Here is a 213555-nt window from a genome sequence, read left to right on the forward strand (position 1 = left end):
GGCCACTTCGAGGAACTGGATACGCGGCGCGACACCGTTGCGGCCCAGAAAGAATTCGAGGTGGAAGACCGTCGGCACATCGGCGCTGAGCGCGGTGAGCACGGCCTCGGTGAAGCTCGCCAGCGGCTCGACAATTTCCGGATCGTCGATCTCAACGTACCCGAGAGTTGTTCCACCACTGGCGAATTCGAGACACGTCCCGAGATATTGTGAGGCCCGCCACGGACCGAGCTCGGCACCGGTCCACACGCCGTCGACGGCGCCGACCTCGTCCGGACAGAAACGTTGTACGAGAAAAGATTCCGAGCTCAGGTCGGGCAATGCCGCGCAATCATCGATGGAATTCAGCCGGATGATGTCCTTGCTCCCGCCGCCGAGACGGGGTTTGACGATGAGCGGAAAGCCGTGCACCGCGGCAAAGTCCATAATCGACTCGACATCGCCGACATGGGTGAAGGCGGGAGCCGGCACGCCGGCCGTGGCGACCGTCGCACCCATCACCAATTTGTCGCGGAACGGGAGCACATAGTCCGGACTGTCACCCGCGATACCGAATTCTCGCCGCAATCGAGCTGCGGTCAGCAAATCGAATTCGTGCAGCGCGACAATGCGGTCCGGCGTTCCGAATCGAGCCGCCATTGCGTGTACGGCTTCGGGCACGTTCGCCATATCTTCGAGTAATTCTACGGCGGCGGCCGCATGCCGCGGAATTCCATCGATCAGATCATTCGCGCAAACGTAGGTAACGACATTGGCATTGTGGTCGATACGCTCCAGGTAGGGGACGGCGACACCGCGCACTCTATGAATCACGGTCACATGTGGGGGCACTGGTTCCTCCGCTGACAACTGTCTCACTAGATCCACTGAGGACCCGTACCGTCGGGAGTGGATCGTTCTCTCCGACAACGGAATTGTGCGCTTTGCCCATCGGCGGCGCCTGTCCGGAGACCGCTATTTAAGATCCCTTAACAGAGAGCTCCTCGCACCGCGGTCCGGCTCGGTCGGCGCGGTTACCGATCTATCGGCAATCCACGGGCTACATTCGATCTCACTCATCCGAGTTCTGGACAATTCCGCTGGACGAAGGAAGTGAGTGGGTCGCCGTGGTAATGAAAGAAGGATCACCGACCAGTGGCCGAGCATTGGTCGAACTCGATGTCTTTCCGCCGGAGCAACACCGCCGCTGGACCGTTCTGCTGCGACTGCTGTTGGCCATACCCCAGCTGATCGTGCTCTGGTTCCTGAGCATCGCCGCTTTCGTGGTGATCGTCTGCGGCTGGTTCGGTGCGCTGGTGCTCGGCCGATTGCCCGATTGGTGCGGTGAGTTCCTGCGCGGGTATTACGGCTACACCGTGCGGGTGCACGGCTATGCGATGTTGCTGGTCGACGACTACCCTCCGTTCGCCTGGACCGCGCCGGACTATCCGATCCGCCTGCTGTTCCCTGCGCCCACGCCGTTGAACCGGCTCGCCGTGCTGTTCCGGCTCATCCTGGCCTTCCCGATCCTGGTGCTGTCGAGCTGGTTCACCACCGGATGGGGAATCATCTCGTTCATTCTGTGGCTGATCGTCCTGATCACCGGCCGGATGCCGGGAGCGATCTTCGAGGCCACTTCGGCGGTGCTGCGCATCGAAATGCGGGTGTCCGCCTACGCGTACTTGCTGACCCCGACGTACCTGACGGGTGTTTTCGGCGATAAGCAGGCGGCCCCATCCGGTCCGATATATACAGGCGGTTCGATCGCGGGTGGTGCTCGGGTGACGGGTGGGCCCGAACCTGCTCAGTCGCCGACTCGCCCGCTGGTTCTCTCCAGCGGCGGCCGGACGCTGCTGATCGTCATGCTCATCGTCGGCATTCTCGGCAGCTTCGCCCAAACCTCCATGGGCTGGAGCAATGACGATGACGACGACATGGACGCGCTCTCCGGTGCACAGCTCGCCCGGCGGGTCGCCATCGATTTCACCGACCAGACCGGGCACACCCCGCAGGACCTACATTGCCCGAACTCCCTCGACGCCGATATCGGCGCGACGGAGGTCTGCACGGTCACCGACGACGCCATCGAATTCCGGGCTCTGGTCACTGTCGACGCGATCACCGACGGGGCGGCGCACTTCCGCACCGTCATCGAGCACTGAAAAGCTAAGTCTGCCTGCGGGCCCGGGCCCGACGCTTGCCCTCGTGCATCGCTTGGACCCGGGCCACCGGGATGGTGTGGCCCTCCTCGATGAGATCGGCGGGCAAGGCCTGCGGCGCGGGCATTTCCTGAGCCCACGGATCCCGATCGCCCAGCTGCTTCGATGCGGTGCGCACCGTGAAATCGGCCGGGCTGATATCGGCGAGTTGTGCCCATTCGATCGGGAAGGACACCGGCACGCCCGGACGCACGCGCGGGCTGTAGGCCGCGACGACAGTCGCACCGCCCGCGCGCGTCGAATCCAGGAAGACCTTGCCCGCGCGGTCCTCGCGGATGAATGCGGTGGTGGCCAGCTCCGGATCGATACGTTCGGCCCTGGCCGCGATCGCCCGGGTGGCGGCGGCGACATCCTCGATCGGGACGCGCGGCTCGATCGGCACGAAGACGTGCACACCCTTTGCGCCGCTGGTTTTCACCGCTCCCGCGAGTCCGTCATCGGCCAGCGCCTGCCTGATCAGCTCGGCGGCACGTACGACCTGCCGGAAGGGGCCGCCCTCGGGCGGATCGAGATCCAGGATCAGGTGGGTCGGGCCCGCGCTGTGATCGGCCGGCAGCAGGGTCGGGTGATATTCGACCGCGCGCTGATTGCCGAACCACAACAATGTGCGCACGTCATCGCAGAGGGCGTAGGTCACCTCGCGTTTGGAGGTCTCGGCCCACACCGTCACCCGACGCACCCAGTCCGGGGTGTACTTCGGCAGGTTCTTCTGCATGAACGGTTCCTGGCCAGGCCGGATACGCACCACTGAGAGCGGACGGTCGCGCAGTTGCCCGACCAGCCGATCACCGACTAATTCGAGGTAGTCGATCAGATCGCGCTTCGTCGCGTCGGCACCGTCGAACAGTGGTGCGTCGAGATTGGTCAGCTTTACGCCCGCACGGACCTCTTCGCCGGTCATCGGCCAACCATGCACCGCCGAACCGCGCGTGGTCAACCATTCCTACATGAGCTTGCGCATGAAGTAGGTGAATTCGAGTGCGCTGGTACGGGCCGTCTCGTCGATGTTGGTGCCGCCGCCGTGCCCACCCTCGGTGGCCTCGTAGAACAGGTAGGGGTCGCCGAATTCGGCGAGCCGGGCGGCGAATTTCCGGGCGTGCTGCGGGCCGACCCGATCGTCCTTGGTGCTGGTCCAGACGAAGGGCTCCGGATAGTGCACGCCCGGGCGCAGATTCCGGTACGGCGATATGGATTCGAGGAAGGCGCGTTGCACCGGATCGGCGATGCTGCCGTATTCGCCCACCCACGAAGCACCCGCGGCGATCTGCTCGTAGCGGACCATATCGAGCAGCGGTATCTCGATATCCACCGCTTGCCACAGCTCCGGATGCTGGACCAGCTCGACCCCCATCAGCAGACCGCCGTTCGAACCGCCCTGGATGCCGAGATGGCTCGGGGCGGTGATCTTTCGGTCGATCACATCCCGGCCGACGGCGGCGAAATCGTCGAAGGCACGCTGGCGGTTGGTGGTCAGCGCGGCCTCGTGCCAAGCCGGTCCGAATTCACCGCCGCCGCGAATGTTCGCCAGCACGAACACACCCCCGCGGTCCAGCCAGAGCCGGCCCATCAGGCCGTTGTAGTTCGGTGTCATGGAGGAACCGAAACCGCCGTAGGCATACATGATCGTGGGATTGGTGCCGTCGAACTTCATATCGGCGGCATGGACGACGAAATAGGGCACCCTGGTGCCGTCGGGCGAGGTGGCCTTCTGCTGTTCGACCACGTAGCGGGACGAATCGAACTGTCGCGGACTTGTTTTCACCGGCATCACCGCTCCGGTGACGGTGTCGAGCCGCCACAGCGCTGCTGGGTCGAGGAAGGAGGTGACCGTCAGATAGGCGAGCGAACCGGCCGAATCGGCATCCACCGTGTCGATGGTTGCGTTGTCCGGCAACGGAACCGGTGATCCTGACCAGGAGCCGTCCGGTTGCGGCGTATAGACGGTGGCGCGTCCCTTCACGTCGTCGAGCGAGGTCACGACGATCCGATCACGCGTTGTCAGCACAGCTTCCAGGGTTTGCGACGCGCTCGGGACATAGACGGGCTTCGCGCGCAGCCGCGTCGGGTCCGCGGTGAGTTCATCCGCGTCGAGCGAGACCAGTGATCCGGCGGTGAATGTCGCACCGTCGGTCGTCCAGTCCTGTCGCAGCGACACCAGAATTCGATTGCCGACGAAGCCCTGCACATCCGATTTCGGCGGCAGTGCCACCCGCACCAGCCCGGATCCGGCAACCAGACTGACCTCGTGCTCCCAGAACGACGGACTGCGCCGCACCAGACTCAACCGCCGACCGTTGCCATTGTCCAGCAACATCGGCGTGGTAGACAGATCGGCTTTATTGCCACGCGCGAGTTCGACTGCGTCGGTGAGAGATCGGCCGCGACGCCACTGTTTGACGACATAGGGATAGCCGGAAGTGGTCATCTCCCCGGGCTGCCATTCCCGCGAGACCAGCAGGGTGTTCTCGTCGACCCAGGCCGCATTTTGTTTACCGCGCGGCAGCACGAATCCGTCCGGCACGAATCGGTTGGTGGTGCGGTCGAATTCGCGCACGGTCACCGCATCCTCGCCCCCCTCGGACAGACTGACGAGGCAGCGCTTATGGGTGACCGGGTCGCAGTCGACCCCCTTCCACACCCAGTTCTCGGACTCCGCCGCCGCGAGGGCGTCGAGATCCAGAACGGTGTTCCAATTCGGTTGCGGCGATTCATAATCCGCGACGGATGTGGTGCGCCAGATGCCGCGGGCGTGGTTGCCGTCCTGCCAGAAGTTGTCGACGCCGCCGTCGCGCAGTGTCGGTGTGGGCAGGCGGTCGGGGGACTTGCCGAGTTCGGTGGCCTCGGCCAGGTTTCCCGCGAAACGCAGGTCCTGCTCCAATACCCCTAGCGTGCGGGCATTTTCGGTGGCGACCCACTGTTGCACGCGCGGACTGTCGAGATCTTCCAACCAGAGGTACGGGTCCGTCGGTGCCGATGCACCCCCACAGGCCGTGACCAGCGCCGCTGTCAGCGCCAGTACGCCTGGCCGCCACAGGCCCGTGCTTCCCATGCAACCCCCTTGAACACGTTCAGATCCCAGCGTCCATTCGACACTGTACTTCGTGGCCGCACTCCGCTTCGGGACGTCAGGATTCGGCGGCGCGGTGGTAGCCGAAGACGATGCAGGCGAGTGCGCAGACCGCTGCGGCGGTCAGCAAGGACCAGCCGATGCCAGCAGTGACGAGCGCACCCATGATCGCGACACCGAGTGTCGCGCCGACTTGGCGGACGGCATTTAGCAGGCCGCCGACCGAGCCCGCGGTTCCCGGTGGTGCCACATTGACAATGGCGGTCACGAGCGCCGGAAGGGCAAAGGCGACGCCGAATCCCGACAACAGCAGGCCGACCGCCAACACCGGATAACCGAGGCCCGCGAACACCGCCGCGGCCAGCACCACACCGCCCGCCGCGAGCAGGGCGAGCCCGGTCAGGATCGGTCGCCGCGATCCGACGCGGGCCACGAGTCTGCCCGCGAGCGGCGGGATGACGGCGAACGGCACGGTCAGCGGCAGGAAGGCGAGCCCGGTCTGCAGCGGATTCAGGTGTCGCTGCAGCAGCAACGGCAGGACGAACAGTGCCCCGGTGAGCGCGAAATTCACCGCGGCACCCACCAGCAACCCCGCACGCACTCGGCCCGCGCGCAACAGCTCTCGATTCAATACCGGTGTGGCACTGCGTCGTTCGAGATAGACGAAGATGATCACGGCCAGCACCGCGCCGCTCAGCGACCACGCCGTGTGCCCCCACGACTGCGCACCCACCGCGATCAGCGCATCGGTGCACAGCGCCAGGGCGACGGCCGCGGTCAACTGCGCGGCCCAGTCGATGCGGCGATCACCGCGCGCGCAGGTCACCGCGGATCCCATGCTCAGCGCCAACACGACCGCCGCGATGGGAACATTGACGACGAATATCGACCGCCAACCGGCCAGCCCGACCAGTGCGCCACCCACGATCGGCCCCGCCGCGACCGCCGAGCCGCTGATCGCCGCCCACGTCGAAATCGCACGGGCACGTCGGCCCGGATCCGGATAGAGCTGGGCGATCATCGCCATCGATGCGGGCACGCACGCTGCCGCCGCGACACCCAACAGCACCCGCAGCGCGACCAGCACCCACAGGTTCGGCGCGAAGGCGCTCAGCAGCGAGACCAAACCGAAAGCCGCTGTGCCGAAACGGAATACCCGATGCGCACCATGGCGATCGGCCACCGCGCCCGCGGAGAGCAGCAGTGCGGCGAAGGCGACGGTATAGCCGGTGGTCGCCCATTGCAGTCCCGCGACCGAGGTGTGCAGGGACGCCGCCAGATCCGGCTCGGCGACCGAAAGCACCGTCATATCCAACAGCACCATGAAGTACCCGAGGGAAATCCCCAGCAGCGCCCTGGTCGACGCGGCGGACGTACTCGCCCGCGATTGCAGAATGCTCATCCGATGCAACAGCTCCTCGGCTCGTTTGGTGACCCGATCGACTCTCGCCGGACGGGCACGACGGCTCCACCGGCTGCGGCGCATACCGCATTCGGAATATCCGAATGCTGCGTCGCTGTTGGCCAGGTCATGGAGTTACGTCAGCTGCGGACCTTCGAGGCCGTGGTGCGCCACCGCACGGTCACCGAGGCCGCGGTCGCGCTCGAGCTCGCGCCGTCCTCGGTGTCCCAGCAGATTCGCACCCTCGAAACCGCGCTCGGGGTGGCACTTTTCGTGCGCGACCCCAAGGGCATGCGGCTCACACCGGCGGGTCAACGGCTCACCGGCTGGGCGCGGCGGCTGCTCGAACAGGCCGAGCAGGCGGTGCGCGACGTACGGGAGGAACGGCCGGTCCTGCGCCTCGGGGCGCTGGAAACCCTGGCGGGCGTGTATGTCCCGCGGGTGCTGGCGCGGCTGGCCGAGCGACGGCCCGATATCGAGGTCGAGGTGCGCTCTGATCGCGCCCGCGACGGCCTGCTCGCCGATGTGGTCGGCGGCGATCTCGATGCGGCACTGCTGCTGGATTCCGGTGGCGCCGTTGGTGATCTGGGCTTCCCGGCGCCCGCCGAACCGCTGGCCTTCCTCGACCTGGATCCGGTGCCGTTGGCCCTGGTCGCCGCGCCGACGCACCCGCTGACGGCTCGGCCCGGCTTGACGCCCGCCGACCTCATCGATGAACGGCTGCTGGTCAATGTGCCCGAATGCTCGTTCTGGATGGCGGGTGAAAAGGTGCTCGGCTCGGGTCCGCGGCGAGTGAAGGCCGGTGCGGTTCCGGTCATGCGGGCCTGGGCCGAACACGGACTCGGCATATCCCTGCTGCCGGAGTTCGCGGTCGCCGATGGCCTCGCGCACGGCACACTCGTCCGCTTGGACTTCCCGGTGCCCGATCTGAGTCTGCGGCTGGTATGGCGCGCGGATCAGGAATCACTGCCCGGGATGCGCGAGGTCCTCTACGCGGCCGCCCAGACATGACTGCACCGTTCCCGGCAAACCGTTCGCAATGCTCGCGCTGGTGATTAGGCTGACGACAAAGACGCAGGTACCGACCGCGTTGGTCGACCGAGAGGAGTTACCGATGAGCGCGCAGCAGTCAGCGATCACGGTCTCGGCACTAACCGGCGATCTCTCCGGAATTGTCGGCAAACATCTCATCTACGCCTATGAGAACGGCTGGAAATACGAGCTGTATGTGCGGGGTCCGCAGAATATCGAATGGCGATGTCTGATGGGTCCGATGTTCGGGCGCTGGTCCAAGAATCAGGCGGCGAAGCTGGTCCAGCTCAACGACGATCTGTACAAAATCGCCTGGGTGGAGCCGACCGGAACCACCGCCGTGCTCATCATCTGGCTCGGCGATCGTCGGGTGCACACCACGATCTCCTACCCGCAATGGATGCTCGACTATCCCGACAGCACCCTCACCCGCTACGAGGACAATCTCGACGCGATCATCGCCGACCGGGAGAAGGGACCGACCTACCCGCTGACCCTGGTCGCCTCGTCCGGGCGCATCACCTTCGTGGAAACCCGGGAGCTCGACGACGATACGGTGATCAACTGTCCGCCGCACAAGCTGCCGCTCGGATACGCCGCGCGCACCAACTGAGCGCGTCAGGCGAGGTGCACCGGGAAGGTGGCCAGGTCGTTCTGGGTGAGCACCGGCAGATTGCGGATCTCCTCGACCGGCACCGCGAATCGCAGCTTCGGAAAACGCTCGAACAGCGCGGGCAGACCGATCCCGGCCTCCATCCTGGACAGGGCCGCACCCGGGCAGATATGCGGTCCGTGGCCGAAGGCCAGATGCCGGTCGACCGTTGGGCGGGTGATATCGAAATCGTCGGCATCGCGGCCGTGCACCGCGGTGTCGCGGCCGATGGCGCGATAGGACATGACCACACCCTCGCCCCGCTCGATCACGGTGTCGCCGACGGTGATGTCCTCGGTAGCGAAGCGCATGAGCAGATGGGTCACGGGGGTGTCCCAGCGCAGCGTTTCCTCGATCGCCTGCTGCCATTCGAAGTCGCCGTCGCGGATCGCGCGCAATTGCTCCGGGCGGCCCAGCAGGGCGCGGACGGTGTTGAGCAGAAGTCCGACGGTCGTCTCGTGTCCCGCCGCGACGAGCGCCTTCAGATTGCCGACGACCTCCTTCTCGGTCAGCGGCGTACCGCCGTCGGCGGCGAAGATGAGCGCGGTGGTGAGGTCGTCGGTCGGCTTGACCGTCTTCTTGCGCACCAGATCGATGAAATAGGCATCCAATTCATCGATCACCCGCAACCGCTCGTCCTGCGGGGTGAGGGCCGAGAAGAAAGCCTTGTACCAGGTCAGCAGCATCGCGTGATCGGCACGGACGACGCCCATCAGCTCACCGATGACCCGCATCGGCAGCGGATAGGCGAATTCGGTCTCGAGATCGACCACGCCGTCGCGGCCCGTTCGCTCCAGGTCGTCCAGTAGTTCGGTGGTGAGCCGCGCGATCGCCGGACGCAGTGCATCCAGCCGACGCGGTGTCAGCGCCTGCATGGTCTTGTTGCGCAGCCGCCGATGTTCGGCGCCGTCCACGGTGAACATGGACCGTCCGGTATCGATCATGCCGATGAGCGGCCATTCCCGCGTCACCGTCCCCGACGTCCACAGCGCCCACGAATTGATGTCCTTGACCAGCCGGGAGTCGGTGAGCAAGTGCCTGGCGGTGGCGTACTCGGTGACGGTCCAGGCCGGCACGCCGAGTAGATCGATTCGCGTGAGCGGACCGGCCGCGCGCAGCCGACTGGTCTCGCCCGCGAGATCACCGACCATCGGGTCGATAACGATCGGCTGCGCGCTGTGCGGACAAACCTGCTGCACGAGATACCCCCTCCAGCCCGTTGGGCTGGTGCCTCAAACCCGCAGCCCATCAAGCGGTTTCGATCTTCCGAACGAGCGGAGTCGTCCGATCCGGGGAAGGGAACACTTCAGAGCGCGGGTTGGTCACCGCGCCCGGGATCCGCCTGCTGATTCACCCGCAATCGGATGGGTACCGCTGTGCTGAGGAGGAATGCGCATGACTCGTCCCGTGCCACCGAATCCGAGTCCTATCCCGCCGATTCCGGACCCGGTACCACCGACACCGATCCCGGACCCGGTGCCGCCGAAACCCATGCCGGAACCAGTGCCGGGGCCCGAGCCGTATCCGGAGCCGGTCCCCGGTCCGGAGCCGCAGCTGATTCCGCCGAAGCCTGGTCCCGAGCCGGTACCCGGCCCGTCGCCTGATCCGATACCGCCGGAGCCCGGCCCGACACCGGAGCCACCGATCCCCGATCCTCGGCCACAGCCGGATCCGATGCGACCGCCACCGATCCCGAATCCCGGTGGTCCGGTCGATCCGATGGATCCCGCGCTTCCAGACCCCCGGTAGGGCTCGGATCAGCGTCAGATCAGTGCGGCGACCGCCTTGGGCGCAGCCAACCATTCACGAATAGTGTTGCGCACAAGGGTTTTTCGTCTGCACTCACAATATGCGGTGACGCCGTGGCCATCGATGCCCGCACCGCGGCACAATGCGACCGCCCGTGGCAGATGCTGGTATTGCGTGACGATGATGGCGCGGTCGATGCCGAACAAATCCTTGGCTCGTTCGCACGTCGCCCGGGTCGACAAGCCTTCGCCATCGCAGCGCACCACCGCCGGATCGATGCCATGGTCCGCGAGATACTTTGTCATCGAAGCGATTTCGTCGCCGGAAGTGCCTGCCGCATCACCGGATACGAGAATCTCACGTACCTTTCCGGCCCGCAGCAGTTCGATCGCGACATCGAGTCGTCCGCGCATATAGGCCATCGGCGCACCGTCGGGCCCGACCTTCGCGCCCGGCACGATCACTACCGGAACCGTCGGCGCGGCCGCGGGTCCGGATCGATATCCGGCCGATACCAGCCACAATCGGATATTGGCACCCGCGACGACCAGCGCCGATCCGGCGACCAGACCGGCACCCACCCGGAGCACGGTCTTCCGGTCGGTTATGAGCTGCACCCGCCCGACGATACTGGCGCGGGACTAAGCGATGCGCACACCACCGTCGAGATCACCGTCGAGCAAGGCGATACCCAAGGTCGTCGCCTGGTGCCGCATCGAATTGCGGTGCCGCCGGCTCTCGATCAGCCCGGCCTCGCGCAGTATCGATGCGTGTTCGCTGGCCGTCGCGGGTGAAATACCCAGTCGGCGAGCGAGTTCGGTCGTCGTGCAGCCCTCGGCGATCTCCTGCAGTGCGGCGGCGCGCGTCCGGCCGAGCAGTGCGGTCAGCGCCTCGTTGGCCGCGCGAGGACCCCATGCCGTGCCGAAATCGGCGATGTCGCGCAGCACCGGAACCACCAGCGTCATCGGCGCGTCCTTATCGATGGTGGACTTCAGCAGCTTCGGTCCGGGCCAGATGAACAGCGAGGGAATGATGATCAGCCCGCGCCCGTCGAGATGTTCGTCGTGACATTCGATAGGGGTGAGCACCTCGAGCGCGGGCGCGCGCCACCGCGCGAAGGGCGCCAGTCCGGTGAAGAACCGTTCGACGCCCTCGGTGGCGATGGTGCGCGCCATCCGCTCGGCCGCCACCTCCAGGTACGACTGCACATGCGCCCACCGACCGGTGAATGCCACCGCATGGAATGCCTCGACGGCGAGCGCGACATCGTGGCGGGCTGCGCTGTCGCGGGCGGACAGATTCCGCGTCCACGCGGGGAGCGGGTGGTCGGTCAGCGCCCGCCGGCGACCTGCGTGCTCCACTTCGCGGCGGAGTTCGTCACGGGAGGCCAGATGCAATGCCTCGATTCCGGCCGACATCGACCGCGCACCACGGGTAGGTGTGATCAGGTCGACGAAGTGGTGCACGCCGGGGAAGATATCCGCGAGCACGCCGAAGTTGTCCGGCATCGCGCGTCGCACCTGTCCGCGCCAGCCGTCGTACAGTGGCGCGTCGGTGCGCTGCACCACCCGGGTGGCCAGCACCGTTTCGCCCATCGCGCCGAGTGGTGCCCCGATCCGGATCCGCGTCAGATCGTCTGGTGTGCAGTAGATCCGCTTCATTCGCTGCCCCGCATCGTCGTGCTCAGGCACCTCACGGTACCCGCGATCATCGCGGACCTCGCACCATCACCGCGAGGACCGGATCCAGGCGCAGCAGCTGATCCGTGGCCGCCGACGTCGCCGTCCACCCCAGCGCGTTCGGCCACCATCGTTTCCGCCGCCCGGCCACCACCGCGCCGACGCTCATCCGTCCCAGCACCAGCCATCCGGGCCGCGCCACTACTTCGTCCACCATCACCGACTCCTGAATCCGCACTGTTCAGCAGCCTAGGAATCGGCGTGCGGCACCCCCACCATGTTTCGGCCGTGGCCTAAACACCGTCGAGCAGGGGCGCCTCGCCGCCAGATCCGCGCCGCCAACGGGGCGAGGCCGAGTTCGAGCGCGTCGCGAACTCATCGTCGGAGAAGGTTGGTCGACGTCACACCCCGATTCCGGATGAGGTCAACGGGTACGGGCATGACGGCTCGAATTGTGGGCAGCCGGTCTAGGTGAACAGCACTCGAACCGCCCCATGGCGGCATCGGATCGCGATCGGTTTGCTCACCGTCGCATGGGCGGCAGGGTGCGGCACGTCGGAGGAAATCGCCCCGCCCACGTCATCGGGCCCGGCCCCGATACCCGCCGTCACCATCACCATCGACCATCAGAACTACACCGGCACGCCCCCGATCACGCCGGGCGCGGCGCTCACGGTGGTCAACCTCGATTCGGTGAAACACAGCATCACCAGCAAACGCCCCGGCCTCTTCGATCACGAGATCGGCCCGGGCCAGACCATCACCTTCACCGCACCAGACGAAGTCGGCTCGCACCCCTTCTACTGCCGATATCACGCGAACATGGAGGGCGCGTTGAGCGTCCGGAAGTCCGTTTCGCCGTAACGCCTACACGCAGTACTGGCAGGTCCCGCTGGCAGGCAGCTGGATGAAGCACTGGTCGCACACCGCCGCGCGGGCAGGCTCCGGCTTGGCCTCCTGTGTGGTGGTGGCGCGCGCCGAGCGTCGGCCCGCCACCTTGGGCGTCAGCGGCGGCGCGGTCAGCTCGGCGGGCATGGTGGCGCCGTGGTGCTCGTAGCACTGCCACCGGGCGTAGGAGGCGTGCAACTCGAGGTCCTTCGGAACCGGCAGTCCGGCGAGTTCCAGCACGTACTTGTAGGTGTCGCCGACGGTGTGGTTCTCCTGCACGCAGAGCGAGGTCAGCGGCGGTTCGCCCGCATTGTGGCAACGCCGCGCGACCTTGCGCAGGATCGCCTCCATCCAAGTCCGCGTCGGCGCACCCGTATGCACCCCGGACGCCTCCTGTACCCGCTCGGCCAACTCATCGACAGTGATGAAGTTCCCGTACCCCGTGGCGGTCTCGGACAGCTCCGCATGTGCCGCGAAGGCCCATGCCACCGTTGCCTCCCGCAACGTCACCGGGACGCCGTCACCTGCCCGCCATGCCCCCGCCGTCGTGGATACCGAACTCTTGATCACCCGCTCAAGTTATCGCGCCGCCCCGCAGCCCTCCGAATGCCCCCGCATTCCGGCGCCTGATCAAGATCACCATGCATCGGCTGCGTACGCCGCTCGACGTTTGCCGACACCAGAGCATGATGATCTTGTTACTAGCTTTCTAGGATGCTAGCATCGGGGTGTGGGCGACGAGGATGTGAAGCAGTTCAACGTGTATTTGCCGGTGGGGTTGATCAAGCAGGTCAAGTTCCGGGCGATCGAGTCCGGCATGTCGCTGTCGGCACTGGTCGCGGAGGCACTGCGCGGATACCTCGACGACACCCACGATCAGCAACCGCGAGCGCAAGAAGGAGAGACGATATGACGACGCAGGGCATCGAAGGCGTTTTCGTCGAAACGCACAACTGGGGCAAAGCGGCACGGTTCTTTCAGGCGCTCGGTTTCGAACCCGAATTCACGACCGACCACAACTCCGGACTGTTCCGCAATGGCGATGGTCCATATGTATTCATCGCCGAGATCCCACGAAGCCAGACCCCACAGACACAGCTCGTGCTGACGGTGACCCAACCGGATGCGTTCCGGCCGAGCGATGACGTCGAGGTGGTCACGCCATTCGAGGAAACCCATTACGGGACAAAGGAAATGACGGTGCGCGATCCGGACGGCCGGGTCTGGAGCCTGCAGGTCGGAAAGGTCGACTGAACCATGCAACAGGTCATCGGCCCCGAGAGCACGGCGGAGCGCGTCGCGCTGTGGCGCGCCTTACACGTCGAGATCGATCCGGCGCCGCATGTGCTCGAAGACGAGATCGGGCTGCGGCTGATCGACCCCGACGCCGGATGGCGCGCCCGCGGGGATATGAATCCCGAGACGACCAGCCTCTCGCGCGCATGCGTCGTGGCGCGCGCCCGTTTCGTCGAGGATCTGGTGGTCGAGCAAGCGGCGCGCGGCGTCGATCAGTACGTCATCCTGGGCGCGGGACTCGACACCTTCGCTCAGCGCCGTCCCGAAATCGCCTCCGGCCTAACCGTATTCGAGGTAGACCAGCCCGGCCCGCAGGCATGGAAGCGGCAGCGCTTGGTCGAACTCGGCTACGGAATTCCGCAGTGGCTGCGGCTGGTCCCGGTCGATTTCGAGGCCGAATCCTGGTGGGACCGGCTCATTTCCGCGGGCTTCGACCCGTCGCGTCCCGCGGTGGTCGCCGAAACCGGCGTCTCCATGTACCTCACGCGCGAAGCGAACGTCCAGACGCTGCAGCGGATCTCGACCCTCGCACCCCACTCCACCTTGGCGATGACCTTCCAACTGCCACTGGACCTACTGGACGCCGAGGAACGCGCGATACGTCAGGCCGTCGAGAACGCCGCGCGAGCAAGCGGAGTTCCATTCCTCAGCCTGTTCAGCCCCGATGAGCTGATCGCGCTGGCCGAGGCAGCGGGTTTCGCTTCGGCACAACACATTTCGACATCCACCCTGACCCAGCGCTACTTCGCCGACAGGACAGACGGCCTGCGGCCCCCGACCGCGGAGCAGTTCTTGGTCGCGACGACCTGAACAACCCATAGCAGCAGGCCCAGCAGTGTTGCGGTGAGACCGATTCCGCATACCAGCGACCAACCTCCGGACTGGTATGCGGCTCCCGCGACGACCGAACCCGCGACGCCGCCGAGGAAGAAGCTGACCATATAGGCGGTGGTCAGCCTGCTGCGGGCGGCCGGATCGAGGGCATAGATCGCGCTCTGATTCGACAGCTGGATGCCCTGGACACCGAGGTCGAAGACCAGCAGCGCGGCAATCAAGGCCACGACATTGTGCCCGCCCCACGCCAACAGCGCCCAGCTCGAAAGCACCGTCACCCAGACCGCCGTGGTGACCTCACGCTGATATCCGCGATCGGCCAATCGGCCCACCACCGGCGCGCCCAGCGCACCGGCCGCCCCGGCCAGACCGAACAGCCCGATGGTGAACTCCGAGTAGTGGTAAGGACTGGAATGCGTACCCGCGAGCAGGAAGACGATCGAGGTCCACACCAGCGAAAAGCACGCCATGCCAAGGAAACCCAGCGCCATCCGCTGCCGCAGCACCGGGTGGGTCCGGATGAGCGCGAAGATCGAGGCGAGTACCTCGGAGTAGCGCTCCTCGGCGGCGGCCCGACCCGTATCGGGCACGAGAACATACACGCTCACCGACATCGCCAGCTGTAGACCGGCCGCGACCAGCAGCACCGTCCGCCAACCACCCAATTCCGCTATGGCGCCGGACAATACGCGCGACAGCAGGATGCCGAGCAGCAATCCACTCATCACCGTGCCCACGACCTCGCCACGCCGATCCGGGTCGGCCAGCGCCGACGCCCACGGCACCACGATCTGCGCCGCCGACGCGGTCACCCCGGTGACGAACACCGCGGTCAGCAGTACCGCGAAGTTCGGTGCCGCCGCCGAAACCGTGAGGGCCACAAAGGAAGCCACCAGCAGGGCCGGAACCATGCGACGGCGCTCCAGGAAATCACCCAGCGGAACAAGCAGTGCGATCCCGGTCAGATAGCCGATCTGCGCCGCGCTCACCAACAGGGCCGCCGTCGCGGTCGAGACACGCAACTCCCCCGCGACCTCGTGCAGCAGCGGCTGCAAATAGTAGAGACAGCCCGCGGACGACCCGGCAGTCAGGGCGAAGAGCAGCACTACCAGCCGGGTCAGCTTCACGTCGGGGGTGCTCGCGATCGAGATAGTCACGCTTCACATCGTCCGCCGCCAGGGCAATCAACAAAAGCGATGAATTTTGATGGAGCCATCTACAGAATAGATATAGCCTCGCGCCATGGAGATGCGGCAGATCGAATGCTTCCTCGCCTGCCTGGAACATCGCTCCTTCACCGCCGCCGCCCGGTCACTCGATCTGGTGCAGTCCGCGGTGTCTACGAGTGTGGCGAAGTTGGAGCACGAACTCGGCGCCCGCCTGTTCGACCGGACGCCGCGGGCGCTCGAACTCACCGAGGCCGGGCACGCGATGGTCGAACCGGCCAAGGCGATGCTGCGGGCCCGGCGCGAGGTCGTCGACGCGATCGATACGGCCCGGGGACAGGTTCGCGGCGAGGTGGTCATCGGCAACCTCATGAACGTCCACACCATCGACCTCGCCTCCGTGATCGCAGATATGCACCGGCAATATCCATCGATCACGCTGCAGATGCGTCAGAGCACCTCAGGAGTGGCGGGCAATATCGCCGGACTGCGCGACGGCAGTCTCGATATCGCCTTGGTGGCGGGCATGTTCGACGATCTGTCCGGAATCACATTGCACCCGGTTCACCCGGAAACCCTCGTCCTGTGCACCGCACCGACACATCCCCTCGCGGGTCGCCGATTCCGCACCGCCGATCTCGACGGCGTCCGATTCATCGATTTCCCGCCGGGCTGGGGCATCCGCGGTATCGCGGATATCCTGTTCCCCGATCGCCGAACCGTCATCGAAGTCGCGGACCAAATTTTCGCATTGGAGTTGGCCGCCAACGATTTCGGCGCCACACTCATACCGAAGTCCGTCGCCACCCGAGCAACCGGCATCGTATATTCCGAAGCAGCCGAACCGATTCCGTGGAAACTTGCCATCGCATACAGCGCCCGGCGCACCCCGTCCAATGCGGCGCGGACAGTTATCGAGGCCCTACGCCGCCGCGCCTGAACGCTGGATGCGCGCCGCCGGAGCGGCACCGTGATAGAAGTACTGCCCCAAACCGACTGTGAAGATGAGCATTCCGTACACCGAATGCTCGACGGACGCGGTGAACAGCGATTGCGTCCGCAAATACCGCGTGGCGAAGATCCAGCCGCCGACACCGCTCAGCACGACCGAGAGCCAACTGCCGAAGATGATGTGCACGTAGCCGAATGCGATCGCGCTCGCAGCCACCAACCCGACGCCGTCGCCGAAGACCGGCGCGTATCGGTGGAACAGGAACGAACGGAAGATCAGCTCCTGCGGGTACACGCTCAGCACGGGATACAGCACCATGACCGCCAGCCACAGCCAGGGATTCCGCCGCGGCAGCTCGAACAGATTGTCCCGCCGCAGCACCGCGACCGCCGCGGTGAGCGCCAGCGCATTCGAACCCGCCAGCGCCGTCATGGAGCGCGCTTGTTTGTGGATCGCCTCGGAGCGCCAGAGCGCCGCGCGGTCGAAGTCCGAGGAACGCCGCAGGTAACCGGTTACGCCGACCGCCAATGCGAGTAGCGCGGGAATCGGCGGTCTGCCTCGTAATACCGCGTTGTACGCGGTCGTTCCGCCGAAGAACAGCGCCGCGTATTCGGCGCCGAGGTACACGCGCCGCCACCGTCGAATCCGCACGCCCACACCATAGTTGTGATGACGCGGGCACGCCCGCATGAAAAATGCCCTATGTCCTTGCGGACACAGGGCTGCCGATCACTGTCCGGGCGCGGGGCATCCGGGCGGCGGGCCCTGCGGGTCCCCGGGCGGCGGACCCTGCTGATCGCCCGGTGGCGGGCCCTGGTGATCGCCGGGCGGCGGCGGGCACTGCTGCCCCGCTGCCGGCCCCTGCGCCTGATCAGCGCTCGCGACACCGGCCCCGACACCCAGTGCAGCGAACACCACTACGCCCGCCGCGGCCGCCGTGACCAGCTTCGACTCGACTCCCATACGTTTCCTCCCTGGTTCTGGATCCGTCGGGCCGATCCTTGCCGCCCCGACGCGAGAATCGTTGCGGCCCAACCTCTGCCGAAAATGGGAACAAGTTAGGAGCCGGCTATGAGCGCGTACACCCCATTGGCCATGGTGGCGGGATTCGACAGCAACCACACTGCTGATTCCCAGCCGAAGCTCAGGTTTGCGTGCGAGGTTCTCCCGTAGCCGGCAGCAGTTGAGGATGGGGTTTGATGAGGGTGATCGATGGCGTCGGCCGGTGGTCGACCGGTATCAGCGTCGGGTTGGCGGTGCTGATGCTCGGAGGTGGGTTCGCGCATGCGGATACGGTGGTGCCGCTGCCCGACGGCGAGCAGGCCTTGACGACGGCGACGGGAATTCCGGTGGATCTGACCAGAACCGGTGAGACGGCGATCATCTCCCAGTCCCTCGCCGCCAACGGCATGTCACGCACGGCGCAGCTGTCGGCGACCGCGTACGCCACAGCTCCGGGGGCGACGGCGGGCAGTTTGGAGACCGGTTATCTGATCGGCTGCCAGGTAGATCTGTCCGGTGGGCTGTCACTCGGCGGTGATGTCTACATGTCGCCCGGCTCGGTGTCACCGGAATTGACCCCGAGTATCAAACTGGTGCCGGGCGGTGTCGCGGTGGTGAAGTTCGGCACCAAGAAGCTCGATCCCGCGGCTGGTGCCGTCGGCATCGCCTACCGCAATCGCGGCATCCAGCTGAGTGGGTGCGGCGGATATGCGCAGGCGCGCGCGTTCAGCGCCCTGACAGTGGCCAACGACCAGGGGTCGGCCGAAGTGAGCTTGTACGGCGACCCGTTCAGCGTCGGATGAGCGGCGTGATGCGATCGAACGAGAGGAACAGCGCGATGCGCCGTTCACTGGGCGCCGTGATCATGACGTGCGCCTTCCTGCCTGTCGTGCTGGTGACATCCGTTGCGGCACAAGCCGATACCGCGATACCCCTCCCCGATGGCCACGACCGGTTCACAACTCGTGATGGCCTCGTCGTCGCGGTCGACCGCACCGGTGAACACGCGACGATCTCGGGATCGATGGCCGCGAGCCCACTTTCCCGCAACGCCTGGGTTTCCGGCGTGACGGCGGTGCACATCACCGTGCCCGCCGATATCACCGTCACCGGCGGTCGGATCGAGACCGGTTACCTCGTTGGCTGCCAAGTCGATCTCGGCAGCGGTACACATGCGGACGGCAGCGGCGATACGCCGCCGCCCCAGCCGAAAACCGACGCGCCCGCGGGTGCCGACAGCGCGGGCAACAACGGCGACGGGGGCGGCGGGGGCAACGGCGGCGTCACCGCAGGCGGATACGCCGGTGGTACTGCGGGCGACTCAGGCGTCTCGCCCTATGCCGATCCCTCCCTGAGCATTCAGTTGAAGCCCGGCAAGGTAGCCACCAAGGAAATCGAGGACTACACCTTCACCGGCACATCGGGCATCACTCAGTACGTGGACCACACACTGTCCATGGAAGGTTGCGCAGGCGCCGCCGAAGCTCGCGCCTACACCACGGTCACCGTGCACGACAACGTCATGGACGACTCCGAAACCCTATGGGGCCAACCCTTCAGCCTCGGGTGATCTCATCGCGCGAGGTTGCGCTGTAGGTTCCGGCTTTGTTCCGCGCGAACGGTCATGGGATGACGGGAAGACTGGTACCGTCGCACGGCATAGCGTCGGCATGACCACCATTCCATCTCTGGGGGTAATGATGCGTTCGATTCGATCCGTGACTGCTTTCTCCCTCGCCGCGATGACCGCAGCAGCCGTAACTGCCATGGCCGCACCAGCTTCCGCGGACTCGAGCGGCGGTAAGTTCGCGACAATCTACTCGCTGACCAACGGCCCGTGCGTAGCGATCGTCGACTCGTCGGTCAACGGCAACGCCTATCCGGGCATGGCCGCCTTCACCGTGACCGCACAGATGATCGGCGTCGGCCAGTGTTCACTCGACATCACCCTGAACTACCGCAATGTCGACACCGGCGAAACCGGCAGCTTCACCGCGCACGCCAACGGCCCCGGCTTTTGGGGCAACAGCGGCTATTCGGCCCTGTTCAGCCCCGGCCACGACAACTTCGTCGGCACCGTCACCGTCAACGCGGCCCACTTCCCGGAGGCCGGTGCAATCCAGTTCACCAACCACCCGTACCAGGGCTAGCCACGGCGGAGACATCGGGTTGTCGGCGGCGAGCCGGCGCTGCCCGCATGTCGTCCTGTGGTCATCGGTAAGGACGCGCCTGGTTCTCGGACACGCCCGCAGTATTCGGTTGAATACGCCCGAGGCCATACTATTTCGCTATGACTGTCGGATTTGGAAAGGCTTTGGTAATCAGGAGGATTCAGCGAAGCGGCCGATCGATACTCGTGACGGTCGATGCTCCGCAGCCTTTTACGAAACCGGACGCGGACTACTTTTGCCGACTACGGATCGAGGGGCTACAGCCTGCCCCGATCATCATCCAAACGACCGGTACCGAACCAGCACAAGCGTTGATGTCCGGGTTGACCGAAGTCAGCGCCCGCCTGTCCGTCTCGCTCCCAGATTTCCTGTCGGAAGCGCGAATCGGCGGTGACCTCGCACCAGCTGTCGGCTAGCCCGAAACCCGTTCCATGGGCGAAACCTCTCGAGGCAGATTGCACGAGGTCACCAGCGCCAACAAACTGATCGAGTTCTGATGCACAGCCACCAGCTCCGCGACGACGTGTCGCCGAGTTGGTGGCTGTGGTCTTCAGCCGCCCGTTGTGGCCACCGAGTCGGGTGACACGGCTCTGCGGTTCCAGGCCCCGCACTCACATGTCCATGCCGCCGTTGACGCTCCACACCTGTCCGGTGATGTAGGAGGACGCGTCGGCGGCCAGGAAATGGACCACCCGCGCGATCTCCTCGGGCCTGCCCGCGCGGCCGACGGGGATTCGGCCGGTGAGCGCGTTCAGCACCTTCGTCGGGATGGCCGCGGTCATATCTGTGGTGACGAGGCCCGGAGTGACCGTATTCACGGTGATGCCGATGCTGTCGTCACTGCGCTTGCCGGAACGCGCGAGCTGGAAGGCGGCCTCCTTCGCCAGGGTTTTGGTGAGACCGAACAACCCGGATTTGGAGGCGGCGTAGTTGGCCTGGCCGATATTGCCCGTTTCACCGACGACCGAGGAAACGTTGACGATGCGTCCGGTGCCGCGCTCCACCATGTGCGCGAGTGCGGCCTGGGAGAGGAAGAAAGCGCCGGAGAGGTTGACCGCCAGTACGGTGTGCCAGTCCTCCTCGGTCATCTCGGCAACCGTCTTGTCCATGGTGATGCCCGCGTTGTTGACCAGGATGTCGATGCGGCCGTGGATTACGATGACTTCGGCGATGGTGCGGCGGCAGTCGGCGGCCGAGCCGACATTGCCGCAATGGGACGAGGCGGCGGCACCGTACCTGTCGGTGATCCGACGCAAGCCCGTGACGAAGCGTTCGGCGCCCTCGGAACTGCGGCTGTAGCCGACAGCGACGGTCGCGCCTTGGTTGGCCAGGCTGTGCGCGATCGCCGCACCGATACCGCGGGTGCCGCCGGTGACGAAGGCCACCCGTCCGGTCAGTTTGCCGACCGCCGGTGCGGCGACGGGGAGGGTCTCGAGAGTGGTCATGAAATTCTCCTTCGAGTGATGTGGGTGTGTTCGTCGGTCAGGCGATGCGACGGAGATGGTCGAGCGCGACCGTGGCCGCATTGGCGCCGCACATGCCGTGTGCACCGGGCCCGGGCGGTGTCGCGGCCGAGCAGATATACCTGCCGGGGAGACCGATCGTGTACGGCGACAACGTCATTCGCGGTCCGAATACGAGCTGGCGGATGTCCTTCGAGCCGGTCATGATGTCCCCGCCGACGAAATTGGGGTTGTAGGCGCTCATTTGGGTCGTGGTGCGCGTGCTGCGACCGACTATGCGATCACGGAAGCCGGGGGCGAACCGTTCGATCTGCGCGATGATGGCTTCGGTGGCATCGCCGGTGTAGCCATTGGGCACGTGGGCGTAGGTCCACAGCGGGTGCACGTCGCCCACCGAGCGCTGCGGGTCGGCCAAGTACTGCTGACCGATCAATACGAACGGCCGATCGGGCATGCGTCCGGCGTGGATCTCGCGTTCGGTGGCCGCCAGTTCGGCATAGCCGCCCGCGAGGTGCACCGTTCCGGCGCGGCGCGCTTCCGGATTGGTCCATGGCACACCGCCTTCCACGGCGAAATCCACCTTGAACGCGCCCGGTCCCTGGCGGAATCCGCGATAAGCGCGGGCAATACGGGCCGGGAGCCGGTCGCCCAAGATTCCGGCTACCGCATCGGGTGCCAGATCGAACATCGTCACATCGCTGGTAGGCAGCTGCGACGCGGTTTCGATCCGGATGCCGGTCTCGATCTTGCCGCCGAGATCGGTCAGCAAGGCGGCCAGCGCGCCGGTGATCGCCCCCGAACCACCGGCCGCGACCGGCCACCCGTACCGGTGCCCCGCAGTGATGATGCCCAGACCGATGGCCGAGGTGAGCGGGTGGTGCAGCGGTCGGAACGCGTGTGCCGCGACACCGCCGAAGAGCGCACGCGCCGTATCGGTGCGCAATAGCCGGGCCAGGGTGGAGCCGGGCAGGACAGTCGGCAGGCCGAAGCGCGCCAGCGTAAGCGGATGCCGCGGGACGCGCAGCAGCGGCCGCATGATGTCCTCCGACAGCGCGTCGAACCGCGCCGATGGTGCGCCGAACAACATCCGCCATCGTCGGCCGTCACGACCCAGCCCGGCCGCGGTCGCCTCGACCGAGCGGTAGAGCACGCCCGCCCGGCCCCCATCGAGCGGATGCACACAGTCGATTTCCGGTGTGCACCAAGCTAATCCGTAGGCTTCCAAGCCGAGTTCGGTGAGCAACGGCGAACCGACGGCCATGGGATGGATGGCCGAGCACTGATCGTGCAGCAGGCCCGGCAGCAGCGCCTCGGTGGTGCGGGCGCCGCCGCCTATCTCGTCGGCGGCCTCGAGCACGGTCACCTGGACGCCCGCCCTGGCCAGGACCACCGCGGCGGCCAGGCCGTTGGGCCCACCGCCCACCACCGTCGCGGTCGTCATGCCAGCGCTCCGTGCCCGTGGTCCTGCTCGTCGCGGGCGGGCCCTGCTGCCTGCCGGGGCGCCTCGGGCGACCACGTGACCTCCAGTGGGATCGGACCATTGGGTAGCCACGGCTGCTCGGCCACCGCATCGGCCACGCGCCAAGTGCCCCTTTCGATTACACCGAGCGCGGCGTCGATGACCTGGTAGTGCTGCACCTTGCTGCCCCACGCCTGTGACTCCACCCAGACGACCACCAGCTCACCCGGCTCGAACGCGGCCTCCCGCTGCACGGCGGCGACCAGATCCTCGTTGTGCAAGTGTCCGTCGCCGAAGTTGAAGCCGATCAGCGAGTTACAGACGAATTCGGCCTCGCGCACCGTCCGGGTGTCGATATCGGGCAGGTCGCGCAGCAATACCGAGAACAGTCCGCGGCCCTGGCTGTGCAGGGTGCGCCAGGCAATAACCTGCTGCATGGTGATTTCGGCCCACGTGGGTTCGTAGCCGAACGCGATGAACTGGTCCACCTGGTTCTTCGCGGGCCGTGTCACCTTGTCCAGCTTCGCCTCCGCGCCGGGCGCGAACGCCCACACCGCCGAGGCCCAGTTGCCTGCGTACTGCCGCATCGACGGCAGGAACGACACCTTATCCGGCCGGAAGTTGCCCAGCACCGGGTAGAACAACAGCCCGGCGATGATCACCGCGGCCAGCCACGGCGAGGAGATATCGGTGATCGCGTAACCCTGCCAATTCGGAAAGCCGAGGAACAGGAAGACCGTCGCGTAAGCGAACAGCACATTCCACTCCAGTGGCACCGCGAGCGGGAACGTGGAGACGATGAACAGGTGGAAGACGACCATCACCGTGGCCGCCGCCGCGGTCAGCCACATGTTGGTGGAGAAGAACAGCACCAGTGGGGCGATGATCTCGACCGTCGTGCCGCCGACGTGGGCCATCACATCGGCGACCCGGGACGGGCGCAGGTCACGCGGGAAGTCACGGTAGTGCGCACGCTTGAACCACTTGAACGGAACCGACGGGCTGTTGCTCACCATCGGCGGTACCACCAGCGAGAAATGCTTGCCGAACTTCGATACGCCCGCACCGACCCACACGACCAGGATCAGCAACTTCAGCGCGATGATCATGTCGACGAACGGCAGCGTCGCGAAGAAGACCAGCGCGGGCAGATACTGTTCGCCGCGCGCGCCCAGGAAGACGGTCTTGTCCCGCAGACCGTTGACGATCAACAGCACGATCGGCGCAATCAGCAGCGCCGGATTCACCAGTCCGGACGTGTTGTCCGGTACCGCCTCGATCAACGACGCACTGCGCACGCCGGGCGTGAACAGCGCAACGGCCACGCTGACCAGTAGCGCGCAGTACAGCGCCACATCGACCGGTGTGCGCCGATCACCCGCGGTGAACGGCATCCACCGCCAGGGCCGCAGCCGAATCGTGCCCGGCCTGGCCCAGAAGCGAATGCCACCGGTCATCGGCCGCACCTTGCCCGCGAGCGGTCCCCATGAGCCCGCGACGCCGATGGCCTCCAGCAGCACGGTCCACAGCACCGCCTTCTGATAGACGATCGGCTGATCCCACCATTGCGAGATATGCCAGAACGCGGGCAGACCCGAAGTCACCGTCGCGACCACGACACCGCCGAGGGCGTAGCCGAAAATCAGTTTGAGGATATAGATGCTGTGCACCATCCTCGGTGATCCGAATCCGTTCTCGGCCCAGTTGACCGCGAGAATGCGCATTCGTTCCATGAGCGGCTCGTGCAAAAATGTATCCGGATCGACCTTCGGCAGATCCGGTTCGACGAATCCCATTTCTTCTGCTCCTCGAATTGTCGTGCTGACTCAATTGCCCGCGGCGGACAGCCGACGCAGTTCGGGCTTGTCGATCTTGCCGACGGGATTCTTGGGGAGTTCATTCAGAATCGTGATCGCAACGGGCAGTTTGTATTTCGACAACGCGTTGCGCAGATGATCGAGAATCTTGCCGGTGTCCAGGACGGCGCCCGAGTTGAGCGCGACGAACAGCACCGGCTCCTCGCCGTACACCGGATGCCCCCTGCCGACCACCGCGGCTTCACCTATCTCCGGCAGTTGGTAGGCGACGGTCTCGATCTCCTTGGGGTAGATGTTCTCGCCGCCACGGATGATCATGTCCTTGGCCCGGTCGACCAATACGAGATACCCGTCCGCGTCGAGACGGCCGATATCGCCGGTGCGCAGCCAGCCGTCGACCAGTGTTCGAGCCGTCTCCTCCGGCCGATTCAGGTAGCCGCGCATGATGTTCGGGCCGGACACGAGAACCTCGCCCACCGCACCATCCGGCACCGGCGAGCCGTCGGGTCCCGCGATCCGGACGCTCTGCCCCGGCAGCGGCAACCCGACGGTTCCCGGCTTGCGCCTGCCGCGCAACGGGTTGACAGTGCTGGCGCAGCAGCCCTCGGACAAGCCGTACCCCTCGATGACCGGAATTGCGTACCGCGCTTCGAATCTCGTCAGCACTTCCACGCTCGCGGCGGCGGCGCCACAGACCGCGAAGCGCACCGACGAGGTATCCGGTCGCACCTGCGCGGGCAGATCGCACAGCATCGTGTAGATCGTCGGCACAGCGGAGAAATACGTCGCCCGGCTGCGCTCGATCCGGTCGAAGAAGGTGTCCGCGCGGAACCGGCCCGCCACGGTGGCTCGGCCGCCGGCCAGCAGCGGTGACAGCGTGCCGACGACGATGCCGTTGACGTGGAACAGCGGCAGGATCAGCAGGCTGTGGTCGGTGTCGGTGAGCTCGAACGCATCGATCACCATCCGGCACATCGCGTTCAGATTCGTGTGGTCGAGCACCACTCCCTTCGGTTTTCCGGTGGTGCCGCTGGTATAGATGAGCAGCGCCGTACCGTCTTGCGAAGGCTCCGCACCGACGTCGGCCAAGGGCTCCGCGTGCGTGAGGATCGCCGTGCGCACCACCGTGGCGAGCGGCGGCACCGCGAGCGCGGGCGGATCGATGGTGATCAGCACCTTCGCCGCCGCATCGGCGATCTGGTAGTCGGCCTCGGCGGCGGTCAGCGATGGATTGATCGGCGTCGCCGCGGCGCCCAAACGCCAGGCGGCGAACAAGGATACGACCAGGTCCACGGTGTTGGGCAGCATGACAGCCACCACGTCGCCGCGCTCGACACCCTTGTCGCGCAACGTGGTTGCGGCACGGCGCACCACGTCCAGAAACCGGGCGTTGGTCAGCTCGGTGGAGTCGTCGGCAAGGGCCGGACCATCCGGATTCGCCGCTGCTCGGCGATCGGGCAATGTCGAAAGATTCATGAGCGGGTCCTGAAACCGAGGAATTGGGCGGGAACAGCGATAACGGTAGAAATCGACGCGTCGCACAGCACCGTCGCGAGCAAATGAAGTTCCGCGCCGCAGTTGTCGCTCGAGGACAAAGGCTGTCGGGCATTTTTCCGGTCGCGCCGGAGCTGGGTACCTACAATGATCAGGTGACGACTTTTCGTCGCGGTAGCGAAGTCGAGGTCGGCCAGTACGTCGCATGGATCGCCGCCCACATGAACGAGCGGGTGACGGAAATCGGCGCGGCCATCCGACGCGAACTCGAGACAGAAATAGCCGAGTTACGCGACGACACGCATTCCCTGGAACTGCTCGGTGCCAGCGTGGAAGCCAATGTCGAAACACTGCTGCACGCGGTGCGTCACGATATTCCGGTCGCGCGCGTCCAGGCGCCCACCGCGGCGATCGAGTACGCCAAACGCCTTGCCCAGCATGGTGTTTCGGTCAACTCCCTGATTCGCGCCTACTGGGTCGGGCAGCGCCGGATGAGCGAACTGGTCTTCGCGGAAGTGCGCGACGGCGATATCGCGGCACAGCGGCACATCGACGTCCTGCAAAGCATCACTACGACGCTGTTCAGCTACATCGACTCCATCACTCGACAGGTCGTCGCCGCCTACCAGAGTGAGCGGGAACAGTGGCTCGAGAACCAGAACAGCATCCGCGCACTCAAGGTCCGCGAAGTGCTGAGCGGGACCGGCGCCATCGATATCGACGCGGCAACCGAGTCGATCCGCTATCCACTGCGCTGGCATCATCTCGCGCTGGTGCTGTGGTACCCGGAGCTGAGTAACCAAGGTGACGAGCTCCCCCGGATGCAGCGGTTCGTGCGAGAACTGGCCGAAGCGGCGAGCACGTCGGCGCGCCCGCTTTTCGCCGCCGCGGATCGGGTCAGCGGATGGGCCTGGCTGCCCTACCGTTCGCTGCCCGCCGACGTGGTGGATACCGTCCGCGGTTTCGCGTGCGACCGGGCCGATGTCCCTTGTTTCGCGATCGGCACACCCGATGCCGGGGTCGAGGGCTTCCGCCGATCGCATCGCCACGCACAGGCCGCCCGCGCGGTCGCGCTAGTTCGCGGCACGGATCATCCGACGGTGTTTTCCGCGACCGATCCTGGACTCTCGGCCGCGGCACTGATGTGCGGCGACATCACCGAAGCACGGGAATGGGTGCACGAGGTACTCGGCGATCTGGCTGCCGACAACGACAACGACGAGCGGCTCCGGGACACATTGCGGGTATTTCTGCGCAATGGATCGAGCTATAAGGCCGCGGCCGCGGAGATGAACCTGCACTTCAATTCCGTGAAGTACCGGGTGGCGCGCGCGGTGGCGCGACGCGGTCGACCGATAGACGACGACCGGCTCGGGGTCGAGATGGCGCTGTTGGTGTGCCAGTGGTACGGGGCGGCGGCATTGCGCCCGGACCCGGCATAGCACCCACGCTGGTGACAAACATCCGGGCAGATTTCGTGCTCTCGGGACGATGGCCGAACCTGCGCGCCGATCTACCGTTCCGGCATCAACCCTGAGTGGACGCGTCGGCAAAGGAGCCGACGCCATCCGCCGATCCGATGCCCATCGACAACGCAGCCCCGGCATCGCAGCCCACAACGCGGCACTGCCGCCGCGCAACGCGGGCGAGAAGCAGCCGCTGTGTACCGAGGAGAAATATGACAACGACGATCGACGGCGCCGACGAACTCGCGGCACCCCTGGACCTGTTGCTGACGACGTCCGCGGTCGGCGTCGGCAGGCGCATGCTGCCGAATACTTCGTGGACCCGGCTGGCCCTGAGTCTGGCCAAGCAGCCGCGCACCGTTGCCGACCAGGTCGGATCGCTCGGCCACGAGCTGATGACCATCGCCCGTGGCCGCTCCGACCGCGCGCCCGCCGCGGGCGACCGCCGCTTCGACGATCCGGGCTGGCGGGACAATCCACTGTTCAAGCGATCCATGCAGGCCTATCTCGCCACCAACGACACGGTCGACGCGCTCTTCACGGACGCACACCTGGACTGGCGTGACACCGAGTGGATGCGTTTCGTAATCGACAATGTGATGGAGGGGCTCGCGCCCAGCAACAACCCGATGCTGAACCCGACCGCTTGGAAAGCGTTGGTGGACACGGGCGGTCGCAGCGCGGTGCGTGGGCTTCGTCATTTCCTCGCGGATATGTCAGCTCGGCCGCATATCCCCGCCATGGTGGAGCCGGACGCGTTCACGCTCGGCGAAAACGTGGCCACGACACCGGGTTCGGTGGTGTTCCGCACGGAGCTGTTCGAATTGATCCAGTACCGGCCGCAGACCGAGCGCGTACGGACGGTTCCGCTGCTGATGGTGCCGCCGGTGATCAACAAGTTCTACGTCATGGATATCGCGCCGGGCCGCAGCATGATCGAATACTTCCTGCGCGAGGGCCAGCAGGTGTTCGCCATCTCGTGGCGCAATCCGACCGTGGCGCAACGTGACCTAGGGCTCGACGCGTACGGACAAGCAATCATCGATGCGCTCGACGTGGTCGAGCGGATCACCGGATCCGATCGCACCCACCTGCAAGGCTCGTGTTCCGGCGGCATCATCGCCGCCATGACCGCCGCGCATCTGACCGCGACGGAACAGGCGCATCGGCTGGCCGGTCTGACGCTGATGGTGACCGTGCTCGACCAGAGCCGGTCGGGTTTCGCCGCGGCCGCAATGGACGAAGAAACCGCGAATATCGCCATCGCATTGTCGGCCCGGAAGGGGTACCTCGACGGCCGCACGCTGGCCGAAGTCTTCGCATGGCTGCGGCCCAACGATCTGGTGTGGCGCTACTGGGTCAACAACTATCTCCAGGGCCGCGCACCGAAGCCCTTCGACGTGCTGTTCTGGAATGCCGACACCACCCGCATGACGGCCGCCCTGCACCGGGACATGGTGCTGATGGGGCTGCATAATTGCCTCGCCACACCGAATCAGGTGAATATGCTCGGCACCCCGGTCGACCTGTCCCAGATCACCGTCGACACCTACATCGTCGCCGGTATCGCGGACCATATCTCGCCGTGGCAGGCCTGCTATCGCAGCGCCCGGTTGCTCGGCAGCAAGGATCTGCAGTTCGTGCTGTCCAGCAGCGGCCATATCGCCGCACTGGTCAACCCACCGGCAAATGCCAAATCCTCCTACCGGATCGGTGCGGCCGACCCGGACGATCCCGCCGAGTGGCTGGACTCCGCGACCGCACAGCAGGGCTCCTGGTGGCCGAACTTCGTGGCGTGGCTGGCCGAACGCAGCGGCCGCGACACCGATGCACCGGAGGCGTTGGGCACCGCGCAGCTGCCGCCGCTGGATCCCGCGCCGGGTAGCTACGTCCTCGAACACTGAAAGAGAAACTCCGGCAATGGATTTCACAGAGGCAAGCGTGACCGCGCCGCAGACCGAGCCGCAGACCGAGCGGCGGCTCATCGCCGTACTCGGACAACGGATCCGCGTCGATGTCCGCTGGGGAACCGGCGTGCCGCTGGTGCTGTGCAACGGTATCGGGGCTGGTCTGGAGGTGCTCGACCCGCTGGTCGCCCACCTCCACCCGACCACGACAGTGGTCCGGTTCGATGTCCCCGGTAGCGGCGGGTCAGCGAATTCGCCACTGCCGTATGGGTTTCCCTATCTCGCCGTCATGCTCGGACAACTGCTGCGCAAACTGCGTATCCGGCAGCCGGTCGATATCCTCGGGCTGTCCTGGGGTGGCGCATTGGCGCAGCAATTCGCTCTGCAGAACCCGCGCCGCTGCCGGAAACTCATCCTGGTCTCCACCGGCACCGGCATGATCATGGTGCCCGGCCGTCCGGCAACGCTGCGGAAAATGCTGACCCCACGCCGGTTTCGGGACCATCACTACGCCGCCTCGATCGCCGGTGAACTCTACGGCGGCACCGCCCGTGCCGAACCCGCGATGGTGGAGGAACTGTTCGAGCGAGGACCGACCACCGGATCTCGGGTCGGATACTTCCACCAACTGCTGGCCGGATCGGTCTGGACCAGCATCTTCGCGCTGCCGCTCATCCGGCAGCCCACGCTTATCGTCGCAGGCCTCGACGATCCGGTCGTTCCCGTCACCAACTCCCGGATCATGCACTGTCTGCTCCCCCACTCGACCCTGCACCTGCACGGCGGCGGGCACGTCGACATCGTCACCAATGCCGCCGAATTGGCCCCAGTCGTCGAAAGATTCAGAAAGAGGAATTGATTGTGTGGATTCCGACGGAATCTAGTCCCCAACCATCGGATACACCTGCCCCCACCGGCCTGCGTCCGGCAACGAATGGCACCGAAAGCGTCCCCGCGCCGAATACCCAGCGCGGCAACGACGATATTGCCGCGCTCGGAGCACCCGCACTGGTTCTGGGCGTCGTACTGATCATCGCCGGGTGCGCCGCAGTACTGCCGACACGGACTTGGCCACGCGACTACGGCGTGCTGTTGGTCATCCTCGCCTACGCCCTCTACGTAGGTCTCGCCGGTTCGCTGAGTGTGTGGGGCTACCGTACGACCCGCACACGCGCCCGCCGCGGACCGGACCGGCGATGAATGTCGGTACGGACGTGGCGATTGCCCTCAGTGCCGTTTGGTGACGACGACCGGTTTGATATCGGTGGGTATGCCCGCCAAGGCGGTTTCCGGAATGCCCAGCACGGTGGCGAGTACAGAGCGCGGGATGGAGTTGACCGCGGCGAGGATGCCGATGTCGTCGTTGGTTTCCGCCGCGCTGGTGTTGAACACGATGAGGACCTCGAGAGGTGCGTCGGTGCGGGCGTTCTCGAAGTAGTGGAAGAAGCCCTGTGGCGCGAATACGAGGTCGCCCGGATGGGCTTCGAAGGATTGAGCGTGGTAGCTGCCGTCGGAGTGGGTGCCGAGAATGGTCCATTTGGCGGTGCCGGAAATGTGGTAGTTCATTTCCCAGGCACTGGGGTGCCAGTGTGGCTCGCGGATGCCGCCCGGCTCGAGACGCACGAAGTAGACCGATCCGTTCTGCCCGGCCAGCACCGGGAAACTACCCTCGTGCGCGCCTTGGAGGGTGCCGCCGTCGTAACGCTGCGGATCCGCCGAGGTGAGGTGGAACAGATGCGGCGAGTTCTGCAGGTTCTCGGCGATCTCACCGGTATTCGGCAGTTGACTCGCGGCGGTGTCGGCGCAGCCGGTGGCCGCCATCAGCCCCGCGCCCATCGCTGCTCCACCCAGCGCGGCGGCGCCGGTGCCGATCGCCGCGCGTCGGTTGACGCCCGTCGTTTCCGGTTCGGAATCGCTGGACATACGCCTCCGTTCGCAATGGCGGACAGTGCGGGCAGCTACCCTGCAACGCCGGTCAGCATATGTCCCGCAACTTCATAAAAGTGGCAGCACACACCGCTGATTCGGTGTATTGATCCGCATATCGTTAGCAACGAGCACACTGGGAGCATCGGCTGTTCGAACTCCAGGAGTCCTCGATGACAGAGCAGATCGCCGGAATACCGATTCCCGACACCCGACTGGTCGCCGACGCGACCGAGGTGATCCGCGAGAGCGAGCCCCCGCTGTTGTTCCACCATTCGCGGCGGGTGTACCTGTTCGGGATGCTGCAAGCCCGGCGACTCGGTCTGCGGCCCGATTCCGAACTGCTGTACGTCGGCGCCATGTTCCACGACCTCGGCTTGACCGAGGCGTACGGCGCCAGCATGCAACGGTTCGAGGTCGACGGCGCCGATGCGGCCCGCGAATTCCTCACCGGACACGGCATCGAACACGATGCGGCCCAAGGGATCTGGACTGCCATCGCGCTGCACACCACCCCGGGCATTCCCGAGCACATGGCCCCGGAGATTGCGATGGTCACCGCCGGAGTCGAAACCGACGTCCTCGGCTTCGGCTACCACGACCTCGACCGCGCCGACATCGAGGCGGTCGTCGCGGCCCATCCGCGCCCCGACTTCAAACGTCAGATCCTCGCGGCATTCACCCACGGCTTCGCCCATCGCCCCGACTCCACCTTCGGCACCGTCAACGCCGACGTCCTCGCCCACTACGCACCCGGCTTCACCCGAACCGACTTCGTCGAGGTCATCCTCGGCAACCCCTGGGCGGAATAGACACCTCGATAGCAGACCTCGCGCACGTTGCCGAACCACCGCGAAGCGGCGCACCTGCCCGTTCCTGATGCGACGAGAGGCGGACGAGGAGCTGGTGCAGCGGCATCCGCAGGTCGGCGGCCAGCAGACTCATGACCCGCAGCATGGTTGCGCTGTCGAGATCATGAGTGATGAGGATTCGCTCGAGCACCATTGCGCTGATGGCCTGCGTTCGGGTCAGTGCCATTTCGGGGAGCCAACTCAGCCGCCACCTTCCCGTGCGGGTGCCGTTGCCGACCCGGGCCGCGAACTCGGCGGACTGCGGGTTCGCGATGGTCGAGTGCGTGACGTGCAGGGCGCCGATATGTTCGGCGATCAGTTCGCCAACCGGCCCACCCGACCACATCGCAGGTCGAACCACGCCCTCGCTCCCCGTCGCGCCGACCTCCGTGGTCGGCCCCGCCGGTGCGCGGGCGGGAGCCTCGGCGGCTGCTCGGGATATGACGGCTTGTTGTATGACCATGTCGAGACTCCTCGAATGCCCGATGGGACCGATAGAACGAGGTCCAGAATCGTCTGGCCGCATGCCTTTGTCGTCGACGCTGGCCGCAGTCGAGCGGCCCCACTACCGTGACAGTGTGCATACCCGCTAGCTGCAACTCGACCCGATCGAGCCCGCTGGATCCGGGGCCGGTGGGGCCGGTCACCCGGCTGGACCTATCGGTAGAACCGCACGGTCACATGAGACGTGTGCTGTCTCGAGCCGCTATTGGGATCGTGATGTACAGCGACGTACCGGCCCCCGTCGAACTGGTGACGAGCACATGGCCGCCCAGCGCTTCGATGCGGTCTTTGAGCCCGATGAGTCCCGATCCTTTCCTGGAGTCGGCGCCGCCGATGCCGTCATCGCGAATCGACAAACAGAGACTGTCGCCCTTCATCGCAGCCCAGACGGACACTTCGGAGGCTTGGGCGTACTTGGCAGCATTCGTCAGCGCTTCGGCCACCGCGTAATAGGCGCCGATCTCCACCGAATCCGGTAATCGCCGCTCGACCGCGACATCGAGGTCCACCGGAACGGGGCAGCGGCGGGCCAGCGTCTTCAAAGCCGGGACGAGTCCACCTTTCGACAGGATCACCGGATGAATGCCGCGCGAGAGTTCCTGGAGATTCTCCGATGCGGCGGCCAGACCGCTCGCGACCCGAGCGATCTGCCCGCTGAGCGCACCGAATTCGGATGGCACCGAGTCCTTCAGAGAGTGCAATTCCAAAGCGAGAGACACCAGCCGTTGCTGGGCTCCGTCATGCAGATCGCGTTCCAGGCGGCGCCGCGCCTCATCACCGGCCGCCACGATCCTGGCGCGCGACGCGGTCAGTTCCGCGCGCGATTCGGCATTGGCGATCGCCGTCGCGACGAGGTCGGCGAAGTCGGCGACACGCGCCTCGGTATCCGGTGGCAGCGGCACGGGCTCGACGCTGCCGACGACAGCGGCGCCCCACATATTGCCCTCGACCACGATCGGCGCCCCCACCCCGCCCTGCAGACCGAGCTCACGGATGCGCGCAGCCGCACACCCCGGAGCGTCGTCGGTGTCGATCCGGGCCGGGCGGCCGCTGGTGCGAATCAGGCCGACGATGTTGTCGCCCTCCAGCGACCAGCGCGAACCGATGGGCATCGCCGCATTCTGCGATGGGTCGTCATGAGCCGAGACCAGAGTGGCAGTGCCGTCGGACTCGTAGCGCCACAGCGACGCATTGGCAGTGCCGAGCGCGCGAGCCAACTGCTCGGCCACCGTCGCGAAGATCTCGAAGCCGGGCGCGCCGCGCGCCACCAGGGTAGCCACCCGCCGCAGCGCGGCCTGCTGTTCGGCCAGCACACCGATCCGGTCGCGGCTGTCCCGGAGTCCGGCTTTGGCGTCCTCGGCTTCGCGGCGGCGTTGCTCGGCTTCGACGGCCCGGACTCGGGCCAGCCCCGCGATGAAGTTCGTACACAACGCCGCCGCGAGGAACACGACGACGAGCACACCGTTCTGGAAGTTGAACGGCTCGAACTCGCCGCCGGGCCTGGCACCACCGAAGTAGGCCAGCGCGACGGCGCTGACCAGCGAGGTGGTTACCGCCAAGCCCAATCCCCACACCATGGAGATCACCAGGATGCCGAGCAGATAGACCGGCTCGAATGTCTCACCGGGCGACAGATCCTCCAGGAGGACGATCACAAGCGTCTCCAGCGCGATAACAACCGCGGCGATCACGATCCCCAACGACAGCGGCGGTGTCGCCGGACGCAGCCACGCCGATAGCACATCCGTCGGCGGCATGAACTCAGTATCCTCCCCCGCCGCTCTCGGACAATCGGGTGGTTGCCCCTGTCGAGAGCGGTTCGCAGGACTGGCCGGTAGCGGGTAGGCGATCTTTCCGGGTGGCGGGCGCGATGAATGGGTGTCAGCGGTGGCGACACGAGTTCGCCGAATGGCGAAGCTGATAGCGGACGGGGAACACGGCGGCAGGCCGAAGGCGATTGCCTGCTCGCGACGACGGCGGCCGAATGCCATGGGCCGGCGGCGGCGTTGCCCGGCCGTTCCGATTGCCCCGATCGATCGGGGCCCAGCACGAGACGGGAGCAACAATGTCCACCACGTCGATCTTCCATGACTCCGCAGTCGACGCCTCGGGGTTCCGGGCTTCGCCGAGGATGCGCGCGAACCTGCAACAGATCCTCACCGATCTCATCGCGTTGCAGTTGCTGGGCAAGCAAGCGCACTGGAACGTCGTCGGCACCAATTTCCGCGACTTGCACCTGCAGCTCGACGAGATCGTCGACATCGCCCGTGCGGGCAGCGACACCATCGCCGAGCGGATGCGCGCACTGGACGCGGTGCCCGACGGACGCCCCGAGACCGTTGCCGCCACCACAATGCTGACGGCCTTTCCCGGTGGCGAGCAGAACACCGCCGCGGTAGTCGAGCTGATCTGCGACCGGCTCCGCACTACCGCAGGCACCATGCGCGCCGTGCACGACGCCGTCGATGTCGAGGACCCGTCCACGGCGGATCTGCTGCACCCCCTCATCGACGACATCGAGAAGCAGCGGTGGATGCTGAGCGCCGAGAACCGCACGGCCCAGTCGACGCGATGAGCACCGGCCCGGCCGTCCGCGATCGGCTGTCGTGGCGGCCCGGGCATCGCTGTACCGGTGCGAAGTTCCCGTTAGCGGGGATGCGCGCCCGTAGCGCGCTACCGGACACTCAGGTCATGGTGCTGTCGGCTCAGCGGCTGCGTTGTTTCATCGTGGATGACAGCGTCGACTTTCTCGACGCCGGACGCGAACTGCTCGAGCGAGAGGGAATCACCGTCGTCGGTGTGGCGTCGACCAGCGGCGCGGCGTTGCGGGGTGTCGTGGAGCTCGAGCCGGACGTGACACTTGTCGATATCGAGCTCGGCGAGGAGAACGGCTTCGAACTGGCCGAGCGCCTGCACCGCTATGGCGGACATGTGCCGCCGCCGGTGATCCTCACCTCTGCCCATGCCGGGCAAGACTTCGCCGATATGGTCGCGGCGAGCCACGCGGTGGGCTTCCTGGCCAAGTCCGCGCTGTCGTCGGGCGCGATCCATGAGCTGCTCGCCGCCGAGGACCGCGGCGATCCGCTCAGCGAGCATCGAGAAAGGTGACCACCGCGAGGACTCTGCGGTGGTCGTCCCCGGTCTCGGGCAGATCCAGTTTGGTCAAAATGCTGCGCACGTACCCACAGCCGGCGGGCGATGCCGGCGTTGGATCGGCCCTCCGCCATCAGTGCGAGCACTTCCCGCTCCCGGGCGCTGAGCACGGCCAGCGGATCGTCGCGCCGGCGGGCCGATACCAGCTCCTGCACCAGGGCGGGGTCGATGACCGATGCGCCCTTGGCGATTCGATGCAGGGTGTCGACGAACTCCGCCACGTCGGTGATCCGGCTCTCGAGCAGATAGCCGATCCGCCTACCACCGGCCAGCAACTCCATCGCATCCTCGACAGCGGCGTGCGCCGACAGGACCAGAATGCCTGTCTCCGGGAGTTCGGCCCGGATCACCCGGGCCGCGTCGAGCCCCTCGGTGGTGTGCGTCGGTGGCATCCGGATGTCGACCACCACCAGATCCGGAACCATGTCCCGAACCAGGGCCAAGAGTTGTGCGGCGTCTCCGGCCTGCCCCACCACGTCCAAGCCGCAGCGTGCGAGCAGGCTGGCGACACCTTCGCGAAGCAGGACGTCGTCGTCGGCCAGCACTACCCGCACATCCACCTCCGGCTAGTCAATCCCGAGCATACCGTCAGCAATCGAGCACGGTGCGCGGTTGGCTGAGCGCTTCGGCAAAGGTGGCTTCCGTGTCAGACCGCGTCCGCCGCGGCCCGGATGATGTTCGCGACCACGTCGGGGCGGGAGACATAGACGGCGTGGCTGCCCGGCGTCTCGACGACGGTCGCACCGATCCGTTCGGCCATCGAGGCCTGCGCCGTGGGCGGGATCATCTTGTCCTCGGTGACTCGCAGGTACCAGCTCGGCTTCAGACGCCAGGCCGCCTCGCTTACCGTTCCGCCGAGCGCGTCCAAACCCCACGGCACCTGGGAGTCGGCCAGGAACGCCGCGTCCGGAGCGGAGAGATCCCCGGCGAACGATTCGTGGAACTTCGTCCGGTCGAGGAACAGGTATCCCTGCTGCGGCGCCAGGATCGGAGGCTGCGGCCCGTCCTGAGGGAAGCCCGCGATGAGTGTGTTCACCGACTCGCCCTTATCGGGGGCGAAGGCGGTGATGTAGACGAGGGCGATGACCTTGTCGTGGGTACCTGCTTCGGTGATGACCGCCCCGCCGTAGGAATGTCCGACAAGGACTACCTCGCCGTCGATGTCGTCGATGACCTGTCGGGTGGTCGCGGCATCGTCGGCGAGCGACTTGGTCGGATTCTGCACGACCCGCACGCTGATTCCTGCTCTGGTGAGCTCGTCGTAGACCGCCCGCCATCCGGACCCGTCCACGAAACCCCCGTGGACCAGGACGACAGTCTTGTTCTGCGCGCTCATGCCGGATCTCCTCTGCATCGAATTGCTGTTCGGCACCACCGAATCTAGGAGCGCGGCCGAGGCGGTGAATCCGTCATTTGACGTAGATCAGCCGGGGTGTCTGCTCATTGCGTCGCGCAGTGCGCTGCGGGTGGAGATGCCGAGTTTCGGGAACACGCGATGCAGGTGGGTGGAAACCGTCCGCGCCGACAGGAAAAGCCGCTCGGCGATCTCCTTGTTCGTCAGCCCCGATGCCGCGAGTTCGGCGACCGCTTGTTCCTGTGCGGTCAGTACGGAGCCGCGGGTCGCCGAGGCAGCGGGTTCGCCGGCCGCGCGCAGTTCCGATTGGGTCCGTTCCAGCCATGGAGTCGCGCGTAGTCGTTCGAATGCCCGCGCCGCGGTGGTCAAATGGGCGCGCGCTGCCGCTGGTTCACGCTCTCGACGCAGCCGTTCCCCGTAAAGCAATTCAATTCGGGCCCGGTCGAAAACCCACCGATCGCCGTCGGGAGTGGCCAGCGCGTCGTCGAAAAGTGCGCGCCAGTCGTGCGGATCGGTGAGGGCGAGCGCGGCATTGGTCAGCAACCTGAGCCGCGAGGAAAGCTGGGGCACACCGGCCGCTACGGCGGCCTCGGCGTGGGCTCGCGCCTCGGCAACCCTGCCGCTGCGAACTGCCGCTTCGGTGAGGTCCAGTACCAGCCAGACGGCATGCGGCGTGTAGCGCGGAAACCCACCCGGGGCGTTGACCGATGCCGCATGCCGGTATGCCTCGTCGAAATTCGATCGCCCGAGCGCGGACAGACATCGGATGTGCGACGAGTAGGCGGCGTAGGTAACCAGGTGTCGCGGTGCGGCCCACAGCAGTAGTCTCTCCGCGGCGACATCGGCGGTGTCGGTATGGCCGCGGGCCACATCGACCAGTGCGCGCAGGAAATTTCCGGGTCCCGCCAGCAGGGTGTAGCCGAGTTCGGCGCACAACTGCAGCCCCTCGTCGGTGACCTCGATCAGTTCATCCCAATCACCTTCGAAGAAATCGACCTGTGCGATCAAGAACAGGGCTTCGATGGCTTTGGCGATCGCACCGCCACGGCGACCGTCGGCGATCACCCGCCACAACGAGTCGCGGGCAGTGCCGATGCGATCGACATAGGCAGCCGCCGTCGCGACGCGAACGATCCGCAGTGGATCGGAGGAGAAGCGCAAGCCATCGAGTGCGTCGTCGAGCCGGCGCAGCGCTTCCGGCGGGGCACCGACCGGGTTGACGAAGATGTCGTGCAGCAACGCCAGCGTATCCGCGGGCTGCGGCTCGGCGCGCTCGAGAACGCTGCCTATCTCGTTCCAGAGTTCCGGCCGTCCGCTGTAGAAGCCGACATACAGCAACGTGTGCAAGGCCTCGATCATGGCGTCCGCACCGGAACCGATCTCACGATCGTGCACTCGGATTGTCGCCAGCAACAATCTGCCTGCGGTGCCTGCGTCACCTTCATCGTTGAGCAACTGGTAGGCCGCGGCGACCGCCGCTTCCAACGACGGCGATTCGCGCACCTCCGCGCGGTTCACCTCCCACAGCAGACGGGCCGTGTCGGCAAGGTCTCCGGTGATCAGCGTCCCCAGATAGGCCGCGCGCGCGGTGCGCCGGGCGCGATCGGCATCCGAGGTGCTCAGCTCGGCGGCGCGCAGCATCGCAGCCGTCGCGCGTCTGCTGTCACCATGACGAATCATCTGCTGTGACAATCCTTCCAGTGCCGCGGCGATCTCGTCGTCGGGACCGACCGCCGCCTGCCCGAGGTGCCAGGCCCGCCGTTGTGGTTCCCCGGCAAAGGCCTCGGCGAGAACGCGGTGGACCTGACGGCGTTCCGCGCTCGTCGACTGCTCGATGACCGCCGAGCGGAGCAGCGGATGACGGAGCTCCAATCTGCCGGTGCGCGGGTTCACGCGCACAATTCCGGCCCGTTCGGCGGGCGGTAGATCGGCCAGGCCCTCCGGCGTCGGCGCACAGTCTTCCAACTTCGTGCTGTTCTCGGCACCGGCGAGTACGACGAACAACAACATCCGCCGCGTGCCCTCCGGCAAACCCGCGAACCGATCGGCGAATAGTTTCCGCAACCGGTCCGTCAGCGGCAACATCGCCGGCAGAGCCGTCGGTGAGCTGCCGTTCTCGAAGGCAACGGGCAACTCGAGCAGCGCAAGCGGATTGCCGTGAGCATCGGTGCGCAAGCGTCGACGCACATTCGCGGTGAGCGCCGGGTACGCGGCGCGCAGCAGCGCGTCGGCGTCGGTGTCGTCGAGCGGCGCCAAGTCGTGGACACGGAAACCGCTGCGGGTGAAGGCGTCATCGGATTCCGCGCGCACAGCCACGATCATGCGGATGTCGATCGCGCTCCAGCGGCGGGCCGCGTAACTCAATGCCATCGCACTGGACAAATCGAGCCACTGCACATCGTCGACGATCATCAGCAGCGCTGCGGCCCGACCCACGGCCGCTCGCAGCAGTGCCAGTGTCGCCGCGCCCGCAATCAGCTGCGATGGCATCGCTCCCGGTGCCAACCCCATGATCACGTTCAAGGCCTGCTGATGCGCGGTACCGAGCTCGTCGATTCCGTCCAACAGCGGGTGCAGGAGCTGATTGAGCGCACCGAACTTCAATTCGGCCTCGTACTCGAGCGCCGCCGCCCGCAACACCCGAACCTCATGGGCCGCCGCGATATCGGCAGCCATATCCAGCACGGCAGTCTTTCCCATCCCCGGCTCACCGCGGATGACCAATACCGGCTCGTCCTGTCCCTGAACGAACGCGGTGATCAGGTCACGCTCGACCTCACGACCAACCAACACTGCGACCCCAACCCCTTCGACGGCACTGCTCACCGAGTTAACGCCACCGGTTATCGGGAAAACAACCATTCGCCGCAGATATCAGTGACCCACCCCACAGTGCAATCTGGAATGATTCCAATAAAGGTGGCCGTTGTTCTGGGGCAAGGATCCCGAAAGGAGTACAACCATGACTGCCGCAACTCGGACCCAGCAACGCACCAATCGTCGTCTCGCCGACGATGTCCGGAATTTCACCGCTTCCCCGCAGCTGGCCGCCAGCCTGCAGGGCGTACTCGTCGATCTCATCGAATTGCACCTGCAAGGCAAGCAGGCCCATTGGAACCTCGTCGGACCGAACTTCCGCGACCTGCACCTGCAGCTCGATGAACTCGTAGACGCGGCCCGCGACAGCAGCGACACCATCGCCGAGCGGATGCGAGCCCTCGATGCGGTCCCCGACGGGCGCTCCGACACCGTCGCGGCGACAACGAGCCTCCCGCCCTTCCCGGCCGAAGAGGTCAACACCTCCGACGTCGTCGATTTGATCACGACGCGGACCTACGCCGCGATCGACACCATCCGTGACGTGCACGACGTAGTCGACGCCGAGGACCCAAGCACCAGCGACCTGCTGCACCAGGTCATCGACTCATTGGAGAAGCTGGCGTGGATGATCAAGTCGGAGAACCGCACGGTCTGACCGCCACACCGCATCGGCCCGCCGCCGGCGTGCGAGCTCGCGGCGGGTTTCGTGTTGTTCGAACAGCTTCGTAGTACCGACCCGAAACAGGACTCGACGCCTACGTGCCTTGCCGGGCTTCACGACCCGCCCACGCGCCACCAGCTCTCGCCGCGCGCCGCTCACCAGGTGGTCACTTTCTGGAGGTACCCGATGTCGATGATGGTGCCGTGCGCGTCGACGTCGGACAGGCGGGTGAGGCGGTGGCGCTGCGACCCGCGACGGTCGCGTCGGTACTGAAGGCCAATAATTGATCTGATCAAGTGTGATGAGATTATCAGATGCTATCTACGTGATGCTAGGGTCACGTCTGACAAGTTCATCACTAGGAGTTTGCATATGCACGGAGATCTCGCCGGGCGCACGGTCGCGGTAAACAGTGGAGCTCGCGAAATCGGTTTCGAGACGGCTCGGCGGATCGTCCGGCTCGGCGGTCGCGTTGCCATTTTCGACATGGACGGTGCGGCCGCGCGGGACGCCGCAATCACTGCCGGTTCACCGCGAACGGCACAGAGATTCGCTGCCGACGCTGGTTTTTCCGGCGCGACGGCGAGCGCTCGAGGTATTGCGCGGGATCTGGGGGCCGCTCAGCGAGCAGACGCTATCGCGCAGTGACGAGTTCGCGAAGACCCTGACCCTCGCCGATCGGAAGGATGGACAGTGAACGGCTGCACCCGCACGAGTTCCGCGGTGTACCCGGTGTCGTTGCGTGACGACCTGCCGCGCGAAGTCGCCACGGCCTACTGGGCCGGGCCGCATGCCGAGATCGTCAAAAAGCATCCGCACATCCTCGAGTACATCCAGCGCCAGTTCTCACCCACCGACCACGGGTACTGGCCGGCGACTCCACGGGTGGGGACCCTGGTCGCTCCGGTGTGGCGGATGGACGGTTTCGCCGAGGTGCGGCTGCGCAGTCTGACCGTCGCGGCCTTGACGACGCCGGTGCACATGCGGGGTGTCTTCCTCGACGAGCAGAACGTTTTCGATCGAGTTCTCGGCCAGCTGACCGGCCCACGTGGCGGGCGATGGTGGACCAACGGCCACGACGACACCGCGCTGCATCGGACAGCCGTTCTGCTGCGGCGACGCCGCGGCGTGCGCGGCCGGACCTTCCGCCGCTTCGTCCACGACGAGCTCGGTTCGGCACTGCACGCAGCCGGTGCCCGCGACCTCAGGACCTACACGTTCCTGCCGTACACCCAACTCGCCCACATGACTCCCGGTGTCTCCCATGACAATCCGGCGCACCGCCGCTACCACGGTGCGCTCGTGATCGGCGCGAGCAGCCGCGACCACCTGGCAGAGCTGCTGAAATCGCCGAGAGTGTCCGCCGTCATCGGCGATCAGGCCCGCGTGCTCACCGCTGCCCACGCCTACACGGTCGAGCGGTCGGTCGCGGTGATCCGCAACGAATGACATCACCCGATCAGCTCGGAGACGCTCGCACGCCGGACGAGACTGATCGGGAAGCACGGTGGTGTGAACGTTAGTTCGGTTGCCGTCGAACCGACTGGCCGGATTGTCGGACGTATCAGCCTTCTTGCTCTGCCAGTGCGGCCGTCGTCAGGGTGAGGTGTCGAGTCAGTACGTCGGCGGCGGTGTCGGGGTCACGGGCCAGCGCGGCCTCCTCCAATCGGCGATGCTCGTCGATGCCGTCGCGCTCCGGGTTGCGGTGTGCCGACCAGCGGCGGGCCAGCTCGCTCGCGACCCACAGCCGGTCGAACGTTTCCAACAACACCGGGTTGCCGCACCCTTCCAAGAGTGTGCGATGGAACACCCGATGGGCCTCGGCCCATACCTCGCTGTAGTACTCGCCGTCCTCCGGGGTGAATACCGGCGTGCGCGCCAACCGGTGGTGGGCAGCTCGAACGTTCCCCTCCCAGTGGACGTCACCACGTTCGATCGACATGCGTAGCAGAACCGGCTCGATGGCCCGGCGGGCCTCGCCGACCTGCTGCCAGCGGCGATCGGAAAAAGCTGGGACCGCGAAGCCGCGATTGGTCAGCCGTTCGGCCAGACCCTCACCAACCAGCCGCACCAGCGCCTCACGCACCACAGCCAGGCTCACACCGTGTTGCCTGGATAGATCCTGCGGCTTGAGCGCGTCACCGGGCGCGTACTCGCCGCGCATGATCGCGTTCCGCAAGTGTGCGTAGACCTGTTCGGAAAGCATCTGCTTCTCCGACGAGGTCGGGGTGTGGACTATCCGAGTCATGATCCAATCATAGACGATTTACAAAATCATCGATTATTTCTGATATCGTCGATCTTGCGTATCCAGCACGACTCGAAAGGCGCGACACGATGAGCGCAAACAATCCCTTCGCCCGCCTCCCCGAGGCAGCCTCGTTCACGGTCACCAGCACCACGGTGAGCGACGGCGCCGCCTGGCAACCCGCACAGTGGTCCTCCGGCGTTCCTGGCGGCAAAGACGTTTCCCCGCAACTGAGTTGGAGTGGCGCCCCAGCAGGCACAAAGAGCTACGCCGTTACCGTGTACGACCCCGACGCACCTACCGGCTCCGGCTTCTGGCACTGGGCAGTCGCCAACATCCCGGCCACGACCACGAGCCTTCCCGAGGGCGCCGGAGACGACGCGGGCATCGGTTTGCCGGTCGGCTCCTTCCAATTGCCGAACGACGCGCGCCTACCTCGATACATCGGTGCGGCACCGCCGGCAGGGCACGGTCGGCACCGCTATTTCGTCACCGTGCACGCTCTGGATGTGGCCGACATCGGCATCGCCTCCGACTCCACGCCGGCTCTGCTCGGGTTCACTATCGCCGGCCACATCCTGGGCCGGGCGACGCTCGTCGCCACGGCGGAGACAATGCAGTGAATTCCGTTCGAGGTGCCGTTTCCGCCACCAACGCGAATTCGTCGTCATGCGCGGCTTCCAGTAGCTGAGTCGATCCCCTGCGAAGTCGAGATCGTTCGTCGCTCGCGGTGCGACAGCGACGCCATCGTCCGCTGGGGCGAGGTCATCGTGAACGGCATACCGATGTCGGCCACCGGCGAGCCGCTCGTCGTGCGCACGCCTCGGCACGCACGTCACGCTCGACCCGACCGCCACTTCGGTCAGCATCCGGGCCGAGGACGGGCATGAAACTGCAAGGAAAGGTTATGAACGACAACGATATCGATCGCATGGTCGATCGCACTGTGCTGATCACGGGCGCGACGGACGGGCTCGGTCGGGAACTCGCGGTGCGGCTCGGCGCCGCGGGTGCCCGGCTGATTCTGCACGGCCGCAACCCCGATCGAGCCGCAGCGCTCGCAGCTGAGGTAACGGCCGCGAGCGGGCCCGTGCCGGAGATCGTCCTGGCCGACCTGTCGCGGCTCGCGGAGGTGGACCGGCTGGCCGACGAGATAATCGCCCGCACTTCGCGATTGGATGTGCTGGTGAACAATGCCGGCACCGGCGGCCGGCCGAACGGGAGACGCGAAATCAGCGCCGACGGCAACGAATTGCTGTGGGCGGTCAACCATCTGGCCCCGTATCGGCTGACGCGGCGGCTGCTTCCGCTGCTGAGGGCATCGGCTCCGGCGCGGGTGGTGAACGTGGCCTCCGCCGGGCAGCAGGAGATCAACTTCGACGATCCGAACCCCGAGCACGACTACGGCGTGTACACCGCGTACTGCCGCGCCAAGCTGGCGATGATCATGGCGACCATCGAGTACGCCGAGGAACTCGACGGGACCGGCGTCACGGTGAACGCCCTGCACCCGGCCACACTCATGGCGACGACCATGGTGCTGGAATCTGGAGTCACGCCGATCAGCACGGTCGCCGAGGGCGCGGATGCCACTCTCCGGCTGATCTGTGATCCGGGCTTGGCGCAGACAACAGGCCGGTATTTCAACGGCACCAGCCAGAGCCGTCCGCACGCGCAGGCCCACGATCCGAAGGCACGTCGTCGCCTGCTCGAAATCAGTGACACCGCAGTCGTTTCGGTTTTGGGCTGAGGTGGTGGGCCATGAGGTCGCGTGGCCTACCAGCGTCACAAGCGGCGCGGACCGGCACCGATCCTCTAGCCCACAACCATCACCGAATCCACATCGTGTTCTTCGCCGAATGCCCCCTATCGCCGCATAGTGCGGGTCCGAATGGTGGCTCCTGATCGCCTGTCCGACAACGTGTCTCGGGTCATAGCCGGTCCTCGAATGCCGAATACGGGATGCCGGTGCTCGGCGGGTGGCTCGACAGCTCGATCAGCGCAGGTGCGGCTCCATCGAGGCGATTGCGCGTCGTGCCGGCGTCGCCAAGCAGACGATCTACCGCTGGTGGCCCTCGAAGGTCGAGATCCTCCTCGACACGCTCATCGAAGACAGCGACAAGCACCTCCCCGTCCCAACGGACAAGCCCACAGCAGAAAACATCCGCGCGTACATCCGCGGCTTCGCCCGATTCCTCACGCGCGAGCCTGCCGGCAAGGTCCTGCTCGCACTCATCGCCGAGGTGCAGCACAATCCCAGCACGGCCGAGAGCTTCCACACGCGCTATCTCGATCCACGCCGCGCTCGAGAACGCGACATGCTCACGCGCGCAATCGACGCCGGTGAGATCTCACCCGAACTCGGCCTCGACGCCACTCTCGATGCCCTGCTCGGTGCGCTCGTTTATTGCGCCCTGACCGGGGCGAGTATCCCGCGTGCTCTCACCAGCAGCCTGGTCGAGGACCTGCTAGAACCTCGATCGGGATAAGTGTCCAGTCCGGACCGGACATCCGCACGCACCGCGTTCCGATCGTTGGGGCCAGTACTGCCGCAGCCGCCGCCTGCCTGCTCACACTCCGATGACGTCACCCATTTGCGAGAAGTAAATAGCGGAGACCGAGTTCACCCGAGCCAACCAAAAAGCTCAAACCTCTTGGATTTTCGAACTTGTTGTAGCTGTATCGATTCAGCCAACCAGAGCCAAGCGAGGAATTGTTTCGCCGCGAGGATCAGTTTGCCGCAACTGGTCGCTGTCTCGGCCTTTCCCGACTGTGCCGTGGACCAGCCGGTCGGCGCGGTCGCTGATGCACGCGCATCGCAATTGCGTTGCGGGGAAAGGGAATAGGACCGCTTCATGTGCGGCGAGCGCTCAGTTCATGGCGGTCGTCATCGCCGCCGGGTGGGCCTGGAAGCCGGCGCGGAAGTGTTCTTCACCAGCCGATTCGGGGTTGGGACGGTACTTGTCGGTGCTGTCACATATCTTGGGCGCACGTGATCGACCGGGAGGGAGAACGATGGCCTCGAATCCGAGTGCCACGCCGGATGAACCGGCCTGGGAAAGCGCTTCTGTCGTGCGGGTTTTGCCCGCCGTCGCACCGCGCAAACTGAACAAGGTGCCGTTCGTGGAGCTGGCCGACGGACGTCTCCAGGGCGTGGTGTCGAGTGGCTCCGATATTTCACGCGTGTACGTGGCGTCGGTGACCGCGGGGACGCATGGGCTGAGCTGTAGCACCAATAACAACCGGCCGTGCGGCGGGTTGAACCAGGGGTGGGTCTGCAAGCATCTGGACGCACTGATCGAAGAAGCGGTGCTCCAGTACGGGCAGGACCGGGTGGCGCGCTTCCTGCGTGTCGAGGTTCCTGCGGGCGCGCGACTCGCGAGCTGCCTCAATGGAACTCGCGACCCAGCTCCGGCCGCCGCGGTGTTCAGCCGGTTCCTGCGGCATCTGACCTACCTGGAACTGCCGGGTAGCGCGACGCCGATCCCGGAACTGCACTGGTTCCCGGCGGGGGTGGGTCGCTGATGCAGGCTGTACAACTAACCGCACTGGCGGATGCGCCCGCTGGCGTCGCGGCGGCCCTGGACGCGGTGAGCGGCTTCGATACCGCGCTGGTCAACGGCTTCGCCCGGGTTTCCGAACCACAGAGCGCGGCACTGGCGGCGCTGGCCGGAGCCGTGGCGGGTTCGCCACTGGCCGGGGCGGTGGCGGCGGCGGTGTCGAAGGTGAGCACGGGGGCGATCGGCACGGATGAGCTGTCGGCGTTGGCCGCCGCCCGTGCCGCCGTGCTGGGCGCGGTGCACGACGCACTGGTCGACCAGGCCGATACGGCACTGGGCCGCAATCGATCCGAGTGGACGGCCACGCCGGATGCCGCCGCCCCGAGCCCACTCGCGGCGGGTTCCCGCGCCTGGCTGGGCGAACTGGCCATCGCCGGATGGCGCGGCGTGGACCACGACCTGGTGGCGGCCGCCGATCAGACCGTGGAGTCGCTCCTGGCAGACCCCGCGCTGCGACGGCTGGCGACGCTGCTGGACGGCTTCACCGCCGAACTGGGCGCCTTCGCGCCGATCGCCACCATGGACCGGGTGCCCGAGCGACGCTGGGCCGATCTGTGGACGCGCGCGGTGCTGCTGTCCTGGCGTGGCGCGGAATCCACTGTGACCGAGTCGGTTTCGGGTCGGCTGCTGCCGCTGGGCGTGGATCTACACGAGCATGGGACCGCCGTACAGGCCCAGGTGCACGGCGTGCTGGAGGTCGCGGGCGCACCGGCCCGTCGGGTGCGGGTATCGGTGGCCGCAGCCAAGGTGGACACCATTGTGGGACCGGCGGTTTGGCAGTTGCTGGGTGCGCATCGGCAGTTGCTCACCGCGCTGGCCGAGCAACGCGCGCTGGAGCTCGCCGGCATGCCGCTGACGGCGACCGGTGACCTGCTGTGGGATGACGATCGGGCGAAGGCCGGGGAGGCCGCCGATCCGTTCGTCACCGCCACCGTGCAACTGCCGCAGGCGCAGGCCCCGGCCGTCGCGCCGCTGGACAGCGATCCGGTGCACATCGCCGAACCGGTTCTGCTCGAGGGGTACCGGTTCCGCGACGGTGCAATGGAATTGGGCGAGCAGCGGATTCGAGTGGAACTGGACGCGCTGCCATCCGCCGGTCCGCTCACTCCGGCCGGGGTGACCGCCTCCAGCACCATGATCGGATTGCTGCGCTGGGATGCCGGTGGCTGGTCGGTGCGACCGCTGGCCGTGCGGCGCAAGGTCAAGAGCGCACTCACCGCCTTCCACAACGGTGATTGGGCGCTCGGCCCGACCGATCCGAAAGTCGCCAAGGCACAGGCCAAGTCGGGCGATGCCGTGGCGGTGTTGCGTGAGCGCGCGGGACGGTTGCTGCGCAAATGACTACAGCATCGCGAAGCGATTCCATGGGGGGTGGCGGCCGGGTGACCGGTGGGCCGAATTATGAGACGCGACGCCAGATCCTGTATTGGCGTCTCCTGGCAGGTGTCTTCACCGGGGATCAGCAACCGACGCTGGACCAGGCGAGCGCGGGCATCGTCGACGATCTGGGGTTGCCGCTGGCCGTGCTCGATCCGGGCATTTCCATCGACAATGTGGTGCAACGCTATCCGGAGATGAAGGCGGAGTTCGAAGGCCTCAACTTCTCCGCGACCGTCGACTCCGCGACCGAGACCGTGGATTCCGCGGCCGAGACCGTGGATTCCGCGGCCGAGAACGAGGCCGCGGCCGATTCGCCCCAGTCCATCGGCGCGGCCGATGTTCGTACCGCCGCACTGGTTTCCAAGCTGCTGCTGAATGTCTTCGCTACCGGCTCCGGTCAGGTCAGCGCCACCCAGCTGGCGGGCTGGCAGTCCGATGCCAACTGGCTGCGCCGCAGTCTGGGCGAGGAGCAGGCCGGCACCGTGCAAGGCGTGCTCACCGGTCTGGAAGGCGAACTGGTGTCCCGCATGCGGCTGCGCGAAGTGCTGGCCGATCCGCACCTGGCCGCCCAGCTCACCCCGAGCATGTCGCTCATCGAACAACTGTTGCGCGACAAACACAATCTGTCCGGCGTGGCCCTGGCCAATGCCAAACGCCTCATCCGCCGCTACATCGACGAGGTCGCCGAAGTCCTGCGCACCCAGGTGCAGCAGACCAGCATCGGTTCCGTAGACCGCTCGGTCCCGCCCAAGCGCATCCTCCGCAACCTGGACGTGGACCGGACCATCTGGAAGAACCTGCCCAACTGGAACCCCCGGGACGAGCGCCTCTACGTCGACCGGCTCTACTACCGCCAGACCGCCAAGCGCACCGTCCCCGCCCGCATGATCGTGGTGGTGGACCAGTCCGGTTCCATGGTCGACTCCATGGTGAACTGCACCATTCTGGCGTCGATCTTCGCGGGCCTGCCCAAGGTGGATGTACATCTCATCGCCTACGACACCCGTGCCCTGGATCTCACCCCGTGGGTGCACGACCCTTTCGAGGTGCTGTTGCGCACCAATCTCGGCGGCGGCAACGACGGCCCGGTCGCCATGGCCATGGCCCAGCCCAAGATCACCGACCCGAAAAACACCGTGCTGGTGTGGATTTCAGACTTCTACGAGTTCGACCGCTCCCAGCCGCTGTTCGAGGCCATGGAAGCGGTGCACCGCTCCGGGGTGAAGCTCATCCCGGTCGGCTCGGTGAACAGCTCCGGCCACCAGAGCGTCAACCCGTGGTTCCGCGAACGGTTCAAAAACCTTGGCACCCCGGTGATTTCCGGACGCATCCAGAAGCTCGTGCACGAACTCAAGAACTTTCTCGACTAGGAGACCAGCCATCATGAATGACGTTTTGCGCGCCCCCGCCGAGGTCAAATACGCCGAGGAACTGGATTGGCTGGAGTCCATCGACGACGGCCCCAAGCCGTTCGCGTGGCGGCTGAGCCCGAAGATGGTGCGGCTGTTCATTCTCGGCTCCGAACGCGCCGACGGACTGGACCGCGAGGTGGAGCAGAAGTGGTTCGGCGACCGCAGCTTCGTCGAGCGCAGCATTGTCACCCTGGCCTCGGACCGGGGTCTGCTGCTCATCGGCGATCCGGGTACCGGCAAGAGCTGGCTGGCCGAGCTGCTGGCCGCGGCCATCAGCCGCAATTCCACACTGGTGGTGCAGGGCACCGCCGGCACCACCGAGGACCACATCAAGTACTCGTGGAACATCTCCATGGTCATCGCCAAGGGCCAGTCGCGGGAGTCGATGATCCCGTCCCCGATCATGACCGCCATGGAGCAGGGCGTGATCGGCCGCTTCGAGGAGCTCACCCGTTCCACCAGCGACGTGCAGGACGCGCTGATCTCCATCCTGTCGGAGAAGTACGTCTCCATCCCCGAGCTCGACGACGACAATGTGGTGTTCGCGCAGCCGGGCTTCTCCATCATCGCCACCGCCAACAGCCGCGACCGGGGTGTGAACGACCTGTCGTCGGCGCTCAAGCGGCGCTTCAACTTCGTGCGCATTCCGGTGGTGTCCAACAAGAAGAGCGAGGCGGAGATCGTGCGTTTCCGCACCGCGGAACTGCTGCGCCGCCATAGCCTCGAACTTGAACTGCCACCCACGCTGCTGGACATCCTGCTGGAGAGCTTCGCCGATCTGCGCGCCGCCGCGGCGGCCGCCACCAGCGACGACGACAAGCTGGAGTCGGCGCTGTCCACCGCCGAGCAGATCGGTGTGCTCGAGGACGCCATCCTGCACAGCCAGTTCTTCGGTGCGAAGGAATTGCGCGCCGAGACCCTCGCCGGTTCGCTGGTCGGGTCCTTGGCCCGGCGCACGCCCGAGGACCTGGCCATTCTCAACAAGTACCTGCACGGCGTGGTCGAGCCGCGCACCAAGGACAAGAAGGGCAATGCCGCCTGGGGTGAATTCCTGGAGGGCGGCCGGGCGGCGATCGCGAGGCTGTCGTGATGGTCTCCGATACCCGGTCCACGCCGAATACCTTTGCCGCGCTGCGGGATCAGTTGGCGGACGCGGCCGTCGCGTTCGCCGGGATGCCGGGGGCGGCGGGCGACATCCTGGCGGGCATGGTCGACGATGTCGACCGGGCGCTGTCGGAGCGGCTGGAGATCTTCCCGGTCTGTCACCACTCACCCGCCTCCGGTCTGGCCATGGTGCGGCGGCTGCGCGAAAAACAGCCGAGCGTCATCTACCTGGAGCTGTGCGAAGACATGCGGCCGCTGCTGGACGAACTGCGCAACTGCCGGTTGCCGGTTGCCCTGCAGGCCTTCGCCACTGATATCGAGGGTTTCCCGGCCGACTGGGCGCCGCTGTCGGTGGTCGCGCCGATCACCGAATCGTCGGCCGAATACCAGGCCATCGCCTACGCGCTCGATACGCCGGGCGTCGAACTGGTGCTGGTGGATCGGTCCACCGATCACGTCTTCCAGTGGGCTCCCGAAGAGGCGGAGTCGGAAACACCTACCGACGACGAGCCGCCCGAAGACGAGGGCCTGCACGGCGCCGCGGTCGGCATCGAAATCGGTGATCTGCGACCGCGTTTCGCCGAGCTGGAAGAACACCTGCTGCACCACGGCAAGGTCCGGCACTGGTCGGAATGGTGGGACCAGTACGTCGAGCAGCCCCTCGTGGACGCCGACTACGACACCTACCGCCAAGTCATGGTGATGATCGGTAGCCTGTTCCGGCGGCTGCGGCGCGGCAGCACGGTCGAGGACGAGGACCGCGAACGGTACATGTGGACCCGCATGCGGGAACACTTGTCCGCCAACGACATCGATCCAGCACAGGTGTTGTACGTGTGCGGCGCGGCCCATGCGGCCAGCCCGGTCGAACAGTTCGGGCTGGAGTCGGACGCGGCGTTCGAGATCTCGTCGCGCTCGGCCACCAAGTGGCACTACGGGCTGATCCCGTCCAGCCATTCCGCCATCGAGGCGCAGTTCAGGCTGGCCGGCGGCGCGGTGTCGATCGCGGCGGCCACCTGGGCGAAGGGATTGCGCCGCGGTAGATTGCAGTCGTTCCAGCTGGAGGGTCAGCAGGGAACGAAGAAGCGCACCAAGAAACCGCCGCTGCTGCCGGCGGAACCGGAAGCTGAAGTGACGGACCAGCTTTCGGGTTTTCTGTCCCGGCCACCGGTGCTGGACCCACTCGATGAGGCCGAGCTGCTGGAATGGTCGGTGGAGATCGTCCGGCTCGCCAGGCGCAACGGCTACCTGGCCAGCACCGCCGACGCCATCGCCATCTTCGAGACCTCGATCCTGCTGGCGGGCTTGCGCAATCGCGCCCGTCCGACGCCCTACGACTTCCAGGACGCGGCCGTCACCTGCCTAGAGAAGGACCGGGTGCCGGGGCGGCGCGATGTGCGGCGGCTGTGCGAAATCCTGCTGGGCGGCGACCGCATCGGCCAGGTCGGATATGCGGCGCTGCCACCGCTGGCCCGCGATGTGCTCGACCGGCTCGAACCACTGGGACTGGATCTGTCCAAGCGGACACTGCAACGCGCGCTGCTGGACCTGAAGGCGAATCCGGACCTGCGGCCGTGCTCGGATCTGCTGTGGCTGCTGCGCAGGTTGCTGCCACAGGACGCGCTGCGGCCCATCATGGGCTCACGCGGACTGGGTGCGACCTCGATCCAGGAGAGCTGGGATATCGGGCTCGGCAAATACCAGCGCTCGCTGGTGGAGCTCGGCTACGAGGGCGTGTCGGTGGAGCAGGTGCTGGAGCAGCGCCTGCGGCGTGCGGTCGCCGCACCGGACGTGACAGCGGCGGTGGCGCTGGGCGCGGTCGAGGACGCGCTGGTGTATCTGGGATCGGTCCGGCTCGCCGACGAGCTGGGCAATCGCGCGGTCGAACTCCTCGCCGCCGAGCGAACGGTCGACGACGCGCCCGTCGTGCTTCGGCGTATCCGGGCGCTGCTCAACTACTTCCGCTCCACCGAAGCCGGCCTGCCTGCGTGGTGCGAACGGTTCGTGACGGCCGGGTACGCGCACTACTGCACCCTGCTGCCCACCGCCTTCGCCGCCGAGGAGACCGGACCGGCGCAGGTGGCGGCCATGCTGGGCTTCCTGTTCGGGATGGAGAACCTGGCGCTGTCCCTGGGCTGCGATCACACACAGCTGGAACTGGCGGTGCTGCAATCGCACCCGGAGGCGCCGGCCAAGGTGGCCCTGCTGTGGGCGGCGCGGTTCCAGCTCGACCTGCTGACCATGGCCGAGCTGCGCGAGCGGTGCGACGGGATGCTGGCCAATCCCCTGGTACTGCCGACGGTTCCGCAGTACGTGAGCGGTTTCGTGCAGGCCATCGACCCAGCTCCGGCGCTGAAACCCTTTGTGGTGGAGCTGTTGTCGAAGGCCTTCGGCACGCTGCCGGACGCGGTGCTGCTGCCGTGGCTGCCGAAGCTCATCACCACCCTGAAGGACCAGGCGGGCGGCCTGATCCCGGGACTGGTCCGGGAAGCGGGCCGCACCTTCCCCGGCACACTACCCGCCGTGGATACCTTCGTGCCGCCCTGGTCGGTCGAATTCACCACGGCCGCAACGCCGGTGGCGACGGCACCGCGCGGGCCGGTCACCGAACTACTGGCCGCCCACCCCGCCGCCTGCGACGCGCTCGCCGGACTGCTCGGCGTCGAGGGCGGCTGGCAGGAGGCCGGACCGGCCGGAAACCGCGAGGCAGCCGGTTTGCTCGACCGGTTCCCCGCAACCGCCGCCGCACTGGCGGCGCAGCTCGGAGTCTCAGCCGCGCGGAGCTGACACGGGCCCGGCCGGTTCGTCTCCGAATCGTCAGAACGCCAGGTCGACCGGTGGCAACACAGCCTCCCGGCCCACTGCGCAGGCGACCGTCCGTGACACCCGAGCAGACAACTGAGCAGGGAAAGGCTATGCGACCGACGCTGCCCAGAGATTGTGACGGCCATCACAGATGGCATCGTGTCGAGAACACGGCGCCAGCTCCGTCCCAGGAGCACGAGCGGCCACGACGGGCCGCATGACACAGGAGGAACGATGATCTACCGGATGGATCATGTCGGCGTTGTGGTCGAGGATCTCGCGGCTGCCATCGCGTTCTTCGTCGAATTGGGCCTGGAACTGGAGGGCGAGGCAGCAGTCGAGGGTGAATGGGTGGATCAGCTCATCGGGCTGGACGGCGTTCGAGCCGATATCGCCGTTGTGCGGACCCCGGACGGCCACGGCCGGGTCGAGCTGTCGACATTCCACACGCCGGTCGCCACCAGCAGTGCGCCGAGGGCGCCGATGAACACCCCGGGCATCCCTCGCCTCACTTTCGTCGTCGACGCCGTCGACGACACCCTCGACCGCCTGCGCGCCCACGGCGCCGAACTCGTGGGCGAGGTGGCACGGTACGGGGACATCTACCGGTACTGCTACGTCCGCGGCCCCGCCGGCATCATCATCGGGCTGGTCGAGGAGCTCAGCTGAAGTAGATCGCCAGTCAGCACGTTCCGTACCAGACTTCCGTTCCAGAAAGGACCATCCGTCATGGCTGTCGCCGATGACCTCGACCACGCCACCGACTCGCAGTGGGACTGGGTCGCTGAGCAGACTCGTACGTATCTGGCCTCGGGTGGCACCGAGGGACACGAGTCGAACGGCGTCTACACGCTCGTGCTCGCCACGACCGGCCGCAGGTCCGGCATTCCGCGCCGCACGTGCCTGATCTACGGCACCGCGGGCGAGGACTTCGTCGTCGTCGCCTCCAAAGGTGGTGCCGACGAGGATCCGGCGTGGTTCAAGAACCTCCAAGCGGACCCGAGCGTCGGGGTGCAGGTCGGCGGCCGTCGGTTCACCGCTCGCGCCCGGGTCGCGTCCTCGGCCGAACGTGAGCCCCTCTGGCTCCAGATGGCGCGCATCTTCCCGCTCTACGACGAGTACGCACACAAGACCGACCGCGAAATCCCGATCGTTCTGCTCACTCCGCAGGACTGACAGAGCGGATGTAGGTGAGCACCTCCCCTCCGGGTCTGACCCAAGGACTGACTGACCTGGGGTCCTCAACGGGATCTGTCGGCCCGGGCGGGGAGGTGCTCGTGTGCACTCACTGGGTGTGGCGTTGTGACTTCATAGGAGCCTGGCCAGAGGCCCCATCTCTGTCTTGTCCACGTGCCCGGCTGGTGCGTGCCGCCCTGCCCACGGTCACGAGCAACAGGATGTTGCAGGGCGGCGAGGGTGGATGGGCGGATCGGGACCAGCCGGGATTTGCCGAATTTCGTTCCCGGATCAGCAAGGTCGCGTCGGTTCAGTCGATGTCACCACGGTCGAGGCGGATCGCTTCACCGACCCGCATGCCGGTGGCTCCCAGCAACCCAGCATCGTCGAATGGGTGGCCGCGGGTAGTCGCCCGCGGACTTGCCGCTGCGCTTGACCGATCAGCAATTCCAGGTCGGTGCGGGTGAAGATGAACGGTGGATGCCATCGTTGATCGAACGAGATCAATCCCGGTGGTGGGATTTCGGTGCGCGGGTCGAGTGCGGCCATGTGCTGAGCGAAGCGGCGGGCGATCGTCATCCGCCGCGCCGGATTAGAGGTCGCCGCATCGACATCGGGTGCCAGCGCCCACTCCAGCGCGGTCGCGCATCGAACCCCGCCCACATGGCTGTGCGCGCCGAGGCCGCGCCGAGCCAGTCGCCACCCGCTGATGTTCGCCGCCGGCGCGGTGATCGCGGCGGGCTGGCTGGCGGTGGTGCTGGCCAACTACCGCGACTCCCCCGCCTGAGGCACTACACCGGTGGGAGGTAGGCCACCTGAATCATCTCGTTGCCGCCTCGGGTCACGAGTGTGCCGCGCCCCGCGGGCAGCTTCGTCGACCGGATATCGCCGATGATCTTGCCCTCGTCCTTGGGAGCGCTCATCATCAGGGCGTCGACGGACAGATCCTTCATTCCGCCGAGCACCTTGTCGTACAGTGCGCGCGAGGCGCCGCCGGAGCGACGGGCCACGATCAGATGCATTCCGACATCGCGCGCCTGCGGCAGGAATTCCAGCAGCGGCGCCAGCGGATTCTCCGCCGTGGCGACCATGTCGTAGTCGTCGACGACGATGTAGATCTCCGGTCCGCTCCACCAGCTGCGCTCGCGCAGCTCCTTCGGGGTGATATCCGAGCCGGGAATCCGTTTGGACAGATAGCCCGCGACCTCTTTGATCATGCCGACCGAGGTCTGCGACGAGGTCGAATATCCGGCCAGCTGTTCCCCTTCGATGACCCCGAGCATGGTGCGCCGGTAATCGATGAGGATGATCCGCGCCTGCTCGGCATTCGCATTCTCGACCACCCCCATGACGATATTGCGCAGCATCGTCGTCTTCCCGCATTCGACATCGGCGAACACCATGAGGTGCGGCTGCGCGCCGAAATCCAGGACCACCGGCTGCAATTCGGATTCGTCGATTCCGACGACGACGCGGGTCGGCCCGAGCTCGATGCGCTGACGGCGGGCGGTTTCCATTACCTGTTCGCGCGGAATCTCCATCGGGAGCATGCGCACCTGCGGGGCCCGCCTGCTGCCGTAGAGCTCGTTCAACTGCCGTTTGGCCTCGCCCACCCCCTCCGAGAGCGTTTGCGCGTCGGAGTCGGAATCCAGCCGGGGCAGCGCGATCAGCATATGCAGGCTGTCGGGTGTCAGTCCGCGGCCCGGACGGCCCACCGGGACGAGTACGGCTGTGCGGCGGTCCATTTCGGAATCACTCGGATCACCGAGTCGCAATTCGAGGCGAGTACCGATGAGATCCCTGACGACAGGCCGGATCTCGGCCCAGCGGCCGGCGGCGAGCATGAGATGGATGCCGTAGGACAAACCGCGAGCGGCCAGTGTATTGAAAGCCGGTTCGAGTATGTCGAATTCGTCCCGGATGGTCGCCCACCCGTCCACCACGAGGAACACATCGCCGAACAGATCCTCCGACAGCGGATCGGCCGCACGTTCGGCCTCCGGGAGCTGGGCGAGATAGGCCTTGCGCTTGCGGAATTCGGCAATCGAGTCGATGCCGAGCGCGCGGAATCGCTCCTCACGCTGATGCAAAAGCGTATTCATCTCGGCGATGGTGCGCCGGACCCGATCGACCTCCAACCGGCCGGCCACCGAACCGACATGTGGCACATCGGCGAGACCGGACAGCGTGCCACCGCCGAAGTCCAGGCAGTAGAACTGGATCTGTTCGGGGGTGTGGGTGGCCGCGGCCGCCATGATGACGGTGCGCAGCGCGGTGGATTTGCCCGACTGCGGTCCGCCGACCACGGCCAGATTGCCCTGTGCGCCGGCCAAATCGATCATCAGTACGTCACGACGCTGCTCGTAGGGCTTGTCGATGACACCGATCGGCATCCAGAGCTGACCGTGCCGGTTGACCGGCGACTTCCAATCCGGATCGGGGAGCAGCATATCCACCGAGGGCGATTCGTCCAGCGGCGGCAGCCACACCTCGTGCGCCGGCCGTCCGTGCCCATTCAGGCGTGCGACAACCACCTGAAGCAGGGTCGCCGGCACACCGCCGCCCTCCCCCTGCCCGCCGATCGGCTCCGGCAGCTCCGCGTCGACGGCACCGGGCGGGGGTGGCAGGGCCGGAAGCCCGCGCGGCCCGGCACTTTCCCGGTGGGCCGGCTGCTCGGGTGCCTCGACCTCCGATGCGGTGAAGATCAATGGCACCTGTCCGCCGATTTCCCGGCCGCCGACCTGCTGGCCACCCTGCGGCGAGACATACGGTCCCGAGACGTAGGCCGCGTTGAAGCGCAGCGGATCGTCCGCGTCACTCTTGAGATAGGCCGAGCCGGGCACGCTGGGCAGGTGGTAGGCATCGGTGATACCGAGCACCGCGCGGGACTCGTTGGCCGAGAAGGTACGCAGACCGATGCGGTAGGACAGGTGACTGTCCAGTCCGCGCATCTTGTTCTCCTCGAGCCGCTGCGAGGCGAGCAGCAGATGCACCCGCAGCGAGCGGCCGAGGCGGCCGATCATCACGAACAGATCGGCGAAATCCGGCTTCTGTGACAGCAATTCGGAGAACTCGTCGACCACGACGAACAGCGCGGGCAACGGATCGAGCTGAGCGCCCGCGACGCGCGCCTTCTCGTATTCGGTGACATTGGCGAAATTTCCCGCCGAGCGCAGCAGTTCCTGACGGCGGTTCATCTCGCCGGACAGCGCGTCCTTCATGCGGTCGACCATCGAGAGTTCGTCCTCGAGGTTGGTGATGACCGCGGCGACATGTGGCAGCGAGTCCAGGCCGAGAAAGGTCGCACCACCCTTGAAGTCGACCAGGACCAGATTCAGTAGATCCGGAGAATGCGAGGTCACCAGCGACAGCACCAGCGTGCGCAGGAACTCCGACTTACCGGAACCGGTTGCGCCGATGCACAATCCGTGCGGTCCCATACCGTTCTCGGCGGACTCCTTGATATCGAGTTCGACCGGAGTGCCGTCCGGGGTTACCCCGATCGGCACCCGCAGGCGCTCGCGGTCGCTGCGCGAACGCCACACCACCGCCGGATTGATCTGCGCGGCATCGGGAATCTTCAACAGCGACATCAAACCCGCCACCGCGCGGGTTTCGTCGCCGAGACTCACGATCTGCGCCGCGGTCGCGATCCGGTAGCGAGACAGAGCTCGGGCCAAGGCAGCGGCCTCGGGCACCGTGACGGTATCCGCGGTGGCGAATTTCTCGATACCCGCGGCCGATTTGGCGGCCACCATGCCGTCACCGACGACCAGTTGCAGTCCGCGGCGCGCGGCGAGCCCGGTTTGTGGCGCGGTGAGGTCGAGCACGGTGACCGAGTCCAGGCCCGAGTCACTGACGATACGTTCGCGACCGCTGACGAATCCGTCGTCGATGATGACCAGCAGATGGACGCGTCCCGCCGTCGGCTGCGCATTGCGCATGAAACGGCCGCGTTCGATCAGTTCGGCGGACATGGCGGTCTCGAGTTCAGCCAGCGACTGGTACATCATGCGCCGCGAGCCGAGTCCGTCCCGGTCGACCGGATGTTGCAGGTGCGGTAGCCATTTGGCCCAGGACCAAGCCTCACTGTCGGGGTCGGCGCAGATGATCGCCACCGCGGTGTGATCGGGACCATGTGTGGTGGCGAACTCCATCAGCATCGACCGGACCAGCATTCTGGCCTCGTCGGCATTACCTTCGATATTGATCGCGGGGAAGGCGCGCAGCGAGATCGCGGTGGGCAGGTTGTGCACCACCGAGTGGGTGCGGACGAACCGGCGCAACGCCACGGTCGATACCGGTTCCAGATCCTCGAGCGGACCGGTCTCGGGACGGGCGAGTTTGGTCGCGAGCCGGTGGCTGCCGGAACCGACGCGCACATGCCCGAAGTCCGGGTCACTGGGCCGGCGTTCCCACATCCGGCGGGTTCCGGAGATCGATTGCAGATCCGCCGGCTCCGGATGACTCCAGACCAGCGCGGCCAGCTGGGACTTACCGGTCTCCCGCACATCCGCGCGCACCTGGGCGAGGTAGCGGAAATAGTCCTTGCGCTCCTCGTTGAGTTCGGCGGCCTTCTTCGTCCCGCCGCCACCCCGGAAACCCGCCACCATGCCGACCATCGACATGAGCATCATCATCGGGAACATCATCATGAACGGATTGGCCAGCAGGTTGCGGCCCATCATGACCATCATCGCGATCATGCCGACCACCGCGACCACCATGACCACCGGCATGAGCTTCATCAGCAGCCCGGCCGGCACCGGCCGCGGGATCTCCGGCGGTGCCGACAGTGCGACCTCACCACCCGGCGGGCGAGGCGACGCGATACGCGGGCGGCGCACAAATCCTTCGGTAACCATGTCCTACAGTCCTTCTCGGTCTTCCGCCGGATCGACATGATTGCGTCGTCCACGGAACGGAATCGACAGCGCGAAGCCGACGGCGAGCAGCGCCAGCAGAACCAGCGTCCCGATGATCGCGACCCGGCCGGGCACCGGATCGACATACGGCGGTGGCGCCGGTGCCGGCAGCGCTCGCGCCGCATCGGCGGCGATCGGCTGTGCGGGCAGTTGTGCGGTGAGCGCGGCGAGCGGGTCGATCAGCCCGGCGCCGAGCCGGTCATCTCGGCCCGGGCCGGGTTGCATCGCCGTGCGCGTGATCCGATCCATCACCTGCTGGGCCGACAGCTGCGGGAATCTGGCCCGCACCAATGCCGCCAGCCCGGAAACGTAGGCGCTGGAAAAGCTTGTGCCGTTGATGGATCCGGTGCCCTCGCTGGTCTGCACGGAGTCGACCACACCGGCCGCACCCGGTTTGCTGTCGAGCGAAACGATCCCCCGACCGGGTGCCGCGACACCGACCCAGGGGCCGTGGATGGAGAAGTCCGACGGCTTCCCATCGGGGTCCACCGAGGCGACCGACAGTACATAGGGGGTGAACCAGGCCGGGCTCACCACGGTCTTCACCGCACCCCAGCCGGTGCCGTCGTTCTGCGCGGCGCATGCCCCGCCCTGCTGGATATTACCGGCGGCGGTCACCACCACCACATTGCGGTCGTAGGCGTATTTCACCGCGGCGCCGAGTGCCGCATCGGCGGGACCAGATCCGCCTGCGGCACAGGCGACTTCGGAAATATTGAGCACCGTCGCGCCCATATCGACCGCGCGGACGACGGATGCGGCCAGGGTCATCACATTGCCGTAACCGGCCGAGCCGATCTTGCCCGGTTCGTCGCCGCGACCTCGATCCTTTGCTTCGAAGGCCAGGCTCAACTGCCGGATCGCGAGGATCTCCGCATCCGGTGCGACCCCGGCGAATCCGTCCTCCGGGCTGGGTTGAGCGGCGATCAGGCCGGCCACCAGGGTGCCGTGGCCGTCGCAGTCGTCGGTGCCATCCGAATTCGACACGAAGTCCCCGCCCGGCTGCACGGCGCGCAGGCGTGGGTGGCGCCGCACGCCGGTGTCGATCACCGCGACCTTCTGGCCGGCACCGCGGCTGAACTGCCAGGCGGCGGGCAGGTCGAGCAGCCGCTGTGGTTGCGGCGGATCACGCGGTGGGGCGCCGGCGAGTTTCGGTTCGGCGCACACCGAGCGCTGTTCGGTGGCCTCGGGTGGTCCGCCCCCACTGGCCGCTATCGCCGCACCGAGCGCACCGCCATCGATGACGGGCGGCCCGGCGGCGAAGGCCGGAGCGGGAAACCCGATCGTGGCGAGAGCGAGCAGCAGTATCGCTCCGGCCAGCCTCAGCACAAGTCGCATGCGGGAACCTCGGGTCACAGATTCCGAGCGGCCGAGTAGAGATCCATGATCCACAGCGCCAGCGGGATGCTGGTGACGATCAGGAGATATTCGAAGATCTCGCCGGCCCTGCGGACCACCGGCGAGAACTCGGTGTGCGGTGCGATGACACCGAAGGCGATCATCGCCGTTGAGACCGCCAGCACGATCGCGGCGATCGGCATCAGATACGACGATTGCCCGAGCCCGGCGGTGACCAGCGCCGCGAGCAGTGTGACGGCGCCGCCGACGATCAGCGTCCCGGCCTGGACCAGGTCCGCGAACGATCGCCCGCGCAGGCACAGGATCAGTCCGACGACGACCGCGAGCGCGACACCCTGCCATCGCGCGGTCCCCAACTGATCGGCGGCGAGCACCGCGGCGAGAAAGGCCGCGAGCGTGCTGGCGAGCAACTGACCGGATTGATAGTGGTTGGCGGCGTTGGCCCGCAGTTCGAGGCCCGCCGCCGACGGCAGCGCGGTCGCGCCGATGGCGCCGATATCGGCGATTGTCGGCCGCGGTTCGTGATCGGCCGGGTCGATCGCGCCGCCCGCGGTCGGAACCGGCGGCACCGGCAGCCGCGCGGCACCGACCGCGAGCCGTGGTGCCATGGTGATCACGATCAGTGCCGCAACAAGTACCCCGGCGGCGATCTTCGGTGTGCCGGCGTCCCACACCAGGCGAACCAGCGCCGCGAATCCACCGAACAGTACGAAGGTGGTCACCGTCGCGCACAGCATGGCGCCCACACCGGTGACGCTGTAGGCGATCACGGCGACGAACAGTGCTGTGGCACAAGCCAACAGCAGATGCGGACTGCCGAGATCACCCGGCACGAACAGGGCCGCCGACGCGGCGCACAGCAGCGTCGCGAACAGCGACAGCATCATCGCGGTCACCCGGGCCGCGTACTGGCGGATCGCGATCACCGCCGCGACGACGGCGGCGATACCGGCGCCGAGCGGGAGAAATCCGAGAAAGCCACTGGTGCCGTCCTGTTTGGCCACCACCAGCAGCCCGATCGCCGCCGATATCCCGGCCAGCGCGGTCATCAGCCCCGTCCAGCGGGCCGCGACCGGTGACCAACCGCGGAACGACTCCGTAGTCAGCCGGGACACCGCGTCGATGACATCGTCGAACAACGCCGGGGATTCCTTCGCCGTCACCGAGCGCAGCACAAGCAGTTCACCATCGAAGATCTGTGCGTCGATCAAGGTTTGGTTCGGCGGGATCGGATCGTGCCCGACCCTGGCAAGAGTCCAGTGCTCGGTGCGCAGCGGGGCGCCCTCGTCATCCGCGGCGAGATCCGGTGTGCGAGATTCGATCAGTCCGACCACATCGGTGATGAACGCGGCGATCGGAACGGTCGCGGGCAATCCCATGTCCAGCTGGGTATTTCCACCGATGATCGACACACGGCACAATTCCGGATCCGCGGCTCCCACGCTCCCGGTCGAAGGCTCTCTCACGAGTCTGCAGGCTCCTCATTCACGCGCTCGAGCAGGACAAGGCTCTCAATCTATACCTGCGCCTGTCGTATGCTGAGCAAATCTCGTCCGCATCGCACGCTTTGGGGGCTCTCCCGTATGCCTGACAATCGCCAAGCACAACGCGCTTTCGACGCCGGCGTATTGTCGTTGGGCCTTACCATCGACGGCCAGGAATCCACCCGTGACCTGGAATATGCCCAGCTCGCGTTCACCCGGGCAACCGAATGGGACCCCGAGATGTGCGATGCGTGGCTGGGCCGCGCGGCGGCCGGGGAGGTCACCCGCGAGGTCATTTTCAACCTCTACAAAACAAGTTCGACTTCCCTGTTCCGGGAACAACGCCGTCTCGGTTTGCGTCCCCGCGAGCTCGCCGGCCGCTTCGTGATAGGCCAGTACATCGACTATCCGCTCGCCAGTTTCGTCGAGATCATGTTGGCACAGGCGGCGACGTTGATCGCCGACGGCGACTACGACGAAGCCGAGCGGGTACTCGACGACCTCGCCCGGCATCGAAAATCTCAACTGTCACAAGAGGATCGCTCGGCCGACGACCGCATCTGTGCATATGTCCGCGGCTCGCTGCACTATCAGACCCAGCGCTGGCCCGATGTGATGACGGTACTGGCCGGCTCCGCGGAGTGGGACGACCCCTATATGGCCGCGGCCGCACATGTGATGGTCGGCACCGCGTGTGCCCAGCTGGGATTGTTCGGCGAGGCCATCCGCCGTATGGAGCAGGCCGAGCAGGGCCCGATCCCCGCCGCCGCGGTCTCCGCTCGATTCTGCCGCGGCCTGTGCCTGCGCGAAACGGGACATGAGACCGAGGCACAGGCATTGTTCGAGAAGGTGTTCTCCGAGGCTCCGGATTTCGAGGCCAATGCGCAGGCGATGCGGGACCGCAAGTATCGCATCACGACCACCACCCAGGAACGGATCGACGCTCGCACCAACCGATGGGATCCGTCCTCGGCACCGTCGGCCGAGCAGATCGATCGCGAGGAGCGCGACGACAAGGCCAAGTTGATTCTCGATGCCGCTCGCACGGAACTCGACGAACAGATCGGCCTGGCAGCGGTCAAGACCCAGGTGGCCAAACTGCAGGCCACCGCACAGCTGGCGAAGATCCGCGCCGGCAAGGGGATGGCCAGCGTGCCGCGCGGCCAGCATCTGGCCTTCACCGGTCCGCCCGGAACCGGCAAGACGACGGTCGCCCGCGTGGTCGCCAAGATCTATTGCGGGCTCGGCCTCTTGAAGAGCGACTCGCTGGTGGAGGCCAAGCGCGCCGACTTCGTCGGCGAGCATCTGGGCAGCACGGCGATCAAGACATCCAAGCTGATCGACAGCGCGATGGACGGTGTGCTGTTCATCGACGAGGCCTACACCCTGGTGCAGTCGGGTCTGCAGGGCGGCGACGCCTTCGGACGTGAGGCGATCGATACCCTGCTGGCCCGTATGGAGGACGATCGGGACCGCCTGGTGGTCATCATCGCCGGATACGACGGCGAGATCGATCGGCTGCTGGCGGCCAACGACGGTCTCGCCTCCCGGTTCGCCAAGCGGGTGAAGTTCGATTCCTACACACCGGACGAACTGGGCGAGATCGGGGAATACATTGCGCGCAAACGAGATTCGTCGATCACCGATGAGGCGCTCGACCTACTGGTCGAGGCGTGCACCGAGCTGTACAACCGCCAGAGTACCGACCAGAACGGTCAACCGCGCCGCGGCATCGACCTGGTCGGCAACGGACGTTTCATCCGCAACCTCATCGAATCGGCCGAGGAGGAGCGCGAATTCCGGCTGGCCAATGACGAGACCCTGGACCTGACCGATATCGACGAAGCGGTCCTGATGCGCATCGAGGCGGAGGATATGCGCAACGCACTCGCGAATATTCTGGGCTAGCAGGGTAGTCGGCGCCGTTGCCGGGACCTCACAAAGTGTCGTGGCTCACCAGGGCCTGCTGGGCGGACAGGGTCGGCCCGGGGACCAGCTGACCGACGATCGGCCACGGGGCCGGCAGCGGCTTGTCCGCCAAACCGAGGATCTTCGCCGTTTCGGCGTCGGGGATGCCATAGCGAACACCGTTGTCGCCCACATAGAACAGCGTGCCGCGACGCTCGCTGTCGGAATCGATCGCGGCGGCTTGAATGAACTCCCCGGTGCTCGGGGGGATGAAGGCGGCATCGAGGCGGTCACCGGTACCATCGGCGGTGGTGAGCTCGACCGGAATCGACGACTTCGCCAGTGGCAGCTCACGTCCCGCGAGCACCGTCACCACCGCCCCCTCCCCCACGGCATTCGCCGTCCAGGACACACATCCGACCGGCGCCTTCTCGGCGGAGACGATCACCGGCGTTTGTTTCGGGAAGTGGTCGACCGGAAGCACCGTGAGCAGCGGAACGCCGACCAGCCGGTCCGGCGGCACGGTCGTGATCTCGCTCATTCCCTGGGAATTCGCGTTGCGGATCATCTCGGCGGCAAACGGCGACACCCGCTGTACTCCGGCGGAGAGCACGACATACAGCGCATCGGAATCGACCCCGCGCACCCGGATGACACCACCGACCGGAACATCGGACAACCGGCCCGGACCGGGCTCACCGATTCGGTTGATCGGCGGGGGCGGGGTCAAGGCCGGTACCTCGATAGTGGCATTCAGCAGACCGGCACTGATCGGCCTCGGCGCAACCTTGCCCGCCCCGAGTGCCCTGGCCACGATCGAATCGTTGAGGTCGACCTCGGCACGCTTGCCGTCGAAGATCAGGAAGGTCTTTCCGTCCCGGGTCGCCAGGAGTGCCTGTGCCGGATTCAGTGGCCGGGCAGCGGTTTCCGCGGAGGTGTCGAGTCCACCGGCGATCACGGTCGATTCCGCGCCCGAGGCCCCGGTGGCACTGCCCGCCGACGACAACGGCACGGCATCGCAGAGCGTCCAGGTCGGCCGGTTGCCCGCCGAGGATCCGGGCAGCGTCGCCGGGGCGCCCGGGATCCCGAGCAACGGACCGCGCGGCATACTGCCGAGTTTGGACTCCTTCACCGAGGTCGGCGCCTCGTTGCTCTGGGTGATCAATCGGGCCGAAGCCAGATTCAGTACCGGATGCAACGTGTTGTCGACGACGACGTACAGCGCGCCGCTGTCCTTGGCCATCACGATCTTCGCGTCGCCGATGGAACCCTGCGGACGCAGGAACGACAGGATCGCCGCGCCCGCGATGATCAGGATGCCGAGTACCGTGCTGACGATCAGCGAGCGCGACTGCGACCGCATCGGATCGTGCAGCATGCGGACGTCACGGCGCACCAGCGCGTGCTCATAGCGGCGCAACAGGAACCGGTATCCGTTGACCTGGGCACGTGTAGTCAGCTGGGCCGGCACGATTCCTCCGAAACAGATCTGGGGTGACGAGGGGGTATACCCACCTGAGGTGAGTACAGTAGCGAAGCCATCGACGTTCGGTCCATGATGAGCACATGGCGACGACGACTGCCGGCCCCGCGGCGCAACCCGCTGCCCCACCGCTGAGCTCACCGCAATTCTGGTTGTTCCGGGTGCTACCGCTACGCCTGGTGGTTCCCGTACTCCTGGTCGCGATCGCCGTCGCCTTCGCGGTAATCGCCTGTGGCGCACCCTGGTACGCGGCAGCCGCCGGTGGTGTGGCGGTCACACTGATCGGGCTTGTGCGGGTGCGCGGCACCTGCGCGGCGGCGTCCCTCGCGGACGCATTCGCGTTCCGCTGGCATTCCCAGCGTTGGGGATCCGACACCCAGCACATCCCGTTCGACGTACCGGCTCCCGACGGCGGGAGTTACGGTATGCGCTGGGGCGGTGCCCGGTTGATCACCATGTTGCGCATCGACGCGCCGCCGCAGAATGTGACACTGCTGAGCCCGAGCGGCCTGAATACCGGCGAGATGGTGCCACTGCCCGAAATCGCCCGCTGCCTGAGCCAATTCGATATCGACCTCGACTCGATCGACGTGATCACCACCGGTTCGCGCACTTCCGATGCCGGCCGGGTGGCCCAGCTGTACGAGCAGATCCTGGGCCCGCTGCCCGCGGTCGCGCACCGCACGGCATGGGTGGTGCTGCGGTTCGACCCGCTGGCCAATGCGCCCGCGATCGACCGTCGCGGCGGCGGCCCGGCCGGCACATTGCGGTCCGCGATCGTCGCGACCCGGCGCGTGACCAACCGCCTCGCGGCCCGCGATCTGACAGTGTCGGTGTTGTCGGCGACCGAGATCACCGCGGCCGTGCACCAGCTCACCCTCAATGCCGACCTCACCCGGCTCGACGAGACCTCGCACAGCGTCGAGCACGACGGAATCCATTCCGCCACTTACCGTATGACTCCCGAAGCGCTCGGCCCACGCGGACTGGCGGAGGTATGGGCGACCCCGAGTCTGGCGACCACCGTCACCCTGCGGCTACGTCGCGCCACCGGCACTCCGACCCACCGGGCCGATCGCGGACCGGCAACCATCTCGGTGTCGGCGACGGTGCGTTTCGATGCTCGCGATCAGCCGGCCAAGGTATCGAGTCCGGGTCTGGTCGCCCTGTCCGGTAAACACCGTCGCGCCATGCTGGATCGGCTGCCGATCAATGTCCAAGGACCCGCACTGCCGATCGAGAGCTATCTGGGAACGCCGGATTCGCTGGCCGATCTGTTCACCCCGATCACCGGATGCGGGCAGATCGTCGGCGCCGATTTCTCCGGACAGGGCGTCGCATTGCCGCTGGTCGGTCAGTACATCCGCCGGGTCGAGATCATCGGATCGCTGCTCATCGTGAAACAGGTGATTCTGCGCGCGATCGCGCTGGGAGCGACCGTCGTGGTGCACACCAATCGCCATGAGGCCTGGCGTGCCATGGTGGCGAGAGTCGATGCACCACAGGCACTGTCGCTGGCCGGATGGTCGGCCAGTTCACAGCAGGCGAGTTCGTATCGGTCGGCGACGGTGGTCGTCTACGACGGTATCGTGCCCTCCACGCATCATTCCGACGCGACCGTCATCCTGTTGCGCCCGCAGGGAAGTCACGGAATCGAGAACTTCACCGCCGACATCGTACTGACCGAGGATCCACAGACGGCGAATCTGGTCACCGTCCACACGGCGACGGAGCAGACCTCGGTCTACATGGTCGCGACTCCCGCGGAGATGGAGTATCTCGATACCGGAATGGTTATGGCCGACTGACAGCACAACGCCACCGGCCCGTGCACGCGATCATGCACGGGCCGTTCGGAATCGACGCGACTACATTCCTTCGAAGCTTTGGTAGATCTTCTGGTCGGCATGCTGGGCATTGCCGAGCGCCCGATCGACCGCATCACGCAGGTTTTCGAGCTTCGTTGCGGTGTCGGAGAACTCGTTCTCCCAGTTCTTGTGCGCCTTGCTGAATGCGATGGCCGAGTCGTTGTCTTCCCAGCCAACTTTGATCAGTTTATCCGCGGCCGACTCCAGGTGCGCGATCTGGGTGTGCAGGTTCTTGTAATGCTCGTCGAGCTGCCCCAGCAGCGGGACAAGGAATTTGGGGTCGTAAAGCATATCGATTCCTTCCGGATGTGATGGTCGGCGAGGTGCTACACCAGGTTGGTGAAGTTGTCGACGTTGTCGGCATCGACACTGGTCTTGGTCTTGCCGCCCTCGAAGATCTTCGACGTCATATCGTCGAGCTTGACCCGCAGCCGCTCGCCTTCGTCCGCCCACGCATCGGCGGCCTTACCACATGCGGTATTGGCGTCACCCTGCCAGCCGGGCTTGGCGGCGTTGATGTCGTCGCCGATCCCCGCGATCGTCTTCTTGATCTCTCCCACCGCCGTCATGAAATCATTCACAACCTGGGCGGCAGCGGCATCGTCGAGACTTACCTTGCTCATTGTTCAGTCCTTCTCATTCTGCGGTGTCGGGTGTATTCAGTTGGTGTTGCCGGTAATTCGCACAGTCAGCCCTCGACAGCGCGTGAGCTAGGGCATCCACCTTCCTCCGGGCAGGGAATCGATCAGAGCCGAAACCGACTGTGCGATCCGGTGATCGGAGCCCGGGGTGAAGGTGGACCAGACCCGGAGGTCCTGGGCTGCTCCGGGGCTGGCGACGATGCGGCCGCGTGCGGTGTCGTACACCGCGACCGATCCGAGGGCCCGGGTCGTCACCGCGTCGGAGGTGGTGTAGGCGACGATTTCGGCGTGTGCGAAGCAGGTCGACATGGCCAGCCCGAATTCGATCGCATCGCGTTCGTCGGCCACTCCCAGCGAATACAGCGCCTGGGTGAAGTCGCTCGAGGTCGTTGCGCCGTCGAACAACAGTCGCAGATCCTCGGCGAGCGCGCTGAAATTGGCGATGGGCGCGGGCTCGCATGCGCCGAGGGCGGACAGTATCGGACGGGCCAACGCGGTTCCGCTGTCGTCGGCCCAAGTGGTGCGGATATCGAAATCGCCGCCTTGACGAATGGCCAGCGCGTGTTCGAACCCTCTGCGCGCCAGGCAGATTCGTATCGGTCCCGATTCGGTATAGATGCGCGCCACCAATTCCCGATCCGGCTGCGCCAATACATGCAGTGCGGCCGCGAGGTCGGACTCGACCTCGTCGTAGCCGTCGATCAGGCCGGCGCCGCGCAGATCGGATAACGCCTGCTGTTGCGCGGCATGCCAGGCGTCGACCGAATCCTGCTGCGGGCAGGCCCCGAGTACAGTCGGCAGGGTCTGCACGCCGAGCATGTCCGACACTGCGAGCAGCCCGTCGTTCGTCAACGTCGGCATATCGCTCTCCTCCCTCCGGGCGGCGTCATGGCTGTGCCTTCCCCGGCGCGGGCTCGTTCTGCTCGGCAACACCACCGAGCACCGGCGGTGCGGCCTCGATACCGGTTTCCAAATGCATGGCATCACCGGGGCGTGGTGTCGGGGCAGCCCCCGCGCGGACAGTGCGTTCGGCCTCGCCCATGCCCGCGCCACCCGGGGCCATGCCGCCGGGCATCATCCGGCCGGTGGCATCCTCCGCGTGCACCGGCACCGGTTGTGCCGCAACGACTTCCTCAACGGACACCGACTGCGTGACGGTCTGTGCCCGATACGCCGTCTGCGCCAGCGGCATCGAGGGCAGCCCCGGGAGGACGGGCATGAAACCACCGCCGGGCATCGCGGGCATCGCCGCGGCCGTCGATGCCACCGCCGCATTCTGCTCGGCGTCCAGTGCGACACTGGTCGCGATCACCGGTGGATGGTCCTGCACCCAGGGAGTCGCCAGCGGCGTGGTCGCGGACTCATAGCTCTGCATCACCCGTGCGGCATCGGCTTTCGCGAGATCCTGTTCGCTGTCGACCTGCGCCGCCGCGGCGACCAGTGGCGCGCCGAGCGCGGCACCCGCGTGCTCGATGCTCTGTTTGACAGCTTCCAATGCCGCGATCTCGGCGACATGCGGCATCGCGAGCCTGGCCACCTCATAGGCGGCGGCCTGGCCCGCCGCACTGGTGGCATTGCGGCCCGCAGATGCGGCCGCATCGACGAGCCAATCACGCAGCTTGCCGATCCGCTCCAGGACGAGATCACTGCTGTCCGACCGCCACGACTCCCGCAGCTCCGCCACGATCTGGTCGTATTCACCGACCGCCGCACCGAAGCTGGCGGCCAGCTGCGTCCATGCCGTACCGGCTTCGGCCATCGGCGCCGCGCCGCGACCCGTGGTCAAATCACGTGCCAGCTGTTCGGTGGGTCTGGCGGGCCAGACCACACCGGTGAAGCCGATTACCGGCGGCTCGACCATCCCTGCTCCCGTTGCTATTTCACTGCCCGGAAGCCGGCCGCGTTGTCGTCGTCCATCCGATCCATCACATCGGTCTGGGAACGCAGTGCGGCGGCCAGCTTGCGGACCTCGAGAATGCCCGCCGTGGCGGCTTCGTCATAGGACGAGGCGACCGAGCGCAGCGATTGCGCGGCGCGCACCGACACCTCGTCGGTCCCGGCCGGTTCGACGGCGAGTACCGGCAGTCGCGCACGCAGGTCGGCCTCGAGCCGCGCCGCGAGCGCGTCCAATGCCGTCGCCGACTTGCGGGCCTGCGTCGATTCGAATTCCATGATGATCTCCCGTCAGAGGGTGAGTGCCTTGTCCGGCGGATCGGAATCCAGTCGCCCCGAAGCTTGTTCGGGTGCGCCGACCACCGGCATCGATACACCTTCGACAGCACCGACGACCTCGTCGCCGTGCTGCCCGGTGACCAGTAGCCCGCGCAGGCCCTCGGTCGTTTGCTCTTCTTGCGCACGCGCACCGGCCGCACCCGCGGCACCGGCCAGCGGCATCGCGCCGGGCGAGGTGGCCGCACCGCGCACCGGCGAAGCCTGGACAGCGGACGCCGTCTCCGCGGCGGGCATACTGGCACCCGCCGGTCCGAAGGAAGTGCCGCCGCGAACACCGGCCCACGGAGTCAGCTGGCGCGCTTGCCCTCCCACTATCGGGGCGCCGACACCTGCCGCACCTCCGCCGAGCGCACCACCGGGGTTGCGCAACTCGGCCTCGTGGCGTGCCCGCTCCATATCGGCATCCTGATCGGCGATCCCCTTCGCCGGATTCAGCGCGGTCTGGGCGGTCTGCAGCGCCTGGCCACCCGCAGTCGCCAGCTGACCGAGCGGCCCCACCAGTTGCATCATCTGCTGCACTGCCTGTGACGGATCGACGTTTTTCGGCGCTCCGGTCACCGGGACCTTCGTTCCGGTTTTGGTCATGGCCGCGCTGTGCACGGTGAGTTCGGCACGAGTCTTGGCGACGCAGGCGGTGGCCTCGGCGAGAGTATCGGCCGTGAGGGCGACCACGAACGCCTGCCCGGGTGGGGTGGGCAGGAAAGGAGCCGCGGCCACCAGCGAGGTCATGAACTTCGCGATGATCCCCGACATCATCGTGGCACCTTGAAAGACACTGCCCGCCGCGGCGGTGACGCCGACCGATGTCTGCGCACTCTGCTCCGAGACGGCCGTTCCGTCCGCCGCGGCCCGAGTCGCCTTCTTACCGGCGGCGGTGGCTGCGTCACTCTGCCACAACATCTGCGCTATCTGCATGGCGGAGGTGCCGAGCGACACCGCCGTCTGCACGACCGATGACACCTGGGACAGCGCCTGCACCGGATCGATCGCGGGGGCCGCCGCCGGATTGACCCCGGGCTCCTCGGAGCCGACGTGGCCCACGGCGGGGATACGCCCGGTGCCGAAACTGCCGGCCAGATCGGTGAGCGGTTTCGCCAGCACGGACAGATCGAGCACCGGTAGCGGCGGGAACTCCGGCATCGGCGGCAGTGCCGGAACCTGCGGCAACTGCGGCAGCCCCAGATCCTTCAGGACATCGTTCACCGGCCTGTCCACTGCCTGCCCAATGGTGCTGTGGCGCAACAGGTCTACGACCGACTGATCCAGCGGCGCGTTCATGGATCAGCCGCTTATCTTCCCGAAATCGGCGGATGCGACGGCTTCGGTGCCGTCGTAGAGGGCCGCGCTCTCATAGGCGGCAACCGCCGACATTCCGTGCACATGCGCCAGCTCGGCCACCGAGGTCAGGTTGTTGGCCTGCGCGACAGCGAAGGTAGCCAGGAAATCCTGGCCGATCAGCCCGAAGACCGGTATCGCGGCAGCCATGGTCGCGACCTGATTCGTCGCTCCCGCCAGCGCGACATCGGTCGCCAAGGCCGCGGAGGCGTCACCGTACCGGCGAATGGCATCGGTCGTAGCTACTATTTTATTCATCGCAAACCTTCACTGCCGGAACATGATTGTTTCGCATTGTTGAATGTAGCGGGTTACCGCGGCCGTGCCTCGGCGGAACCACCCACTCGTGGTAAGGGGTCATTGTCGTGATACGCGCCCCCTCTACTCGGCAGCCTCTTCGTTGAACGCGGCAACCAGATCGCCACGTTCGGCAAAAGCACTTTGCGCCGCACGACTCGCCGTGTCGATCACGAGCCGCTCGAACTCGGCCGGAGTCAACTTCGCGATCCCCGCCGACAATTCGAGCTCCTGGAGCGCCCCGTTCCCGTCGACCACGACGGTGACGACTCCGTCGGATGAGGTCTCGCGGCCGCGCACCGCACCCATCTCGTCGGCGAGGTCGCGCAGCCGTTCCAGGCTGCGCTGCGCCCGCGCCTCGAGATCGTCCATCGCCTTACTCATACCGACCGCAACCAACTCTGCGGCTCGACCTCGTACTCGGATTCTTCGATGAGTTCTTGGCGGGCAACATCTTCCGGCTTGGGGAGCCCGGTCAGCGCGAGAACATCACTGCTCAGCCCCGCCTCCCGCAACTCCGCCCGGCGCGCGAGGCCGGCTCGATTCGCCGACTGCTTACACAATCTGACGATCTCGGCCGCCAACTCGGCGGGGGGACGACGCAATTCACCGCGTTCGACCTTGATGCCGACCGGCAAACCCTGTTCAGTGGTCTCCACCGAGATCGAGCCACTCCTTGATGCGGCTGTCCACATAACACCCCTCATCATTTGCGATCTGCCGGCTCGTTACGACACCCCAAAGGGTTTGTCGAGCAGTGTACTGCGACCGAAGATCGACCAGACGTTAAGGCATTGCCACCACTGAGAAGTGGATCATGGGTCGGGGTACACGTCCATGCCAGACTGGATCGAATTCTCGGCGATAGTCAGGAGCGGACCCATGGTTGACACCACGGCCTTGCCCCAGTCGGCTGCCCACACCTGGAGGCACCGATGATCGATGGTGGCGGTAGTGGCGAGGCGCCCGAGGTTCGCGGCCCGGTCAATTCCCCCGGCAAGAAGGCCGAGGACCCCTGGAAAGACATCACCAAGCAGGTGGCCGACGGCAAGCTCCGGTTCGAGCCCTCTGCCGCTACGCAGGCGGCCACGGAATGCGTGAACGCACTCGCCGGAATCAGCCGTATCCAGGAAAAGCTCAACGGTATGAACCCTCTCAGCCCGTTGAGTCAATTGAAGTCCGGCTCGGCGCTGGCAACCCTGTTCAATGCCACTCGCCACGGCTTGAGCGAGGTGTTGCAGACACACAGCACCGCATTGGACGAAATGCTGAATACGTTCAAGGATGCGGGTAAGAAATATATCGAGGTCGACCTGGATTCCGCGCACGATATGGATCCGGCTCTGAAAAAGAGCATGATCGCGGATTTGGACGGGATCAAGCCGAAATCGGCCGCCGACGCCGGAAAATTTCAAACCGAGATGCCGAAACGCGGTAAGGCGCCGGCAACCGAATACATGGACGTCAACTACGAAGGGGTACCCGTCAAGAGTAAAGAGCCACGATCAGCTTCCGAGCTGGAAGAACAAGGAATACCTCTCGGTAGCCGCGATTTCATCAACGGCGGCAAGAAGCTGACGGAAGACCAGATTGTCGATTCGTCCCAGGGCCGGGCGGAGCTCAGTCAATTCGTCAAGCCTGCCGGGCTCCCGGACACATTGGTCAACTCCATGGGATCGAATCAGACTCAGGTGAAAGCACTGGAGCTCTGGCGGCTCGAATCCGGCCCCAACCCCGAGAACCCGGACAGCCAGTCGTGGCGCGATCTGTACAACCTCGGTCAGACGGCCGGGCACGCGGTCAAACCGGTGCTCGACGCCGCGCTGGCGTGGCAATCGATGGCGAACGAGCTGAAAAAGACCAGCAAAACACTCGCCCAGTATGCGGTGGACAAGTCACTGTGGGAAGGACACGGGGTAGACGGAGCCGTCAAAGCGGTCGAGAACTACCACACGAAGGCAAAAGCCCTGGCTACACAAATCACTGATATGGGTAAGACCCTCGAATACACGTCGGAATGGCTGGCGAACACCAAGGCCGGTATGCCTCAAAAACCTGATCCGCCGAAGCCGGTGATGGTAACCGGGTACACAGAAGACCCGTTGACCGGTAACTCGTCATATGACGTCGATATGGCGGCCGCAAACCAACGAAATCTTGCGATACACCGCCAGAACATGGAAAACAACTATGTTCAGGGCGTCCAGACTTCATCGCTGTTCGTTCCATCAATGGACAAGTTGCCGGTAACCACTCCGAATAAGAGCGAAAAGCCGGATGGCAAACAAGACACCGGCCCCGATGGTAAGGGGGGCGGCACGAACACCACCCCCAGCGGCGGGGGCACCGGCCTCACCCCCACCGGCGGGGGCACCGGCCTCAACCCCAGCGGTGCCGGCACCGGCACCATTCCGACCGCGGCCTCCAACTACAGTCCGGTCGACCCGTCCAAGCTCGCACAGGGAGTCGACGACCGCACCACCTCCCAGGCCGAGACACCGAACTACACGGCAACCACTCCGGCCACGGCTGATCCCACCCAATCCGCCACCCAGACATCAGGTTTGGATGGTCTGAGCCAAGCGGCCGGGCTCGCCCAGCAAGGTATCGGCGGCGCCCAGAGCGCGATGCAGGCCGCTGCACAAGCCGCGCAGCAAGCAGCGGCGAGCGGGCTGACTGCGGCCCGAGCCAACGCGCCGGCATTCCCCGCAGGGTCGGGTGCATCGAGTACCGGCGGTGGTGGTGCCGGCAAGATCGGCGGTGGTGCCGGGCTGAGCGGTAGCGCGGCTGCCGCACTGCAGAAGGAAGCCGACGCGGCGCGGTTGTTTCCCCGGGCGAATGCTGCCGGACCGGCCTCGCCACTCGGCCGCCTCAGCGGAATACCGGGCGCCGGTGTGCCCGCGAGCGGTGCGCCCGGTTCTCCCGGTGCGGGCGCCGGCCAGGGCCAAGGGCAGGGCAAGGAGTACAAGCGGCCCAAGTACCTCGAGTCCAGCAAACATCTGGAAGAGGCGCTGGGTGAGGCGCCGGCGGTAGCCAAGGCCGTCGTGGAGAAGTAACTGTGGAGAAATGACCCGAACCTGGAAATTCACCGACCTAGAGTTCGTCGTCGCTTGGGAGGCCGTGGAGGCGGATGTGCTTCCATCCCCCTTCATCTTCACCAGCAGCACGCCGCTGTACGAGGACTTCCAGCGCGAGAAACGGGAACTCCGTGCGCAATTGGGCAGCAGGATCGACGATGTCGCACCGGTGCTGGATATCGTTGCGCGGCCGGATATCCGGATCGAACTGCACGGGTGGGGCAGCGACTTCGACGACGCCGACAGCCAGATCCGCCTGCTCGCGGTCCGCCGCGAAGGCTACGGATATCTGCTGAAGCAGTTGCCCGGCGAAACCGCTTGGCACAGCGGCGGTTACACCATCAGCGAATGCGGTCCACTGGAGCTCGCGGATCTCCTCATCGCCGAACTCCCGGAGGCCACCCCCGGCAAGCTCCCCGATGTCGTACTCGCCCCGCGCGACCGCAACCCCGATCTGGACTATTCCTATGGCCAGTCGCTGGTAGCGGACACCTTCGACGACACCGTCGACCGCCTGGCCGACCAATTCCTCCGCACCCCCGCCACCGGCGAGGGGATCATCGAAGTCGAGCAGGGACTATCCCGCTTCGGTCCCCGCGGCGTAGCCCGCAGCCGATTGGGCTGGCGAGACCTCGCCGACGACGGCCGCTACGCCATCACTACTGCCACTCCACCGGTTGCCGTGCCCGCCGACACCAAACGGCTTGCCGCCCTGTTGAATTCGGGCATCGCAGAAGTGATCAAGGCCATCAAGGACGAACGGCGCTGACGCGAGCTCTCGTGGCCGATGGCCTGCGCCGGGTCACCAGTGCGCCACGACCATTCGGTCAACGGTTACCGACCGGCCCCGCCGAATCGTCCGACGACCGACGCGGCTGTTCCCGTGCAGCCGAAAGCCCACCGACAAGAACTGAAACGGCCGCCCGCACAGTCGTCCCCACCGAATCACGATCGATACCACACGCCTCGACAATCTCCGGCAACGACTGCCCGACAAACCACCGAACAAATACCTCCCGACGCCGATCAGTGTCCTACGACACCATGAGTTTCTGCCGGAAGAAGGCGTACTTGAGCGCGGTCTCGAATGCGGCCTGCCGGTTGTTCGCGGTATCGGCATGCCCGCCTTCGGTGCTTTCGTAGAACCAGACCTCATGCCCCTCTTCCTCCAGCCGCGCCACCATCTTCCGTGCATGGCCGGGATGAACACGGTTATCGCCGGTGGAGGTCCGGTACAGGATCGGCGGATACTGCCTGTGGGGATCTGTCTCGTGATACGGGGAGATTATGTACGCAGCCTCCTCCGGGATATCGGGGTTGCCGTATTCGGCTATCCAATTCCTCCCTTGGTGCAGTAGGTGGTAGCGCTGGAAATCCGCCGTGGGGACCTCGCCGACCAAAGCGCCGAACATCTCCGGATAGCGGGTGAGCATCACCGACATCAGCAGGCCGCCGTTGCTCCTGCCGACGGCGCCCAACTGTTCGTGAGTGGTAATGCCGCGTCTGACCAGATCCATCGCCACGGCGACGAAATCCTCGTACACCTTGTATCGATTGGCTTTCATGGCACTGGTATGCCATTCCGGTCCGTACTCGCCACCACCACGGGTATTGGCATAGACCAAGATGCCACCATCCGCGATCCAGGCCATGCCTGCCGCGCCGTCGTACTCAGGCGTCAACGAGATTTCGAAGCCGCCGTAACCGTGCATGATCGTCGGACCGGTCACGTTGCGGCGACGAGTGACGAAGTATGGAATCGAGGTGCCATCAGCCGAAGTGGCAAAGAACTGTTCGGTAACCACGTCGGTGGCATCGAAAAACTCCGACTCCTGCTGAACCAAGTGCAACTCGGTGTCCACCGACCCGGCAAGCAGACGGGTGGGGGTCGTGAATCCTTGTGTAGAAACCAAGAACTCATCACCGCCCGCGATCGGGTCCAAACCGACCACTTCGGCGGTCGACATCTCCGGGATACCGTCGAGCGTCCGACGGGTCCAACCATCGGCGGTGGGGGTGAGAATTTCGATCTTGGTTTTAACGTCGGACAGCAAGGTCAACAGCAGGTGATTCTCCGTCCACCCGTAACCGTGCAGAACGGTGTGCGGATCCGGGATGAACAGGGCCTCGAACTCACGGTCGCCGGCCAGGAATCTGTCCAAATCCGCGACCAACAAGGAGCCTGCGGGGTACTCGAAAACGGCGAACGTCCACGAACTCTTGAGCTCTACCATCAACCAGTTTTCGACCCACCGCACGTCCGCGTCGGTCGGAATCTCGAGCTGCTGTATCGAATCATTGTCATGTATTACGTAGTATTTGGTACTGAAGAAATCGAGCTTCCGCATGACATTGCGCGGCCCCATACCGGGTGTGCGCTCGTACCCGGCGACCACGTTGCCGCCGGTGTCATCACCCTCGACCAGTGTTTCTGCGGCACTCAGCGGCGTGCCCCGCCGCCAACGTTTGGCTATGCGGGGAGAACCGGACTTGGTCATGGTATCCGGCCCGAAATTTGTCGAGACATAAATGGTATTTTCATCGACCCACGCAAATCGGTTCCGCGCCAAGGAAAGCTGGAACCCACCGTCGGCAGGTGTTATGAATTTCCGCTCCCGAAGGTCGTATTCGCATACAAAAGTGTCATCGCCGCCGCTGAGCGACAGGCCGATCAGCGCTCGATGCTGCCCGTCACGCAATACCTTGGCTTCCCCCCAAACCCAGGTCTTCCCCGTGGTCCCGGTCAGCGTGTCCAGATCAAGCGTGTCCAGATCGAGCAGCACATCCCACATTGGCTCGCGATTGCGGTAGCTCGCAACGTCGGTCCGCCGCCATATCCCCTTCGGATGCTCGGAGTCACGTCGGAACTCGTAGAAATACTCACCACAACGGTTCGGAATGATGATGTGGTCGTCGCTGTCGAGCATGGCAAGAATCTGCCGTTCCAGTTCGGCGAATTCCGGTGAGGATGCGAACTGGGCGACCGTGCGTTCGTTACGCTCGCGAACCCACGCCAACTGACGCTTGCCGGTGACGTCCTCCAGCCACAAATACGGATCGCCGTGCCCGTCTCCGGATGAGTCGAACTGTGGTACACGGGTTTCGGAGTCCAACACCGACCGGGCTTTATCGCTGACCTGGTCCTCCGAGCGCCCACCGGCACTCGGCTCGGCGCGTGGCTGTGTCGGCGGCCCCGTATCGGCACCGGACCCCTCACCGGGATTCCGCCCGAACATCCTGCCGAGCGGCAAACGCGGCAGGCCCGGATCACCCACACCCGACACGATCTCGCCACCCTCGACCACGACCGCCCACACACCGACCGGCTCCCCACGATCACGACACCAATCCTCGAACGCCGTCTCGTGCTCCCCCTCCCGAACCACCACCCGACCATCACCCTTGTGCACCAACAACACAGCGTGACCCATACCGGTGTCGTCGTACACCTCGAACAACACCGCCGCGGCATTCTCCCCGCGACCGGCCAACTCCCGAACGACCGCCGCACGACCAGCGAAACCCGCCGCACGATGTCGCAACGCAGCAACAATCTGTCGCCCGGACACACCCGCCAGACCCACTTCCCCCAACGCCGACCAATTCACCAACTCGGCGCGCTGCACCCCCTCCAGACCGCGGAACGCCACCGGCACACAATCATTCACGTGCCCCGAACCATCGTGCGGCACCCACGCCGAGGTCGCACCACCGACCGCTTGCATCTGGTGCCGGATCTCGGCGATCAGTTGCTCGGCGTCTTCCGGGGTGATATCCAGGTGCGCGCTCAACTCTGCTGTCAATTCCGGATCCGGAGGACCCGACAGCGCTCGCTTTATTCGCTGCGCGAATATCGCGTCCATCGGGGCTGGACCGGACTCGCCCACACCATCGCGCGGACGGGCTCCGAAATCGCCGACCGGCTTGTCCATCAACATCGCCCGCCGCGCGAACACCTCACGCGCCTCGGTGAGCGCAGCCAGTTCGAAGCCCAGCTCCCGAGCGGCCTCCGCATCATCGGGTTCGATCCCGGTTTCCGAGAGTCGCCTGTCCTTGTATTTGTCGGCCGCGCTGATCAATCGTCGTGTCCGCTCGTCCACGTCCGGATAGCGAAGCTCGAAGTGGGCTCGACGCACAGCATTATGGGCGGCGGCCCAGGCGGCCAAGGTGAAGTCGAACGAAGGGATGAAATTCAGGATCGCCTTCATAATTGCTATCCGGGCTACTTGCGCGAATTCATTGCGCAACTCGCGCGGAACTCGCCAGCGGCGCGCCACCTCTTCCGCAATCGAATCGTACCTCGAGTATATTTCTTCACGGATCCGTCGTTCCTCGGGAGAATCCGGACTCGAATCGATCAACTCCCAGAACAAGTGATTATCAGGCCCGGTCGCTCCGGAATCCACTTCGGGATAGAATCGCCGCAGCGCCGCAACAAGCATTTCTTTCGGCATATCGAGACGTTCCCGCATGGTTCGAAGCATGAGTATTCCCGGCTTCACTTCGCGCTCCACTGTATAAACCGACCGCCGAGGCCATCCGACAAATTCGGCAAACTCGAATTCGGCCATTTCGGAGCGTTGCCGAATCCCCCTCGTCCAGCCGTGCACTGATTCGTAGCGTCCAGGAGGTGGAATATCTATTGCAGGAGACGATCCGAAATTGCGCTCGAGACACTGGCGGGGCACGCCCACTTGATCTGCCAATTGCGCCCACCGGCTTTGCTGCCGAGCACTGATGAGATAGAAGCGCATCAGCGCTGCCGCCATGGCGTCGTTCGAAATTCCCAGAACTTCTCGGAGCGCGCGGAGAAACGCCGCACTCGGCCTGATGTAGTGTTCGAATACGCGAATCGACGACTGTGTGGTTCCGATACGTGCCGCCAATGCTCGTTGAGTCAATCGGTTGTACAGACGTACCGCTTTCGCCCAATCGTGCACCGAGTCATAGACAGCCGAGTCGGGGATTGTTTCTCCGGCGGGAGCCATTCGATAGCTGTATCCCCAGGACAGCGCCAGATGGTTCCAGGGACCTGCGCGATGCAGTACGTGATCGTATACCCGCAGCATGGCGAGGTCGTCGGGCGGCATTGCCCCCTGCAGATACCGCCGCATCGCCGTCGCACCGAGCCCGAAGACGCGCGCCAGCCCTGATACTCCGATTCCGTTCAGACGCCCGAAGTAGCGCAAGTACTCACCGAATGATCCGACGGCGAGCAAGCTCGGAAAGGTAAGCGACTCTCTCGGGAGGGAGAAAACCTCGGCGATCTCTTCACTGATCACACAGTCGGACAGCACATCTACAAGGTCGTACACATCTTCATGCCCGGGAACGTCGGCTCCGCTCTCCCACCGTTCGATGTCGACGTACGTTTTCCCACTCCGGGTGGCCAATTCTGTTCGAGACCACCCTGCGGCCATACGTAGGAATCGTAGATATCCGGCGATTCGAGAATAGCCTTCCGGATATGCGGCTCTACCATTTCGGGCAAGTAGCTCCGGGTAGTGTCGTGCGGCATCGGTATACGTGTCTCGGGCACCCGGAACCCGGCGCAGCAGCGCACGCACCTGCTCCGTGCTCAATTCTGTCTCGCCCCGCTCGGCGGCGGCCCATGTCCCCCGTGGCGCGTCGATCAATTCGTCCATTCGTTGCGGCGCCATGCACAGGAACCGGCGTATCGCCGACAGCCAGGCTGTCGTGCCGCTCTCGCCAGGCCCCGGGAATTGTCCGGTCGGCATCGCATTGTGAGCGGTGGGGTCCAGCCCGGCGCGCGTCAACCACCGATCCGTCTGGGAATTCTCCAGGTGGTGCATCGCCAGATAGTCGGCGAGGCTCTGCCTCGGCTGCCCGGATTCGTCTGCCAGGAGTGCCCGATACCACTCCACGAACCGCCGTTCTTCAGGAGACGACAGAGCATCGAATATGCCCTCACTCAGATAGATCGACAACAGTTCCGGAGCAAGTGACCGGGCCAGCCGAATGCTGATCCGGTGCAACGATGCGTCGACCTCGCTGATACTCGAGCCGGTATCCCGTGCGATCTTCGCCTTGTCGTACAGCAGGACGAAATGCCGTTCGAAAAGGTCTCGTTCGGCATCGGACAGCACCGTCGGCAAGTGGCGAACTACCAACGGGTAATCCCGCGTCGCTGCCAGTTCGACCAGTCGCATCGCTATGTCGTCGACGCTGTCGAGTGCTATCGCCATCCGCCGTATCGCGGTGCGCACCAGGTATTCCACCGTGGACACACCGACCCATCGCACCGCAGCCCTGCCGTGCCGTGACGTCTCCGGGTCCCCGAACCTGGTGAGGAGGAAGGTCCGCCAGTCGTCGGGCAGGTCGGCGAACACGCGCTGGAACTCCGGGTCACCGGCCCGCGCCAGTACATCTCGCTCCCGCTCCGTTGCGGCCCGCTCCAACGCCTGCCGGAGCCGGACATGCTGGGCATACTGCTCCTGATCCCGCAACACGTCGTCCGCCAACGACGAAACCCACTGTTGCGTATCAGCGTCTTCGGCCAAAGCGCCGACACCGCGCTGTGCCCGCCGCAGCGCCTCCGCGGTGAGTTCCTGCACCGACTGGTCCGATTGCGCGAACGCCGAGACGTGTCGGTGCGCTACCTCGCGGAGTCGGTCCCAGTCGAGCCTTCGCCACTTCTCCCCTACCCCCACCGGGTCTCGCACCAGGTCCGGTGGAAGCTTCCCGACCCATTGCTCGGCGAGGGAATACACCCATTTCTCGACAGTGTTCTGGCTGCTGCCTTCCGCCGCGGCTATCGCGCTCGTACTCTGGCGACGCACGAAAAACCGGTCGAACCGTGCCCCCATCGACTCGGATATCTTCGGCAGATAGGGCTGTAGCGCTTCGCGCGCGTAGGTGTGCACCTCCCGAATCGCCTCCGCCGCCTCGACGCCGGTGAGCAGAACCCCGCCGGACAGCAGTGTGGCCAATGAGACCGCGATGTCATGCTGCTGATCCCGGATGGAATCCGCGGGGCGACCGAGCATTTCCGCCAGCTCGAGAATCGGCCACTTCTCGAGGAACAGCCTTCCGGCCACTTCTCGATCTGTTTCGGGAAGTTTCGGAATGCAAAGCTTCAGCTCGGTGCGCGACGCCGCACGAACCATGCGCAGCTCATCGCCACGGCGATGATAAGGAATATTGTCCGGCGGTACGTTCACCGCCGGAACCGGCGACGAGTGCGGTGCCGCAGCGGATGCCATATCGAGGATGACGCCGGAACGCACCGCCCGGTAGCGGAGTCGGCGCTTCGCGGCTTCCACCCGTTCCCGGGTTTCAGCCCCTACCCCCGCACGGTTACCGAATACTTTCTTGACAGTTCCCAGTGACACCCCGCATTCCCGAGCCACATCGTCGCGGGTAGCTCTGCGAAGCACACCACCACCGGTGTACCGCTCGGGAAGATCCGGCGGCAGCATCTCGACCACCATGGTGGCGATCTGATCGAGAATTTCGTAGATCCGCCGTCGGTGCTGCCGCTTCGCGGCAACCATCTCGTCCACCGTCTGCCGGTTCACGAAATACCGGTCGAAGTCGTCGAGTTTCTCCGGGGCGATTTCGGCCAGTTTCCTTCGGCAGTGCGGTAATAAATGCCGTTCGTACTCGGCTACCGCCTCCACCAACAACAACGTGGCATTGTCGCCACTCCCCGAACCGTTCAGCGGACCGTCAAATTGCCTCGGTGCTGTCGGGCGCCGACCCGCCTGGGGCGACGCTGGCCCGCTTGTTTTGTGTACTTGGCCCTCAAAGCGACGGCGCTCGTTATGCGCCTGAGTCGATGTGTCTTCCTCGTGCCCGCTTTCCCGCGACCGCACATCGTCCAGGCGTGCATACGCCATCGAGCCGTCGCCAGACGGCGACGGCTCGGCATCGGCGGGGTCGCGCGAGTCCGGCGGCAGGGCGGGGTCGGCGGCGAACCACACCGCCGGGTCACGTCGCCCACGGCCGAACGGGTTCGCGATCGGATCCGGCGGCAAGTCCCGTGGATTTCCACCGATCTCGGCGAATACGCCGACCAGACCGGCCGGATCACCATGCCCCGCAGCGGCACCGCCCGCGAAAGCCCAAGCGTTCGAGGGCAATCCCGAACCCGCCGGGGTCACCGCGGTTCTGGCCTGCGCCCGATCTTCCGCGGTCGGGGCGTCCCACAGCCCGCGGGCGTAGTTCAGGTCGGAGGTGAGGTCTGCCGTCATCTCGGACGATTCCGGCCCGGCCAATGCCCGGATCAATCTGCTGATGCGGAGATAGCCGTGGTAGATCTCCTCGTTCCCACCACGGGGCTCGGTACCGAGGGACAAACCCAGTGTCGCCCAGGCGAAGTCGGGGTCAGCCCACATCACCCGGCGCCATCCGATGAACCCGGACACTTGGCCGTTCATGAACAGGATGTTGTCGATGGTGAGCGCGGCGGGAATCAGCTGGGACCGATTGGGCTGCAAGGTAGCAGCCATCGCGAGGATCGGCGCGAACGGCTGGTCCGGAATATTGTGGGCAGCAAGCTTTTCCGGATACTCCGCCAGCAAGCTCATGTCCTCGTCGACGAGTTTGCGCAGCAGTTCCGCGGGATCCTCCGCGACCAGGTGCACGTCGCCGACCTCCGCTCGGGGCACTTGTCGCAGCTGCTGCAGCAATACCTGCACCGGAGCGATGACTTCATTCCGGACGTGCACATGATCGGCTGCGGACAGCGGATGTCCGGGCAGGCGCTCTTCGATGATCAGCGGCCCCGGCCCCTCCTCCCGTATCGCCGGATCCAGGACGAACAGCGGGCGCGGCACCCTTTGCACCCCGTGACGATGCAGCATCGCAAGCAGTTCGTGCTCGTGCCCCGCACCATCGCCGCGGAGCGGGCCCGGCAGGCCCTCACGGTCCCCGACCACGCAGAAACCGTCGCCGACAACGACACACCAGCGGTAGGTGCCCTCGATCCGGATTACACTGGCACGCGGGATCAGGTCGATCAGCGACTCTGCCTCGGCCCGGTCCATCTCGAGCCTCGCGGATTGGTGGTCTCCCAGCGTCCGGTACGCCCGCGCCATCCGCCGGGGAGCCTGCAGCGCACCGGGATCAATAACCCGGTCGACGGGTGTCACGAACGGATCCAAGGTCTTATCCGCACTCACCGTCCCGAAATAGCGCGTATGCATCGCGAACGTGAAGGACCTTGCCCACCCTTCGGGGTTCTCCCTCAAACGAGTGTCCTCGAAGTCCCCCGTCCACTCACGCACACCGGCGGGCAGTTCGATGCCGAGTGCATCGGGGTTGCGGTGCAGGACAGTGAACCGCGTGACTCGATTCCACCACGGTTCCCTGGTGCCGACCACCGTGAGCACCACCTTGCCGGTGGACTTGCGCAGCGCCTTGCCGACCGCAAAGACGACGGCCGCACTCGCCGCGCGGCGTTTCACCAGTGGCCAGCCCGCCATCGCCTTACCGGCGAAGCCTCGGATCGCCGCCGTAATTTCTCGGATCGTCGCCTCGTCGAAGACCTGGCCGTCCTCGCGGAGGGGCACGGTGGTCACCGTGGGATCGGACGACGTATCGACGATCAGATCGTGGTCGTGCCCCATCGCGCTTCTGACCAGATCGACGCAGCCGCGGGTGGACTTGCCCGCCATCTCCCGGACGGCGGCATAGCTGGCCATGTACGTGGTGTCGCGACTGGGATCCAGCTGCCGCCCCAGCACAGCGGGAACCGTGTCGTGTGCCAGCCGCTGCGCATGCAGGATGGCCACTGCGATCTTGACGTTGGGGGTCATGTCGGCGCTGGACAGATAACCGGCCACGCCCCGGTGATGGAGGATCGCCTTGTCCCAGGATCGTGGGCCGAGCAGGGCCAGATCCCAATCCACCATCCCGAATGGGTCGAGTTGTGTGTTGTCCGGGATATCGTCCCCGTGCAGCAGAGTGAAGTCTTCCGGTTCCGCCTCGTCGACCATTGCCTCGACGAGATCGAACATATTCCTCGGAATCTCCGCTTCATCGATGATTGCCGCCGCCTCCTGATTCTGCAGCAGGGTCTCGAACAGCCGCCGCTGCTTATCGATGATCCAGCGGAAAAACCCTGCGGTGTCCCGGTTTTCCGGCATCTCCTCCAAGAGCAGGGCGCGCAGTTCCGGTTCTGGGATCAGATCCAGCTGCCGCCACAACGTGCGATAGCCACCCATGACCTGTTCGCGCTCGGCGTGGTATTCGGTGGCGGATGCTTGATGGCCGGGCAGCATGCTCGTGACCACGATCGGGGTGGACTCGGTCGCCACCCACCGGTCGAAGCACATTTCGGTCAGCACTGCATACGGCAGCGGCACATTTTCCACCCCGTATTTCGCAAACAAGCGCAGCAGCTCGTGCTCCCGGAACACTCGCGGATCCACGCCTTCGGACGGTTTGCGCATTCGCACGAACAAGCCCTGCCGTGGCAGTGCGTAGTTGAAATTGTTGTGTCCCTGCAGCAATTGACCGGTCCGCAAAGCCGCGGAGACCGTAGCTTCGGCTGCCGACCTGGGCATGGACGGGCGCGGATCGTCCACGGCGCCCTGCGGCCGGAACAAGTCGGCGTGCACCTGTCCGGAGGAATCCGCAGGCGCCATTCCGACGGCGAAATCGTCGGCAGGTCCTCGCCAGCGCACACCACCATCCGGATCCGGAACACCCTCGGAGACCGGACGGCCATCCTGATCGAGGAACAACGCCAACATGCCGGACCGACCCGGCACATCCTCCGGCACAACGAAATCCGAAATGAACTCCCCCTTACCCGGATCCCGCAACTCGAACCACACACGATCACCGTCGACATGACGAATCAACCACCGAGCATGACCCAATTCACCCCGCCGACCGAACAAAGCAGGCTCGAATACCACCATCGCAATCCCGTCACCCTCCCCCCGCGCATCCAGAACCCGCCCGTGCGCATCCAAACGAGCCACCGCATCAGCCAACCCCGCGACATGCTGCGCCCGACCACCCAGCGCATCCTCCATCACACTGACCAGCACCCCGCCCAGGCCGGCCCTGCCCAGCAACCGAATGTCGTTGCGACCGAACCACCGAGCCACATCCTCGACAACCTTCGGACCGCACTGATAGTCCTCGAGTCCATCCGTCGTCGCAGCAGCAGGATCGGTCCACTCGGCCGTCACCTCGGGTTCCGGTGCCGCAGGCACACCCCGAGCCTGCAGCGGGAACTGGGGAGGCTCAGGCGCCGGAACCGCGCCACTCGATTCACCCACTGCCAGTAGGTGTTCGACGCTTGTCCGCAAAGCCGGGTCGATGGCTTCGACATGCTCGGGCCGGGCGGCTGTGTCGGCGGGGGCCTCGGCGTAACCGCCCTGGACGGCCCACTCGATGATCGCGTCGATATCCGAGGTGCCGAGGTTCCTGCGAAGCTTGTTCCGCGCCTGCTGGAACGCCCTGGTGGAAACGTGTAGTTCCCGCGCTGCGTCCGTGTCGGAGAGCCTGCGCGGAAGCAACCGCAAAACCTGTTTCTCGCGGCGGGTCAGCGATGCGAAATCACCTGTCGGGCCGGCCGGTTCGACAATGCCCTCCGCGGCCGCATGCACGGATTTGGCGACCCGGGTCAGTGTGCTTCGATCAGTGCCCAGCTTGGCGGCGAGGGCATCGAGATAGGCGCGCACCCTCGGTGCGGTTACGCCGAGATTCGGGGCAATCGCGTTGAGGGACAACCCCGCCGCGACCTGGCGGAGCGCGGTCAGCTCGCGGGTGGTCGGCGTTGGCTCGACGTGGCTTTCCGGCGCCGCTGTGGCCGGGCGGGCAACCGCGCGCTGCATTGTGCGTACCGCAACGTCCAGAGTCTGCTGGACCTTGCCCGTTGGGGCGTCACCGCTAGCCGAGAGCGACTGGGATTTTCCGGTGGCATGTGCAGTGGGGGCCTCGGCGGCATCAACCAAGTGGATGGTTTTCGCGATCAGCTGTCCGGTGGTGCCGCTGCCGGTCAGCTTCTTCAGGCGGGCCATCGTCGTCCGTACAGCTTTGAACGGGAGCTGCAGTTCCGTCGCGATTGCCTGGTCGGACCTGCCTTCGGCCTTCAGGAGGATGATCCGGCGTTCCTGAGCATCGTCGAAAGAGTGCTCATTCGCCGTGGGCGGAGGCGCGAGGATCTCCCCGCGAATGGCCGCAGCGACCAGCGCTGCCTGATTGTCGACGACGCCGAACACCTCCGCCAGCGCGGTGTATCGAATATTCACCCACCCCAGTGACCGGTCGAATTCTGCTGCTATCTCTTTTCGGCCGTGACCACAGGCGATCATGGTGAGGATGCGCATCAATTCGGCATGCTGTCGCACATCGGATTCGGTAGGGGTGGAAACCAGCTGGTGGATCGTCTTCGCCACCAGTTCGGTTGTGGTCTCCGAATGCGTGACTTCCCTCAGCTCGGCAAGTACCTGATGCACGGCGCTGGGTGACAGGTGTACCTCGTCTACACACTGCTCAGCCGTTTTGCCTTGCGCTTTCGCAGCGAGGATGGCCCGTTCCTGTTGTGTCAGGACGATCGGGAACTGCGCGGGCGCGTCGATGAGCCCGCGCCGGATTCCGGTCGCCACCAATGCAGTGTCGTGGTTGACAGTCCACCGTTCGGCGGTGCTGTGGACAGCGACATCCAGCTCTGTGGCGAGGGCGGCAGCGCGGCTGATCAGCCACGCGGGTGAATGGTTCAGAGCTGTTGCGGCACTCGCGATGGTATGACCTGCTGCGAGAAGTTGGAGCACAATTCTCTGGAGTTTCGGTTCCCAAGGTTCCTGAATTATCCTCTCGGAGACCGCGAAATCGAACACCTCCGTCCAGTTGCCTGCGGAAAGTTTGTGCAGGACATCCTTTCCGATCGCATAGGCCGTCTGTGTGGAAATACCCAGTTGTTCGCCCGCTTCGGCGTAGCTCATGCCTTGTGATCGCGCTTCGATAATTCGCGTTTCTCGATCGGACAATCGCGGCCGGACCGTTTGACTGGTCGATGCTTCGATAATCCCCATTTCGATTATGCGCCGAAGTATGACATCTCGGAGCTTGAGGCCCAGGCGGTTGCCGATTTGCTGCGTGTATTTTTGAATGGTGTTGGCAGACAATCCCATTGCCGCAGCACACTGCTCGGGTTTCTTGCCCTCACCCAACAGTCTGAGCAGTTCGGCATGGCGTGGTGGAAAATGTACCGGGCGGAGTTGTTTTTCCGCTGCATGTGTCGTTCTCTGTGCGCCTTCGGATTCCGCCGGATCCCCGGCGGCTCGGGCCAGCGCGCGACCGTAGTCGATATTCAATCTCTTGGCGATCTCGACGTACAGTCGGTACAGAGATTGTCGAGTAACGCCCAACTCATCTGCAATTTGCGCATCTGTTGATGTGCTCAGCCGTCTGAATACCTCCATGTATTCTCCGCCAGGATCCAACTCGGCGTCATCCTCGCCGACTTCATCACGACCCGACCCGGCGTCACCCTCACCGACTTCGGCATTGCCGGTCCCATCGGCAGGCGAGCTGTGATCGGGTATCGCAGGGGCGTCTGTTTCCGGCTCGGAAAGTCCATCCTGTCCGATATCCACCCGAAGCTGGTGGGCGAGTATGCGGGCAGCTACCACGACTCTCATGCCGCCGGGTTGGCCGACTCCGATTCCGGCAGGCCCGACACGTGGGTGCTGCGGCGTCGGCCAGAGAGCGTCGAGCAATTCGCGTTGGGGGTCGCTGAGGAGCGGCGATTCCATGGCATGTTGTAGCTGTGCGAGAGTCGCCGTCTCGAGAACCTCCACGAGTTGGCCCGGAGTTTCCCTCACCGGGCGGGCCACAGTATCCGAATCACCGAACGCAGCGACCGCCAGGACGAGTCGTCGCCGGAATTCGACGAACATGTCGAATCGCGGAATGCATCCCCTGGCCTTGGCAACGATCCAGCGCTCGATATCGAGGTCGTCAGGCACCTGCCGGAGGGTATACACCGCGCGGGCGAACGCTTCCTCGGTGACTTCGCGTGCCAGCGGTGAATCGCCGTAGCGGCGCGAAATCCATCGATACACCTTGTCGCCGAACCGCTGTTTCAGCAGATCGATGGCCTGCTCCCAGTTTCCCTGTGCATCAATCTCTTTGACGACCAGGGTCAATTGTTCCGGGGTCAACTCCGACTTCGGTGTGCCGTCTGACGGGTTCGATGACGGTTTACCCCTGTTATCGCTCGTGGCCGGGGCCGCGTTCGCACCGGCGTTCCACTCCAGACCGTCTTCTCGATGGTGGAACTCTTTGCCGACCCCGTCGCGGAGGCCGAGTGGATCGAGGGTACCGGCACGGCGGCTCTTGCGGGCGGGCCGATCCCCTGCGGCATCTTCGTCCAGCAGCGGCGCATAGGAGGACACGGCTCCAGGATCCTGCGCGGCCGGTCCCTGCGACCGCACATCATCCGGGCGTGCATACGCCATCGCCCCGTCGCCAGGCGGCGACGACTCGGCATCGGCAGGGTCGTGCGGTTCCGGCGGCAGGTCGGGGTCGGCGGCGAACCACACCGCCGGGTCACGTCGCCCACGGCCGAACGGGCTCGCGATCGGAGCGAGCGGCAAATCCCGTGGATTGCCACCGATCTCGGCGAATACGCCGACCAGACCGGCCGGATCACCTTGCGGAGAATCGTTGCCAATGCCCTGATCCGGCGCGGGAGCTGCCTCGGCGGCATAGTCCGGGCGGCTCGGGAGCGCCCCGACACCATATCGGGCGCGGACCCGGTCGGCGACGCCGCGGTAAAACGCGGGGACGAACTCCGGTGTATTCGGCTCGGCGTCGACCAGATCGATGCCGATGATCTGCAACGCCCGCAGCACTTCGTACAACGAATGATGTTGCGATGCCACGAAAGCGATGACCGCGAACAGGAAATCCTCCCATTCGACATCCTGCTTCGCCCAGTCCTGCGGAGTCATGAACCATTCGGTCGGGGCCATGAAACGTGCGGTGCTGCCCGCGACTCCCGCGGTGATCGGGATACCCCGGGCCACCATCTCCTTGAACCAGGCACTGCGGTTGTCGAATTCGACGAGCGCTGTTCCCGGCCGCCACGGCAATGCGATATCGAAGAGCCGGAAGTCGGTGTTCGCCACGGCTGCTGGAGCGATCGGCCCTTGGTCGTGGAAGACGAGCACGCGGTCCACAACGGCCTTACCGGACTCGTCGTATACCCGGCGGCCCTGGGAGTCGTAGGTGTAGAGCACTTCGACGTGACCGTGCTTATCGCCCGGGATACGCAGCAACTGCCGCTCCAAGCGTCCGGCATCGACTCGGCCGCGCGGGTCCCGCGGTAGCACGAAGTCCGGCCCCAGCACCTTCTTTCGCAACAGCCGCAGCTGCTCCGGCGGAATCGCCGCCAACTCCCGAGGCGATAAGGGCATGCCGAGGTGCAACAGGTTTCCGACGGTGAATGCCCGGCGGCGCTGCGCCTCTGTTTTCCGGTCGCGATTGGCCGTATTCCTGCCCTGGTATTCCTCGACCGCGGACTGCGCCGCCGGAGTGTCGCGCACGAAGTACGAAACCTCGCGCAAGTCCCGCTCAACGATCTCGGAGTCCGGTTTCGCGTCCCGGATATTCCGCAGAACCGGGCGCAGCGCATCGATGTCCAACCCCGCCGCGCCCGCCGCCAGCTCCCAATCATCCGCGTTGAAAACCGCGGCGAGCCCCTCGTTCAACGTGGTGCCTGCCGCACTCTGCACCTCGGCGTTGCGAACCAGCGCGTTGAGGATCGCGGACATCAGCTCCCGCAAATTCCCGTGCCGACGCAGTTCTTCCAGCGACACCCACCGCGGCACCGCACCGCCCCATTTATCTGGATCGCGCACCGTCTCCGGCGCCCCCGGAATGTTGTAGGCGTAGAAGGCGGAGTCGATCTCTTCCGGCGTCGCCCACGGGTGCAGCTGGGCCAGCACCACACGCAACCGATCCAGCACGGCGACCGCGGCCCGACGCACCTCGGGCCGGTGATACAGCGCCCGCACCAGGACAACCTCGTTCTCGGTCCGCAGCTGGCGCCAGTTGGTGACACCGTCGCCCGAGCCCCGCGGTGCGCGCACACCCGATGCGCCGGTCGCTTCCGGAGCCGCCGGCTCCGTAGCCGGAATCTGTTGCTCTTCCGGCCGCTCATCGGTCGACGGCATGCCGCGCTCACCTGGCGGGATGTGAGCGGGATCCGGCATCGCGACGGGCTGCGGCCGAGTTGCCTCGGTTGCTCGGTCTTTCGAGGATGGGCGTGGCCCGGGACGCGCGGACCCGCGACCCCCGAAAGCACCGCTTTCCAAGTCATCCCCGTCGGCGGCAGGCGTAACCGCGCCATCGACAACCATCTTCACCGCACGACGACCGAATCCACCGAACGGATCGGCCACCACGGTAACGAGATCATCGAGACCCCCCACCCGCACCGGGCCGAACGCCGGCACGGCAGGCAGCGCACCCCGAACGGAACGATGCTGCTTACCGCCGCGCTCAGTCATCTCGGCGTCGAGGTCTTCTGGCCGGGCACCGAGGCGCACGCCCTCCAGCGCCCGCGGCACGAACGACGGCACCTGCCCCGGCTCCAACGGATGTTCGGCCACCCCATGCTCGTTCACGAAGATCGCGAACACCTGATCGATCCCCGAGCGACGCCGCACCCAGTCATAGAACGAGATCTCGCGGCCGTCTTCCTCGACCACGACGTCGCCGTATTCGTTCCGTTTCACCGCCACCGCATGTCCGAAACCGGTGACCTCGGTCAACCCCTGGAAGGTCACTCCCATGAGCACGGCCCCACCGTGCTCGGCGACGTGCTCGTGTACCGCGTGCACCGTCAAGGGTTCTTCATGCCAGCCCGCGCGCATCTTCATCGCGCCGTCTCGCGGATCCGTCCCGGCGAGCCCGGCATCGAACCCGGCCAGTTCGGCCGGCGGCTCCACACCCACCGCTCGCCAGACCGCCACCCCGGCATCGATGAAACAATTCTTCGGCGCGGTCCCGTCCAGATGGACGACCATCTCAGCATCCGGCCGGTCGCGCCAGCCGTCATCATTACGTGGTCCGACGCGAGAATCCTCTTGAACGGCCCGAGCGACTTCCAGCAGCGCGGTGTCCAGTTCGCCCCCGCGACGGTGCGTCTCGTTGGCCGGGCGCAGTTCCTCGACGCGGGTGTCGAGTTCGCGGACATACCCTTCGAGCCGCTCGAAGTGTCGGGCCCAGTGTTCGCGGTTCTCGGCGGCCTGCGCCATCGCGTCCAAAATCCGGGTTATTCGATCACCCTCATGGCTCTCGCGGCGACCGCGTAACCGTCCGAGCACGCCGGACCGTCCTCGGGCACTCAACCGACGTATCTGGTCTAGCGCGTCGGGGCCGGTGCCCAACCGTCCCTCGTCCTGGGGCCGCTCCGCGAGGTAGGCATGGCGACGCTCGAGGAGGGTCAGCTCCTCCCGCTGGTACGCCGAATACACCTGGTGCAAGGTGTATTCCAGATTTTCCAGTATCCGGACCCTGGCATTGCTGCGTTGATGGTCACGGCCCTCGGCGATTTTCGCGTCGATTGCACGCAACCGCGTCCACACCTCCAGCGCGGTGTGATCGCCTCGTTCCCGCAGCGTGGCACCGAGGGCGGCCAGCTGGTCCGGCGTCCACGCCGCCGGGTCATCGGATATCAGCGCGGCCAATTCCGCGACGGCCTTCCCGCGCCTGCGATGCAGCCGCGCCAACCTGTCGTAGCTCAGACGTTTCGGGTCGATCGCCGACACGTCGGAGTCCGCTGCCACCGCGTCGGCGAAATCACCGTACCCGTTGTCCCGCAGCACAAACCGCGCGAAGTGGCTGATTACCTCGATTACCTGAACGCGTTCTTCGGCAGCCCACCAGAACCGATCACCGCGCAGGTGGTCTATGCCGGTCACCACGTCCCCGGGCATCCACCGCGCGTCCTTCACCACGCGATACTCGGTTACCCCATAGCGCTCCATGAGTGCGGCCAGGCTGTGTCGGCCAGTGATATCGAGCAGATCCGGGCTGTCCGGGATGTGTACGGCGCTGTGCACCGGCCCCCACGTCCCGTCGCGCTGCGGCCCGCCGATGACCACGATGTCCCAGCCGGTCATGTTGTGCAAGGCGGAGGAGAACCGGTGGCAGAGCGCCTGTCCGAATACCACTTCGGCGTTTCGGTCGATGTCATTCGCGGTGAAGCGGTACGTCGCACCACGGAAATCGGATATGGACAACCGGAACTCGGTACTTCCGTCGAAATCGAGCGTCAACGGGGCACGGCGCCAGTTCTCCTCGGCACCGTCGGACGGAGCCAGCGACTCACGCAGCCGACGTAGCTCGGTGCCGAATCGGTGCGGCGACGGCGGCCCCGCGCGGGACTCGGCACGATCGTCCGGCATGCCACCGATCGGCACCGCCGGGGCGGAGTCGCCGAGCACCTCGCTGCGGTCGCGTCCTTCGTCGAACCGCACCTCGGGGCGACCATCGATGCCGATGACGATGCCGTGCACCGCAGTGATATTCCAGCCGGCCCGCTCGTAAAGCCAAGTGCGGTAACCCCGCTCACTGGACCAGGTCTTTTTCCTTCCGTTGATCTTCTCTGTGATCACCACCCCACCGTCGGCGGTGCGCTCGATCGCGAAGGCGTGCGCGCCCGCATCCCCGAATACCATTGCGCCTGCGATGAACCCGACTTCCCCGTCGCGCACCATCCGCAGCGCCGTACGCAGACCATCGACACCGGAGCCGAAACCGCCCTCATGCCAGTCGGCGCCCAGTGCCCGCGCCAGCTCGTCTTCCCGGACACCGTTGGCTTTGACCCCCGGACTGTCCACGAGCGCAGGCGCATTCGGCACAATGCCGGCCACTCTCTGCATGAAATCCCTACCGGCGGTGGCCACCGCCGGGGCGCAGTTCAACAGGCCGCGCAGCTTCTTCGGAAGTCCCTTGACTGCCGGACGCTGATAGGGGATCACGCTCTCGGCGGCAGCGGCACCCGTTCGGCGTTGAATCGCTCGCTGCGGCTTCCGGTCGGCGGGGTCGGTGTCCAGCAGCTCGGCCACCAAGCCGACCCCACGCTGCCGCAGTTTCGCGACCGTCCTGACCTCGCCACCCAGCTCGCCGGCAATCTCGGCATCCGACCAGCCCAGCAGGAAAAGCTTGATCGCGTCCGCCGTGTCCGGGGACAACAGCGCCAGACAGTGCAGGAAATCATCGGGATCGTCGGCCAGAGCTTCGATGACTCGCGGGCCCGCCGCGCCACGGGGTCTCCACACCCAGACACCAGCAAGGTTTTCGGCGAATTGTGCCCCGACATTCGCCTGGAGATCTTCGACCCGGTCTGTGGTGATCCCCAGGTCCACGGCGGTCTCGGCAACCGAGCGCCCCTCGAAAATGCGCCGTTCGATGACCTTGCTGCGCATGTCGAAATTCAGCACCCGCATGCCATCTCGCAGTCGGCGCGGGTCGATCCGGCCCAGCGACTCGACCATCCGCCACGCCTCGTCGGCGCTGACCCAGCCGAGCTTCGGCTCGGCGCCGAACAACTCGACCGCTCGACGGGTGGCGTGCTCGCGCAATGCGTCCAGGATCCCGACAGTCTCGCCGAGCCCTGATCCGGCACCGGGCTGGAGCTGTCCGAGTGATGTAACAGGCGTCGGTGCGACACCCGTCGCCACGCCCGCGAGGTTCGCGAGTGGGTAGCTGCCGGTCGGTTCCTGCCCAGGAGACAACGGTCGCAACGGCTTGCGATGCGCATCGAACACGATGCCGTGCAGCGCGCCCTTCGGTTGCCGCCATGCAACGAACGGCACATCGATGACCTGGTGGCCCTTGCGTTCGTGCACCCACACCCGGCCATCGTCACGCCGGTACAGCATGAACGCGTGCGCGCCGAACGGCTCGTGCGTGACGGCACCCATGACGAACTTGCCCTCGGCAGCCAACGCACGCATCTGCTCCAGGGATTCGAAGGGCTCTTCTGCCCAATCGGCCCCCAACAGCTTCGCGAATTCGACCGGGCTCAGACCTGCCAACCGGATCTGCTCGTCGAACAGCGACGGGATATTCCCGGCCAACTCGAAACCGAGCAGCCGCGCGAAGTGCAGGATCTCGAGCGCGCAAATCTTCGGGATGTCGTCGGACCGATGCGACAGCTGCGCTCGGCTCGGCTCGACCGCACCATCACCTACGCCCGGAACCGCCCGTGTCGACCTACCACGCTCGGCCTGTCGAACCGGACCGGGCATTGGGCGAGCACCCATATCGGGTTCCGGCTCGGCCAACAGCTCCGTCAGCTGAGCAAAAGCCTGATCCAACCGCTGGTTGTACCGGAGTTCGACATCGGGGGTGTCCATCACCAGCCGCTCGAACGCCACCGCCTCGAGCTGGTCCGCGGCGGCACGCAACCGGGCGAACCGATCCTCCCAAGCGACGTATTGTTCAGCGGCCGTGCGCAACCGATCCAGCTGTGCCACCCGCGACCGCCAGTTTTCCCCTTCGCCGACGACTTCACCGATGCGCGCGACCACCCGCGCCGGGTCGATCGGATCGGTGACGGCGCCCAGATACTCCACTTCGGCGGGGAAATCCGCGATGCACTCGGTACGGATCGTGAAATAACGCCGCTTGGCTGCCAATCGCTGCCGATGGCTGCCGCGCAGATTGTGTTCCAGCGCATCGAGTTGCGCGGCCCGCTGCGCCGCGATCGGATCCGCACGCAGTTGCGCCCGCAACCCCACCAGCATGTCGCCGAGCCGCGGCCGGGGTGCCGCCGACCCGGCCTTCGCGGTCCGCGTGAGATCGGCGAGCAGATTGTCGAACAGGTCGTTCAACTGGTGGCGTGTGACGAGTTTCGCTTCGTCCGTAGGAGCAAGGGCGACCGCGAGATCCGCCCCGAACAGCTGGCCGGCGAGCTGATCGAGGGTGGCAGCCGCCGAAGCGAAGTGCACGAAGGCATCCCGGGTGTCGATCCGCTCATGCATACGCTTCGCGGCGTCGCGCAGCACCAGTTCCATTCCGACGAGTTGGGTGAGGCGGGTGTCGGCCCGATGGATGGTGGCGAAGGCCAGCACCGCCTCGAACAAGTTCAGGAAGACGAGATCGTCGTAGATGTCATCGGTCGGCTGGGAACGGATCGACTGGTCCAAATCCTGCCACACTCGCCGAGCGATCATCGGGTCGGCGAATACGTCTACCGACATTCCGTGACGCGCGGCGACCTGCGGCATCAGCTCGTGGAATCGCTGTTCCCAGTCCGCACGCACCCGCGAACCCGGCGCCGATAGCTCATCCAGGCTCGTGCTTGCGTCCTCGGCCAGTTCCCGCAACACAGCCTTCGCCTGGGCACGGCGCTCGACTTCCTGGAAAGCCAGCGTCACCAACGACCTTCCGAGATCGGGCCCTTGTTTCGGCGGGTTGTCCGCCGCATGCGTGTTGATCACGACCTGCGGCCGCTGGTCGGACCGATACCGTGGCTCCAGCAACTCGGTGACGCGCTCGACAAACGCCGCAAGATCCGGCCCCCGCCATACCAGCGTCGCCACCGCCGCATCGTCGTCGGGCGACCGCAGCTCGGCAACCGACGCGTTGTGCCGGTCGAGGCCGCGTATCAGACTCTCCCGCAGCGAGATCGGGTTCGTGCGCCCCACGGTCGCATGGACCTCTATCCGCCGCGCGGTATCGAGGTCACCGAGCACAACCTCCGCGCTGCCGCCCCACCCCAGCGAGAGCGCACGCGGCTCCGGGGAATTCCCCACCTCGCTGGAAAGCCAGCGCAGCAGCACCCGCAGCTGCCACAACTCCTGGCGCCGTTGCTCCCGCAGCTCGCCCGGCTGCGCCGGCACCGCACGCTCGAGCTGCGCCAACTGTGCCTCGAACGGATACAGCAACGGATCCTCGAGCTGCGGATCACCGTCGAACTGGGTTCGCATCTCGGGCGTTTCGCACGCCTCGAGCACGATGTCCACCCCGGCATCGTGACCAGCAAGCAGCACCTGTGCCCGGCTACCGGTGAGCGCCTCCCTGGCCGCGTTCATCGATGCCACCCGATCCACCAGGTTCCGGGCATCCACCGCTGTCCGGATTCGCTGTGTCTCGCTGTCGGGTCGTGCCGAGGCAAGCTGGTCGCTCATGTCGCCGTCGAGCAGCATCACCAATACCACCCGCTTGGACGGCTCCTGCTGCTTCTGCTGCTCGAGGTGGTAGGCGGCCTGGGACATCAGGTCTTCCAAGCCGAGGATGCCCGGCACCGGCCCGGGCAGATACCAGATCACCGTGTCCGCCGTCGCCACGATGTCGGCGGCATCGCTGTCTGCCTCGGTGTCCCCGATGGCCACCAACAGTTGCGTCCGTCCCCCGTCCGGCACCACGACGCCGTCGGGACCGTGGTCCGGAAGGTACCGGGCCGACAACAACTGGGTCCGCAGCCCGAGTTCCGCGATCTGGTGGCCCACCATCTCGAGCGTCTCGGCGGCCCGTTCCAACTGGTGCAGCCGCGACTGCCGCGACTCGTCGAACCTGCTGTTCCTGCGCTGCTGCTCGATCTGTTCCTGCAAGTCCGCTCGCGCCCAGGTGTCCACGGCCGCCGCGGGTAGCGCACACATCACCTCAGCCAGTTCCGGGAACCGAGCGAGCAACTCAGCTGGCGATACACCCAACTCACTTGCCCGGGAGAGGATTTCGGCCACGACGCCGCCGCGTCGGCGAGATTCCGCGACGATCTCGTCCGGCTCGCCCCGGGAGGACAATGCCGCAGCCAGCGACGACGCCCCAGCCCGATGCACGATGTCCTGTACGGGCGCAACAAGATCGGGGACGGTGGACTCGAGTTCTATCCAGGTGACGGTGCCCACGCCGTCCGCGGTGCGCTCCACCCCGGCCCAGCTGCGGCTCGTTCCGACGTTGGGCACCGACTGCAACGCCCGGCTGTTGTTGTGCAACTCGATCCGCAATCTGCCCGCGACCGCGCGCAGCACTAGCGTGAGGTCACCGTGCTGCGTCGGGTCTTCGGATCTGGTCTGGTAAACCACACCGTGGACCAGCTCACGCACCCGGTCACCGATCTGGCCGACCGACCATCCGACCCAACCCACCAGCTGTTCTTCCAGCCAAGGCTGAACGCTCGACAGGTCGGGCTCGGCTACCGACTGCCCCGGGTTCCAGTCCAACTCGGCACCGAGTTCACCACCAAAGGTCACCATCGGGTTCAGCTCCCCGACAGACAATTCCACCGCCATCTCGGACGCGTTCGCGAAGCTCCTGGGTTGTCCGGCGGGCGCGGCAACGTTCTCGGTCGGGACTTGCTCATTGCCGGGCGCCCAGCGATTCCTCTCATTCAGCATCCGCTGGGTGATCCGCTCGTGCAGCATCCGCACCACCGGCGCAACGCTCTCGGGATGTGGACCGAAATCGACTTCCCGATATCGGAGCAGCGTCGGATAACCGCGATCCCAGTCCCACTCGCCCGTTTCGTCCGAGACTATTTCCAGGATCACCCGACCGGACGCACCCTCCACCGAATGCAGGGTCAATTCGACCGCGAGCCCCTTCTCACCCGCTGTGCCGATCCCTCGCAGCGATGCGACTTCCACCCGAAACGCATTGCCTGCCACCGTGCCCGGACCGGTGAACAGCCAATCCGCGGAGCGGCCCCGGTCGGAATCATGTATCAGTAGCTCGGCAGGGACTTTTCGAGGCTGGGACAACCATAGGATGCCCTCGTTAATCCCCGCAGGACCCATATCCTCCGGTCGGGTACCGAGGCGCACGCCCTCCAGCGCCCGCGGCACGAACGACGGCACCTGCCCAGGAGCCAGCGGATGTTCAGCCACCCCATCCTCGTCCACGAAGATCGCGAACACTTGATCGATCGCCCCACGGCGCCGCACCCAATCCCGGAACCAGACCTCGTGGCCGTCCTCCACCACCACGACGCTGCCGTATTCGTTCCGCTTCACCGCCACCGCATGCCCGAAACCAGTGACCTCGGTCAACCCCGAAAACGTCACCCCCATCAGCACAGCCCCACCATGATCACGAACATGCGCATAGACCGCGTCCAAAGTCAGCGGTTCCTCATGCCAGCCCGCCCGCATCCTCACCGCGCCGTCTCGCGGATCCGTCCCCGCAAGCCCCGCATCGAACCCAGCCAGCTCAGCAGGCGCCTGCACACCCACCGCTTGCCACACAGCCACCCCGGCATCGACGAAACAATTCTTCGACGCCATACCTTCGAGATGGACCACCATCTCGGCATCCTGGCCGTCGCGCTCGACGCGCGGGGGCGCGGCGAGAGCGCGGTCGTTGTCGATGAACCGGGTGGCCGCCAATAGCGCGGCGTCCAGTTCACCATCCCGCAGCCGCTCGGTGGCGAGCAGGCCACGGTCGCGGATGTGGGTCTCGAACCGCGTCAACTTCCGGAGCCAGTTATCGCGCCTCCCGATGGCCTCAGCCATCGGAGCCAAGAAGTCGGCAGGTTGGCTACGGAAGGCCTGGCCCTCCAGGAAGTCGAGTACCCGTCCGATTACGATCCGCCGCGATCGAGCGCGCCCCCGGTCGTGGCGGGCCTGCAACTCACGTATCTGGTCGAGCACATCCGGGCCGGTTCCCAACCACTTCTCGTCCCGCGGACGCTCCGCGAGGTAGGCGTCGCGATACTCGCGGGCGAACTCGTCCGTGCTCTGATACTGCGAATACACATGGCGGAAAGCGGACTCCAGGTTCTCGACCAGCCGGGCCCGGGCCTGATCCAGCCGGCTCGGCTCGACCGCTGGCAGGTCCGGCGTCACCGCATCGGCCAGATCCCCGTACCCGTTGTCCCGCAACACGAACCGCGCGAAATGGCTGATGGCTTCGACAACCTGAATGGGTTCTTCAGCGGCCCACCAGAACCGATTGCCTCGCAGGCGGGCGCTGTCGGTAATCATCTCGTCGAGCATCGACTGCGCGTCGGCCTCCACGCGGAAATCTTCTGCGCCGTAACGCTCTTTGAGCACGGTCAGACTGTTGCGGCCCGTGATATCGAGCAGCTCGTCACTGTCCGGGATCGCCACAGCACTGTGCTTGGGCCCCCAACTGCCGTCTGACAACGGCCCGCCGAGGAGCACGATGGGCCAACCGGTCATGTTGTGCAGCGCGGAGGAGAACCAGTGGCAATACCCGTGCGCGAAAGCCAATTTGACGTCCCGGCCGACAGTATTCGCGGTGGCGCGATACGTCCGGTCTCCGCGCGAACCGGGCAGGCGCAGCCGGAACTCGGTCTGCTTGCCGAAATCGAGCGTCAGCGGAGCACGACGCCAATTCTCCTCGGTCGGAGTGGGCGGGACCAGGGAGTCGCGCAGCCGACGCAGTACCTCGGCGGATCGCGGCGACGGCGCACCGCCACCGGCGGCCCCGGCTGTATCCGGTCCGGCGTTCGCACCGGCGTTCCACTTCAGACCGTCTTCTCGATGGTGGAACTCTTTGCCGACCCCGTCGCGTTCGGCATCGGAATCTCCGGGGGAGGCCGACGACGGGCGCGCATCATCAGGATTCCGCCCGAAGTCCCTATCCGACGGCAACAGCGGCAACTTCTGCTCGCCCCGCCCCTCGACAACCTGACCGTCCTCGTCGACGATCGCCGCCCACACCCCGATCGGTTCCGGACGGCCTTCGATCCGCTGCTCCTCGACCCACTCCTCGAAGTCTGTCTCCACCCCACCCGCGCGGACCACGACAACCCGACCACCACCCTTGTGCACCAAAAACACCGCGTGTCCCATGTCGGTGTCGTCGTACACCTCGAACAGCACCGCCGCGGCCTTCTCACCACGACCGGCCAGCTCACCAACAACTGCGGCCCGACCGGCAAACCCAGCCGGCCTATACCCCAACGCGGCAGCGATCCGACCACCGGAGACACCCTCCAGCCCCACCGAACCCAACTCGGACCAATTCACCAACCCGGGACCGTGCAGCTCATCCAACGCCTCGAACGCCACCGGAACACAGTCATTCACATGACCGACATCACCGTGCGGCATCGAACGGATCGGTGCAATGCCGGAATACGCCGACACAGGGCCACCGGAATCGGGGCCGGGGAACGGCCCTCGATTGCCCCAGCCTCCTCCCGAATCATCGTCTCCCTCATCGAAATACAACGCCAGGTTGCCGCGGTCGGTGTCGGCGGTGACATCGAGTTGCCGGGAGCCGGGCGGCCCCGACAGCTCCATGGTCACTACGCCGGTGCCCCCGACGAGGCTGACCGTGGGGCGCGGGCCGATGCCGGACATCAGCCCGAGGACGGTGGTAAACGCACGGGTGACCTGACCTGGATGGGTCCAGCCGGTCATCAGTTCGGGCACCAGCTGTTGCGCCAGCAAGACCCGAGCGGGCTGTTCGCGGTGCACGTGTGCTCGCACCACCACCACGCCATCGGCGATCTCGACGTCCACCAGTTTGCGGCCGGCACCGTCGCGCACCTGGATACGGTGACCGGCACCGCGACGCTCCACCGGCCAGAGCTCCGCGCCATTGCGCGCCAAGGATTTTGCCAGCACCGCGGTGACTGCGGCCCGGCGGTCGGGGCCGAGATCCGGTACCTCGGCAAGCTGTTCGGCGATCCGGGTCGCCGAGGACTTCGGCTCCTGCACGGCGGGGTGTGCCCGCTCGTCGAGCTGTCGCGCATGTGCTTCGCAATCACGTAACCGTTCGACAGCCCGGACGATCGGGTCCAGCGCCAGGAACCGTTCACACAGTGCGACCGTCCGGTCTGCGAACAGGAATCGCCTCGGATCATCCGGCGGCAACGGGGACTGCTGTTGCCGCTGTGCCTGGCCCAACAGGTTGTATGCCTGGTCCGCGGTTACCTGCCCCGGTTTGATATCCAGGAATTCCGCCAGTTCGGCCCGAACCTTGTTCCGTTCCCGAATCAGCTCGACCATCAATGTGGTGCCAGGTCGCGCCTGCATCGGATCGTATGACAGCTCGAAGGCGAACAGATCACAGGTTGCCCGCTGACGATCGGCTTCCACATAGGCGTCGATTGCAGCGTCCAGTAGATCGACCTGCGCCTCTCGGCGGTGATACCGATCGATCGAGGCAACCAACGCCCGGGTCCGCGGATCTGTCGCTCGCCGCAACAATTCCAGCTCACCGGAAACCGGCCCCAGTTCGGCCAATTCCTCATCGGTGAACTCGATCAGTTCTGCACGCGCTTGCTGTCGGTACTGCAGGGCCGCGCGCCGCTCCCGGTCCAGTTCGGTGAGCCGATCCTTCACCTCCAGCTCGGTCCGCGACTCGACGGCGGTGTCCGCCTCGACGGCGAGGTCCAGATCGTCCTCGAATTCTTCGGCCAATACCCGGTCGAACACGGCGGCATCGACCGATGCGGTCCCGCGGGCCTGCGACCACGCCCGCTGGTAGAAGTCGGCGTAGGTGCCACCGTCCAGGCGTGGCCCGACACGATGAAGCAACGGTCGCACGGCGGCGACACCTGCCTGCCATGCGAGTCGAAGTTCAGCCTCTGCCGGGATTCGACCGTGCCCGACTCCGTCGAGAACATGGCGGTATGCCGCGGTGTAGACCAATTCGATGGCATCGGGCGGCTCGGTGTCGTAGCCCGCCTCCCGCAGTTGCCGCATCGCCTCGGCACGCGTGGCCTGCGTTTCTGCTTCCTCTGCGAGCCGGGCCCGCAGGTACTTCGCACCATCCGGGTCTTGCGCATGATCCGGGTTCGCCAGATCGCGAGCAGGGTTGCTGTCGGCGTTCAGCTCGTGCCAGACATCCATGGCGCCTGCGAACATAGCGGCGGCAAGTTCGGCATCGGATTTGCCGGCGTCGAGCACCAAAACTTTTCGGGACGGATACAACCGGTCGTCGGCATGCGCTTCCAACTGCACGTGAATACCGTTGTCTCGCAGCAACGTATCCGCCCACGCACCGTTCTCGATATCGAGCAGCATGTGCCGAGCCCGGCGCCTGCGACGTGCCGACGCCTGTTCGGCCAAATCCAGCCAGGAAACTTCGGGGAGGCGGGGCCGGGGTCGGGCTTCCGGATCCTCGAGACGGCCCGTTCGCACCGTTGCGTTCCAGTCGCCGGCGGCGGACAGATACTCACAGTCGAGGCCTTCCAGACCCGGCAAGTCCGGATGGCCTGCGATCGCGGCGGCACGAAGTCGAACATGGTCCCCGTCGCCGGCCACGACGACCAGACGCGGTCGGCTACCGCCGATTACCGCAACGTGAGCGGTCAGCATCGTGCCGGGCTCACGATGGAGCATCGCGGTCAGTACGTCGCGCGTGATCGCCGAATCCGCCTCGGCACGACGATCGGCCGCATCCTGAGCCGCGGCTGCCCGCCATGCGATCAAATCACGAAGCAGCAGAGCGGCATGTTCCCGGCGACGACTATCGGCCCTCGACAGCGGGTCGAGCGCAGTTGTGCGCTGACGTTCGAGTTCCCGCTCGAGCGCGCGGTCCACCATGGCGAGATCCCGATCGGCAGCAGTTCTCGCCAGCACCGACCGCCGGATTTCCGTCGCCTTCTCCGGTGTGGTCGGCGTGTACACATTCGGTTTCCGAGCCTCGGCACGGGCACCGAGCCATTCCCGCCGGGCCTGCCGGACATAGTTTCTCGGTTTGCCGTCCTTGCCGGGTGAGCCGAAGAACTTTTCCAAGGCGCGAACACCGGCTCGATACCCGGCAGTGGCCAGTTCGGAAACGGTTGAATCCGTTCGAACCTGCCGGGCATCGGCGACAGCCGCCCCGTATGCCTCGGCGAAGACGGTGAACTCCTCCGCATCGTCGGGCACCTCATAGCCGCGGGAGTGTAATGCCATGGCCACCAACGCTTCTTCGGCAAATGCCCTGGCTTCATAGCGCAGTACCGCGTGGACGTACTCACCACGCAACATCGTGGCGGCGTCCGCCCAGGGGCTGGCTTCGAAGTCCAGCGCATGCCGATTCTCGTGAATCAGACCGAGTGTTTGGGCGACGAGATCCACACCCAGCGTCTCGATGGTGTTGGTCAGCGCCCCTGGGACAAAGGCAGCATGACCATTCGCCGACCATCTCGACACATGCTGAACTTTGACGATTCGCGACAACTGCGCCAGCCACTGCGGCCCGGCCTCGGCCACCACCGCCAACACCTGATCGCCGATCACGTCCTGAGACAAACCGACCGCGAACTCGAGATCGGCAGCATTCGCGTGTGCCCCAGGCAGGTCCAGCGAATTCCCGAGGCGATCGAACCCGACCGCCCACACCCCCTTCAAATCCACCAACCCCGCACCCATCACATCCTCGAACCGACCGAACACCCCCTTACCCGGATCCTCGATGTAAATTTCACCGTTGCGCACCACCAATCGGAACGCATGCCCCGCCACACCGTGCTCATCGGCCTCGTCGAAACCGTCGAACACCAACACTGACGCACCCTCGCGCTGATCCTCGGGCAACGCCAGCAACGCGTCCACAACACCCCGATGCGGACGAACCGGATCAATCGCAAACCGCCGAACATGCGTCGGATCCGCCCCCGCAATACGCACAATGTCCTTCACCACCATGCCCCCCAGACCGAGCTCCTCCGCACTCGGAATCAGTTCCGGGTCAACCCAATCCAGTAACTCCAACACCAGCCGCCCACACTGGTTGCCGATGTGGCCGGCCTCCCGCGCACCGGTCGAATCCTCCGGTGCGGCATGAGCACCCACACCATCATCGATCGGAACCGGCGGCAGCTCCGCTGGCTGTGTCACCGACCAGAGTTGGGCCTCCTTGTGCCCCAAGGCCTTTCCGAGTACTGCAGCGACGCCGCGTAGATCTGTGAGCCGAACGGCGGCGGGGGCGGTCTCGGCATCGGAATCCGGTTCGATCCCCTTGGCGTCGGTCCACACCCGTTCGTAGATCTCGGCGTAGGTTCCGCCTGCCACCCGAGGTCCGACGCGTTCCAGCAATGGCCGCACTGCTGCAACGCCGGCCTGCCAAGCAAGTCCGATGTCGGCCGCCGATGAACGACCGGGCTCCACTCCGTCGAGAACCTGCTGATAAGCCGCCGTATAGGTCAGTTCCAGCAGATCGGGAGGCGCTACATCCGGCGATTCACTGTCGGGACTGTCGCGCCACCGCTCCCGCAATTGCCGCAGCGCTTCCGCGTGGCCGGCCTGCGCCTCGGCTTCCTCCGCGAGTCGGCGCGCCACCCACTCGTCCGGGTCGTCGGAGGTCATCAATTCCCGCACCGTGGTCTGGCTGCGATCCTGTTGCTGCTGGACGTGGAAAGCACCCGCGACCATGGCGGCGGCCAGTTCGGCATCGGAGCCACCGGCATCGAGCATCAGGATTCCGGGTCCCGGATACAACCGATCATCGGAATATGCATCCAAGAGCACATGAATACCGTTGTCGATCAACAACTTATCGGCCCATCGACCGATCTCGGTCGACCGCAACAACTGCCGCGCCCGACTGATGCGTGTGGCAGAAGCTTGCTCGGCCGAATCCAGCCACTGCACCTCGGGCAGGTGTGGTTCCGGCTGGTGTTCCGGATTCTCGATCCGGTCCACCGTCACCATTCCATTCGAGTTGCTGTCGGCGGACAGGTACTCGAAGTCCAGATCGGCCAATTCGGGATGGGTGTCGATGACGGCATCCCGCAGCCGCGCATGATCGCCCGTACCGGTCACTACCACCAGGCGAGGCCGGTCACCATCGATCACCGCAACGTGATCGGTGAACGACCTCCCGGACTCACGCTCCACCAAAGCGTGCAATACATCACGCGCAACCAGCGCATCGACTTCGCCTTGGCGAGCAATCGCATCTCGTGCCGCCGCCGACCACGCTGCCTCCACGTCGCGACGCTGTAGCGCGGCATGTTCGCGGCGACGGGTTTCGGCAGGTGAACCCGGCCCGGATGAGAGGGAGCGCTGCCGCTCGATTTCCCGCTCGAGGACGCGATCCATCAGGGCCAGATCCCGCTCGGCAATGGTTCGCGCCAACGCGGACCGCCGGATTTCGGCTGCACTCTCCTGCGAGGACAGTGAGTGCAGGGTCACCTGTCCGGCGGATTTCCGGGCCTCCATCCAATCGCGGCGGGCGCTCAGCACGTAGGCCCCCTGCTTGAAGAGCCTTTTACTCGACGCCATGGACGCTTCGAACTCGTCCGGGGATGCGACGAATTCGGCGAATCGGTCCGGGCGCACGACATAGGCATCGAACTTTTCGGGTGAGGCGAGATACACCTCCAGAGCACGAACACCGGCTCGGTAGCCGAGGGACGCCTGCTGCGACTCGGTGAGATCCGCATGAGTTTTCAGTGCCGCCTCGACAGCCGCGCGGTGTGCCTCGGCGTAGATGACGCGGTGGCGATCGTGCATGTTGTCGAGGACGTAACCGCGGGTCCGCAATGCGATGGAGAACAGTGCCTCACGAGCGAAAGCCCTTGCCTCGCGGCGCAATACCGCGCGGATGTACTGGTTGAGCGGCATGGTGCGCGGGTCCGCCCGAGGGCTGTCGATGAAGTCCGCGGCATGCTCGTTCTCGTGGACCAGGACCTTCCCCCGGGTCAGGAGATCCACTCCCGATACCGGGAAGAGATGCGCCAGCTCGGCGGATTCGAAGTTCCCGATCGCGCCCGGCGTCAGTGTGGACACATGCCGAACCTCAACGGCCGGTAGCAACCGCGCCAGCCACTCCGGCCCGGCCTCGGCCACCACCGCCAACACCTGATCGCCGATCACATCTTGAGACCAACCCACCCGGAACTCGAGATCGGCAGCATCGGCCTGCGTCCCAGGCAGATCCAACGGATTGCCCGCACGATCGAACCCGACCGCCCACACCCCCTTCAGATCCGCCAACGCCCCCGCACCCATCACATCCTCGAACCGGCCGAACAGCCCCTTACCCGGATCCTCGATATGAATTTCACCGTTGCGCACCACCAACCGGAACGCATGCCCGGCCACACCATGCTCATCGGCCTTGTCGAAACCGTCGAACACCAACACCGACGCACCCTCACGCACCGACTCGGGCAAACCCAGCAACGCATCCACAACACCCCGATGCGGACGAACCGGATCAACCTCGAACCGCCGAACACGCGTCGGATCCGCCCCCGCAATACGCACAATGTCCTTCACCACCATGCCCCCCAGACCGAGCTCCTCCGCACTCGGAATCAGTTCCGGGTCAACCCAATCCAGTAACTCCAACACCAGCCGCCCACACTGGTTCGCAACATGCCCCGCCTCCCGCGCGCCCGTCGAACCCTCCGGCTCAACGTGGCCAACCACACCATCATCAACGGGAACCGCCTGCCGGGCCGCGGCGCTCATCGGCTTCGGCGACGGGACCGGATCGGCCATCGGAACCCGCTGGGGCGCAACCGTCTCCCCGACCGGTCGATCCGACTCGACCCAATCAGACCGATGTAGCTCGAACCAGACCCGTTTTTGCCAGCCCTCCTCGTGGTACCGCAGCAGATCGACACCCGACCGCATCCATGGCCCGTCGGCCGCTTCGACCCGGCCCGGCACGGGAGGGAGATCGACCTCGGTATCAAAAATGGTCTTCTCGTCGAAGACGGTGACCCGCAACAGATCACCGGTCGTCTCCACCGCGACTTGCACATTGCCGGAGGTATGCACCAGTGCGTTGTCCAGCAGGGTGCCGAGTATGCCCGCGGCGTGCTCGATCTTCACCTCGGACCAGCCGGGTAGCTGGTGTGCCAACCAGGACACCGCCGCTGCCTTCGCCTGCGGATCGGCCTCGGTGTCCCGGGCGCGCACAACATGCCGCACGCGTCGCGTCGATCCATCCGTCGTGAATACGGTCGCGGCGGGCTCCGACGCCGTCTGGTTCGAGGCCGGCGATGTTTCGCCGGCCTCGAACCACACGGCGCCCGATGCTGTCATCCACGCAGTCAGCCGTTCCCGCAGATCACGCACTATCACGGCGACCCGATCCGGCTCCGCGCCGAGATCGACGTCGCGAAGCTCGACCGTCGCGACGCCATCCACCCGCTTCATCACCACGGTGACCCGGCCGGGTTTGCCGCGAACCGGGTCGAGCTTCAACACCACTTCGATGCCGTCGCCGGAGGACTCCATCCCGACGAGGTCCACGGAGAAGCCGACGGCGTAGCCGACGAGCAACCGTGCGATATCGCGGCCACGGCCCGCGAGGACCTCGTCGAACGTCAACGCGCCGAACTCGTTCCGCCACAACAAACCCGGCGGGGTGAAGTCCTCGGGATCGAAGTCGACCGTATCGAGATCGATTCCTGCCTCGGCCAGATCGAACAACAGGGTTGCGGCGTTCTTCGGGTCGGCGCTCACGTTGGCGAACAGCCCGCCGCCCAATGGTTCGAGCTTGGTGAGCCGGCCCTCGACGAACCATGCGGTCCCGACGCCCGCGATGCCCGGTCCGTTTCCGTTCTCCAAGTAGTTGACATACGCGTCGTAGTGCAACAATTCGCCGCTGTAGTAGTCCTGCGGTCTCGACCCGAGGATCAGCGGATCACCGGACTGGTCGGCAGTGCTGTGAGGATCCCTGTCCGGCCCGAGGAACACCGTGCCACGCCGACCGTCGGGAAATTCCCAGTCGCGGACAACCTGAAGCCGGAACACCGCCGCGCCCGACCGGGGCTCGGTCGCGGAATAAGCGGGAAGCATGGTGTCGTACTCGGGCACAGCAGCGCCGATTCCGTCTTGCCCGAGGGCCCGCACCACCTGACCGCCGTCGAGCGGATTCACCCGAGCATCGGTCAGCGGGTCTGTGCCGCCGTGCGGCGTTTCGGTTCCGTCGGCGGATTCGCGGTTCAAATGCTTCATCAGCAGCGCAAAGAGCACTCGCTGCCCATCGGTGGGCTTCGGTGGCAGCCCATCGATCGGCTTTCCCGACTTGAGTACGACCGCGGCGACCGACTCTGCAAGAGCCGCTTTCTCGTTCAGGTGCAGATCTCGATGGGGTGAGTAATGATTGTCGCGGTAGCTAGCATGGCGGCTGGAATTGCTGAACTGCCCCCGAAGCCACTCCTCGAAGTACTTGTCATAACCATAGAGCCTTTTGGCTCTTCCATGGTGCCATTGGGCGAGCAACGCCGGGAACACATCATCCAAAACCGCGCTACCGGCTTCGGCTACCATGACCAATGCGAAGCGGTACCCGGCCTCGTCGAACGCGTCGTGGACACCGTATCTGAATCCATTGACATAATCTGTCGGGTATTCATCGCGAAGATACGCGTCGTTGATGAATATCTCATTCACACTGTCGACGGCGTTCTCATCCGGCGTGGCCTTCACCGAAATATCCATCCGTCGAGTACCCACCGCGCGGATTTCGATCTCAGGAAAAACATCCCACATGGCTTGGAGGCCCTTGAGGAAGGATCGGAATTTACCCCGGTCGATACCCGAGATATCGGCCCCGATCACTGATATGCCGCGCTCAGCCTCAAACGCCGCCGCGATATCCGGCACAGTGTCATATTCGTTGCCCCACCGGCTCCGTGCGTACCGGTCGACCTCCGGCGTGGCAACATCGAGGAGATCCAGTGACTCCGGGTCGATGCGCAGCTGCGCGAACAGCAGCCGGTACAGCGTTCGCGCCGCGTCCGAGGCGTTGTCCCATCCGTTGACCTCCACGTCGGCTACCGCCGCACAAGCGGCCCGTCGCACATCGAAACGTTTCGACAAGCCAAGTCGTCCGAGGCGCATCAGGCTTCGGGGCTTGATGACAGACTCGCCGAGCTGGCCGCGCACCCACTCCTCGAACGCGGCCTCGTCATCGACTCCCCGCTCAGGCCGAGACCTGACGAAGTGGTCGAAGAGGTACTGGAAGCCACGCTCCCGCACCACGGCGACACCAGTGACGTAACGGAATCCGAAACGGCCCTTCACCACGGCGACACCAGCGTCGACGAGCACGCCACCGATCGCGCCGACAACCGCCGCATAGAGTTGTCGGCCAGCGGGCTCATCCGGTGTGCCGAGCAGCCGAGGGTCGACGGTTATCGACTCCAGGAAAACCCGGCCGTGATCGTCGCGATCCGCCGCGATGTCGATACCTTTGTCGCCGGCGACTTTGCCGACCGTGATGACGGCTCCATTCCGCACGACGAACTGTCGATGCCTGGTAAGCATGTGGTTCAAGCCACCAGCCACATTCCGGGACGCTTCAGGATCGCTGAAGTCGACCAGGTCCACCTGCCAGGTCCGCCGCGACCATGCAGCGACCTCGACAGCCGTACCGCTGTGCAAAACCGCCTCGTCGAGCCAGTCATGGGAATCGTCCAGCACAACTGCCGTGGCGTCGGCCGAACGGTCGGATTCAGGATCGGCCGCAACCCGGTTGATGTTGTATTCGAACCACACCGTCTTGCCCCGTCGATGCAGATCGACACCCCATTCATTGGCGGTGTCATCCACCGTGACGATGCCCCGGCTTGGAGTCCGCGCTGGGTCCAGCATCGGCAGACGATGGCTGCTGTCGGTGACCTCGACCCGCACGACGCCCCGATCGGACATTGTCGCGGTCACCCACGCATCCGAATCGGTGTGCTGGAACACGTTGTCGACCAACGCCCTGAACGCCAACTCCGGGAACAAGGTCTGGCTTCGCCCGCCTCCCGCGAGCCGGGCGATGGCGTGGCGGACCTCGGCGATCAATTGTCGCTGATCTCGGCTGATCCGCACGCCCGTCGTCAGATCCAGCGGCACGTCCGCACCGGAGGCGTCGGTGGGGGGAACAACCCACGGCGTGGACCTGTACACGTCTTTGGTCTGCAGTAGGACGAAGCTGACTTCCCTACCCGGCGGCGTCCGGCGCAACGCGAAGCCCCATGATGCCGCCGACCGGTTCACGTCCGGGACCCAGGAATCTTGTGGCCCCGGCAGATCCGGCGTCGGCAGCGCGCGGCCCTCGGCCCTGACGGTGCAGTGCAACGCGGCGAATTTGACCCACATGGTTACTCGCGCGCTACTGCTGTGACGAAACGCATCGTCCAGCAACGCAGAGATCAACCGAACGGCCGAGGACCAGCGGGGCGCATTCGGCCAATGCCCTGGCAGGAGACTCCTGATGTCCACCTGGCCCAGCTCCCAGTCCTCACGGGCGATAGTTACCGCACCCGAGGCTTCGCTGTCCTGCGGCCCTGGCGGGTCTTCGCTTTCGGTTTCGTCAGTGGAATTGCTGTGTGAACCACCCGCCCCAGCATCATCCGATCGACCCGAAACAGGCTGCCCACCATCGGGATTCCGCCCGAAAACCCGATCCGACGGCAACAACGAACCCGGATCACCGACTTCCTCGACAACCTCCCCACCCTCATCAACAACCACCGCCCATACCTCGGCCGGTTCCGGACGCCGCTCACCCCACTCATCACGCCGATCGACCCACTCATCGAAACCCGTCTCCACCTCACCCTCACGAACCACAACCCGGCCACCACCCTTGTGCACCAGCAACACCGCATGCCCCATACCGGTGTCGCCATACACCTCGAACAACACTGCAGCCGCACCCACACCACGCCCAGCCAACTCACCAACCACCGCAGCACGACCGTCGAAACCCCGCGGCCGATGATCCAACGCACGCGCAATCCGGCCACCCGACACACCCGCCGAACCGACCTCACCCAACTCGGCCCAATCCACCAACCCGGGCCCGTGCAGCGCCTCCAGCCCCCGAAACGCCACCGGCACACAATCATTCACATGCCCCGGCTCACCGTGCAGCGTCGAAGCACCCCACCCACCCACTGAATCGACCGACGACGTCCGATGACCGATCACATCCAGCGACAAAGCGAAAGCGGTGAGTTCCGGGACGGTGCCGCCGACCCCGTCGAATACACCGTCGGCACCGGAGGCATCGCCGCGCAGTCCGCGCCCGGAAACGAATGCCCGGTGGTCCGGTGACAGATGCGAATCGACTGCGCGGAAGACGTCGGGAGTACCGGCCCGTTCCGCCATGGGCCTGCCGCCACCCATCGTGCCCCGGGCCCGTCGCGACGGCCGGTAGCCGAGCCGGTCGATGGCAGCCGTGACCGCGGGCGAGTCGATGCTGCCGTGATAGGCGAGCAGAGCGGTACTGGTGGATACCCCGGCGAGGTTCGCCACGTCGGCTATCGTGACGGGCCGTACCGTGTCCAGGATCGTGTACTTGTCGCGATCCTCACCGGGAAGCAGCTCGGCGACAAGCACTTCCGCCAGTTTGACAACGGCACGGGCCCGCAGCCGGGCAGCCGCGTTCGTGGTCTTGCCGAGCGCGGCGGCGACTTCTCCCGATGACAAACCATCGGCGAATCGCAGTTCCAGGTAACGCTTCTCGTCGTCGGTGAACCGCTCCGGGTCGAGATCGCGGACGAACTCCTCGAGCTCAGTCGCGGCGTAACGCTGGGCCGCCTCGATCCGCTCGGTTGCCTCGGCCGGGGTAGGTGGCTTGAAGCCGGTGATCTCCTCGGCGAGGTGGCGGATTGCCGACTTGTACAGCTGAGCGAGACCCTGTTCGGTGCGCTCCAATTCGGCCAGCGCGACCACCATCTGCGCACGGGATTCCTCCCTGATGATCCGCGAACGGATACACATCTGCTCATCGGCCGGCAGTTGCCGTAGCGCACGCCGCAACGCCTTCCGATCGTCATGCCAGGTCAGCTTGACGAATTCCAACGCCCGGCCACCCACGGTGGAAACCGCACCATCGGTGAGTGCCGAAGCCACCTTCGGGACGAGCCGATCCTGTAATGCGCTCGCTATTGAATAATCCATCCCCATCTCATGGGCGATTTCAGGAATGGTGAGCGGACGATCGGACAGGAATCGCAGCCTGATGAACTCCCGATGGTGCGGCGGGAATGTCCGTACTGCGACCCACACCCTGTCGGGCGAGGTATTGCGGATCAAATCCAGATCGGGACCACCGCTGGCGGGTAGCTTCGGGCTTCCGGGCACCTGCGCCGGATCGAATTCCGTGGTGAGTAGTTCCGCGGCCCGCGCGACGGCGCGGCGCCGCAAACTGTCGACGGCCTTCGCGGTCATGTCGAGCGCCTCAGCCAATCCCTCGGCTGGGACAGGTGGCTCGTGCATGAATTCCAGTGCGAGACATTGCCATTGCTGTGGGGTGAACTCATTCCGATAGGGCAGCAGCGCATCGGCGTTGTCCGTCAAAGCGTCCGCAACGAGATCCACGGCTGCGGCATGGGGCAGCGGCTGCGTGACCAGCTCTGTCCGACTCGATTGCTCCGCTGAGACAGGGAGTTCCCGGGCCAGAGCAGCGATATCGGCGTGCAGCGCCTTGATGACGGCGGCCTTATGGCCCCTGTTCGCGTTGGCAATTTCCGTGATTGTTTGCCCATCGAACCAGCGAATGAATTGCTCTCTGCGCTTGGGAGGCAACTGCTCTACCAGTCGCCGGAACTCATCGAGATGATCAACACGCGCAGATTGCAGCACCCCGATCTCGGGCGCGAGGTCCCCGTCGGACAGGGCCAGGTCCACACCACCATTCGCAAGCAGTTGCGCGAGTGCGGGCCCACCCATGGGCCACATATCCACTTCCCGACTTGCGGCGAGTTCGAGTAGCAGCTTGCTCAGGATCTCCCGTACCTGGTTCCGTACCGCGTCCGATCCGGATCCCAGCACCTCAGCCGTGGCCCCGCGGGGCCTTTGCATGAGCAGTGACGTGAGCAATTGACGGCTCTTGTCGGGTAGCTTCGCCATCGCCGTCCAAAAGTCCTGATCACTTGCCTCGACCAGCACCTGCCGCTGCGCATCCGTCGCCTCGCGCTCGACGGCGCGCCGGAATTGTTTCCGCCGCACGAAATTATCCAGCACGTTCTCGGCAAGCGAGTTGATCCACCGGCCGGCATCCGCGCCCCGCCCGAGCTCGCCGATACGAGCCCCCGCCCTGCGGAACACCTCCTCGATCAACTGTGCCGCAACGCTCGGATTGCGTACCACGGCCATCCGCTGTGCCACCGCCGCCTCGTATTGCACACGCAGCCGATCGACGTATTGCGCACGCCACTGGTCGACCGTCACCCTCGAAGCCGCGTCACGCGATCGATCCGAAACAGGCTGCCCACCAACGGACAGTCTCCGGGTAACGTCGGTGACCACCTCGTCGGGAACATCCGCACGACGGAACACTTCACCTACGAGGTCGGCAGCGGCCTTCGGATCGCGGCGAGTGTCATCCTGGGCCGCACCCAGATTCCCGGCCGGGCCGCGTCCGGCCTGGACCTTCGCGCTCCTGAACTCATCGATGGCCTTACCCTCGGCATCGAGGCCCGCCACATGGATTTTCGCTGAGCCGATCCAGCCGGAGTTCACCCAGCGCTTCAGCCCCTCCCTGCCACCACGCAACAAACCGCCGGCAGCATTGTCGAAGACAACGACCTCACCGGGCACAACATCGTTTTTGCCACGCAGCTCGGGGGGCAAGGCGTTCAGCTTCTCGGCGAAAGCCTCATCGACTCGGGCCACTGCGAAGGCGTGGCCGAGTCCGTCATCCGCCGGGTCGATACCGCCGACCAGAACGCCACCGTGCTCGCCGACGTGCTTGACCATGGCGGCCAAACCATCTCGGCCCGTGCCGAAATGCTTTTTGCCCCAACCAATATTCATACCCTCGACAAGCTCGACCTTGCCGATACCCGCTAGCGCGATGACCTCGTCGTTCACATCCTTCGGGCGCATCAGCGCACCCACATCACGCGGTGCGGCATCACGAACGAACCACTGCACCAGCGGGCCACAGTTGAATGGGCCGACGCCGGTCTCGCCCGGCTCATGCCCAATATCGGTCAGCCACAGGCCGAAACGCTCACCGTCGGGCTGCGGCACGACCGGTGCCTCGGTCGCAATATCCTGGCTCGCCACCGGGCGGTGCTCGGTGCTGTCTGCGACTGTCGGCTCCGCGGGCAACAGCGGCCCCAGCTTCAGCATGGCTTGGTACTGCAGCATTCTGAATGTCACAGGGCGCACACCGAGGGCCTGTGCGACCTCTCGCGGTGCCAAACCGAACTTGAACCGCATTTCGATGCACGCCAGCTGCCGCGCGGACAGCTCGCGCCTGGCCAGCCGCCACACCCGCTTCCAGTTTGCCTCCCAAGCCTTTTCGAACGCGACGAACGCTGCCCGCGATGCCGAAACAGGCCGAGCCGGGCCTGCCTCGGCGTCGGCATCGTCTGTCTCGTCGGAATCGGGCAGCTCGTCGGAATCGGGCAGCTCGTCGGGATCGACTGCCTCGACCGCTTCGACTATCTCGCTGTCATCGACCGTCTCGGCCGCATCGACAGCGGACGCTTCGTCCGCCGCGGGCTCTTCCTGCGACATCAGATAGACCACACGCGCGACAGCGCGCTTCTGCAACGAAGGAATATCCATGCCCTTGGGCAACCGCTGCGCGATCTGCCACAGCTCCAGCTCCTCGGGCCCGAACCTCAGTCTCATGAACTGCTTTTGGTATTCGGACCTCAGCTTCAGGTCGACGACATTCCACACCCTCTGCCGCGACTGCTCGTCACCAGCCAGTGCCTCCGTGACCGCATCCAATGCCGGGCTGGTCCAGGCCGCAACCGGCTCGCCGCCGGTGAGTGCCTCCGCCACCAAGCGAATGGCGCGCTTGTATGTGGAGGGCAAATCGTCGATCTCGGGCAACAGGGGCGCGATCTGGGGCAGTGTGGGTTCGGTCTGCCCCGGCTCCAGCACGAACTGCCCCGGCTCCGGGGCGAACTTCAGCTTCAGCAACCGCTTTTGCTTCTTGGAATTCAACCGGCCCACGGCCTTCCAGAACTCCGCTATCGACGCCGCATCACCCTCCAGAGCAGCCCGGACCACCTGCATCGCCGGGCCATCCGGACTGACGGGCGCCTTGGCGCCGCCGATGAGCCTGTCCACAACACCCTGCAGAGCGCGTTGCTGCAGCGATTGGATATCCCGGACCTCCGGCATCAACGTGGCGATCTGCGTCAGCGTGGGTTCCGTCTGCCCCGGCTTCAGATCGAACTGCCCCGGCTCCGGCGCGAACCTCAGCTTCAACAGCCGCTTCTGGTTCTCGGAATTCAATTTGTCGACGGCGCTCCAGAACGCCTCGACCGACTTCGCGCCGCCGCGCAGAGCCGCACGGATCGTATCTACTGCGGGGCTGCCGAATCCGGAACGTTTCGGGTCGGCATTGACGACATCGGCGGCCGACTCACCTTTGGCAAGGTCTTCTGCCACATGCCGGACAGCGCGCGTCAGCAACGACCGGAGATCCTTGACCTCGGGCATCAGCGGCGCGATATCCCGCAGCGTGGGTTCGGTCTGTCCCGGCTTCAGATCGAACTGCCCAGGCTCCGGCGCGAATTTCAAACGCAACAGCCGTTGTTCGTTGTCCGCGGTCAACCGGCCGACTGCACTCCAGAACCTCCGCACGGACTCCGCGTCACCGGCCAAGGCGGTCCTGACAGCCGCCATCGCGGGGCCGATGGGCGCCTGGTAGGCCTCACCGCGGGTGAGCATGGCCGCCACATGGTGAAGCGCGTGCACCCGCAGCGCCCGAATATTCTTCGCGTGGACCAGCTGCTGGACGATCTCCTTACGGGTGACTGGCGGCTGACCCGGCTCCCGCCCGTAGATCAGCGTCATCAACCGCTTCTGGTCCTCGGTATCCAACCGATCGACCGCATTCCAGAACTCCCGCACCGACTCCGCATCACCGTGAAGGGCCGCATCGACCACTTCCTGGGCCGACCTGCCGGCATACGCACTTGACCGCAATGCCGCCAATGTGCCGCCCGGAACCGGCTGCGCGGCACCGTTTTCGGCCGGCTCACTGCTTTCTGGAGTCTGCTTCGATACCTTGCCCGGGTCACGGCCTGCGTCGCTATCGGTCCTGTTGCCGGTGATGTTTCCGACGCGGGGCCGACGCGGCCCGTCGGAGGGTGCGGCCGGAGCCGCTTCCTGCTCCTCCCAGGTGGTCTCGAGCGGGCGGACCGGATCGCCGTTCTCATCGAGTTCGATGACGTGGGTGTAGGCCACCAGACCGGCCGCGTCGCCGGGAACGAACTCACCGACCGTATTGCCGCTGCGGTCGAACTTCAGCAGTTCACCGTTGTGGTTGACCACGAAGTAGGCGTGTGTGCGAGGTTCGGAATCGCCGAGCGCGTGGTAGGTATCGATCACCAGCATGCCGCGGCGGTGGTTGCTTTCGCGCTGAGTCGCAGTCGGCTTCTGGCCGGGTTCGACGCCGAACAGCTTGGCGGCGATGGCCTCGTGCCCTGCGACTCCGCGGCCGATGTCGTCGGCGTGCCCACCGGCCAGCCACGACAGCGCGGCGCCGGGGGTGCCCTCCTCGTCGATGGCGACCGACGGCATGGTGACGACTCGCCGCCCATCGCGCACATCGTGGTAGTAGTCATTGACTGCCTGCCCGGCCAGCGGCGCACACAGGCCGTCCTTCGGCGGCGGCCCCACCGGACCGGCCGTGGGGTCGGTGGCCGGGAGGCCGAGCTCGCGAAGTTCGCGGGCGAGTTTGATCCGAGATGCGTGCCGATCCGCCGTCTCCTGCATGTGCTGCGCGGCCTCGGCGTCGGCCCGCTTGACATCGATGAAGTAGGTGGCGGCGGCATGCAGCTCCTCGTAGTCGGACTCGAGGATATCCGCCGGATAGTCGTCGATCGCCTGATCCGGTTGCGCCACATACGATTCCACGATTTCCGGTACGTCCTCGGGCTGAGCCGCGAACACCCTGCGGACCACGGCGGTCAGCGCATCGACCTGCTGCTCGCGTTCGATATCGCGTTGCAGCCGACCGCGCCAATCGGACTCGGGCGTCGCGTGCTCGCCGGTGCCGTCGGTGGGGCCGCTTCCGGACCGTATCGGGCTCCACGTCATTCCGGTGAGGCCCCCGCCCGACCACATCGTGGCGGAGCTGTTGCGGAGTGACGAGCCCGCCACTCCGCCGCCGATACCGGCCACGAAGGCACCGCCTACCCCGTCGAAGCCGGAGGACGGCAGCGTATCGGTACCCTGCCCACCGAACAGCACCGGCGGGCCCATCACGAAAATTGTCTTCGTCAGCGCGTGGAGGAGCCGCTTCTCCAGTTCGGCACGCTCACGCTTCAGTCGCATCAGCTCGAACGCCAGACCCTGCAGTCGGCTGAGATCGGCGCCCCTGCCTACGGTATCGATGAGTTCTCGCTGCAGTTCGGCCCGTGTATTCCCGCTCTCGCGTAGCAGCGCGGCAAGTGCGCCGAGGTTCGTACGCTCGGTCTGCAGCCGGGACAAACGCTCTCGAGCCTGCTCCAACCGGATGACCGCCGCTGCCCGCTGCGCACCCGTCTCGGCATGGGAACGATGCAGCGCGGCGAGCCGACGCACGGCGAGCCGTTCCGCTGAATGTGCCTGTGCCAAAGCATCCGCCAGCAGGTCGAGCACGCCGGATTGGAATGTGGCCGTCGCATTCTCGGCGACGAACTCGGAAGCGATGCCACGCAGTCCGTCCAGGGCAGCCAATTCCCGCAGGGCGTCGATGGCCGGCGAGCTGCCCGCGGGTCCGAGCTCTATCGCCTGATTCCGGACCCACTCCGGTGTCAGTTCCTCCTCGGCGATATCGCTGAGCAAACCGGCCAGCCGTGCCGCCAGCGCTGCTCGGCGATCATGCAATTGTCGAAGCTGCTCACGATCGAACTCATCCGGGCGCACACCGAATCGGGCGCCATACCGAGTAAGGAACTCGCGCAGGCTGTCCCGCCGATCCGTCGTCAGCAACCGCAAAGCGATCAGCTCTGCGCCCAGCCCGACCCAGCCGACCGTGGGTTCTTCCGGCGCCGGTCGCGCGAACAGTTGCCACGCCATGGCAGAGTCCAGCTCGAGTTCGCGATCACGCAACTGCAGTCGCTGTGCGTCGATGGCATCGATCGCGTTCTTCGCCTCGCGCAGCCGCTCGAATTCCACTGCCAGCGGCTCCAATTCGAGCACGCGGAGCAGATCGTCACCGAGCAGCGTTGCGACCTGCGCGACCGCCGGAGCATCCAGATCCACCCCGGGCAGCGCATCCGCGAGCTGCATACCGGCCGTTGTGAACCGGTCTCCCACGACTTGCTCGACTGTAGCGTTCGGATGCAATTGCCCAGGCTTCCAACCACAGTCGGGAACACCGAGCACCTGCTGTGGCAACAGCGGAGCGTCCTGGACCAGATGACGCTTGGCTGCGAGCTGGGCAAACTTGCGGGCCTGAGCTACCAGTGACCTGAACTCCTCGGCACGTTCGCTGTCCCGGTAGGTCTCGAGGAGTACTGCTTCCAGCCGGTCGATGAGCGTGATCCGGAAGTGGAGCCGATCGGCCTCGCGCACCAGCTTCAGCTGTTCGGACCGCCTGTCGAACACTCCCCTGAGGTAGTTCGTCAGCTCGGCCTGATGCCCCTGCGCCGAGACCAATGCGAACGCTCGCTCGGCCCCGGCCTCATCGCTCACCGTCCCGGGCTGCCATCCACCGGCTTGTTCCAACGCCCGGTAGACGACGGAAAGCTGTTGCTGCACCTTCTCGGCAGTGTGCGCTCCCGGATCCAGATCCGCTGTGCCCAAACCATATTCGGTCAGCAGTTGCGCGTGGATCTGCTCCAGGCGCAGTTCGTCGGCGCGGCGCGTGGCGTCGAGGGCTTCGGGCAGTTCGGGCCCGGCCGGCTCGTCACCCTCCCCCTGCGACTGCGAGGGACCGTCCCCACTTCCGCCGTCGTCGCCGCGACCGCCCGAGTCGGCATCGCGGTGGTTGTCGCCTCCGCCGCGGACATTGTCGATGCCTTCGGAGTGCGTGCGGTCATCGTGGTCGGGAACACCCCGGTCCGACTCATCCGAGGCGTTCGCCGCTGGCAGATCCAGTTGCACGACCGTGCCGTAGCGGTCGATCACGATCAACTCGCGCAGCCCCGCGATCGGCCTACGGCTCAGTTCCTCCGCCAGCTGCCCGACACCGACAGCCGCCTCGATCAGATCGACCACGACCCGGGTGGCCTTCTTGCCCACCACCGTGTGCTCGAGCCACGAACGCAATGCCCGAACCCCCGGCACCGGCGGCGCCGCATGCGCGAATTCCCGGCCGTCGAGACGCAGATCTGCTGCGGCATCGCCTCGTTCACCACCGTCCGTCTCGACCCGGAAACCCGTACGGGCCAACACAATTGCCGAAGCATGCTGAGCCGCAGTGAGGTCCCCGGCCAGGTCCGCCGGTGCGCTGGGTACACCGACAGCCTGGCCACGAACCCGACCCCTCGGCGCCCCACGAGCGATGATCTCGGCACGATCGCGACCTTCGACGAACACCCGGCCCGCACCGGGGTCTTTCCCCACGACGATCCCGAGCACTCTGCCGACCCCTGCGGCTCGTTCGGCCAGCCACGCCCGGACTTCCGTTTCGCCGACCCAGCGCCGGACCCGTCCTCCGACCTTCTCGAACACCTCGACTTGGCCGTCGGCACGCATCTTCACGGCGAACGCATGCCCACCCGCATCACCGAATTCCATGACACCGGCCACCGCACGCCGCTTGGTCGGATCCTTGCGAGCCGCCGGATCGTCGACCAGCTGCAATACCCCGAGCAGTCCGCCGATACCGAGTCCGAAACCACGTTCCTTCCACTCCTGTCCGACGCCACGCGCGATCGCTTCCTCGTCCACCCCCAGCTGGTCGATTTCCGGCGAATCAGCCAAACCCGGCCCACGGGCCACGCCGATCTCGTCCTGGAAATCATTGATGAATCCGACCATCGCCGGCGCGCAATTGAACGGCCCATTCCGCAAAACATCCGGAACCTCGAACACAGCTGTCTCACCAACAACCGGTGGACCATCAACGCGAGGCTCGAGACCGACCTGGTGCGACGGCTTCGGGTCCGGCAGCTGTCGCGGGGCGGTCGTCAGCGCGACGGTTTGTGCCAAGGCCGCATCCAGTCGCCGATGCAGCTCGGCACGCACGTTGTGCAGACGGCCCAGCCCGGGATCCGCATCCAGCCGTCTACGTGCCTCGATATGATCCTCGTCGGCAAAATCGCTCTGGATCAAGACGCCTTCGATCCTGATATCCAGATATTTCCCGGTCTCGAGCAGCACACTCGCGAGATCACCGAGCTTCTTGCGCTCAGCCCGTAACCGCGCCAACCTCTCTTCCGCCTGCCGCAACCGGATGATCGCGGCCGCCATCTGCCCAGCTGTCTCAGCGGACTGTGAACGACCCAGGGCGGCCAGCCGATACGCCGAATTCCGTTGCTCCGCATGCGCTTCCGCGAGCGCATTCTCCAGCTTGTCGAACACCTCGGCACGGAACCCGGCGGCTTTGTTCTCATCGACGAATTCGGCGGCGTCGCGCAATATCACGTCGAGTTCGACCAAATCCCGAATAGCGTCGAACACCGGGGAGCTGCCCAGCTCCGGCCCCAGTTGCTTCGCCATTTCGTCAACCCAGGCAGACGTCAAATCCTGCGCGGTGACATCGCTGAGCAACCCCGCGAGCTGTTCCGCCAGCGCAGCGCGGCGATCCCGCAACTGCTCCAACTGCTCATTGTCGAATTCGCCCGGGTGTACTCCGAATCGGGCGCCATCACCAACGAGATACTCGCGCTCGGCGTCCAGTTCAGCCGTTGTTCGCAGCCGCAACGCGATGAGCTCCACCCCCAGACCGATCCGTGCGGCCGGCAAGCCATGCGGTTCCGGCACCATTCCAGCCAGGGAATCGTCCAACCGGCGGGCGGCGTCACGCAGCCGGTCGGCCTGCGCTTCGATCGCATGGATCGCGTTCTTCACCCCGCGCAGCCGCTCGAATTCCACTGCCAGCGGCTCCAATTCGAGCACGCGGAGCAGATCGTCACCGAGCAGCGTTGCGACCTGCGCAACAACCGGAGCATCCAGATCCACACCGGGCAGCGCATCCGCGAGCTGCATCCCGGCCATCGCGAACCGGTCACCCACAACCTGCTCGACCGCCGCATCCGGATGCAATTCCCCAGGCTCCCAACCACAATCGGGAACACCGAGCACCTGCTGCGGCAACAGCGGCAGGTTGCGTGCCTCGCTCAATTCGGCAGCGAAACCGCCGAGCTCGGCGACCTGGGCTGCCAGCGATCGGAACTCCTCGCCACGCGCACTGTCCGAATATGTCTCGAGCAGGAGCGCGTCCAACCGGTCGATCATCGTGATCCGAGCATGCAGACCATCGACTTGTGCGATCCGCCCGTACCGATCCCTCAACGCCTGCCCGAGCTCTTCCCGCACTCCCGGCGGAAGGTGTTCCGGCAGCAGGGTGAGAGCCCGCTGCACCCCGGCGTCATCGGTCACCGTTCCGGGGGGCTGACTGCTCTGCTCCTCCATTTCCCGATAGAAGTCGGACAGCTTCGTCTGCAATTTTTCCGGGGTCAGATCCGCGGTGCGATAACCGTTTTCGATCACCAGTTCGGCAAGTACCTGCTGCAGGCGCAGTTCGTCCGCGGATCGGATGGCAGCCAGGGCAACCGGCAGCTGCGGGCCGGCCGGCTCGTCGCCGAACTCCGGCGGCAAGGGTGGTCCGTCGCCACCGTCGTCGCCGCGGCCGCGCCCACCCGACTCGGCGTTGCCCTGATCATCGCTGTGGATGTGATCGGAGTCCTTGCGCTCGTGCGCATCCGGAGCGGATCCATTTCCATCCGACGCATCCGATACATCAGGTCGATCCAGCTGCACGACAGTGCCGTAGCGGTCGATCACCACCAGCTCGCGCAACCCCGCGATCGGCCGGTGGTTCAACTCCCGCGCCAGCTCCTGAACACCGGCACCGGCATCGACTAGGTCGACCACGATCCGATCGGCTTGCCGACCTGTGACCACATGCTCGAGCCATGAGCGCAGCGTCCGGACACCGGACACCGGCGGCACGGCGTGTGCGAACTCCCGGCCGTCGAGGCGCAGGTCCCGGCCGCGCTCGACCCGGAAACCTGCCCGGTCCAACAGCTTTGCCGACGCACGCTGCGATCGGCTCCAAGTCTCGGTCGAGCCGAGGATCGCCCCCGCAGATTCGGTGCGCATCCCGACCGCCAAGCCGCGGATACGTCCCCTCGGCGCCGCACGAGCGATGATTTCGGCACGATCGCGACCTTCGACGAACAGCTTGCCCGAGCCCGGCGTCTTTTCGACGACAATCCCGAGTACTCGGCCGACCTTTCCGGACCATTGGGCGAGCCACGCCCGGACTTCGGCATCGCCGACCCAGCGCTGCACTTTCCCGCCGACCTTCTCGAAGACCTCGATCCGGCCGTCGGCACGCATCTTCACGGCGAACGCGTGCCCACCCGCATCACCGAATTCCATGACACCGGCCACTGCCCGGCGCTTACTCGGATCCTTGCGGGCCGCCGGATCGTCGACCAACCGCAGGACCGCGAGCAGTCCTTCGGTCCCGAGCCCGAACCCATCCTCTTCCCACTCGAGGCCGATCCCGCGTGCGATCGCCTCCTCATAGACACCGTGCTGATCGATTTCCGGCGAATCGGCCAACCCCGGTCCGCGCGGCGCGCCGATCTCGTCCTGGAACTCGTTGACGAACCCGACCATCCCGGGCGCACAGTTGAACGGCCCATTCCGCAGCACATCCGGGAGTTCGAATGTGGCTGTCTCGCCGGTGACTTCGATGCCGCTCCCGGCGATCACCGCCGGATCGGCCGCACCGACACCACGATGCACACTATCGCTGCCGCCGATCTCCGGCGGCAGCGATACCGGCAATTCAGGAATATCGGTGACATTCGACAGCGCGGTATGTCCGAAATACTCCAACGCCTCCCGGATACGCGTCAGCCTGGCCGGATCAGCCGGCTCGAGGCCCCGCAGGAAACGGCGGACCAAGTTGGTGCCTACCTCGGCTCGCCGCGCGACCTGCAGTACCTCGGCATTCGACAGACGCCGTGGCACCTGTCCGGCGGAATCGGTAGCTACCACGGAATCCACTGTGGCCGTGGCAAATTCCTGCCAGCGCACCGCGAGATAGCGGTCGACGAGCTCAACCAGCTCTATCAGCTCGGGCGAACCCAGGTCCTCGGCCATCCGCCGCAGCGCGGCCAACGGCTGTTCGGGATCTCCGAGCACAAATCCACGGTCCAACTCCGGCACAGCCAGAATCCGGCACAATAGGCGGTCCAGGCGCTCGGCGTCGGCCGCTCCCTGTGCCTGGAGCGACAACCTCAGCCTTTCGCGTGCGGCATGCGAGCGCCCCGCGGCCTTGGTCATCGTCATCGTGCGCTCTGCGATCCTCGCGTCGGCTCGCACCCGCTCGCCCAGCCATGCCGCAACCTGCGCCGCGACATCATCGACGTCCCGGTTCTGCACCATGTGCTGCCACTGCTCAGCCGATATCAACCGCAGTTGCATCTGGATGATCTCCACCGCGTGCCGCAACCCGCCCTGGGTGAGCACACCGCGCTGCAACCCCAGCCGTTGTGTCAGTTCATTGACCAGGATGGAGATCGCAGCGTCGTCGGGCGCCGTGTCGCCGTCGGGTACCGGCCTTTCGACAGGTGGGCGAGCGCCGATCAGTCCCTCGGGACCACGGTCCGGCGTCGGCCGGTGGCCGGAGCCGCCCGGGATCGAATTCGATTGCGACCCTGAATCAGCCGCGGCAACCGAGGTATTCAGTGCGGGTATGGCCACTGCTTCGCCGATTTGCCCGCTCGTTGGTGTCGGTTCGATCAGGACATTGCGCAGGAGAGCAAGTTCGGCCTCGGTCACGCCGAGGCTTCGCAAGAAGGCCGGGGCGCCCCCTTGGTGGTCGAGGAATTCGAGGACCTTGCGGATAGCGACAGGTTCGGTGGCTCGCCCCCAACTGCCCGGCAGTCCTTTCAGGCGGTGGAGGTTCGCGTTCGTGAGGGCGTAATCGTGCACGATTGCCTCGGTCCGAACACCGACGGCAGCGAGCAGCAACGCGGTGAGAATTCCGGTGCTGTCCCTTCCATGGATGCAGTGAATCAGGACGGCACGCCGCTCGGGATCAATAAGGTGTCGCACCGCCAGAACAATTGCCTGCGCACTGACTGTCGATGTCAAAGTCTGCAGGTAGAGTTTTGTGAAGTTGTTCTTTCCGCGGGGAAGTTCACCGTCGGTGCTGACGGGCAGATTGACACACTGAATTCCGGCCCCGGGCAGTAACCCGTGGCCCCCCTCCAATGATTGTTCGGGCGTTCGCAGGTCGAGCACCACGTCGACCCCGAGATTGCGCAATGTGCGCACATCGGACTCGGTGGCGTATTGCGGGGTGCTGGACCGGAAAAGCACCCCGAAGCGTGTACGCCTGCCATCGCCAGTCGGCAGTCCACCTATGTCACGCGCATTGGGGACCTGCTCCAGCGACAGCTGCCGCTCACCGAGACGCGTCCCCCATTCTCTGTCCCCCTGGTCGGCACGCTCGAGGACGGCATGCAGTATTTCCAGCGCCTCCCAGCGGTCCAGCGCGTGCTGACCGAGCTTGCCCAGGTTGTCCGGCGCCAGATCCTCCGCCTCGACCCCGAGTCGTCGTGCCAGCTGCTTCCATTCATCCTCCACCTCACGGCGACGACCCACCAGTTCGTCCCGGCCCTGCCCGAGGCTCTCCAGCTCAGCCCGATTGCTCTCGGGATCGGTTTTCGTCTTCGAGGTTTCGTTTGCAGAGAACGGAAAAAGCGTGAGCCAACGCTGATCGCTGCTCAACCGACGTTGCTCGAACTCGCCGTCTTCACCGCGACGCATTTCCAGTTGAGCAATGTCGAACAGCCGCAATTTTACGCCGACGTCGTTCCATTTCGACCCGTCGGTGTCGACCGGCGATATCAACGACTCCGGATCGGGCCATGGGTACCCGAATTCACTTTCATCGACTACAGAGATGTATCGGAGTTCGATGTTCTCGGCCCGCTCCAGCGCGGTGGCAAACTCCGGGTCGACCAGCGCGTATTCGAGCGCGTCGAGGTAATCGAAATGCGCACCGGGATTGTGGACGCGCGGACCCAGCACCGTCACCACGGTTTTTTGGAGCTTCCCGTCCTCTCGGAGTTTCTTCTCACTGAAGCCGACAAATGGCGTCACAGCCTGCGCGTTGGCCGCCTCGAATATTTGCGGCCATACACGGCGGCACGCCATGAGGTCACTTATTCGAGCGATGCGGGAATCGAAATCCGTCACTCGATTGACGAGCGACACGACATGCCCCGGCAACCGATGTGGCAGCGGGTCCGAATTGTTCGAGCCCAAATGTCGCGACCGGATCCCGAAACCGGCGGCCAATCGACACCACTCGTCGCGAGGGTCGCCGCGTTGCGCTACCGATTCGGCGCGAGCGGCCGGCGAGATGTGGGGAAGAGCGATATGTTGATCCAGCTCATCGATGCGCCGGGTCAGCTCGAAGAGCGCTCGAAGATCGTCCAATTGCCCGGCCACACCCATGTGCTCGGCCAGTACCTGCAGAACAACCCGCCACGGCGCCCTGGCAGCGGCCGCATGCTGCTGTCTGGTTCCATCCCGATTGCGGAGCCGGTCGATGAACGAGTCGAGAGATTCCTCGGAGAACGCTGTGCCCGCCTCATCAACCTGGATTTCGATAACCGGAATACCCTGTCGCTCCAGCGCTGCCCGCAACCGGGGGTCCATGGCGCGACCGTCTTCGCCGGTCCCCGTGAAGACCTCGATATATGGGACCGCGCCCGTGAAGAGCCGCGCTTGCGGGCCCAGCGGTTCCCCACCCCGGGCTGCGGCCGCATCCGCGAGAATCGTCCTCCACGCCTGAGCACGTCGCCGTGCGACAGCGGACCGCACCTGCCGAACCAGACGGCGATACAACAGCCGCTCTCCGGGGGTGGTGCGTTCCTCGGGCAAGTTTTCCAGGATCGCGACGATATCGGCATTCGCGTCCAGCGATCCTCGTCGCATCGCCTCCATTATTTCCGGGAGGACGGCAGCACCGGCTTCGGCGTATGCCTCGACCAATCCTTTTCGCAGCGCTTCCGAGCGAGCGAGCTCTTTGTCCTGAGCGAAGCTGTACCCGGTGAACTGATCACTCAACCAATTGTCGAATTTCAGGGCACGAACCGCAGGTGGCTGTCTTCTGAATTCTTTCCGCAGCTCAGCAATGACGGCTTCTTGATCCAGTCGCAGCAAAAAGAAGGTCAGTACGTTCCAGCCCTGGAAGTGGAGAGCGTGCATCAATTCGTGTACGAAGATCAAATACCAGGCGCGATCGGCCGAGCCGCGGTGGAAGTTCGTTTCTATATCGGCCTGAAAGCCGCGTTCAACACTTCGGGGATTCCGCATCCAGTGCGCGCCGAGGGTGATCGATCGGGGCCCCATGGTAATGGCATATTCCCCCTTCGGACGACCCCCCAACCGAATCACACTCGGGTCGATCTCGGGGTGCAATCGATAGACATCACGGAGCGCGGCGTTCACCTGCTGGACCGCGCGCGGATCGCTCCCGAAAGCGTCCAGACCGACAGTCAGGACGCCGAATTCTTCCAAGAGCGCCGCACCGACCGCTCGTCCGGCCTCAGCGGACGTCGTCGCTTCCTCGATCGGAATACGCGGGCTGTATGCGTCGCGGCGGTGCCATATTCTGGCCTGTTCAACCAGCAACAGATACAACACCCGCTGGCCATCCGTGAAGCCACCGACCTCGACCGCGGCGAACGACGAATACAGTGCCCAACTCGGCCCGAAGGCCTGCTCCGAATCCGTGACCTTCGGATTGAAACAATCCTTGTCGAAGTTTTCCCGCAGCCAATCGCCGAAGCTCAGCCGCTGTCCCTGGCCGCTCTCGTCATGAAAACGCCGCAGCCGCTCCAGCGCCAGCGGCGCGGCACGCCATTGACCGGCGATATCGAGGCTCTCGGCGAGGGCGCGAACCGTCTTGTCGTACACCACCCCCTCGGCAAGGGCCGGATCCGATGCAAGCCGCTCGCTCAGTCCCACCGACTGCGTGTAGACCGATCCGGTAAATGCCGGCCCGGTGGTCTCGGGTAGCACGTACCCCGCCACTACGCGGACCTCCTGCTGCTGCGCTCCGATCGCGAACCCGCCGCGCACTTCGATTTCGCTGTGCGCCCAGCACATATCGACGATCGCCTGCGCGAACTCGCGGGCTGCCCTGTGCGTGATTGCCCGCAGCCCGAATCCGACAACGTCGAGGCCCAGCGTCGAGCTCAGCACGGTCTCGATCACGCGTGGGTCGTCGATGTTCTCGAATTCCTCGTTTGCGCCGTTCGAATCGTCGCCGAGCGTCGCCGCCAGCGACGCGGCCTCGGACCCCTCCGGCAATTCCTGCAACACATTCCACGGTTCCGACGCGGTCCACGGTGCTCCGCCCGCGTCTCCGACAATCGCGTTCACCAACTCGGCGACGGTCTCGCGCTGCAGCCGAAGGAATTCAGGTCCGCTGCGCCGCAGCCCCAGCCGCTGCGCCAGTTCGCGCAACGATTTCCGTTCCCAGAGCCATCCCCGGATATACTCTTGCTGCTGTTCGGTCAGACCCGCAACGGCGGACCACACCCGATTGCTGTCTGCATCACGCACTGCCCGATATCTCGGATCATTGTCGAGCACATCGGGCCGGGCCGAACGCATCTCAGCGAGAAGGCTCGCCCGGAACCGGCCGAACCGCACCTGCTCCTCCGGCCGAGCTGGTCCCTCTGTTGGACCATCCGCATCGGAGGTGCCGCGATCACCGGCCTCGGGCTGCTGTGGGTCTTCCGGTTTGCTGAATCGCACATCGACTTCGGTGAATTCACCGTAGAAATGATCACCTTCGATCGAGCCCGCACCGTCGTCGCCTTTGAGGGAGAGGGTACGAACTCGGGTGTAACCGTATTCACCGGCCACGATGCCCGTGAAAGTGCGTCGCGCCGCATCCTCGGGAGGCAATCCCGCCTTCAGGAGCTTGTTGAAGGTTTCGAGGTTCGACCCCAGCCAGCCACGTACATTGTCGGGAGTCAGGTCCTGGGGACGAATCAACTCACCGGCTACGTTGTAGAAGTTCCAGTGCCCATGGATTTCCCGCACCGGACGGGGAAGAGAATCCATGAGATGCCGGAACATCTCACGTCCTGATGGCGTGCCGGGACCAGCTTCTATGGTGAGACGGAGAACACCGTCTTCAATTTCTGCAGTAACTCCGTAATCCCTTGTCCCATACCGGCGCTCGTAGTCCGCAGCGTCCAATTCGGGAAAATCGGTCCACCCACCACGGCGGTCGCCGTCGGATACTGACGCTTCGACAGGAGGGCGGGCGCCGATCGGCCCCTTGGGACCACGGCCCGGCTTCGGCCGGCGGTCGGTGCCGAGTGGATCCTTCGACCGACCGCCCTCTTCGAAGATGATCCAGTTGATCTCGGTCGCACCGGCGGCCGCGGCCTCGGCGATCCAGGTGTCCACGTCGGCGCCGCGCACGATGCCGCCCACGGCATTGTCGAAAACGATGACTTCGCCGGGCTTCAGGTTCAGATGTGCGTTGCGGGCCGCGTATTCCGCGGTGACCTTGAATACCGCGAACGCGTGCGCGCCCTTGTCTGCGAAGTCCATCGTGCCAGCGATGGCACCGCCATGCGACCACACGTGTTCCACCACAGCTTTCAAGCCGTTCAGACCGTAACCGGCCGGCGAATCCTCCCAGTTCGCATCGAGTCCGCGGGCAAATGCGAAACCAGTCATCCCTTGCGCTGCAAGGTTTTTGGTTACCCTCGCGGGTTTGATGCGACCCCCCAAGGGGCCGAAGAAATCCTTGACCTCCGCTTGTACGAGCGCACCGCAGATCCGTTCGCCCCGGTGCTGATGGGCGCCGATCCGATCCCATTCCCAGGACACGACGCTGCCGTCGGCGGCGGTCGCCCGGCCACGGCCGTACCCGCCGGACACCTGGTAGCCGAGGTCACGGATGGCCTGCAGCACCCGCTCCCGGGTCCACAGGTCGACAGACTGGTTCGCCAGCACCCGTTCGACAGTCGTCGAGCTCGTTCCCGCACGCTCGGCGACATCAGCGATGGTGACCCGGCGGCGAGGGGTGCCGACGTCGAAACCGAGCCGCTCCCCTTCTGTTGCCAGCCGCCGCGCGGTATTCGCGGCCACCGGACGTCCGTGGTGGGCTCGGTGTGCTTGTGCCAGGCCGGTTCCGGCCGCGTCCGCCACCTCGGCCAGCCCGACCCGCATTCGCACGCCCGGACGTACCGGCCCCCGTTTACGAGGCTGGTAACCGGTTTCGGCGATCGCTTCGGTCACCTTCTGCCGCGTTTCCTCGGACACCGGCAGACCGTTGATCACCCTGCTGACCGTGCTGGGGACAACTCCGGCCGCCCTTGCCACATCTTGAAGCGTCACGGGCCGGACTTTGTCCGCCGGCGCCGCATCGACAAGGTCGGCGACATCGGTGAGGGCACCACCCAGATCCGAATACGCCTGCAGCACAACCCGTTTGTTCTCCAGGGAGCCCTTGCGCTGCCCGAGAATCCGGTACACCGTGCTCTCGGACAATCCGGTCTCACGCGCGATCGCGGGGATCGACGGTCGAACCGCCGGACGCGAAGTCTGCTCGGTGTCGGTCTGTGATACCTGCTCGGCGATGGCGGCCGCCCTGGCCTGCAGATCATGGAATGCCTGCAGCACGACGCGCCTGGTCTGTGCGGAACCGCCCCCTTGGTTGAGAACCTTGTACACAGTGCTCTCGGACAGCCCCGTCTCACGCGCGATCGCGCGGGCCGACGGTCGGCCCGCGCGGTCCAAGAGTGGGTGGGATGCGTTGTCGTCGAGATCAGCGAGCGTGCCGCCCAGATCCTCATAGGCTTGCCGCACAACGCGCTTGGTCTCCGCGGACCCCTGCTGCTTCATCAGAGCCCTGTGCACGGCGCTCTCGGAAAGGCCCGTTTCCTGTGCGATCGCGGCAATCGACGGACGGCTCGAAGGACGTGGCTCCCGCTCAACGGGTGCCTGCACCGGCGCCGCCTCGATGTCGAGCGCTCCAGCCAGTTCCGCAATGGCAGAACGAAGCATGTCGACCAATACGGGCCCGTCGAAACCGGTGGTCTCGGCCAGCGCGGTGAGAGCTTCCCCGTCGCGGAACCGGCGCAGTACGACCGTGCGTTCGCCCTGGCTGCGTAGTCCGGTCAGCGCGTCCCACATCCGGTCCGCTTCCACCTGCGCCAGCCGCTCGGCCAGCGGGGAGTACCTGAGGAATTCGGACACCCGGCGTTGGAAGTGCGGGTACTCGCGTCGGAAGTGGTCGAATGCGAGCCGTTCCGACGCAATGGCGAGAATCCGCCTCAAGGTGAGCTGCCGGCGTGTCAGATATTCCCGGGCCGCTCGCTCGAACGTTTCGCGCGCGACGGTTGCCACGACTTCACGGTTGCCGCGAGTCTGGGCCGACAGCCGATCTGTGAGCTGCCTGCCATACCGCCGATTCAGCTCCGCTGCCACATCGGTCTCGCGTGCGGCAGCCGCCGCGCCAGGTGATTTCGGACGTCGATAATCGGTGGTCGGGTCGGGGGCCCGGGCCGGCGGGGCCGGCATCAGCTCATGCGGGCGGACCGGATCCCCGGTGGCGCTCAGATCCGCTCGCCCCGCGATCCAATGCTCTTCACCAGCCGGGAACAGCCGGGCGGCGCGGCGACTCCAGTGTTCGACCGGCTCGCCCTCGCTGTCGAATTCGATGACATCGACCCGGCCCACACCGTCGGCTTGGCGCGCGAGCCAGTCGGATACGGCGCTTTCGCCGACGATCCAGCCGTCCACCGCCTCCGGATCGCCGGAATCCAGAACCGCGATCTCGCCCACCCGGTCGTGCAGGACCGGATAGGCGTCGGCCAAAGCCTCGTCGACTTTGGTGACGGCGATAGCGTGATGGCCGATCTGCTCGGTCCGCACCACGCCACGATCGAGGACCGGCTGCAGGACTTCGACCACCGCCGCGACCATGCTCCGATGGTCGAATTTCACCGCGGTCACTGCCATTCGCATGCCTTCGGCACCGTGTCCGTACGGACGCGGGCTGCCGTCGTGATTTCGGTGCCAACCGCCGCGCAGGGAGGTCGCGAACTCCTCGTCGGTCTGACCGTCCATACCCGCTTCGACCACGACCGGCCGAATCTTCGCCCCGTGGGCGCCCAGCCGAATGCGCGCGGCCTGCTGCACCAGAGTGGCGCAGTTGCTGTCCGCGGCATCCATCAGGTGCCGGGTCAGAGGGTGGGTCGGGGGTTTGGCGTCGAATACGTCGTATGGCGAGGGTGGCGGGTCGTCGTCGGGCACTGTGTCCACGAACGGTTCGACTGCCAGCGGAGCGGCAACGCCGTAGGCGGTGAATCGTTCGCCGTCGAAGCGCACCCGCTCCAGAGTGATGTGCACACTGCGTTGCAGCACAAACTTTTTGCGTTCCGGATGCCAGAAGGCACCCGTGCCCGCGGGTACCCGCAGGAACAGCAGGTTGCGGTCGGCCAATTCCTTGTCGGCAGCCGCTATCTCGCCGGTGGTGAAGCCGACCTCCCACAGGTGCGCACTGCGCATCATCCACGGATGCGCCGGATCGAGATCGTTGCCCGCGCGCAGTTCCACGACCAGGATCAGGTCCTGCATGAGCGGCTGCTCCGCGACCAGGTCGTCGACCGTGGCGATCAACGGCGATGCCTCCGTGCGCGACATTTGTCGCGGCACCCCGGATTCCAATACCGAGTTGGGCGCGGAGAATCCGTTCCAGGCGTCGGTATTGCCGCCGTCCCAGGTCGAGGTGAGCAGGCGGATGCGTTCCTCGTCCAGCGTTCCGAAGGTCGCGCCGTATTGGTCGTCGGCATACCCGACGGCATCGGCGGAGGTGTCGAAAATCAGTGCACCATCGGATATTTCGGCCAATCCGACGGCATGTTGGGCGGCCTGCGACAAGGCGGCGTAGGTCGGGTCGTCCACGGTCGGCACGGTGCTGGTGTCTTCCGGAGCATCCCCCGCCTGTTGTGCCACGCGACGCACGCCGTCGGCCACCTCTGCCGCCGAACGGTATCCGAGCAGCCCGGCCACCTGCCATATCCGCATGCGGCGTTGCGGTGTGATGCGGCCCGGCTGATGCCGTAGTACTTGCGCAGCCGTATTCGGATCCACGCCGGCGACGATCGCGACGTCGCGCTCGGTGACCACACCCACACGATGGGAGGCGGCCGGCGGCCCCGCCGGGGCAACACCGGCAGAGGCCCGGTCCTCGCCGGCGGTCGGCTGCCACTCCGTCAAATCCAGATCCAGGAACTCCCGCATCAATTGCAGGATGTATCCGAATTCGGTGGTGGGCTTGGTGCACTGCGCGAATTTCTGCAATTCGGCTTCGATATCACCGAAGCGGAAGTCCTCGATGCGTGGATAGGTCCGGGATCCTGGCAGTGGCTCCTTGCGCCCGAGAATCCGCATCAGATCCCGCTGCGAATCGTCGGCCCGAGAGAACTGGGCTCCGATCACATCGGTCTCGGTTCCGATGCGATATTCGTGCTCGATGCGATCCGCGATCCACTTCCCGAGCTGGTCCGGTCGGCCCATTGAGCGGATGAAGCTCCAATCCCGGAACTCGAACTGCCGCAACTGTTCACCGACGATCCACAGTGCCCGCCGCAACCGCTCCTGGGTGAACAGCTCCGCAATCCCACCGATCCGGCTGCGCAACGTCAGCGCCAGCGCCCGCGCCTGCGGATTGCGCTGTTCCGCGGTGTCGGGGAACGGGGAGTCGTCCGCGCGAGCCCCGATCACGGCACGCTCTTTCAACCCGACGGGCTTGCGGCCGCGCAGCGGGATCTCCGGATCGCGAGGGCTGTCGAAGACGATGGCATCCACATCACCGACACCGACACCGGCGGCCGCTACCCATGCGTCGATCGCGGTCTCGCCGATGATCCACCGGCCCTCGACCGCACCCGGGAAACCGTTGTCGTGCACCACGACATCACCGATCTCGACCAGACCGCTCTGGACCAGACCACGCAGGTCCGGATTCTCATCGAGCAACTTCTGCGTCACCCGCACCACGGCAAAGGCATGATGACCGGTGCCGCCGAGGTTCATCACACCCGCGATGGCGTGCTTACCGGACCGGACCTCCGCCACCGCAGCAGCCAGACCGGCGCGCCCCACCCCCAACGGCTCATCGCGGAAGTCAGCGTCCAGACCCGCGGCGAACGCCAGATCCGACATGCCGTGCGCGCGAATGGTTTCATCATCGACCGAGGCCGGATTCATTCGCGCGGTGACGGTGTCGTCCACCACCGCACGAATCACTCCCTGCACCAACGGACCACAGATCTTCGGCCCGGTGGTCGTGCGATGGTCGGCCGGCGCATACGGGCGTTGGTAATCGGCCGCATCGACAACGTCCACGGCTGGTTCGACCGCCGGCGCGGGGACACGCGCGGCCGCAGCCGCGGCGCGGCGCTGCTGTCGTGCCGTTGCATCGGACTGGGTTTTGACAATCCGCTGCACATCTGCACGGCGGGCCGCACGTTCGGCGAAGAAGCTTTCGCCGAGTAGGTCATGGAATTCGACACCGGGCTTCAGGACGCCGAATGCCTTGGCCCGGGCCATGATCAGCGATGCCCACGCCCCATGCGGCGGGCCTGCGATGCGGCCGCTGCCGCCGGCAGCCTCCCCCCTGTGCACTCCACCGCCACCGTCCACCTGACGGCCGAGCCGCTGCACGGCGGTCAGGTATTCCTCGTGGGACACCGCGGCCATGGCAAGCGCCACTCGGACTTGGTCGGGGTGGATGGCGCCCGTGGTGTGCATGCCATTGGCGATGCTGATGTCGTGCTCGTTGATCAGCCCTTCATGCAGTTCGGCAACGATGGCGCCGTAGTCCTTCGCGTTCTGCTCGATCTGAGGCTCAGGCGCCTTGTCGAAAAATTCCCAGCCCGGACCGCTGAGCAGATATTCACGTTCGAAATGAATTTCCCCGTCGACCTCACGGCGCACCACCGCGCCGAGAATCGCCGCCATGTCCTTGACCGCATCACCGGCCATGGTGTCGTAGATAGTGCGATTCTTCGCCCGGTTGATGCCGAAAGCGGCTGACAGGTCGGCCGATCCGACCTCGAGCCACAGCACAAGGCCGGGGTACTCGTCCATCAGCTCCTTGATTGCGGCATTGGCGCCCACCCGGGTTCGCGGATCCGCGAAATCACCGGTCTCGATGATCGGCACCGCATATTGGATCAGATTGTGCGCGGTGTTCAACTCTGCGATGGTGTCCAGGAATCGACGTGACATCTGGTCCAGGGTGGTGAATTTCGGCAGCACATAACCGGTGATCAGATTCGCGTGTTCGCCGAGTCGCTCGACCAATTCGATGATGTGCTCCGGGGTGCGCACCCGGACGAACAGCAGCGGCCGCGGTCCTTTCCCGGTGCGCGCGTATCGCGTGAACTGTTCGACGAGGTTGTCCAAGCCTTCGCGGACTTTTTCGGCTGGAATGCTGTCTTCCAGGTCGTAAACCAGTGCCGGAACCCCCGTTCGGCCCCATTTCTCGATTTTCTTCGCGATATTCGATTGCGTCGATGGCCCGTACAGCGTGGTGCTGGCCGCATTGGCCAGCGCCCACCGCTGGGACTCCGGTCCGAATGGCTGCGGCAGCTGCTCGAACAGCTCTGCGAGCTGCTCCGGCGGAATGTGATTGAAGTGCGTGATGGTGTGCTCGTTCGACCCGGCGGAGTCCATCCTCGGGTGGCGGTACCGGACTGCTCTGGACTCCACAGCTTCTGGCACGGTCGGACGTCGACCGCCCGTTTCCGGAGCCGGTGCGCTCGATCGCGCCCGATGCTCCGATGCGCCGTCGAGGATGCCACGCACCGCCCGGCCCGCCGTATTGCCGAGGGCGTCCACGGCGTCGGGTTCGATGCCCACGGTTCGCGCAACGACCTCCGTGTCGGACAGTCCCTGCAAGTACACCAGGTCGCAGTACATCCGCTGGTCCGGCGGCAGCTGCGCAATCGCATCCAACAGTGATTCGAGATCACCAGCCATCGCATGACGGACCTCGTCGGGGACGCGCGACCCGACAGCTCCCAACAGGGCGACGCGCTCTATCTGCCGGAGGTCCTCGAGGCGATCCACCCCCAGCCGGAACACCGGGGTCCCATTCTGCGCCGGGGGCTGTGCGGCATCGAAGTCGGCGAACGCGTCCGCGAGATGGGCGGTCAACTCGCCCAGTTCCCGACCGGCATCGAGGTGTCGGTGGACCAGATCCGCCACCAGATCGAGCTGTTGTCGATCGATCCCCGGCACGGCATGCAGCAGGTCGAGCAGATCCACGCTCACCGCGGGGGGACTGTGGTCGAAGTCCGTACCTGCGATCAGGGTGGCAAATTCCTCGCCGATCCGCTGCTGCAAGCCTTTCAGCACCGCACGCTGCTCACCGATACGCCGGACGAAAGCCTGCAGCAGCGCCCGCTTCGCTTCGGGCATCGAATCACGAGCCTGCCCCGCGGCATCGAAAACAATTGCGGTGGTGGACAGCACCTTCGACTGACGTTGCGGCGGGAAGTCATGGACGACAACACCATTCCAGTCGATAACCACCGGGCTGTCGTTATCGAAGATGACCACGTAGGTGTGCGCATCCGGCAGACCGTCTTTCCCGACCAGGGTGTCGGTGACCACCATCAGACTGCCGGGGCCCAGATCGGTCAGGATGCGCTCGATGTCGGCGTGGTCGGCGAGATCCTCCAGCTCGGCGCCCAAAGCGACGGCCAGCTCGAGGCTCGATGTGCCCTCACCGTTTCGCTCCAGCAAGCGAATCTTCGGGTTATTCGTCAGCGCCTTGACCACCATGGTCGCGGCGGGCATGCAGAAACTCGGCAGATCGACCGCGAGCCCTTGGACGCGCTGCGCGACCGCGCCGGAGATCCGCCGATCCAGCCGCGCCACCAGCGCTTCGGCCTCGGCCAGGGCATCGGCGAGCTCCGACAACTCGGGCGGGCGCGCGATGATATCGGCTGTGTGCCACCCGAGTTCGGTGGATCGGCGCCGAAGATCCGAACGCAGCCGGTGGCGGTCGAGCAGTGCTCGCAGCCGTCGAGCGTTCAACTCGTGCAACCGGTCCATCGCCTCGCTGAGACCGCGGTGATTTTGCAGCGCCACCCACAATGGGTGTTGCGGATGGGCCGCATCCACCGACGCGGCTCGGTCGATAACGCGCAATGTCTGCGCCCGGACCGCCGGATCCGACAGATCCACCTGGAGACCGATCCGCGCGGCCGCCGCTTCCGCGTCGGCGAGCTGCTGTCCGCGATCGAGCGAGAAGAGATACATCCCCAAGGTGTCGTTGTATCGCCGCGACTCCGGCAGGCTCTCGCTCTGCGGGACAACGGGATTCGCGGCGTCGTTCGGGTAGACCGGAGTGCCGATCGAGTCGTAGACGACGGCATACATCCGGGTGTTGTCGAACACCGCACTGTAACTGGGTGAGCGGTAGTCGTTTTCGGCGTCGAACTCGGATACGTCACCGACGTGCCGGGCGATCTTGACGAGGATTCCGTCCTGATTGGTCACCGTGAAGCGGACGCGGGAGCCGTCGGGTTGAACCTCGACAACCAGCGCCGATGCCTTCGATCCCAACCCGGTCAGCGTCTCGGCCAAGGTTTTCGGCCCGGGCACCCGCAGCAGCCTGCCTCGTGCGCGCGTCTGCAGCTCCGCGTCGGACAGGCCGGATACCGTCAATTCTTCGACGACATCCACCGCGTCGTAGCCGTAGATATCGGCGAGCGACTGCAAAGCCGCCGTGCCGTCCGCGACACCGGGACGACGCGAGGCGGCGTCCGCCGCAGCGGGGTCGAGGACGACGCCGGGATCCTTCAGTCCGGCGGACAGTTCCTTCTCCAGCCGGCGCGCCTGGGCATCCGCCTTTCGATGAGCGGCCGCCGCGTCCACCAGTCGTCGCAGTTGCCGTGCCGTCTCGATGTCGCCGTCGCGCTCCAGCCGGTCCGCCCTGGCGGTCATCCGCCGACCGCGCCGCTCGGTGTCGGGCACCTCGACGCCAAACTGCGCGGCCAACTGCCGGGCCTCGGCGCCCCGGGCCACCCGTGCCACCAATGCGGTGGTATGCCGACTGCTCACCACACCCAGCCGATGGCGAGCCTCGTCCGCATGGCCGAAGCGCCGGACCTGTTCGATCAGGCGGGACCGGCGAGCAGGTGTGAGGACACTGCCCTCGACGCCCTCCAGTCGACGGATCACCGCGTCCGCCGGCAGCTCGCCCGCGTCGATCAACCGCACCGCGTCGAGATATTCGCGTCGCAGAGTGCCGAGCGCCAGACGGGCGGCTCGCTGTCTCCTGGTCACCTCCGCCAGCCGCAGCGCTTCCGGCGGGGCGCCGATCGTGCCGGCCAGGCCGATACTCGGGCACTCGGCGAAATCGACTACCGGGTCCAGGTTTTCATCGAACTCGATGCCCCTGATCACCGCATCACTGCCAGCGGTCACGCGTTGCATCCAGGCCGCGATCGCCGTGTCTCCGACAACCCAGCCACCATTGCGGACCGCAACGGGATCGGCGTTGTCGAACACAACCACATCGCCTTCGCGCAGTTGCGAGTTCGTCTCGGCCAGTGCCTTGTTCACGCGCATGATGGCGAAGGCGTGCGCGCCGATGGCACCGTGATCGACCACGCCCGCGATGGCGCCCCGGTCTCCGGGGCGCACCTCGCCGTTGCGCACCGCGTCCAGCGCCTTCTCCAACCCGGTTACGCCCCGGCCGAACGGCTGCTCGCGCCAGCCCGCGGCCAGGCCGGCGGCGAAGGACCGGTCGGTCATGCCGTCCATTACCAGCTCGCCGGTCAAGGGTGCGGGAGTGATCCGAGATCCGTTGGCGCCCAGCAGTTGCTGGAATTTCAGCTCTACTTCGCGACCGCATACCTTGGCGTGTTCGGCCGGGGGGCCCATGCGCCTCGCGGCGCGCACCGTTACCGGTGCGCCCAGGAGATCGGCGAATCCGCTTGCGAAACTGGTTGTCCCGACCGGCTTTTCGGTACTCTCCTGATTCACCTGGGGCGGAGCCGTTGCCAGATCCGCATCCGCAACGGCTCCGTCGGCTTCGGTCACCGTCACACCGGTGATTCCCTGCGCGGTTCTGCTCCAGACGGTCAGGGTTCGCTCGCCCGGCGCACCCGATATCGACGCGTGCGCGTACGCGGCGCCCGTGGCGACCGCGTCGCGGATCTGACGGCCGACACCGGCCATTGCGGCGTCGGCTGCCTGGCGTGGTGTCACCCAGTCCTGAGTCAGGCGGCGAATCACCTGTTCCAGTGCGGTGATACGCCTCGGGTGGCGGTCATCGAGCCGCGCCGATACTTCCAGCGCCAGCTGTTCGCCGCCCACTACCCGCAGGCTCATCCGGGCCGTGCCGGTCTCGGCCATATCCAGCAGATCCAGCCGGTACCCGGTGTACGCGGACTCGTTCTGTCCGGTGCCCGACGCGTCCGGGTCATCCGCGGTGTGCCCGGGCCGGTGCTGTTCGGTGAGCACTTCGCTGGCCGGGTACAGGTCGTAGCGGTAGAGACCGGAGCCGTGCTCCGTACCGGCGGTGACGTCGCGCTCGGCGCCGGTTGCGGGATCGCGCTCCACCTCGAATGCCGATGTCACCACCGCGGTATCGACGGCAGCTGCCACCAGGGCCCGGGTATCGGGGTCGATATCGGTGTTCTCGGCCAGCAGAGCACGGGTTCCGTAGATGTCGGTGGGTACCGGCTCGAGCGGATCGGCGGCCGGCGAGGTTTCCTGGGCCGGTGCGAAGATGCTGAACCACATCGCCTTGCGATACGGGTGGCGCCGGTCGTGAACGAGTACGTATCCGCCCAGCTGATCCACGCTCGCGGCGACGATGAGGCGGCCGCGGTTTCGCTCCACCTTCCGGTCCTCGACCGCCTTTTCGGGTTTCGTCTCGGTGGCGGCGGCCGGGTTTTCGTCTTCGTCCGCCATGAGGTCGTCGGCTGCCGACAGATCGAAATCGAAACCCGCCAGGTCGAAGTCACCGCCCTCTTCCAAGCTGGCCAGGAACAGGTCGGCCCTCTCGCCCGACGAGGCATCGTCGGGGATCTCGCTGATCTGTTCCTGCTCCGCCGCTTTCCCACCGCTCGGCATCGGTGGCGGGAAGTGGCTGCTGACATCGAGGACTTCCACCAGTACGCGCTTCGGAGCCCGCGCATTGCCCGGCGTCTCGATAATCGTCGCGCGCACCAGCACCGGCCCCTGGGTGTGGTCCAACGCATTGGAGGCCCACTCGGAGATCGCCAGCTCGGCCTGGTCTATCGAATCCTGCGGCCACTTGTCCTTTTTCAGGATCGCGACCAGCCAGGCCCGCACCTTCGAGAGCTCGGCCCGCCGCTCACCGGTCCCCATTCCGACGAGTAGTTGCTCGCGCTTGCGGCGGTCCTCCTCCAGGCCGGTTCCCGGACGCTCCAGGAATTCGATCCGGAAAGTGTCGGTGTCACTGTCGGATTCGAATCGCCAGCGGTCCGGCAACTCCCGCAGCGCCCGGGAGGCCGCGATCATCGCCTCGTCGGACAATGCCGCCCCGGTGAAGACGACATCGATCCGCATTTCCCGGCCACCCGCGCTGCCCTCCACGCGCGGCCGCAGCGTCACCCGCGCCCCTGGAGTGTGGGCGAGCACCACGTCCACGACGGTTGCCGCCAGCCCGAGTACCGCGGGTGGTTTCGGGAGCGACTTCGCGGGCAGTCCGTCCGTCGGTTCCGTCGGCGGTAGCGCGGCCCGGGTGTCGAGCGAATCGTGCCAGCCGTACCAATACATCAGGTCGGCGCACTCTTCGAGAACCTGGTGGCGGCGCTGTTGCCAACCGGCGCGATCCAGTGCCGGTGGGGCCAGTACTCGGATCGCGAGCTCGGCGGCGAGGACGCTCTGCGCTCGGTCTGTGGCGTGCAGATCCTCATCGACGGTCAGGCCCTCGAACGGCTGCATCTGCTCGGGGGTGACGTCGGGGTCGCGCTGCACGAAAACCTGTTCGTCGACCCATGTTTCGTGAATCTGCGCGGCAACCAACTCGAGTGCCGTCGGTGTGGACAGATCCACGCCGCCAGCCTGCACCGCCAGCGCGATCCGCAATGCGGTCTCGGCCCGGCGCCGGTACACCTCCTGGAAGTATTGCGGCAGTTTCTCGAAGGTCAGGTTCGCGATATCGACCTGAGCGCTCTTCGGTGTGCCGGCCTGGATCTTCGAACCGTCCGGCATTCGCAGCTGCTTGGTGTAAGTCGTCTCGGTGTCGCGGAACCGCTCCCGGAAGCTCTCGTGCAGCTGGGCGGCGACCTCGCCGGCCAATTGTTCGATCCGCGCTGCCATGTCGAGCGCGAGCCGGTCGTTATCGCTGTCCGCACCCTCGACCCGATCGACACTGCGCATCAACGCAATCGGATCCGACAGCAACCGCGCCTCGGTGACGAACGCTCGCACCGCCCGGCGTTCCAGCTCCTCGAGCTCCGATACCGACCGCTGTGTGGCCGCGGCGAGGGTATCCAGATCATGCCGATGGACGTGGTGCTCCCACACGATCCACCGCTCGTCCGGCGATGCCAACGACGCGAGCGCGGCCTGGAGCACCTCGGGCGCGACGGCGGTCAGCGGACCGCCCGGGGCCGATCCCGAAGCCGCACCGGCGATCTGGCTCTCGTCGACACCGCCCGCACGCAGGAACGACGCCCACACCCGTTCGGTGAGGGCCTGGCGCGCCCGTTCTTCGGCCATTACCAGGCCGATCTGGCTCATGAACCAGACGTTGGATCGCTGTCCCGGCGGCAGCGTCTTGGCGAAGACCAGATCGAAGACCCGCTCCCGCAGCCGGGCCGCTACCTCCTTGTCCTCCACCTCGAACTTCAGCCACTCCAGCAGCGCGGCGTCCTGCGCGGCGCGGAATTCGCGGATGGCGTCGCGATCTCCGCTCTGCGCGGCGCGCAGCAATGTGGCTCGCCGGTCGTCGGAATCCGGGGCCGACGGCGTGGTGGCACCGTCCTGGGTGGTGCCTGCGGCCTGCTCACCGGCAATTTGCGTCGTCGCCCACTGCGGCAGCATGGCGGCGATCAATTCGACGAAACCGCGCGGACGGCTGGGCGACTCGCTCTCCGGTTGCCGCTGTCCGGGCGGCAGGCCATCCGCACGACCCGGCCCGGTCTCCGGTTGCCGCTGCCCCGGCACAGTGCGGTCCGCACCCGGTGTGCCGTCTGCTCGGCGCTGCCCCGGAACCAGCGGCCCGACGAGCCCGAGTGCATCACGAACACGCTGTTCGACGGACTCGTTGTGCAACGGCTGACCGTCGCGCACCTTCATGACCGCGATCACCGAGGTCCCGGCAATCCACGCGACCGCCTCCGGCGTCCGCGGGCGGGGCAACCGAGACTCGATCCGGGTGGCGGCGCGCCGAATCCGTTGCGCGACACGCTCGTCGATTTCCAGACCTGCCAGCAGATCCACGACGGTGACCTCGGCTACCCCGGCCTTGTCCGCCACCTTCTTTATCCGGGCATGCTCGGGTAGCTGCTCCAACGCGTCATAAGCGTCGAATTCACCTGCGGCCGAGGATGTTACGCCGTCTCCCACCCCTTCCGGTGGCTGCGCATCCGGCATTCTCCTCGGTGCTGTCGCGTATGCCGGTGCCGAGGCGGAAATCAATCCCTCGACACCGCGCGCCGGCTGAGCCTCCCATTCGACCAGCTGCAATATGGTGTCGAAAACCTTCGCCCCGGACTCGGTTTCGACCGAGAGCCGCCCATCGAGCACCCAGACGACAACGTCCTCGTCGACGCGGGCAGCCGCAGCGATCGCCGCGGTTTGGCGCATGGCGGCATGCAGGCTGATCGGCAGTTCCGGGTAGCTCAGCTGCACGGCGGCGGCCAGCACGCGACGGTTCGACAGGTCGTGCACCGACGCACGCCGGGACACCACCTCTCGCACCGTCGCGGGCGAAACCCCAACCGCAACAGCCACATCCCACGCCGTCGCCCACGGATCCGACTCGGTTTCCACTTCCGGATCCGCCGACACCGGCGCGGTCAACTCCAGGCCGTGCAGGTCCGCCGCCGCGGCGACCCGTGCGCCGATCGGGCCGGGTACCGGCATTCCCTTGACCACGGACAACACCGTCCGGACCGACACCGCGGCATCCACAGCCACCGCACGCCACAGCGGTAGCTGTGGAGTATCGCTCCCGCCGGGCGGAGCGCCGATCGAACCGGCTGCCGCTCGCCCACTACCCATCCCCTCGGAATCGGCGTTGATCGCCGGAGGCGCGCCGCGCCCTCTCCGCGGCCTCGCCACCGCCGGATCGACGAACTCCGGCTTCCCGCCGACGGCTCCGGACAAGGGCTCGGTCTGTGCCGGCGCGGTCGTGCTACGACGCCGTCGACTGTCGAGTTCTGCGTGCACGTCCCTGTCTGCGACGGACGACATGGTGGCATCGTCACCCGCTGCGGCCACACCTGGTCGCAGCTGTTTCGCTGCGTCCGGGACAGCGTCAGCGTCGCCACCGTCTCCCGCGACGAAGTCCGATATCAGGGCGTATGCGATACCCAGCGGGCGACGCGGCAGGGGCAGCTCCTGGAAGCCCACGGCGAAGGCGACACCCAGTGCCGCATCTTGATCCAGCTCGCCGACCGGAATCGGTTCCGCCCACCCTGCGAAATCCTTTTCGGCCCTGCGGGCTTCGGAGAGCGCGTCGTAGCCGCGTTGCAGCTCTTCGAGCAGCCGACCCGGTGCGACGCGGCCCGCCAGCAGCCTTCCGCACACCTCCAGCGCCGCGCTGTAGACCGGTCGATCCTCGAACAATTCGCGGTGATCGCCCCACATGGCGTTCGGGCGCAGCCGCGACGCTTTGCCGGGGGTCAGGACGTCCGGGTGTACCGCGAGCCCCAGCACCTGCTCGCCGTCGTAGAAGAGCTCGAACGGCCGGCCATCGGAAGTTTCCTGCACCGTCAAGAAGAAATCCGGGAACACCGCGCCGATCATGGCCGTGCCCAACGCATTCGCAAGCTCGGTCACCGCCTCGGCGGACAGCTGCGGATCCGACAGCGAATCGCTGACGCCCACACCCGTCCGCTCGAGGTCCGCCACCGCAGACACCACGGATACAACAGGCCCGACGGCCTGGCCCGGCTCCTGTCTCTCGGCACGCTCGCGCTCCAACCGGGCTGCGTGCGCTCGCCGATCGGCGAGTTCCCCCGCTTTCCGGAATCGGCCGGCGACACCTCGGAACGCAACGAGCGCGCCGAGCCGGAATTCGTCGGTTTCACTGTCGATCAAGGCGGCCAGCCCCTCGTCGCCAAGGCCGTCCGTCGACACCCCGTATCCCGCCAGCTCGTCCGACAGGCGGCGCATCGCCTTCTCCAGCGCGAGATAGGCGTCGCCGGGGGAGTTCCCCGAGATGGAATACGGCCAGCTCTCGCCGGTGATGCGGCCATACCGCTGGATTTCCGCCAATCGGTCGACCGCGGCACGCGCGACCATCTCCGAGAATCCGTGCCCCTGAACGAAGTGGCGGAAATCCTCGAGGTCGATCGCGCGAAGCCGCTCCAACAGCCCGTCGTTGACCCGCTTGCCGATCACCGCCAGCACCACCGCCGAGCAGATGCTCGGATCGTCTTCCGACAAACCCTCAGCGGCTCGCTCGGACAGATTCAGCCCCTCGAGGATTCCCTCGTGGTCGTAGCTGATGATGCCCCGCCGCTCGTGGTCCGGCGCGTCGTCGGGGGCGTCCCGGTTCAGCACCAACGGCGTGTTGGGGTACATCGCGTCGCTATCCGCCAACACGAAGTGCAGCACAGCGACCGGGTCCAGCCAGAGTTCCGAGATGCCCAGGGCCTCGAGGTTCTCCGCGCTGCGGTCTCCCTCGTTCGGCACGTACTCCACCAGAAGCGCCGGGCCGTACTTGCCCTCCCATTCACGAACTTCGGGCACAACTCCCAGCTGAGCCATTCGATCGAATTCCCAGGCGATGCGGCCTCTGCGGTTGGTCCCGTCCCGCTTGCGCTGCACGCGGGTCTTGGCCACCGCGACGGGCCGGCCGCGATGAGTGATCAAGTCGACCCGGTGGGGCTCCACTACATCGGCAAGCCGATCGGTGTCGTCACGCAGCGGCGGCTCCTGATACTCGAGCTCCTCGAGCGGCGGCATCGGGTCGGGCAGCGCGCCGGTTTTCGGGCCGAGTCCCCACCAGCGACGGCTGAGCGCCGCCAACCGGCTGAGGTCCCCGACCGGTGAAACCTGCTGGCCGTGTGCGAACGGCCCATTGCCATCGGCCGGCCCGGCCATTCGCACACCCACCGGTTCGGCGGGTCCCAGCAGCGACAACGGTTGCCGATCGCCCAATCTCTGCTTCGGTGCGCCGTCGTCACCGAACAACAGGCGGTGCACCTTCCGCACATCCGCACCGGCGCGGTGTATCCACCGAGTGATCGCGATGTCACCGACGATCCACCCACCGTCGGTCTCGTCGTACCCATTGTCGAACACCGCGACTCGACCGATCTGCCCCTCCAATTGCGGGAACTCGTCGATCAGCGCCTGATTCACCCGCACCACGGCGACCGCGTGCGCGAAACCTTGACCGCTGATATCCAGCACCGCCGCGGCCATGGACACATCGTTGTCGTCCAGACCGACCTGCCACACCAGCTCGGCCAGCGCCGCCGACCCCTTCAGTGGCGAATTCGACTCCCAGTTCGCATCCAGCCCCTTCGCGAACGCCGATCCGGTCATCCCCCCGGTGATGATCGTCCAGTCATCGACCGAAGCCGGATTCATTCCAGCGGCCTGCTCGCCCGCACCGGCCACGATGACGGCCTGCACCTTCGGGCCGCACACCAGCGCCGGACTGTGACGCTCCTCGAAATCGTATTCAGTCGTGGCCATCTCGGACTCCGGCACGACGCCCGACCGAATCGCGGGCGCCGCCGGTGGCCGCGGAGCCATTGCGGGTCGGTACTTTTCGGTGATCTCGGACAGCACCGTCACGAGCTGTTCATCCGCCCACACGTCCAGGTCGAGGCCGAGGTCGACGGCGAAACCGGCAACCTCGTCGTCGAGCGCGACATTTGCGTTGCGAGCGGCGGCCAGTAGCTCTGCTCGATGCACCAACCACTGCAACTTCTCGTCGGCTTCGGCAAACCTCTTCGAGCTCTCCAGCAGTTGCTTCAGACCGCGGAGCCGACGTTCCAGCCCGGACAACTCGCCCACGCGCGGGTCATTCATGGTTTTCAGGAACTCGATCGCGACGTGTATGCGACGCGGGTCCACTTCTCGCTCGGGTAGCCGCAACCGTTCACCGATATCCCGGAGCAATTCGTCATACAGTCTGCTCACCCGATCGGGGTTGATGCCCGTGTCGGCGGGCACATTCAGGGCCCCGCGCTGACCATCCAATCCCCGTCGCAGGGCAGCACGATACGAATAGGCCTCCGACACAGCATTTTCCAGAGTGCCCACACTCGACATCTCGACAGCGTCGCGGGCCCGGGAGCGCAGATAAGCGGCTTCGATATCGATAGCCGTCAATTCGGCCGCCAGGCCGATCAATTCGGTGACACGATCCCGGTGCTCGGAGGTGTGCGCCGAGGCCGACAGTTCCGCCACCCAGTCCCGTATCCGGTCCAGGTTCAGCTCGTTCAGCGTTTCCAGCGTCCAGAGCTCGGAGTCCTCGTCCAGATCGATAGTGCTGTCGGACAACGCTCCCTGCACCAAATCAGCGATCCGAACCGCGATCACCTGGCGCCCGGCGAGCACACTCACCGCTTCCCGGACCTGCCGGCGGTTGTCCAGATCCGTCCAGAACTGTGCGTCACGTCCTGTTTGCCGATCCTTGCCGAGGTGGTTCCCCAGGACGACGGCCAGTCGCAATTGTGCTGCGAGCCGAACACATTCGCCGAGAATCTCAGCATTGCCCGCATCAGGACTTCCCGCGGCGGCCAGATCCTGCAAGGTGTCATCGATCCGGTCGAGTTCCAACGCCTGCGCGGGCAGCCGCACAGCGGCACCGCCGAATCGCAGGTTTCCGATCAGTCGTTCGATCTCGCCGTGGATTTCGGCCACCGCTGCCCGAGCATCCGCCAGCAGCAGGGCAATGCTCCCGACGGGGTTCTCGGACCGGACGGGGGCCGAATCCCCGGACACCAGGTCGATCTCACCCTGCCGGTACAGCAGACGTGCGGCGTGCAGCACCCCGGGCACACCGGCCGGCAGGCCGACAAGGTGGTTGTACGGGCGCTGTTCGTACGGGTGCAACGCGCGGCGGGCAGCATTGTCGGCCACGATCTCCAGTACGAACCGCTCCGCGGCCGATTCGGCGGCGGCCGTGGCCGATTCGGCCACACGGCCCGAACCCGCAGACCGATCGGTGTCGGCCCCCCGGACGATGAAGACCAGTGCGGCATCGGGCGACGACCGGCGCAGCGTCCGGAACTGCGCGACTGCCAGCGAGATCGGCGTACTCAGACTGCCTGTCTGCGCGGTACCCAGCACGAGCCTTTGCACTTTGCCCGCAGTACTGGGCCTTCCGAGGCCGATCATCAGTTCGAGATCGCCGTCCTGGGTGCTGGTGCGGGACAACAACTGAATCTCATCCTCGTCCAGTTCCCGCCGCAGGAGCTGTCGAGCCAGTTTCATCGCTCGGTCCGTATCGTTGACCTCCATCAGTCGCTGCCGGTGTGCGGCGCCGGATGACTCCCCAGCGGCGGTTGCGGCGTCGACTGCGGCCATGTCGGTCGCCAATGTTGATTGGTTCGCTTTGTGACGTACGTCGTCGGGTAGACCGACGGCCTGGGCCAATACATCAGGATGGTGCTTGCCGAGCACTTCTTGCACGTAGCTCGGCCACCCGCGCCACCGCTTCGCGTTGGCCGCACCCATCTCGGCCGCATCGGCAAAGGTGGCACCGGCGGGCAGCACCATGTCCTGGATGCTCGACATCCCGGCCCACCGCAATGCGTCCCGGATGATCTTTTCCGGATCGTTCACCGGCAGCACCATCGCCTCGGGAATGGATGCGCTCGAGGAAACCTCATTGCGCTGCCTGCTCAATTCGACGCGGTTCAGGCGACCTATCACCTGACGGGAAGCCTTGTCGTGCCCGATCACCGTGATATCGGAGTCCGACTGGCCGCTTATGCCGCGTGCGGACGCCAGCTCCCTCACAAACGTCTCGAGTGCCGCCGCGTCCCGTCCGAACCACAGCACCGCGCCCGGCGTCGCCCGCGAGGCGTGGTTCAGTACCGCGTTCAGACCGTCATCGGCTGCCGCGTCGGATTCGCTGTCATAGACGTAGATCTGAACCTCGGGCACCTGCGCGGATTGCAGGTCTCCGACGGTGAGCACCAACTGCCGCGAGTCACCGAAGCCCAAGCGCAGCAACCGAACCCGTGGATGACCAGGCAGGTGGGTTGCCCACCGCTCCGCGATCCGCAACCGATTGATCCAGTTGTCGACCTCGGCCAGGTCCCGCACATTCTCGGCAGTGGGCTCCTCGATACCCTCCAACTCCTGCCTGCGCCGGGCAAGCAGCATCCGGTTCAGCTGGTCGGCCATCGACTCCGGCAGCTGCTCGGCGGTCGGCAGAGGTGCACCAGCGGTTTCCGCCAACCACCGTTCCACCGGATCACTCAGAAGCCCCACGATCTGCTCCTGGACCGCCGTGGGCAGATCCGTCCACCTCTGCTCCATCACCAACCGCAACAGATCCGCCGCCAGCGGATTCAGGTCGTCGAGGCCGGTGCCACTCGCCAGGTCCGCCTCGGCGCTCACACCCGACCAGAAACTCTCCCACTGATGCCCCGAAACCTCGCTCGGTATCGCCGGTACAGCGGGCCGCGGAACCACGTGATCATCCGGTTCCGGCGCGCGCACACCGACCCGAACATGCTCGAATACCCTTGCCGCAGCTGGCAATTCCCTACTGACCGGGACATCGTCGGCAGCCGAACCCGTCAGCCGTATACCCACGACCACCGGCTCCCCGCGGGCATCGCGGATCACACCCGCCGGCGGCTCCCACTCCTCGAATGCCACACCCTCCCCGGTCATTCCCTCCTCGAACACCCGCACGACCCCATCGGCGCCGCGCTTGATGTCGACCGCATGCCCCCACTGCGGCGGCTGCCCATCGACACCCTCGTACACCAGCACCGCAACCACCGCGCCGCCGTCATTCGCCACCCGATCCCGCGCACCCGCCAGCGTGGTGATGCTCTCGTCGAATCCGACGCCCACCACCCCGGGCGCATCCCGCAGCAACACACCGTCGGAACCGGCGGTAAACCCGGCCAGCCCTTCCGGCGCCGGACGCCCGACCGCTGCCCACCCATCCCGTGCCGCGACCGGCAGGCAGTTCTTGGGGCCATCCGCCCGGATATGGCCGGGTGACAACGGAACGGATGGAGTCACATCCGGAACCGCCGGGTCGCCTTCCCTCCTCGCAGTGGTCGGCCCGCCCATGGCGGCGACACCGGCGCGGGTGGCGTAACCCGGTCCATCCACATCCAGCAGCGACCGGGGCGAAGGCGCCGTCCCTCGCGGCCGCTCGAGATCGGCATCCCCGCGATACGGCGAGTACCAGTAGCCGATCCGATCGGCGGCAGCGAACACCCGGAGCGCGGTGTCGGTATCGGGTGAAACCGCCCCCATCAGCACCTGGCTGACAACCCGCTTGCCACCGTCCACATTCGCGGCATCCGCCACGTCATCCTGGGTGGGCTGTTCACGGAATCGTCCAGGGACGAACTGTCCGTCGACGAACCTGGGCGCAATGAACCTGGTGCGGATGAACTCCGGGTCGATGGCGTGTTGAAGGCCCTCGGGGATGCGCACGCCGACCAATGCCGCCGCGGCGAGTACCCGCTGTTCAGCTTCGGTGTAGACCGGGGTGCGGCGTCGAAGCACCCTGGACACGGTCGCCGGAGTCACCCCGGACAGACGTGAGATGTCGAGCTGGTTCGGCTTCCTGTTCACCTCGTCGCTCGTCACCGCCAGGAAGCATTGAGCAACCTCGATCACGTTCCCCGCCATCGGCACGGCTCGTTCGCCGGTATTCCGGGCGTTCAGCAGCTGCCATACCCGGCCACGGGTCACATTCGCCGGATCCATCTCCAGCAGCTCGGCCAGTTGCGTACGCAACGCCCATACCTGCTCGACATCGACGGACTGTGCCGACGGCAGGTCCCCGGTGAAGACCGTTGGGAGCGAATCGTTTTCGGCGCCCGAGTCCGGGACTTGATCCATGTCCGCAGCGGCCGGATCCGCGCGACGAGCGACGGCCGCGAGCAACCGTTGCTGCGATTGCCGGTCGGCCCGGTCACCCGAGAACGCGTCGCGCACCGCACTGGTGGTCCATTCCAGCTCCGTCGCGAGATCACCGACGAATTGCTCCGGCAGTTGAATACCGGACAGGACCTCCGGTGTCATCGGGAAGTCGAGGTCGATCGCTGCGGCCAACACCGCCCGCAATCGTTCCGGCCCCACCCGGCGACCGTTGAAGACACTCGACACCGTCGCCACGCTGACCCCGGCCACTCGGGCGATCTGCGCGTAGGTCGGCCGTGGAGCAGACGGCAGGTCTGCCACTGCAGCCAGCAATTGCCGACGCAACTCCTCATGCCGGTTGTCCGCGTCCCGGCTCGAAAACACCTCGCGCACCACATCTTCGGACACGTCGGCCGCTCGGGCCAGAGCCGTGACGAACTCGTCGTGCAGACGTATCCGGGACAAAACCTCCCCAGACAGCGGAAAGCCGAGCCCAATTGCTGCGGCCAGCACCGCACGCAACCGATCCGGACGCACCTCGCGACCATTGAAGACGTTGGCCACGGCCGCCTCGTTCACTCCGGCCACATCGGCGATCTGCCCGTAGGTCGGCCGATCAGGGGCCGGCGGCAGCTCGGTCACCGCAGCCAACAACCGTTCCCGCAACTGCACGTATCGAACGTCGATGGTCCGGCCCGCGAACACCTCACGCACAACGTCACCGGGTACGTCGGCCGCCTCGGACAATGCCGCCACGAACTCATCGCGCAGATGAATCCGGGACAACACCTCGGGAGACAGCGGGAAGCCCAGCCGGATCGCGGCGGAAAGCACCGCTCGCGTCGTTTCCGCCGTCACCCAGACCCCGGTAAACGTCTCGTGAGCCGCGCTGAGTGTGAGCCCCGCTTCCCGCGCCACCGACGAGTACGTCATACGGCGGGAGAGTTCCTGCCGGAGAGCGGATTCCGACAGCGATGAGCGATCGGTCATCCGTGCGGCCTGCAACACCCAGTGCCGCAGTTGCTCGTTCACATCCTGACCCGCGAACACCCGGCGCACGATCTCGTCGGATACCCCGACCTCGACCGCCAGGTCCGCGACACAGAGATCCGGCAGCCGGAGCTGGGACAGAACGCTCGCGGTCATGGGCAATCCGGCCCGGAAGGCGGCAGCAAGCACCACCCGCATTCTGTCCGGGAACACACGTCTGCCCGCGAAGGCATCGCGCACCGTCCGGGTATCGACTCCGGCCAGCCGAGCGATATCCGCAAACGACGGCTGCCTGGGCAGCAATCCGAGTCGGGTGGCAGTCTCACGCACTCGCATCCACGAGGTCAGATCCACATCCCGGCCCGCGAATACCCGGTGCACGACCTCCGGTGACACCCCAGCCGCTTCGGCCAGATCCGCCGCGAACTGCTGTGGCAGTTGGATTTTGGTCATCGCTTCCGATGTCAGCGGGTACCCGAGTATGGTCGCCGCTCGAAGCACCGACCTCATCGTCTCGGGCAGCACCCGTGCACCATTGAACGCTTTGTGCACGACGCTGACGGCAACCCCCGCCTCCTGAGCCACCTGAGCGAGGGTGACCTTGCGTGGGGGTACAGGCCGGTTCCGGACCTGCTCGGGTACCGGGACACCGAGGCGGTCTGCCGTCGCCAGTACGCGCTGCCGCAGTTGCGGATCCACATTTAGATTCGCGAATACACGGTCGACCGTGGAGTAGGACACTCCGGCCTCCCGGGCGATATCGGCTTTGCCCATGGACCGCTGCGGCGGTTGGGCCGGCGCTGGCGGAATCCGATCCACGAGTTCGGGCACGAGGGCGCGCATCGCCTCGATCACCTGTGCATGCTTTTCCGGGGAAACCCACTGCCCGTTACGCACGCGGCGAACAGTGACCTTCGATGCCCCGGCCGCGCGCGCTATTTCGGCGGTGTTCCACCAAATCGGAGGTGTCCGAGCAGCTTCCGGAAGTTCGAAACCTATCCGTGCGGCCGCCTCGACGACACCGCGCCAAGTGGCATACATGACACGCTCGCCCTTGAGGACACGGACGACCTCCCCCTTCCATATGCCCGCCTCACGAGCCAACAGTGTCTGAGGCGACGGTGCCGACGGTGGCGGCGGTGCCGACGGTGGCGGTATCACCAGCAGCTCTGCCGGAAGCTCGATGCCCAGCGCGACTGCCGCCGCGGCTACCTTCTGCCGACTCTCGGCCGATACCGAGCCACCGTTGAGCATTATGCGCAGTGTGCCCCTGTTCACCCCAGCTACCGCGGCCAGAGTCTTCCACTCGAATCTGGGCGTGAATTCATGAATCGAGGCCAACTCACCATTGCGGAACTCGAGTTCGAGTTCCCGCATGGCCGCCGTCACACGCTCCCGAATCGCGTCGGGGACCGATTGCCCACTGGCCATCCGCAAGACGACTCGGAAGGACACGCGGGCGCGGCGCCCCACAGCGTGCGCCGAAACCGGCTGCGGCAGCTTCTGCGGTCGTGCGACGTCCTCGGAAAGCTCGAACCCGATCCGTCGCGCCGTCCGGACAACTTGCTCGTGGATCCACGGGCTGACGGCCTTCCTGCTCAAGACGAGGATGACCGTGCTGAGCGGGATGCCCGCAATGCGCGCCACATCGGCGGCGGTGGGCGGCGCATCTTCCGTGAAATCGATGACGGCCTCGCCGATTTCGCTGTTCGGAACCGCACGCTCAGGCGAATCGCCAGCTGCCGAGTCCTCGCGCACATCCAGCTCGGGTGCCTCTGTATCGGGTCGAACTTCGGTAAACCACTCGCCCAACGCCGCCAACGCAAGGCTGTGGAACCTGGTGACGGTGTGGCGAGGCCGCATCATTGCCCGACTCGTGTCGAGCAACGACTCGCCGTTCAAGATCATCAAGTAGGATGCCGTCCGCTGTTGTTCTGGCAGACGCGCGATCCCTTGGGCCAATTTCGTCAGGTCGCCTGCCATCATCCGCTCGAGTGGCGGCGACAACCGGGCCCCGACTTCTGCGACCAACCGGTCGTATTCGGGACCGGCCTCGGGGAGCCGACTCAGCCAACCGTCGATGTCGACCACCGGCGGCTCAGGGACACCGAGCAGCGAAATCATCAGGTTGTCCGCGGTGCGCACACGTGTCGAGTACTCGGTCTCGACGCCTATACCCATGGTGTCCATCACCTGCGCAGGGGACAGACCGCGCAAGAACCGGAGATTGCAGTATTCGGCACTGCGGCCGGTCAACTCCGCGACCGCATCTCGCAGGCGGGCGAGGTCTCCGCCGACGGCCTCCACCACTTCGGCAGGAAAACGCTGCGCCACCAACAGGTTCAGCAATTCGTATTCCGGTGTGCCCGATGCCGGAACTTCGTGCAGCGAGATCGGGAGGATCTCTATCAGGACATCCGCCAATGCGCGCATCGCGCTGTGGTCCAGCGCCGCCATGTCGGTGGCCCATCCGAGCTTTGCCACCAGTGGCTCCACCGTCTCCCGCGGCAATCCCATGCCGACCCGCCGACGCATCCATTCTCGTTGTGGCGCACGGGAAATGTTGTTCAATGCCCGTGTGATCAGTGCCGGATGCGCCGACGCGACCGCCTGGGCGCGCACCGGTGCGTGGGCGGCGGTATCGGGATCGTCGCTCGACTCGTCTTCTCGCAGCCGGTCCAGAACCACGGCTCGAATGCGTTGGGCGATCCGGCGTTCCACCGCCATCGGCGCGATCTCGAGCAACCATTCACCGATGGCCTGCCCGGCGGGCGCGGTCCAGTTGTGCTGTGCCGCAGTGGCGAGCACGTCATCGGTGGCTGCACGCGCCAGGGGCGCTGCCTGCCGATCATTGAGCCGGCCCAGCACGTGCTGGAAGACCTGCTGTCCGAATATGGTCGCCAGACCTCGCAAAGCCTCTTGTCGCCGAGCGGGATCCGCAGCATCTCCAGCACGCACGACAGCCAGCAACTCGCCGACATCGCCGCCGGACTTGCCGACGTAGAAGTCCTCGGTACTGGTGCGCACCACACCATCCGCATCCGCGAACTCCACCCGCTGACCACGGGCATCGAGGAACATACCGAACACCACATGGTCGGCCGACTCCCGCGACGGAACGAAATTCGGTTGCAACACCCCCATACCCGGGTCACGCTTCTCGATCCGAACGGTCCCATCCGCATCCACCCTGCGAACCAGCGAATACGCATGCCCCACATCACCATGCGCACCGGTGCCATCGACATGCGTCGGATCGAGCACCAGCAGGACCACCTCGGCCTCGGGCACGACCATGTCACGGGGGTCGCCCTCCGGATCGATGCCCTTGCGCCACGCCCTGTCCGGATCGATGCCCTGGTTCGCGGCATCGACCCGCCAGCCCCAGTCCTGCAACCGCGAAACAGCCTCGCCGATATTCGCGAAAGCCTGCTTGGGCCCACCCAACTTCTCTTCGATAACGCTGACCCGCATACCCCCGAGCCCGGCGGTGAACCCACCCAGATCATCGCGGCCCGTCACCACCCCGATGTCGCGCATCGTCAACGGACCACACTGATTATCCGCGTGCGGCCGGCGCGGGTCCGGGTGCACATAGGCCGTATCGCCCTCGTCGGCGGGCGCCTCGCCGCGCACTTGCGCCAGCGACGGTTGGAGACCGGCCATGGTGTCCCGGTTGACCGCGTGCGCCAGTGCCCAGTCCGCCATCGTCCTGGCGTGATCGCCGCCGTCGAGGCCGTGCGAGAAGGCATACACGATCCGCGACGGATCGGTCAGCGGCAGCGAACGATCTCGTCCCCCGGTTGCGGCGCCTTCGGCAAATGCCTCCAGGTCGTTCAGCTTTCCGCGTTTACCTTTTTCGAAGGCATAACGCGGCAGCCGCCGCAGCCAAGTGGGGAAGTCCTCGTCCACTCGCAGGACCGGATGGCGCCGGTAAACGTTGTAGGCGTTGCGGAGTTCCTTGCGGAGAGTGCCGCGGGCGGTCAGTTGGAGAGCCTGGTCGACGGCATGCAAGAACTCGTGGACCAGATAGTCGGTGATCGGTTTACCCGACGACTTGCCCCACACACCCTTCGCCTGCGCCTCCCGCACGGCCTTCGCGGTCAATCTCCGCTCGGTGACGATTCGTCGATCGACAGAGATATCGGAGTAGACCTGCCCACCCGCCGACATGAGACGCCACAGGGCGCGGGGGGCACGGTCCTCTTTGCTGCCGAAGACCGGGGTCCTGGCATCAACAGCACGCATGCCTTCCTCATCGAGGAGACGTATTTCAGTGAGGGTGTGTGTTCCGCGGTATTCCGCGAACAGCTCGCGCAGGGTGTGATCGAGAGTCACCAGGGCGTCGAGAGGAACATCCGAGTACTCCCAACCCGTCAACTGGACTCCGCGATCTTCCCGGAGCTTGATGACCAACGCTCGTTTTTCTCGGTAATCGTGTGCGGTGAGGGCTCGCGCTGCCTCACGCACCGAGTCACGGTGCACCACAAAACGATCCACGGCCTCGGGTTGTGCGTCGGTTCCGAGGGCCTCGCGCAGGTTGCGCAGCGGCTCGCGCCGATTCTCCACCGCGACAGCATGATTCGTCAGCAACCGATGCTGTTCCGGCGCATCCTCCGGCCGCACGGCACCGAGTTCCTCGAGTCGGCGGATCATGGCACCGACCTCGTGGTAATGCATGGTCGTCGCCCAGAGATCAGCCGAGAGGGCGGCGCCGGAAGCCCCCTGCATGTCCAGACGGCGCCGCACGGTTTCCAATGCCTGGTCGTATTGATACGACTGCAGATACTTCACGGCGGCATTCGCCTTGTGCGCCGTCTCCGTCAACTCGACGAGCGCTTGGTCTTGTTCGGCGATCAACTCCTCATAGGTCGCCCGGAACTCTGCCGGAATGACGACCAGTTCGCGGGGCTCCTCAGCGGGTGTCGACTGCTCCGATACCGGATCCGCGGTACCGTCACCGACCCATGGCAGCGCCTGCCGCTGCTCGTCCGGCGCGCGGTTCTCCTCGGCAGCCCTGCTGGCACGTGCGGCCGCGAGTATGACCGCCAGATCGTCGTCCATGCGGGCACCGATGCGGACGTTGCGGAAGTCCCGGCCCGCCACCGCAGCCGACTCACCGTTCGGGCCCAATGCCCGCGCGGCGACACCGCCGGGCAGCAGCTCGATAGCGCCCAGACGCGCGACCCGATCCGGCGGGGTCCAGTTCTCGAACGATGTCTCCTCACCGTTCTCGACCACCATCACCTGCCGGCGTTCGGCATCCCACTTCACACATACCGCGTGCGCGCCGACCTCGTTCTCGTTCGTGAAGCCCTCGAACGCCGCAACAGCGACAATCGCGCCCTTGTTCGCGAGCACACGGTGGTAGAGCTCATCCCACGAGTAGAAGCCGTTCTCGTGCCAATCCGCGCCGACAATTCCCGCCGCATCCGCCGCTGCCACACCGTCGGGCCCCGCGACAAAACCCGCCAAACCGGCAGGCATTGTCCCGCCTACCGCAGCCCACGCTGCCCGCGCAGCCTCCGGCAAGCAGTTCTTCGGCCCGTCGGCCAGCAGGTGTTCGAGCCCGCCCGGACGCTGGTAGTCCCCGGTGGCATCGGCGGTCGTCTCCTGCGGGTGCAGATCGGACAAACCGGCACGCAGCGCCGAGTCGAGCCGGTCGATCTCGGCGAGCGCCGCGGCGTAATCGACTGCGGCATCGAGCATCTCGCCGGTCGTCAGGGCCTGCATGGCCAAGAACTCCAGCTCGACGTCGTGCTGTCCGGTTTCGGGATCGGTCAGCGGGCCCATCCCACTGGGTTGATACACCATCTGGTGGATCAAGGCGATCGGCAGCGAGTGGTGCTCGTCGGTCTCCGGCGCCTCGATACCCATATCCCGAGCGATTTTCCGGTTCAGCTCACGGGCGAGGTCACGTTGGAGTTGGTACCGTCTCTTGCGCAGCTCCGTGGGTACCTCGGCGGTGAAATTCCAGTAACCGTGCTTGCCCTTGGACAGCTCTCGCAGCGTTTGGTCGGCTTTCCGGCTGCGGCTCACCGCCTCGTGGCGACGGCGCGCCAAGTCCGTGAGCTCGCTCGCCTGCTGGTCCAGCGCAGCCGCCCGCCCGGCGTGACGCCGATAGTCGTGAGCAAGTTCGAACAGCTTGCCGAGCGAGCGACGGCGACGGCCCCAGGTGCTTTCCCACGCCTCGAGCAGTGCGGACGAGTCCTCCAATGAGGTGCTCAAGGCGTCTGCGTCACGCGGGTACCGGGCCAGATGCTCGGCCCGCCGGGCATCGAATACCTCTTCGGTTACCGCTGTCCGGGAATGGGCCCGGCGCTGTTCCGCCTGCAGTGCGACGATGCCGCCAATCCGGGCGACTGCGTCCAGCAGCCTGGTGATATCCGTGATCGCCTTCGCCGGATCGGTGACATACGGCCGTATCCCCAACTCCATCAGCCGTGGGTCGGCCAGGCGTTCTCGCTCGCGACGGAGCTCATCTACCGCGGCGGCGTCCATGGTCTCCGCATCGAGATCCCGGATATCAATATCGAGGTCGATTCCTACACCGTTAGCCGACAGCATCCTTGGTAGCTGCGCGCGATCTTCCGCCGCGATATCGGCGAGCCTGGCTAGCGCATCACTCAAAACGACACGGGCGCTCGGGTTCTCGGCGGCCGGTCCGAGCGCGGCCTCGATCGCTCGATCGAACCTGCTGGTGAGCACCTTCAGTCGCGCGTCCCGCTGTGCGATCGCCTTGGCGTAGGCGCGCACTGCCCTGCAGTCCTCGAAAGCAACTGCGAGCTCGTACTTTTCCTGCTCTCGCGGCAGATCTCGGATCCGCGCGTCCGCTGGCCACGGCTTTGGTGTCAGCGATTCCAGAGTGCTCGGGAACATTTCCTCCGGATCACTGCCCAGCAACTCCTGCAGCCGCTCACGCGTTTCGGCGTAACGGGCCTCCACCGTCTCCAAGGTCTGCTGCGCCACCCGCATACTCGGGCGCATGCAGTAGACATTCGTAATGTCCCGGTCCCGGACAATCTCCATTTCCGGGATCGTGTCTTCGGTCTTCTGGACAAGCCCCGCCAATTCGGCGAGTTCCGCAATCCGACCGGCCATTTCCCGCACCGAGGCAGCCGAGTCCAGCCTCTGTTCGTAGCGCGTATATGCGTCGTAGAGTTTGTCTTCCAACGCGTCGATACGGCGGGCCCCGAGGGTGTACCGGTCGATTTCCGCGATCTTCTGCATCACCTCGAAATGGTCGAAGAACTCGGCCGCAATGGCTTTCACCGTCTGGTCGACGCCGAAGGCCGCCAGCACCTTGCCGACCTCTTCATGCACCCGCGACTGGTCGGTCAAATCCCGCTCGGCGATTTTCACCTGCGCGGCCAGCTGCCGCCGGAGGTTGCCGAGCTCTTGCTCGAATGCGCTCCTGGCCTTCGATTTCGGGTTCAGCAACTGCGAGCCCACGGCACCGAGCGGGGCGACCTGATTGCGGAACTCGTGATGTAGCTCGGCGATCCGCTTGTCGTGGTGGCGGCGCAATTCGACCATCGCCACCGACAACTCGGGAGCAACAACCGTTGCGGCCCTTATCTTCCCGCGCAACAACTGCGCAAGGCGTTCCCGGTACGCAGGTGGGGACGCATTACGGAGCGATCCCGACGGATCGGACTTGCCAACGTAGAAGTCCTCGGTACTGGTGCGCACGACACCATCCGCATCGGCGACTTCCACCCGCTGACCACCGGTGTCGAGGAACATACCGAACACCGGACGCCCCGCCGACTCCCGCGACGGCACGAAATTCGGCTGCAACACCCCCATACCCGGATCACGCTTCTCGATCCGAACAGTGCCATCCGGATTTATCCGACGAACCAACCAATACGCATGCCCGACATCCCCGTGCTCGCCCGTACCGTCGACATGCGTCGGCTCGAACACCAGCAAGCCGACCTCGGCCTGCGGCACAACATTTCCGGCCTCGGCACCGTCGGGATCGATACCCTGATTCTCCGCGTCGACCCGCTGTCCCCAAGCCTTCAACCGCTCGACGGCCTCACCGATATTCGCGAAAGCCTGCTTGGGCCCACCCAACTTCTCTTCGATAACGCTGACCCGCATACCCCCGAGCCCGGCGGTGAACTCACCCAGATCATCGCGGCCCGTCTCCACCCCGATGTCCTGCATCGTCAACGGACCACACTGGTTATCCGCATGCGGCCATCGTGCTTGTGGACGTCGATAATCCGTGTCGCTGTCGCCCTGTCGACCGGGCAGCAGGTCGCCCACCTCCGCGGCCGGCCGCAGGACTCCGCGGCCGGCACGGTTGGCCCGGTGCCATTGCTCCCAGTTCGCCATGGTCTTCGCGAACACTGCCGGGTCGAGTCGATGCGACATCGCATACGAAACCCGTGACGGGTGCAGCAACGACAACGACCGGTCCAGCGCACCACCGACACCGCCCTCCGCCAACATCTCGAGTGGCTTGAACTCCTTGATCCACCTTCCGTCGGCGCTCTTGCGGAAGCGGGCATATTTCGGCGCTGCCTTCTGCAGCCAGCCGTCGACGTCGAGGTCCGGCTGCACCAACGAGCGGTTTTGATATTCAGTGAGGGCCGCTTTCAACCCTCTTGTCATGGCATCGCCGTCCAGGTAATTGATCCCGTGGAACCGATCCACAGCATGGATGAATTCATGCCGCAGGACTTGGGCTACCAAGGACCTCGCGGACCGGCTGAACCAGCCAAATCTCTGATTGTTCCGCAGGCTTTTCTCGGACCATTCCCGATCGACCAACGCCCGGCGGTCGATCTCGATGACCGTATAGAAATCAGGGCTGCCCTTCTCGTGACTGGCCCCAGGGGAATACGTCACTGCCAAATTCCCGGCGAGCATGCTTGCTTCGAAGCGAATCTCCCGAAGATTGTGCCTACCACCATATTCCGCGATCAGCGCACGCAATTCGCGATCGACGTCGGCCAAAGCATCCGGATTCGCGTCTTCCCATCCGAGCAACCGAACATGGTGATCGTCATAGAGTTTCTCGACGATCTTTCGGCAGGCTTCGAACGGCGATCCAGCCCCCTCGTCACCATCGACGAGGCCGCGGGTGGATTCATCCCGGTCGCGGGACTCTTCGAAATACGCCCAGACCTCGCCGTGCGACTCGACCCCCGACCTGGTAGCAGCCAGCAGTGACCGGTGCACCTCCTCACCCACCGCCGCGGCACTGTGCTGCGGAATTGCCCAAGCCCCATCCGCGTATTCGACTTGCCCAAGTGGACGGTACTGATCGCATTCGACGGACACCTGCAGCGATCGGACATCGACATCTCCGGAGAATTGCACCTGCAGTCGCATGGTCGGCCGAAGCAGAGCCTGGTTATCCGGAACCGTTCGCGGTCCTTCGAGGCGAACGAACTCCTGAGTTCGGGTGAACTCGTCAGCGGCGCCCTCCTGCCAGATTTCCGATTCCACAGGGAAGTCCGCGATGAATTGCAGCACTTCGCGTCCAGCGCTGCGCACTGTCTCCATTGCCGCCGCAATCTTGTCCTCGTCACGCCAGCCCAACGCCCGCAGCCTGGCCCCCAACACGCGGACAGCCTCGTCCAGTAACTGCCCCTGCCCCCAGCCGAACAGCACTGCCTGGTCACGTTCGGCAAACAAGCCCTCGACAAGCGAGTCCCAGTCCACGCTCGGATCCAGAGTGTCGACACGACTTTCCCGCACCGTTTCGTGCACGGCGATGGCGCGATCGATCTCTCTGACCTCTGCCGTCAAACTGATGTACCGCGCGGCCGAGGAGTGCAGTTTGCCGTGAGTGGACTCGGGAATTTCGCCCAGCAAGCGGGCAACTTCGGCGGTAAATCGTTCCTCCGACCGCAGCGCGGCGAGGTCGACATCCGTGGCCCCCGCGGCTTCGGCGGCGGCAGCAGCAGCCTGTAGCTTCTGGTGCTTGCGCGTCCATTCAGCCACGCGCTCAGCGTGAGCATTCAGGAGTCGGTATCGCCACGGGGCCGTATGCGAGGAGCCAGCCAGTTCCTCGAGCCGGTGGACCACGGAGTTGAGCTCGCGATAACGAAGCGTCGCCGCCCGCAGCTCGGTGTCATAGCGGGCGGAGTCGAGGACCCCTTGTTCGTCCATCCGGCGTCGCGAGGCCGTCAGCTCCTCGTCGAATCGATCCGACGACAAAGCATCCAGGTTGGCATCGACCCTGGCAGCAAGCTTCGCCAGATCTGCTGCGGCACCGGCACGTTCGGCAATCAACTGCCGATAGGTGGGCCGGAATTTTTCCGGAATCGTGTCCGGCGCGCCAGCCTCCCCGGATCCGGCCGTTGTGGCTCTGTCCTTTCCGCGGAAGACTCGCGTCAGACGTCTGCGCCAACCTGGTCGAGATTCACCGTCGCCTATCGTTCCCGACTGCTCGCGCACCGGCACGCCTGTGCCGTCGCCGACCTCGGGCAGCTCCTGCCCAGCCCGGCCCCGCCATTTCCGCCCGATCTGGCTTTTCGGCATGTCACGGCCCGCGACGGCGGACCCCGGCACGTGCTCGACCGCCGGGCGGCCGTCGCCGTGACGCAGGATGGCGTAGGTCTGCCGCACATCGGCCTTGCGCTGCCCGCGGACGTGGTCGTAGGTGATACCGGTGGGTTCTGGACGCTGAATCGCGGTGCGCTGCACCGGGTTTTCCCAGGTCCAGTCGCGGACCTTCACCGTCTTGCCGTCCTCGGCGACATACATTTCGTAGGTGTGCGAGCCCACGACGTCGGGGTTCTCGGGGTCGAAACCGAGGTATTCGTCGGTCACCGCGGCGGTCGCACCCGGTCCCATGGTCAGCAGTTCGTCGGCGATCTTGTCGTGTGCGGTGCTGCCGCCGTCCGGGTCGGTGTGGAAACCGCCCGGATGCCAGCCCGCGCGAAGCAGTTCCGCGTATTCGTCGGCCGTGCGGCCGTGCAGGCCGGGCGCATCCACCGGCGCCGGAAGCCGGTCCGGCCACCTACGATGTTGGGACCAGGCCACATTCGTGGTGCAGTTCGCCGGATTGCCCTCCAAGGCGTATTCGATCAGCGGCACCTCGAAGGAGGTGTCCGGAATCCGGTAGGCGGCCAGATCCGCGCGGTCCACCGGCTCGAAATCGCCCCAGTCGATATCGACATCTGCGAACAGGGACCGCGCCAGAGTCCGATCCCGCGCGGTGTAGGTCAGATCCGTGCCCTCGGGCAGTGTCAGGACCTCCACCCACGGCAGGGATACTTCCAGCGCCCTGCGAGTCTGCAACAGACTGTTGATGTCGTAGAGCAGCCTCTGCGAGGTGACAATGTCGACGCCGTCCGCACCGAAGTACACGACCGTCGCATGCCTGCGCTGGGAGTCGCTGTCGCGCGCGTTCTCGTCGAAGTTTGCCGCAGCGTGGCGCAACCCGTCCACCAGCGAGCCGCTGGTGAAATGTCCTGCCACCGTGACGGTGACGCGAGTGGCGGTGTCGACGTCACCGAACGTGACCATCAGCCGGCGGTCGGTCCCGGTCAAACCGAGTGAAAGCACATGTACCGGTGGGTGGCCGGGCAACGTGGCGGCAAGCTCTTCGGCCTGAATCAAATCGGCCAGCCGCTGTCGCAGCTCGATCAACCTGGCGCTGTCGCTTGCGGACAGCCCGGATTCCGCCGCTGCCAACGACTCCAACCTGAACAGCTCGCGCTGGAGCAACCTCCGATTGGCACGGTCGCGCCATCGCGCGGGGATTCCCCGGTCATACCGCGGATCGACGATCAGCTCCGGCTTCCCTTCGACCAGAGTCCAGCGGTCGTCCCAGGTCAGCTTCCGCCAGATCGTCGCGATTTCCTCCGGCCGCAGGCGCCAGCCGGGGGCGCCGAAATACTGTTCCCAGATGAGATCGGACCGCGTCAGCGCCGTGGGATCCACCAGGTCATCCGGCAAAACCTGCCGTCGCGGAACGCTATTCGCGGTGTCGCCGCCCTGCGGTGGGGTTCGATCTGTCCGGCGCGGTACCTCCGGGCGCAGGTAACCCTCGACCCGCCGGTGTGTTTCCTGCTCGAATTCGTCACGGTAGCCGTCGAACCGCTCGTGCTCGAATGCGGCACGCGTCAGGGCCTTGTCGGCGTCATCCACCACGACGATGCGGATCTGCGGCTCGGCGGTATTCTCCCGGCCCGCACGAACCCTGGCGTCCTCGACCAGCGAAACCAGGTCGCGGGCCAGCCGTTGCGGGTCGGTTCCCTGCCACACCACCGCGGCACGCCGGAGACCCGGGCGACGCAGCGGCAAACCATCCTGCAGGCCGAGCTCATGAGTGGCGTGGCGCAGGCCGGTGCGCAGCGCTTCGGGCGTCGGATCTGCTGCCGTGACGAACACGGTGATCTCGTCGGCGGTGCCCACCTCGCCGATCGACACGAATGAGCTTTCTTCCGAGGAACTTTCACCCAGCGGGAGCGCGATCGGCAGAATCGGTCGTTCCGGTTCGGTCAGGCGGCCGCCTCGGTTCAATGCCGCCAGGAAAGCGCGCAGACGTGCCACCTGCGCCGCCTCGAATGCGTCGAGCCGATCGTTCATCGCGCGCGCGAACAGCCGCATCACCGCGTCGGCGCGGAACGTATCCATAATGCCGTCGGTGCCCGCGACCAGTTCCGCGGCGACCTGGGCGAGCGCGCGGCGTTGCGCCGATGGCAGATCCTGCCATAGTGCCGCCACCACATCCGGCGTGTCGCCATGGCGCTCCAGCCCCACCCGCGCCAGATCGATCGGATCGGCGTCGGCCGGGGCGTCTTCGTAGTCCGACAATACGAACGCCGCCGGCTCCGGGTCCACGCCGCGCGGCGCTTCCGCCACGGTGACATTGCCGTCCAGCTGCGGCTGTGCCTCCCGCGTCACGACGGCCCCGTCACCGTCGCCGACCAGTACGATCTGCGGCTGCCGGTCACCGATGGCGTCGGTGAGGTGTGCTACCAGTGCGTCCGCGTCCAGGCCCACCAGATCGACGTCATGCGGCGCCCGGCCGTGGTCGGCATCGTCGTGATCGATGGGCACGGTCGCGATCATCGCCACCGACCCGCGCCACACCTGTTCGGCGGCAAAGAAATCGACGAGGGACTCGGTAGTCGCGCCGATATCGCCGTCGTTGTGCGCGGTGCGCGCCGCGTAGCCGAGAACGGTGTCCGCGGTGGCCGGGTCCCCGAGCTGGAACACGATCCGGCCGCGGGCGCCGTCCTCGGTCGTCCCGTCGTCGGACCGGACGAACACCGGCGTCGACACGTGGGCGGCTTCGAGACGCGTGGTCAGCGCGCCGAGAGCCAGGAACGCCGCGCGCACCTCGACCCGGCGTTGCAATTCCTCAGGTGATGCCGGTGTATTCCTGGATTCCAGCTGCTGCAGGTCACGATAGGTCCGGTCCAGGGCTGCGTCGAGTGCTTCGGGTTCCCGAGACCCGAGATTCCCGCGCTTGCCGAAGCCACGCCTGAGGGCCACCACCGACTTCTCACCGTCGGCCAGCGGAGTTTCGGCAGTATGCCTCTCCTTCGTGACGACACCTTCCCCGGCCGTCACGCGCTTCATGACGATGCCTTCGGTGGCCGTCACATGCTGTGGCTGGTCCCACTCCTCGAAGGCGCAGTGGACGATTCCGTTCTCGCCCTTCTCGTAGACCATCACTTGGCCGTCGTCGGCCTTGTAGATGAGGAAGACGTGCCCGCCGACCGCACGCCGCCTGCGCCCGGCGTACTGCACCGCGCCGTACACCGCGCCGCCATGGTCTCGCACGTGTTCGGCGATCGCGGCGACGGAATCGAATCCCTCTGCGTGCCAGTCCGCGTGCGCCGCCTCGGCGAACTCACCCCACCCCATGCCCGCGACTGCGATCCGCGGGTCGTCCAGGGCGGGCGGGCTCACCTGGTGCCCCAGCTGCTGCCGGCCGAAGTGCAGCACGGCCGGACCGCAGTTGAACGGCCCTTCGCCTGCCAGGTGGTGCTGCGCGGCAACGGTTCGCGGCTTGGCGACCACCTCGGCGTCGGCGCTCACGGAATCGATCGGCTGCTGCGGCACCCATCCGGCCGGCGGTCGTATCGGCGGGCGTGGACCATCGGCGTCCGCATGCGGCACGGTCGGATCGATGTAGACGATGTGGTGTGCTTGATCGATCACGATCAGCTCACGCAGGCCGCGGATCGGCTTGCGGCGCAACTGGTCACCGATCTGTTCCGCACTGACGCTCGTATCGGACAGGTTGACGATGATCCGGTCGGCCTGCTCCTCGTTCACCTTCTCCCACACCCGGTACATGACGTTGCGGAGTGTGCTGGTGGTGGGGGCGTAATGGTCGAAGATCCGGCCCTCGATGCGGTAATCGGGGTTCTTGGGGCCGGGCACATCCGGGTTCTGCTCGACGTCGTAACCGAGCTGGGCGAGCAGCTGAGCGGCCTCGTTCTCCCGCTCCAATTGCTGACGGCCGATCGCATCGGTCGTGTTGACCTGAGTGCGCCGCCCGGTCGGCGCGCGCAATGGATCAGGTTGCGCGGATGGCAGGGTAACGGCCGGCCGATCTGCGGACGCACCGTCACCGACCCATGGAATGGCCCGCCGGTCCGGGTTCAGTGTGCCGCCGTCCTCGGCAACATCCACGGCAAGCCCGATCCGAGTCTTCGGCTTGGGAACACCGGTGGCTTCCGGGTCGTAGGCCACGGTCGGGGTGCCGTCGGGCAGGCGGAAGATGACGAAGGTTTCCTCGACGCCCTCCTTCGGGATTCCGTCGGATGTATAGACCACATTGAGCTCGTAGCCGACAGGACGCTGAATGGTGTGGCGGTCCGCAGATCCGGTCTGCGTCCAATTACGTACTCGCACAATATGATCGGGGCCGACATACATCTCGTACGCGTGCGCGCCGACCTTGTCGGGGCTGTTCGGGTCGACGTTCGCATCTTCGTCGACCACCACCGCGACGGCACCGGGGCCCATGACGAGCAGCCTCGCCGCGATCCGGTCGTGCGCGGTCTGCCCGCCGATCACTTCGCTGGTGAACGAGTCGGGATGCCAACCGGCTTGCAGGAGTGCGGTGAACTCGTCCGCCGATCGGCCATCCGGACCGACATCTTCTGCGACCGGCAGGTTCAGGTGCTGCCAGTCGGGGTTACGGCGCTGGGAGTGGGATACGTAGGTGGTGCAGTTGGCGTCGAAACCTTCCAGCACATCGTCCCACTGCGTGGGATCGAAGGTGTCCGGTCGCTGGTAGCCGCCCGACGAATCCCCGGTCTCGCGGCCGGAGTGTTCCCACTCGAGCAGAGCCTTGGCTTCGTCCGACAACAGGTCTGCATACGTGTGCGCGGAGTCGGCGATACTCGCTCCGGCGGGCATCGCGCGCACCTCGACCCGGGCCAGACCGCTGGCCGGTCGGTGGTGGCGCTGAACCACCGTCATGTCTTCCAGGTCGAGTGCCAGCTCCGAACCTGCTTGCGCCGCACCCACATTCGCACCGATGTAGGCGACCGAGGACTGTGACCCGCTCGGGTCGAATGCCTCCGCGGCGGCCTCCATGGCGTCGCTGGGCGACACCACGTCCGGATGCGACGACACTGTGGGCAACCGCCCCGCCACGGTGACCGTGATCCCACTCGCGGTGTCCGGATCGTTGTAGGCCGCGATCATCCGCTGCGGACGCCCGCGTCGGACCAGACCCAGCGCCGGAATATCCACACCCAGCGACAGCACATATACGTGAGGGTGGCCCGGCAGGATCGTGGCGTTGCCTGCAGCCACGTCCAAAGCGTCCAGGCGGTTGTTCAGATGCGCCAGTTCGGTTATCCCGCCGGGGATTTCGTCGATCCGGCCCGCCGCCTGTAGGGTCGACAGGTAATCGAGTCGCTGGGCAAGCAGCATCCGGTTGGCGCGGTCACGCCACCGCACCGCAGCCCCCGGCTGCTCGGCGAGCTTCTCCGGCGCCCCCTCCACCAGCAACCAGCGGTCGTCCCGGCTCACCTTTTCCCACCGTGTCTGGAAGGTGTCGCGATCGATCACCGTGGCATCGCCGAACAGGGAGCGCCACAACGTATGCGCCCGCTCGACCACGTTCGGTTCACTGGGCAATTTGGGCAGCAAGGGTCGCGGCTCAACCGTGCCGCGGACCGGGTCGGCCACCCCTTGCCGGGCCGATGTGGCAGCAGGCTGCTCCGGTTCGCCGGGGTCCTGATCCCACCCGAGATCGGAGAAGTCGGCGTCGGGTATCGGCGCCGCGCCGATCTCGAATCGATCCCGGCACTGCACCATTCGGGCGTCGGTCATGGCCGACCCCACCAGCTCGCGGTCACCGGTTGCCGTGGTGACCAGCCGGATCGGCACATTGCCGGGATGGGCCGCGACCAGCTTGGCCAGGTCCTCGGCCAGCCTTTCCGAATCGGTGCCCTGCCAGAGGGCTACCGATTGCGGCCCGAGTTCCCCACGCGCCACTTGTTTTTCGAACTCCCCGCGGGCGCGGAACAACCCCGCGCGCAACGCCTCCGGAGTGGAGCGGACGGCGTCGACGAATACCGTGATCTCTTCGATCGCTTCGGGGGCGGCCAGTCCGGTCGACACGAAGGATCGTGCGCGCGGCTCCTCCCACACCGGCAGCGCCAACAAGCGGGTAGTGAACTCGAAATCGGGCGCCCAATTCTCCTGCAGGGCGCCGATGCATCGTTTGAGCCTGTTCAGGCACTCCACCAACGCCTGCAGCCGGCTCACCTCGGCACGCATACCGACAGCCTGCTGCCGGCTCACCGTCGCCGCCAGCCACCGCATCCATGCCTCGACGTACCCGGGTTCGGCGAATCCGCCCAGTTCAACATCCATTTCGGCGTTGCGGATGACGGCGGCCAGATCCTCCAGTACGGCCTCGGTGATCTCCGTCGGCAGCGGCGGCTGATAGCCCGGCAGATCGAAGGCGTCCGAGGGCATCTCCCGCACAACGCCGTCGAGAGCATCATCGGCCAGCTCGATATAGCGCACACTGCTGCCGGGTGTGTTACCGGCCGGGCTGGCCAGCCGGGCATGAACCAGACGCGCTACCTCGACACCGTCACCGGTGCCGCTGATCTCGACCACGGGCAGATTCGCTCCGCTGCGCGAGGACGATGCGCGACGCTCGTACAGCTGCAACAGCTCCATCGTCAGGGCGTCCGCATCGCTGCCGATCAGGTCGACGTTGTGATGTGCCCGGCCTTCGGGGAGCAGATCGTCGTCGTAGCGCAGCACCGCGATAACCGCGACCGACCCGCGCGCTTGCTGGTCGGCGGTATACCCGACGAGCGATTCGGCGGTCTTCGAGAGCCGATACAGGTCGGTCTCCGTGTGGGCCACCAAGCCGATCACGGTGTCCGCAGTGGCGGTGTCACCGTATTCGAGCACCATGCGGCCCCGGCCACCGACCTGATCACCGCGGCTGTAGTCCAGCAGGAGTACCGGGTCGAATTCACGCCGGATGGCCTCGCGATCGGCATCGCGCAGGACCTCGACTACCGCTTCGACCTCGGCCAGGCGCGACCGATCGTCGCTGCTGTCGAGCGCGAGGTCCTCTGCGTGGAGGTCGCTCCGGTTCTGCTGATCCCGTTCGACGGGGTCCGGCGGGCCACGGTCGTCGCGCGGCAGCCCGGCGAGCGCGACATTCGGTGTGTCGTCCTCGGCCGCGAAGCGCGTTCCCTCCACGAACGGGATCAGGGCATTACCGTCGGCGTCGGCGACGATGCCGTGCACCCGCAAGACATTCAGCTTGTTGCGCTCGGTCAGCCACTCCCGCACCTCGCCGTCGCGGAAGACCTTGCGCTGCCCATCCACCCACTCGTGCACCAGCAGATGGCCGTCGTCGTCGACTTCGACCTCGAACATGTGCCCGCCGACCCGGCGGCCGTTGCGGTAGGTGACGGCACCCGCGATCGCACCACCATGGGCACTTACGTGGGCGATGAGTTCATTCAACGACGCGAACCGTTGCCAGTCGCCGTCGGCCTCCTTCGCCACCTCGTCCTCGTTCACCCCGGCGAGGCCGACATTCGGCAGCACCGACTCGGGTACCGCGAAGTCACCGCCGTTGCGCCGGATGCGCTCCGCGCGGAATTCCAGGAACCGCCGCACCGCTACCGGAGCGCAGATCGGCGGCGGCATGTGTCCCGGGAAGTCCAGTACGAGCGCGGTCGGATCGCTCGACTCGACTTGCCCGATGATTTCCGCAGCGAGGACATGCATTTCGTCGTCGGCGTCGGCACGCGCCTCGTCGTCGAGATCCGCACTGAGCTTGCGGGCCAGCGTCTCGAGCCGTCCGGCCTGCTCGACCAGACGGTCGTAGCGGTGACCCGCACGCACGTACGCGTCGATCGCCGCGGTCACCTGCACCTGGTCCAGATATTGCCGGAGCGCGGCCGTCGTGCCGTCTCGATCAGGGACCAGCTCCAGCCCGCGAAGGTGCTTGCGCAGGTACTTCTCATTCAATGCCGACGTCGGTTTCTGCAGACGCGCGGCCACGTCCCGTAGCAGCTCGGCGCGGCGCGCCCGCGCCCGCCGCACCGCGTCAGGATCCACGGTGTCGGCGTTCACGTTGTAGGCGGCAAGGTCCAGGCGCAGGAATGCTCGTTCGGTGTTGGCCTGGCTCACCTGGTCGGACAGGGAGGCGATACCTTCGCTACCGGCCCACCACTTCAAGTGCGCGATTTCGGCATCCGCGATGACGAAATCCGGTATCTCCTCGATGAATTGGGCGATCCGCGCGACGTGGTCGGCGGACCGCGCCCGTCCGAGCAGGTTGGTCAGCACGTCGCGCAGCCGATCGGCGGACAGGTCGTCCATACTCAACGACAACCCCAGGGCCTCGGTCACCTGGGCGCGGTCGTCTTCGTCCAGGAACTCGGTCATCTCGGCGGCCAAACCCTCGACGCGGGCGAGGAACTGCATGCCCTGCACCAAATGCCGCGCCTGCGCGGCCGGTAGCTCCCATTCCACCTCGATCCCAGGCATCCGCTGCGGACCGGTGTCTTCGAGATACCGCTCGAATCGACGCACCTGCGCATCCGCGAGCACCAGTTTCGAGGCGTTGTCGAACAGATCGGCCAGGGTTGCCAAGTTGTCCAGATCAGTGGCGATCGTAGGCAGCGGACGAATCGTCTCGAGCACCCGGCCGGGTTCGAGGTCGGCCGGGTCCGGTTCCCTGTCGACCGGCAACTGGCTCATCAACTCGGCAACGCGCTCGGCGGCTGCGGCGCGGTCGGTACGCGCGGCCTCGAGCTTCCCTCGGATCTCGAGTTGTGATCCGGTTGGGGCGGAAGCGATTTGGACTGTCGCGGCGCCCGCCATCCGCACCTGGGTGACCGCGCGTGACGTGCCGGTGAGGTGGTTTGCCGGTCCAAAGCCGTACGGGTGCAGCGCTCGGCGCATGGCGTTGCGCTCGGCGATCGTGCGTTCCAACTGTTGCGCGGTCGCGGCAACCCGGTCCTCGGGGGAGGTGACCGGGTTGTCCCCATGGCCACGAACCACCGCGATCAGCGCGGTATCGGGCCCCATGCCGGCGTCTGCGAAACCGTTGAACAGGTCGTTTGCCGCGCGCAATCCCGTCAGCAGCTCGGCATTGTCGAAGACCGCCCACTGGACCCGCGTCGCGGTGTCCGGGTCACCGAACGCCACGGTGACTTCTACTTCCCCGGTGTCGGGGTCCACACGCTGCGACAGCGTCCGCGGTACCGCTTCGCGCTTTATCGTGTCCATCGCAAAGTCGATGTCCCGATAGCCCTGCCGAACCGACCGCGGTTCGTCCGTATTCAGCGAAGCGACCCGCTTGGACCGGACCGACTCCTGGGCTATGTCGCAGGCCTCGAGGGGCAGTCCGGGAGCATTGGCGATGATGTCCGGATGGTCTCTCACCAGGATGTAGTGCACGTACGGCGGCCAGGTGCGCCATAGCCGAGCGTTGGCCTCGGCGCGGCGGCCTATCTCGGCGAGATCGGCGCCTTCGGGCACCAGAAGTTCTTGCAGACTGCCCATTCCGGCCCACGCCAGCGCGGTTGAAACCACGTAGCTGCCGGACAAGGGTGACCTTGCGAATGGGTCGTCAGGGATTTCGGGCGAGTCGTCGGCGGTTTCGAACGAATCATCGGGGGGTCCGAAAGCGCCGTGATCGGTTTCGAATACGCCGTCGTCGACTCCGGGGAGGTCGGCGGAGGGTGCGGTCAGTTCGAAGGCTCGGGAGGCGAGGGTCAGGGCATCGTCGCTTTCGGCCCTCAGCAGGACATTCTGCAGGCGTTCGGCGGTTTCGTCCCTGGTCGCGATGAGGTCTGTGACTTGCCGGCGCAGGGTGGCGGCGTCACCGGCAGGGAAAGCCAGTACCACCGTGACGGGCTCGACTTCACCCAAGAAGCCGGTCAGCTCGTCGATCAGCAGCGCCAGTTCGGGATCCGTGATCGAGGGCCTTCTTCGCTCGATCAGTTGGAAGCCCGGTCCGAAGAAGAAATCCGCCCGGCGGACCGGCAGCTTCGGCACCGTTATTGTCCTGTCGCGGACGTGTACGGACAGTTTCGGCGTCGTGGCCATGTTGCCGACCGACATCATCGGGATCCCCGGCTCACCCGGCCGCGGGAACACCAGCAGTCGCACCGCCAGATCCCCGGACACGTGCGCGACCCAGCGTTCGGCGACGGTCAGCCGGTCGGCCCACACGTCGAGTTCCGCGAGCCGGGCCACATTTTCGGCAGTCGGTTCGGCGGTGCGCAACCGGTCGCGCTCGAACACCAGGCGCAGCCGATTCACCTTGTCGCGCAACGTATCCGGCATATCTTCACCGGCCATCTCATCGGCGATGGTGTGCAGGATCGCATCCTGTTCCGCGAGATCGAGTGAGTTCCACCGCCGTTCGATCTGCTTCAGGCGCATTCTGCGGCGCGCATGCACCCGCTCGCCGGGAGCCACCTCACCGAATTCGCCATCGGCCTCGGCTGCGGCAACCGCGGCGTCGGCTCGCCAGAGCAGACCCTGCCACCTCTCCCGTAACACGTCCGGGCCCAAGCGGATACCGAACTCGACAGCGACGGGGTCGATGGTCGGCAATCCCGGACGTGGCGGAACATATCCGGGTATCTCGTCCCTGCGGGCACCGATACGAACGTTCTTGAAGTCCAGCCCGGCGATCGCCTGCGAGGTACCGTCCGGACCGAGCGATGTAGCCGCAGTTCCGTCGGCCTGCAGCGCCATACCGTCGAGGCTGTCCACGCCGTGCTGGCGTGCGGCCCATTCGTGGAACTCGGTCTCGGTGCCGCCGTCGATCACCATCACCGTGTCACCGTCCAGGTACACGGCGACTGCGTGTGCACCGATCTCATCGGCCTTGTCGAAACCGCGATATCCGAGCACCGCGACGACGACGTCCCCGGTGTCACGCACCCGGTCGTGCAACGCCTGGAACGAGGCGAAACCGCCCTTTTCCCAATCGGATCCGACAATCTGCGGCGCCAGCCGGGCGTCGGTTCCCGGTAGACCGCTCAGGTCGACCGGCCGTGCCGGTGGCCGCTTGCCGATCTTGCGATAGGCGGCATCGGTGGCGTCCGGCAGGCACATGCCCAGCCGCTCGCCGCCGGCGAGATCCGTTCCCCGCAGGTGGTTCCGGGTCGCGGTATCCGGATGTTCGTAGGCCGACATGTCCCCGGGACGATCGTCGGTGAGCAGCGCGGTGAGCTGCGCGCCGAATCCGTCGTCCAGCGCCGCGTCGACGCGGGCCAGCTGTGCGGCGGCGATATCGGCGGCGGGCGATCCGATGGCCGCAGCAGTGGCCAGGTAGAGCTCGTCCTGTACACGCAGCCGTTCCCCGGCGAGCACCCCGAGCCGCTCGGTGTGCTCGAGCAATCCGCGCAGCTGTCCGGCCGCGGCGTCCCGTTGCTCGGCGTACCGGATCATGTGCTGCAGTGCGAGCCTGATCCGGCCGACCGTCGCCGCTTCCGCGCTCCGCGGCCGGTATGACTTGGCGGCTCGGTAAGCCGCGGTCAGGTCGGTGACCTGGAGTGGGCCTGCTGGCAGCTGGAAGTTGTGGCCGGTGAAATCCTGCTGATACTGCTCCGCGAGGCGGCCGAGATGCTCGCCGATCACCTCCATCCGGGCCCGGGCCCGCGCCTGTGCCGCGCGCAGTTCATGCACCTGGCGCATCCGCCGGGAGATCGCGAGGATCGGTTCCCGCTTCGCGATCTCGATATCGGCGTCTCGGCAGGCATTCGCCGGATTCGTGCGTTCGGGCGCATCGTGCTGGGCGGCAAAGAGAGCCGCCAGCTGCGACACACGCGCCGGGGTGAGCTGCGACTCCGGAATACCCGTCTGGAGCGCCAGCTGCTCGGCATTCATGCGCCGCTCGCCGCGGAAACGCCCGAGACCCAGTTCTTGTTGACCGATGTTGTCGAAAGTGACGGACTCGACCCCGGTCCGGGCGCGCAGGTCGACGCGTTGCTGCTCGAGCATCTGCTCCAACGCAGGTATCGCAGGACTGTCGGTGGCAGGGGCCCCGGCAGCGTCGCCGGGAAGCACATCGAATTCGCGGGCCATTGCCAGCAGCTGATCCGACTCGGTGTCGAATTCGGCGACGAGCCGGATCAGCGCCTCGAGCGCATCGTCGTCAGTGCGCGCCCTGCTGCGGCCGCTCTCGATCGCCTTCGCCTGTCCGCTCAACGCGATGAGGTGGTCGATCAACTGCAAATACTGGCGCTGGGTCGTCAGTCCCAGCTCGCGGCGTATTTCAGCACGATGTACCGCGGATTCGAGCAGATCGATCTTCGCGCTGCGTGTGGGCAGTGCATCCCGGACGGCACGGACCTGCCGGTCTACGTCGGCGCCCTGGCGGGGCGCGGCGGCCGGCCGCCGCGTCGCCCTGTCACCGGCAATTCTGCGGTGCGCCGCAGCAACCCGTTCGCCGATCCGGCGGGTGCGCTGCTGGGCGCCGAGCGGCATCGGCCGGGTGAAGGCAGTGCGGTGTTCGGCCAGCTGCTCGCCGGCCAGTGCGGCCCGCACCAGGGCACGGTCACCTCGTTCGGTGTGCAGCCGGATCGGGCCGGCCGCGGTCCGTTCGGCGGCGAGGTTCGCGAGATCGGCGGCCAGCATGTCCGGGCCGGTGGCCTGGGCCACCACTACCGCCACGGTTCGGCCGGGATCCGCGCGCTGTTCTTCGGCATACACACCGATCGCGTCCCGCAGACCGCTACGACGCGACAGCGCATCCGACTGCCCGTTCGCCAGCACCACCACCCGGTCGGCGGTGCGCGGATCGCCGATGGTGGCGAAGGTGGTGTGCTCGGTCCAGCGCATATCGAATGCCGGATTGCCGGGCAGCGCCTGCGTCCACTGCCGGGTCCTGGCCTTCACATCATCGAAGTGGGTTCCGGCCTGTGGCACACGATCGGCCATGACATCCCACACCCGGACGCCGTCACCGCGCCCGATGACTTCGACAGTCGGCGGCAGCTGCCCACGTGCTTCATGGATCGCCTGGGTCGAAACGATTCGGTGCACCAGGTTCTCGCCAACCGCGTGGATGGCCGGCGCCGCATTCCCCTTCGCACCGTAGCGCAGCACTGCGACCGTGGCCGTGACCCGATCCGGCTGGTTCTCCACCTGCGCGATGTCGGCCGCCTCGTGCACCCGCGCGGTCAGCCCGCCCGAGTCGGCGGTATTCGGCGCAACGAACCAGACCTGGTGTTGCGCAGTGGCTTTGCGGTCACCGAATTCGATAGCCAGCGCCCCGTCGTCGTAGGACACCAGGTGCACCGGCATGCCCATTGCTTTACCGCGGGCGTCGGCGGCCTCCACCGCCTTCTTGATGTCGCGCAGCTCCTCGAGCCGAACCATTCCCGCGGGATCGAGGACGCGCTGTTGTGCCATCGCCTCCAGCTGCAGGAGTTCTCCCGCCGCCGCCAGCCGGTTGTTCCTGTTCTGCAACCGGCTCGGCACAACTTCGGCGGCAGCGAAGATCGCCGGGTATCCGCCCGAGAAGGCCGCGCGGACATCGACATCCGCATTCTGGGCAGTGACGCGATCCCAGAAGAGAACCGCTCCCCGTGCCTTGGCCCGAGTCGCGGCGACATCGACGCGGGTCCCGTCCGGGGCCAGCTCCGCCACATCACCCAGGCGCGCGGCGCGCACGGCGGCGTCGACAAGCGCGCGACGCTCGCGCGACCACTCGTCATTCCTATCCGGGTCCCCGGCCACCGCCGCCTCGACCAACCGCCCCTCGGCGTCCGCCACACCGGGCATATCTCGCCCGATTTCGCCCGGCGACTCCCCCTCCTCCAGCCGGTGACGCCGTTGCCCCGCCGGCCCGAGCACAATGCCGTGCAGCTTCCCACCCGGCTTGTCCCACTTGGCAAACGAAACGTCGATAACCTCGTGGCCCTTGCGTTCGTGCACCATCACCGTGCCGTCGGCGGCGCTGTACATCACGAACATATGCGCCCCGGCCGCACCGTGGGTGACAGTGCCGAGAACGATCTCGCCGTCGGCGGCCAGCGCCCGCATCTCTTCGAAATCGGCGAAGCCGTTCTCTTTCCACTTCGTGCGCAGGCGCCGCGCGATGTCGGAGGGCAGCATGCCGTTGGCCTGGATCGCCGTGTCGAACATCGACGGCGGGTCGATAGCGACACCGAGCACATCCTTGACGAACCACATCGCATCGACGGCACAAAGTTTCGGCACACCGGCCAGGTGCATTTCCTGTGTCTCGGTCAGCGACCCGGACCATTCGGCGGCACCGTCGAACATCGCGGCGACCGGGTCGACCGGCGGCGGCTGCACCGGCGCCGACCGCACCCCATCGGTGGGTGCCACCGGTGGCTGGGTCCGTTGCGTGGGTGCGGTGACGTCCTCGACCAGGTCGGCAAGCAGGTTGTCGAACGCCCTGTTCAGCAGCTGCGCGCTGGTGTCGCGTTCGGCTTCCCGTTCCGCGATGGACGAAAGCTGCCGCATCTCCCCAGCGCGCGATGCTGTCTGCATATCACCGGTGAAGATGAACTCGGCGCCGGCGATTTCCCGCTGCCGGTCCCACTCGGCCACCGCACTGCGGCTGCGCCGCAACGTATCGGTGCCGACGTCGTGCTTGTCCAGCAACGCACGTTCATTGTCGGTCAACGTGCCACGCCGGCCTTCGACGATGGCCAGATCATCCGAAAGGTCGGCCAGACGCTCGGCTCGCGCGGCCAGCCGGTCGAAGGTGTCGTCGTGCTCGGCGCGGGCACCGCGCTCGGCTGCGCGTAATCCCTTGTCCAGCAGTAGAAGTTGACGGATCCGGAATTCGAGACGGTCGAGTCCGGCGACCGTCTCGGTCAGCTCGAGGTAGCGGCGGAATTCCCTCGATGCCTGCACCTTCTCCGCATCCAGCTGCCAGCGCTCGTTGTCGTCGAGATCGAGAAGCTCCTGCCGCGCCAGCAGCGGATCGGTCAACACCTGCAACCAGCGTTGCGTCTGCTCCTCGATCTGCTCCGCCGTGGCGTTCGCGCCGAGCCGGTCGCGGGCCAGCAGCCCGGCGAGTTCGTCGCGGGTTTGCCGGTGATACCGCTGTAGCTCCATGCGCGCCGGGCCGGCCGACAGGAGCAGCCCGTGCCCATCCAGTCCGGCGTCGTCGCCCGCCCGCTGCACTTCGTTCGCGGTGTAGACACGCTGGCGCGCCGTGGCGATCGCCCGCCAGAGCAAGCCACGATGGAACGCGGGATCCGGCACCGACTCGAGAGTATTGATGTGGATGAAAGGGAAGGTCCGGTTCTCCGTCAGGTTGACCCGTACCACATGTGCTTCGCACACCGAGGTGACGGCATCGATGAGCTCCTGGAGGCTGTCACCGTGGTACGCCACCGAAGCCAACCGGACCGATGCGGACTCCTCGTCGGCGACAGCCGACAGCGCCGTCTGATGGTTGTCGACGGCATAGTGCAGCGCAGTGTGCTTACCGATGTCGGTGCCGAACGATACGGTGAACTCCAGGTGGGTCGCATCGGCGAATTCACCGATCGCAACTACCGAACCATCCTGGGCCAGTAGCGCCGGCGCCGGCGAACCGGGCAGCCGGTCGGCTGCCCGGAAGAAGGTGCGCAGCGTGGCATGAAGTTCGGGGTTCTGCTCCAGGGCGGCAACATATCCCGGCAATGTGGCAATGTAGCGGGCCAATGCCGAGGCGCCCGGAAGGCCCGCGATCAGCTCGGGGTGGGCCTGGGCCACCTTCACCAGATCCTGCGCGCTGCTCCCGGTTCGAAGCAGCACCGAAATGACCTGTTGGACAGTGGGTTCGAGCCCGAGCGTCCGCAACCGCTGGACCAGCTGTTCGACCTCGGCCGGAGCGGCATCGTTGCGGTGCTGTTCGGATTGCACTGCCGGGTCCCACAACTCACGAATGTCGTCGCCGTGGTGCTCCCCGGCAATACCCGCCATTGCGGCAGCACGCCGGACGACGTCGGCGGCATCGCGGCGGCCGACCAACAACACCTGTGCGTGCGGCTCGCCCCACCGGGCCTCGTAGACCGCGTTCATCGCGGCCACCTGCTGCGAGAAATGCGCGGAGTCGTCGTTATCGCGCCCGACCACGATTTCGTGCCAGGACATCGGCGGGCGGGCAATGGCGGCGAAATCGTAGTCGAGGGTCAAGACCATCGCCACAGAATCGGGATCGGTACCGGCCCGCTGCAGGCGCAGGAACTCTCCCGCCTCCTGTACGACGGGTGCTATCTCCTCGGTATCGGATACGGTTCCCGCCCGATAGTGGATCAGAGTCCGGGCTTTGCGCACATCACCCACGGCGACCTGGATTCGGTAGCGGCCGGCATACCCGTCGGGGACTTCGGCGAAATCGCCGTCGGTGAGCATCTCGCCCGCGAGCAATCGCACCGATGTACCCGTGTCGGATATGGCATTCTCAGTGGCCTCGACCACCGCCGACAACGCCTTGTCGGCCGCCCACAATTTCGGCAGCAGGAGCTGCTCGTCCGGGCTCAGGGCCTCCCCGGGCACCTGCAGCAGCCCCATCAGCCGATCAGCGAGCCGGCCCCGGACATGCTCGTGCAATGCATCCTCGGGCACCACCTCGCCCATGCGATACAACTGCGGATATGCGCGCAGCAGTTCCGCGCTCACCCCGGCCCGCTCCGCGGATTGCCACAGATTCAGCACACCGCGGCCGACCGCGCGGGCAGCTTCGGGATCGGCCGGAGCGTATTCACCGGCCGCCAACAGGGACCGCAAGACAGGACCGCCGGGACCGCGCATCGCGGCATCGACCAATGTCACGACTTCCGGTGCGTCCGAGGTCATCTCGGCCCACACGGTGGCCAGGTCCCGATCGAAGGCATCTCTTGCCGCGCGAATATTGTTCAGCCGGTCCTCGCGCCGGTCGAGAGCCTCGGTCAAAGCCCGCAGTTCAGCGCACCACAGCAGCGCTCCCCGAGCCTCCGGAAGGTCGAGCTGCTCGAGCTCGGCGGTGCTCGGCGCGGTATCCCGGCCGAGAAGCCGGGCGAGGTGTCGCTCGGTCCGGTCACGCTGCTCGTATAGCTCGGCGCGCTTGCGCGTCGTCACACCCGACTGCAGATCTTCCTCTGTCACACCCCAGTAATTCAGGTTGACCGGCTGTCCGAAAGCCATCGGCAGGCCCAATGGCCGCGCTGCCGCCAGCACCTCCGCAGCCCGGTCATCGAGGCGCGCCAGCATGGCGGCCCGCGCGGTGTACTCCGCTTCGGAAGATCCCGAATCTCCACGGCGACTGTGGAAGAACTGCATGAGGATGCCCAGTTCGTCCATCCGACGCTCCCACGTCGCGAAGGTGTGAGCATCGTCGATCCAGCGCATCACCTCGAACGCGTGATGGAACGTCTCTTCGACCCGCACCACTTCGAGCGGCTTATCGGTCCACTCGGCCAGATTCGCCAAGACTCGTACCACCGACACGCCGTCATCGAGATCTGCGGGCAGCCGGAAATTCGCGCGCTGTTCCTCGCTCAGCGGCGCCGCGTCGACCAACGCATTCAGCCTCTGTTGTGCTTCGCGGCACTGGAGCAGCAAGTCGTCGCGTTCGGCAGACTCCCCCTCCACCAGCAGCGCTGCCGCCCGGTCCGCATCCTGGAACCGGTCCGCAATCCGCTGCTGTGCCTCCCGCTGCCATTCACGGGCAAGCGCACGCAGCCGTTCCAAGTCCGGACCGAATGCCGGCACGGGAGCCGAGGCAGGCGACTGTCCCTGCTCATTCGGCTCCGGCCCACGCAGCGGTCGACCGTCTTCGTCGAAATCCTTACCGACCCGGTAGTTCTCGTCATCGGTACGTACCTGCGGCGCCCGGTCACCATCGGCCACCCGGCACGCCCTGCCCTGGTTGTCCAGGAACAGGGTGAGTACGGGCTGCCCCTGTTCGTCCGGGGACACGACGAGATCCGGCTGATGCACCAGCAGGCCGAGGTCCCGGCGCTCGACGTGCACCTCACCGTGCTCGTCCACCGACCTGGTCAGCCAGAAGGTGTGGCCGAGCCCGCCGTGCCGGTCATCGCCACCCAGGTTCGGAACGAAGACCACGACACCGACTCGATCGCCGCTCCCGGCCTGCTGCCCTTCGCGCTGAATGGCCCACTCGCGCAACATCCTTTCCACCGTGGCGAGATCGGCCACATGCTGCGCCCGCAGGGGCTCGTCATCGTCGGAACGGGTCTGCCCTTCCACCGGCAACTGCGGCAGCGCCGCCTCGACTTGGCTGATGAGCGATCCGGCCAGGGGACGCTCCTGCTCACCCAGCGCCGACAACAGGTCTTCGATCGAAAGCCCGTAGTAAGCGGCGATATCACGGAGTGTGTGCTGCGCGCACTGAGCCAGTTCGTGTGCGGAGATCGAGCCCGGCGGGGTGATCAACTCACCGGTATCGGGGTGGCGGTAGGCCACGACACCACCTGCGGTGCCCTCGGCGACAGCCGCGAATGCCGCCGGGACACTCTGGACCCCGATCAAGGCGCCGTCCAGCTGTGATTCGAGGTGGAACAGTTTCTCGGACAGCGCAATGTATTCGTCGGCCAGCTCGATCATCGAGGTCAGCTGGTCGATTCGCCGTGCTTCGGAACCGATTTCGAGTTGCGGAGCGCCGGTCTGGTTTTCCTGGCTCTGCGCTGTGAACAGTTCCGCTATTGCCTCGTCGCGCAGTCGACGTAGCGTGCTGGCGCGATCCCGCGGATTCGCCACATCCGCTGCGGGCACTCCGAATTGTTTTGCTCGCCCGAGCAATTGCGCGTCGGCCGCATCGAGCCTTTCGCGAACGTCGCGCCGAACACCGGTCACACTGTCGAGCTGCCGCGCCTGCGCATCCAGTCGTGCGGTGAGCAGCGTCCAGTGCCGGAGCTGCTCACCCGCCACGAGCAAGTCCGTCAGTGCCGCCCGACGTTGCTCCGACTCCGCACCCCGGCGGCGGAGATCAAGGAAACGCCTTCGATCCGGCTGTTGTGCGAATGCGCGCAGCTCTTCGAGTTCACCGAGTTCTCCGCAATGCTCCGGAGGTTGATCGGCATCCGGGAACATCCGGCGGTAGCGATCACGGGCGACGGCGTACCGGTTGTCGGCCGCCCGCCGGTGGGCACCGGCATATTGCAGGGCCTGGCCCAACACCGTGACCCCGCGAAACCAGGTATCCGACCGGACGAACTCGGTCGCGTCGGTCAGCAGTTCATCGAGGGCGAGATAGATCCGGGCAAGTGGTCCATTCCCCTCGCGCCCTTCCAGTTCGAGCACCCACTGCACCCTGGCAATTGTCAAGTCGGCCGGATTCACTCCCAGGGATTCGGCAAGCTCACCACGCACCTGCGAGTGCCACAACCTCAACCGTGCGACGTCGGCGGCCTTCGGCTCCGTCGGGATTCGGTACTGCCCGTCTCCGACCCCCGCCAACTCCCGAGCCGAATCCACAATGAAGTCCGACAACTTCGCACGTGCGGCGGGCCAATCCTCACCAAACCGAGTCAGCTCGGCACCGAACCAACCATCGGAAAACGATCCCGGTGTCAGCAGCGTCGCCCAGCCCACGTCGAATGCCTCGGTGGTCGCACGCAGCCTGTCGATACGCTCGGCGCTGGCAGCGAGCGCGTCGATGAGTGTCCGCAGCTCGGCATGTCTGCGGGCGCTGGCCGCCATCTCGGCGTCCGGAGCGGGATCGTGCCCGGTGGACGGCTTCAATTCATTTTGGGCGTCCAGCAGTTCACGCGACAGCCGCAGCAGGGTCTGTCGCCCGGGTACCATGCTCTGGTCTTCGAAAGTCAGCCCGTAGTCTTCCGGGTCCATGTGTTTGGTGGCTGCGAAGACGATGTCCCTCGGCACACTTCTGGCTTCTTCGAACTGCCGCGCCAGCTCCTCGAGCCGAATCGCGTCGGCAACCAGAGATCGATACGCCTGCGCCCCCTGAGGTGCGCCCTGCGAGTGCTGAGCGTAGGAATCGTGCAGCGCCGCATCCAACGATTCGATATGCCGAACCCAGGCACCCAATCGCGTCGCGTCCTCGACAATTACGGCTTCGTTGTGCCACAGTGCGAAATTTCCCGCGAGATCCCCTATCGCGGCGGGTTGCCCATCCCGCTCCTGGAGCCACTCCCGGATATTGGCCAGCACCCGCATGACCTGCAGGGTGTCGGACAGATCCGCGGGCAGAGTGAACTCGGCGCGACGCGGCTCGGCCTCGGGAATGCGCGCGATCATCTCGTTCAGGCGCGTGCGCGCCGCATCTCGCTGCGCCAGTATCCAGTCACGCACAGGAGAAGTGGGGGCGGCCAGTTCCGACCGGTCGAATGCGTATCCGGCAATGTCGGTGGGAAGTTGTTTCAGCAGCTGCTCGGATACCGTGCTCAGCACGGACCGTTGCAGGCCTCCGAGCTGCCACCGCAGTCGCGCCAGCACCGGCCCGACACCCACCGCACCGGGATCGGCCGGAAGTTCCGGTGGCGTCGAGTCGTCCAAACCTTCGTTGTGGGGGCCTTCGTTGTCGGGGCCTTCGGACTCGAAACGGCGACCCAGGTTGCGTCGCGGATGGTCCACGCCTGGGTTGTCGGGCGGTATTTCACCCTGCTCCAGCTTGTGCAGCGGTTGCTTGTCTTTGCCGAAAGCGATGCCGTACAAGGGACCTTCGGGCTTGTCCCACTCGTCGAACCGCACATCGTCGACCCGGTTGACGGTCACGTCGCCATCGAGTTCGGCGACCAGTTCGTGCACTCGGACTTCGCCGTCACTGCCCTGGTACACGACGAACATGTGCGCACCGATGTCACCGAAGTCGACCGCGCCGAAGACCGTGCCGCCCTGTGCCGCGATCACGTACATCTCATCGAGCGAGGAGAACCCGCCCGGATACCATTTGGCATTCGCCGCCAGCGCCGCATCTTTCGGGCTCGTGCCCTGCAGTTGCATCAAGGGGTCCTGCATGGATGGGGGTTGTACCGGCAGGCCGAGTACATTCGCGCCGAACGACATGCTTTCTGCGACGCATACCTGCGGACCTCCATTGAGCAGGTGCCGCGCCTGGGGCTTGGTGGGGCGCCGCGGCGTCGTGGTGCCATCGACAGCCGGGCCCTCGAGCTGCTTGGCATGACGACCGGGTGCACGCCGATGCCTACCACGCCGGCCGGTCGGCGGGCGTGGCGTGCGGCCGGCATCGCCGACCGGACGCGCGTGTGCAGGGGACCGGCGCACACCATCGGTCGGGCCGGTGACCACACCGCCACTGCCTTCCGGCGAGTTGGCGAGTATGTGGTCGATGTCGGCAGCGGCCCGGTCCAGCGCTTCGGTCAGCGCGGTCTCGTATCCCGTTATCTGCTCGGACAATTCCGGGCGGCCAGCGATCGCAGCCTCGTGATCGCCGGACTGCGCCTGCGCGGCGAATTGCTCGGCTCGACGCAGCATCCGAGCGGTCTGCTCGAGTAGGTCGGTGTGGCTTTCCAGGGTGGCGACCCGCCGGGCGGCGGCCGCGCACGCCTCGGCGGCGTCGGCGAGTTCGAGCAGGATGCGCGACAGCCGCAGTTGCTCCGAATCCCGTGTGGACATCGCGAGCAATTCCCCGTACGCCCGCAGCTCACTGGCCCAGGTCGCACTCGTCCGGTCCTGCTCGGTACCGATGATTCGGGCGAGTTCGCTCGACCGATCGGCGTGCGCGGCACGCAACAAATCGGCGAATTTCACGCGCGCGCGGTCATTATCGATTCCGACCTGACGTATGGCCGACGACAACGCTTCGAGGCGGGCGATCCGCTCACCGGCGGCCTGGTATCGCGCCCTGCTGATCGCGGCGACGTCCGTGTTCACGTTCGCTGCCGGCGCGTCCTGCCGATACCGCACCCGGACCGCGGCGTCCGCGCGGCTGATGCGAACCAGTTCCGGGCCGAGTGCACCGCGGCGCGTGACCGGTGTCCGGTCGTGATCGCGCACTGCCTCCGCCAGGCCGCTGTCGAGTAGTTCGTCGAGTGTCCGTGCAGTGGTGGCGTGCTCGTCGAGGTCTAGATTCCGTTCGAGCTCGTCGCGTACCTCGAGGAATTCGCTTGCCCGCCTGGCACGTTCGATCGAATGATCACCGGGCTCGGCGGGGTGCTCTGCGAGTTCCACCAACTGGGCGCGGCGCATATGGGTCGGCGGGATATCGCCGTCCAGCAGAGCGTTCAACACCATGGCGGTGCGGTCGTAGGCATCGCGGAGATCGGTCTCCAGCCTGGTCTGTTCCGCTCGGCTCCGGCGCGTGTGCGACAGCACCCGATCCGCATCGAGCCGTTCCAGGTCTGCGGCGAGTTCATCGAGCCGGGCCAGCTGGGAAGCCAACCGGCGATATTCGTCGGTGGCGCCGCCGTTGCGCACCTGAGTGGCTGCCGCGCTCAACCGTTGTTGCAATTGCGTGATCTGCCCGGCTCGCATCCGAATTCGATCGATCCGCCGCAGGATGCGCGTGGTGTCGTAACGCCAGCGGAATTCCTGTTCGGCTGCCGCGAGTTCCGGCGATTTATCGGTCCGGTCTCGCAGGTCGGCCAGTTCCTGGGCAACCAATACGTCATCGGCCAGCACCGAGGGCGACAGCCCCAGCAACTCGGCCAATCGCCCGCGGGCTGCGGCGAACTGGGTGTTCCACGCCGTGCGCGCCGGGGCGGCCGGCTTCAGCACGTTCCTCGGGTCCAGCCAGGTGTCCTGGACGATCATGTCCAACCGGTGGGCCATCATCTGCGCGTGCACGATGTGCGCCAAATCCGGCACCACGGTGCGGGGTTCATCCAGCAGCCGGGTGAGCCCTGGCCCGAGGCCGCCCCCACCGGGCCCGAAGTCACTCCCACCGGGCCCCGAGCCGCCTCCACCGGCCCCGAATATGGCGTCCGGGGCACGAGGCATCTGTGCCCTGCCCATATTCGCGATCGGGAACGCCATACCCGCGATACCGTGGCTCTTGTTGTCCGGGCCGAGCGGAACCGCCGCGGTCCCATCGGCATTGAAGACGATGCCGTGCAGCCCGGCCACACCGACCTGCTGCTCGCGCCAGATCTCGAAATCGACCGGCGCTCGATTTCCGTCGCGCACCATGACCCGGCCATGTTCCCGGTAGATCTCCACCGCGTGCGCACCGACGACACCCCGCTGCTGGAAGCCTTCGAAGGCCACCGCCCCGATCATCACCCCGCCCTCGGGCACCGCGTCAGCCATCGCATCGAAATCCGCGAACGGGGTCTGATTCCAGCCCGCGCCCACCAGCATCGCGCCGTGGTCGCCGGATACCCCGAACTCGGGTGCGGACATCAACTCCAGCATCCGGAGCCGGTTGCGCAGATCGGCCACCACCGAATCGGTGTCGGGATCCACGCCCGGAACGCGCAATCGTGCCGCCAGCGCACGCCGCAAGGCACCTCGTGCCGCCTGTGGGAAACAGTCGTTGGCAACACCTTCCACGCGATGCGAAGGCAGCCACGCCAGGACAGCCTGGTCCGGGTGCTCGGTCCGGATCCGGTCGCGGTGACCGGCCAGTGCGTCATCGGCGCGAACGTCCTCCACGAAGGTGGTGGCGGCATCGTCGTGGTAGCCGACCAACCGCACCGTCGACTCCGGAGATACGGCGCCGGACCGGGCGTCCAATAACCTTGCTACCGATTGCGCCAAGGTCGTGGCCGGCCCGATGCACACCACCGCCGCGGCCGGCTGTTCGCTCGAGGCGACCGCGCTCACCGCCGCGGCGGTGGCCCGACGCAGCGCCTCCTCCGGGGAGCCCGAATTCGCGTCCACCGCATGGACACTCACATGTGCCGCAGTGTCCGGATCACCGATCACCAGTACCGTGCCGGTGGTGCCGAGCATCTGCACCGCAGGATGCCCCGGCACCTGCGCGGCCCACCTTTCGGCGGCGGCCAGCAAATCGGCCCTGGCATTCAGCAACGCCGACCGTTCGCGCTGCTCGGCGGTGAGATCCTCCGTTGCAGGCAATTGATTCCGGTTGCGGCGCAATAGCACCCGCATCGCCTCGTCGCGCGCCGCGCGCGGGAATCCCTCGGTGGCGACGACCTCTTCGGGCGTCGCCAGGATCATCGCCGCTCGAGTGCCCGGATCGGTCCACTCCCATGCGATTTCCTGATCGGCCGCCGATCGCGCCCAAGACCGGATATTGCGCCAGCGATCCGCCGCCCGATTGTGCTGCTGCTGACTGTATTCCACATCCTCGGGCAGCGCCGGACGCGGCTGGACACGAACGGAATCCACCCCCTGTCCGTGCTCCGAGATGCGACGTTCCAAGGCATCGATCCGGCCGCGGGTGCGGTGATACCGCTCAGTCGAGGCGATCACCCACTGCAACCGTCGAGCCGGATCCGAATTGGGGTCGAGTTCCGCCAGAGATTGCCGAACTCTGTCCAGGGCGTCGTGGTAGTTGTCACCCGTCAACTCCGATTCGGAGACCGACAGTTCATCGACGACAGCAGCGGGCAACTGTCCGAGCATGTCGACCACCGCCTGCCCGGCACTGCGCAGTTCGACTGTCAGTGCGCGATATCCGACGCGCAGGCCGGGTGGGATCTCCAGCGACCCATCACGGGAGTAAATATCGGTGAGAGTCCACTTCGCCCATCGGACGCCGGCCTCGGCGGCGGCGAGATCATGGTGCGCCGCGGTGATCTCGGGATGTTCCCGGTACAGGAAATTCGCCGCTTCGACGTCCTGTGCCCGATGCACTGCGGCGGACCATTCCGCCATCGCGGCAACATAATTCGTCTCGTCATCGGTCCACCGGGATTCGGGCCGGTCGCTGATCTCGTGGAACCACCCCCCGAATTCCTGGAGCCGTTCACCCAACCGGTGCAAGTGCTTGGTCGCAATTTCCAGCAGGATCGGCACATTCGCGCCCGCGGCCGTGATGGTTTCGTGGGCGAACCGGATTTCGTCGGCGACCCGGTCCGATACAGCCAGATGGTCCAGACTCACCCTCGGTTGCCACTTGACCAGGTCGCGCAGCCGTGACCAGGCGCGGTCGTAGTCGTCGACCAGACGCTGATAGTGCCCACGCACATCGGCGGGAACCCCGTCGCGCGGTGCCGGCAGCCTGCGGGGCAGCGGTTCGGACTCCGCGCACGACACCGCGAACACCGAGACATTGTCGTGGCCGCCGATGAGCAGCGCACGGTGAAGTATCCAGCCGACCATCGACCGCAAGTCACCGTTACGGCCCTCGTCCTGCAGCCGTCCCAGCTCGAACGGATTCTCGGGATCCAGCAACCTGATCCCGTCGGTGTCGACGTAGATGACATCGGTCGCCGACACCGGACCGGACCGGATGTAGGTTCCCAGCGGGTGCTCACGGATATTCTCCGGCGGCGGTCCATTGCGACGGCCGAGCGCGAAGGTGATGTTGTGGCGATCCTCCTTGCGACGCGCCTCCTCATCGGACATGCCTTGCAGCCGATACCAATTCAGCCTCGTGTGGTCGGTCGTGAGCAACTCCGCGGTGCCGTCCGCATGCGCCTGCTGAACTTGGCTGTCACCCACCCAGCCGCTGACCTGGTGGCCCGGGCGCCCGTTCCGGCCCGGCATCACCATGACCGCCGCGATCGTGCTGGCCGGCGGATTGTCATCATCCGGATAGTCGCGATCCGACATCGCGACCACCGCTGCCTGGGCGGCATCGATCGCCGCTCGCATCGCATCGCGCATCCGCCGCTTGACCTCGTCATCCGACAGTCCCGCGGGGAGCCCGCGCGCGAATTCCTCCAGGTGCCTACGGGCCGCCGCCGCGGCTACCTCGGCAGCGCGATGCCCGTCCGTCGACCAGGACACGCCGTCACAGACGATCGCGATCCGCACCGGCCCATGGGGGGTCTGCACCACCGCGGCGGCAATGCTGTCCTCGTTGCGCGATTTCCTCGCACCGAGCTCGCTGACTCCCACGATCGAACCGAGGTCGAGCTCGACATGATCGATCGCGGTGCCGTCATCTCCCACTGAAAAACGTTGCGCAGGAATATCATCCAGCTTGACTCCGCCCGTCCAGAGGCCAGGTAGTTCCGCGAGCGGCCGCAGAGCGAGGTCTGCGGCCAGCGGCCGGATGGTCTCTGTGACCAAGTCCTTGGCAGCCATGTAGTGCCGCCAGACATCAGCCTCCTCACCGTGCAGGACCGGAGACCACTTCGGCCCCTTCCGATCCTCCCGGGCTCTTTCGATCCGCCGAAACGCGTCGAACCAGACGTGCCATTCCTCCACGGCGGCCCCGTACCGCACGAGCGCATGACGCTGTCGAGGCGACAGCGGCTCGTTCTGCAGCGCACCCAGCTGGTCGGCGAAGGCGCCGACTTGCTCTTCCCGCTCCCTGAAGCGTTGCACCGCTCGCCGCATCGCCGGGATGGCCGCCAGCTCCGCCGGGCCCCGGGGGTTGGGGTCGACGGGATGTCCCTGCTCCGCGGCACGCTCACGTGCCTCCGCATCATCTTTGCGTGCCTGCGAAAGGTCCGCGGCGGCGGCCTCCATCGCACGTCGCGCCCGGTGATAGTCGCGCAGAGCCTGCAGTCCCTCGTGCAACTGCTCCCTCCGAACGGGCGCATCCGTGGGTTCGTGCGGGGCGCCCAGTACCGCGATGCCGGTGGCATTGTCCTTTGTGCCGTCGTCGAGTTCGGTGTCCGCCAGCGTGTGGAGTGCGGCGGTCAGGTCACCGTTATGCGCGGCGAGGGCGCGGGCGAACGCCGGTGCCTGGCGGTTCTCACCGCCGAAGCCGTCGGAGCGGACGAACAGGACCTCATGGGCGGCGACCTCACCGTCGGTGAGGTAACGGTAGTGGCGCTGTTCACCTTTCACCGGCGCGCCACCGCGAGCGCCGTAGCCGGCCGCGTTCTGCAGGCCCAGCCCGAGCACATTCATCAGTGCGCCGCGGCTCTTCTTCGCCTCGCCGACAACCTGCGAAACCTCGTCGATCAGTTGGGCATTCGACTTCTCGAGATCGATCACTGCGGCCGAGTCCACCGCGTCGTAGAGCATGTCCATGCCGACCCGCGTATGGTCGAAGGTCGCCGTGCGCGACCTGCTCGGGTCGATCGGGTCGAGCACGTCGACGCGGCTGTCACCGACCCAGCCCGCTGTGTACTTACCTGGTTCCCCGTCCTGACCGGGGTCCACCAGTACCACTGCAATGGTGGCCTGCGGCGGCCGTACGATCGCCTGCGGGTCGGCGCCATTGTCGAGATCCGCGAGGGCCTGATCGCGGATACCGGCGTATTCATCGTCGGTCAGTTTCATGACGGCGGCTTGGGCGGCAGCGATGGCATCGGCGACCAGCTGCCGGCGCTGCTCATCACTGATCGGCTTATAGGGGGTGTGGTTTCGCAACGCCTCGCGCAGGCTCTTGCGGGCCGCCGTGACCGCCACGGATGCGGCGCGCTCGCCATCCACCGATACCGACACCCCGTCGGAGACGATTGCGAATCGGATCGGCCTGCCGCCGACCATGACGACCTCGGCCGCCATCGCATCCTGATTGCCGCGGTACTCCGGGCCCCGATCACTCACCCCGACAATGGATCCCAGATCCAGGGTTTCCCTGGCGAGTTGCGCCCAGGTCGCCTGCAGCGGATCGGTCGCGGCGCTCACCCGGCGCATGAGGGCGCGTCCCTGCGCCGCGTCGACCCGGCCGAGCACCGCATCGCGCACATCCTGCACCGCGTCCGACCAGGCCGGCAACGCCGCGGCATAGCGCCCGGCCGCGGCGAGCCACTCCGGCGAATGCTGTCGCTGTTCGTCTGTCCTGCGCCTGCCGTCCCTCGCGTCCTCGGGATGCTTCTTCCCCATCTCGTGGAGCAGCACCTTCGTCTGGGCGGCCATGCCGTCCAGCTCGTGGTAGTGGTTGGTGTGCACGGCCAGCTCGTGCCATCCGGGTAGCGGGCTGCGCGGCGGCGGGGTGGGCAACTCGGCGTCTGGCGAATCGGGCGTCAACGACTGCAGACGCGCGAGTTCACCGGCGTAGTCCTGCGACTGCAGAGCCACCCGCGAAGCATTGTCCACTCTGACGACACCATCCGCGTTCATCACCTCGATTGCGGCGGCCATATGCCGGCCGGCCTCGTCCCGGCGCGCTGTGATGTCATCCAGCGCCTCCTGCAACAGAGTCCGCGTACGTTCCGGCCCAGGTGGTGAATTGTCGAAAGGAACCCCGAGGGCGGCAACGGCTTCCGGCCGTGCGCCGATATTCGCGATCGGGTACGCGACGCCGGCCATCCCCGCCGTCCGGCCGTCCTCGTCCAGCGGGACGGCAGGTGACCCGTCGGCGTTGATGACGATGCCGTGCCATCCGATCACACCGGACAGTCCCGCACGCCACGACTCGAAGGTGACCGCGGGGCCCGTCCCGTCCTGCACCATGACCCGGCCGTTTTCGCGGAAGAGCATCACCGCGTGCGCACCGACCGCCCCCCGCTGCTGGAAGCCGTCGAATGCCACCGCCCCGATCATGACCCCGCCCTCGGGCACCGCGGCAGCCATCGCATCGAAATCCGCGAACCCGTCCGGATGCCAACCGGCGCCGAGCAATTGCGCGAGCAAGGGACCGCTCAGACCGTTCTCCGGCACTCCGAACAGCCGCAGCATCGACAGCCGATGGCGCAGCTCGTCGATCACGTCGGGATCGGCATCGGGATTGTCTTCCAGGCCGGCCAGTATCCGCGCCAGCCCGGCCTCACCGGCTACCTGGCCACAGTCGTTGGCCACACCTTCCACCCGATGCGACGGTTCCCAGCGCACCACACCCGGCTCCGGCGCGTCGACATCGATCCGGTCCCGATGTTCGGCCAGTGCCGCGTCGTCCCATGCGTGCAACACCAGATCCGGATCGGCATGCGGCATGCCCTCGAACTGCGGGCCCCGCGCGGGGGCCACGTCCTCATGCCCCACCAGCACCATATCCGGCACCGAAAGTCCGTTGTCGGTAAGTTCTTTCACTATTCCGGCAACCTCGGCGGCCAGGGCGGCGCCGTCCGCACCGATCCACACCACCGCGGCGGCCCGCCGCTGCGATGCCGCGACACCGTCGACCGCGGCCGCCGTCGCCTGCATCACGGTCCCCACCGTGCCCCGGCTGTTCTGGTCCACCGCATGGAAGCGGATCTCCTGCGCCGCATGCAGATCGCCGACCACCAGCAACGTTCCGGCACGGCCGGTCATCTGTACCGCCGGATGCCCCGGCACCTGCGCCGCCCACCGCTGCGCCGCATTCACCAGATTCGCCTGGAAGTTCGCCCGCGCCGACCGGCCCGCATCCGCATCGGCCTGCTGTCGCAACGTTTCCCGCTCGCGATGCAAGCTCAGCCGCGCGGCTTCGTCGCGAACTTCGCGGGGCAGTCCCTCGGTGTGAGCGAGCGCCTCGGGCAGCCGCTGGATCAGCGCCCGCCTGGTCAGGCGATCGGTCATATCCCACATGACCTGGAAATCGGCGGGTTCGTGCGCGAACATCTGGATGGCCCGCCACCGGCGCACCGCCCGAGCGTGCTGGTCGGCCCGCTGTTTATCGGTGAGCGCGGCCTCCGCGGCCAAGACGTCCGCGGCCACCAGTGGTCGCGGCTGGGCATGCACCGAGTCCACACCGTCACCATGTGTTCGAATGAACCGCTCCAGTGCCGCTATCCGGTCGCCGGCCCGGTGGAATCGCCGCACGGTGTGGATCAGCCAGTCGATGGTGATGTGCAGCGCATCCCGGTCACCGAATTCCTCGGCCGCTATCTGCTGCAACACGCCGAGTGTGCTGTGGTAATCGTCGCCCATCAGGCTCTCGACGTCCACCAGCTCCTGGACGGCGACCGGCAACGAATCTCTCAGCTCGCCCAGCGTCTCCTGCGCGTCCCGCTGTTCGGCGACCTGCGCGCGGTACCCGCGCCGCAACGCTGCCGGGATCTCCAAACTCCCGTCGCGCGAACGAGTGTCATCGAGTTGCTGCACGGTCCGGCGGACTTCGTCCAACGCGTCCGTGTAACGCTGCGTCGCGGCCACCACATCCTGATTGCCCACGGCCGGGCCAAGCCCCCGGTTGGGCAATTCGCGCAACACCGCCACCTGGCCGGAATTCCCGCCCGCCCACGCTTCGTCGACAGCGGTCTGCGTCGCCTCCCACAACCCCTGCAGCGTCACCGACCAAGCCGACAGTGCGGCAAGGTATTCCGCATCATCGGCGGTCCACTGCGCCGGTGCCCGGCCCTCGACCCGGTCGAGCCACCGCCCGAACTCACCCAACTGCTCGAGGAACGCGTGGAAATGCCGCGCCGCGGACTCCAACTGGTCCACGACCGGATCGTCACCCAAGCGATGTATTTCGCCGAGGAACCCATCCCGCGACGCCACGAGTTCCGGATTCGCCCCCGCCTGCGCGGCGAGCCGCCACAGCTCGGCGCGAGCGCGCTGGTATTCGTCGGCCAGGACCCGGTAGTGGCGCCTGAACCCGACCGGAATGCCCATGGGCGGCGGGGGCAGCAGCCGGGGCGTCGACTCCGCGGGAGCGCCGGATATCAACGTCACAGTGGTGTGGTCTGCCCCACCGTTGAGCAGTGCCCGGTTCAGCATCCGGGCCCGCATCCGCAGCAGATCGGTATCGCGTCCGGCATCGAGGAAGACGGCCATCTCGTCGGCCTCGGGGTTGGTATTCCACAGACCGTCGGTGCAGATCACGATGACGTCGTCGGCCGACAATGTGCCCTGGAAGATGTACTCCGAGAACACCGCATCGTCGGGCGCGGGCGGACCGGCGTCCACGCCGAGCGAATGCATGATCCCATGGGCTTCCGGGTCCCGGAGCAGCTCACGCTGGGAAGTGCGATCCTCGGGCGGCAGCTCCTCCTCTGTCTTCTGGAGATACCCCGCCATGGTGTGGTCCGTGGTCACTGTCTCCGACCGGCCGTCGGCGCGCAGCCTGAGCACCCGGGTGTCACCGACCCCACCCGCCGTGTACTGCCCTGGCCGGCCGTCGCGTTCCGCTGTGACCATCACCGCCGCGATCGTGGTGCGCGGCGGTTTATCGGCGTCGGCGTACTCCGTTTCGCTCAACCGCACCACCGCGGCCTGCGCGGCGTCGATGGCCCCCCGCATCGCCCGATCGGCGTCCTCGGCGGTGAACATGCCCTGGTGCTGGGCTGCGAAGCGTGCCAGATGCGCGCGGGCGGCCTCGGCGGCGACCCGTGCGGCGCGGTGACCGTCGATCGTCGATCCCACGCCGTCACACACCACCGAGATCCGGACCGGCCCGTTCGGGGTGTTGACCACCACCGATTCCATCCAGTCCTGGTTGTGTGGCTTGTTCGCGTTCGCGCCCTTGTCGGTGACTCCGACGATCGTGTCGAGATCGACAGCGAAATGGTCGACAGGTTCGGTGAAATCGGCTGCGACCGTGGCGATTCCGGACAGATCGACCGGGCCCCACCCGCCGTCCAGCTCGGCGACCGGGCGCAATTCGGCAGCTGTGGCCAGGCGCTGCGCGGCCGCGTGCAGCCGGCGAGTAGCCGTCTCGTGGCGCTGCGTCAACGCCTCGTAGCCCTCGGTGTTCGGATCCGCATCCGCCATCTCGTCATCGACGGCGCGCCACTGCGCCACCGCGGCAGCGAAGTCGTGCAACCACTGTCGCTGCTGTGCTGAAATCCCGTGCGGCAGATCAGCTCCGAGCAGATCCAAGAAAGCGTCGACGCGCTGTTGGGCGGCTTGGAGCCGCGCCACCGCCGCCTCGGCGGCCCCTCGCACCCGCTGCTCCTCCGGACCGGGGCCGTCGTCCTCGGGGCGCTCCGCCATCCCGTCTTCGTAGCTGGACTCGTCCAGGTCACGTGCCGCGCGGACCTCGCCTGCTGCGGCTGTCATCTCCTGGCGCGCAACGTGATAGGCGACCAGGTCGTACAGCCCGGCCTGTACCTGTGACGTTTCGATGTGCTCCGGCAGCGATGACGCGGCGGGTACCGCCTCGCCGCTCCCGGTCTCACCCCGCAGTGGCCGATTGTCCACGGCCGCATCGGATTCGGTGGTCAGGGCCTCCGGCGGCGGCTTCGGTACATCTCCATCTCCCACCACTGCCCGCGGGTCGTCGGCGCCGATCTCCCCGGCCAATGCCGCCGCCAGATTCGCCGCGGCATCGATCTCCGTCAGCAGGGTCGTGAGCTGTGCGGGGTCCGCGCCCGGATTATCCCGCTCCCGCGCGAGTTCATCCCGTTTCCGATCCAGCACGACAAAGCAGGCGAGCTCGCGCACCTCGGCTGCCAAGCCCTCGGCCCGCATGACGACCTCGGGATGGGCCGCTGTGAATGCGTCTCGCTCATCGACATTCAACTGCTGCCACAGCTGGACCATCACATCGGCCTCGGCCGATGCCAGATCCTCGATAAGCACATTCAGCCGCGCCAACGCCGCATCCAGCAGCGCGGCATTATCCTGCCCGCGCCCGACTGTCTCCCGGGCACGCTCGCGGCTCGCAGCGATCCGCCTCCGATCGCGCGCGGAAAGCCCGCTGGTGGCCAGCTCCGCCGCCATGTGCTGGACTGCCTCGATCCAGCCCCGCAGCGTCGCGAGCTGCTCGGTATGCGGGCCGGGCGCACCCGGCCGCGATGCCTGAAATGCCGTGTCGCGTTGCTGCAGCTCGGCAAGCACTTCCCGCGCCAGCGTCAACCACGTCGCACACGCGGCTGCGTGCACTCGCGGGTCGAGCCCCTCGGCCCGCATCACCAGAATCAGGTGCTGCTCCAGGAACAGCTGGTGTTCGACCGTCGTCAGCCTCGGCCACAGTTCCGCGATCTGCTGCCCACCGTTGCGCTCATCCGCGGCAAGCTCCTCGAGCGTCACCCCCTCCCGCTGCAGCCTCGTGGCCAGAAGGCGCTGCCGCCCAACATCTCCCAGCAGGTCATACGCTGCCGCGCGCGCATCCTCCGGGAGGGCCTGCGCCATCGCCACGATCTCCGGATGCAGCTGCATCAGCGCCGCCTGCTCGCGGCCGGTCAGCTCCGACCACAGTTCGGCGAGCATGCCGCCACCGGAGCGGGCGTCCTCGACCAGGTCTTCGAGTTCCACCGACCACCACGCCAACGCCCGGTTCACGGTGAACGTAGCCGCGATGTTCTCCACCGTCGCGATCCGGGTGCGCAGCAGTAGGGTTCGCCCGTCGAGCAGGCCGGTCGCACCTCCCTGCATCGCCTGAGCCATCGAGTCGCGCTGTTCCTGGGCGGCCAACTCTTCCCGCGCCCGCGCCAACCACTTCTCGCACTCGGCGGCGCGCATTTCGGGATCGAGTCCCTCGGCCTGTATCACCAGGAGCGGGTGGGCCTCCAAGAATGCCTGCTGCTCGAGCTTCGTCAGCTTCGGCCACAGTCGCGCGAACTGCCGCCCGCCGTTGTGCACATCCTCGGTCAGCTCCTCGAGCGACACGCCCTCCCGCCAGAGCGCTTGGGCCAGAATCAGCTGCCGCTCAGCGTCTCCCAGCGGAGCGGGACCGTCGTGCGCGGTATCGGGCGCCTCCTGCGCCACGACTTTCCGGTACCACGCCTTGCCGTCGAAATCGACGACGCACTGGGTGGTCTCGATCTCGTAGAGAGCCTTCATCCACGGCTGCAACCCACCCTCGCCGAACGACCTCTCCGTCGGCTTCTTGCCGGAGGACCTCTGGATCGCCTCGTCGACCATCAGATCCGGTTGCGCCCCGACGACCAGCACCGTCTTCTCGTCGACGAGCAACTGCATCCCGTCGCCGAGCGGCATCGCCTTCGCCTGGTCGACAAGGGAGTCGAGCAATTCCTCCGAGGCCGCCTTCGTCATGCGCTCCAGCAGGTCATCGGCCTGCCGCTGGGCCGCCCGCACACCATCGGCTTCCCGGCCGAATTCGGCCAGTTCCGTGGCCAATGCGTCGGCCTGCAGCTCCGCCGCCAAGATCTCGCCCGATTCCACCTCGCCTCGGGTGGTCGCTTCGGCACGGGCGAGCCTGATCCGCAGCACGGCATTGGTGAGCGCGGCCTGCAACCCGGCGATCCCCGCGCCGATCGGGCCCGGCACCGCCAGATCCCCTTCGAGCCCTGCGAGGAACTGCTCGATCCGGGCGCGCAATTCGGCCTCGGCGGCCTGCACCATCCGCCCATGAGCCCCCGCGAGCTGCTGCAGGTCCATCTCGGCCAAGCCGTCAGGAGCAACACCCGCCTGCACCACACGCCTGCGCAGCGCCATCAGCTCCAGTGCGTAGCGGCGGCGCACGTGCTGCAGCGTTTTCTTGTCCTGCTGCATACGCCGCTCCAGCCGACCCGACCTGAACGGTGTCGCCACCGGCTGCGCCGCGGTCCAGCCGGGCGACAGGCCTGGGAACCAGGGCTGTGGTTGGGTACCGGAATTCGCTTGCGCCGCTTCACCCTTGACACTCGCGGCGGCGGTGGTCGCTCCCGTCGTCCCGCCGGCGGTGCCGGCCACGAGGACGTGCGTCGACTGATCGGCATACGAATTCGACACGTCCAACGGCAGAATCAGCTGCTCGTTCTTCGAATCGGCCGCCGCCCGCGCACCGTCGGATTCGGGCGCAGCGGCGTCGGTCGAAGAATCGGGTGAAGTCCCCTCCTCGACGGAGGAGGCCATCGGCTGCCCGTCGGCATCGGCCGGTGGCTGCGACTGCTCCTCGACCAGGGTGGAGGCACCGGTCAGGTCGCCTGGTTCCTGCGGGGAGTCGGACCGTTCCCCTTGCCGGGCCTGCGTCCCAGCAGCGTCCGACTCGGTCCGGGCGCCCTGGTCCCCACCTGAAGCTCGAGCCCCCCGCTCGCCACCCGAAGACACTGTGGCCGAACCGGTCCCCGCTGCACCGGCGCCATTCGTCTGCGGCGGTGCAGTGCCCTGTGATGGTGCACTCGCCGATTGAGCAGCCGGGGCTCCCGGCGCCTGCTGCGCAGCCGGCGTGGCAGCCGCGGCCTGCGCAGCAGGCCCTGCCTGCGCGGTCGGCGTTGCGACCTGCACGGCCGGCGCCGGCGCGGCGGCCGCGACGAACTGCTCGACGTCGGCGACGAACTGCTGGGCCGCCACCCCCATGGCCGGCGTATCGCCGGCGGCCACGCCGAGCTGGTGCGCTTCGGCTGCCTGCTGGATCTCGGTCAGGTTGTCCCGGATCTGCTGCTCGGCAACCATCCGCTCCAGTGGATCTTCGGCGGTTCTCCACCTCTCGACCACCACCGCCATCGGATGATCGGGGGGAATCATGTCCAAGAACGCGCTGTCGCGTATCGAGTGGAAACTGGCCTCACCGGGCTGCCCACTTCGCCCGCCTCGATTTATCAACTGAATGTCGACAGCCGCGAGATGCGAGTGCTCGGAACCGATCACATGCAGACCACCCCGGGCCAGCGCCTCTTTGCTGGGCTTGATGTCGACCCCGCGCGCATCTTCCATCGTGAAGACGCTGACCGCTTCCAATTCACCGGCCTCGGCGTAGATCCGCGCCCGCTCCGCGTCAGCGGACGTCCCCGACTTCGGATCCTCCCACTTCGCGACATTCTCCGGTCCGGTCGTCGCGACCTTGATGCCTGCTCGCTCTAGCATCCGCGCGATTTTGCGTACCAGCCGGGGATCGTGGACGTACACCGCAACCGGCTGCCCGGTCCCGTGGTGCACCGCCAGCACCTGATCCACGATCGCCTGATCCCGTTCCTGCCGAGTGGTCGAGAATTTCGTGCCGGTAGGGTTGGCCTCGGGCTCGAGATTCAACTTGCTCGGCGAGAACCGGCTGATCACGGTGGTCTCCCCCAGACCAAGCTTCTTCAACTGACCCGACACCGCTTTCGCGGTACCCGAAGCACCGGTACGCAGGTCGTAATGCTCCTTGGTGAAGGTCTCGTCGATGGTCTGCGTCTTCGAATATTCCGTATTGTTGTGAATCTCCATATTCCACCGCGCCTCGAGCGCTTGGGCGATGTTTTCCCAGCGGGATATATTGGAGATCCCCTTATCCATGATCAATTTGTGCGTGACCTGATCGACGATCAGGATGTGGCCCTTCCGGATTCCTCGCCGAACAACACCGTCTTCCCCCACCTCCAATTTCTGCGGTTCACCGTGAATGATGTAATGCTTTCCGCGGACGAACTCCCAGCGCGCGAGCGCGGCCGTATCCAACAGCTCTCGCTCTTCGGGGGTCAGTTCCCTCTGGAGACGATCCCGCTCTTGGGGGCTCAATTCCCGCCCGAGGTTCTGCTCCTCCTGCTTGATCCGCTCCTGCCACAGGAAATCCTCGACCTTCGCTTTCCCTGCCGCGGTCAAGCGCGCCGGGCCCTCTTCTTGGTGAAGCTTCCGCCCGAAATCTTCATGGGTCAGAACCTTGTCCCGCATCGCATCGTTGAGAAAATTATTTGCCCAGCGGATCTTTGCCTCGACATGCGGCGGGGCCAGGTCGTTGGCCCCATTGGAACTGCTCCATCTGGAACTGCCGTAGATCAACGCCTCGTCGATCTCGTCGCCTATGAACTGGCGACCGGGCACCGGATGACCATGCATTCGAGATGTCACCACATCGGCGACATCACCGAGATAAATGGTGGGTTCCCCCGCCACCGGCTCCGGCATCTTCATATTCGAGTCGATCCGGATGATCTTGTACCCACGGTGACCGAAGGCCGCCACCAATTCCTGAATTTCGCGGGCGATCAAGTTGGCCTTGTTGATGTACTGGACCGCGCCCCTCTCCGCGGCCATCCTGCTCACGACATAGTGGTACATCATCGACTTACCCTCGCCCGCATCCATATTGACCGGGCCGTACTTCATCGCCTCACCGGCCGCGTACTGCGTCCAGCGCAGCGCCTTGCCGTCCCCACCCTCCAGCACCGCGGTGGTACGGCGAAGAATCTCGGTTGCCGCCATCCGGGATTCGATCGCGTTGCCGTGCCGCAGCATGTGGGTCAGCACCTCGTCCGAGACGGTCTGGATACCACCCCCCACCGCTACGGTGTTTGCGACCAGCATCCGGTAGTGCCGGGCCAGCCCACGGCCCGCGGTCTCGGCCGCCTCCTGCCGCCCGACAGCCGAGGCGCCCACCTCCCGAATTCGCTCGGTCACGATGAGCCCGCTCGCGGCCTCCCGCTCTATCGCCACCTGCCGTTCGAATTCCGGGCGGATCTCCGCGATCTCGGCCACCAATTCCTGGCGGCGCACCCGAAGCTGTTCCTCCAGCAAATCCCACCGTTCGGCCCGCTGGGTACGCAACTCACGAATCCGCTCCCCCAGCTCACGCCGCGCCGCTGGATCGGTCTGCTCCCGCGCCTCCTGCCGCAGTTGCTGCTCCGACTCCCACAGCTGCCGCATCCGCCTGCGGGCCTGCTCACGGAACCTGTCCTCGTCGTGACGCGCCTGTTCCCGCAGCTCGACCATCCGTCGCCGAGACTCCAGCTCCGCCAACCGCTCTCGCTCGACCGCCTCGATCGCGCCTATCCGCTCCTCCGCGATCTGCGTCGCCACCTTGCGGCGCTCGGCCCCCACCTCTTTCTCCATGGCCTCGCGTTCGGTGGCGACCGCGGCATCGGCTTCGGCATGCGCCTCGGCGATCTCCGCTCGCAACTTCGCCCGCGCCTCGGCGACCCGCATCTGCGCCTCGCGCACCTCTGCCCGCGCCTGTGCCTCCTGCACCTGCACCTGCGCCTGCGCCATCTCATCACGCGCCCGGTCCGGCGCCACCCCGTCCCGCAGGTCCCAGGGCAGCTGCGCATTCCGCGCTGCCCTGGCCCGAGCCACCGCCGCTTCCGCGTCCGCCACTCGCGCCTCGGCCGCGCGCACCTGCGCTCGCGTCCCGCCCTCCCGCGCCTGGGCCACCTCGTCCCTGGCCCGCCACAGCTCCCGCTGAGCCCGTGCCACATCTGTCGGATGCGACGCGTCTCGCAGGCGCTGCTGTGCCTGCGCCAAACGCTGCCGCGCGGCAGCTTCATCCGCGCGCGCCTCGCGAAGGTCATGCTGCGCGTTGCTTTGCAGTTGGCGGATCTTCTCCTGCTCCGCGGCCCGGATCTCCGCGATATGGTGCTCGGCCCTGCGCTGGCGCATCCGCTGCGTCTGCTCCGACAGGGTGCGCATGTCGGCGACCTGCTGACCGACCCGCTCCACCATCTTCTGCCGGTACTCGGTTTCGACCTGGGAACGGCCCGCGTTGTAGGCCTCGGCATTCACTTCATAGGAGTCGTGGAGTTGGACCTGCGTCCGGAGCCCTCCTGGAGCATCGGACGACACAACCAGCTCGACTCTGACGAAATGGTCACTCCCATTCTGGGTAGCCACCAGGATCATCTTGTTGGCGCCCACCGCCTCGGGCGTAACACCGAAGGTGGAACACACCTCCTCGGTAGCCATCCGCTCCGCGGTATTCTCCCGGTGCTCGGACTCGGCTACCTTGTCCTCGTACGCCTTGAACTCGGCAGCCATCTCATCGAGCATCTTCTTCGCCTTGGCCGCCTGCGCATCGGTCCCGACCCGCTCCAACCGAGCCCGCTCCGCCGCCTCCCACTCCCGGAAGCGTTCCGCCACAGGACGTTCCGGCGCGCCCGCCGGTTCGGGCGCCAGCACATCGAGCCGATCCCGGATAGCCACCTCGGCTTGCAACCGCTCCGACAGTGCCCGGGTGTACGCGCGCAGCCGCCGCCGCAACCGGTTCGACGGTTCGTGCGTATTCGGCTCTGCCGCCGAATGCTTCTGCTGCGCAGTGGATTCCTCTTTCGCGGCGGGAGACTCCTCCTTCGCCCCAGCGGCGTGCTCCTTCACCGGCTTGCCGGCATCCAGCCCGGAATTCGGATGCCGCTGCCCCGCAGCGGATTCCTCCTTCGCGGCGGGCTCGTGAGCATTCACCCCGGATTCGGCGACCTGCTCCCGCGCAGCGGCGCCCTCCTTCGCGGGCTTACCGGCATCCAGCCCGGAATTCGGATACCGCTGCCCCGCAGCGGATTCCTCCCGCGCGGGCTTGTGCGAAGCAGTCCCATCCTTCACACCCGCCGCCGGTGCGCCGGATTCGGCCCTGGCCGCCGTCGACGCTCCCCCTCTCGCTCCGCTTTCCGGGGCGGCACCTGCCCGTGCCTGGGAGGCCGGCGCGCCCTCGCTCGGGGCACGGGAGCTACCAGCAGCCGGATTTTCCGTCTTGCCCGCCTGCACCGGTGACGCGGCGTCGCCGGCGGCGATACCACCCCACGCCTTGGCACCCCCGCTCGCCGGGCCGGTCGCAACACGCGGGGTCGACGACGCCCCGCCCTCGACCGGCACCTGGAATTCCTTACCCAGGACATTCAGGGTGGTGGTCTGCGGCGCGACAGCCTGCGCCACTGTGGCCGGGGCCTGGGCCGCGACCGTCGCCGCCTGAGCCGTATCCGCGGCGACGGCAGTACCGCTGCCCGGATACTGCACCGCATGGTCATGCGCTTGGTATTGAAGAGTTTTCAGTGTGTGGATGTCGTTGCTCGCGGCCGCGGTGTCCAATTTTTCCCGGAAGTCGGGGGTCGGCAGCCCATCGGAGACTTTGAGGTCGGCCTCGATCGACTTCACCAGGTCGGCGTGCTCCACCTTGCCTGCCATATCCAGCGGCGTGGCGCCGATACTGGAGTGACGGGTGGCAGACAAACCGCCCCGGGCACCGCCCGCCGCACCCAGCGCGCCCATGTAGCCCAGGGAGAACATGTCCCACTGGCTGTGCAGCGCCCCGATGGCCACTGCGGTCGTCAGGCCTGTCGCGAACCCGGTCACCATGGGCGCCATGCGCCCCAGGCCGATTCGCGTGGCCGCCGGACCGAAGATCCCGGCAGCTGTGTGTCCGGCCACGCCGCCCACACCCCAGGCCAGTGCCGCATCACCGATCTTGGCCAGATCGAGGTCCTGTCCGGTGGCCAGTTGGACACCGGCGGTGAGCCCCGCACCGACGCCCGCCAGCTTCAATCCGGAGCCGAGCCCCTTGAAGGCGAGTTCCACGAAGTTCTCGAGACCTTCCAGCCCCATCCGGCTCAGCCCGCGCAGCAGCAGCTGTTCGCCGAACCATCGCCCGGCGGCGGCACCGAGCTTTTCCATCAACTGCGCGCGTGCCCGGGCGAAGGTGATCCGCCCGATCGTGACGACGACCGCTGCTTCCATCTCCGCAAAACCGGCCAACAATCCACCGGACGCGGCCACTTCGGCAGCCAGCCTCGCGAATTCCGCAGCACCCCACGCGGCGAAGATGGATTCGGTGACGCGGTCGCCGACAATGCTCGCGTTGGCTTCGGAGGTGAATTCGGGCACCGCCTCCATCGCCTTGATGAGGTGGTGGATCGAATACTTGCCGTCGGTCAGCTGTTTGAGCGACTTGGCGGCCGCTTCGCCACCGTGCCCCTCGTACCACTTTTCCGTCTGGTGGATGATCCGATTGAACTCAGGGAGAAGTTCGGTCAGCGAATCGGCAGCCTTGGCATAGTTGCTGCCGAGTTGAGCGACGCCGTCGAGATCCCAGTCCCAGGGATCCTGGCTGGGTGCGACGCCGCCGAAAATATCTATGAACAGCCGTAGGCCATCCGGAATCACAGTCGTTTCCTACCAACTGGATTCGGTGACCTCCGGTCCGGCGCCGCGGGATTCCTTGCGCTCGGCGCCGGACTCTTGGGGCTCGGCCGAAGCCTGTGGTGTGGTCGACGCCGCAATCGCGGTGGGCAGGCTGGTCAGGTCGTCCGGAATACCGGGCAGCAACTCCGAGAGCTTCGGCATTCGACCCTGGCGCTCCCGCATGGGCGCTACCAATTCCTCGGTCTTGCGCTTGATCTCGGTGAATGCTTGCTGCGCGGCAGCCGTCACAGCCTGGGCGATCTCGTCCGGGGACAGCTCGGTGATGTCCTCGTCCATCCGGGTTTCGATGAGCAGACCGTCCGCGTTCACCACGACGGTCACCTTCTTGTCGGCGGCCGTACCGGTACCGGTGAGTTGAGCGCGTTGTTGGTATGCGTCCCGAAGCGATGTCATACTCGCTTGGACACTCGCCATCATCTCCGCCAGCAGTTCCTCGTCGGCGCTCATGCTTTGTAATTCCGCATGATCTTGTTGATCTCTGCCTCGTTCTTGTTTTCCATTTTTTCGAGCAACTTCGCACCGTCGTCGAAATTGGTGGCGAAATCGCCCTCCAAGACCTTCACGTAGGAGGCACCGACATCCTGAATGGCATCGCGTTGCGGGACATAGTCCTGCTTGAAATTCTCGCCCGGAGCATGCGTCCCCCATGCGGGCTTCGACTCGAGCGGCCCGTTGTCCTCTTTCAGGGTATTCATCACCGATCGAATCTTGTCCGCGAGATCGGTCAAATCACCTGACAGCTCACGCATATTGGCAGCTTCGACCTTGAGCCTCTGCCCGTCGGGGGTGCTACCCATGGCGTCCTCCGTTCACTCGCACTCGGATACCGGACCCGTCGTCACGCCGACGCGCCCTGTCGTTCCTGGAAGCGCTGCTCGAACCCCTTCACGAACGTGGTCGGAGCGACCGACGACGAAGAATGTTCCAGCACACCGTCGTCCGCGATGTAGAAGATGGCGCGGCCGATAGCGATCTCGCCGCGCGGCACCGGCACGTACACCATCCAGCCGCAGCTGAATCGGTCGGCGGTCAGCTGATCCAGGGGGTATCCCGACGTGTCGAGGCCGCGTCCCTCGATGTAGGTGCGCACTCGGAAGATGGCCTCTTCCTCCGGCATCTGCTCCGGCAGCGACGCGACGACACCGGCCAGCGTCAGCTGGTACATCGCACCGTCGATATCGAAGCTGTCGTCGTCGAACAGGTTCTCCACGGTCTCCCGGGTGACCACACCGACTTCGGCGGCCGCGATCAAAGCCGCTGCGGCGGAACGCTGCTCGGCGCTCGGCGGCTGCGCGGCCAGTCCGGCGACGATGCCGACCGCGGTGTTCGCGGTCCATACGCCGGGCACCGCGGTGGCGCACTGCTCCGCGGACGGGGACTCGCCCCGATACCAGCGGCCACCCTCCCACCAGTAGACGAACGACATCAGCCCGGTCGCCGCACGCGGATTCAGTACCGGATTGGCAACCCATTCCGGCGCGCCCGCATAGAATTTCGGCATATCGATACCGTCGTTGTAGGCGGCGTCCAAATTCGGGGACTCCCACACACCACCGGACAGCACCGCCCTGCCACCCGGCAGCGAGTACAGCGTGCTACCACCGCGACGCGAGCTCTCGAACCATCCCATCGCCGGCAGCACCCGTGGGCCCCAGTCGGATCCGGCGGCCACGAATGCCGCGGAGACGACCGCCCACCGCGCCCACATCTCCGGGAAGTCGGGGAATTCGTTCTCCGACAGCACCGGCCACACCTTCGCGGCCTTATCCGCGCGTGCGGCGGCGGCGGCGTCCTGCGGGGTTCTGGTCTGACGGTTGTCGTGACCGATATATGCCGCGAGCCACACCGGCAGGGTTTCGCGCGGATATTCCTCCAGATCGGCGCGATAGGCCTCGGGATCGAACAGCTGCCCGTCCGGGAACGGCTCGTCGCCGAAGTCGTAGTCGACTTCGAACTCACCCTCAGCGCTCAACCGCACCAGCAGTCGCCACCACGGCTCACCGTCGAGCTCGGCGACCAGCGCCCGATGCTCGCGCACGCGCTCCAGCACCGGTGCGGCCGGTTCGGTCCGCATTGTCTGGCCGGCTCCGCTATAGACGACCTCGGCAACCCCGGTCGTGGTAGTCAGCACGAAAACCGCGTCGAGCTGCTGCCATCCGGGCGGGCCGGCCTCGCCCAGCGCGTCGGCGATCTCGCGGGCCAGTTGCCGATCCCGGCTCTCGGCGCCGGAATCCTCACTTGCCGCGGCGACGCCCTCGGGTTCGGCTGTGCCGTCCGGAGACAAACTGAACCCGACATCGGGCGCCTCGTCACCGTTGTCGGCCTCGCCCGGCTTCCCGTTCTTGTCGCTCACAGTCCGCTTCCACCGATCTTCATCGCGTGTATCCCTCCCCAAATCTTGACATCTCCGACGCAGGATTCCCAGGAGGGGGAAGTCGGAAGATTCGGCGCGGTCACGCTCCGCCGGAATGTATGCCGTAGATACCCCCTGTGTCCGAAATCTTGTGCGCGCGACCAGCGAACCGCTATCACGAAAAGGTCGGACAACCCGACTCGGCTGCGGCGAAGATCGCAACAGAGTCGAACTGCCCGACTATCGGACTCGTCCTGCCGAATGAGGCAGCAGTCGCCACCTGCCGGACGGCACCGGATCACCGCTGGACGTGAACAATGCCTCCCCCATGGATTGCGCCCCGGCCTCGTCTCCCGCCACCGCGGTGGCGGCGAACAGCGCGCCACCGGCCGCGACCGTGACCGCCACCCGGGACAACCGGCGGCGCATGCCACGACTCACTCCGCCAGGGACCGGACAGCGCTCGTGACTGCTTACGCCCGTGCCTATCATCAAATTGCTGACCGGCCAAGGATTCTTACCGATCCACTGGCGGCACGTCTGCTGGGTGTCACTGTGGATGAGCTGACCGAATTGGGCCGGCCCGCAGAGGATCGTCCCGGTGGTGTCGGCCCGGGAATCCTGCGGCTGGGTGTCAGTGATCGGCCGCGCCGCCTGTTCTTTGCCGCTCGTGCCCGTTTCGCCGAGGATCGTGTGGCCGAGGCCGTCGCTGCCGGCGTGTGACAGGTCGTGATCCTCGGCGCGGGCCTGGATACCTTCGCCTACCGCAACCCGCATCCTGGCCTGCGTGTATCGAGGTCGACCATCCCGCTACCCAGGCGTGGAAATTCCAACGCGCCGCATCCGGTATCGACCAGCCCGAGCGGTTGACTTTCGGACCGGTCGACTTCGAAACCGACACACTGGCAACACGATTGGAGGCCGCCGGATTCAGCCGGACCGATCCGGCCGTATTCGTGTGGCTCGGTGTGGTCTTCTATCTGACCCCGGACGCCGCTCGCACAACCCTGGAATACATGAAATGCCGCTTCGCACAACGGGATGGATATCTCAATGCTGTGTTCCTCCCCGTCCACAGACTATTCGCCGACCACCGGCCGTGACGACGCGCGGCGGGATCGGTGTCGGCCTGGAAGTTCAGGAGACCTTCATCGGATACCCGCGCCTACTTCGCGAGGTTCCAGCACCGGAGCCACGGGGGCTGCACCCTGCCGCGACCGAACTCCCAGTTCGCCGAACGGTTCCTCACCGCCCACCGGTGAGACCGGCGGGGCCGAAGATCGTCACAGGTGCCTCGGGCGCTCTGACCCGGGGCAGGTTCGGATCGCAATGTCTGTACTTCTTCGTCAACGATTGCTCGCGTTCTTCCGCACCATGTCAGGTCGAATCGAAGCGTGCGGCGCAAGCCTAGAGTGTGTAGTCGAGTATCGAGCGGGCGAGGGCGTCGTGGTCCTCGAGCATCGCCATATGCCCTACTCCGCGAAGGTATTCGAGCTCGGCACCCGGCACCGCCTCGTACTGGTACGCCGAGGCCGGGTCCCATCGAGGGTCGGAATCCCCGAAGATCACGAGGAGGGGCTTCCCGGCGGCGATGAGGCGCTCGGGCACAGTCCCCGCGGCGATGTAGTCCATGTTGGCAGCGAGAATCGCGCGGAACTCTCGATAGGTCGTCCTTCGCAGATCGGCTACAGCTGTGTCGGGCACCGTGATCGGGGCCGCCGCAGTCGCTGCCACTCCGCGGCGGATCATCGAGTCGGTACGAATCGCCCACACGAGCGGGCCGAAAGGCGGCGAGGCGAGCGCCTTGATGATTGCCGGCTCGGGTAAGAGCGCTGTTTGGCTCGGCCCTGTGCTGACCAGGACCAGCTCGCCGACCAGGTCCGGACGACGCTCCACGAGGGCGGTCGCGACGTATCCCCCGCTGGAGTGACCGACCACCTTCAGATTCCGGAACCCGAGCTCGTCCAACACTGCTGCTGTCCGATCCGCCTGCTGGGGAACGGCGTACGTGGACGCCGGTTCGGATCGGCCGCATCCCGGAAGGTCGATCGTGATCACCTGATACGCCGTGGTGAGCGACGGCACCACCGGCGCCCACGTCGAACCGGTTGCGCCCGAACCGTGGATGAGCAACAAGGGCGGTGCCGCAGAGTCTCCGTCGATGACAACGTGCAACCCGTGGATTGTCGTGTCAGCATGTGTCCGGCCGGGGATCGATTCGCTCATACCGACAGCTTCGTCGGGGGCTCGTCGCACCGTCTTGTACGAATGTCACGTTGTCCAGACCTGGCTAGCCTGGGATGCATGACCGCTACTGGCCTACTGGACTGGAGCCGGGTCGAGGTCGCTGTCGCTGGTCTCCCGACTCCGGGAGTCCGGATGGCGGGTTTCCGTTACTACGACATCGGCCCCGTGGACCTCACGATGATCCCGCATCCCTCGGTCACGCTCCTGCTCGATCTCACCGAACGCGGAGTCGTCCACAACGGTCCCGGAGGCCCGGTCGCGGGGAACGCGATCATCGGCCTCCGTGCCGGCGCCTTGCGCATCACCAGCGTGGGGGTCGGCGAAGTCTTGCAGATCCGCCTGTCCCCCGTCGTCGCCGCAGCGATTCTCCGAGACACCGATATCATCGGCGGTACCGTGACACCGTTGCCGCAACTGTGGGGCGGCAGCGCTGCCATCTTGACCGAGCGGCTCCGTTCGACACCGTCGTGGGACGACCGGTTCGCCCTCGCAGGCGCGTTCCTTCGAAACCGGGTGCCCGGCAAATTCGCTGTAGCACCCGAATTCGCGTACGCCTGGGACCAGACTGTCCGGACCAGAGGGAGGCTCCGGATCGAGACTCTCGCCATCGAGACCGGCTGGACCCGCCAGCGACTCTGGTCTCACTTCCGGACTCGGATCGGAGTCTCGGCCAAGCATGCATCCGAACTCGTCCGCTTCGACCATGCCGCTCATCTTCTGGCGGCAGGTCGCTCGCCCGCGGATGCCGCGGCCGAGGCAGGCTATGCCGACCAATCCCATCTTCATCGTCGCACCAAGGCGATCACCGATATGACCCCGACCCTCGTCGCGAGCGCACCGTGGCTCGCGATCGACGAAACTGCGTGGCCGACGGGCTGATCCCGCAGCCGACTGCATACCGACGGCCTGCTCGACGGGCACATGAAACCGGGGTGACCCGCGAGGTCGGCGTGCGGTCCGCTTCGTTCAGACCGCGCTTCGTGCCTGCGGCGTCCCGAGTGCGCGTATGGCCTCCGCGGTCGCCCATTGGGCTTCGGCCTGCGCGAGGGCAGCATGTGCCTGTGCCTGAGCGATCACGTTCCGCCGCTCCGCGCCGCTGACCGCGTCGCTGGCGGTGAGGCCACTGAGCAGAGCCTCGGCGCGCTGCTTGTGAGTGGTGTAGTCATCCATCGCTCAATTCTCGCACCCCTGGAACGGGCAGATTCCTGGACGGCTGCGGGAGATAGGTCGGACGCGGCTCTCGCCCTGCCGCCGACGCACCGGCGCGCGCATGCTCCGCCCAGGTTGCGGAGCTCGGGCCGCTACACGCCTATGCGGCGGCGCGCAGCGCCTCTTGATCCCGTATTGCGAACTCGGCAACCACTCGCGGAACGTGATGTGCGCCGGAAGAATCGAGGCATATCGTGGTGCGAGCCGAGGATCGGTGCATGGCGACTTCGATCATCCCCACGATTGTGCTGAGTCAGGTCGAACACATAGGCAGGCGACCTGGACGTCGCATCCCGTGCCGATATCGGATCGAGTCCTTAGAGCAGCCCCAGCCCCCGTCCGGGCAGTAAACAACAAACGTGGCTGTCCGGCCCGTAGGTGAGGACAACCACGTGATGACGGCTCCGGCCCCCAGAACGTCGGCCACGAATGGCAGCGGGTCCGCGAAGCGCTGGGCATGGCCGATGACATCACCGCGCACAGCTTCCGCCACGCCGTCGCGACGATTCTCGATGACGCGGGCCTGTCGGCACGGATCACCGCTGACGTACTCGGCCATGCGGACCCCGCCATGACCCAGCGTCGCTACATGGCACGCGGGCGAACACACCACGCGGCGGCGGAAGCACTCGAACGCGCCGTTAATGGTTCGGAGAATTAGTTGGGAGTTTGTTGGAGGATTAGCCGCTTCCGGTTCGTCTCACCGAACCAAAAAGCGGCCCTGACCTGCAAAAAGAGTGGAGCTAAGGGGACTCGAACCCCTGACCCCCACACTGCCAGGAGTGAGCGGCGAGCCTGACCAGGGCATTTGTCGCAGCCATTTCGGCGTCGATGGTGTTGTCCGAGTGGGCTGCTGTCGTCGTCGTTGTCGTCGGATTTGTCGTCGGTCCGCTGAGCTGGCATTGTCTCCCCCACCCCTTCGAGCGCCGCTCCATCCGGCCGGATTCAACATATCCGCTTGAGGTGGCATGGCCGCGTCGATACCTTAAGCGCATGACTAGCGTGGACGACCTGATCAGTGACCTCGACGTTGTTCTTGAGTCGCTGCGTCGGGCCTCGACCCTGCAAGAGGAACGTATCGCTTTGTCGGGTGTCCTCGACCATCTGTACAAGCTTCGCTGTCTGCGCGAATCGGATTCCTCGTACCGTGATCGAGTCCGTGCTGACCGTGGCGGCAAGGTCGCGGAAGCGATCAGCCTGATCCGGGGTGACATGACACACGATGTCACGAAGGAAATCGAACCGAAAAGCAAGATGCTGCACCCCGGCGAGGACCTCTTCCCCAGCGAAGACCTCTTTCCGGGCAAGCAGCTCATCTGGTTGTATGCGTGCGAGATGGTGGATCAACTCCATCAGGATCTCCGGTCGCGAGGCGAGAACCAGTACTCGCGATACGAGTACTACGGTCGATATGTCGCAGGACAGCCGGTGCTGCAAACCGTCGTGGCAGCAAGGGATTTCCTGGTAAACGACGCCGGTTCGTAGGTCCTGTGGCGGATAGATCGCCTATCCGCCACCTACCTACTCCCCCGCTTTCCTCATACTGGCCATCCCTCAGCGGAAGACGGGCGTGTCAAGGATGCCGATAGGCACCGCGTAGCGGACGCCCGAAGGGTGGTCCTTGACTCGTTCGGCTGGAGCGAGACAATCGGGCCATGAGGAAGGAGGGGGACTCCCAACGCAACCAGACACCATGTCGGAAAGCTGCCGTTCATCGCCGAACGGTGCTCCAGCATCGCCCCGGTTGTCCGAAAGTGGTTGGCGCGCTCTTTAATCTAAGTAATAGGGGAATTCGGCAGTCGATCGTGGTGGCCGTGCTCGGTGACCGGACCCGGTTGCGGTAGGTCCGGTCACCGTGGGTGGATCAGAACGGCGGCTCGGTGGCGTCGGTGCCGTTGCTGGTGGTGCGGGCGTAGCGGGTGATCTGTGCGGTCTGGCCCTTCAGGTCGACGGAGACCGTGTCGGCGGTGAGTTCGAGTGCGGCATGGGGCTTGGCGTCCTTGCCGATGTAGGGGTCGGCGCTGAGGCGGTGGCCGGTGACGGTGACGCGGCATCCCTTGGTCAGGCTGTCGCCGGTGAGTTGCGCGAGGTCGCCCCAGCAGTTGACGCGGATGGCGGTTTTGGCGGCGTCGACCCATTCGTTGCGGTCGCGGTCGAACCTGCGGTCGTTGGAGATGACAGTGAAGTTGGTGACGAGTTTGCCGGTGTTCGTGACGCGGGGTGCGGGGTTGTCGGCAAGGTGGCCGGTGATGGTGACGGTGACGTTGCTGGCCATGGCGGCTTCCTCCTGGTGAGAGAGCTCGGGCGGCTCCCGGTGCTTGGTGGGACGGAGGTCGCGGTGGTGGGGCCTGCATGGTCGTGTCAAGGCTCGCTGCGTGCCCGTCTCACTGGATGTGTTGGGCGGCAGCTCAATTGGTGAGGCGGGTTCGTGGTGACTTGTCTTGGTCTTGGCGGGATCGTGTAGGTCCTGCCATGGTGGCATTCGGCCCGGCGAGTGCCGGGAGTCGTTCGTGCTCATGCGCCTGGAGGACGCCGCGGTGGCCAGTGACGGTGCCGTTGCCATCGCCGGTCGTCTTGCCGACAACCTCGAATCTCGTGGCGCGGGCGCTGGTGGGCTCGTCGGCGGCTGCACTGTCGTGTTCGGCGGTCGTAGGGTCGACCGCGAGCGTGGCGGATGGGTTGGCGTGGTCGGGGCCGTTGTCCGGGTCGGCTGATGGGGTGGGCTGGTGTGGGTCGCCGGCGACAGCCTGACCACGGGGTGACGGGGCGCTGTTGCCGGTCGTCGTCTGAGCGTCGGTCCCTGCGTCGGCAAGGACGTGAAGTGGCGTGCCGCACTCGAACTCATCGTCGGTGCGGTGGCCGTCGACCTGAAGGGTCGGAGTGTGCGGGGCACCCGTTGCGGTCGCGGCGTCAGCAGCGGTGTCGGCGTCGGCGAGACGTTGTGCTGATCGGCGCACGGTGAGCGGGCCTGCTGCGGCCGGGTCCGGTGGCCGAGCATGGTTGCCGCGGTCGACTGCTGAATTCGCCTGTTACTTGGATCAATTCGCGGTCGCTGGCGGGTGCCGCGACACGCCGACGTGCCGGTGCGGGGCGGAGCCTGTCGGAGCCCCGCACCGCTGTGCGGTGCTGCGTGGCGCGGCGCGCGTCAGCGCGCCGCCTTGATCCTGTACGGCTGAATTCGGCAACAACCGTCGAAGACTATGCGTCGAATGTGTCGTACCGACTCCGTACGCTGATTCGAAACGAGGACAAGGCCAGTCGGTGAGTTTGGCGAAGGGGTCGGGATGAAGGCGTGGGCGCTGCTGTCGAACCAACACGAACGCACCTGGGAGAGCAACGAGGGATACCCGGATGTTCTGGGCTCTCAATATGCCTACGACAGCGGTGTAGCCAACCACCTGAACGTTTCGGTCGGCGATATAGTGGTGCTACGCAATTCTGAAGTGGTGCACGGTATTTCGCGCATCGACCGCATCGACTCCGAACCCGGCATGAAGACACGACGTGTCTGCCCGAAGTGCGGGAAGACCGGGTACATCAAGCGGACGACGAAGACACCGACCTTCTTGTGTCGACACAAGGGCTGCCGACACGAGTTCGAGGTCCCTGAAGAAAAGAAGGTGCCGGTCACGCTGTACGTGGCGAGCTACGGTGCACAGTGGGAACCGCTGGATGGCGCTCTGTCGTACGTCGATGTCTTGCTGGCGCTGGATCGGGCTCAGCAGAACGCGATTCGCGCGTGCGATGTCGATCGCCTCGAACAGTTGTTGGCCGGCATCAGCGCTGTGGTCCCGCCAGCGCCTGAAGTGCGGTCAACCCCGCCCAAGGGGGGACGTCGCACAGCATTGGTGAAGGTACGCAACGGGCAGGGCGCCTTTCGGGAACAACTGCTGCAGATGTACGGGCTCGTGTGCGCGATCACCGGTCCTTGTCCGGCGCCGGCGCTGCAAGCAGCCCACCTTCGCGAGTTCGCCAAGCATGAGTCCCACGATCCTGCCGATGGGCTCCTGTTGCGCTCTGACATTCATCAGCTGCTCGACGCCGGACTTCTGGCGGTGGATACGACGACGATGAAAGTCGTTATCGCTCCGTCTATTGCTCGATACCCCAACTACAAGGCACTGGAGGGTATTACAGTCAAGACCGGTATTTACGTTCCCGCATTGACCGATCACTACAACGAGGTCGCTGCCGCGTGGTGATCGGCCGCGAATGTCGGCCACCTTACTTCGGATCGCGAGGCACGATGTCCGCTACGCGTGTACCAAACGGGGGTAGCGCTAGTTGCATCACAAAAATCGATGGTCTGGCCGCATCATTATGGATTAGGCTAGCGCCGTGACACCCGAAGCGGAGCTTCTTGATATTATCGAAGACTATCGGAAGAAGATAGACCGGCTTACCATATGGCGTACCGGTCCGGATCGCCTTCAATCACTCCTTCGAATAGCGGTGCGTCCACGTGCCGAAATGGCGCGACATAATCGTGATAGCACCGATTTTCCATGGGAATCTCTGGTGGAAATTATGATCGAGTGGCATTACAAATATCCCATAGGTAGCGCACAATGCAACGAAGACGATGCATTCGAAGCCCTCATGTTAGCGATGTCATTCATGCGCCTCGATCCTCTAAGGGCGGCCGTGCGAGTCGGAGGCTACAGGGTTAGACGAAATAGCGGCGCTTTCAGGGTGACGCATAAATGGGATATGGGTGCAGAAGTTGCCGACATGATGCTGGAGCGACAGGCGCGCAAAACGGTACATCACAATACGACACAAGCTGAGCTGGATTGGGCAAAGACTCAGACGCGCAATCGCCTAAATAGCTTCTCGCCGCCTATCAACCTTCTACGTTCGGCTTCGGTGCGCGCGAATCTTTTGGTAGATCAAATTAAGAATGGACATCCGGAAGGATATTTGCCAGATGATTTCAGCTTAGGTGCCGGATTGACTGTGGGAATAATGACCAAGGTCATTACGGGCCTGATGGCTATTGCAGACCTGGGCGAGCTGGCTCATAGCAGGGTTGCACATCCGGGAACGACATTGCTGCATGCACAACGTTCGATGTTCATTGGATGGATTCGCCAGCTGCATAGTGACCTCTCGGAGGAGATCGTCGGAGCGGCAATAGATCGACTGATGGTTGGCCCGAAGCGCTCGCTTAGTACTGCAACGGCGTTTCAGGTGAGGGGGTGTCCGCGGCGGCGGTAGTGACTGAGGCGGGCTTGGTGTTGGCGTCGTCGTCGCCATG

Annotated in this window: 84 protein-coding genes and 3 pseudogenes (1 of these 87 only partly in view); 43 read left to right on the plus strand and 44 right to left on the minus strand. The window is 66.0% G+C overall.

Going from position 1 to position 213555, the window contains the following annotated elements:
- Positions 1 to 813, minus strand: the 5' portion of a protein-coding gene (locus ACIBW7_RS16080) for an acetyl-CoA carboxylase biotin carboxylase subunit family protein (protein WP_397046978.1). It extends 405 nt beyond the left edge of the window; only the first 813 of its 1218 coding nucleotides appear in the window; it begins with the start codon at positions 811 to 813; the stop codon falls past the left edge of the window.
- A 299-nt stretch (positions 814 to 1112) separates the two neighbouring features.
- Between ACIBW7_RS16080 and ACIBW7_RS16085 the strand changes: the two genes are divergently transcribed.
- Positions 1113 to 2141, plus strand: a complete 1029-nt coding sequence (locus ACIBW7_RS16085) for a DUF4389 domain-containing protein (protein WP_397046979.1) — start codon at positions 1113 to 1115, stop codon at positions 2139 to 2141.
- A gap of 4 nt (positions 2142 to 2145) precedes the next feature.
- Here ACIBW7_RS16085 and ligD read toward each other — a convergent pair whose 3' ends face one another.
- From ligD to ACIBW7_RS16100, 3 genes are all read right to left on the minus strand, one after another.
- Positions 2146 to 3099 (minus strand): non-homologous end-joining DNA ligase, encoded by a 954-nt coding sequence (ligD, locus tag ACIBW7_RS16090; RefSeq protein WP_397046980.1) that lies wholly within the window; start codon positions 3097 to 3099, stop codon positions 2146 to 2148.
- 42 nt (positions 3100 to 3141) lie between these two features.
- Entirely contained in the window at positions 3142 to 5247 is a 2106-nt protein-coding gene (locus tag ACIBW7_RS16095; RefSeq protein WP_397046981.1) for a prolyl oligopeptidase family protein, read from the minus strand.
- A gap of 76 nt (positions 5248 to 5323) precedes the next feature.
- Complete coding sequence (locus tag ACIBW7_RS16100; protein ID WP_397046982.1) at positions 5324 to 6667, minus strand: MFS transporter; 1344 nt, start codon at positions 6665 to 6667, stop codon at positions 5324 to 5326.
- Positions 6668 to 6796: 129 nt separating this feature from the next.
- Here ACIBW7_RS16100 and ACIBW7_RS16105 point away from each other — a divergent pair, with 129 nt between their 5' ends.
- Together ACIBW7_RS16105 and ACIBW7_RS16110 are read left to right on the plus strand one after the other, a co-directional pair.
- The gene (locus ACIBW7_RS16105) at positions 6797 to 7678 is read left to right on the plus strand and encodes a LysR family transcriptional regulator (RefSeq protein WP_397046983.1); all 882 of its coding nucleotides are present in this window, start codon (positions 6797 to 6799) and stop codon (positions 7676 to 7678) included.
- Positions 7679 to 7781: 103 nt separating this feature from the next.
- Positions 7782 to 8312 (plus strand): phenolic acid decarboxylase, encoded by a 531-nt coding sequence (locus ACIBW7_RS16110; protein ID WP_397046984.1) that lies wholly within the window; start codon positions 7782 to 7784, stop codon positions 8310 to 8312.
- A gap of 5 nt (positions 8313 to 8317) precedes the next feature.
- Here the strand turns inward: ACIBW7_RS16110 and ACIBW7_RS16115 are convergent, their stop codons facing one another.
- The gene (locus tag ACIBW7_RS16115) at positions 8318 to 9550 is read right to left on the minus strand and encodes a cytochrome P450 (RefSeq protein ID WP_397046985.1); all 1233 of its coding nucleotides are present in this window, start codon (positions 9548 to 9550) and stop codon (positions 8318 to 8320) included.
- Between the two features lie 196 nt (positions 9551 to 9746).
- Here ACIBW7_RS16115 and ACIBW7_RS16120 point away from each other — a divergent pair, with 196 nt between their 5' ends.
- The gene (locus ACIBW7_RS16120) at positions 9747 to 10100 is read left to right on the plus strand and encodes a hypothetical protein (protein ID WP_397046986.1); all 354 of its coding nucleotides are present in this window, start codon (positions 9747 to 9749) and stop codon (positions 10098 to 10100) included.
- A 14-nt stretch (positions 10101 to 10114) separates the two neighbouring features.
- On the opposite strand, the gene ACIBW7_RS16125 is transcribed toward ACIBW7_RS16120, so the two are convergent.
- From ACIBW7_RS16125 to ACIBW7_RS16135, 3 genes are read right to left on the minus strand one after another with little or no spacing between them, the layout of a single operon-like run.
- Positions 10115 to 10717 (minus strand): ElyC/SanA/YdcF family protein, encoded by a 603-nt coding sequence (locus ACIBW7_RS16125; protein ID WP_357477533.1) that lies wholly within the window; start codon positions 10715 to 10717, stop codon positions 10115 to 10117.
- 24 nt (positions 10718 to 10741) lie between these two features.
- A complete protein-coding gene (locus tag ACIBW7_RS16130) occupies positions 10742 to 11791 on the minus strand; it encodes an ArsR/SmtB family transcription factor (RefSeq protein ID WP_397046987.1) in 1050 nt (349 codons plus the stop codon).
- 16 nt (positions 11792 to 11807) lie between these two features.
- Positions 11808 to 11996, minus strand: coding sequence for a hypothetical protein (locus tag ACIBW7_RS16135; RefSeq protein ID WP_397046988.1), 189 nt, complete (start codon positions 11994 to 11996; stop codon positions 11808 to 11810).
- Between the two features lie 254 nt (positions 11997 to 12250).
- On the opposite strand from ACIBW7_RS16135, the gene ACIBW7_RS16140 reads away from it, so the two are divergent.
- Complete coding sequence (locus tag ACIBW7_RS16140; protein WP_397046989.1) at positions 12251 to 12643, plus strand: cupredoxin domain-containing protein; 393 nt, start codon at positions 12251 to 12253, stop codon at positions 12641 to 12643.
- A gap of 3 nt (positions 12644 to 12646) precedes the next feature.
- Here ACIBW7_RS16140 and ACIBW7_RS16145 read toward each other — a convergent pair whose 3' ends face one another.
- Positions 12647 to 13237, minus strand: coding sequence for a hypothetical protein (locus ACIBW7_RS16145; RefSeq protein ID WP_397046990.1), 591 nt, complete (start codon positions 13235 to 13237; stop codon positions 12647 to 12649).
- 160 nt (positions 13238 to 13397) lie between these two features.
- Here ACIBW7_RS16145 and ACIBW7_RS16150 point away from each other — a divergent pair, with 160 nt between their 5' ends.
- The 3 genes from ACIBW7_RS16150 to ACIBW7_RS16160 are packed head-to-tail and all read left to right on the plus strand — an operon-like array spanning position 13398 to position 14773.
- Positions 13398 to 13580 (plus strand): ribbon-helix-helix protein, CopG family, encoded by a 183-nt coding sequence (locus tag ACIBW7_RS16150; protein WP_063046458.1) that lies wholly within the window; start codon positions 13398 to 13400, stop codon positions 13578 to 13580.
- Positions 13577 to 13921 (plus strand): VOC family protein, encoded by a 345-nt coding sequence (locus ACIBW7_RS16155; protein ID WP_397046991.1) that lies wholly within the window; start codon positions 13577 to 13579, stop codon positions 13919 to 13921. The genes ACIBW7_RS16150 and ACIBW7_RS16155 overlap by 4 nt, the downstream gene beginning before the upstream one ends.
- Positions 13922 to 13924: 3 nt before the next feature.
- Positions 13925 to 14773, plus strand: coding sequence for a class I SAM-dependent methyltransferase (locus ACIBW7_RS16160; RefSeq protein WP_397046992.1), 849 nt, complete (start codon positions 13925 to 13927; stop codon positions 14771 to 14773).
- On the opposite strand, the gene ACIBW7_RS16165 is transcribed toward ACIBW7_RS16160, so the two are convergent.
- On the minus strand, positions 14704 to 15954 hold the full coding sequence (locus ACIBW7_RS16165) for an MFS transporter (protein WP_397046993.1): 1251 nt from the start codon (positions 15952 to 15954) through the stop codon (positions 14704 to 14706). The two genes, ACIBW7_RS16160 and ACIBW7_RS16165, sit on opposite strands and share 70 nt — an antisense overlap.
- A gap of 85 nt (positions 15955 to 16039) precedes the next feature.
- Here ACIBW7_RS16165 and ACIBW7_RS16170 point away from each other — a divergent pair, with 85 nt between their 5' ends.
- The gene (locus tag ACIBW7_RS16170; protein ID WP_397046994.1) at positions 16040 to 16903 is read left to right on the plus strand and encodes a LysR family transcriptional regulator; all 864 of its coding nucleotides are present in this window, start codon (positions 16040 to 16042) and stop codon (positions 16901 to 16903) included.
- On the opposite strand, the gene ACIBW7_RS16175 is transcribed toward ACIBW7_RS16170, so the two are convergent.
- Both ACIBW7_RS16175 and ACIBW7_RS16180 read right to left on the minus strand, forming a co-directional pair.
- Positions 16886 to 17566, minus strand: a complete 681-nt coding sequence (locus ACIBW7_RS16175) for a CPBP family intramembrane glutamic endopeptidase (RefSeq protein WP_397046995.1) — start codon at positions 17564 to 17566, stop codon at positions 16886 to 16888. The two genes, ACIBW7_RS16170 and ACIBW7_RS16175, sit on opposite strands and share 18 nt — an antisense overlap.
- Before the next feature lie 78 nt (positions 17567 to 17644).
- Complete coding sequence (locus tag ACIBW7_RS16180; RefSeq protein ID WP_397046996.1) at positions 17645 to 17878, minus strand: hypothetical protein; 234 nt, start codon at positions 17876 to 17878, stop codon at positions 17645 to 17647.
- Positions 17879 to 18114: 236 nt separating this feature from the next.
- Here ACIBW7_RS16180 and ACIBW7_RS16185 point away from each other — a divergent pair, with 236 nt between their 5' ends.
- From ACIBW7_RS16185 to ACIBW7_RS16195, 3 genes are all read left to right on the plus strand, one after another.
- A complete protein-coding gene (locus ACIBW7_RS16185) occupies positions 18115 to 18720 on the plus strand; it encodes an MspA family porin (RefSeq protein ID WP_397046997.1) in 606 nt (201 codons plus the stop codon).
- Positions 18721 to 18755: 35 nt separating this feature from the next.
- Positions 18756 to 19487, plus strand: a complete 732-nt coding sequence (locus ACIBW7_RS16190; RefSeq protein ID WP_397046998.1) for an MspA family porin — start codon at positions 18756 to 18758, stop codon at positions 19485 to 19487.
- A 148-nt stretch (positions 19488 to 19635) separates the two neighbouring features.
- Positions 19636 to 20067, plus strand: coding sequence for a hypothetical protein (locus ACIBW7_RS16195; RefSeq protein WP_397046999.1), 432 nt, complete (start codon positions 19636 to 19638; stop codon positions 20065 to 20067).
- Positions 20068 to 20699: 632 nt separating this feature from the next.
- Here the strand turns inward: ACIBW7_RS16195 and ACIBW7_RS16200 are convergent.
- The 4 genes from ACIBW7_RS16200 to ACIBW7_RS16215 are packed head-to-tail and all read right to left on the minus strand — an operon-like array spanning position 20700 to position 26303.
- The gene (locus ACIBW7_RS16200) at positions 20700 to 21533 is read right to left on the minus strand and encodes a 3-oxoacyl-ACP reductase family protein (RefSeq protein ID WP_397047000.1); all 834 of its coding nucleotides are present in this window, start codon (positions 21531 to 21533) and stop codon (positions 20700 to 20702) included.
- A gap of 37 nt (positions 21534 to 21570) precedes the next feature.
- Positions 21571 to 22992: a phytoene desaturase family protein gene (locus ACIBW7_RS16205; protein WP_397047001.1), complete on the minus strand. Its 1422-nt coding sequence runs from the start codon at positions 22990 to 22992 to the stop codon at positions 21571 to 21573.
- The gene (locus tag ACIBW7_RS16210; RefSeq protein ID WP_397047002.1) at positions 22989 to 24806 is read right to left on the minus strand and encodes a DUF3556 domain-containing protein; all 1818 of its coding nucleotides are present in this window, start codon (positions 24804 to 24806) and stop codon (positions 22989 to 22991) included. The genes ACIBW7_RS16205 and ACIBW7_RS16210 overlap by 4 nt, the downstream gene beginning before the upstream one ends.
- A 30-nt stretch (positions 24807 to 24836) precedes the next feature.
- Positions 24837 to 26303, minus strand: a complete 1467-nt coding sequence (locus tag ACIBW7_RS16215; RefSeq protein ID WP_397047091.1) for a class I adenylate-forming enzyme family protein — start codon at positions 26301 to 26303, stop codon at positions 24837 to 24839.
- 239 nt (positions 26304 to 26542) lie between these two features.
- On the opposite strand from ACIBW7_RS16215, the gene ACIBW7_RS16220 reads away from it, so the two are divergent.
- From ACIBW7_RS16220 to ACIBW7_RS16235, 4 genes are all read left to right on the plus strand, one after another.
- Positions 26543 to 27763 (plus strand): PucR family transcriptional regulator, encoded by a 1221-nt coding sequence (locus ACIBW7_RS16220; protein WP_397047092.1) that lies wholly within the window; start codon positions 26543 to 26545, stop codon positions 27761 to 27763.
- A gap of 236 nt (positions 27764 to 27999) precedes the next feature.
- Entirely contained in the window at positions 28000 to 29691 is a 1692-nt protein-coding gene (locus ACIBW7_RS16225) for a PHA/PHB synthase family protein (RefSeq protein WP_397047003.1), read from the plus strand.
- A 16-nt stretch (positions 29692 to 29707) separates the two neighbouring features.
- A complete protein-coding gene (locus ACIBW7_RS16230) occupies positions 29708 to 30553 on the plus strand; it encodes an alpha/beta fold hydrolase (protein WP_397047004.1) in 846 nt (281 codons plus the stop codon).
- Positions 30554 to 30555: 2 nt separating this feature from the next.
- Positions 30556 to 30894 (plus strand): hypothetical protein, encoded by a 339-nt coding sequence (locus ACIBW7_RS16235; protein WP_397047005.1) that lies wholly within the window; start codon positions 30556 to 30558, stop codon positions 30892 to 30894.
- Positions 30895 to 30921: 27 nt separating this feature from the next.
- Here ACIBW7_RS16235 and ACIBW7_RS16240 read toward each other — a convergent pair whose 3' ends face one another.
- Positions 30922 to 31617: a cupin domain-containing protein gene (locus tag ACIBW7_RS16240; RefSeq protein WP_397047006.1), complete on the minus strand. Its 696-nt coding sequence runs from the start codon at positions 31615 to 31617 to the stop codon at positions 30922 to 30924.
- A gap of 176 nt (positions 31618 to 31793) precedes the next feature.
- Here ACIBW7_RS16240 and ACIBW7_RS16245 point away from each other — a divergent pair, with 176 nt between their 5' ends.
- Positions 31794 to 32432 carry an HD domain-containing protein gene (locus tag ACIBW7_RS16245; protein ID WP_397047007.1) on the plus strand — a complete coding sequence of 213 codons (639 nt, stop codon included), beginning with the start codon at positions 31794 to 31796 and terminating at the stop codon, positions 32430 to 32432.
- On the opposite strand, the gene ACIBW7_RS16250 is transcribed toward ACIBW7_RS16245, so the two are convergent.
- Both ACIBW7_RS16250 and ACIBW7_RS16255 read right to left on the minus strand, forming a co-directional pair.
- A complete protein-coding gene (locus tag ACIBW7_RS16250) occupies positions 32404 to 32934 on the minus strand; it encodes a hypothetical protein (RefSeq protein WP_397047008.1) in 531 nt (176 codons plus the stop codon). The two genes, ACIBW7_RS16245 and ACIBW7_RS16250, sit on opposite strands and share 29 nt — an antisense overlap.
- 214 nt (positions 32935 to 33148) lie before the next feature.
- Entirely contained in the window at positions 33149 to 34732 is a 1584-nt protein-coding gene (locus tag ACIBW7_RS16255; RefSeq protein WP_397047009.1) for a GAF domain-containing protein, read from the minus strand.
- A gap of 308 nt (positions 34733 to 35040) precedes the next feature.
- Between ACIBW7_RS16255 and ACIBW7_RS16260 the strand changes: the two genes are divergently transcribed.
- Both ACIBW7_RS16260 and ACIBW7_RS16265 read left to right on the plus strand, forming a co-directional pair.
- Positions 35041 to 35550, plus strand: coding sequence for a Dps family protein (locus tag ACIBW7_RS16260; RefSeq protein WP_397047010.1), 510 nt, complete (start codon positions 35041 to 35043; stop codon positions 35548 to 35550).
- Positions 35547 to 36083, plus strand: a complete 537-nt coding sequence (locus ACIBW7_RS16265) for a response regulator (protein WP_397047011.1) — start codon at positions 35547 to 35549, stop codon at positions 36081 to 36083. Before ACIBW7_RS16260 ends, ACIBW7_RS16265 begins: the two co-directional genes overlap by 4 nt.
- On the opposite strand, the pseudogene ACIBW7_RS16270 reads toward ACIBW7_RS16265, so the two are convergent.
- The 3 genes and pseudogenes from ACIBW7_RS16270 to ACIBW7_RS16280 form a co-directional block, all read right to left on the minus strand.
- A pseudogene (locus tag ACIBW7_RS16270) lies at positions 36061 to 36682 on the minus strand (response regulator). The gene ACIBW7_RS16265 and the pseudogene ACIBW7_RS16270 overlap by 23 nt on opposite strands.
- A gap of 92 nt (positions 36683 to 36774) precedes the next feature.
- Entirely contained in the window at positions 36775 to 37464 is a 690-nt protein-coding gene (locus tag ACIBW7_RS16275; protein ID WP_397047012.1) for an alpha/beta fold hydrolase, read from the minus strand.
- An 87-nt stretch (positions 37465 to 37551) separates the two neighbouring features.
- Positions 37552 to 40275 (minus strand): LuxR C-terminal-related transcriptional regulator, encoded by a 2724-nt coding sequence (locus tag ACIBW7_RS16280; protein WP_397047013.1) that lies wholly within the window; start codon positions 40273 to 40275, stop codon positions 37552 to 37554.
- 169 nt (positions 40276 to 40444) lie between these two features.
- On the opposite strand from ACIBW7_RS16280, the gene ACIBW7_RS16285 reads away from it, so the two are divergent.
- Together ACIBW7_RS16285 and ACIBW7_RS16290 are read left to right on the plus strand one after the other, a co-directional pair.
- Positions 40445 to 40957 carry a Dps family protein gene (locus ACIBW7_RS16285; protein ID WP_397047014.1) on the plus strand — a complete coding sequence of 171 codons (513 nt, stop codon included), beginning with the start codon at positions 40445 to 40447 and terminating at the stop codon, positions 40955 to 40957.
- Between the two features lie 699 nt (positions 40958 to 41656).
- Complete coding sequence (locus ACIBW7_RS16290; protein ID WP_397047015.1) at positions 41657 to 42412, plus strand: hypothetical protein; 756 nt, start codon at positions 41657 to 41659, stop codon at positions 42410 to 42412.
- Positions 42413 to 42527: 115 nt separating this feature from the next.
- Here ACIBW7_RS16290 and ACIBW7_RS16295 read toward each other — a convergent pair whose 3' ends face one another.
- Positions 42528 to 43211: a GntR family transcriptional regulator gene (locus tag ACIBW7_RS16295; protein WP_397047016.1), complete on the minus strand. Its 684-nt coding sequence runs from the start codon at positions 43209 to 43211 to the stop codon at positions 42528 to 42530.
- An 89-nt stretch (positions 43212 to 43300) separates the two neighbouring features.
- Here ACIBW7_RS16295 and ACIBW7_RS16300 point away from each other — a divergent pair, with 89 nt between their 5' ends.
- The 10 genes from ACIBW7_RS16300 (at position 43301) to ACIBW7_RS16345 (ending at position 54648) form a co-directional block, all read left to right on the plus strand.
- Positions 43301 to 43834, plus strand: a complete 534-nt coding sequence (locus tag ACIBW7_RS16300) for a YbhB/YbcL family Raf kinase inhibitor-like protein (protein WP_397047017.1) — start codon at positions 43301 to 43303, stop codon at positions 43832 to 43834.
- A 284-nt stretch (positions 43835 to 44118) separates the two neighbouring features.
- Complete coding sequence (locus ACIBW7_RS16305) at positions 44119 to 44961, plus strand: SDR family NAD(P)-dependent oxidoreductase (RefSeq protein ID WP_397047018.1); 843 nt, start codon at positions 44119 to 44121, stop codon at positions 44959 to 44961.
- A gap of 229 nt (positions 44962 to 45190) precedes the next feature.
- Entirely contained in the window at positions 45191 to 45700 is a 510-nt protein-coding gene (locus ACIBW7_RS16310; protein WP_397047019.1) for a TetR/AcrR family transcriptional regulator, read from the plus strand.
- Positions 45701 to 46226: 526 nt separating this feature from the next.
- The gene (locus tag ACIBW7_RS16315) at positions 46227 to 46736 is read left to right on the plus strand and encodes a hypothetical protein (RefSeq protein WP_397047020.1); all 510 of its coding nucleotides are present in this window, start codon (positions 46227 to 46229) and stop codon (positions 46734 to 46736) included.
- Positions 46736 to 48112: a hypothetical protein gene (locus tag ACIBW7_RS16320; RefSeq protein ID WP_397047021.1), complete on the plus strand. Its 1377-nt coding sequence runs from the start codon at positions 46736 to 46738 to the stop codon at positions 48110 to 48112. Before ACIBW7_RS16315 ends, ACIBW7_RS16320 begins: the two co-directional genes overlap by 1 nt.
- On the plus strand, positions 48109 to 49521 hold the full coding sequence (locus tag ACIBW7_RS16325; RefSeq protein WP_397047022.1) for a VWA domain-containing protein: 1413 nt from the start codon (positions 48109 to 48111) through the stop codon (positions 49519 to 49521). Before ACIBW7_RS16320 ends, ACIBW7_RS16325 begins: the two co-directional genes overlap by 4 nt.
- A gap of 13 nt (positions 49522 to 49534) precedes the next feature.
- Complete coding sequence (locus ACIBW7_RS16330; RefSeq protein ID WP_040698623.1) at positions 49535 to 50653, plus strand: AAA family ATPase; 1119 nt, start codon at positions 49535 to 49537, stop codon at positions 50651 to 50653.
- On the plus strand, positions 50653 to 53454 hold the full coding sequence (locus ACIBW7_RS16335) for a DUF5682 family protein (protein WP_397047023.1): 2802 nt from the start codon (positions 50653 to 50655) through the stop codon (positions 53452 to 53454). Before ACIBW7_RS16330 ends, ACIBW7_RS16335 begins: the two co-directional genes overlap by 1 nt.
- 252 nt (positions 53455 to 53706) lie before the next feature.
- Positions 53707 to 54141 carry a VOC family protein gene (locus ACIBW7_RS16340; protein ID WP_397047024.1) on the plus strand — a complete coding sequence of 145 codons (435 nt, stop codon included), beginning with the start codon at positions 53707 to 53709 and terminating at the stop codon, positions 54139 to 54141.
- A 60-nt stretch (positions 54142 to 54201) separates the two neighbouring features.
- Positions 54202 to 54648: a nitroreductase family deazaflavin-dependent oxidoreductase gene (locus ACIBW7_RS16345; protein ID WP_397047025.1), complete on the plus strand. Its 447-nt coding sequence runs from the start codon at positions 54202 to 54204 to the stop codon at positions 54646 to 54648.
- A gap of 291 nt (positions 54649 to 54939) precedes the next feature.
- Here ACIBW7_RS16345 and ACIBW7_RS16350 read toward each other — a convergent pair whose 3' ends face one another.
- The 4 genes from ACIBW7_RS16350 to eccD are packed head-to-tail and all read right to left on the minus strand — an operon-like array spanning position 54940 to position 62398.
- Positions 54940 to 55413: a hypothetical protein gene (locus tag ACIBW7_RS16350; protein ID WP_397047026.1), complete on the minus strand. Its 474-nt coding sequence runs from the start codon at positions 55411 to 55413 to the stop codon at positions 54940 to 54942.
- Positions 55414 to 55439: 26 nt separating this feature from the next.
- A complete protein-coding gene (eccCa, locus tag ACIBW7_RS16355; protein WP_397047027.1) occupies positions 55440 to 59513 on the minus strand; it encodes a type VII secretion protein EccCa in 4074 nt (1357 codons plus the stop codon).
- Between the two features lie 3 nt (positions 59514 to 59516).
- Positions 59517 to 60911 carry a type VII secretion-associated serine protease mycosin gene (mycP, locus tag ACIBW7_RS16360; RefSeq protein WP_397047028.1) on the minus strand — a complete coding sequence of 465 codons (1395 nt, stop codon included), beginning with the start codon at positions 60909 to 60911 and terminating at the stop codon, positions 59517 to 59519.
- A 14-nt stretch (positions 60912 to 60925) separates the two neighbouring features.
- Positions 60926 to 62398 carry a type VII secretion integral membrane protein EccD gene (gene eccD / locus ACIBW7_RS16365; RefSeq protein ID WP_397047029.1) on the minus strand — a complete coding sequence of 491 codons (1473 nt, stop codon included), beginning with the start codon at positions 62396 to 62398 and terminating at the stop codon, positions 60926 to 60928.
- 117 nt (positions 62399 to 62515) lie between these two features.
- Here eccD and eccA point away from each other — a divergent pair, with 117 nt between their 5' ends.
- A complete protein-coding gene (eccA, locus tag ACIBW7_RS16370; RefSeq protein WP_397047030.1) occupies positions 62516 to 64324 on the plus strand; it encodes a type VII secretion AAA-ATPase EccA in 1809 nt (602 codons plus the stop codon).
- A 28-nt stretch (positions 64325 to 64352) separates the two neighbouring features.
- On the opposite strand, the gene eccB is transcribed toward eccA, so the two are convergent.
- The gene (eccB, locus tag ACIBW7_RS16375) at positions 64353 to 65795 is read right to left on the minus strand and encodes a type VII secretion protein EccB (protein WP_397047031.1); all 1443 of its coding nucleotides are present in this window, start codon (positions 65793 to 65795) and stop codon (positions 64353 to 64355) included.
- Positions 65796 to 65890: 95 nt separating this feature from the next.
- Here eccB and eccE point away from each other — a divergent pair, with 95 nt between their 5' ends.
- Complete coding sequence (gene eccE / locus ACIBW7_RS16380) at positions 65891 to 67615, plus strand: type VII secretion protein EccE (RefSeq protein WP_397047032.1); 1725 nt, start codon at positions 65891 to 65893, stop codon at positions 67613 to 67615.
- Positions 67616 to 67675: 60 nt separating this feature from the next.
- On the opposite strand, the gene ACIBW7_RS16385 is transcribed toward eccE, so the two are convergent.
- From ACIBW7_RS16385 to ACIBW7_RS16425, 9 genes are all read right to left on the minus strand, one after another.
- Positions 67676 to 67966 carry a WXG100 family type VII secretion target gene (locus tag ACIBW7_RS16385; RefSeq protein ID WP_397047033.1) on the minus strand — a complete coding sequence of 97 codons (291 nt, stop codon included), beginning with the start codon at positions 67964 to 67966 and terminating at the stop codon, positions 67676 to 67678.
- A 35-nt stretch (positions 67967 to 68001) separates the two neighbouring features.
- Positions 68002 to 68298 (minus strand): hypothetical protein, encoded by a 297-nt coding sequence (locus ACIBW7_RS16390; RefSeq protein WP_397047034.1) that lies wholly within the window; start codon positions 68296 to 68298, stop codon positions 68002 to 68004.
- Between the two features lie 87 nt (positions 68299 to 68385).
- Positions 68386 to 69177 carry an ESX secretion-associated protein EspG gene (locus tag ACIBW7_RS16395; protein WP_397047035.1) on the minus strand — a complete coding sequence of 264 codons (792 nt, stop codon included), beginning with the start codon at positions 69175 to 69177 and terminating at the stop codon, positions 68386 to 68388.
- Between the two features lie 25 nt (positions 69178 to 69202).
- Entirely contained in the window at positions 69203 to 70177 is a 975-nt protein-coding gene (locus tag ACIBW7_RS16400) for a PPE domain-containing protein (RefSeq protein WP_397047036.1), read from the minus strand.
- Between the two features lie 14 nt (positions 70178 to 70191).
- Positions 70192 to 70488, minus strand: coding sequence for a PE domain-containing protein (locus ACIBW7_RS16405; protein WP_397047037.1), 297 nt, complete (start codon positions 70486 to 70488; stop codon positions 70192 to 70194).
- 12 nt (positions 70489 to 70500) lie between these two features.
- Positions 70501 to 71826 carry a hypothetical protein gene (locus tag ACIBW7_RS16410; protein ID WP_397047038.1) on the minus strand — a complete coding sequence of 442 codons (1326 nt, stop codon included), beginning with the start codon at positions 71824 to 71826 and terminating at the stop codon, positions 70501 to 70503.
- Between the two features lie 3 nt (positions 71827 to 71829).
- Positions 71830 to 72141 (minus strand): hypothetical protein, encoded by a 312-nt coding sequence (locus tag ACIBW7_RS16415; RefSeq protein WP_397047039.1) that lies wholly within the window; start codon positions 72139 to 72141, stop codon positions 71830 to 71832.
- Positions 72142 to 72264: 123 nt separating this feature from the next.
- Positions 72265 to 72552, minus strand: a complete 288-nt coding sequence (locus ACIBW7_RS16420) for a YbaB/EbfC family nucleoid-associated protein (RefSeq protein ID WP_397047040.1) — start codon at positions 72550 to 72552, stop codon at positions 72265 to 72267.
- A gap of 8 nt (positions 72553 to 72560) precedes the next feature.
- A complete protein-coding gene (locus tag ACIBW7_RS16425) occupies positions 72561 to 72839 on the minus strand; it encodes a hypothetical protein (RefSeq protein WP_397047041.1) in 279 nt (92 codons plus the stop codon).
- Between the two features lie 276 nt (positions 72840 to 73115).
- Here ACIBW7_RS16425 and ACIBW7_RS16430 point away from each other — a divergent pair, with 276 nt between their 5' ends.
- Both ACIBW7_RS16430 and ACIBW7_RS16435 read left to right on the plus strand, forming a co-directional pair.
- Entirely contained in the window at positions 73116 to 75236 is a 2121-nt protein-coding gene (locus tag ACIBW7_RS16430; protein WP_397047042.1) for a hypothetical protein, read from the plus strand.
- 10 nt (positions 75237 to 75246) lie between these two features.
- Positions 75247 to 76026, plus strand: a complete 780-nt coding sequence (locus ACIBW7_RS16435) for an ESX secretion-associated protein EspG (protein ID WP_397047043.1) — start codon at positions 75247 to 75249, stop codon at positions 76024 to 76026.
- 265 nt (positions 76027 to 76291) lie between these two features.
- Here ACIBW7_RS16435 and ACIBW7_RS16440 read toward each other — a convergent pair whose 3' ends face one another.
- Genes ACIBW7_RS16440 through ACIBW7_RS16455 form a run of 4 tightly spaced genes read right to left on the minus strand, consistent with a single transcriptional unit; the run spans position 76292 to position 204842 of the window.
- Positions 76292 to 202450, minus strand: coding sequence for an HpcH/HpaI aldolase/citrate lyase family protein (locus tag ACIBW7_RS16440; RefSeq protein ID WP_397047094.1), 126159 nt, complete (start codon positions 202448 to 202450; stop codon positions 76292 to 76294).
- Between the two features lie 9 nt (positions 202451 to 202459).
- Positions 202460 to 202936, minus strand: a complete 477-nt coding sequence (locus ACIBW7_RS16445) for a YbaB/EbfC family nucleoid-associated protein (protein ID WP_397047044.1) — start codon at positions 202934 to 202936, stop codon at positions 202460 to 202462.
- Positions 202933 to 203286: a hypothetical protein gene (locus tag ACIBW7_RS16450; protein WP_397047045.1), complete on the minus strand. Its 354-nt coding sequence runs from the start codon at positions 203284 to 203286 to the stop codon at positions 202933 to 202935. Before ACIBW7_RS16450 ends, ACIBW7_RS16445 begins: the two co-directional genes overlap by 4 nt.
- Before the next feature lie 41 nt (positions 203287 to 203327).
- The gene (locus tag ACIBW7_RS16455) at positions 203328 to 204842 is read right to left on the minus strand and encodes a hypothetical protein (protein ID WP_397047046.1); all 1515 of its coding nucleotides are present in this window, start codon (positions 204840 to 204842) and stop codon (positions 203328 to 203330) included.
- A gap of 261 nt (positions 204843 to 205103) precedes the next feature.
- Between ACIBW7_RS16455 and ACIBW7_RS16460 the strand changes: the two are divergent.
- Positions 205104 to 205945 (plus strand): annotated as a pseudogene (locus ACIBW7_RS16460) (class I SAM-dependent methyltransferase).
- A 304-nt stretch (positions 205946 to 206249) separates the two neighbouring features.
- Here ACIBW7_RS16460 and ACIBW7_RS16465 read toward each other — a convergent pair.
- The gene (locus ACIBW7_RS16465) at positions 206250 to 207068 is read right to left on the minus strand and encodes an alpha/beta fold hydrolase (protein ID WP_397047047.1); all 819 of its coding nucleotides are present in this window, start codon (positions 207066 to 207068) and stop codon (positions 206250 to 206252) included.
- A gap of 78 nt (positions 207069 to 207146) precedes the next feature.
- Here ACIBW7_RS16465 and ACIBW7_RS16470 point away from each other — a divergent pair, with 78 nt between their 5' ends.
- On the plus strand, positions 207147 to 207968 hold the full coding sequence (locus tag ACIBW7_RS16470) for a helix-turn-helix domain-containing protein (protein WP_397047048.1): 822 nt from the start codon (positions 207147 to 207149) through the stop codon (positions 207966 to 207968).
- An 87-nt stretch (positions 207969 to 208055) separates the two neighbouring features.
- On the opposite strand, the gene ACIBW7_RS16475 is transcribed toward ACIBW7_RS16470, so the two are convergent.
- Positions 208056 to 208259: a hypothetical protein gene (locus ACIBW7_RS16475; protein ID WP_397047049.1), complete on the minus strand. Its 204-nt coding sequence runs from the start codon at positions 208257 to 208259 to the stop codon at positions 208056 to 208058.
- Positions 208260 to 208686: 427 nt separating this feature from the next.
- On the opposite strand from ACIBW7_RS16475, the pseudogene ACIBW7_RS16480 reads away from it, so the two are divergent.
- Both ACIBW7_RS16480 and ACIBW7_RS16485 read left to right on the plus strand, forming a co-directional pair.
- A pseudogene (locus tag ACIBW7_RS16480) lies at positions 208687 to 208959 on the plus strand (tyrosine-type recombinase/integrase); the annotation flags it as partial.
- A 341-nt stretch (positions 208960 to 209300) separates the two neighbouring features.
- Complete coding sequence (locus tag ACIBW7_RS16485) at positions 209301 to 209783, plus strand: hypothetical protein (RefSeq protein ID WP_397047050.1); 483 nt, start codon at positions 209301 to 209303, stop codon at positions 209781 to 209783.
- A 379-nt stretch (positions 209784 to 210162) separates the two neighbouring features.
- On the opposite strand, the gene ACIBW7_RS16490 is transcribed toward ACIBW7_RS16485, so the two are convergent.
- Complete coding sequence (locus ACIBW7_RS16490; protein WP_397047051.1) at positions 210163 to 210573, minus strand: single-stranded DNA-binding protein; 411 nt, start codon at positions 210571 to 210573, stop codon at positions 210163 to 210165.
- 235 nt (positions 210574 to 210808) lie between these two features.
- Here ACIBW7_RS16490 and ACIBW7_RS16495 point away from each other — a divergent pair, with 235 nt between their 5' ends.
- The 4 genes from ACIBW7_RS16495 (at position 210809) to ACIBW7_RS16510 (ending at position 213515) form a co-directional block, all read left to right on the plus strand.
- Positions 210809 to 211012 (plus strand): hypothetical protein, encoded by a 204-nt coding sequence (locus ACIBW7_RS16495; protein WP_397047052.1) that lies wholly within the window; start codon positions 210809 to 210811, stop codon positions 211010 to 211012.
- A 102-nt stretch (positions 211013 to 211114) separates the two neighbouring features.
- On the plus strand, positions 211115 to 211246 hold the full coding sequence (locus ACIBW7_RS16500; protein WP_397047053.1) for a hypothetical protein: 132 nt from the start codon (positions 211115 to 211117) through the stop codon (positions 211244 to 211246).
- A gap of 336 nt (positions 211247 to 211582) precedes the next feature.
- Positions 211583 to 212500 (plus strand): HNH endonuclease, encoded by a 918-nt coding sequence (locus ACIBW7_RS16505; RefSeq protein WP_397047054.1) that lies wholly within the window; start codon positions 211583 to 211585, stop codon positions 212498 to 212500.
- A gap of 136 nt (positions 212501 to 212636) precedes the next feature.
- The gene (locus ACIBW7_RS16510) at positions 212637 to 213515 is read left to right on the plus strand and encodes a hypothetical protein (protein ID WP_397047055.1); all 879 of its coding nucleotides are present in this window, start codon (positions 212637 to 212639) and stop codon (positions 213513 to 213515) included.
- Positions 213516 to 213555: the final 40 nt, after the last annotated feature.

It is taken from the genome of Nocardia sp. NPDC049526 (genome assembly GCF_044465765.1).
GTDB lineage: Bacteria > Actinomycetota > Actinomycetes > Mycobacteriales > Mycobacteriaceae > Nocardia.

Bases quoted from the DNA above. Each gene is read 5' to 3' on its own strand.
- ACIBW7_RS16220 (WP_397047092.1), top strand. From the start codon at position 26,543: ATGAACGAGCGGGTGACGGAAATCGGCGCGGCCATCCGACGCGAACTC.
- ACIBW7_RS16285 (WP_397047014.1), top strand. From the start codon at position 40,445: ATGACTGCCGCAACTCGGACCCAGCAACGCACCAATCGTCGTCTCGCC.
- ACIBW7_RS16225 (WP_397047003.1), top strand. From the start codon at position 28,000: ATGACAACGACGATCGACGGCGCCGACGAACTCGCGGCACCCCTGGAC.
- ACIBW7_RS16305 (WP_397047018.1), top strand. From the start codon at position 44,119: ATGAACGACAACGATATCGATCGCATGGTCGATCGCACTGTGCTGATC.
- ACIBW7_RS16325 (WP_397047022.1), top strand. From the start codon at position 48,109: ATGACTACAGCATCGCGAAGCGATTCCATGGGGGGTGGCGGCCGGGTG.
- ACIBW7_RS16385 (WP_397047033.1), bottom strand. From the start codon at position 67,966: ATGCTTTACGACCCCAAATTCCTTGTCCCGCTGCTGGGGCAGCTCGAC.
- eccA (WP_397047030.1), top strand. From the start codon at position 62,516: ATGCCTGACAATCGCCAAGCACAACGCGCTTTCGACGCCGGCGTATTG.
- ACIBW7_RS16215 (WP_397047091.1), bottom strand. From the start codon at position 26,303: ATGAATCTTTCGACATTGCCCGATCGCCGAGCAGCGGCGAATCCGGAT.
- ACIBW7_RS16475 (WP_397047049.1), bottom strand. From the start codon at position 208,259: ATGGATGACTACACCACTCACAAGCAGCGCGCCGAGGCTCTGCTCAGT.
- ACIBW7_RS16245 (WP_397047007.1), top strand. From the start codon at position 31,794: ATGACAGAGCAGATCGCCGGAATACCGATTCCCGACACCCGACTGGTC.
- eccE (WP_397047032.1), top strand. From the start codon at position 65,891: ATGGCGACGACGACTGCCGGCCCCGCGGCGCAACCCGCTGCCCCACCG.
- ACIBW7_RS16320 (WP_397047021.1), top strand. From the start codon at position 46,736: ATGCAGGCTGTACAACTAACCGCACTGGCGGATGCGCCCGCTGGCGTC.
- ACIBW7_RS16180 (WP_397046996.1), bottom strand. From the start codon at position 17,878: ATGGGAGTCGAGTCGAAGCTGGTCACGGCGGCCGCGGCGGGCGTAGTG.
- ACIBW7_RS16470 (WP_397047048.1), top strand. From the start codon at position 207,147: ATGACCGCTACTGGCCTACTGGACTGGAGCCGGGTCGAGGTCGCTGTC.
- ACIBW7_RS16105 (WP_397046983.1), top strand. From the start codon at position 6,797: ATGGAGTTACGTCAGCTGCGGACCTTCGAGGCCGTGGTGCGCCACCGC.
- ACIBW7_RS16250 (WP_397047008.1), bottom strand. From the start codon at position 32,934: ATGGTCATACAACAAGCCGTCATATCCCGAGCAGCCGCCGAGGCTCCC.
- ACIBW7_RS16345 (WP_397047025.1), top strand. From the start codon at position 54,202: ATGGCTGTCGCCGATGACCTCGACCACGCCACCGACTCGCAGTGGGAC.
- ACIBW7_RS16210 (WP_397047002.1), bottom strand. From the start codon at position 24,806: ATGGGATTCGTCGAACCGGATCTGCCGAAGGTCGATCCGGATACATTT.
- ACIBW7_RS16410 (WP_397047038.1), bottom strand. From the start codon at position 71,826: ATGAACGCGCCGCTGGATCAGTCGGTCGTAGACCTGTTGCGCCACAGC.
- ACIBW7_RS16315 (WP_397047020.1), top strand. From the start codon at position 46,227: ATGGCCTCGAATCCGAGTGCCACGCCGGATGAACCGGCCTGGGAAAGC.
- ACIBW7_RS16400 (WP_397047036.1), bottom strand. From the start codon at position 70,177: ATGGTCGAGCCGCCGGTAATCGGCTTCACCGGTGTGGTCTGGCCCGCC.
- ACIBW7_RS16205 (WP_397047001.1), bottom strand. From the start codon at position 22,992: ATGACGACCGCGACGGTGGTGGGCGGTGGGCCCAACGGCCTGGCCGCC.
- ACIBW7_RS16395 (WP_397047035.1), bottom strand. From the start codon at position 69,177: ATGCCGACGTTGACGAACGACGGGCTGCTCGCAGTGTCGGACATGCTC.
- ACIBW7_RS16135 (WP_397046988.1), bottom strand. From the start codon at position 11,996: ATGGTGGACGAAGTAGTGGCGCGGCCCGGATGGCTGGTGCTGGGACGG.
- ACIBW7_RS16200 (WP_397047000.1), bottom strand. From the start codon at position 21,533: ATGACCACTCTCGAGACCCTCCCCGTCGCCGCACCGGCGGTCGGCAAA.
- ACIBW7_RS16415 (WP_397047039.1), bottom strand. From the start codon at position 72,141: ATGAATAAAATAGTAGCTACGACCGATGCCATTCGCCGGTACGGTGAC.
- ACIBW7_RS16255 (WP_397047009.1), bottom strand. From the start codon at position 34,732: ATGCCGCCGACGGATGTGCTATCGGCGTGGCTGCGTCCGGCGACACCG.
- ACIBW7_RS16330 (WP_040698623.1), top strand. From the start codon at position 49,535: ATGAATGACGTTTTGCGCGCCCCCGCCGAGGTCAAATACGCCGAGGAA.
- ACIBW7_RS16465 (WP_397047047.1), bottom strand. From the start codon at position 207,068: ATGAGCGAATCGATCCCCGGCCGGACACATGCTGACACGACAATCCAC.
- ACIBW7_RS16260 (WP_397047010.1), top strand. From the start codon at position 35,041: ATGTCCACCACGTCGATCTTCCATGACTCCGCAGTCGACGCCTCGGGG.
- ACIBW7_RS16085 (WP_397046979.1), top strand. From the start codon at position 1,113: ATGAAAGAAGGATCACCGACCAGTGGCCGAGCATTGGTCGAACTCGAT.
- ACIBW7_RS16120 (WP_397046986.1), top strand. From the start codon at position 9,747: ATGACTCGTCCCGTGCCACCGAATCCGAGTCCTATCCCGCCGATTCCG.
- ACIBW7_RS16405 (WP_397047037.1), bottom strand. From the start codon at position 70,488: ATGGAATTCGAATCGACGCAGGCCCGCAAGTCGGCGACGGCATTGGAC.
- ACIBW7_RS16505 (WP_397047054.1), top strand. From the start codon at position 211,583: ATGAAGGCGTGGGCGCTGCTGTCGAACCAACACGAACGCACCTGGGAG.
- ACIBW7_RS16390 (WP_397047034.1), bottom strand. From the start codon at position 68,298: ATGAGCAAGGTAAGTCTCGACGATGCCGCTGCCGCCCAGGTTGTGAAT.
- ACIBW7_RS16095 (WP_397046981.1), bottom strand. From the start codon at position 5,247: ATGGGAAGCACGGGCCTGTGGCGGCCAGGCGTACTGGCGCTGACAGCG.
- ACIBW7_RS16155 (WP_397046991.1), top strand. From the start codon at position 13,577: ATGACGACGCAGGGCATCGAAGGCGTTTTCGTCGAAACGCACAACTGG.
- ACIBW7_RS16430 (WP_397047042.1), top strand. From the start codon at position 73,116: ATGATCGATGGTGGCGGTAGTGGCGAGGCGCCCGAGGTTCGCGGCCCG.
- ACIBW7_RS16185 (WP_397046997.1), top strand. From the start codon at position 18,115: ATGAGGGTGATCGATGGCGTCGGCCGGTGGTCGACCGGTATCAGCGTC.
- ACIBW7_RS16450 (WP_397047045.1), bottom strand. From the start codon at position 203,286: ATGGGTAGCACCCCCGACGGGCAGAGGCTCAAGGTCGAAGCTGCCAAT.
- ACIBW7_RS16100 (WP_397046982.1), bottom strand. From the start codon at position 6,667: ATGAGCATTCTGCAATCGCGGGCGAGTACGTCCGCCGCGTCGACCAGG.
- ACIBW7_RS16335 (WP_397047023.1), top strand. From the start codon at position 50,653: ATGGTCTCCGATACCCGGTCCACGCCGAATACCTTTGCCGCGCTGCGG.
- ACIBW7_RS16170 (WP_397046994.1), top strand. From the start codon at position 16,040: ATGGAGATGCGGCAGATCGAATGCTTCCTCGCCTGCCTGGAACATCGC.
- ACIBW7_RS16190 (WP_397046998.1), top strand. From the start codon at position 18,756: ATGCGCCGTTCACTGGGCGCCGTGATCATGACGTGCGCCTTCCTGCCT.
- ACIBW7_RS16435 (WP_397047043.1), top strand. From the start codon at position 75,247: ATGACCCGAACCTGGAAATTCACCGACCTAGAGTTCGTCGTCGCTTGG.
- ACIBW7_RS16275 (WP_397047012.1), bottom strand. From the start codon at position 37,464: ATGAGCGCGCAGAACAAGACTGTCGTCCTGGTCCACGGGGGTTTCGTG.
- ACIBW7_RS16240 (WP_397047006.1), bottom strand. From the start codon at position 31,617: ATGTCCAGCGATTCCGAACCGGAAACGACGGGCGTCAACCGACGCGCG.
- ACIBW7_RS16300 (WP_397047017.1), top strand. From the start codon at position 43,301: ATGAGCGCAAACAATCCCTTCGCCCGCCTCCCCGAGGCAGCCTCGTTC.
- ACIBW7_RS16160 (WP_397046992.1), top strand. From the start codon at position 13,925: ATGCAACAGGTCATCGGCCCCGAGAGCACGGCGGAGCGCGTCGCGCTG.
- ACIBW7_RS16110 (WP_397046984.1), top strand. From the start codon at position 7,782: ATGAGCGCGCAGCAGTCAGCGATCACGGTCTCGGCACTAACCGGCGAT.
- ACIBW7_RS16490 (WP_397047051.1), bottom strand. From the start codon at position 210,573: ATGGCCAGCAACGTCACCGTCACCATCACCGGCCACCTTGCCGACAAC.
- ACIBW7_RS16295 (WP_397047016.1), bottom strand. From the start codon at position 43,211: ATGACTCGGATAGTCCACACCCCGACCTCGTCGGAGAAGCAGATGCTT.
- ligD (WP_397046980.1), bottom strand. From the start codon at position 3,099: ATGACCGGCGAAGAGGTCCGTGCGGGCGTAAAGCTGACCAATCTCGAC.
- ACIBW7_RS16445 (WP_397047044.1), bottom strand. From the start codon at position 202,936: ATGAGCGCCGACGAGGAACTGCTGGCGGAGATGATGGCGAGTGTCCAA.
- ACIBW7_RS16265 (WP_397047011.1), top strand. From the start codon at position 35,547: ATGAGCACCGGCCCGGCCGTCCGCGATCGGCTGTCGTGGCGGCCCGGG.
- mycP (WP_397047028.1), bottom strand. From the start codon at position 60,911: ATGCGACTTGTGCTGAGGCTGGCCGGAGCGATACTGCTGCTCGCTCTC.
- ACIBW7_RS16420 (WP_397047040.1), bottom strand. From the start codon at position 72,552: ATGGACGATCTCGAGGCGCGGGCGCAGCGCAGCCTGGAACGGCTGCGC.
- ACIBW7_RS16340 (WP_397047024.1), top strand. From the start codon at position 53,707: ATGATCTACCGGATGGATCATGTCGGCGTTGTGGTCGAGGATCTCGCG.
- eccCa (WP_397047027.1), bottom strand. From the start codon at position 59,513: ATGGTTACCGAAGGATTTGTGCGCCGCCCGCGTATCGCGTCGCCTCGC.
- ACIBW7_RS16230 (WP_397047004.1), top strand. From the start codon at position 29,708: ATGGATTTCACAGAGGCAAGCGTGACCGCGCCGCAGACCGAGCCGCAG.